This is a genomic window from Dyella jejuensis (genome assembly GCF_044904675.1).
In the GTDB taxonomy this organism is placed as follows: domain Bacteria; phylum Pseudomonadota; class Gammaproteobacteria; order Xanthomonadales; family Rhodanobacteraceae; genus Dyella_B; species Dyella_B jejuensis.
In genome coordinates, this window is sequence record NZ_JADIKJ010000002.1 from 115,344 (window position 1) to 346,029 (window position 230,686).

At 62.3% G+C, this 230,686-nt stretch carries 204 protein-coding genes, 2 tRNA genes, 1 other RNA gene and 5 pseudogenes (2 of these 212 only partly in view); 83 read left to right on the forward strand and 129 right to left on the reverse strand.

Going from position 1 to position 230,686, the window contains the following annotated elements; all coding sequences use genetic code 11:
* The 21 genes from nuoG to ISP15_RS02290 all read right to left on the reverse strand — a co-directional run.
* Positions 1-307, reverse strand: the beginning of a protein-coding gene (nuoG, locus tag ISP15_RS02190; protein WP_404544598.1) for an NADH-quinone oxidoreductase subunit NuoG. 2,021 nt of this gene lie to the left of the window's left edge; only the first 307 of its 2,328 coding nucleotides appear in the window; it begins with the start codon at positions 305-307; its stop codon lies beyond the left edge, outside the window.
* Positions 304-1,629 carry an NADH-quinone oxidoreductase subunit NuoF gene (nuoF, locus tag ISP15_RS02195; protein ID WP_404544600.1) on the reverse strand — a complete coding sequence of 442 codons (1,326 nt, stop codon included), beginning with the start codon at positions 1,627-1,629 and terminating at the stop codon, positions 304-306. Before nuoF ends, nuoG begins: the two co-directional genes overlap by 4 nt.
* 14 nt (positions 1,630-1,643) lie before the next feature.
* A complete protein-coding gene (nuoE, locus tag ISP15_RS02200) occupies positions 1,644-2,171 on the reverse strand; it encodes an NADH-quinone oxidoreductase subunit NuoE (RefSeq protein ID WP_404544601.1) in 528 nt (175 codons plus the stop codon).
* 18 nt (positions 2,172-2,189) lie between these two features.
* Positions 2,190-3,449 (reverse strand): NADH-quinone oxidoreductase subunit D, encoded by a 1,260-nt coding sequence (locus ISP15_RS02205; protein ID WP_404544604.1) that lies wholly within the window; start codon positions 3,447-3,449, stop codon positions 2,190-2,192.
* 2 nt (positions 3,450-3,451) lie between these two features.
* Entirely contained in the window at positions 3,452-4,183 is a 732-nt protein-coding gene (locus ISP15_RS02210) for an NADH-quinone oxidoreductase subunit C (protein ID WP_404544607.1), read from the reverse strand.
* A gap of 10 nt (positions 4,184-4,193) precedes the next feature.
* A complete protein-coding gene (locus ISP15_RS02215) occupies positions 4,194-4,751 on the reverse strand; it encodes a NuoB/complex I 20 kDa subunit family protein (protein WP_404544610.1) in 558 nt (185 codons plus the stop codon).
* Positions 4,742-5,098, reverse strand: coding sequence for an NADH-quinone oxidoreductase subunit A (locus ISP15_RS02220; RefSeq protein WP_404545311.1), 357 nt, complete (start codon positions 5,096-5,098; stop codon positions 4,742-4,744). The genes ISP15_RS02215 and ISP15_RS02220 overlap by 10 nt, the downstream gene beginning before the upstream one ends.
* Before the next feature lie 298 nt (positions 5,099-5,396).
* Entirely contained in the window at positions 5,397-5,750 is a 354-nt protein-coding gene (locus ISP15_RS02225) for a PilZ domain-containing protein (RefSeq protein ID WP_404544612.1), read from the reverse strand.
* Positions 5,751-5,853: 103 nt separating this feature from the next.
* Positions 5,854-6,777, reverse strand: coding sequence for a PIG-L deacetylase family protein (locus ISP15_RS02230; RefSeq protein WP_404544614.1), 924 nt, complete (start codon positions 6,775-6,777; stop codon positions 5,854-5,856).
* Complete coding sequence (holB, locus tag ISP15_RS02235) at positions 6,777-7,712, reverse strand: DNA polymerase III subunit delta' (RefSeq protein ID WP_404544617.1); 936 nt, start codon at positions 7,710-7,712, stop codon at positions 6,777-6,779. The genes ISP15_RS02230 and holB overlap by 1 nt, the downstream gene beginning before the upstream one ends.
* Positions 7,709-8,344, reverse strand: coding sequence for a dTMP kinase (gene tmk, locus ISP15_RS02240; RefSeq protein ID WP_404544620.1), 636 nt, complete (start codon positions 8,342-8,344; stop codon positions 7,709-7,711). Before tmk ends, holB begins: the two co-directional genes overlap by 4 nt.
* Complete coding sequence (gene mltG / locus ISP15_RS02245; protein ID WP_404544623.1) at positions 8,341-9,381, reverse strand: endolytic transglycosylase MltG; 1,041 nt, start codon at positions 9,379-9,381, stop codon at positions 8,341-8,343. The genes tmk and mltG overlap by 4 nt, the downstream gene beginning before the upstream one ends.
* Complete coding sequence (gene pabC, locus ISP15_RS02250; protein WP_404544625.1) at positions 9,378-10,193, reverse strand: aminodeoxychorismate lyase; 816 nt, start codon at positions 10,191-10,193, stop codon at positions 9,378-9,380. Before pabC ends, mltG begins: the two co-directional genes overlap by 4 nt.
* Complete coding sequence (locus tag ISP15_RS02255) at positions 10,193-11,527, reverse strand: aminodeoxychorismate synthase component I (protein ID WP_404545313.1); 1,335 nt, start codon at positions 11,525-11,527, stop codon at positions 10,193-10,195. The genes pabC and ISP15_RS02255 overlap by 1 nt, the downstream gene beginning before the upstream one ends.
* A gap of 17 nt (positions 11,528-11,544) precedes the next feature.
* Positions 11,545-12,783, reverse strand: coding sequence for a beta-ketoacyl-ACP synthase II (gene fabF, locus ISP15_RS02260; RefSeq protein ID WP_404544626.1), 1,239 nt, complete (start codon positions 12,781-12,783; stop codon positions 11,545-11,547).
* 198 nt (positions 12,784-12,981) lie between these two features.
* A complete protein-coding gene (gene acpP, locus ISP15_RS02265; RefSeq protein ID WP_404544629.1) occupies positions 12,982-13,221 on the reverse strand; it encodes an acyl carrier protein in 240 nt (79 codons plus the stop codon).
* A 298-nt stretch (positions 13,222-13,519) separates the two neighbouring features.
* Positions 13,520-14,260, reverse strand: coding sequence for a 3-oxoacyl-ACP reductase FabG (gene fabG / locus ISP15_RS02270; protein ID WP_404544631.1), 741 nt, complete (start codon positions 14,258-14,260; stop codon positions 13,520-13,522).
* Positions 14,261-14,306: 46 nt separating this feature from the next.
* Entirely contained in the window at positions 14,307-15,254 is a 948-nt protein-coding gene (gene fabD, locus ISP15_RS02275; RefSeq protein WP_404544634.1) for an ACP S-malonyltransferase, read from the reverse strand.
* A gap of 140 nt (positions 15,255-15,394) precedes the next feature.
* A complete protein-coding gene (locus ISP15_RS02280) occupies positions 15,395-16,369 on the reverse strand; it encodes a beta-ketoacyl-ACP synthase III (protein WP_404544637.1) in 975 nt (324 codons plus the stop codon).
* A 170-nt stretch (positions 16,370-16,539) separates the two neighbouring features.
* A complete protein-coding gene (gene rpmF, locus ISP15_RS02285) occupies positions 16,540-16,734 on the reverse strand; it encodes a 50S ribosomal protein L32 (protein ID WP_404544641.1) in 195 nt (64 codons plus the stop codon).
* A gap of 18 nt (positions 16,735-16,752) precedes the next feature.
* Positions 16,753-17,232, reverse strand: coding sequence for a YceD family protein (locus ISP15_RS02290; RefSeq protein WP_404544643.1), 480 nt, complete (start codon positions 17,230-17,232; stop codon positions 16,753-16,755).
* Between the two features lie 198 nt (positions 17,233-17,430).
* On the opposite strand from ISP15_RS02290, the gene ISP15_RS02295 reads away from it, so the two are divergent.
* A complete protein-coding gene (locus ISP15_RS02295) occupies positions 17,431-17,886 on the forward strand; it encodes a hypothetical protein (protein ID WP_404544646.1) in 456 nt (151 codons plus the stop codon).
* Positions 17,883-18,464 carry a Maf family protein gene (locus tag ISP15_RS02300; RefSeq protein ID WP_404544649.1) on the forward strand — a complete coding sequence of 194 codons (582 nt, stop codon included), beginning with the start codon at positions 17,883-17,885 and terminating at the stop codon, positions 18,462-18,464. Before ISP15_RS02295 ends, ISP15_RS02300 begins: the two co-directional genes overlap by 4 nt.
* Before the next feature lie 3 nt (positions 18,465-18,467).
* Here ISP15_RS02300 and ISP15_RS02305 read toward each other — a convergent pair whose 3' ends face one another.
* Positions 18,468-20,084 carry an ArnT family glycosyltransferase gene (locus ISP15_RS02305; protein ID WP_404544651.1) on the reverse strand — a complete coding sequence of 539 codons (1,617 nt, stop codon included), beginning with the start codon at positions 20,082-20,084 and terminating at the stop codon, positions 18,468-18,470.
* On the opposite strand from ISP15_RS02305, the gene ISP15_RS02310 reads away from it, so the two are divergent.
* The 4 genes from ISP15_RS02310 to ISP15_RS02325 are packed head-to-tail and all read left to right on the forward strand — an operon-like array spanning position 20,083 to position 24,587.
* The gene (locus ISP15_RS02310) at positions 20,083-21,024 is read left to right on the forward strand and encodes an AAA family ATPase (RefSeq protein WP_404544654.1); all 942 of its coding nucleotides are present in this window, start codon (positions 20,083-20,085) and stop codon (positions 21,022-21,024) included. The genes ISP15_RS02305 and ISP15_RS02310 overlap by 2 nt on opposite strands.
* Positions 21,024-21,971: a DUF58 domain-containing protein gene (locus ISP15_RS02315; protein ID WP_404544657.1), complete on the forward strand. Its 948-nt coding sequence runs from the start codon at positions 21,024-21,026 to the stop codon at positions 21,969-21,971. The genes ISP15_RS02310 and ISP15_RS02315 overlap by 1 nt, the downstream gene beginning before the upstream one ends.
* Positions 21,968-23,941: a transglutaminase TgpA family protein gene (locus ISP15_RS02320; RefSeq protein WP_404544659.1), complete on the forward strand. Its 1,974-nt coding sequence runs from the start codon at positions 21,968-21,970 to the stop codon at positions 23,939-23,941. Before ISP15_RS02315 ends, ISP15_RS02320 begins: the two co-directional genes overlap by 4 nt.
* A gap of 49 nt (positions 23,942-23,990) precedes the next feature.
* Entirely contained in the window at positions 23,991-24,587 is a 597-nt protein-coding gene (locus ISP15_RS02325) for a Slp family lipoprotein (protein ID WP_404544661.1), read from the forward strand.
* A gap of 66 nt (positions 24,588-24,653) precedes the next feature.
* On the opposite strand, the gene ISP15_RS02330 is transcribed toward ISP15_RS02325, so the two are convergent.
* From ISP15_RS02330 to ISP15_RS02365, 8 genes are all read right to left on the reverse strand, one after another.
* Positions 24,654-24,998, reverse strand: coding sequence for a histidine triad nucleotide-binding protein (locus tag ISP15_RS02330; protein WP_404544663.1), 345 nt, complete (start codon positions 24,996-24,998; stop codon positions 24,654-24,656).
* 27 nt (positions 24,999-25,025) lie between these two features.
* Entirely contained in the window at positions 25,026-25,625 is a 600-nt protein-coding gene (recR, locus tag ISP15_RS02335) for a recombination mediator RecR (RefSeq protein WP_404544667.1), read from the reverse strand.
* Between the two features lie 125 nt (positions 25,626-25,750).
* Positions 25,751-26,074, reverse strand: a complete 324-nt coding sequence (locus ISP15_RS02340) for a YbaB/EbfC family nucleoid-associated protein (RefSeq protein ID WP_404544670.1) — start codon at positions 26,072-26,074, stop codon at positions 25,751-25,753.
* 35 nt (positions 26,075-26,109) lie between these two features.
* Positions 26,110-27,792: a DNA polymerase III subunit gamma/tau gene (gene dnaX, locus ISP15_RS02345; protein WP_404544672.1), complete on the reverse strand. Its 1,683-nt coding sequence runs from the start codon at positions 27,790-27,792 to the stop codon at positions 26,110-26,112.
* 101 nt (positions 27,793-27,893) lie between these two features.
* Positions 27,894-27,990: signal recognition particle sRNA small type (gene ffs / locus ISP15_RS02350), an RNA gene on the reverse strand.
* Positions 27,991-28,061: 71 nt separating this feature from the next.
* Positions 28,062-28,154 (reverse strand) — tRNA-Ser (locus ISP15_RS02355).
* Positions 28,155-28,240: 86 nt separating this feature from the next.
* Entirely contained in the window at positions 28,241-28,999 is a 759-nt protein-coding gene (locus ISP15_RS02360; RefSeq protein ID WP_404544675.1) for an MBL fold metallo-hydrolase, read from the reverse strand.
* Complete coding sequence (locus ISP15_RS02365) at positions 28,996-29,721, reverse strand: 3-deoxy-D-manno-octulosonic acid kinase (RefSeq protein WP_404545315.1); 726 nt, start codon at positions 29,719-29,721, stop codon at positions 28,996-28,998. The genes ISP15_RS02360 and ISP15_RS02365 overlap by 4 nt, the downstream gene beginning before the upstream one ends.
* A gap of 45 nt (positions 29,722-29,766) precedes the next feature.
* Here ISP15_RS02365 and ISP15_RS02370 point away from each other — a divergent pair, with 45 nt between their 5' ends.
* Positions 29,767-30,816 carry a glycosyltransferase family 9 protein gene (locus ISP15_RS02370; protein WP_404544677.1) on the forward strand — a complete coding sequence of 350 codons (1,050 nt, stop codon included), beginning with the start codon at positions 29,767-29,769 and terminating at the stop codon, positions 30,814-30,816.
* A 2-nt stretch (positions 30,817-30,818) separates the two neighbouring features.
* Here ISP15_RS02370 and ISP15_RS02375 read toward each other — a convergent pair whose 3' ends face one another.
* From ISP15_RS02375 to ISP15_RS02445, 15 genes are all read right to left on the reverse strand, one after another.
* Positions 30,819-31,217: a DUF6165 family protein gene (locus tag ISP15_RS02375; protein WP_404544680.1), complete on the reverse strand. Its 399-nt coding sequence runs from the start codon at positions 31,215-31,217 to the stop codon at positions 30,819-30,821.
* 46 nt (positions 31,218-31,263) lie between these two features.
* Positions 31,264-32,268, reverse strand: a complete 1,005-nt coding sequence (lpxK, locus tag ISP15_RS02380) for a tetraacyldisaccharide 4'-kinase (protein ID WP_404544681.1) — start codon at positions 32,266-32,268, stop codon at positions 31,264-31,266.
* Positions 32,269-32,272: 4 nt separating this feature from the next.
* Positions 32,273-34,063, reverse strand: a complete 1,791-nt coding sequence (msbA, locus tag ISP15_RS02385; protein ID WP_404544683.1) for a lipid A export permease/ATP-binding protein MsbA — start codon at positions 34,061-34,063, stop codon at positions 32,273-32,275.
* Complete coding sequence (locus tag ISP15_RS02390) at positions 34,060-34,491, reverse strand: ExbD/TolR family protein (protein WP_404544685.1); 432 nt, start codon at positions 34,489-34,491, stop codon at positions 34,060-34,062. The genes msbA and ISP15_RS02390 overlap by 4 nt, the downstream gene beginning before the upstream one ends.
* A gap of 3 nt (positions 34,492-34,494) precedes the next feature.
* Entirely contained in the window at positions 34,495-35,151 is a 657-nt protein-coding gene (locus ISP15_RS02395) for a MotA/TolQ/ExbB proton channel family protein (RefSeq protein WP_404545317.1), read from the reverse strand.
* Between the two features lie 105 nt (positions 35,152-35,256).
* Positions 35,257-37,569 (reverse strand): DNA internalization-related competence protein ComEC/Rec2, encoded by a 2,313-nt coding sequence (locus tag ISP15_RS02400; protein ID WP_404544688.1) that lies wholly within the window; start codon positions 37,567-37,569, stop codon positions 35,257-35,259.
* Between the two features lie 180 nt (positions 37,570-37,749).
* The gene (gene lolD, locus ISP15_RS02405) at positions 37,750-38,442 is read right to left on the reverse strand and encodes a lipoprotein-releasing ABC transporter ATP-binding protein LolD (protein ID WP_404544690.1); all 693 of its coding nucleotides are present in this window, start codon (positions 38,440-38,442) and stop codon (positions 37,750-37,752) included.
* A 4-nt stretch (positions 38,443-38,446) separates the two neighbouring features.
* Entirely contained in the window at positions 38,447-39,691 is a 1,245-nt protein-coding gene (locus ISP15_RS02410; RefSeq protein ID WP_404544692.1) for a lipoprotein-releasing ABC transporter permease subunit, read from the reverse strand.
* Positions 39,692-40,083: 392 nt separating this feature from the next.
* Positions 40,084-40,515, reverse strand: coding sequence for a protein YgfX (locus ISP15_RS02415; RefSeq protein ID WP_404544695.1), 432 nt, complete (start codon positions 40,513-40,515; stop codon positions 40,084-40,086).
* Positions 40,487-40,735 carry an FAD assembly factor SdhE gene (locus ISP15_RS02420; RefSeq protein WP_404544698.1) on the reverse strand — a complete coding sequence of 83 codons (249 nt, stop codon included), beginning with the start codon at positions 40,733-40,735 and terminating at the stop codon, positions 40,487-40,489. Before ISP15_RS02420 ends, ISP15_RS02415 begins: the two co-directional genes overlap by 29 nt.
* 160 nt (positions 40,736-40,895) lie before the next feature.
* Positions 40,896-41,678 (reverse strand): succinate dehydrogenase iron-sulfur subunit, encoded by a 783-nt coding sequence (locus tag ISP15_RS02425; RefSeq protein ID WP_404544700.1) that lies wholly within the window; start codon positions 41,676-41,678, stop codon positions 40,896-40,898.
* A gap of 19 nt (positions 41,679-41,697) precedes the next feature.
* Complete coding sequence (gene sdhA / locus ISP15_RS02430; protein WP_404544703.1) at positions 41,698-43,485, reverse strand: succinate dehydrogenase flavoprotein subunit; 1,788 nt, start codon at positions 43,483-43,485, stop codon at positions 41,698-41,700.
* Positions 43,486-43,490: 5 nt separating this feature from the next.
* A complete protein-coding gene (sdhD, locus tag ISP15_RS02435) occupies positions 43,491-43,898 on the reverse strand; it encodes a succinate dehydrogenase, hydrophobic membrane anchor protein (RefSeq protein ID WP_404544707.1) in 408 nt (135 codons plus the stop codon).
* Positions 43,895-44,290 (reverse strand): succinate dehydrogenase, cytochrome b556 subunit, encoded by a 396-nt coding sequence (gene sdhC / locus ISP15_RS02440; RefSeq protein ID WP_404544710.1) that lies wholly within the window; start codon positions 44,288-44,290, stop codon positions 43,895-43,897. The genes sdhD and sdhC overlap by 4 nt, the downstream gene beginning before the upstream one ends.
* A gap of 219 nt (positions 44,291-44,509) precedes the next feature.
* Positions 44,510-44,806: a DUF1674 domain-containing protein gene (locus tag ISP15_RS02445; RefSeq protein ID WP_404544713.1), complete on the reverse strand. Its 297-nt coding sequence runs from the start codon at positions 44,804-44,806 to the stop codon at positions 44,510-44,512.
* On the opposite strand from ISP15_RS02445, the gene ygfZ reads away from it, so the two are divergent.
* Complete coding sequence (ygfZ, locus tag ISP15_RS02450) at positions 44,805-45,608, forward strand: CAF17-like 4Fe-4S cluster assembly/insertion protein YgfZ (protein ID WP_404544715.1); 804 nt, start codon at positions 44,805-44,807, stop codon at positions 45,606-45,608. The genes ISP15_RS02445 and ygfZ overlap by 2 nt on opposite strands.
* A 413-nt stretch (positions 45,609-46,021) precedes the next feature.
* Positions 46,022-46,456 carry a cell wall hydrolase gene (locus ISP15_RS02455; protein ID WP_404544716.1) on the forward strand — a complete coding sequence of 145 codons (435 nt, stop codon included), beginning with the start codon at positions 46,022-46,024 and terminating at the stop codon, positions 46,454-46,456.
* 96 nt (positions 46,457-46,552) lie between these two features.
* Here ISP15_RS02455 and ISP15_RS02460 read toward each other — a convergent pair whose 3' ends face one another.
* The gene (locus tag ISP15_RS02460; RefSeq protein WP_404544717.1) at positions 46,553-47,026 is read right to left on the reverse strand and encodes an outer membrane lipoprotein; all 474 of its coding nucleotides are present in this window, start codon (positions 47,024-47,026) and stop codon (positions 46,553-46,555) included.
* A 450-nt stretch (positions 47,027-47,476) separates the two neighbouring features.
* On the opposite strand from ISP15_RS02460, the gene ISP15_RS02465 reads away from it, so the two are divergent.
* The 5 genes from ISP15_RS02465 (at position 47,477) to ISP15_RS02485 (ending at position 53,173) form a co-directional block, all read left to right on the forward strand.
* Complete coding sequence (locus ISP15_RS02465) at positions 47,477-48,238, forward strand: TatD family hydrolase (protein ID WP_404544719.1); 762 nt, start codon at positions 47,477-47,479, stop codon at positions 48,236-48,238.
* Between the two features lie 87 nt (positions 48,239-48,325).
* Positions 48,326-48,850: a MarR family winged helix-turn-helix transcriptional regulator gene (locus ISP15_RS02470; RefSeq protein ID WP_404544721.1), complete on the forward strand. Its 525-nt coding sequence runs from the start codon at positions 48,326-48,328 to the stop codon at positions 48,848-48,850.
* On the forward strand, positions 48,847-50,406 hold the full coding sequence (locus tag ISP15_RS02475) for an efflux transporter outer membrane subunit (protein ID WP_404544723.1): 1,560 nt from the start codon (positions 48,847-48,849) through the stop codon (positions 50,404-50,406). Before ISP15_RS02470 ends, ISP15_RS02475 begins: the two co-directional genes overlap by 4 nt.
* Complete coding sequence (locus ISP15_RS02480) at positions 50,393-51,598, forward strand: HlyD family secretion protein (protein ID WP_404544725.1); 1,206 nt, start codon at positions 50,393-50,395, stop codon at positions 51,596-51,598. Before ISP15_RS02475 ends, ISP15_RS02480 begins: the two co-directional genes overlap by 14 nt.
* 21 nt (positions 51,599-51,619) lie before the next feature.
* Complete coding sequence (locus tag ISP15_RS02485) at positions 51,620-53,173, forward strand: DHA2 family efflux MFS transporter permease subunit (RefSeq protein WP_404544727.1); 1,554 nt, start codon at positions 51,620-51,622, stop codon at positions 53,171-53,173.
* A gap of 530 nt (positions 53,174-53,703) precedes the next feature.
* Here ISP15_RS02485 and purD read toward each other — a convergent pair.
* From purD to ISP15_RS02515, 6 genes are all read right to left on the reverse strand, one after another.
* On the reverse strand, positions 53,704-54,984 hold the full coding sequence (gene purD / locus ISP15_RS02490) for a phosphoribosylamine--glycine ligase (protein ID WP_404544729.1): 1,281 nt from the start codon (positions 54,982-54,984) through the stop codon (positions 53,704-53,706).
* A gap of 101 nt (positions 54,985-55,085) precedes the next feature.
* The gene (locus tag ISP15_RS02495) at positions 55,086-56,375 is read right to left on the reverse strand and encodes an AMP-binding protein (RefSeq protein ID WP_404545320.1); all 1,290 of its coding nucleotides are present in this window, start codon (positions 56,373-56,375) and stop codon (positions 55,086-55,088) included.
* Between the two features lie 241 nt (positions 56,376-56,616).
* Positions 56,617-57,189, reverse strand: coding sequence for an L-threonylcarbamoyladenylate synthase (locus tag ISP15_RS02500; protein WP_404544731.1), 573 nt, complete (start codon positions 57,187-57,189; stop codon positions 56,617-56,619).
* Between the two features lie 86 nt (positions 57,190-57,275).
* Complete coding sequence (locus ISP15_RS02505) at positions 57,276-59,768, reverse strand: DNA topoisomerase I (RefSeq protein ID WP_404544733.1); 2,493 nt, start codon at positions 59,766-59,768, stop codon at positions 57,276-57,278.
* Between the two features lie 136 nt (positions 59,769-59,904).
* Positions 59,905-61,053 (reverse strand): DNA-processing protein DprA, encoded by a 1,149-nt coding sequence (gene dprA / locus ISP15_RS02510; protein ID WP_404544736.1) that lies wholly within the window; start codon positions 61,051-61,053, stop codon positions 59,905-59,907.
* A 231-nt stretch (positions 61,054-61,284) separates the two neighbouring features.
* Positions 61,285-62,433, reverse strand: coding sequence for a LysM peptidoglycan-binding domain-containing protein (locus ISP15_RS02515; RefSeq protein ID WP_404544738.1), 1,149 nt, complete (start codon positions 62,431-62,433; stop codon positions 61,285-61,287).
* A gap of 188 nt (positions 62,434-62,621) precedes the next feature.
* Here ISP15_RS02515 and def point away from each other — a divergent pair, with 188 nt between their 5' ends.
* The 19 genes and pseudogenes from def (at position 62,622) to metX (ending at position 80,456) form a co-directional block, all read left to right on the forward strand.
* On the forward strand, positions 62,622-63,131 hold the full coding sequence (gene def / locus ISP15_RS02520) for a peptide deformylase (protein ID WP_404544739.1): 510 nt from the start codon (positions 62,622-62,624) through the stop codon (positions 63,129-63,131).
* Between the two features lie 157 nt (positions 63,132-63,288).
* A complete protein-coding gene (gene fmt, locus ISP15_RS02525; RefSeq protein WP_404544741.1) occupies positions 63,289-64,224 on the forward strand; it encodes a methionyl-tRNA formyltransferase in 936 nt (311 codons plus the stop codon).
* On the forward strand, positions 64,221-65,516 hold the full coding sequence (gene rsmB, locus ISP15_RS02530; protein ID WP_404544742.1) for a 16S rRNA (cytosine(967)-C(5))-methyltransferase RsmB: 1,296 nt from the start codon (positions 64,221-64,223) through the stop codon (positions 65,514-65,516). The genes fmt and rsmB overlap by 4 nt, the downstream gene beginning before the upstream one ends.
* 68 nt (positions 65,517-65,584) lie before the next feature.
* Positions 65,585-67,316: pseudogene (locus tag ISP15_RS02535) on the forward strand (ArnT family glycosyltransferase).
* A complete protein-coding gene (locus ISP15_RS02540) occupies positions 67,303-68,286 on the forward strand; it encodes a glycosyltransferase (RefSeq protein ID WP_404544744.1) in 984 nt (327 codons plus the stop codon). The pseudogene ISP15_RS02535 and the gene ISP15_RS02540 overlap by 14 nt, the downstream one beginning before the upstream one ends.
* An 821-nt stretch (positions 68,287-69,107) precedes the next feature.
* Complete coding sequence (gene phaR / locus ISP15_RS02545; RefSeq protein ID WP_404544748.1) at positions 69,108-69,605, forward strand: polyhydroxyalkanoate synthesis repressor PhaR; 498 nt, start codon at positions 69,108-69,110, stop codon at positions 69,603-69,605.
* A 70-nt stretch (positions 69,606-69,675) separates the two neighbouring features.
* Entirely contained in the window at positions 69,676-70,437 is a 762-nt protein-coding gene (gene phbB / locus ISP15_RS02550; RefSeq protein ID WP_404544750.1) for an acetoacetyl-CoA reductase, read from the forward strand.
* A gap of 110 nt (positions 70,438-70,547) precedes the next feature.
* Positions 70,548-71,918 carry an FAD-dependent oxidoreductase gene (locus ISP15_RS02555; RefSeq protein WP_404544752.1) on the forward strand — a complete coding sequence of 457 codons (1,371 nt, stop codon included), beginning with the start codon at positions 70,548-70,550 and terminating at the stop codon, positions 71,916-71,918.
* Entirely contained in the window at positions 71,911-72,345 is a 435-nt protein-coding gene (locus tag ISP15_RS02560) for a DUF3293 domain-containing protein (RefSeq protein ID WP_404544753.1), read from the forward strand. The genes ISP15_RS02555 and ISP15_RS02560 overlap by 8 nt, the downstream gene beginning before the upstream one ends.
* A gap of 21 nt (positions 72,346-72,366) precedes the next feature.
* Positions 72,367-73,002, forward strand: coding sequence for a cytochrome c biogenesis heme-transporting ATPase CcmA (gene ccmA / locus ISP15_RS02565; RefSeq protein WP_404544754.1), 636 nt, complete (start codon positions 72,367-72,369; stop codon positions 73,000-73,002).
* The gene (gene ccmB / locus ISP15_RS02570) at positions 72,995-73,690 is read left to right on the forward strand and encodes a heme exporter protein CcmB (protein WP_404544756.1); all 696 of its coding nucleotides are present in this window, start codon (positions 72,995-72,997) and stop codon (positions 73,688-73,690) included. The genes ccmA and ccmB overlap by 8 nt, the downstream gene beginning before the upstream one ends.
* A 2-nt stretch (positions 73,691-73,692) precedes the next feature.
* Positions 73,693-74,454 carry a heme ABC transporter permease gene (locus ISP15_RS02575; RefSeq protein WP_404544758.1) on the forward strand — a complete coding sequence of 254 codons (762 nt, stop codon included), beginning with the start codon at positions 73,693-73,695 and terminating at the stop codon, positions 74,452-74,454.
* 11 nt (positions 74,455-74,465) lie between these two features.
* Complete coding sequence (ccmD, locus tag ISP15_RS02580; RefSeq protein WP_404545322.1) at positions 74,466-74,663, forward strand: heme exporter protein CcmD; 198 nt, start codon at positions 74,466-74,468, stop codon at positions 74,661-74,663.
* Between the two features lie 25 nt (positions 74,664-74,688).
* Positions 74,689-75,159 carry a cytochrome c maturation protein CcmE gene (gene ccmE, locus ISP15_RS02585; RefSeq protein WP_404544760.1) on the forward strand — a complete coding sequence of 157 codons (471 nt, stop codon included), beginning with the start codon at positions 74,689-74,691 and terminating at the stop codon, positions 75,157-75,159.
* Positions 75,156-77,129: a heme lyase CcmF/NrfE family subunit gene (locus ISP15_RS02590; RefSeq protein ID WP_404544762.1), complete on the forward strand. Its 1,974-nt coding sequence runs from the start codon at positions 75,156-75,158 to the stop codon at positions 77,127-77,129. Before ccmE ends, ISP15_RS02590 begins: the two co-directional genes overlap by 4 nt.
* A complete protein-coding gene (locus tag ISP15_RS02595) occupies positions 77,126-77,707 on the forward strand; it encodes a DsbE family thiol:disulfide interchange protein (protein ID WP_404544765.1) in 582 nt (193 codons plus the stop codon). Before ISP15_RS02590 ends, ISP15_RS02595 begins: the two co-directional genes overlap by 4 nt.
* 128 nt (positions 77,708-77,835) lie before the next feature.
* Positions 77,836-78,273, forward strand: coding sequence for a cytochrome c-type biogenesis protein (locus tag ISP15_RS02600; RefSeq protein WP_404545323.1), 438 nt, complete (start codon positions 77,836-77,838; stop codon positions 78,271-78,273).
* A complete protein-coding gene (locus tag ISP15_RS02605) occupies positions 78,270-79,328 on the forward strand; it encodes a tetratricopeptide repeat protein (protein ID WP_404544766.1) in 1,059 nt (352 codons plus the stop codon). Before ISP15_RS02600 ends, ISP15_RS02605 begins: the two co-directional genes overlap by 4 nt.
* 24 nt (positions 79,329-79,352) lie before the next feature.
* Complete coding sequence (gene metX / locus ISP15_RS02610; RefSeq protein WP_404544769.1) at positions 79,353-80,456, forward strand: homoserine O-acetyltransferase MetX; 1,104 nt, start codon at positions 79,353-79,355, stop codon at positions 80,454-80,456.
* Between the two features lie 5 nt (positions 80,457-80,461).
* Here the strand turns inward: metX and ISP15_RS02615 are convergent, their stop codons facing one another.
* Positions 80,462-80,779, reverse strand: a complete 318-nt coding sequence (locus tag ISP15_RS02615; RefSeq protein WP_404544771.1) for a hypothetical protein — start codon at positions 80,777-80,779, stop codon at positions 80,462-80,464.
* Between the two features lie 127 nt (positions 80,780-80,906).
* On the opposite strand from ISP15_RS02615, the gene ISP15_RS02620 reads away from it, so the two are divergent.
* The 9 genes from ISP15_RS02620 (at position 80,907) to ISP15_RS02660 (ending at position 95,220) form a co-directional block, all read left to right on the forward strand.
* Positions 80,907-81,488, forward strand: a complete 582-nt coding sequence (locus ISP15_RS02620) for a cysteine dioxygenase family protein (protein ID WP_404544773.1) — start codon at positions 80,907-80,909, stop codon at positions 81,486-81,488.
* Positions 81,489-82,323: 835 nt separating this feature from the next.
* Positions 82,324-83,547 (forward strand): ABC-three component system protein, encoded by a 1,224-nt coding sequence (locus ISP15_RS02625; RefSeq protein WP_404544775.1) that lies wholly within the window; start codon positions 82,324-82,326, stop codon positions 83,545-83,547.
* Positions 83,544-84,032, forward strand: a complete 489-nt coding sequence (locus ISP15_RS02630) for a three component ABC system middle component (RefSeq protein WP_404544778.1) — start codon at positions 83,544-83,546, stop codon at positions 84,030-84,032. Before ISP15_RS02625 ends, ISP15_RS02630 begins: the two co-directional genes overlap by 4 nt.
* Positions 84,029-85,984 carry a DUF3732 domain-containing protein gene (locus ISP15_RS02635; protein WP_404544780.1) on the forward strand — a complete coding sequence of 652 codons (1,956 nt, stop codon included), beginning with the start codon at positions 84,029-84,031 and terminating at the stop codon, positions 85,982-85,984. Before ISP15_RS02630 ends, ISP15_RS02635 begins: the two co-directional genes overlap by 4 nt.
* A gap of 87 nt (positions 85,985-86,071) precedes the next feature.
* Complete coding sequence (locus ISP15_RS02640) at positions 86,072-87,616, forward strand: TIGR02677 family protein (RefSeq protein WP_404544782.1); 1,545 nt, start codon at positions 86,072-86,074, stop codon at positions 87,614-87,616.
* Positions 87,613-88,896 (forward strand): TIGR02678 family protein, encoded by a 1,284-nt coding sequence (locus ISP15_RS02645; RefSeq protein WP_404544784.1) that lies wholly within the window; start codon positions 87,613-87,615, stop codon positions 88,894-88,896. Before ISP15_RS02640 ends, ISP15_RS02645 begins: the two co-directional genes overlap by 4 nt.
* Entirely contained in the window at positions 88,893-93,047 is a 4,155-nt protein-coding gene (locus ISP15_RS02650) for a TIGR02680 family protein (RefSeq protein ID WP_404544785.1), read from the forward strand. Before ISP15_RS02645 ends, ISP15_RS02650 begins: the two co-directional genes overlap by 4 nt.
* A gap of 47 nt (positions 93,048-93,094) precedes the next feature.
* A complete protein-coding gene (locus ISP15_RS02655; RefSeq protein ID WP_404544787.1) occupies positions 93,095-94,318 on the forward strand; it encodes a TIGR02679 family protein in 1,224 nt (407 codons plus the stop codon).
* Positions 94,319-94,443: 125 nt separating this feature from the next.
* Positions 94,444-95,220: a DUF5677 domain-containing protein gene (locus ISP15_RS02660; protein WP_404544789.1), complete on the forward strand. Its 777-nt coding sequence runs from the start codon at positions 94,444-94,446 to the stop codon at positions 95,218-95,220.
* A 413-nt stretch (positions 95,221-95,633) separates the two neighbouring features.
* Here ISP15_RS02660 and ISP15_RS02665 read toward each other — a convergent pair whose 3' ends face one another.
* The 7 genes from ISP15_RS02665 to murJ form a co-directional block, all read right to left on the reverse strand.
* Positions 95,634-95,951, reverse strand: coding sequence for a helix-turn-helix domain-containing transcriptional regulator (locus ISP15_RS02665; RefSeq protein WP_404544791.1), 318 nt, complete (start codon positions 95,949-95,951; stop codon positions 95,634-95,636).
* Positions 95,948-96,283 (reverse strand): type II toxin-antitoxin system RelE/ParE family toxin, encoded by a 336-nt coding sequence (locus tag ISP15_RS02670; RefSeq protein ID WP_404544794.1) that lies wholly within the window; start codon positions 96,281-96,283, stop codon positions 95,948-95,950. The genes ISP15_RS02665 and ISP15_RS02670 overlap by 4 nt, the downstream gene beginning before the upstream one ends.
* A 144-nt stretch (positions 96,284-96,427) precedes the next feature.
* The gene (locus ISP15_RS02675; RefSeq protein ID WP_404544795.1) at positions 96,428-97,750 is read right to left on the reverse strand and encodes a tyrosine-type recombinase/integrase; all 1,323 of its coding nucleotides are present in this window, start codon (positions 97,748-97,750) and stop codon (positions 96,428-96,430) included.
* A gap of 406 nt (positions 97,751-98,156) precedes the next feature.
* Complete coding sequence (lspA, locus tag ISP15_RS02680; RefSeq protein WP_404544800.1) at positions 98,157-98,657, reverse strand: signal peptidase II; 501 nt, start codon at positions 98,655-98,657, stop codon at positions 98,157-98,159.
* Positions 98,658-98,807: 150 nt separating this feature from the next.
* Positions 98,808-101,666, reverse strand: a complete 2,859-nt coding sequence (gene ileS / locus ISP15_RS02685; RefSeq protein ID WP_404544803.1) for an isoleucine--tRNA ligase — start codon at positions 101,664-101,666, stop codon at positions 98,808-98,810.
* 192 nt (positions 101,667-101,858) lie between these two features.
* The gene (locus tag ISP15_RS02690; RefSeq protein WP_404544805.1) at positions 101,859-102,812 is read right to left on the reverse strand and encodes a bifunctional riboflavin kinase/FAD synthetase; all 954 of its coding nucleotides are present in this window, start codon (positions 102,810-102,812) and stop codon (positions 101,859-101,861) included.
* 16 nt (positions 102,813-102,828) lie between these two features.
* Positions 102,829-104,421 (reverse strand): murein biosynthesis integral membrane protein MurJ, encoded by a 1,593-nt coding sequence (murJ, locus tag ISP15_RS02695; protein WP_404545325.1) that lies wholly within the window; start codon positions 104,419-104,421, stop codon positions 102,829-102,831.
* A gap of 611 nt (positions 104,422-105,032) precedes the next feature.
* Here murJ and rpsT point away from each other — a divergent pair.
* Positions 105,033-105,296 carry a 30S ribosomal protein S20 gene (gene rpsT / locus ISP15_RS02700; RefSeq protein WP_404544807.1) on the forward strand — a complete coding sequence of 88 codons (264 nt, stop codon included), beginning with the start codon at positions 105,033-105,035 and terminating at the stop codon, positions 105,294-105,296.
* A gap of 168 nt (positions 105,297-105,464) precedes the next feature.
* On the opposite strand, the gene ISP15_RS02705 is transcribed toward rpsT, so the two are convergent.
* The 5 genes and pseudogenes from ISP15_RS02705 to ISP15_RS02725 all read right to left on the reverse strand — a co-directional run bounded on the left by ISP15_RS02705 (position 105,465) and on the right by ISP15_RS02725 (position 112,564).
* Positions 105,465-106,217, reverse strand: a complete 753-nt coding sequence (locus ISP15_RS02705) for a copper homeostasis protein CutC (protein WP_404544809.1) — start codon at positions 106,215-106,217, stop codon at positions 105,465-105,467.
* Positions 106,217-107,269: a N(4)-(beta-N-acetylglucosaminyl)-L-asparaginase gene (locus ISP15_RS02710; RefSeq protein WP_404544811.1), complete on the reverse strand. Its 1,053-nt coding sequence runs from the start codon at positions 107,267-107,269 to the stop codon at positions 106,217-106,219. Before ISP15_RS02710 ends, ISP15_RS02705 begins: the two co-directional genes overlap by 1 nt.
* Positions 107,270-107,309: 40 nt before the next feature.
* Positions 107,310-108,497, reverse strand: a complete 1,188-nt coding sequence (locus ISP15_RS02715; protein ID WP_404545326.1) for a Wadjet anti-phage system protein JetD domain-containing protein — start codon at positions 108,495-108,497, stop codon at positions 107,310-107,312.
* A 7-nt stretch (positions 108,498-108,504) separates the two neighbouring features.
* Positions 108,505-111,903 (reverse strand): annotated as a pseudogene (locus ISP15_RS02720) (ATP-binding protein); the annotation flags it as partial.
* A complete protein-coding gene (locus ISP15_RS02725; protein WP_404544813.1) occupies positions 111,893-112,564 on the reverse strand; it encodes a DUF4194 domain-containing protein in 672 nt (223 codons plus the stop codon). The pseudogene ISP15_RS02720 and the gene ISP15_RS02725, both read right to left, overlap by 11 nt.
* A gap of 511 nt (positions 112,565-113,075) precedes the next feature.
* On the opposite strand from ISP15_RS02725, the gene ISP15_RS02730 reads away from it, so the two are divergent.
* Complete coding sequence (locus ISP15_RS02730) at positions 113,076-114,437, forward strand: TolB family protein (protein ID WP_404544815.1); 1,362 nt, start codon at positions 113,076-113,078, stop codon at positions 114,435-114,437.
* 228 nt (positions 114,438-114,665) lie between these two features.
* Here ISP15_RS02730 and ISP15_RS02735 read toward each other — a convergent pair whose 3' ends face one another.
* The 5 genes from ISP15_RS02735 to ISP15_RS02755 all read right to left on the reverse strand — a co-directional run bounded on the left by ISP15_RS02735 (position 114,666) and on the right by ISP15_RS02755 (position 118,776).
* Positions 114,666-116,135 carry a DUF3375 domain-containing protein gene (locus ISP15_RS02735; RefSeq protein ID WP_404544817.1) on the reverse strand — a complete coding sequence of 490 codons (1,470 nt, stop codon included), beginning with the start codon at positions 116,133-116,135 and terminating at the stop codon, positions 114,666-114,668.
* Positions 116,136-116,314: 179 nt separating this feature from the next.
* Positions 116,315-117,385, reverse strand: a complete 1,071-nt coding sequence (gene cgtA / locus ISP15_RS02740) for an Obg family GTPase CgtA (RefSeq protein WP_404544818.1) — start codon at positions 117,383-117,385, stop codon at positions 116,315-116,317.
* 156 nt (positions 117,386-117,541) lie between these two features.
* Positions 117,542-117,799, reverse strand: coding sequence for a 50S ribosomal protein L27 (gene rpmA, locus ISP15_RS02745; RefSeq protein WP_090450248.1), 258 nt, complete (start codon positions 117,797-117,799; stop codon positions 117,542-117,544).
* 19 nt (positions 117,800-117,818) lie between these two features.
* Entirely contained in the window at positions 117,819-118,133 is a 315-nt protein-coding gene (rplU, locus tag ISP15_RS02750) for a 50S ribosomal protein L21 (RefSeq protein ID WP_404544820.1), read from the reverse strand.
* A 130-nt stretch (positions 118,134-118,263) separates the two neighbouring features.
* Positions 118,264-118,776 carry a DUF2059 domain-containing protein gene (locus tag ISP15_RS02755; protein WP_404544822.1) on the reverse strand — a complete coding sequence of 171 codons (513 nt, stop codon included), beginning with the start codon at positions 118,774-118,776 and terminating at the stop codon, positions 118,264-118,266.
* A gap of 477 nt (positions 118,777-119,253) precedes the next feature.
* Here ISP15_RS02755 and uvrA point away from each other — a divergent pair, with 477 nt between their 5' ends.
* The 4 genes from uvrA to ISP15_RS02775 all read left to right on the forward strand — a co-directional run bounded on the left by uvrA (position 119,254) and on the right by ISP15_RS02775 (position 124,901).
* Complete coding sequence (uvrA, locus tag ISP15_RS02760; RefSeq protein ID WP_404544824.1) at positions 119,254-122,151, forward strand: excinuclease ABC subunit UvrA; 2,898 nt, start codon at positions 119,254-119,256, stop codon at positions 122,149-122,151.
* The gene (locus tag ISP15_RS02765) at positions 122,148-122,582 is read left to right on the forward strand and encodes an acyl-CoA thioesterase (protein WP_404544827.1); all 435 of its coding nucleotides are present in this window, start codon (positions 122,148-122,150) and stop codon (positions 122,580-122,582) included. Before uvrA ends, ISP15_RS02765 begins: the two co-directional genes overlap by 4 nt.
* 79 nt (positions 122,583-122,661) lie before the next feature.
* Positions 122,662-124,125, forward strand: coding sequence for a DUF4139 domain-containing protein (locus ISP15_RS02770; RefSeq protein WP_404544829.1), 1,464 nt, complete (start codon positions 122,662-122,664; stop codon positions 124,123-124,125).
* 17 nt (positions 124,126-124,142) lie between these two features.
* Entirely contained in the window at positions 124,143-124,901 is a 759-nt protein-coding gene (locus ISP15_RS02775) for an enoyl-CoA hydratase/isomerase family protein (protein ID WP_404544831.1), read from the forward strand.
* Between the two features lie 51 nt (positions 124,902-124,952).
* On the opposite strand, the gene ISP15_RS02780 is transcribed toward ISP15_RS02775, so the two are convergent.
* From ISP15_RS02780 to ISP15_RS02795, 4 genes and pseudogenes are all read right to left on the reverse strand, one after another.
* Positions 124,953-125,516 carry a hypothetical protein gene (locus ISP15_RS02780; protein WP_404544833.1) on the reverse strand — a complete coding sequence of 188 codons (564 nt, stop codon included), beginning with the start codon at positions 125,514-125,516 and terminating at the stop codon, positions 124,953-124,955.
* A gap of 373 nt (positions 125,517-125,889) precedes the next feature.
* Positions 125,890-126,738: a sulfurtransferase gene (locus ISP15_RS02785; protein ID WP_404544835.1), complete on the reverse strand. Its 849-nt coding sequence runs from the start codon at positions 126,736-126,738 to the stop codon at positions 125,890-125,892.
* A pseudogene (locus ISP15_RS02790) lies at positions 126,735-127,516 on the reverse strand (CoA pyrophosphatase). The gene ISP15_RS02785 and the pseudogene ISP15_RS02790 overlap by 4 nt, the downstream one beginning before the upstream one ends.
* A gap of 53 nt (positions 127,517-127,569) precedes the next feature.
* The gene (locus tag ISP15_RS02795) at positions 127,570-128,316 is read right to left on the reverse strand and encodes an FKBP-type peptidyl-prolyl cis-trans isomerase (RefSeq protein ID WP_404544838.1); all 747 of its coding nucleotides are present in this window, start codon (positions 128,314-128,316) and stop codon (positions 127,570-127,572) included.
* Positions 128,317-128,721: 405 nt separating this feature from the next.
* Between ISP15_RS02795 and ISP15_RS02800 the strand changes: the two genes are divergently transcribed.
* Positions 128,722-129,504, forward strand: a complete 783-nt coding sequence (locus ISP15_RS02800; RefSeq protein ID WP_404544841.1) for an enoyl-CoA hydratase-related protein — start codon at positions 128,722-128,724, stop codon at positions 129,502-129,504.
* 102 nt (positions 129,505-129,606) lie between these two features.
* Here ISP15_RS02800 and ISP15_RS02805 read toward each other — a convergent pair whose 3' ends face one another.
* The 5 genes from ISP15_RS02805 to ISP15_RS02825 form a co-directional block, all read right to left on the reverse strand.
* Positions 129,607-130,527 carry a DUF1684 domain-containing protein gene (locus ISP15_RS02805; RefSeq protein ID WP_404544845.1) on the reverse strand — a complete coding sequence of 307 codons (921 nt, stop codon included), beginning with the start codon at positions 130,525-130,527 and terminating at the stop codon, positions 129,607-129,609.
* 69 nt (positions 130,528-130,596) lie between these two features.
* Positions 130,597-132,420: a DNA mismatch repair endonuclease MutL gene (gene mutL / locus ISP15_RS02810; RefSeq protein WP_404544847.1), complete on the reverse strand. Its 1,824-nt coding sequence runs from the start codon at positions 132,418-132,420 to the stop codon at positions 130,597-130,599.
* Between the two features lie 42 nt (positions 132,421-132,462).
* Positions 132,463-134,016, reverse strand: a complete 1,554-nt coding sequence (locus ISP15_RS02815) for an N-acetylmuramoyl-L-alanine amidase (protein ID WP_404544850.1) — start codon at positions 134,014-134,016, stop codon at positions 132,463-132,465.
* Positions 134,017-134,201: 185 nt separating this feature from the next.
* Positions 134,202-134,660 (reverse strand): tRNA (adenosine(37)-N6)-threonylcarbamoyltransferase complex ATPase subunit type 1 TsaE, encoded by a 459-nt coding sequence (gene tsaE, locus ISP15_RS02820; RefSeq protein WP_404544853.1) that lies wholly within the window; start codon positions 134,658-134,660, stop codon positions 134,202-134,204.
* The gene (locus ISP15_RS02825; protein ID WP_404545328.1) at positions 134,653-136,137 is read right to left on the reverse strand and encodes an NAD(P)H-hydrate dehydratase; all 1,485 of its coding nucleotides are present in this window, start codon (positions 136,135-136,137) and stop codon (positions 134,653-134,655) included. Before ISP15_RS02825 ends, tsaE begins: the two co-directional genes overlap by 8 nt.
* A gap of 31 nt (positions 136,138-136,168) precedes the next feature.
* On the opposite strand from ISP15_RS02825, the gene queG reads away from it, so the two are divergent.
* On the forward strand, positions 136,169-137,260 hold the full coding sequence (queG, locus tag ISP15_RS02830) for a tRNA epoxyqueuosine(34) reductase QueG (protein ID WP_404544854.1): 1,092 nt from the start codon (positions 136,169-136,171) through the stop codon (positions 137,258-137,260).
* A 91-nt stretch (positions 137,261-137,351) separates the two neighbouring features.
* Here the strand turns inward: queG and panD are convergent, their stop codons facing one another.
* From panD to pcnB, 5 genes are all read right to left on the reverse strand, one after another.
* Positions 137,352-137,738: an aspartate 1-decarboxylase gene (gene panD, locus ISP15_RS02835; protein WP_404544855.1), complete on the reverse strand. Its 387-nt coding sequence runs from the start codon at positions 137,736-137,738 to the stop codon at positions 137,352-137,354.
* A gap of 139 nt (positions 137,739-137,877) precedes the next feature.
* Positions 137,878-138,723: a pantoate--beta-alanine ligase gene (gene panC / locus ISP15_RS02840; protein WP_404544857.1), complete on the reverse strand. Its 846-nt coding sequence runs from the start codon at positions 138,721-138,723 to the stop codon at positions 137,878-137,880.
* Between the two features lie 24 nt (positions 138,724-138,747).
* Positions 138,748-139,578: a 3-methyl-2-oxobutanoate hydroxymethyltransferase gene (panB, locus tag ISP15_RS02845; RefSeq protein WP_404544858.1), complete on the reverse strand. Its 831-nt coding sequence runs from the start codon at positions 139,576-139,578 to the stop codon at positions 138,748-138,750.
* A gap of 54 nt (positions 139,579-139,632) precedes the next feature.
* Positions 139,633-140,115, reverse strand: a complete 483-nt coding sequence (gene folK, locus ISP15_RS02850) for a 2-amino-4-hydroxy-6-hydroxymethyldihydropteridine diphosphokinase (RefSeq protein WP_404544860.1) — start codon at positions 140,113-140,115, stop codon at positions 139,633-139,635.
* Positions 140,112-141,464, reverse strand: coding sequence for a polynucleotide adenylyltransferase PcnB (pcnB, locus tag ISP15_RS02855; RefSeq protein ID WP_404544863.1), 1,353 nt, complete (start codon positions 141,462-141,464; stop codon positions 140,112-140,114). Before pcnB ends, folK begins: the two co-directional genes overlap by 4 nt.
* Positions 141,465-141,650: 186 nt before the next feature.
* Here pcnB and ISP15_RS02860 point away from each other — a divergent pair.
* Positions 141,651-141,726, forward strand: a tRNA-Glu gene (locus ISP15_RS02860).
* Between the two features lie 48 nt (positions 141,727-141,774).
* The gene (gene fdxA / locus ISP15_RS02865) at positions 141,775-142,098 is read left to right on the forward strand and encodes a ferredoxin FdxA (RefSeq protein ID WP_404544865.1); all 324 of its coding nucleotides are present in this window, start codon (positions 141,775-141,777) and stop codon (positions 142,096-142,098) included.
* A 104-nt stretch (positions 142,099-142,202) separates the two neighbouring features.
* On the opposite strand, the gene ISP15_RS02870 is transcribed toward fdxA, so the two are convergent.
* Together ISP15_RS02870 and dapA are read right to left on the reverse strand one after the other, a co-directional pair.
* Complete coding sequence (locus ISP15_RS02870; RefSeq protein ID WP_404544867.1) at positions 142,203-142,793, reverse strand: hypothetical protein; 591 nt, start codon at positions 142,791-142,793, stop codon at positions 142,203-142,205.
* A gap of 33 nt (positions 142,794-142,826) precedes the next feature.
* Entirely contained in the window at positions 142,827-143,720 is an 894-nt protein-coding gene (dapA, locus tag ISP15_RS02875) for a 4-hydroxy-tetrahydrodipicolinate synthase (protein WP_404544869.1), read from the reverse strand.
* A 114-nt stretch (positions 143,721-143,834) separates the two neighbouring features.
* On the opposite strand from dapA, the gene ISP15_RS02880 reads away from it, so the two are divergent.
* The 5 genes from ISP15_RS02880 (at position 143,835) to ISP15_RS02900 (ending at position 148,306) form a co-directional block, all read left to right on the forward strand.
* Positions 143,835-144,398, forward strand: a complete 564-nt coding sequence (locus tag ISP15_RS02880; protein WP_404544872.1) for a glycine cleavage system protein R — start codon at positions 143,835-143,837, stop codon at positions 144,396-144,398.
* A 105-nt stretch (positions 144,399-144,503) separates the two neighbouring features.
* The gene (locus tag ISP15_RS02885; RefSeq protein ID WP_404544874.1) at positions 144,504-144,959 is read left to right on the forward strand and encodes a peroxiredoxin; all 456 of its coding nucleotides are present in this window, start codon (positions 144,504-144,506) and stop codon (positions 144,957-144,959) included.
* A gap of 75 nt (positions 144,960-145,034) precedes the next feature.
* Complete coding sequence (locus tag ISP15_RS02890) at positions 145,035-146,414, forward strand: PhoH family protein (RefSeq protein ID WP_404544876.1); 1,380 nt, start codon at positions 145,035-145,037, stop codon at positions 146,412-146,414.
* Positions 146,415-146,484: 70 nt separating this feature from the next.
* Positions 146,485-147,273 carry a bifunctional hydroxymethylpyrimidine kinase/phosphomethylpyrimidine kinase gene (thiD, locus tag ISP15_RS02895; RefSeq protein WP_404544877.1) on the forward strand — a complete coding sequence of 263 codons (789 nt, stop codon included), beginning with the start codon at positions 146,485-146,487 and terminating at the stop codon, positions 147,271-147,273.
* A 109-nt stretch (positions 147,274-147,382) separates the two neighbouring features.
* Positions 147,383-148,306 carry an aspartyl/asparaginyl beta-hydroxylase domain-containing protein gene (locus tag ISP15_RS02900; protein ID WP_404545330.1) on the forward strand — a complete coding sequence of 308 codons (924 nt, stop codon included), beginning with the start codon at positions 147,383-147,385 and terminating at the stop codon, positions 148,304-148,306.
* Between the two features lie 179 nt (positions 148,307-148,485).
* Here ISP15_RS02900 and ISP15_RS02905 read toward each other — a convergent pair whose 3' ends face one another.
* From ISP15_RS02905 to grxC, 4 genes are all read right to left on the reverse strand, one after another.
* Positions 148,486-149,607 carry an acyltransferase family protein gene (locus ISP15_RS02905; protein WP_404544880.1) on the reverse strand — a complete coding sequence of 374 codons (1,122 nt, stop codon included), beginning with the start codon at positions 149,605-149,607 and terminating at the stop codon, positions 148,486-148,488.
* A 197-nt stretch (positions 149,608-149,804) separates the two neighbouring features.
* The gene (locus ISP15_RS02910) at positions 149,805-150,821 is read right to left on the reverse strand and encodes an isocitrate dehydrogenase (protein ID WP_404544882.1); all 1,017 of its coding nucleotides are present in this window, start codon (positions 150,819-150,821) and stop codon (positions 149,805-149,807) included.
* 334 nt (positions 150,822-151,155) lie between these two features.
* Positions 151,156-151,548, reverse strand: coding sequence for a carboxymuconolactone decarboxylase family protein (locus ISP15_RS02915; protein WP_404544883.1), 393 nt, complete (start codon positions 151,546-151,548; stop codon positions 151,156-151,158).
* Positions 151,545-151,808 carry a glutaredoxin 3 gene (grxC, locus tag ISP15_RS02920; RefSeq protein WP_404544885.1) on the reverse strand — a complete coding sequence of 88 codons (264 nt, stop codon included), beginning with the start codon at positions 151,806-151,808 and terminating at the stop codon, positions 151,545-151,547. The genes ISP15_RS02915 and grxC overlap by 4 nt, the downstream gene beginning before the upstream one ends.
* Positions 151,809-151,920: 112 nt before the next feature.
* Between grxC and ISP15_RS02925 the strand changes: the two genes are divergently transcribed.
* The 4 genes from ISP15_RS02925 to ppk1 all read left to right on the forward strand — a co-directional run bounded on the left by ISP15_RS02925 (position 151,921) and on the right by ppk1 (position 158,221).
* Positions 151,921-153,603: a M48 family metalloprotease gene (locus ISP15_RS02925; protein WP_404544887.1), complete on the forward strand. Its 1,683-nt coding sequence runs from the start codon at positions 151,921-151,923 to the stop codon at positions 153,601-153,603.
* 338 nt (positions 153,604-153,941) lie between these two features.
* A complete protein-coding gene (gene phoB, locus ISP15_RS02930) occupies positions 153,942-154,631 on the forward strand; it encodes a phosphate regulon transcriptional regulator PhoB (protein ID WP_404544889.1) in 690 nt (229 codons plus the stop codon).
* Positions 154,632-154,728: 97 nt separating this feature from the next.
* Complete coding sequence (gene phoR / locus ISP15_RS02935; protein WP_404544892.1) at positions 154,729-156,021, forward strand: phosphate regulon sensor histidine kinase PhoR; 1,293 nt, start codon at positions 154,729-154,731, stop codon at positions 156,019-156,021.
* A gap of 82 nt (positions 156,022-156,103) precedes the next feature.
* The gene (gene ppk1 / locus ISP15_RS02940; protein WP_404544894.1) at positions 156,104-158,221 is read left to right on the forward strand and encodes a polyphosphate kinase 1; all 2,118 of its coding nucleotides are present in this window, start codon (positions 156,104-156,106) and stop codon (positions 158,219-158,221) included.
* A gap of 112 nt (positions 158,222-158,333) precedes the next feature.
* On the opposite strand, the gene ISP15_RS02945 is transcribed toward ppk1, so the two are convergent.
* Positions 158,334-159,518, reverse strand: coding sequence for an alpha/beta fold hydrolase (locus ISP15_RS02945; RefSeq protein ID WP_404545333.1), 1,185 nt, complete (start codon positions 159,516-159,518; stop codon positions 158,334-158,336).
* A 681-nt stretch (positions 159,519-160,199) separates the two neighbouring features.
* Here ISP15_RS02945 and ISP15_RS02950 point away from each other — a divergent pair.
* From ISP15_RS02950 to ISP15_RS02960, 3 genes are all read left to right on the forward strand, one after another.
* Positions 160,200-161,699 carry a Ppx/GppA phosphatase family protein gene (locus ISP15_RS02950; protein ID WP_404545336.1) on the forward strand — a complete coding sequence of 500 codons (1,500 nt, stop codon included), beginning with the start codon at positions 160,200-160,202 and terminating at the stop codon, positions 161,697-161,699.
* A 214-nt stretch (positions 161,700-161,913) separates the two neighbouring features.
* Entirely contained in the window at positions 161,914-162,579 is a 666-nt protein-coding gene (locus ISP15_RS02955; RefSeq protein WP_404544898.1) for a peptidylprolyl isomerase, read from the forward strand.
* A gap of 2 nt (positions 162,580-162,581) precedes the next feature.
* Positions 162,582-163,307: a UDP-2,3-diacylglucosamine diphosphatase gene (locus tag ISP15_RS02960; protein ID WP_404544901.1), complete on the forward strand. Its 726-nt coding sequence runs from the start codon at positions 162,582-162,584 to the stop codon at positions 163,305-163,307.
* Between the two features lie 186 nt (positions 163,308-163,493).
* Here the strand turns inward: ISP15_RS02960 and ISP15_RS02965 are convergent, their stop codons facing one another.
* The 5 genes from ISP15_RS02965 to ISP15_RS02985 form a co-directional block, all read right to left on the reverse strand.
* Positions 163,494-164,480, reverse strand: a complete 987-nt coding sequence (locus ISP15_RS02965; RefSeq protein WP_404544903.1) for a malate dehydrogenase — start codon at positions 164,478-164,480, stop codon at positions 163,494-163,496.
* A 62-nt stretch (positions 164,481-164,542) separates the two neighbouring features.
* Positions 164,543-165,742, reverse strand: a complete 1,200-nt coding sequence (locus tag ISP15_RS02970) for an aminotransferase class I/II-fold pyridoxal phosphate-dependent enzyme (RefSeq protein WP_404545338.1) — start codon at positions 165,740-165,742, stop codon at positions 164,543-164,545.
* Between the two features lie 192 nt (positions 165,743-165,934).
* Positions 165,935-166,429, reverse strand: coding sequence for a YidB family protein (locus tag ISP15_RS02975; protein ID WP_404544906.1), 495 nt, complete (start codon positions 166,427-166,429; stop codon positions 165,935-165,937).
* A 131-nt stretch (positions 166,430-166,560) separates the two neighbouring features.
* On the reverse strand, positions 166,561-167,070 hold the full coding sequence (locus ISP15_RS02980) for a peptidylprolyl isomerase (RefSeq protein ID WP_404544909.1): 510 nt from the start codon (positions 167,068-167,070) through the stop codon (positions 166,561-166,563).
* 104 nt (positions 167,071-167,174) lie between these two features.
* Positions 167,175-168,980, reverse strand: coding sequence for a 3-hydroxybutyrate oligomer hydrolase family protein (locus ISP15_RS02985; protein WP_404544912.1), 1,806 nt, complete (start codon positions 168,978-168,980; stop codon positions 167,175-167,177).
* Between the two features lie 225 nt (positions 168,981-169,205).
* Between ISP15_RS02985 and ISP15_RS02990 the strand changes: the two genes are divergently transcribed.
* The 6 genes from ISP15_RS02990 (at position 169,206) to ISP15_RS03015 (ending at position 177,786) form a co-directional block, all read left to right on the forward strand.
* Positions 169,206-170,546 carry an ABC transporter permease gene (locus ISP15_RS02990; RefSeq protein WP_404544914.1) on the forward strand — a complete coding sequence of 447 codons (1,341 nt, stop codon included), beginning with the start codon at positions 169,206-169,208 and terminating at the stop codon, positions 170,544-170,546.
* 7 nt (positions 170,547-170,553) lie between these two features.
* Positions 170,554-171,789 (forward strand): ABC transporter permease, encoded by a 1,236-nt coding sequence (locus tag ISP15_RS02995; protein WP_404544916.1) that lies wholly within the window; start codon positions 170,554-170,556, stop codon positions 171,787-171,789.
* A gap of 433 nt (positions 171,790-172,222) precedes the next feature.
* The gene (locus ISP15_RS03000) at positions 172,223-173,599 is read left to right on the forward strand and encodes a DUF3089 domain-containing protein (protein ID WP_404544918.1); all 1,377 of its coding nucleotides are present in this window, start codon (positions 172,223-172,225) and stop codon (positions 173,597-173,599) included.
* Positions 173,600-173,854: 255 nt separating this feature from the next.
* Positions 173,855-175,684 (forward strand): translational GTPase TypA, encoded by a 1,830-nt coding sequence (typA, locus tag ISP15_RS03005; RefSeq protein WP_404544920.1) that lies wholly within the window; start codon positions 173,855-173,857, stop codon positions 175,682-175,684.
* A gap of 274 nt (positions 175,685-175,958) precedes the next feature.
* Positions 175,959-176,165 carry a cold-shock protein gene (locus ISP15_RS03010; RefSeq protein WP_404544922.1) on the forward strand — a complete coding sequence of 69 codons (207 nt, stop codon included), beginning with the start codon at positions 175,959-175,961 and terminating at the stop codon, positions 176,163-176,165.
* 292 nt (positions 176,166-176,457) lie between these two features.
* Positions 176,458-177,786: a carbohydrate porin gene (locus ISP15_RS03015; protein WP_404544925.1), complete on the forward strand. Its 1,329-nt coding sequence runs from the start codon at positions 176,458-176,460 to the stop codon at positions 177,784-177,786.
* Positions 177,787-177,908: 122 nt separating this feature from the next.
* Here ISP15_RS03015 and ISP15_RS03020 read toward each other — a convergent pair whose 3' ends face one another.
* From ISP15_RS03020 to ISP15_RS03055, 8 genes are all read right to left on the reverse strand, one after another.
* Positions 177,909-179,780, reverse strand: coding sequence for a beta-galactosidase (locus tag ISP15_RS03020; protein ID WP_404544927.1), 1,872 nt, complete (start codon positions 179,778-179,780; stop codon positions 177,909-177,911).
* A gap of 142 nt (positions 179,781-179,922) precedes the next feature.
* Positions 179,923-181,410, reverse strand: a complete 1,488-nt coding sequence (locus tag ISP15_RS03025; RefSeq protein ID WP_404544929.1) for a hypothetical protein — start codon at positions 181,408-181,410, stop codon at positions 179,923-179,925.
* A 62-nt stretch (positions 181,411-181,472) separates the two neighbouring features.
* Positions 181,473-183,497 (reverse strand): alpha-galactosidase, encoded by a 2,025-nt coding sequence (locus ISP15_RS03030; protein WP_404544930.1) that lies wholly within the window; start codon positions 183,495-183,497, stop codon positions 181,473-181,475.
* A gap of 59 nt (positions 183,498-183,556) precedes the next feature.
* The gene (locus ISP15_RS03035) at positions 183,557-186,562 is read right to left on the reverse strand and encodes a TonB-dependent receptor (RefSeq protein WP_449757811.1); all 3,006 of its coding nucleotides are present in this window, start codon (positions 186,560-186,562) and stop codon (positions 183,557-183,559) included.
* A gap of 364 nt (positions 186,563-186,926) precedes the next feature.
* Entirely contained in the window at positions 186,927-189,995 is a 3,069-nt protein-coding gene (locus tag ISP15_RS03040) for a TonB-dependent receptor plug domain-containing protein (RefSeq protein WP_404544931.1), read from the reverse strand.
* 121 nt (positions 189,996-190,116) lie between these two features.
* Positions 190,117-191,079 (reverse strand): 1-phosphofructokinase family hexose kinase, encoded by a 963-nt coding sequence (locus tag ISP15_RS03045; RefSeq protein WP_404544933.1) that lies wholly within the window; start codon positions 191,077-191,079, stop codon positions 190,117-190,119.
* Positions 191,076-192,017 carry a carbohydrate kinase family protein gene (locus tag ISP15_RS03050; RefSeq protein ID WP_404544934.1) on the reverse strand — a complete coding sequence of 314 codons (942 nt, stop codon included), beginning with the start codon at positions 192,015-192,017 and terminating at the stop codon, positions 191,076-191,078. The genes ISP15_RS03045 and ISP15_RS03050 overlap by 4 nt, the downstream gene beginning before the upstream one ends.
* Entirely contained in the window at positions 192,014-193,210 is a 1,197-nt protein-coding gene (locus ISP15_RS03055) for an SIS domain-containing protein (RefSeq protein ID WP_404544937.1), read from the reverse strand. The genes ISP15_RS03050 and ISP15_RS03055 overlap by 4 nt, the downstream gene beginning before the upstream one ends.
* Positions 193,211-193,395: 185 nt before the next feature.
* On the opposite strand from ISP15_RS03055, the gene ISP15_RS03060 reads away from it, so the two are divergent.
* From ISP15_RS03060 to agaR, 3 genes are all read left to right on the forward strand, one after another.
* The gene (locus ISP15_RS03060) at positions 193,396-194,184 is read left to right on the forward strand and encodes a class I fructose-bisphosphate aldolase (RefSeq protein ID WP_404544939.1); all 789 of its coding nucleotides are present in this window, start codon (positions 193,396-193,398) and stop codon (positions 194,182-194,184) included.
* Between the two features lie 366 nt (positions 194,185-194,550).
* On the forward strand, positions 194,551-195,723 hold the full coding sequence (locus ISP15_RS03065; RefSeq protein WP_404544941.1) for an amidohydrolase family protein: 1,173 nt from the start codon (positions 194,551-194,553) through the stop codon (positions 195,721-195,723).
* Positions 195,716-196,522, forward strand: coding sequence for a transcriptional repressor AgaR (agaR, locus tag ISP15_RS03070; protein WP_404544943.1), 807 nt, complete (start codon positions 195,716-195,718; stop codon positions 196,520-196,522). The genes ISP15_RS03065 and agaR overlap by 8 nt, the downstream gene beginning before the upstream one ends.
* 128 nt (positions 196,523-196,650) lie before the next feature.
* On the opposite strand, the gene ISP15_RS03075 is transcribed toward agaR, so the two are convergent.
* Complete coding sequence (locus ISP15_RS03075) at positions 196,651-197,259, reverse strand: class I SAM-dependent DNA methyltransferase (protein WP_404544946.1); 609 nt, start codon at positions 197,257-197,259, stop codon at positions 196,651-196,653.
* A gap of 250 nt (positions 197,260-197,509) precedes the next feature.
* Between ISP15_RS03075 and ISP15_RS03080 the strand changes: the two are divergent.
* From ISP15_RS03080 to ISP15_RS03090, 3 genes and pseudogenes are all read left to right on the forward strand, one after another.
* Positions 197,510-197,623, forward strand: a pseudogene (locus ISP15_RS03080) (hypothetical protein); the annotation flags it as partial.
* Positions 197,624-197,827: 204 nt separating this feature from the next.
* A complete protein-coding gene (locus tag ISP15_RS03085) occupies positions 197,828-199,018 on the forward strand; it encodes a DUF1501 domain-containing protein (protein WP_404545341.1) in 1,191 nt (396 codons plus the stop codon).
* Between the two features lie 321 nt (positions 199,019-199,339).
* A complete protein-coding gene (locus ISP15_RS03090; protein ID WP_404544949.1) occupies positions 199,340-200,869 on the forward strand; it encodes a DUF1800 domain-containing protein in 1,530 nt (509 codons plus the stop codon).
* Positions 200,870-200,968: 99 nt separating this feature from the next.
* On the opposite strand, the gene ISP15_RS03095 is transcribed toward ISP15_RS03090, so the two are convergent.
* From ISP15_RS03095 to ISP15_RS03145, 11 genes and pseudogenes are all read right to left on the reverse strand, one after another.
* Positions 200,969-201,427 (reverse strand): DUF1579 family protein, encoded by a 459-nt coding sequence (locus ISP15_RS03095; protein WP_404544951.1) that lies wholly within the window; start codon positions 201,425-201,427, stop codon positions 200,969-200,971.
* 4 nt (positions 201,428-201,431) lie between these two features.
* The gene (locus ISP15_RS03100; RefSeq protein WP_404545343.1) at positions 201,432-202,346 is read right to left on the reverse strand and encodes a sensor domain-containing protein; all 915 of its coding nucleotides are present in this window, start codon (positions 202,344-202,346) and stop codon (positions 201,432-201,434) included.
* An 11-nt stretch (positions 202,347-202,357) separates the two neighbouring features.
* The gene (locus tag ISP15_RS03105) at positions 202,358-202,723 is read right to left on the reverse strand and encodes a PadR family transcriptional regulator (RefSeq protein ID WP_404544954.1); all 366 of its coding nucleotides are present in this window, start codon (positions 202,721-202,723) and stop codon (positions 202,358-202,360) included.
* 879 nt (positions 202,724-203,602) lie between these two features.
* Positions 203,603-204,188, reverse strand: a pseudogene (locus tag ISP15_RS03110) (transposase); the annotation flags it as partial.
* Positions 204,189-204,734: 546 nt separating this feature from the next.
* Positions 204,735-205,319, reverse strand: a complete 585-nt coding sequence (locus ISP15_RS03115; protein WP_404544956.1) for a hypothetical protein — start codon at positions 205,317-205,319, stop codon at positions 204,735-204,737.
* Between the two features lie 125 nt (positions 205,320-205,444).
* Positions 205,445-205,615: a hypothetical protein gene (locus tag ISP15_RS03120; protein WP_404544958.1), complete on the reverse strand. Its 171-nt coding sequence runs from the start codon at positions 205,613-205,615 to the stop codon at positions 205,445-205,447.
* A 172-nt stretch (positions 205,616-205,787) separates the two neighbouring features.
* On the reverse strand, positions 205,788-206,891 hold the full coding sequence (locus tag ISP15_RS03125) for an ATP-grasp domain-containing protein (RefSeq protein ID WP_404544961.1): 1,104 nt from the start codon (positions 206,889-206,891) through the stop codon (positions 205,788-205,790).
* A gap of 33 nt (positions 206,892-206,924) precedes the next feature.
* A complete protein-coding gene (locus ISP15_RS03130) occupies positions 206,925-209,060 on the reverse strand; it encodes a peptidase domain-containing ABC transporter (RefSeq protein ID WP_404544963.1) in 2,136 nt (711 codons plus the stop codon).
* Positions 209,053-210,333 carry an HlyD family efflux transporter periplasmic adaptor subunit gene (locus ISP15_RS03135; RefSeq protein ID WP_404544965.1) on the reverse strand — a complete coding sequence of 427 codons (1,281 nt, stop codon included), beginning with the start codon at positions 210,331-210,333 and terminating at the stop codon, positions 209,053-209,055. Before ISP15_RS03135 ends, ISP15_RS03130 begins: the two co-directional genes overlap by 8 nt.
* A gap of 533 nt (positions 210,334-210,866) precedes the next feature.
* Positions 210,867-211,505, reverse strand: coding sequence for a hypothetical protein (locus ISP15_RS03140; RefSeq protein ID WP_404544968.1), 639 nt, complete (start codon positions 211,503-211,505; stop codon positions 210,867-210,869).
* A gap of 232 nt (positions 211,506-211,737) precedes the next feature.
* Complete coding sequence (locus ISP15_RS03145; RefSeq protein WP_404544970.1) at positions 211,738-212,634, reverse strand: LysR family transcriptional regulator; 897 nt, start codon at positions 212,632-212,634, stop codon at positions 211,738-211,740.
* Positions 212,635-212,721: 87 nt separating this feature from the next.
* Here ISP15_RS03145 and ISP15_RS03150 point away from each other — a divergent pair, with 87 nt between their 5' ends.
* On the forward strand, positions 212,722-213,717 hold the full coding sequence (locus ISP15_RS03150; protein WP_404544973.1) for an aldo/keto reductase: 996 nt from the start codon (positions 212,722-212,724) through the stop codon (positions 213,715-213,717).
* A 243-nt stretch (positions 213,718-213,960) separates the two neighbouring features.
* Here the strand turns inward: ISP15_RS03150 and ISP15_RS03155 are convergent, their stop codons facing one another.
* From ISP15_RS03155 to ISP15_RS03185, 7 genes are all read right to left on the reverse strand, one after another.
* The gene (locus ISP15_RS03155; RefSeq protein ID WP_404544976.1) at positions 213,961-215,418 is read right to left on the reverse strand and encodes a nitrilase-related carbon-nitrogen hydrolase; all 1,458 of its coding nucleotides are present in this window, start codon (positions 215,416-215,418) and stop codon (positions 213,961-213,963) included.
* Complete coding sequence (locus tag ISP15_RS03160) at positions 215,402-215,983, reverse strand: TetR/AcrR family transcriptional regulator (RefSeq protein WP_404544979.1); 582 nt, start codon at positions 215,981-215,983, stop codon at positions 215,402-215,404. The genes ISP15_RS03155 and ISP15_RS03160 overlap by 17 nt, the downstream gene beginning before the upstream one ends.
* A 411-nt stretch (positions 215,984-216,394) precedes the next feature.
* Positions 216,395-217,483: a fatty acid desaturase family protein gene (locus ISP15_RS03165; protein WP_404544983.1), complete on the reverse strand. Its 1,089-nt coding sequence runs from the start codon at positions 217,481-217,483 to the stop codon at positions 216,395-216,397.
* A 183-nt stretch (positions 217,484-217,666) separates the two neighbouring features.
* Positions 217,667-218,131, reverse strand: coding sequence for a nuclear transport factor 2 family protein (locus ISP15_RS03170; RefSeq protein WP_404544986.1), 465 nt, complete (start codon positions 218,129-218,131; stop codon positions 217,667-217,669).
* Between the two features lie 16 nt (positions 218,132-218,147).
* Complete coding sequence (locus ISP15_RS03175; RefSeq protein ID WP_404544988.1) at positions 218,148-219,119, reverse strand: aldo/keto reductase; 972 nt, start codon at positions 219,117-219,119, stop codon at positions 218,148-218,150.
* A complete protein-coding gene (locus ISP15_RS03180; RefSeq protein ID WP_404544990.1) occupies positions 219,116-220,249 on the reverse strand; it encodes a type III polyketide synthase in 1,134 nt (377 codons plus the stop codon). Before ISP15_RS03180 ends, ISP15_RS03175 begins: the two co-directional genes overlap by 4 nt.
* Positions 220,250-220,309: 60 nt before the next feature.
* Complete coding sequence (locus ISP15_RS03185; RefSeq protein WP_404544992.1) at positions 220,310-220,834, reverse strand: hypothetical protein; 525 nt, start codon at positions 220,832-220,834, stop codon at positions 220,310-220,312.
* Positions 220,835-220,846: 12 nt separating this feature from the next.
* On the opposite strand from ISP15_RS03185, the gene ISP15_RS03190 reads away from it, so the two are divergent.
* The 4 genes from ISP15_RS03190 (at position 220,847) to ISP15_RS03205 (ending at position 224,098) form a co-directional block, all read left to right on the forward strand.
* The gene (locus tag ISP15_RS03190; RefSeq protein ID WP_404544995.1) at positions 220,847-221,008 is read left to right on the forward strand and encodes a hypothetical protein; all 162 of its coding nucleotides are present in this window, start codon (positions 220,847-220,849) and stop codon (positions 221,006-221,008) included.
* Between the two features lie 650 nt (positions 221,009-221,658).
* The gene (locus tag ISP15_RS03195; protein ID WP_404544998.1) at positions 221,659-222,057 is read left to right on the forward strand and encodes a hypothetical protein; all 399 of its coding nucleotides are present in this window, start codon (positions 221,659-221,661) and stop codon (positions 222,055-222,057) included.
* 457 nt (positions 222,058-222,514) lie between these two features.
* Positions 222,515-223,588 carry a hypothetical protein gene (locus ISP15_RS03200; protein ID WP_404545001.1) on the forward strand — a complete coding sequence of 358 codons (1,074 nt, stop codon included), beginning with the start codon at positions 222,515-222,517 and terminating at the stop codon, positions 223,586-223,588.
* A gap of 123 nt (positions 223,589-223,711) precedes the next feature.
* Positions 223,712-224,098, forward strand: a complete 387-nt coding sequence (locus ISP15_RS03205; protein WP_404545003.1) for a VOC family protein — start codon at positions 223,712-223,714, stop codon at positions 224,096-224,098.
* A 164-nt stretch (positions 224,099-224,262) separates the two neighbouring features.
* Here the strand turns inward: ISP15_RS03205 and ISP15_RS03210 are convergent, their stop codons facing one another.
* Positions 224,263-224,886, reverse strand: a complete 624-nt coding sequence (locus tag ISP15_RS03210) for a phosphatase PAP2 family protein (RefSeq protein WP_404545007.1) — start codon at positions 224,884-224,886, stop codon at positions 224,263-224,265.
* Between the two features lie 218 nt (positions 224,887-225,104).
* Positions 225,105-225,893, reverse strand: a complete 789-nt coding sequence (locus tag ISP15_RS03215) for a YkgJ family cysteine cluster protein (protein WP_404545009.1) — start codon at positions 225,891-225,893, stop codon at positions 225,105-225,107.
* A gap of 287 nt (positions 225,894-226,180) precedes the next feature.
* Here ISP15_RS03215 and ISP15_RS03220 point away from each other — a divergent pair, with 287 nt between their 5' ends.
* Positions 226,181-226,582, forward strand: coding sequence for a DUF427 domain-containing protein (locus tag ISP15_RS03220; protein WP_404545012.1), 402 nt, complete (start codon positions 226,181-226,183; stop codon positions 226,580-226,582).
* A gap of 373 nt (positions 226,583-226,955) precedes the next feature.
* Positions 226,956-227,153 (forward strand): hypothetical protein, encoded by a 198-nt coding sequence (locus ISP15_RS03225; protein WP_404545014.1) that lies wholly within the window; start codon positions 226,956-226,958, stop codon positions 227,151-227,153.
* A 75-nt stretch (positions 227,154-227,228) separates the two neighbouring features.
* Here ISP15_RS03225 and ISP15_RS03230 read toward each other — a convergent pair whose 3' ends face one another.
* The 4 genes from ISP15_RS03230 to ISP15_RS03245 all read right to left on the reverse strand — a co-directional run.
* The gene (locus tag ISP15_RS03230; protein WP_404545016.1) at positions 227,229-227,789 is read right to left on the reverse strand and encodes a cysteine hydrolase family protein; all 561 of its coding nucleotides are present in this window, start codon (positions 227,787-227,789) and stop codon (positions 227,229-227,231) included.
* A gap of 13 nt (positions 227,790-227,802) precedes the next feature.
* Positions 227,803-228,219 (reverse strand): hypothetical protein, encoded by a 417-nt coding sequence (locus ISP15_RS03235; RefSeq protein WP_404545019.1) that lies wholly within the window; start codon positions 228,217-228,219, stop codon positions 227,803-227,805.
* A gap of 9 nt (positions 228,220-228,228) precedes the next feature.
* The gene (locus tag ISP15_RS03240) at positions 228,229-229,398 is read right to left on the reverse strand and encodes a zinc-dependent alcohol dehydrogenase (protein WP_404545021.1); all 1,170 of its coding nucleotides are present in this window, start codon (positions 229,396-229,398) and stop codon (positions 228,229-228,231) included.
* A gap of 141 nt (positions 229,399-229,539) precedes the next feature.
* On the reverse strand, positions 229,540-230,686 hold the 3' portion of the coding sequence (locus ISP15_RS03245) for an NAD(P)/FAD-dependent oxidoreductase (protein WP_404545023.1). Its footprint extends 86 nt past the window's final position; 1,147 of the gene's 1,233 nt are visible here — the last part of the coding sequence; its start codon lies beyond the right edge, outside the window — the gene reads right to left on this strand; the stop codon is at positions 229,540-229,542.

Sequence of the window (230,686 nt, forward strand, 5' to 3'; positions counted from 1 at the left end):
CCATCACGTCGCGCTGGAATTTCAACGCTTTCTCGGAGCGCGTGGTGACTTTCATGCCATCGGCCACCGGCGTGGCGCAAGCCGGCTGCGGCTTGGGCATCGGCCGGCCGCCCATTTCCACGTCCACCAGGCACATGCGGCAGTTGGCGGCGATCGGCAGCTTGCGGTGATAGCAGAAGCGCGGGATGGCAATGCCGATATTGTCGGCCGCCTCGATGATCATCGCGCCCTTGCGGATCTGCGTAGGCTTGCCATCGATCTCGATATTGACGACGTCAGGCGCGGTATTGGCTGGCTGCGCACTCATGCAGCAACTCCACGGCGTGTTTCGGCGAGCCGGTCTTCGGTCATCGACCGGCCGTGCTGCACGTAGTATTCGAATTCATCCCAGAAACGGGCGAGGAAGCCTTGCACCGGCCACGCAGCGGCTTCACCGAATGCGCAGATGGTATGACCCTCGATCTGGCCGGCAACGGCTTTCAGGCGATGCAGATCATCCTGGGTGCCCTTGCCTTCGACGATGCGCGTCAACACGCGGTACATCCAGCCGGTGCCTTCGCGGCAAGGCGTGCACTGGCCACAGGATTCCTTGAAGTAGAAACGTGCGATGCGATGGCAGGCTTTCACCATGCAGGTGGTGTCGTCCATCACGATCACGGCCCCGGAGCCCAGGCCCGAACCGGCCTTCTGCAGGCTGTCGTAGTCCATGGTGCATTCCATCATGACGTCGGCGGGCAGCACCTTCATCGACGAGCCTCCGGGAATCACCGCCTTCAGCTTGTTGCCGTTGCGCACGCCGCCGGCCATGTCCAGCAGATCGCCAAATGACGTGCCCAGGCGAATCTCGAAATTGCCCGGATTGTTGACGTGGCCCGACACCGAGAAAATCTTCGGACCGCCATTGTTCGGCTTGCCGAGGTTGAGGAACCAGTCCGCGCCGTTGCGCAGGATCGCCGGCACCGAAGCATAGGTTTCGGTGTTGTTGATCGTGGTCGGCTTGCCATACAGGCCGAAGTTGGCCGGGAACGGCGGCTTGAAACGCGGCTGGCCTTTCTTGCCTTCCAGCGATTCCATCAATGCGGTTTCTTCGCCGCAGATATAGGCACCGGCGCCAAGCGCGGTGTGGATGTCCACGTCGATGCCGCTGCCCTGGATGTCCTTGCCCAGCAAGCCGGCCGCATAGGCTTCCTTCAGCGCCTCTTCGAAATGTTCGAAGGGCTCATGATGGAATTCGCCGCGCAAGTAGTTGTAGGCGACCGTCGAACCAGTGCAATAGCAGGCGATCGCCAAGCCCTCGATCACCGAATGCGGGTTGTAGCGCAGGATATCGCGATCCTTTGCCGTGCCGGGCTCCGACTCGTCGGAGTTGCACAGGATGTACTTCTGCATGGAGCCCTTCGGCATGAAGGACCACTTCAGGCCGGTTGGAAAGCCCGCGCCACCGCGGCCACGCAAGCTGCTCTTCTTTACTTCTTCGATCAACGCATTGGGATCGGGTTTTTCGGCAAGGATTTTTTTCCATGCCTGGTAACCGTCGACCTGCAGGTAATTGTCCATTGCCCACGGCTTGTCGAAATGCAAGGTGGTGTAGACGACCTGGTGTTCCTGGGGTGCGGGTCCGACTGCCATGGTTCCCTGCCCTCTCACTTCAAACCATCGAGGATCTCATCGACCTTTTCGGTCGTGAGTCGCTCGTGGTAATGGCCATTGACCGTCATCGCCGGCGCGTACACGCAAGCGGCGATGCATTCTTCTTCCTGCTTGAGATAGACGCGCCCGTCCGCGGTGCTCTCGCCAAGCTTGATCCCGAGCTTCTTCTCGCAATGGCGCACGAGGTCTTCGGCGCCGTTCAACCAGCAGGAGATATTGGTGCAGATCGCGACGTTGTTGCGCCCGACCGGCTTGGTTTCCAGCATCGAATAGAAGCTGGCCACTTCGTAGGCCCATACCGACGGAACGTCGATGTACTTTGCGACGGCCGTGATCAGCTCATCGGTGAGGAAGCCTTCGTTTTGTTCCTGCGCGGCGAACAGCGCCTGGATCAGCGCGGAGCGCTTGCGGTCCGGCGGGAACTTGCCAAGCCAATGGTCGATGTGATGGCGCGTGTGCTCACTGAGCACGACGAGCGGATCGACATGCTTGACCTGAGCGTAATTTCCGGTGGCTTTCATGTGATGTTTCCTCCGGGCTCAGCGGTCGACTTCGCCGAACACGAGGTCATAGGTGCCGATCATTGCCACCACGTCGGCCAGCATGTGGCCGCGCACGATGGTGTCCATCGACGACAGGTGGGCAAAGCCCGGGGCGCGCAGGTGCACGCGGAACGGCTTGTTGGCACCGTCGGACACCAGGTAGCAGCCGAACTCGCCCTTCGGGGCTTCGATCGCGGTATACGTTTCGCCCGCCGGCACGCCGTAGCCTTCCGTGAACAGCTTGAAGTGATGGATCAAGGCTTCCATGTCTTCCTTCATGGCCTCGCGCCTGGGCGGCGCAACCTTGAAGTTCTCCACCATCACCGGACCGGGATTGGCGCGCAGCCATTCCACGCATTGGCGGATGATCCGATTGGATTGGCGCATTTCTTCCACGCGCACCAGATAGCGGTCGTAGCAGTCGCCGCCCACGCCAACCGGAATGTCGAAGTCCATCTCGGCGTATTTCGCGTAAGGCTGTTTCTTGCGCAAGTCCCAGGCAATGCCGGAACCGCGCAGCATGACGCCGGTCATGCCCCATTGCTGGGCCAGCTCGGGGGAAATGACACCGATGCCAACGGTACGCTGCTTCCAGATACGGTTGTTGGTGAGCAGTTCCTCGTACTCATCCACCTTGGTCGGGAAATCCGCGGTGAAGGCATCGAGGTAATCGAGCATGGAACCTTCGCGCCAGCTGTTGAGGCGCTTGAGATCATTGCCCTTGTGCCACGGCGATTCGCGATATTGCGACATCTTGCCCGGCAGATCCCGGTACACGCCACCAGGACGGTAATACGTCGCGTGCATGCGTGCGCCGGAGACCGCTTCGTAGCAGTCCATCAATTCTTCGCGCTCGCGGAAGGCATACAGGAATACCGCCATCGCACCCAGGTCGAGCGCGTTCGAACCTACCCACATCAAATGATTGAGGATGCGAGTGATCTCGTCGAACATGGTGCGGATGTACTGCGCTCGCTCGGGCGCCTCGATCCCCAACAGGGTTTCGATGGCGCGCACGTAAGCGTGCTCGTTGCACATCATCGACACGTAGTCGAGGCGGTCCATGTAGCCGATCGACTGGTTGAACGGCTTGGACTCGGCCAACTTTTCGGTGCCGCGATGCAGCAGCCCCACGTGCGGGTCGGCCCGGACGATGGTTTCGCCATCCATCTCCAGCACCAGGCGCAGCACGCCGTGTGCGGCAGGATGCTGCGGACCGAAGTTCATCGTGTAATTGCGGATTTCTTGGCTCGACATGCTCAGTTCTCCCGCCAATGGTCGGCGGCTTCCGCCTTGGCCTGGATCAGGTCGGCATCGTCGCGGATCACGCGCGGCACCAGCACGCGCGGCTCGATCGACACGGGCTCGTACACCACACGTTTCTGCTCGGGGTCGTAGCGCACTTCGACATTGCCGATCAGCGGGAAGTCCTTGCGGAACGGATGACCCACGAAGCCGTAATCGGTAAGGATGCGACGCAGATCCGGATGGCCGTCGTAGATGATGCCGTACAGGTCGAACGATTCGCGTTCGAACCAGTTCAAGCCCGGCCAGATATGCACCAGCGACGGCAGGACCGGCAGGCTGTCGTCTTCGCAGAAGACGCGCACGCGCAAGCGCTGGTTGTATTCGATCGAGAGCAGATGGAACACGGAAGCGAAGCGGCGCGGAATGGATACGCTGCGCGGACGGTCGGCCCAGGCGAAACGCCCTTGGGCTTCGCCTTCCACGCCACGCGAGAAACCGGTACTGGACACGTCAGTGGTGTCCCATTCCGTCTGGCCATAGCCGAGATAGTCAATGCCGCATAGATCGACCGCTTCGGTGAAGCGAAAGCCCGGCTCATCGCGCAATGCGGTCGCTACGGCCAGCAGGTTGGCGGATGCCACTTCCGCCATGACCTGGCCATGCGCCACGGTAATTTGCAGCAGGTCGCCGAATCGCGCGGAAAGGCGCTCGACCAGCGGCGAGTGAATGTGTGTATCGCTCATGAGGGCGCCTTCAGGAACGCGCGATGGTGCTGGTACGACGGATCTTTTTCTGCAACTGCAGGATGCCGTGGATCAACGCCTCGGCCGTAGGCGGACAGCCCGGCACGTAGATGTCCACCGGCACGATGCGGTCGCAGCCGCGCACCACGGAATAGGAATAGTGGTAGTAGCCGCCACCGTTAGCGCAACTGCCCATGGAAATGACCCATTTCGGGTCGGGCATCTGGTCGTAGACCTTGCGCAGCGCCGGAGCCATCTTGTTGACCAGCGTGCCGGCCACGATCATCACGTCGGACTGGCGCGGGCTGGGGCGGAAGATGACGCCATAGCGATCCAGGTCCAGGCGCGCGGCGCCCGCATGCATCATCTCGACCGCACAGCAGGCCAGGCCGAACGTCATCGGCCACATCGAACCGGTACGCGCCCAGTTCATGAGCGCATCGACACTGGTGGTCGCCCAGCCGCGCTGGATGATCGGATTGTCGCCGGCCGGACGCAGGATGTCGTCCACCAGGTTCAACGGCTGCGGGTTATGCATCACCCGATCGATGGAGGAGATCACTCCCATTCCAGTGCTCCCTTCTTCCACACGTAGGCAAAACCGATCACCAGCAGCAGCAGGAACAGCGCCATCTCGATCAGCGCGACGATGCCGATATGCTGGAACACTACCGCCCACGGAAAGAGGAAGGCGATTTCCAGATCGAAAATGATGAAAAGAATGGCAAGGAGGTAGTAGCGCACATCGAATTGCATGCGCGCATCCTCGAAGGCCTCGAAGCCGCATTCATACGGCGAAAGCTTCTCCGATTCCGGCCGACGGGGACCGACCAGCAGGCCGATCACCAGGAGGACGAGACCCAGTCCGGTGGCGATACCGAGGAACAGGAGAACGGGCCAATATTCGGCAAGCACGGTATAACTTACCTCCGCACCACACAGGTGCATCAGTGACCGTCGGGGCAAACGGTCCGGAAGTTTCGAGTCAGCGGGCTGTCCAGCCCTGTACGCTGCCGCGCAGAATGCAGGTGCTCGACGATCCACGGGTCCAGCCCGGGGATCGCGACATTGTATCAGTGCGCATGGGTGCGCCGACAAGCCTTGTGTGGCGCAACATGGGATATTTCTTGCAATAAAGCTGTTGCCACGAAAGCGTCCCGCATCCATGCATGCCTATCGCACACAAGCGTGGCAACGCCGACCAGGCGATCGGCTACATGGTCTGCGTGGCTCGCTCCGCACCCAATGCGCCGGCAAGCAAGGCCTCGATCCGGCTGCGCGCCGCCTCGCCGTCACTGGACTCGTTGAATTGCACGCCGATCCCGGCAGTACGATTGCCCTGCGCGCCAACCGGAGTAATCCATACCACTTTGCCGGCTACCGACAGGCGCTCGCTTTCATCGATCAGGCTGATCAGCAGGACCACCTCGTCACCCAGCGAATAGCGCTGCGCGGTGGGCGCAAACAGGCCCCCATGCTTCAGGAACGGCATGTAGGCGTTATAGAGCGAAGCCGTGTCCTTGAACTTCAGCGAGATAATGCCCTGGCGGGCGGCGACCGGGTTCATGCCTGCTCCTGTCGTGCGGCGCTATGGGCGGTTGGCAATAGCCCATCCTAACCAGCAGGTACGCCATGCGCAAAGGCATTCTCGCCGAAGTGGAAGCGCGGGCTCACAATGCGTGCCAGCCCCAGTGATCGAAGATCCAGGGCGAGGGCCAATCCAGATGGAGCTTGGCAAACGCCAGCCCATTCACCCGATGGCCCGGCCATGACAGCCGATACGCTCCATCCGGATCGCGCGCCAGGGGTGCGTGTCGCCAGTTCCAGTCCCGGATCCCGTCGGGCGTCGCGACCAGCAGGCGCAACCAGGGCCGCACAGCCGCCGGAGGCCGCCACGGCAAGCGGCCCTGCCCAGGCGGGCCGGCAATCTGCACGTATAGCTCGGGACCAAGCGCCAGCCGGCGCATCCGCGCACCGCTCAGCACCATCTGGGTGTGATGCTCGGCCAGCGCGCGCAGCTTGCGCTCGCGTTCGTCCACGCTGGCATCGATCGCCACCGGATAATTCGCCGGCTCCGCCCCGCCATGTACAGGGTAGGCCAGCAATATCGGAGAGGGAGAAATACCGGCCAGGGCCAGCCGGCACAGCACATGGGCAGCCCCATGATCAGGATGGCTGTCGCGCAGGGCCGGACAGCAGACCAGGCTGGGCTGGAATGCCTGCATGACCGAACGCACGGCGGCAATCGATCCAGCCGGATCGCCGCGCAGGCGGCCGGTCACTTCCATATCCTGCCAGCCCAGGGGATGGAGCGCCGTCGCCGGCACGCCGAGCTGTTCCAGCGCGCGCATCACCTCGTTCCGCCGCCGCACGCCCCAGCGCCGGCGCGATGCCGGACCGATATGCAGGCGGCGTTCGATATAGCGTTGCGGCCATGGATTGTTGTCGCCGTCCGTCAGCAGCAAGATTTGCACTGTGCCGCCAGCAGCCAGCACCTGCTGGATCAATAGTCCACAACCGAGTGTTTCGTCATCCGGGTGAGGCGCGACCACCAGCAGGCGCGTCTGCGCGGATACGGACCATGACTGCTGCATCAGCGCCAGCGCCCCAGCAGCTCCAGCAGCAACAGGTCGCCACGCAGTGGGCCACGCAAAGCTTCGCGCGTGCGGTTGGCAGCGTCATACCATGCGGCCAAGGCTTCACTATCCAGCGCACTGGACAGCGGGCCCGCCTGCGTGGCGGCGCGGGCACGCATTTCATCGGCCACGGCCTGGGCTGCAAACCACAGGCGTTGTTCCAGCGCGCTGTCGAGCCAGCGTTTGCCCATTTCCATGGCGTCGCCACGACCGGATGCCAGTGCGGCAAGATCCTTGCGGACCTCCTGCCGTTGCGCCAACGCGCCCTGCTCTGCCCAGATGCGAGCCAGCCCGGGATTGCCGGCCGCCGCAGCCAGGGCCGCCGGCGCATCGCGCACGCCCATTTCCTGCAACCATGCCAGGGATGCATCGTGCGAAGGCAACTGGAAATCGATGCGTTGGCAACGGCTGCGGATGGTCGCCGGCATGCGCCATGGTGCGTCAGCCACCAGGATCAGCATGGTGCGTGTCGCAGGCTCTTCCAACGTCTTCAGCAAGGCGTTCGCGGCCGCCGCATTCATGGCGTCGGCCGGATCGATGCTGGCGACCTGCCAGCCGCCGAACTGGCTGGCCGTGGCAAGCCGAGCGGACAAATCGCGAATCTGGTCGACCACGATTTCCGATCGTTGTACGCCGTCCTTGCGCAAGCCATAACTCAGCGACACGACGTCCGGGTGCGTGCCCGCATCGAACAGCAGGCAGCTGCGGCAAGCGCCGCAGGCGTCGCCGTCGCGGGGTTGCTGGCACAAAAGCCCGCGCACGAACCGCCGAAGGAAATCACGCTTGCCGAGTCCGCGCGGACCACACAACAGCAATGCGTGCGGCAAGGCATCGCGCTGCCGGCGCGCCTGCAGGCGCATCCAATGCTCTGCGTGCCAGGAAGGAATATTCATGCGCCAATCTCGAACAGAGGCGCAATCGCCGCGATGGCAGCTTGCAGCACCTGGTCTGGTGATTGGCTCGCATCGATCATGCGAAAACGCTGCGGCTCGGCGTCGGCCCGTTCGCGATACGTTTTGCGCACGCGCTCGAAGAACGCATCGGTTTCCGTCTCGATGCGATCGGCCGCACCGCGACCCGCGGCACGCGCGCGTCCAGTCGACACGGATAAGTCGAGCAGCAGCGTCAGGTCCGCACTTAGCCCCGCGCAGGCCCAGCTTTCAAGCGCGGCGATGCGCTCGAATGGCTGCCCTCGCCCACCGCCCTGATAAGCGTAGCTGGCATCGACATAGCGATCGCACAGCACCCATTGCCCGGCTGCCAGCGCCGGCTCGATCCGTTCGCGCACCAACTGCGCACGCGACGCGAACATCAGCAGGAGTTCGCTCTCGGCACTGATCCCGGCGCGCGATGCATCCAGCACGATCGAACGCACTGCCTCGCCCAGGGGCGTGCCACCGGGTTCGCGTACTTGCAGCAGGCTCACGCCATGGCCCAGCAAATGATCGTGCAGACCGGCGAGCAACGTACTCTTGCCCGCGCCTTCGCCACCTTCAAGCGTGATGAAACGTCCGCGCCGGCTCATTGGCAATGCTTCAGTTGATAGCAGGCGACATGACGATTCTGCTCTTCCAGCGTACTGGCGAAAATATGCGTGCCGTCGCCACGCGAGACGAAATACAACGCATCGCCCGACGCCGGATGCAAGGCCGCCTCGATGGCGGGCTTGCCGGGCATGGCGATCGGCGTCGGCGGCAAGCCCGGACGTGTATAGGTGTTGTAAGGCGTATCGGTAGTCAGATCGCTCTTGTGGATCGTGCCGGCGTAGCTGGAGCCCATGCCGTAGATCACGGTCGGATCGGTCTGCAGCAGCATGTTCTTTTGCAGGCGCCTCACAAACACGCCGGCAACGCGCGCGCGTTCGTCGGCACGACCGGTTTCCTTCTCAATGATGGAGGCGAGAATCAGAGCCTGATAGGGCGTGGTCAACGGCAGATCGGGCGCGCGCTGTGCCCACGAGGTTGCCAGCGTCTTGTCCATGGCTTCGTGCGCACGGCGCAGAATGTCCAGATCGCCGTCACCTTTTACGTAGGCATAGGTTTCCGGCAGGAAACGTCCTTCGGCCTTCTCACCGGGCGCGCCGATCTTCCGCATGATGGCGGCCTCATCCAGTCCCGCCGTCTCGTGCTTCAGCTTGTCGGCCTTGGCCAGTGCCTGCAGCACATCGTGAAAGGTCCAGCCATCGACGATGGTGACGTCGCGCTGCAATACCTTGCCTTGCGCCATGTTGGCCAGCAACTGTTGCGGCGTGATGCCCGGAGTGATCGCATACTCGCCTGCATGCAGGCGCCCGGCGACCTGCATCCGTTCGGCCAGCAGGCGCCAGTACAACGGCGAAGAGGTGCTCAATCCCTGGCTGCGCAACTGATGCACGACGTCCTTGAAGCTGGTGCCGCGGCCAATGTCGATGCTCTCGCTCGCGCTGCTGACGTGCAGTGGCGTGACACTGAAACGCGAAAAGTCTCGCCAGGTCCATCCGGCGGCGCCCACCACTGCCAGCAACAGGATCCACAGCAGGACACGCCACGCCACACGTCCGCCTTGCCTACCGCCTCGATTCATGCCTGCTCCATCGGGAAACCCAGATCGCGCCAATGCTGCTGCATGGCACGTGCCACCGGGCCGGGAGCGTACACGGTATCGTCCACGGCCTGAACTGGCAGGATGCCGCGAATGCTGGAGCTGAGGAAGAGCTCGGAAGCAGCCAGGCAAGCATCGAGCGGCAGATCGCGAACCTGGCAATCAGGAAAGCGCTCAAGCATCGCGGCTCGCGCCACGCCAGCCACCCCGCAGCGATCCACGGCGGGCGTGACGATGGCGCCGCCGAGGACGGCGAATAGATTGGCCGCCGTCGCTGAAATGACCTGGCCATGCCGGTCGCATACCAGCCCTTCGGCGATCGCCGGATCGCTCCATTCGGCACGCGCCAGCACCTGCTCCAGTCGATTGAGGTGCTTGATACCCGCCAGCAGCGGCTGGTCGGCGAGCGTGGCCCGGCATCTATGCACGCGGATGCCATCGACGTAGGCAGATGCCGCAATGGCCGGCCCCGGAAAGGCCGCGACAATGCGGGTGGCCGTGCCGGGGATTGGCAGTGCATAACCACGCTCGCCAAGGCCACGGGTCACGGTGATGCGCACGATGGCATGCCCGAGTCCATGCCCAAGCCGCCATGCTTCCCGCCAAAGCAGCTGCGGATCCGGCAACGGCATGCGCAATCTTTCGCAACCGGCCATCAGGCGCTGCATATGGCGCTCCCAGAGCGGCGCGCGGCCATGCACAAAGCGGATCGTTTCGAACAGGCCATCGCCGTAGCTCAGACCGCGATCAAGCGCCGAGACGCTGTCATGCGGCTGGCCGTTGACCAACATCATCAACCGGCCACCCCTAGCGCTCGCAACATGCCACGCGCCTTGGCCCGCGTCTCGTCCAGCTCCTTGGCCGCGATGGAATCGGCCACGATGCCGGCGCCCGCCCGCAGACTGACGCGGTTGCCGCTCAAGGTCAGCGTGCGGATGAGGATATTCAAATCGAGATCGCCGTTGCGATCGAGATAGCCCAGCGCGCCGGTATAGGCGCCGCGCGGCTCGTCTTCCAGCGCAGCGATGATTTGCATGCAGCGCACCTTGGGACAGCCGGTGATGGTGCCGCCTGGAAACGTCGCTGCGATCACCTGCCCCGGGGTAACGTCTTCGCGCAGCCGGCCGCGCACATTGGAAACGATGTGGTGCACGTGCGCGTAGCTTTCCACCACCATCAATTCGTTTACTTCCACCGTGCCCGGCTTGCAGACACGGCCCAGATCGTTACGCTCCAAGTCGATCAGCATCACGTGCTCGGCGCGTTCCTTGGGATGTGCGGTGAGCTCGCGAATGCTTGCACGATCATCGTCGCCTTCCGACCTTGGACGTGTGCCGGCGATCGGCCGGGCCTGCACCACGCCGCGACGCATTTCCACCAATCGCTCCGGTGACGAACTGACCACCGCCCAATGCTTTTGCTGGAAGAGGCCCGCGAATGGCGCCGGGTTCGCGCGACGCAGCGCAGCGTAAAGGCTGACGGCGGAAGGCGCCACGGGAAACAGCGCGCGCCATGCCCGCGACAGATTGGCCTGGAAGAGATCGCCAGCCCGCAAATGCTCATGGATGCACGCAACGCCGTGCAGGAACGACGATGGATCGTCTTCCTCGATCTTGGCCGGCGCCTCCGGCAACGATGACCGGGGTGGCGCGGCATCGAGGTCCGCCAGCATCCGGTCGAGCAACGTCTCCTGTCCTGCTTCGGCTACCAGGATCGTGCATTCGCGTTGATGATCGACAATGATCGCAGCCGGGCAGCGCACTGCCTGCGCTATCGGCAGGTGCGACGCATGGCGCAAGCGAAGCGTCGGCTCGATTTGGCCGGCGAGTTCATAGGCAAGGAACAGGATCCAGCCGCCATGGAACGGCAAGCCGTCATCCTCTCCTTGTGGCAATCGCTCTGCCTGCCACGAGGCATCGAGCGCATCGAGGAAGCGACCGGCGCGCACCTGCCCATCGGCATCCTGCACACGGCCATTGGCGTCCAGCGTAAGCACGCCTTGGGGAAATGCGAACAGAATGTCGTAGCGCGCGTTTGCGCCCGCCCGCGTAACGCTTTCGAGCAACGCGGGATAACGCTCTGGAAACGCAGCGGCCGGCGCAAGCAGGTCGCGCCGGCCGGCCAGCATACGGTTCTGGTGGCTCACTAGATCCGGCGGAAAGCAAGCGTGCCGTTGGTACCGCCGAAGCCGAACGAATTGGAGATGGCAATCTCGAGCTTCGCCTCGCGCGCGGTGTGCGGCACGAAATCGAGGTCGCAACCTTCACCGGGCTCGTCGAGATTGATCGTCGGCGGCAACACCTGGTCGCGCATGGCAAGGATGGTGAAGATCGCCTCCACGCCGCCGGCCGCGCCCAACAGATGGCCCGTGGTGGATTTGGTCGAGCTCATCGCCAATTTATAGGCGTGGTCGCCAAACACGCGCTTGGCAGCCAATACCTCGCCCAGATCGCCCAGCGGCGTCGAAGTGCCGTGGGCATTGATGTATTGCACGTCGGCCGGATTGATCGCGCCATCGCGCAACGCCGCTTCCATGCAACGGGCAGCGCCTTCGCCGCCTTCGCTTGGCGCAGTGATGTGGTAGGCATCGCCACTCATGCCGAAGCCCACCAGCTCGGCGTAGATCCGCGCGCCGCGGGCTTTCGCATGCTCATATTCTTCCAGCACCAGCACGCCCGCACCATCGGACAGCACGAAACCATCGCGGTCCTTGTCCCACGGCCGGCTTGCCTTGTGTGGCTCATCGTTGCGCGTGGACATGGCCTTGGCCGAGCAGAAACCGGCCATGGCCGTACCGGTCGTGGCGAACTCGGCTCCGCCGGCGATCATCACGTCCGCGTCGCCATACTGGATCATGCGGCCGGCCAGGCCGATGTTGTGGGTCGCCGTGGTGCACGCCGTGACGCAGGCAATGTTCGGACCTTTCAGTCCGAACATGATCGACAGGTGACCCGAGACCATGTTGATGATCGAACTGGGCACGAAGAACGGCGAGACGCGGCGCGGTCCCTTTTCGTGCAGGTCGATCGACGTATCCTCGATGGTATTGAGGCCGCCGATGCCGGCACCGACCGCCACGCCGATACGCGGCGCATTCGCCTCCGTCACGTCCAGCCCGGAATCGCGCAGGGCCTGGGTGCCCGCGGCAATGCCGTAGTGGATGAACGGATCCATCTTCTTCACGTCTTTTGGCGGCATCCATTGCGCAGCATCGAAGTCACGCACCTGGCCGGCGATGCGCGTGGCATACGCCGTGGCGTCAAAGTGCGTCACCGGGCCGATGCCGCTGGCGCCCTTGAGAATATTGTCCCAGGCGGTGGCGATGTCGTTGCCGACCGGCGAGATGATACCCATGCCAGTCACTACCACACGTCGTTTGCTCATGGATCGAAGTTCCTTGCTGGTTCGGGAAGATCAGCCAAAAGGCGTCACCTTCCGCACATCGCGATGCGCGCCGACCTTGTACACCATACGGGATCGGACGTTACCTATTGCAGAAACGAAAACTGCGCCGAGGTGGCGCAGATTCCGGTATCGCTGCGTAATGCATGGGACGCCTGTGCGCCACCGTGCCACGCTGGATCATTCCTTGGTATGAGCCTTGATGTAGTTGACGGCTTCCTGCACGGTGGTGATCTTCTCGGCTTCTTCATCGGGAATTTCGGTTTCGAATTCCTCTTCGAGCGCCATCACCAGCTCGACCGTATCCAGCGAATCCGCGCCCAGGTCGTCCACGAACGAAGAGTTTGGATTGACTTCGTCTTCCTTCACGCCCAGTTGCTCGACGACGATTTTCTTGACGCGTTCTTCGATGGTGCTCATGTTGCCTTTGCCTCCCAAGGGGAAATTGTCTGTCTCGCCGGCTTTTTCGCCGGCAAAGCCTGCGGCATTGTAGTGGCTAAGCCGCGAAGCCGCCAATCATATGCCAGGGAATACAAGCCGCCACGGTGTCCGCGTCGACGCGAAAGCGCCAATTGTCGCCTAAAAAGGACGCCGTGACGACTCCTCGAGTTCAGCGGCCCGGATCGACCGGAAAATTTCAAACGCACCGACCCATTCCAGCCACCAGCTGTACTGCCAAGGGCCTTTTTTTCAAGGCTTTGGCCGCCCAGCTTGTCGCTCAAGGCATGTACATGCCGCCATTGACATGCAAGGTTTCGCCAGTGATGTAGCCCGCCGCCGGAGACGCGAGAAAGCCTACTGCCTTGGCGATATCGCCTGCCTCGCCCAGGCGGCCGAGCGCAATCTGGCCCAGCAGGGCCTGCCTGGACTCCTCCGGCAGGCCGCGGGTCATATCGGTGTCGATGAAACCAGGTGCCACCACGTTGACGGTAATGCCACGCGAACCGATCTCGCGCGCCAGCGATTTGGAGAATGCGATGATTCCGGCCTTCGCCGCGGCGTAGTTGGCTTGTCCAGGGTTGCCAGTCAGTCCGATCACGGAGGCAATCGAAATGATGCGGCCCTTGCGGGCTTTCATCATGCCGCGCATGACCGCCTTTGACGTGCGATAGACCGAACTGAGGTTGGTATCCAGGATGGCGTGCCAATCCTCGTCGCGCATGCGCATCAGCAACTGGTCGCGCGTAATGCCTGCGTTGTTGACGAGGATCGAAACTGGCCCGAATTGCTTGGCGATCTCACCGACCAGCGCCTCCACTGCCGCCGAATCGGTGACATTGAGTACGCGCCCGTGACCGCCCTGGGGGGCAAGTCGCTCGCCAATCGCTGCAGCCCCCGCCTCGGTGGTCGCCGTGCCGATGACCACTGCACCCATGGCCGCCAATTCGTCGGCAATGGCCGCGCCAATGCCACGGCTTGCACCGGTGACCAATGCAATCTCACCTTGCAGTGTGCTCATCCTTCAAGTCCTTCCATACAGGGAATTCGAATGATACGGACCTGCTTCAGGTCCATGCGCCACGTGCGGCGTCGAGTTCTGCCGGCATGCCGACCGCACGGGTCTCGACATTTTTGTCGATACGCTTGATCAAGCCCGCCAAGACCTTGCCGGGACCGCATTCGGCAAAGCGCGTCGCGCCACCGGATACCAATGCCTGCACGCATTCCGTCCAGCGTACCGGCAGATACAGCTGCCGTTGCAGCGCGCCGCGGATATCGTCAAGCGACGAGTAACTGCGCGCCTCGGCATTCTGCACCACAGGGATGGCCGGCAGCTCCCATGCGATCGAGGCCATGCGCTCGCCGAGGCGGTCGGCTGCCTCGCGCATCAATGCACTGTGCGAAGGCACCGATACGGCCAGCTTGACGGCTTTCTTCACACCCAATTCCGCAAGCCTGGCCAAGGCGCGATCGACCGCCGCGGCGTGGCCGGCAATCACCAACTGGCCAGGCGAATTGAAGTTGGCCGGCGCAACCACCTGCCCTTGCGCAACTTCCGCGCAGACCGCGGTGATCTGTTCGTCGTCACCGCCCAGGATCGCAGCCATCGCGCCCACGCCCGCTGGAACCGCCGTCTGCATAAGACGTCCGCGTTCGGCGACCAGGGCGGCGGCATCGTGCAACGACAATGCGCCGGCGCAAACCAGCGCGCTGTATTCGCCCAGGCTGTGGCCTGCCAATTGGGAAGGACGCGCGCCGCCAAGTTTCTGCCATACACGCCACACCGCAACGCTAGCGGCAAGCAGCACAGGCTGGGTGTTCTCGGTGCGATTGAGCTGCTCTTCCGGACCTTGCTGGCTCAGCGCCCACAGGTCGATGCCAGCGCCTTGCGAAGCTTCCTCAAATGTGGCCTTCACATCGCCGTGGAGAACGGCGAGATCGGCAAGCATACCGACCGACTGCGACCCTTGGCCGGGAAAAACAAAGGCGAGCGACGCGGACGATGGGGTCATGAAAAGGTACAGTTGAAGAAAAACGAAATGGTGCCATCAAGAGGCGACATGCGCAGCCGTTTTTTTGTCATGGGACAGGCAGCGGACCGTGCGATCCACCAGCGACAGACACACCTGCCGGCAAGATCCGCCTTCCTGACTCAATAGCGCAGGAGCGCGGAAGCCCAGGTAAATCCACCGCCGAAAGCTTCCAGCAGTAAATTCTGTCCACGCTTGACCTTGTCCGAACGCACGGCATAGTCCAGCGCCAGCGGCACCGAACCGGCCGAGGTATTGGCGTGTTTGTCGACCGTGACGATCACCTGTTCCATCGACATGTTCAGGCGCTTGGCGGTGGCTTCGATGATGCGCAGGTTGGCCTGATGCGGAATCAGCCAGTCCAGCTGCGAAGCATCCATGCCGGCGGCACCGAGTGTTTCCTCGACCAGCGAATCAAGCGTTTTCACCGCGACCTTGAATACTTCGCGGCCAGACATGCGGATGCGCACGCCGTGATTGGGCTCGTCCTTGAATCCCGCGGAAACACCGACCGGGTTGTACAGCAGATCTCTGTAACCGCCATCGGCGTGCAGGCAGGTCGCATAAATGCCCGGCTCGCTGGACGCCTCAAGCACCACGGCGCCGGCGCCGTCGCCGAACAATACGCAGGTCTCGCGCTCGTTCCAGTCAACCATGCGCGTAAGCGTTTCCGCACCGATCACCAGCACTTTCTTCGACTGGCCGCTGCGAATGAATTTGTCCGCCACGCCCAATGCGTAGACGAAGCCCGAGCAGGCGGCGTTGACATCGAACGCGGCACAGCCGTTGGCACCCAGGCGGTACTGCACCAGGCAGGCGGTGGACGGGAAAATGATATCGGGCGTAGTGGTGCCCAACACGATCAGGTCCAGTTCCGACGCTTTCACGCCGGCAGCTTCGAGCGCGCGCTGCGCGGCCAGGAAGGACAGGTCGCCGGTGGTCTCCCCTTCTGCCGCCACATGGCGCTGGCGGATGCCGGTGCGTTCGCGGATCCATTCGTCGCTGGTATCGACGAATTTCTCCAGGTCGGCATTGGTCACGACTCGCTCCGGCAAGGCGCTGCCGGTGGCGATGATGCGAGAGTAGATCTGGGCCATTGAATATCCATCAGCAGGCGGTGGTGCCCCATGCCATCCGCCTGACGGATGGCTCGCCGCACCAAGACCGCAACGTTACGTTGGCGGATGCCAGAACGCAAAGCGGCGCGTCACCGCGCCGCTTGCCGAACCGACTCCAGGGAGACCTTGCAGCCTCCGGGCACGAAGCCTCAGTCTTCCTCGGTCACTGCCACCTGGGTGTCGATCACCTTCTTGCCGCGGTAGTAGCCATCGGCGGTCACGTGGTGACGGCGATGCACTTCACCGCTGGTCGGATCGGTGGCCAACTGCACGGTGCTCAGCTTGTCGTGCGAGCGACGCATGCCGCGGGTGGACGGGGTCTTGCGGCTCTTTTGAACGGCCATGATGCTTCTCCAGCTAAATCAGTTCTTTTTGAGTTCGCGCAACACCGCGAACGGGTTATCGGAACGCACTTGGGCGGGCACATCTTCCGCCGGCGGGCGCGTGACTTCTTCGGGCAACTCGCTGTCCGGATTGACCGGCACCAGTGGTAACGCCAACAGCAATTCGTCCTCGATCACATCGATCAGGCCGAGCTTGTCGTCCTCGGCAACCAGCAGCGGCTCGCACCCAGCCGGCAACGCGGACTCTTCGCGCTCGGAACGGATCAGGCCCAGCCGGCTATCCACCGTGACCGGCATGACGAACGGCTCGAGCGTGCGCTGGCAAACCAGCCACAAAGGCGCCTGAACCCGTACATCGACATATGCCGTACCGTACTCGTCCCGACCGAAGTCGAGCTCGTACTGGGCCAATCCTGCACTCTCCGCCAGCACGCCGCACAGGCGAGGCATTGCGGCGATGGGCAGCGACCCCTGGAACGAACGCCGCGCCGAAACCATGCGCCAAGCGTCCACGGACTCTGGCAGTGTCACGGACATAACCGGGAAATAGTATGTTTCCCGGCCAGTTAAGTCAACCGTGCGGCAGCATGGCAAGCTTGCCGCAGACCGGTTCCCGGCCTTGGCCGCGGGGCTTTGCCTGAACCATCCTGCATACGGCAGACTGCCGTCCTACCTTAGCCCGAGCCGACTGCCTCAGTGGATACCTATCTTACGTTCGGCTTGGCCATCTTGTTGATTTTGCTTGCGATAGCCCTCGCGGGAACGTTCCTGCTGCGCCGCCTGACCCGCCGCACCACCAGTTTGAAGCAATTGCTCGAACTGGCCGACCGGCTGGAGGCGGACCTCAAGTCCTGCCGGGCCCGGCTGCAGCAGGCCCATGCCGTGATGTCGCTCAATCCGGACCTGCCTGCGGCCAGCGAACAAGAGGCCGCCCATGCCGTTGATGCAGGCCTGCGGGCGCTGCTGCAACAGCGAATCTGGATTCGCGACCACGCGCCGACCGCCGGCCAGAAAGAGCTGGATGCCGCCATCCGCTCGATGAACCAGACCCGCGACCGCCTGCGGCCCCTCCTGCAAGCGCTGGGACAGGCCCAGAGCGAGCTCGACAGTGCCATGCGTGAGCACATCCGACCGGATTCCTCCCGGCCATGAGGCGCCAGCTAGTGCTCGGCTCCACTTCACGCTATCGCGCCGAACTGCTGCGCAGGCTCAGCCTGGAGTTCGAGCTGAAAGCTCCCGGCACCATTGAAAGCACGTGCGCAGGTGAACCACCTGCCGCACGCGCCATGCGGCTGGCCACGGCCAAGGCGATCGACGCCAGCGCGGGGCTGCACGATGCCCTGGTGATTGGCTCCGACCAGGTCGCCGAACTGGATGGCGTATTGCTGGATAAACCTGGCTCGGTGGAACGGGCCCGGGCCCAGCTGAAGGCGTGTTCCGGCCATGCGGTGAATTTCCATACGGCGCTATGCGTGTTCGATACGCGCAGCCGGCGACAGCACACCCACCTCGATCTCACCCGGGTGCATTTCCGCCCGCTGAGCCCCGAGGAAATCGTCCGTTATGTCGAGCGCGAACAGCCGCTGGATTGTGCGGGCAGTTTCAAATGCGAGAGCCTGGGTATCAGCTTGTTCCACCGTATCGAAACCCATGATCCGACCGCCCTGGTCGGGCTGCCGCTGATCGCGCTGGCGCAATTGCTGCGCGAGGCAGGAATCGAGGTGCCTTGAGACCTACTCTCCGGCAGATGCGTCACTTGCAGCCATGCAATGCTCCGATGGCATCTCGCCCGCGGTCGGCTCTTTGCCGATGCGGCCTCGGTAAAAGGCCACGCTTTTGCGACCGTCATAGAGGTCCAGCCGCTGTGCCGGCTGCAGATTTTTCACCCGCGCGCACAGCGACTCCAACCACGGCCCGCGCTCACGCTCGCGCAACGCGCGCTCATCGACCACCAGCAATATCGGCGCGCCAGCATGCGACCGGCGCAATGCGCCCTCATCGGTCTGCCACCAGGCCAGTTGGGGCGCGCGTCCATATTTCACGTTCAACGGGCTGTCGAGCGCGTAGATCGGACGTTGCCTGTCGAATTGAAAATCCAGCTCGGCCGCCAACATGAAGTTGTCCGCCACCAGGATCGCCGGCTGCCGCGCCAGCTGCGCCTTGGCGATATCGGCACTTTCCCGCCATCCAATAAAGGCAGCCGGCAAGGCGCGCGCCGCTCCCAGCCATGGCGCGGTGCCGGGATAAGCCGCCAGGCCGAGATAGAGCAAACCTGCCGATTGCGCCAGCAAGGCCACCCCGGCGCCGGCCATGGCCACCAATCGCCACCCACGCGACGCAGTGGCTTCGCGCAACAACACTGGCAGCGCCGCCAACAACGGCAAATAGCCGGGCAGCGGCCAATGCACGCGAAAGCGCTGGTCGTCCGCAAACAGGCCCGCCACGAAATAGATGACGATAAAGCCAAGCGACAGCCAGGCGATCACGTCCCAAGGACCTCCCAGGCGACGGCGCCAACACTGCCACGCCGCCCACAGCAGGCAGGCATACAACAGTGGCGTGCAGGTAACGGCCTGCTCCAGCGGCTGCACCAGCGTGTCGGCATGGAAGCGCCACGGATTGCGTTCGACCAATTGGAACGCCAGGCCCGCGCCATGTTGCTGCCAGTTGGAAACCAACAATGGCAGCAGTCCGATCGCGGCAATCAGCATCGCCAGCCAAAAGCCGCCCCGGCGCCATTGGCGCCGACCACGCGGCGTCAGCAGGCAAAGCAACCCTCCAGCGAGCATGAACATGGCCGCGCGGTAATGGCTCATCCAGCACACCGCGAGCGCAACGCCCAGCAACAACCAGTCGCGCCAACGATTCTCATCCATCGCACGCAGCAAACCGAGCATGGCGGCGGCGCCTGCCACCGTGAGCGGCACGTCCGGCAGCGCCATCACACCCAGGCTGCCAGCCAGCGGCAGGCACAGGCATAGCAACCCGGCCTGCCATCCTGTACGCGCATCAAAAGCGCGCCGGCCGAACGCCACCAGCAACCAGGGCAGGCCGCTTCCCAATAACAGGAAAGGCCAACGCATGCCCAGCACGCCATGGCCAGCCACACTTTCGCCCAGGCGAATCAACCACGCGGTCAACGGTGGGAGGTCGCTATAGCCCCAGGCTAGATGACGACTTTCCTGCCAATAGAACGCTTCGTCGCCGAGTGGCTGCAAGATGGCCGCGAGCGCCAGCTTCAGCACCAGCAGGCACAGGAACACGACGAGGAATGCCGCTCGCCAGCGCGCGAGGCTGGCGACTACACTGGAGTCACTCCCCACTTCTGCCCTCTCCTGCCACGAACTCATGTCAGCCATCACTCCGCTTCGTGATGAAAACCTGCAACGGCGTTTGCATGCCGCCATTGCCCAGGTCAACAAGGTGCTGCTCGGCAAGGCACGTCAGGTCAAACTGGCCTTCACCTGCCTGGTTGCAGGCGGCCATCTGTTGCTGGAAGACGTACCCGGCGTCGGCAAGACCACGCTTGCGCACGCACTGGCCGCCAGCTTCGCGCTGGAATTCCAGCGCGTGCAGTTCACCAGCGACCTGCTGCCTTCGGACATTATCGGGGTCAGCATGTACGAGCGCGAGACGGGGCAGTTCCGCTTCCATCCCGGGCCGTTGTTCGCCGGCTTGCTGCTGGCCGATGAAATCAACCGCGCCACGCCGAAAACGCAGAGCGCGCTGCTGGAAGCGATGGCCGAGCGGCAGGTGACCGTGGACGGCCAGACTCACACCTTGCCCGAACCGTTCTTCGTGGTAGCCACGCAAAATCCGCTGGACCTGGCGGGCACTTTCCCGCTACCCGATTCGCAGCTCGACCGTTTCATGCTGCGCGTGTCGCTCGATTACCCGGACGCCAGCGCCGAACGCGAATTGCTCACGGGTAGCGATCGCCGCGACCTGCTGACGCACCTGACGCCACAGTTGGACGCAACCTGCCTCACCCTGCTGCACCGGCAGATACAAACCATTACGGCCAGCCCGGCACTGCTGGATTACCTGCAGGCGCTGCTCGCCGCCAGCCGCCGGCATCCCGATATCCGGGTCGGGCTTTCACCACGCGCTGGCCTTTCCTTGCTCGCTGCTGCGCGCGCCTGGGCGATGCTCAGCGATCGCGGGCACGTGTTGCCAGAAGACATCCAAGCGTTGTTCGTTCCGCTGGCGGCGCACCGGCTGGTCGCATCGCGGGGTGCCAGCGGCGATGCGCTAGCGCGCACGCTGTTGAGCGAAGTCGCCGTCGACTGATGCGGCATCCGCTCCATCGCCTGCAGCAATGGGCGGAACGCCGCCTGCCGGCGTTGACCCGGCATCGCCGGCAGGAAGCGTTGCCGATCCAATTGCATCGGCGGCGCATTTATATCGTTCCGACCGGTTTCGGCATGGCGTTCACCGTATTGCTGCTGGTAATGATGGTCGGCAGCCTCAACTACTCCAACAATGCGGCGCTGCTGCTCACTTGCCTGCTTGGCGCGGCGACGTCGATCAGCATGCTGGTGGCGTTTCGCACGCTCAATGGATTGCGCGTGCGCGGCCTGCGCGCCAGCCATGCGATCGCCGGACAACCGATCGAGGTGACCTTCGACTTCGAAGCGCTGCGCCTGCGCCAGGCGGTCCAGTTGGATATCGCCGGCGGCACGCATGCATTCGATGTCGATGGCCGCGTCGATATCACCGTAGGCATCGCCACCGAGCGACGGGGCTGGTTGCCGTTACCGCGTTTTCGCATCTGGACCACCTGGCCGTGGGGATTGTTTCGCGCCTGGAGCTGGATGCATCCGCACTACGCGATGCTGGTCTGGCCGCGGCAGGAACTATCCGGCCCCGGTCCGGCACTGCCGATCGACGCTTCGCGCCGGCAACGCCTGCATCGCGGCGAAGACCTGGCATCCCTTCGCGATTATCGCAGCGGCGACTCGATGCGCCACGTGGCATGGAAAGCCAGCGCGCGTCATCAGAACCTGCTGGTGAAGGATTACGAGCAACCCGAAGCCCGGCAGGAATGGCAACTGGACTGGCGGCAGCTGCGCGGACTTGATAACGAAGCACGCATTGCACGCCTTGCCCGCTGGCTGGGCGAAGCGCAGACGCAGGGGCATGCGTGGAGTCTGTGGCTGCCCAGCGAAGCCATCGGCATTGGCAGCGGAGCCGCTCATTATGCACGCTGCATGACCGCGCTGGCCTTGCTGCCATGATCGGCTTCTGGCGAAGGACACGCCACCGCGCGCAACCGCGCCTCGGCGAACGCAGCTTTGACCTGCTGTGTCTGAGCACTGCATTTGTCCTGGCGGTACACGCGGCCCACCTTCCTTATTGGCTCGGCAGCATCCTGGCGCTGGCGCTGGGCCTGCGCTGGTGGCAACGCAGATATCGCCCGGGCCGCGTTCCGGGGTGGTTGAAAACAGCCATGCTGGCAATCCTGGTCGCGGCAATCATCCTCGACTACGGCAATGTATTCGGCCGCGAACCGGGCTCCGCGCTGGCGTCGGGACTATTGGTGCTCAAGCTGACGGAAAGCGAGTCGCCGCGCGATGCGCGCGTTGCCGCGGCCTTCGCCTGCTTCCTGCTGATGGCGGCGCTGCTGTTCGGCCAAGGAATGATCGCCACGCTGGTGGTGGCCCTCGGGCTGCTGCCTGCGCTGACCACGTGGCGCTCGCTGGAACCGACCCAGGTAGCAACGCCACTGGCTCGCCAGTTACTCCCCGCGCTCGGGATGCTCGCCGCTTCGCTGCCGCTGGCCTTGACGGCGTTCGTACTGGTGCCGCGCTTGAGTTCGCCGTTGTGGGGGACGTCGAACCAGCAAGCGGCACGGACCGGGCTAAGCGATCAGATGTCGCCCGCGGATTTCACCGAGCTGCTCACCGACGACAGCGCCGCCATGCGCGTGAGCTTCGATGGCCCGCCGCCGACGCAGAAGCAACGTTATTTCCGTGCCTACGTGATGTGGAATTACGACGGCAGGGCGTGGCGGCCGCTCGATTTTCCCGCCGACACGCCGGCCACCCTCGAAGCGCAGGATTCGATCGGCTACCGCATCAGCCTGGAGCCCACCCACCAGCGCGTATTGCCAACGCTCGATGTGCCGCTTGACGCACCGGCGCAGTCGCAAATGCGTGCGGACAGGGAAGTATTTGCGAACAAGCCGGTCGACGAAGCGCAGGACTACACGCTTCGCTCGACCTTGCATTATCGCTTTCAACCGGACCTCGACCGTGCCACGCGCCAGCGCGCGCTGCAGCTTCCCGACGGCTTCGATCCGCGCACGCGCGCGCTGGCGCTTCAATGGCGACGGCGCTTTGGTCGCAACGATGCCGCCATTGTCCAGGCCGCACTGGATCTGTTCCATGCTGGAGGTTTCAGCTACACCTTGGCGCCGGCGCCCTTGGGACGCGATGCGGTCGATGATTTCCTGTTCAACACGCGCGAAGGTTTTTGCGAGCATTACGCCTCGTCCTTCACGATCTTGATGCGCGCCGCGGGGATTCCTGCGCGGGTAGTCACCGGCTACCAGGGTGGGTTCTGGAACAATCTGGGCCAGTATCTGCTGGTACGCAATTCCGATGCGCACGCATGGAGTGAAGTGTGGATGGACGGCCGCGGCTGGACGCGCGTGGATCCCACCGCCGCGGTAAGTCCCCAGCGGATCAACCTCGGCGCCGCCAATTCCGATGGTGGGCAGCTGCCCTGGTATGAATCCGGCGCGCTGGAGTCGATACGTAATCATTGGGACATCGTCAACCGATGGTGGAACCAGGGCGTTATCGGTTTCGATGCGCTGCGTCAGCGCGGGTTGCTGACTCCGTTCGGCATCCGTGACGTTGATACCGGCATGCTGGAAAGGCTGCTGGCGATCAGCATGGCGCTGTTCGGTTCAATCGGGCTGTCGTGGGCGCTATGGCGTCGATCCGGGGGCGATCCGGTCCTCGCGGGCATGCGAACGCTGGAGCGCAGGCTTGCCCGCGCCGGAGTTATCCGTGGACGCAGCGAAGGACCGCGGAATTACTTCCATCGCGCGATCCGGGCGATGCCGGCACAACGCGCGGAGCTGGACCACTTGATGAGGTGCTATATCGAATTGCGCTACGCCACGATCAAACCTTCACCTGAATCCTTGCGCGCGTTCCGACGGGCGGTACGGAATTTCCACCCGCACCGCATGGTCTAATCCGAGCGCAACACTGTAGCATGCATCCGCCCACGATGGAGAAAACATCATGTCTCCCCTTTACCGAATCCTCACCCTCGCAGCGGCCTCTACCCTGCTGGCTGCCTGCGCCACGGTGCCGCAGCCGTTGCAGGGCACTTACACCAATGTCACCTCGGTAGGCGCCCAGCAGGGTGGCGCCAATGGTTCGCAAGTGCGCTGGGGCGGCGAAATCATCAGTACCGAGCCAGGCCAGCAATCCACCTGCTTCTATGTGCTGGGGCGTCCGCTGGACGACCAGGCCCGCCCCGTATTGGACAGCAGCAGCAGCCAGGGCCGTTTCGTAGCCTGCCGAGCGGGCTTCTATGATCCGGAAGTGTTCAAGCGGGGCCGCGAGATCACGGTCACCGGCGCGGTCCAGGGCGTCGTGACACGCAAGGTCGGCGATTACGATTACGCCTATCCGCGTGTCGAGGCGAACGTGATCTATTTGTGGCCGAAGCGCCCGATGGTCGTGAATTATCCCTATGGCCCAGGCTGGTACGACCCATTCTGGGGCCCCTATTGGGGCGGCCCTTATTGGGGCGGATGGGGTGGCTGGGGTGGCTGGGGTGGTTGGGGCGGCGGCTGGTACGCACCAAGGGTAATCGTCGTGCGCCATCGTTGACCGATCCGTCACCCATGAAAACGCCGGCTATCACGCCGGCGTTTTTTTACGCCAGTGTTTCGAGGATCAACCCGGCGGCCAGGTTAACCGACGACCTGCGAGCAAATGCACATGCAGATGGAACACGGTTTGTCCACCGTGTTCATTGCAATTGACCACGGCACGATAACCGTCCTTGTCGAAACCTTCGCGCTTGGCGTAATCGGCCGCGGCGAGCATGAGCTTGCCGAGCAGCCCGGCATCGGCCGCAGTGGCGTCGTTCAAGGTAGGCAACGCCCGTTTGGGCACGAATAAGACATGTACCGGCGCCTGCGGATTGAGATCCTTGAACGCCAGCACGTCATCGGTTTCGTAGACGATCTCGGCCGGAATTTCGCGGCGAATGATCTTGTCGAAAATGGTGTCGCCCATGAATGTGCTCCCTTAAGTGCATGCCCATCAGTCCAGGGATTGCCGGCTGCCAAATGCGTGCGCCAGCGTACCGCGATCTACGTATTCCAGCTCACCGCCAAGCGGAACGCCGTGTGCCAGGCGCGTCGGCCTGATCCCCGCGGCACGCGCAAGTTGCGCCAAATAGTGTGCGGTAGCCTCGCCTTCCACGGTGGGATTGGTGGCGAGGATCAGCTCCTCCACTTCCCCTTCCGCCAGCCGTTCGCTCAACAGGCCCAGGCCCAGCTCTTCGGGCCCCAGGCCATCCAAAGGCGAAAGGCGTCCCATCAGCACGAAATATTGCCCGCGATAACCGGTAGCCTGCTCGATCGCGGCCAGGTCGGTGGGCGATTCCACTACGCAAAGGACGTGGCGGTCCCGGCTGCTGCTCGCGCAGATCGCACACACCGAGGCTTCGCTGAAATTACGGCAACGGGTGCAGTGGCCGATTTGCTGCATTGCCTGTTGCAGTACCGCGGCGAGTTTCAGGCCGCGCTCGCGTTCACGCTCCAGCAAATGAAACGCCATGCGTTGGGCGCTTTTACCGCCCACTCCGGGCAGGCAGCGCAACGCTTCGATCAGATCGTTGAGGAGCGACGATGTATTCATGGGCTATCGGCTTCTTCTCCCTGGAAGAGGTTGAGGTGAGAAGACACGCCCGCGATAACGATTCGCGGCGCAGGATCCTTCGTCTACCGTCTCCCAACGTAAGCGAGGGAATGCCGTGCAAGCCATCAAAAAGGCATCTTGAGCCCGGGGGGCAGATTCAGCCCGGCAGTGACGCCGCCGAGCTTGTTCTTGCTCGCCTCGGCAACCTTGTTCACCGCATCGTTGATCGCGGCGGCGACCAGGTCTTCGGCCATTTCCGGATCATCGGCAAACAGCTTGCGATCGATCTGCACGCGGCGCACTTCATGCGCACCGCTCATCACCACGCTGACCAAGCCGCCGCCAGCACTGCCGGTGACCTCGAGCTTGGCGATTTCCTCCTGCGCACGCTTCATATCTTCCTGCATGCGCTGGGCCTGCTGCATCAACTGGCCAAGTTGTCCTCTCATGACATGTGCTCCGGAATATAGGCGTCAGAGCGCCCTCAAGACTCAATGGGTTTGATGGACTGCGGCACGACACGCGCGCCGAATTCACGTTTCAGTGCCTGCACCAGTGGATCGCCTTCGATCGACGCCTCGGCGGCCGCTTGCGCTTCACTGCGCGCCACCGCGGCGCGCGCCGCTGGCGTATGTACGGCGCCATGGCTGTCGCTGATGAAACGCAACCGTATCGGCTCGCCCAGGACTTCGCTCAGGCGATCGGCGATCTGGCTGACCATGGGTTCCACTGCCAGATGCATGTAGGTCGGCTGCAACGCCAGCACCAGCGTATGGCCTTCGCGTGCATGCAGGGCGGAGTTCTGCGCCAATTGGCCGAGCGGACCGCGCAGGTCGGCACGCTGGATCAATGCTTCCCAATCAGGCAACCCGCCGACATCGGCGATACGTTGCACCGGCGTGGATGGCACGGCAGGAACCCGCTCGACAGCAGGTTGGGATGACGGCACGCCGGCAGGCCGCGCAGCCGCCTGCGCGGCGGCTGGTACGGACGAGGGCGCGGCTGCCCGCGGCTGTGGCGATGGCGCGGCAGGCGCCGAGCGCTGATGTCCACCGCCCGACGGGGGCGATGACACGTCGTCCGACGGGCGAAATGCCAGCATGCGCAGCATGGCCATTTCAAACCCGGTCCGCGCATCGGGCGCCAGCGACAGATCGCGGCGACCGGTCGTGGCGATCTGGTAGTAAAGCTGCACATCTTCGGCGGCCAGCCGTTCGGCCAGTCCAGGCAGGGCGCTATCGTCGCCCTCGCCAGCGTCCGGCTGATAGCCGGGTACCAACTGGAGCAACTGGATACGATGCAAGGACGCGGCGAGGTCGTCCAGCACGCTGCCGAAGTCCGGCGAAAACGAGGCGATGCGCGCGCACTCGGCCAGCAAGGTCTGACCATCGCCCGCCGCCAGTGCCCCGAGCAATCCCAGCACCTGCCCTCGCTCGACGCTGCCGAGCATGGCTCGCACGTCATCCGCCTTCAGCGAGCCACCGCCATAGGCGATAGCCTGGTCCAGCAGCGACAGGCCGTCGCGCAACGAGCCATCCGCTGCGCGCGCGAGCTCGCCGATGGCCGGATCTTCGTATTCGATGTGCTCCGCGCCAAGGATATGCCGCATCTGGCGGGAGATCTGGTCAGGCAGCAGCCGCTTGAGATTGAAGCGCAGGCAGCGCGACAGCACCGTCACCGGGAGTTTCTGCGGATCGGTGGTGGCCAGCAGGAACTTCACATGCGGTGGCGGTTCCTCCAGCGTCTTCAACAAGGCGTTGAAGGCTGGCTTGGAAAGCATGTGCACTTCGTCGACCAGATACACCTTGAAGCGTCCACGCGCCGGCGCATATTGCGCGTTCTCGATCACCTCGCGCACATCGTCCACGCCGGTATTGCTGGCCGCGTCGATCTCGAGCAAGTCCACGAAGCGGCCGGCATCGACAGCCGTGCACACCGCGCATTCACCGCACGGATCCGCCGATTCGCCGCGCTCGCAATTGAGCGACTTGGCGAAGATGCGCGCGATCGTCGTCTTGCCCACGCCGCGCGTACCGGTGAACAGGTAAGCGTGATGCATGCGTCCGCTGTCCAGCGCGTTGGTCAAGGCGCGCACGACATGTTCCTGACCGACGAGTTCGGCGAACTTGCGGGGGCGCCACTTGCGCGCGAGTACCTGATAGGACATGCGTTAAAGCCAGTTGGACCAGAACCCGATTGTGCCAAGTCGGCCGGGGCAAGTCATGCAAAGCGGCAAGAACCGCCCAGGCACGCGCTGAAAGGCGGCGGCCCCGCCAGCCACACCCCGGCACCCGAGTCATCCACTACCGTTGCTTCCTTCCGGACCTGGCGGGGTTTGCGGACTATCGTCGCGGGGGGACCGACGGGGCCACCATAAGAGGTGGGCATCGAAGCCCGAAAACGGCACTGCTTCTTGCGTGCCAGTTCAACGAATACTGGCGGAGAGGGCGGGATTCGAACCCGCGATACGGGGATAAGCCGTATACACACTTTCCAGGCGTGCTCCTTCAACCACTCGGACACCTCTCCGCACGCATCAAACCTCTTTACCGTCACAAGGCCGGCAAAGAAGCGGAAGGATAACGGCTGGGCCTAGCGCAGACAAGAGAGAAAGCTCAGCCGGCATCCAGCCTGGGCGGCGGTGGCGGCGCCAACGCCACTCGCTCGCCAGTACCGGCAATGCGATAACCGCGCGCCGCCAGGGCAGCACCGTCGCCGGCACTGCCGTAGTGATACAACAACAGGCGCGCGCGGAGAACTTGATCGTATTCGCGCTCGATATCGTCGATCCCCGTATGCGAAGGATTGCCGACCAGACCGCAATCGTGGGCAACCAGTTCACCGTCGCCCGCATACTGCGCCAGCATTTCAGGAATCGGACGTGTATCGCCAGTGAAGACAAAACTGCCTTGCAGGGCCAGTCCGAACGACGTACCCGGCCGGTGATGGCGCGTGGCGAACACGTCGAACCACCATCCGTCCAGCCAAAAGCCGCGCGAGCACGGCACCAGCCGGAATGCCTCCCAGTAGTTCACGCCGCCCTCGGCAAGCGCGCCGGGATAATCGGCCACGCGCGCCTGCAGCCAGGGAACCAGTGCCGCATGGGTGAACACGCGCGTCTTGCCGCGCAAGGCCTCGTGGAACCACAGGCGCGTAAACAGTCGCTCCAACCCGCCTACGTGGTCCATATGCGTATGCGTGATGTAGAGCGCGCGGGGCGGCTCGCCGTAAGCTGCCAGGTAGCGGTCCAGCGTGTCAGGACCGCAATCGATCAACAGCACCGGCCGGCCATCGCGTTCGAGCACGGCGGCAGACGAACCCAGCTCCACGGCATGCGCGGCCCCGGTTCCCAAAAAGTGCAGGTGCCAGTTCATGCGCTCAGCGTTCGCTCGTAGCCATACATCAGGGGTGTCCAGATTGTCTGCTCAAATCTGGCCGCGCCTTCCGCCGCCGCGCCCAGCTTGAACAGCGAACGGCGCAACCGTAGCAGGTTCGCCATGCGCCAGCCTTGGGCCGGCAACCGCAGGCGACCGCGGTCGAAGTCAATCAGGTGAAGCATTGATGGACCCACCAGCACGTTGTGCGCATTCAGATCGGCATGCCAGACGCCCGCGCGATGGAAACGCCCCACCAGCGCGCCAACCTCCTGCGCCAGCTCGGCATCCAGGCGTCCTGCGGCCAGGCATTCGGCCAGGGTCTGCGCATTCGGAATCCGCCGTGTCATCAGGTCGGCGCGGTAATGAAGACCGGCGCGTCGGTACTGTGCCGCTACCACCTGCGGCACGGGCAGTTGCAGTTGGGCCATGGCCTGCAACAGGCGGAATTCCGCGAAACCGCGCGTGCGATCGGCACCGGTCCATAGATAGCGGTCGCCCATCACCCTGGCCACCATGCCGCCACGCCGGTAGTGGCGCAGCACGCACTCTCCAGCCGGTGTCGCGACCATGGCCACGCCGCCGCGACCGCCGGCCTGGGTGTTCAGTGCGGAACGTTCCCGCCAGTAGCCGGGATCGAACCAGCGGCCGTCGACTTGTGGCGACAGGCTGGCGTCGAACAGAATCGCACCTTCGGCATCTTGGCGCAGTTGTTCGTGCATCGGTGCTGCCACGCTCCGTCTCGATTCATTGCCCGGCAATTCTACATGTCCGTTCCCGCCTCGATCTGCCTGCTGCGCACTTCCGCCCTGGGCGACGTTACCCACGTGGTACCGCTGGTGCATACCCTGCAACAGGCTTGGCCACGGACCTCGCTCACCTGGCTCGTCGGCAAGCTGGAACGCAGACTGGTCGGCGACTTGCCGGGCGTGGAATTCATCACCTTCGACAAAGGCGCCGGCTGGGCCGGCATGCGTGCCGTGCACGCGGCCCTGCGCAAGCGACGGTTCGACGCCTTGCTGCACATGCAAGTAGCCATGCGCTCGAACCTGCTGAGCCTGGGAATCAAAGCGACCCGCCGGATCGGCTACGACCGCGCACGCGCCAAGGACTTGCATGGCCTGGTCATCAACGAACGCATCCCCGCCCGCACTGGCGAACATGTGTTGCAGGCGATCGGCAGCTTTTGCGAGCCGCTCGGCCTGAAACAGACCAACGTGCGCTGGGATATTCCGATTCCCGACGACGCCCATGCCTGGGCCGCCCAACAGTGGACGGACGATAAACCGGTGCTGCTGGTCAGCCCGACGTCCAGCCATGCGCTGCGCAACTGGCCATCGCAGCGCTACGCGGCGGTGATGGATCACGCGGCCGCGCGCGGCTGGCGCGTGGTGCTGATCGGCGGACCATCCCCCGCCGAACGCAGCATGGCCGATGCCGTGCTGGCCGCGTGCCGCAATCAGCCGCTCGACCTCACCGGCAAAGATACGCTGAAGAAAGCGATGGCCATGTTCTGCCACGCTCAGTTGCTGCTGACGCCCGACTCCGGCCCCATGCACATGGCCAATACGGTCGGCCTGAAGGTGCTGGGCCTGCATGCCGCCAGCAACCCGGCCCGCTCCGGCCCCTATTCCGACCGACGCTGGTGCGTGGATAAATACGATGAGGCCGCGCGCAAATACCTGGGCAAGCCTGCCAGCGAGATTCCTTGGGGAAGCAAGATCGAACGACCTGGCGTGATGGACTTGATCGCGATCGACGACGTGATCGAACGCTTCGAAGCCGCTGCGGCCACGGTTACCAGCGCAAGCAAGTGACCTTATTTCTGGCGGTAATCCTGATAGGACTTCTCTTCGACCAGTTGCGAGCCAAGCTTCAGGTTGATCTCGCGCTTCACTGCCGCGCGCTCATCGTTCTGGAAGTACACCGAACGCGCCAGCTCGATGAATTCGGCATCGAAGGCCTGCGCCTTTTCCTTCATGCGGATACGGTCTTCGATATCCCACAGCGCTTCGTTCACCGCCAGCAGGCGAGCGCGCTCCTTGCTGATATCTGTCTGCGCGGCGTGGTGGCTGGCCCATGTGACGTTGAGCAGATTGAGCTCGTTCTGCACATTGGCGAGTTTGGCGGCATCGGAGATCTGGCGTGCCTTGATCTCAAGGATCGTGATCTTGTCGATCAACTCGCCGAAAGACACCGGAACCTGGATCAAGCTCATGAAAACCTCGCATTCGAAGATGGCGGCCGACGCCGGCAAGCGACGCCTATGATAGCGCCATCGGCGCTGACGTAGCCTGCACACTGTCGAGGCGCGCGCGCAGCGCATCGTAAAAACTCGACGGTAATTCAGCCCTCACCGGTACGCTCCACCAATGCGGCTGCGCAAAGGCGCGACACTTTATCGCGTCTTTTTCGGTCATCAGCACTGGTAGATCGTCGCCGAACGCGAGGTCTTGCGGCACGAAGGCATGGTGATCCGCGAACGGATGCGCAATGACCTCGATGCCTTGCGCGGCAAGGCTTGCAAAAAAGCGCTGTGGATGGCCGATGGCGGCGACCGCATGCGCACGCGCGCGGGAAAAGTCGGCGACGGGTCGTTCGCACCCATCCGACAACCTGCGCGCCTGGCTACCGCGCAAGCGCATGGACACCTCACCCGACCGGGCGTCGCCGCCGTTGCAGACGCGGAAATCCACTTTTTCCAGGCGACCCAGCGGTTCGCGCAAGGGACCGGCCGGCAACAGGCGCGCATTGCCGAATCGGCGGTCCCCATCGATGACGCAGATTTCGAGATCGCGGGCGAGCCGATAATGCTGCAAGCCATCGTCAGCGATGACCACGGTGCAGCCCGCACCGACCAGCAACTGCGCAGCGGCGGGACGATCGCGGCCCACGGCCACGGCAACGCCGGAAGCATGCATCAGGCAGGGTTCGTCGCCGACCTCGGCAGGAGTCGCAGCACTGTCCAGCAAGGCCGGCTCGCGCCGGCTGCCACCGTAGCCGCGGCTGACTACGCCAGGGCGATAGCCGCGCTCGCGCAGCGCATCGACCAGCGCCAGGGTGAGCGGTGTTTTTCCCGCACCGCCCGCCGTGATGTTGCCCACCACGATCACCGGGCATGGCAGTTGCACCACGCGCAGCCAGCGCGATCGGTACAAACGCCGGCGAATCGCCACGACCGCGCCATACAATGCAGCCAACGGATAAACCCACCATGGCAAACGCTCCCCGCCATACCAGCCCGCCTGGAGCGTATCGGCCAGCGCCATCGCGTCAGTCGGCTGCCACGGCGGCGGGGCGCTCGTTGAATTGCATGCGATGCAGCCCAGCGTAATGCCCACCCAAAGCGAGCAACTCTGCGTGCGTCCCGCGCTCGACGATGTGGCCGTGATCCATGACCGCGATCTGATCGGCATGCTCGATAGTCGAAAGCCGATGGGCAATCACCAGCGTGGTGCGATCTTTCATCAACCGCTGCAGTGCCTGCTGGATAAGACGTTCCGATTCGGTATCCAGCGCACTGGTCGCTTCGTCCAACACAAGAATCGGCGAGTTCTTGAGAATCGCGCGCGCGATCGCAATGCGTTGGCGTTGACCGCCAGAAAGCATATTGCCGCCTTCACCGATAGGGCTGTGAATGCCCTGCGGCAAACGCTCGATGAATTCCATGGCGTTCGCCGCCATGGCCGCCGCGACGATGTCCTGTTCGCTTGCGCCGGCCAGTTCCCCGTAAGCGATGTTCTCGGCCACGGTACCGTCGAACAGAACAACCTGTTGCCCGACCCACGCGATCTGCTTGCGCAACGAGGCCAGGGTATAGCTTTCGTAATCGGCGCCATCGAGCAGAATACGACCGCTGGTAGGTTCGTTGAAACGCGGCAGCAGGCTGACCAGACTGCTCTTGCCGCTACCCGAACGGCCCACCAAGGCGGTGACAGTGCCTGCCGCGCAATGCAGGTTCACACCCGCCAATGCCTCCGTGTTGCCGCGGGGATAAATCAATCGCACGTTTTCCAGACGCAGGTCGCCCCGCGTGCGCTCCAGCACATGCGTGCCGTGATCCACTTCGGGCGGCGTATCGATCAGCGCGAACAGGTTTTCCGCCGCCGAGATGCCGGTCTGAATGGTCGACTGCACGTTGGACAATCGCTTCAGCGACGACAACATACCGCCCATGGCAGTGAGTACCGCAATGAATACACCTGGCGAAATGCTATCGATGACCGTCGGTCGCGAAGCGAGAAAGACCATGCCCGCCAACGCGAACGACGCCACCGTCTGCACCGTCGATCCCGACAGCGCGCTGGTCGCCACGATCTTGAGGTTGAGATAGCGCGCCCGACCCGATACCTGGCGGAAACGCTCGGCCGCCTGGTGCTGGCCGGCGTAGATACGCACCTCGCGATGCGCATCCAGCATTTCTTCCACGGTACCGGTAACCGAACCCATCATGCCCTGAATGCGGCGGCTGATAACGCGATAGCGCCGGCTTACCGCCGTGGTGATCAGCACGATGGCCGGCACCAGCACCAGCAAAGCGGTCGTGAGATAAACACTCTCACGCAACATGACGATGAACATGCCGATGACGGTTACCCCTTCGGTCACTGCCACCTTCAACGCATCGGTGGATGCGCCCGCGATCTGTTCGCTCGTATAGGTGATCCGCGAAACCTGGTGACCGGAATGCTCATTGCCGAAATACGTCACCGGCAGCCGCAGATAGGTTCCAAATACATCGCGTTGCATCGTTTGCACGACATTACGACCGACATAACCCATGCCGTAATTGCTGACGTAGATCGCCACGCCGCGCACCAGGAAGATGCCGATGATCCAAACCGGCATCCAGCGAATGAGATAGGGATCCTTCTTGGTAAGAAGGTTGTCCATGATCGGTTGCAGCTTCTGGGTGAACAGCGCCAAGGCCCCGCCATCGATCGTAAAGCCGATGATGGCGACGAGCAGCACCGGCCAATAACGCGACGAATAGACAAGCAGCCGCTTATAGACGCGACGACTGTCAGCGTCCCACAGGGCAACCTTCTTTCTGCCTTCGCTCATTGGCCCGTTTCCGACGGCGTCGGCGTGGTGGCGATGGAAAGATGGGTAAAGCCAAGCTGGCCCAATGCATCCATCGCCGTGACCACGTTCTGGTGCGCGGTCAGCGCATCGGCACGGATGACGACGGTCTGGCCGCGATCATCGCCCGCTACGCGGGCAATAGCTGCCTTGAGCGGTTCCACGCCCGCGCCGGGTACTTCATCGCTACCGACGTAGAAGCGCCCGTCGCGGTCCACCATCACCGTGATCGCGGGCGGCTGCATGTCGCGATCTTCCGCGCTGGCCTGCGGCAGGTTGACCTTCAGGCGCGAATGCTGCACGAAGGTAGTCGTGAGCACGAAGAACATCAACAGGGTCAGCAGCACATCGATCAACGAGACGACATTGATCTCGAAATCGTCGCCGCGACGATCGTTACTGATACGCATGGGTCAGACCGGCGCCTTGTTGCCTGCGGCCGCAGCCCCGGTGGTGCGACGCGGACGCGGCGCAGCACTCGGCGCGGAAAGCGTCAGGTCGTCCAGCAGCAGCGTGGCCTGCTTTTCCATCTCCACGCAGTAGCCGGCCACTTTCGAGCGGAAATAGCGATGCAGCACATAGGCGGGAATCGCCACGGTAAGGCCCGCGGCGGTGCAGATCAGCGCTTCGCCAATGCCACCGGCCATCTTGGTGGGATCGGCCATGCCGCCGACCATGACCTGCATGAACATGCGGATCAGGCCGATCACCGTACCGAACAGGCCGAGCAGCGGGCCGATCAGCGCGATCGTACCGAGCGTATTGAGATAGCGTTCCATGCGGTGCACCACATGGCGGCCGGTATCCTCGATGCGCTCCTTGATCAGTTCGCGCGGACGTTCGCGCACCGCCACCGCGGCGGCCAGCAACTCGCCCAGCGGCGAACCTGCGGAAAGCTTTTCCAGATGGGCCGGATCCAGTTGGTCAGAGCGCGCCCACTCGCGTACTTCTTGCGATAGGCCGGGCGGCAGCACCGAACGGCGCCGCAAGGTCCAGCATCGCTCCAGCACGATCGCCAGCGCCACCGCCGAGCAGACCAGGATGGGCGCCATCGCCCAGCCGCCAGCCATCAGAATCTGACCCAAATCACCCACAACAAACTCCCGGCCCTGCCGTCCGCCTGAAGCGACCATCATAGCAGCGTCGACTTGGCATACCGTGCGGCCAGTGGCAGTTCATTCGCGCCAGTAGCGCCGCTCCCGCAGGCGCCAGCGTGCTGCGACCCGCGCGGGCGCCACGGCCGGAAAATCAATCTGAATGGCGCCCTCCACGGCGGTGTTGTAGAGCGGGATACCGGCCTTCGCATAGCGCTCGAGCACTTCCGGACGAGGATGGCCGAAGCGGTTGCGCCATCCGGCCGAAACCACCGCCAGCTCCGGCCTGGCCGCCGCAATGAACGCCGGGCTGGATGAACTCTTGCTGCCATGGTGCGGTACCTGCAGCACCGGCGACGGGCCAGGCCCGAGCGCCGTGGCAACGCCCGGCTCCGTATCGGCGGCGATATCGCCAGTCAGCAACAATCGGCCCTGCGCACCTTCGATGGCTACGACACAGGAACGGTCATTGGCCGATGCGCGCGGCGTGTTACTGCCAGGACTGAGCACGCGAAACCGCACGTTGTCCCATTCCCAATGCTGTCCCGCCACGCATGCCTCCATCGGTATCGGCATGCGCTCCGGTTCGCCCGCATAGCGGCGCGCCAGCGGAAAGGCGGCGGCGACCGCGGGCGCGCCACCGGCGTGGTCGTTGTCGGCGTGGCTCACCATCAACACATCCAGCCGGTCGATGCCAAGCGCGTGCAGCGACGGAACGACCACGGCTTCGCCGAGATCGAACTGCGACGGATAACGCGCGCCGGCGTCATAGACCATCGCATGCTCCCGCGTGCGCACGATGATCGATAGTCCCTGCCCCACATCCAGCACCCATGCCTGGAATGCACCGGTGGCAGGCGGATACCGTACCGGCCATAGCAGCGGCAGGAATAACAACCCGCCCAGCACACGCAACGGCACACCGCGAGGCATGAACAGCCACACCGCGCCAAGCGTTGCCAGCAACAGCGCCCACGGCTCCACAGCCGGCAGGAACCAATGCGCGCCCGGCCACCTCGCGGTGTGTTCAAGCAACCACCACTGCGCATGGGCGAGCCACCCGGCCAGCCGCAGCGGTGGCGTAGCCAGCGCCGGGCAGATCAAGAGCAGCAACAAGCCGATCAGCGCGCACGGCACGATCACGAAACTGACGAAAGGCACTGCGACCAGGTTGGATAAGGCGCCGACCAACGATGCCTCGCCGAAAAACCATAGCGTCAATGGCAGCAGGGCGACGGTCATGACCAACTGTCCCAAGGTCAATTCGCGCAAAAAGGCGCGAACACCGTGCCCTTGCGCTTCCAGGCATACGATGAGAAAACCCACACCGACGAAAGAAAGCCACATCCCTGCTTCCAACACGGCCATGGGATCGACCAGCAGAATCGCCAGCAGCGCGATCGCCAAGGCCTGGTCGGCCCCAACGGCGCGTCGGCTGCATCGCGCCAGCACCACCGCCGCGATCATCAGCACGGTGCGCACGGTGGGCATGCCGAAACCCGCCAATGCCGCATAGCCCAAAGCGCAGGCCAGCGCGGCCACGGCCTGTGCCTGCACGCGCGACCATCGCAGTCCCCATGAAGGCCAAAGCCAGTACACGGCGTAGCAGAGCCAGGTACCGAACACCGCAGCTACGCCGACGTGGAAGCCGGAAATGGCGATCAGGTGCGAGATGCCATTGGCGCGCGCCACATCCCAGTCGTAGAGGCCCAGGCCTCGTGTATCGCCCACGGTAAAAGCGCGCAACAAGGCAGCATCATGGGGATCGCGGACACGCGCCTGGATATCCTCAGCCAGCCTTGCGCGCAGCCGGTCAAGACACCACTTCGCTCCGCTTTGCGGCTGATTGGAGCGATCGTCGCGTACATAACCGACCGCGGTGATGCCGCGTGCCAGCGCACTGCGCTCGCTGTCCGTGCCCCCCGGATTGACCATGCCGCGTGGCCGGCGCAATCGAACCAGCAGTTGTCCCTGCGCACAAGGCTCGAGCGCGGCCGGCGGCGCGTCGTACCAGCTTATGCGTGCCAGCCCGCGCCAGGGCTTTGCGTCATGTTCCGTGTGTTCGATCCGAAACAGGAAGCTGGTGGCGTCGGCGCGCGATTGTGGCAGGCCTTCGATGATCCCCACGACGCGAAAATCCTGGCCTTCCCAGGCCTTCGGCAAACGTGACTCCACCGCCACGCTGCCTCGCCACGCTGCCCATGCAAAGCCGAACAGCGCAATGGCCAACCAGCGTGCATACGGCACACGCCACGCAAGCAGGCATGCGCACGCGGCCAATGCACCGGTCAACCCATGCGCCGGCAGTATTGGCAGCCATTGCACGGCAAGCACGCCCGCCAGCCACGCCAACGTCACCGCTATCGCACCGGGCCACCGCCCTGCTCGCCGCATAGGTCTGCTTCGCTTTCCGATGTAGCGAAGTTAGCCCAGGCCACGACATGTTCGTGTAGGAAGTAGCCTGCACGCTTGAGGGAAACATGCCACGCGAACATCCAGGGATTTTTCGCGACAGCCGCTACCGCCAGGGAGACGCCAGGAGCATGATCTCCCCGCCACTCGCCGGCGAAGCTGCTAAGCCTTTTCGCGCAGCTCGCCGTTATGCAGCTCCAATGTGCGATCCATGCGCGCGGCGAGCCGGCTATCGTGCGTGACCAGGATGAAGCTGGTGCCGATCTCGCGGTTCAACTCCAGCATCAGGGCATAGACTTGCGCGGCATTGTCCTCGTCCAGGTTACCGGTGGGCTCGTCGCCCAGCACGCAGGAAGGACGTGTCACTAGCGCGCGCGCTACCGCGCAACGCTGCCGTTCGCCGCCGGAAAGCTCGGCAGGCTTGTGTTCCAGGCGCTGTCCCAGCCCCACACGTTCCAGCAATGCCTTCGCCTGCTTCTGTGCGTCGGCAATACCCGTGCCGCGGATCAGCAGCGGCATGCATACGTTTTCCAACGCCGTGAATTCCGGCAGCAGATGATGGAACTGATAGATGAAGCCGAGCGAGCGATTGCGCACCCGGCCGCGTTCGGCGTCGGACAGCTGCGAGAGCATGCGGCCTTCGACCTCCACCTCGCCGCTGGTGAGCGTATCCAGGCCGCCGATGATGTGCAGCAACGTGCTCTTGCCGGAGCCGGATGCACCGACGATCGCCAGGGTTTCGCCGCGCTTGAGAGTGAAGCTCACATCGGCCAGTACCTTGGTGTGCAGGCCGCCTTCTGCATAGGTTTTCGCAATATGGCTGGCGCGCAGCACGATGTCGGTCGAAGTATTCATGGGCTTATTCATAGCGCAGCGCCTGCGCCGGCTGGGTACGCGACGCGCGCCATGCGGGATAAAGCGTGGCAAGCAGGGAGAACAGGAAAGTAATCAGCGCCACCCAGGTGACATCGTGCCAGTCGAGCTTGCTGGGCACCTCGCTGATGTAATAGACGTCGGGCGACAGAAAGGTTACGCCGGTGACATGCTCGATCCACTTCACGATGCCCGGCAACCGCCACGACAGCAGCGAGCCCAGCCCGACCCCGAAGCCGATCCCGACGATGCCGACCAGCACGCCCTGCACCATGAACATGCCCATGATGCTGCGCGGCGTGGAACCTAGCGTGCGCAGGATGGCAATGTCGGCCTGCTTGTCGGTCACCAGCATCATCAGCATGGAAATAAGATTGATCACCGCGACCAGGATGATTAACGAGAGAATGATGAACATTACGTGCTTCTCCATCGAGATGGCGGAGAAGAAATTCGCGTGGCTGTCCATCCAGGTAGTCACCTGGTAGACCTGGCCAAGGCTGTTGGCCAGCTCGCGCGCGACGGGCCCTGCGTTATAGAGATCGTCCAGCTTCAGGCGGATACCGGTGGGACCATCGAGACGCTTGAGCGTCTCGGCATCGCCGAGGCTGACCAGGCCCAGGCCGGAATCGAATTCCTCCATGCCCATCTCGAAGATGCCGCTGACCGTAAAACCACGGATGCGCGGCACCGAGCCCATCGGCGTGGCGCTGAGTTCGGGCACCACCATGGTGACTTTGTCGCCGACGTTCACCCCAAGCTGCAAGGCAAGGTCCTTGCCGAGAATGATGTTCCAGCTTTTCGGTGTGAGCGAATCGAACGAGCCGGCGATCATGTGCTTGTTGATATCGGAAACCTTGGGTTCCTGCGCGGGATCGATGCCGCGCACGATGGCGCCGCTGGAACGTTGCCCCTGCAGGAACGACTGGATCTCCACGTAAGGCGCGGCGCCCTTCACATGCGCATTGGCCTGGACCATCTTCATGGCGTATGGCCAGTCCTGCACGCTCTCGCCGGGCAGGCCGGCCACGGTGGCGTCGGAGATCGCGCCAAGGATGCGCGAGCGCAGCTGATCGTCGAAACCGTTCATCACCGACATCACCGTGATCAGCGCCATCACGCTGATCGTGATGCAGATGATGGAAACGGTGGAAATGAAGGAGATGAATTGGTTGCGCCGTTTGGCGCGGGTGTAGCGCAGGCCGATGAAAAGCTCGAGCGGTCGGAACATGGAGGATTCGCTTGTGGGTTCGGGGGACAGGCCATCCGGTGCCCGATGATCGCCGATCATCCTGGAATCCTTGGGACCATGCCGCGCGCGCAGAGTGCCCGAAGGCGGACATGGCGGCAACTATGTGTAGCCAGGGGTGTGTCCGCGCCGTTCGCGTCCCGCGTTGGCGTTGCGTGGCGGTCGGGTGGTAGTGCGTGGCGCAGGCTTGGCTGGCTGCTGCCGAGGCAAGCCGCGCGCCAGCGCATGACGGTACGCAGCGCCAACCCGAAGGGCCGGGTCTGTTTGCCCGCCAGAAGGCATCACTACTCGGTGGTGTACCGATTTACTCCCTCGCTCTTCCGCTGCGAACAAACAGCCCTCGGCGCGGGCCACGCCAATGGTGTGGACAGGCCCTAGCCTTCCTCGATGGCGGTGGCCCGCAGCACGGCGAGCCGCATGCGCAGGCGGCGGCGGATATCCGGATCGCTATTGTCCGGCAGTAGCCAGAACGTGAGTTTGCCGTACCGATTGCCCGCCAAACGCAGCAAGACCGCGTTGCGCACGATCCGGAACGAGAGCAGCTCGGCCGGGTCATCGGTGCCATCCAGGCCGCGCAGCGTCCATCCGCCTTGATGAGCCCAGCCCACCGCACAGACCGGCAGGCGCAGGCGGCGTAGCGCATGCGAGCAAGCCGTGACGACGCCAAATGCCAGCACTAGCTGCAGCAGCGTTGGTACGCCCGACAAGCCGACGGCGAGCAAGGCCAATCCGGCGACGCCGGCAAACAGGCGCGGCATCCAGCGCGAAGGCCGGTATTCAAACCCGATGGCGGGCGCGGATGTCATCGATGATCGCCTGCCAGTCCGCGCGCGGCGGCCGGGCATGGCCCATTACCCAATCCCACAGGTCCGGATCCTGTACGTCGAGCAATTCCTCGAAAGCCAGGCGCTGGGCTTCGTCGGCAGCCGGAAAGGAAGTTTCAAGCCAGCCGCCGAATAGCGCGTCGAGTTCGCGCGTACCGCGGCGGGTGCGCCATTGCAGGCGCTTGATGCGTGCTGAGTCCATTAACCAGAGCGCGAAGCGCCTCCTTATGTCTCCTCTCGCCTTGGAAAGAGGATCGGGGTGCGGAGCCAAGCCTGCCCTACTCAAGCCGGAGCATGCACCGATTCGCCGTGACGCAGCATTGCGCCACCTGCCCTCTCCCGACGAAAGAGGGCAAATCAGCTCACGCCGAACGCCGCTCGACGATCAACTTCTTGATCTCTGCAATCGCCTTGGCCGGATTCAAACCCTTCGGACAGGTACGCGCGCAGTTCATGATGGTGTGGCAGCGATAGAGCTTGAACGGATCTTCCAGGTCGTCCAGGCGCATGCCGGTATCTTCGTCGCGCGAATCGACGATCCAGCGGTAGGCCTGCAGCAGGATCGCCGGTCCGAGGTAGCGATCGCCGTTCCACCAATAGCTCGGGCAACTGGTCGAGCAGCAAGCGCACAAGATGCATTCGTATAGGCCATCGAGTTTCTTGCGATCTTCCGGCGATTGCAGGCGCTCGCGGTCCGGCGCCGCGCTCTGCGTGCGCAGCCACGGCCTGATCGAGGCGAACTGGGCGTAGAAGTGCGTAAGGTCCGGCACCAGGTCTTTCACCACCGGCATGTGCGGCAGCGGATAGATCTTCACGTCGCCGGACGCGCACTCGTCGATGGCCTTGGTGCAGGCCAGCGTATTGGTGCCGTCGATATTCATGGCGCACGACCCGCAAATGCCTTCGCGGCAAGACCGGCGCAGCGTGAGCGTGGGATCGATCTCGTTCTTGATCTTCAGCAGCGCGTCCAGAACCATCGGGCCGCAGGCGGCGAGATCCACGTCGTAGGTATCGATGCGTGGATTCTGGCCGTCGTCCGGCGACCAGCGATAGATGCGGAAGGTACGCGCTTTTTTCGCGTCCTTCGCCGGATAGTGCTTGCCCGGCTGGACCTTGGAATTCTTCGGTAGCGTGAACTCGGCCACGATTGCCTCTCCAGTCGGATTAGTAAACACGTTTCTTCGGCGGCACCACTTCGACCTCGTCGGTCAAGGTGTACATGTGCACCGGACGGAAATCAAAGCTGCTCTGGCCGCTTTCGTCGACCTTGACCAGCGTGTGCTTCATCCATTCGTGGTCGTTGCGATCGGGAAAATCCTCGCGCGCATGCGCGCCGCGGCTTTCCGGGCGCTGCTCGGCTGAATGCATGGTCGCCACCGCCTGTGACAGCAGGTTGGATAGCTCCAGCGTTTCGATCAGGTCGGAGTTCCACACCAGCGAGCGGTCGCTGACCTTCACATCCTGGAAGGCATCGAACACTTCGGAGATTTTCTTCGAACCGGCCTTGAGGGTGTCGCCGGTGCGGAATACGGCGGCGTCCTGCTGCATGGTGCGCTGCATATCCATACGGATTTTTGCGGTCGGCGTCGTGCCGTTGGCGTTGCGCAGGCCATCGAAGCGGGCAAGCGCCTTGTCCAGCACGCTGGCGGGCAGATCCTTGTGCGCGGAACCTGGCTTGATCAGCTCGGCACAACGATGCGATACCGCGCGGCCAAACACCACCAGGTCGAGCAGCGAGTTGGAACCGAGGCGGTTGGCGCCATGCACCGACACGCAGGCCGCCTCGCCAATCGCAAACAAGCCAGGAATCACGGCATCGACGTCATCGCCCTTCTTCTGCACCACTTCGCCGTGATAGTTGGTGGGAATGCCGCCCATGTTGTAGTGCACGGTCGGCAGCACCGGGATGGGTTCCTTGGTCACGTCCACGCCGGCAAAGATGCGGGCCGACTCGGCAATGCCCGGCAGCCGTTCGTGGATGACGTCGGCGCCCAGGTGCATGAGGTTCAAGTGCACGTGATCTTTCTGATCGCCCACGCCGCGGCCTTCGCGCACTTCCAGCGTGATGGCGCGACTGACCACGTCGCGCGACGCAAGGTCTTTCGCGCTGGGCGCGTAGCGCTCCATGAAGCGCTCGCCCTTGGAGTTGGTCAGGTAGCCGCCTTCGCCGCGCACACCCTCGGTGATCAGCACGCCCGCACCATAGATACCGGTGGGATGGAACTGCACGAACTCCATGTCCTGCAATGCCAGGCCAGCGCGCAGCACCATGCCGCCGCCGTCGCCCGTGCAGGTATGCGCGGACGTGGCGCTGAAATAGGCACGGCCATAGCCGCCGGTTGCCAGCACCACGGCCTGTCCACGGAAGAAATGCAGCGTTCCTTCGTTCATGTCCAGCGCGAGCACGCCGCGGCAAGTACCTTCTTCGTCGAAGATCAGATCGATCACGAAGTATTCGATGAAGAAGGTAGCGTCGTGGGCCAGTGCCTGCTGGTAGAGCGTATGCAGGATCGCGTGGCCGGTTCGGTCGGCGGCGGCGCAGGTGCGCTGCGCGGTGCCCTTGCCGTAATGCGTGGTCATGCCGCCGAACGGGCGCTGATAGATGCGGCCATCGTCGGTACGCGAGAATGGCACGCCGTAGTGTTCCAGTTCGTAGATAGCCGGAATGGCTTCCCGGCACATGTACTCGATCGCGTCCTGGTCGCCGAGCCAATCCGAACCCTTGATCGTGTCGTAGAAATGGAAGCGCCAGTCGTCTTCGCCCATGTTGCCGAGCGCGGCGGCAACACCGCCCTGCGCCGCCACGGTATGCGAGCGCGTCGGGAACACCTTGGTGATGCAGGCGGCCTTGAGTCCCTTTTCGGCGAGGCCGAAGGTGGCGCGCAGTCCCGCACCGCCCGCGCCGACCACGATCACGTCGTATTTATGCTGTTGAACTTTGTAGGCTTCCATCGACCTCAGGCTCCCAATGCGATGCGCAGCACAGCCAGCGAGCCAGCCAGCACGCTCAGCACCGCGAGGAACTTAATCGCCACCAAAAGGGTGATTTCCTTCCAGCGGGTGTGTACGTAGTCTTCGATCACCACCTGCAGGCCGAGTACGGCATGCCAGAACGTGGCAATCAGGAAGGCGATCAGCAGGATCGCATTCCACGGCCGGGCCACGGCCGCGCGCGCCGTCGCGTAGTCGGCATGCAGCAGGCCAAGCACCAGGATCACGAACCAAAGGCCAAGCACGATCAGGCCGACCGCGGTAGTGCGCTGCGTCCACCAGTGGCCGACACCGTGTTGCGCCGAACCCAGTCCACGCGCGCGCTTGAGCGGGTTGCGCAGGTCCTTGGGCAAGTTTTTTGCGTTCGTGCTCATGCAACACCTCCAGCACCCAATACGTAGACCCATACGATCAGGGTCAGCACAACGCTGGCGATGATCGACAGCCAACTCGAACGCACGAACTGGTTGATGGCGTAGCCCGCGCCAGCGTCTTGCACCAGATGGCGAACGCCATTGCACAGGTGATAGAACAACGCCCATGTCCAGCCGATCATCAGGATGATGCCCAGCGGGCTGCTTATGCAGACCTTGAACTGATTGAAGGCATCCTCGCCAGCGGCCAGCGAGAGCAGTCCCCACAGGGTCACGAGGGTGCCCACGGCGAGGGCAATGCCGGTGGCGCGATGCAGGATGGAAGTCACCATCTGCACTTGCCACTTATATATCTGTAGGTGTGGAGAAAGCGGTCGTCGCGTGTCTGCCATGGCGGCTATCCTGGGGTGGAATCGCTGATGCTGTTAACCGAAGCCCGAACCGCGACCATCCACGGACGCCATCCGGAGCGGCGGCCTCGGCACGAATCCGAACCCGCCTCCATCGATGAACCATTGAGGTGGTTCACCGCAGTGGCGCATCCATGCGTCACATCCATCCACCAGCCGCTCCTGCCCTTGCAGCGCCAATATGCATGACGACGCGGCGGATCAGAAGTCGATACAGCGCCCGTTCTTTTCCCAATCGCCATAGCGGGTAGGATCCGGTGCCGGCCGACCGCCGGGTTCCTGCTCCTGCCTGGAAGGAACAGGCGTCACAACGTGTTCCGTCTTCGCGGGTTCGGGAGGTACGGCGGGCTTGGAGGACGTATCGGGCATGGTTCGTATCGCCAAAAGCGTAATACTTGCGGCATAGCGGCACAACCGGTTGACGAGCGGCACCAAGCGATGCAGGCATCCGGTTACCGCCTTGCACCATGCTCCTGTCGCCCCCACTCCTAGGCGCATGCCGATATCCCATAGCGCCCAAGCACTATTTATCGAAGGCCCGGATGCGGTTGCTTTCGCACACAGCCAGTTCACGAGTCAGGTCACCGGCCTGCCGACCGGGCAATGGCAATTCAGCAGCTGGCTGGACGCACAGGGCCGCGTGCGCAACCTGTTCCACCTCGCACGGCTTGGCGAAGAGCGACTGCTGCTGATACTGCGTGGCGGTGATGCAGACACGTTCGTCGCTGCGCTGGGCCGGTTCGTGTTCCGCGCGCGCGTCAAGCTGAGCCATGCAGGTATGGCACAGCTCGCACAGGGTCCGGCACTACCGATGTCCATCGTCGACGCCGATACCGATGTCGTTCGACTCGGTTGTGGCTCGCATTCATTGCTGTTCGGCAACGACCTTGCCGCGAATGATATCTGGCAACACGAACAACTTCGCGAAGGCTGGCCATGGCTGCCTACCGACAGGTTGAACGAATTGACTCCACCTTCGTTGTCGTTGCATCGCCTCGGTGCGATCGCGCTCGACAAAGGTTGTTACCCGGGTCAAGAGATTGTCGCGCGACTGCATTATCGCGGCGGAAACAAACGGCACCTATGTCATGTCCTATTGTCCGCCGTTGTCGCCAGCGGCACGGAACTACGTCGCAGTGATCGCGAATTTGTACGATTACTGCTCGTCGTGGCGCGTGATGAATGCGTCGAAGCACTCGCCGTTATCGCGGATGATGTAAGCAACAACCTTGCGCAAGGCACGGAAAACACTAGTGATGAAGGCATCGTCGTGCAACTTGTGAACAGCTGGCCGGATTAACGCATGTGTGAGCCACACGTGAATCCACCTTGTCAGGCACTTGCAAAGACAAGCAAGCCCCACTAGATTCCGCCAAACTTTTCAGGCATCCAATAGCCCACCGGGTGCCTACATACGCGACGAACCGGAGGGGTCCGGATCGGCGCGACCCGGCAGAAAGTCTGCCGGAGGACAATTCGCCGTATGCGCGAACGCTGCACAGATGGGCCTTTTGCCCGCAGCGTCACAGCCAGATCAACGCCGATCGACATCGGACATGTCGATCGATACCGCCACGTTGTCGTGGCCAACCGACTTACGCCACAAGTTTCGGCGTGAGCGATATCCAGGTGGAACGGTCTGCCCGCCCGTCCACCGCAACGGCGTCAAGGCATGCATGTGGTGCTTTGGCGTACAGCAAGCTGGAGGCAGGTATGAAACTTTCCATGTTGTTGTGGCTGATGTCCGTCCTGCCCCAACCGCTCGCAGACCAGACCTGTCTGGCGACCACCGTTTACCTGGAGGCACGCAGCCAGTCGACGGTCGGCCAGATGGCAGTGGCGGAAGTCGCCATGCGTCGACGCGAACGCGGCCAATGGGGCGATACGGTGTGCGATGTAGTGAAATCGCCGCATCAATTTGCGCTCTCCACCACCCCGCTCACTCAGGAAATCGACAACCTCGTAGCGTTCCAAAAGGCCTGGGATATTGCCGGCAAGTCGATCAGCAACTGGGGCCTTCCCGCGGACGAACGTCGCTTCTTCGTTCCGCACGCGGATCATTTCGCCACCGTGTCGGTCGCACCCGCATGGTCGCGCAATCACAGCGCCATCACTATCGGCGACCACAAGTTCTACTCAATCAACTGATACGCGAAAAATTTCGATGTAATAAAAAGCCCTCTTGCGAGGGCTTTTTATTTTTTTAAAATTGGACGTCCAGACGTCCAAATCATAGCGTTCGACTCAGCGTGGATAGACCAGGTTGTTATTGATCACCACGTAATCGCCCGGCCGCACGCCCGGATCGGGAATCTGCGTGACCGTTGCATACTGACCGTTATCGAGGCGAATCACGATCTGCCATGCCGGCACTGTGCCGCCCGGCTGGCTGTTGCGGGCACCGACCTGGTTACCTACCGCGCCACCCACTACCGCACCGCCCACGATCGCCGCGGTATTGCCGCGACCATGGCCGATGGTGCTGCCAAGCAGGCCGCCAGCTACCGCGCCGATTACCGTACCGATGCCGCTATTGTTGGTCCCCTGCTGCTGCACATAAACCTGCTGCACTTGTTGCACCACGCCGCAACTCTGGCAGCCGCGATAGCCATAGGTTGTCTGGCCCCGGTAAACCGGTTGGGTTTCGCATCCGGACAGGGCCGCCATGCCTACCAGCAACGCCGCTATCACGACGAACTTGCTTGACTTGATTTTCACGACAACCTCCTTGATGAATCGGTTATTGCGCACCGGAGGCGACACTGCCGCCCTGCTCCACCCTGACGCGATTGCCTGGACTAAATCCATGCGGGTGGTGCGTGTCGCACCGTTGTAGATACGGACCACGTCATGGCTGAAGATATTACTGCCTGTATTCTCAACGGCGTTGCAACGGCGATTCTTTCGATTGCAGCTTGTTCCGCTTCGCCCAGTTGCCGATTGCTGGCGCCCCGGCCAGTTGCCTTGGCAACATCGGACCTGCGCTCAAGCTATTGACTTGGCCATCCGCTCATCCCGAACCTCGGGCGTTGAAGACAATCACGACACATAAACCATGCACCGCGATATTTTACGCAAATGCATTGAAACGCCCGGAGCCCGAAGAGTGGACGGGACCGATTTCAAACCCGCACGAGCCCGCAAGCCCATGGGGAATGGCGTGCATCCATGACTATTACCGACAGCCATGTCCACCTGGACGATGCGCGCTTCGACACCGATCGCGATGCCGTCATCGAGCGTGCTCGCGCAGCCGGCGTAGCCTGGCAGGTTATCCCCGGAACCTGCGCCGCAAGCTGGCCGCACATCCGCGCGCTGTGTCAGCCTGGCAGCGGGCTTTTTCCGGCCTATGGCATGCACCCACTATTCATGGACAGACATCACCAGGATGACATTTCCACGCTATCGCATTGGCTGAAGACCCATCGCCCGCTGGCAGTCGGCGAAATCGGCCTGGACTTCTACGAAGGAAGCCACGATCCGGAAGGCCAACGCACCTATTTCAAGCAGCAATTGAAGCTAGCCCGCGAATTCGACTTGCCGGTTATCGTGCATGCACGCGCTGCCATGGATGAAGTCACTTCGATACTGCGGCGTACCGGAAACCTGCGTGGCGTCGTGCATAGCTTTTCCGGAAGCCAGCAGCAAGCCGAGCAATTGTGGAAGATTGGCTTTCATCTGGGCATCGGCGGACCGGTCACCTATCAGCGTGCGCAGCGCCTGCGTCGTATCGTCACCAGCATGCCGATCGAACACCTGCTGCTGGAGAGCGATGCTCCGGACCAGCCGGGCGCAAGCCATCGCGGCGAACGCAACGAGCCGGCACATATCCGGGACGTCTTGCACTGCATCGCCACTCTGCGCGGCGAAGACGCGGATGCGATCGCCAGCGCCACCACCACCAACGCGCAACGCCTCTTCGGCTTCTGACCACCAGCCAGGCACCACGTCGGCACTTGCAAACCGACGCGCAGGCGGCGCATTATTTATTCCATCAGTGAAATATGCACCGATGAAATGTCCCTGCTCGACCAAATAAAATGCCTGGACGAAGGCATCGCCGGCGTGCGCAAGGTGATTCCGGAAATGCCGGAAGACGCGGCGCTGTGCCGCGTGCTGCTGTTGCTTAGCGAGCGCATGCAGGCGGAGTTTGAGTACAAGCTCAAGCCTTACAAGCTTAACGACAGCGAGTTCCGCACCCTGATCACCCTGTTCTCGCGTCCGGACGGCAGTTCCACCCCGGGCGAGCTGTGCGTCTTTACTTCGCAGGGCGCCACCAACATGACGCGCATTGCCAATGCACTGGTCAAGCGCGGGCTGATCACGCGCGGACCCGGCGCCGAAGACCGGCGCCAGGTTGTCATGCAGATCACGGCGGCGGGGCGCCGCTTCGTGCAAAAAATGCTGCCAGGCATGTTTCCCCGCCTGAAGCTGATCTTTAGCGGCTTCAGCGACACAGAACGCCGCAGCTTGAGCCGACTGCTGCGCAAGCTCGCCCATAACCTCAGTCAACTCGAACACGAAGCGGGTGATCCGCCATGAACGTCGTTGCGTCTCCCTCCCATCCGCGGCTTCGTCCCCTCGCCTTGGCGATGCTATTGGCGACGACACTGGCCGGCTGCGTCATTCCAGCCAAATTGGCGCATCCTGCGCTGCGCGATGACGTTCCCCTGGCCGGACTGCCAACCACCCAGCACGCGGGCTGGCCGGATGCCGAATGGTGGCGCGCTTACAACGATCCGCAACTGGACCAGTTGATCGCGCTGGCCATGAAACAATCGCCAGATCTTGCGCAGGCCCATTCGCGCGTGCAGACCGCCGAACAATCAGTGCGCGTTGCCGCCGCCCAGGCCGGCCTGAACATCAACGGCAATGCGCAAGTGACGCGCCAGCGCATGAGCGACCACGGCCTGTTTCCGCCCGCCCTGCTGGGCTTCGATTGGTACGACCAGGCTGATCTAGGCGTGCAGATCGAATACGACTTCGATTGGTGGGGCAAGAAGCGCGAATCGATCGAAGCCGCGCTGGACCAGGCCCATGCAGCCGAGGCACAACGCAGCGCCGCGGCGCTGAGTATTCAAAATGCCGTGGCCGACACTTATTTCGGCTGGCTGGCCGACGAGAACAGGCTGGCTTTGGCCAGACAGTCCGTGGCGATTCAAGAGCACCTGTTGCAGATCGCCCAATTGCGCGTGCGCCAGGGCGTGGATCTTCCCGATACGGTGCAGCAGGCGCGCGCGCAGCTAGCTGCCGCGCAGCAGATGCAGGTAACGCTGGAAGGATCGGTCGAGCTGCGCAAGGTCGTCTTGGCGGCACTGGCAAACGTGTCGCCCGCCGACCTGCCGTCCTTGCACCCGCAAGCGCTGCCGCAGGTCGAGAGCGCGCTGCCGGAAGATGCACGCCTGGATTTGATCGCTCGTCGCCCCGATATCGCCGCCAGCCGCTGGCAGGTCGAGGCGGCGCTGAAGCAGACCGATGTGGCGCGTGCGCAATATTTTCCCGACGTCAGCATCAACGCGATGGCCGGATTGTCCAGCACCAACCAGGGCGCACCGCATATTCCCGGGCTCATAGCCGGCAGCACTGGCGAACTTGCAAATCTATTCGACGCCGGCAGCCGTGTCTTTGGCATCACCCCTGCCGTACATCTGCCGATCTTCGAAGGCGGCCGGCTGAAGGCGAATTACGGCGCAAGTCGGGCGCAACTCGATGCCGCCATCGCCCAATACGATCTGACCGTGCGGGATGCCGCGCGCGATGTCGCCACGCAGGCGGTAACCGCGCAACAAATAGCCGCCCGCCGTGTAAAACAGGAGGCGCAGACCCAGGCCGACGAGGCATTGGTGACCACGACGCGCGCGCGCGTGGCGCATGGTACGCAGGATGTTCGCCAGAGCCTGGCCGCCGAAGCGCAGTTGTTGCAACAACGCGACCAGGTACTCAGCCTGCATGCGCAGGCGCTGAGCACTGATCTGGCGCTGATCAAGGCACTGGGCGGCGGCTATCGCTCCACTCCCGGCCACGCATCGCATGCCGGCTCTTCTCCCATCGCATCCACCTCCCAATCCGCCGGAGCCCCCGCCCATGAGCGCTTCTGAGTCCGCTATCCCCAAGGACGCCAACGATAGCGGCCTTGCCGCGAAAGATCCCGCCAAGCGCAGTCGCGCACTGCTGATTGTCGGCGCGGTGTTCGTGCTTGCCGCGCTGATCTGGTTCCTGCTTTGGTTCTTTATATTCTCCACTCGCGAAAACACCGATAACGCATACATCGGCGGCAATCAGGTTGCGCTGTCCTCGCAAGTCGCCGGCACGGTCGTGGCGATCCTCACCGACGACACCCAACATGTGGAAGCCGGCCAGGTGTTGGTGAAGCTGGACGGTACCGATGCCGACGTGCGCCTGCGCCAGGCCGGCAGCGCGCTGGCCGAAGCGGTACGCCAGGTACGCCAGCAGACTGAAACGGCAAGCAGCGCCGACGCGACCATTGCTGCGCGCGAAGTCGACCTGCGCAAGGCCCAGGCCGATCTCAAGCGTCACCTGCCGCTGCTTGCGGCGCAGGCGGAGTCACCTGAAATCGTGCAGCACATGCGCGACAGCGTGGCGCAGGCGCAGGCCGCACTGGACACCGCCAAAGCCCAAGCCAAGGCCTCGCGCGCTTCCATCGATGGGGTCGATATCGCGGACAATCCCTCGGTACTGCAGGCGCGCGCGAACTTCCGCGCCGCCTGGGTCGCCGCGCAGCGCAATACTATCGTCGCGCCCGTTACCGGCTATGTCGCGCAGCGCAGCGTGCAGCTGGGCGCAAGCATCACGCCCGGCCAGCAGTTGATGACGATCGTGCCGCTGCATAACTTGTGGATCGATGCCAACTTCAAGGAAAACCAGTTGCGCCATATCCGCATCGGCCAACCGGTAAAGATCACTACCGATCTTTACGGCGGCGGCGTGGACTACCACGGCAAGGTCATCGGCCTGGGCGCCGGAACCGGCAGCGTGTTCTCGTTGCTGCCGGCGCAAAACGCCACCGGCAACTGGATCAAGGTGGTGCAGCGCGTGCCGGTACGCATCGCGCTGGACAACGGCGAACTCGACAAGCATCCGCTGCGCGTGGGCCTGTCCGCCGACGTGACCGTGGACATTTCCAATGACCGGGGCCCGGTGCTTGCCGCGACCGCGCAACAACCGGCCGCGGAAACCTCGGTGTACGACCAGGTCGCGGCGCAAGCCGATGCGCAGGCCGAGAAGATCATTCGCGCCAATCTCGACAGCGCTGCCCAATCCTCGAACTGATGCCCTGCTAGCGAGCCCGCCATGGCCGTCCCACCCGAACAAGCAGCGCCGCTGAAGCCGTTGCACGGCATGCCGCTGGTATTGCTGACCATCGCGGTTGCGTTCAGCACCTTCATGGAAGTGCTGGACATGACCATCGTCAACGTCGCGGTGCCGCACATCTCCGGCAGCCTTGGCGTGAGCGCCAGCGAAGGCACCTGGACGATCAGTTCCTACTCGCTGGCCAGCGCGATCATGCAGCCGCTTACCGGCTGGATCGCGCGGCGTTTCGGCGAAGTGCGCACCTTCGTCGTGTCGGTCATGCTGTTTGTGCTGTTTTCCATGCTGTGCGGCATGGCAACCAGCATGCCGATGCTGGTATTCAGCCGCCTGATGCAGGGCGCGGGCTCGGGGCCGATGGTAGCGCTGTCGCTGACCTTGCTGTTGTCCAGCTACCCGAAGGAACGGCAAGGCATCGCGCTGGCGCTATGGGCCATGACCGTGGTGGTCGCGCCGATTTTCGGGCCGATCCTCGGCGGCTGGATCACGGACAACCTGTCCTGGCCGTGGATCTTCTACATCAATCTGCCGGTGGGCATCCTTGCCGGCCTTATCACCTGGATGCTGCTGCGCAAACGCGAGACTCGCACCGTCAAGACGCCGATCGACGTGATCGGCCTGGCATTGCTGGTGGGCGGCGTCGGCTGCCTGCAATTCATGCTCGATAACGGCAACGATCACGATTGGTTCGCCTCGCCGCTGATCCTGACGCTGGGACTGATTGCGCTGGTCTGCCTCACCTTCCTGGTGGTGTGGGAAATCCACGCCAAGCACCCGGTGGTGGATCTGGCCCTGTTCAAGCAGCGCAATTTCACGGTGGGCGTGATCAGCCTGTCGCTGGGCATGTTCGCCTTCTTCGGCATCAACGTGGTGTTCCCGCTGTGGCTGCAAACCACCCTGGGCTACACCGCCACCTGGGCCGGCCTGGCGAGTGCGCCGGTAGGTGTGCTGGCTTTCCTGCTGTCGCCGATCCTCGGGCGCAACATGCACCGGCTGGATTTGCGCATGGTGGTGACCTTCGCGTTTGTCGTATTCGCGGTCACTTCGTATTGGTTTTCCACCTTCGACAGCGCAGCATCCTTCGCCACCCTGGTAGTGCCGCGCTTCGTGATGGGTATCGCCATCCCGTGCTTCTTCATCCCGCTCAACCAGATCTACCTCTCCGGCCTGCCCGCCTCGGAAATCGCCAGCGCGTCGGGGCTCTCCAACTTTTTCCGTACCCTGGGCTCCAGCGTCTCCACCGCCGTGACGGTGACCCTCTGGCAACACCGCGGCATCTGGCACCATGCCACCCTCGCCGAATACGTAAGCCCTGGCCAGCCGGCCGCCACGCATTACCTGCAGCAGCTGGCGCACATGAACTTCAGCCCCACCCAACAGCTGGGCTTCATCGACCAGATCGTGACCCGGGAAGGGCTCACCCTGGCCGTGAACGACATCTTTTACCTATGCGCCATCCTGTTCGTGGCGCTGATCCCGGTGCTTTGGTTCTCGCGACCGCCGTTCGGCAGCGCCGGGGGCGCCATGGGCCACTAGGGATGTTCTGATCAATGCTACGTAGGCGTCACCAGCTCTGTCTGTTCGCAGACCATAGGTTCGTCGGCGCACGCGGAGAGGGTACATGGATGTACCCGGCTTTGAGGAGCGAGGAAAGCAGACTGGCCGTCTGTCGAGACGACGGGCCGCAGGGATGCGGACAGACAGAGCTGGCCCCAACATGTTGAATTTAAAGCGATGGGGTGATGTCCAGAAGGCTCGCAGAGTGCGCCGCGCGGCTTGGCAAGACGGCCAGTCTTCCCGGCGCCGCACAACACACTCTGCGAGCCTTCTGGTCATCATGCCGCCTGCGTAGCATTGNTGCACTCGGCTTTGAGGAGCGAGGAAGGGATGCGGACAGACAGAGCTGGCCCCAACATGTTGAATTTAAAGCGATGGGGTGATGACCAGAAGGCTCGCAGAGTGCGCCGCGCGGCTTGGCAAGACGGCCAGTCTTCCCGGCGCCGCACAACACACTCTGCGAGCCTTCTGGTCATCATGCCGCCTGCGTAGCATGGATCAGAGCATCCCTAGCGTCGTAGTGCCCGATGCGCGATGTCACGCCGGCAAAAAGCACCATCGAAATGGATTTTCTTCGCAGCCTCATAGGCGTGCTCGCGTGCGGCGGCAATGTCCTTGCCCAGGGCACAAACGGTCAGCACGCGACCACCGGCGGTGATCACATGGCCTTGCGCGTCAAGCGCGGTGCCGGCATGGAATACCTTCACGTCGCGACTGAACTCCTCATCCAGGCCATGGATCGCATCGCCGGTTTTCACCTTGGCCGGATAACCTCCGGCCGCCATCACCACGCCAATGGACGGACGCGAATCCCAGTGCGCGTGAGCATGATGCAACTCGCCATCGAGTGCTGCCTCGATCAGTTCGACCAGATCGGACTTGAGCCGCAACATGATCGGCTGCGTTTCCGGATCGCCGAAGCGCACGTTGAATTCGATCACCTTGGGCGTGCCATGCGCATCGATCATCAGGCCGGCGTACAGGAAGCCGATGAACGGCGCGCCTTCCGCAGCCATGCCACGCAGGGTGGGTTCGATCACTTCCCTGAGGATGCGTTTTTCCACTTCGGGCGTGACCACCGGCGCCGGCGAGTATGCACCCATGCCGCCGGTGTTCGGGCCGAGATCGTTGTCGTCACGGCGCTTGTGATCCTGGCTGCTGGCCATCGGCAGCGCGTGCGAGCCGTCGCTCATCACAATGTAGCTGGCTTCCTCGCCTTGCAGGAATTCCTCGATCACGACGCGCGCCGACGCATCGCCGAAAGCATGCGCACCGAGCATGTCATGCAAGGCAAGTTCGGCATCACTCAGGGTGAGGGCAACCACCACGCCCTTGCCCGCCGCCAGGCCGTCGGCCTTGATCACGATCGGCGCGCCGTGCTCGCGCACATAGGCAAGCGCCTTGTTGAGTTCGGTGAAGACCGCATAGCGCGCGGTGGGAATGTTGTGGCGAAGCAGGAAATCCTTGGCGAACGCCTTGGAGCCCTCCAACTGCGCGGCAATGGCGCGTGGACCGAAAATGCGCAGGCCCGCGGCGCGGAATTTATCGACCACGCCGGCTACCAGCGGCACTTCCGGGCCGACCACGGTCAAATCGACCTTCTCGGCCTTGGCCAGCTTCAGCAGGCCCTCGATGTCACCGGCCGCGACATCGGCGTTGCGCAAGCCATGTTCGCGTGCCGTACCGGCATTCCCCGGCGCCACGATAACTTCACTCACGCGCCGCGATTGCTTGAGTTTCCAGGCCAGCGCGTGCTCGCGACCGCCGTTACCGATAACCAGAACCTTCATGCCGTTACTCCGAAACCTTCCGCGCCCCTGGCGCAAGCGGCGCATTGTAGCGGAGCTGGAGGACGTCTCCGGATGGAGCTCCGGCTGCTTCCCGCATGTTGCTAGAGGGGGACGTGCCGGGCGAGCAGTTCGAGCAAGGCGGCGCGGGGAAGCTTTCCGGTTTCGTTGCGCGGCAGGCTGTCCACCAGCCGCAGCGGGCGCGGCAGGAAGACCGGATCGATCCAGGCACGCAAGGCATCGAGGATCATGTGCTCGTCGAGCATGGGGGCCACCACCAGCGCGGCGATGCGTCGAATGCCGATGGCGTCGGCCTCGTCGAGCTGGAATACCACGCCATCCTGCACCCCGGGAATGGCCAGCAGGCGGCGCGTGAGGTCACCCAGCGAGGCGCGCTTACCGGCAATTTCCAGCAGGTCGGCGTGCCTGCCGCATAATTCGAAACGGCGGCCCGCGTCGTGCAGGGTCATGATATCGGCCAGGATGGCCGGCGCATCGAGCTGCGGCGCTTCGATTTGGGTACCGTCCGGCTGCGGATGAAGTTGCACGCCCTGATAAAGCGACCAACGACTGTCCACGGTGACCTGCCGCGTGGCAAACGCGCAGGTTTCGGTCGATCCGAACACCTCCAGCAACGGCGCTGCGAAACGCGCCTCCGCCTGCCCGGCCAACTCGGCCGGCAGGGGTGCGGTGGCCGAAAGCATCGCGGCCAGGGGCGGCAAGCGCACGCCCGAGGCCATCAGCGCGCGCAAATGCACCGGCGTGGTTACCAGCACACGCGGCGCAACCATGTCCTCCAGGGCACTGGCGATATCGGCTGGAAAGAACGGTCGGCCGCCATGCACCTGCACGTCGCCCAGCAGCGGCAGCAGCACCGACATCTCGATGCCGTAGATGTGCTGCGGCGGCACGGTCGCGACCACCGAGAATCGCTCGCCGACGACCTGCCGCAACATGTGCAAGTTGCCGGCGGTACTGGCGTGCAGGCTGCGCCAGGATTTGGCGTTTGGCCGCGGCATGCCGGTGGAACCAGAGGTATAGCCCACGACCGCGATCTGCGTGGCGGGAATGGCGGGCCATGCCATCGCCTCCACGGACGCCTCCACCGGCAGCGATGGCAGCACGTGATAGCGCTGCGGAGCGGGATGCAACGACCGATCACCCACCACGTAACAACCCGGATGCGCCGCCATCACCTCTTCCACCGCATGCGTTGCGCGCGAGGGCGGCAGCAGGTTGGCCTGGCCGCGCAAGGCAATCGCACAGAAAGCGACCAGGAATGCATAGCGGTCTTCGCACAGATTCACGGCCGCAAGGGCATCAGGCAATTGCGAGGCAACATGTTCGACATGGGCAATGCACTGCGTGGCGTTGATCGCCCGGCCTTCGTGCATCGCCACCACGCGCCTCGGATCGCCGACCTTCAACAGAGGTAGCAGGCGCTGGGCCTCATCTCGCTGATAAGTGTCGTAGACGATCGCCACGCGCGCTCCTGTTGCTTTATCGATTCAATCAACTCCGCACCGGCCGGATCGGTCGGCGACTGCCAGCATTCGCAATGGCATCCTGCACGCCCCATCCTCAGGGTTGCGGCTGAATCAGCGCCTACCGCGCTACGGCCGTGTCTCGCAGGATTCAGGTTCGGATGATAGCGCCTGTCAAGGCATCCCGGATGGTGGTGGGTTGGGTGGCATCGCCCAACGGGGCATCGATCACGCCGTCCAGCGCGTCGCCGAAATAGTCGGCCACGGTGACGATATTCCGCGCTGGCGGCTGGCCATGAGGATTGGCGCTGGTCGATACCAGGGCGCCCCCGAATGCACGGCACAACGCTGCCGCCGGCGGATGTGCAGTAACACGCAGCGCAATGCCGGCATGTGCACCAGCCACCCAGTCAGGTACATCCTGGCTGCGAGGAAAGACCCATGTGAACGGCCCAGGCCAGCTGGCTCGTACCTGTGCCAGCACGTCGGCCGGGATCTTTGCCATGTCGACGTAGCGTTGCACCTGCGCGAAGTCCGCGGCAATCAGCAACACGCCTTGCGTGGCCGGACGCTGTTTAAGCGCGAAGATGCGATCGAAGGCCGTCCGGTCGTGCGGATCACAGCCAAGGCCAAACACCGCCTCGGTGGGATAGGCCACTACGCCGCCTTTACGCAACAGCGGCGCGACGTCCTCCAGCTCATTGATGCCATAACGTCTGGTCATTCGGAGTCCGCGTAGGGATGCATGCGTCGGTACATAGTCACACCCCTCGGAAGAGGGGCTCGCCCGGCACACTATGTCAAATGGACTTACACCTTTGATTTTTTCGCGGCAGCTTTTTTGGCGCCGGCCTTCTTCGTCGCCACCTTCTTCGCCGCAGTCTTCTTCGCCGGTGCTTTCTTGGCAGCCGCCTTCGTGGTCGTGGTTTTCTTGGCCGCCGGCTTTTTCGCCGCGGCCTTCTTGGCCGACGATTTGGCGGCACCCTTCTTGCCGAAGCGGCCCTTCTTCACGGGCGCCGCCGCCAGCAACTCGATGCATTGCGCTTCGGTCAGTTCCTTCGGTTCCTGGTCCTTGGGAATGCGCGCGTTTTTCTCGCCATCGCTGATGTACGGGCCAAAGCGCCCGTTGAGTACCTGCACGCCGTTGCCGAAATCCATGATGATGCGGTTGGCGATCAGGTCCAGCTTTTCCTGCACGATCTGCAGGGCGCGCGGCAGTTCGATGGTGTACGGATCATCCTCGGCCTTGAGCGAGGCATAGGTACTGCCCTGCTTCACGAAGGGGCCGAAGCGACCGACACCCACGCTCACTTCTTCGCCACCTTCGGTATGGCCAAGCTGGCGCGGCAACTTGAACAGTTCGATCGCCTCTTCCAGCGTGATCGTGTGCATGCTCTGGCCCGGACGCAAGGAAGCGAACTGCAGCTTTTCGTCCACGTCCTTGTCGCCAATCTGCGCATACGGTCCATAGCGGCCCAGCCTGACGGAAAGCGGCCTGCCCGATTTGGGGTCCGTGCCAAGCTCGCGCGCGCCGGTCGCTTCGCTGCGATCGACGGTTTCGGTCTTTTCCTCGACCTGCTGCTTGAACGGCGTCCAGAAGCGCTGCATCAGCGGCACCCAGGCTTCTTCGCCGCGGCTCACCGCGTCGAGTTCGTCTTCCAGCTTGGCGGTGAAGTCGTAGTCGACGTACTGGGTGAAATGCTGGGTAAGGAACTTGCTGACCGCGCGACCGACATCGGTAGGGCGGAAGCGGCGGCTGTCCAGCAGCACGTATTCTCGATTCTGCAGCACCTGGATGATGCTGGCATACGTGGACGGGCGACCGATGCCGTATTCCTCCAGCGCCTTGACCAGGCTCGCTTCGGAATAGCGCGGCGGCGGTTCGGTGAAATGCTGGTCGGTGACGATATCGTGCAACGGCACCTGCTCGCCTTTTTGCAGGCGCGGCAGACGACGGCCTTCATCGTCGTCCTCGGCGGACTTCTGGTCGCGCCCTTCTTCGTACACGGCGAGAAAGCCCGGGTCGACGATGGTCGTGCCCGTGGCGCGAAACGCCGCATCGCCTCCGGCTACCTGCTTGAGGTCGAAATCCACCGACACGGTATTCATCGTGGCATGGATCATCTGGCAGGCGACCGTGCGCTTCCAGATCAACTCGTAGAGCTTGCGTTGTTCATCGTTGAGGAACGCCGCCACTTCGCGCGGCGTGCGCAGTGCGGAGGTAGGCCTGATCGCCTCGTGCGCTTCCTGTGCGTTTTTGGATTTGGTGCGATAAACCTGCGGGCCGTCCGGCAGCGCCTTGTTGCCGTAGTCGCGCGCGATCAACTGCCGCAATTCGCCCAGCGCATCTTCCGACAGCGCGGTGGAGTCGGTACGCATGTAGGTGATCAGGCCGACGTTGCCTTCGCTGCCCAGGCCCACGCCTTCATACAGGCCTTGCGCGATCTTCATGGTGCGGCTGGTCGTGAAGCCAAGCTTGCGCGCCGCTTCCTGCTGCAGGGTGGAGGTGGTGAACGGCGGCGCCGGGCGGCGCTTGCGTTCCTTGCTGCCCACGTCGCTGACGGTGAGGTGGCCGCGCGCGGCTTCCTTCAGCGCCGCGCGGGCGGCCGTGGCATCGGTCTCGTTGGTGAGGTCGAACTGCTCGAATTTCTTGCCGTTGAGCTTGGTCAGGCGCGCATTGAAATCGCCTTCGGCGTGCTTGAGCCGGGCCTCGACCGTCCAGTATTCACGGGCGATGAAGGCTTCGATTTCTTCCTCGCGCTCCACGATCATGCGCAGCGCCGGGCTTTGCACGCGGCCAGCGGACAAACCGCGCTGCACCTTGCGCCAGAGCACCGGCGACAGATTGAAGCCGACCAGGTAATCCAGCGCACGGCGGGCCTGCTGCGCATCGACCAGGTCGTGCGACAGCGCGCGCGGCGCGGCCACCGCCGCCTTGATCGCCTTGGGCGTGATCTCGGAGAACACCACCCGATGCAGTTGCTTGCCCTCGGCCAGTCCGCGTTCCTTGAGGATCTCGCTGATATGCCAGCTGATGGCCTCGCCCTCGCGATCCAAGTCGGTCGCCAGATAGATGTCGTCGGCGACCTTGGCCGCCTTGGCGATCGCGTCGACGTGTTTTTCGTTGCGCTCGATCACTTCGTACTTCATGGCGAAATCGTGCTCGGGGTCGACCGCGCCTTCCTTGGGCTTCAGGTCACGCACGTGCCCGTAGGAGGCCAGGACCTGAAAGTCCTTGCCGAGGTATTTGTTGATCGTCTTGGCCTTGGCCGGCGATTCAACGATGAGCAGGTTTTTTGCCATGTGGCTTGAGGTTCCAGGGGTGCATCCGCGGCATGATGAAGCCGCCTTCTTTATATAGTTGGAAGCATGCCAGCTTGACGGCTGTCAAGCTGGCACATGTGAAAACGAGGTCCGGAGCGCTTCCGGCTACCCTCGTTCAATCACCGGGAAGCCGTTGGTAGCGGCCGCCCGGCAGGCCTTCGATGCAACCTTCCAGCTCCAGCATGAGCAGCATGGATGACAAGACGGCCGCGCTCTGCCCGGTGCGCGCCGCCAGCTCGTCCAGCGCCGCCGGATCGTGCCCGAGCACCTCCAGCAAGCGCCGATAATCCGGATCGTCGCGCCAGCCGCCAGTCGTGGCTGGCCGGTCGTGCCTCGTGCCAGCCAGCGGCGCGCGCTCCAGGCGCTGGGCCAGCTCGGCACCAAGCGCCCGCGCGGCGGGAACCAGGGTTTCGGCAATTTCCGAGGCGCTCTCGACCAGCCGCACACCTTCCCTGATAAGACGATGGCAGCCGCGGGCGAGCGGATTATGGATGGAACCGGGCACGGCGAATACCTCCCGTCCCTGTTCGCCAGCGAGCCGGGCCGTAATCAGCGATCCGGATTGCAGCCCGGCCTCGATCACGACCGTGCCCAGGGAGAGCCCCGCGATGATGCGATTACGGCGCGGAAAATGATCCGCGCGAGCAGCCATGCCCGGCGGAAATTCGCTGACCAGCGCGCCCTGCGCGGTCACTCGCGCGGAAAGTTCGCGATGCTTGCGCGGATAGACCAGGTCTGGCCCGGTGCCGATCACGGCAATAGTAGGCAACTGCGCATCGAGCGCGGCTTCATGCGCCGCGCCGTCGATGCCATCGGCCAAACCGCTGGTCACCACGTAGCCGGTCATGGCGAGGTGGCGGGCAAAAGCACGGGCGTTGCTCTTGCCGGCGACGCTGGCGCTGCGCGCGCCGACGATCGCTACCTGCGGATGCAGCAGCAGGCTGCTGTCGCCGGCAACGAAAAGCGCCACGGGCGGCTGCGGAATGGCTTCCAGCAGAGGCGGAAAGTCCGCCTCGGTACAACGCAGCAAACGATGGCCCGGTTCGGCCAGCCATGCAAGGTCCGCGGCGATCCGACCTTCGTCGGGCTGCTCCAGCCACGCCTGCGCTTGCGCGCCTAGTGAGGCGGCATGTCGCCGAAGCTGCGTGAGCACATGGCCGATCTGGCCCTGTGCCGCGGCCAGTCGCTCCCGCAAACCGCCCGGTCCCAACCCTGGCGTGCGCAGGGCGATCAACCAATCACGCAATTCCACTCGTTCGTCCATGTCCCGAGTCTACGGGAAGGCCGGCGGCAGCCATGGCGCGCGATGGCCGCATCACGATGTGGGATTTTGGCGAAAACAGATGAGACCCGGCAGGAATGCTCATGGAAGCCGCTGGCATTCTTTCGTATCTGGAACGCAGAAACGACAACGGCGCGGAATGGCCGCGCCGTTTGATTTCATGAAAGCCATCGCAGCGAAGGAGATGAGCGGATACTTCCACTCCCCCTTACCTTATTCCGGCATCTTTACCCTTGCGCCCACCTTCACCGGCTTGAGCCCGTCCATCACCACGCCATAGCTCACCCGGTCGAAGGTGCGGAAGATCATGACGTGGCCGACATATTCATCCGGCAAGGTCACGAACTTATGGCTGTAGCGGGTCCAGCTATCGTGGGCGACGTCATCCGGCATCTGCTCGCCCGGCTGCCATAGCGAGAAGGTCGTGCCGTTGTCGACGCCGTCTTTGGCGCCGATCGAAAGCACCACCACGTCGTTGGGACCGACCTCGCTCAGGCGTTCCAGCGAAAACGCGATCACACGTCCGTCGGGCGGCAGGGTCTTGGGCGGATGCGGGTAGTAATACGGATCATACGGATTGTCGTCGATCGGCATCAGCCGATCGCCCGCGCGGACTTCCATGATCGAGCTCAGCAGCAGCAGCGTCGACGGATCGCCGCCGCGCAGCACTTCGGCCTGTCCGATCACCGTGACTTCCATCGCCAGGGTCTTGCCACGGAAGGCGTGATTGGGGGTGGCACGGCCCAGGTCGGTCTGCCATTCCTCGTTCCAGGGCGTGCGCGTGGTGGCGACGTCGCTATCGACCAGGTTGGCCGCCATATCGTCGCTTTCTTCCGATTCCGAACCGCCGTAGGTGCGGAACACATGGGTCGGGCGCACGATCGCCCAGCGCTGGCCGGGCTGCGCATTGAGATTGCGCACGTAGATATTACGGCCCGAGGTGCCGGTCAGGTCGCCTTCTTCGAAACCCATGACATAAGGCGCGTTTTTCACCGCGTCCGGATCCACCACGCGCGAATCCTTCAGGTACGGCTTGAGCTGGTCGAGCGGAATCGCCGGAATGGCATCGCCTTCGCGATGGACCGCCGGCTCCAGCCGCAGCGATGGGCCTCCGTTGATGAAGGACAGGTCGAGCACGTCGCCCGGGTAGATCAGGTGCGGATTGCGTACCTGCGGATTGGCCTGCCAGATTTCCGGCCAGAGCCAGGGCTTGGACAGGAAGCGGGCGGAAATGGCCCAGAGCGTATCGCCGCGGCGCACGGTATAGCTGTCGGGATGATCGGCGCGCAGCTGTACGCCGGCCGCATAGACGGCCACCGTGACCAGCATGCCGGCCAGCAGCCCGATGGACTTTCTGATCATAAACGGGAATCCCCCCTCCCCCGATGCTCGGGCGAGTGTAACCGAACCGTTAACCCAAGCAACACGTGCCAGTTGGCAAATCCGTGCGCCGACAATGCGTTGAAACAAGTAGAATAACCACATTCTAGACCGCGCCCGGGCTGGCTTTTACCAATTCGCCCGCAATTCCGGCGCCTGAGGTAACCACCATGTCCGTCCTGACCATCCTCGAATTTCCCGATCCCCGGCTGCGCAACAAGGCCGAGCCAGTCACCGTATTCGACACGGCATTGAAGCAATTGGTCGATGACCTGTTCGAGACCATGTACGCCGCCAACGGCGTCGGCCTTGCCGCGACCCAGGTCAACGTGCACAAGCGCGTGCTGGTGGCCGACATGAGCGACGGCCGCGACCAGCCGCTGGCGCTGATCAACGCCGAGATCGTGGAAAAAGATGGCAGCCAGGTCTACCAGGAAGGCTGCCTGTCCTTTCCCGGCATCTATGCCGACGTCACGCGCGCATTGAAGGTAAAGGTGCGCGCGCAGGACGTGCGCGGCGATACCTTCGAGCTGGAAGTGGAAGGCCCGCTCGCCGTATGCATCCAGCATGAAATGGATCACCTGGCTGGCAAGGTATTCGTGGATTACCTCTCGCCGCTGAAGCGCTCGATCCTGCTCAAGCGCCTGGAAAAGCAGCGCAAGCAGGCAGCGACCGCTTGAAAAGGCTGGCCCTTGAGCTGTCCCGCGCAGGCATCGCCGGACAGGTTTGTCCGTATCGCATCAGTACGCAGGTTTGGTCGATGATCATGCCGCCTGCGCCGTCGTTACCGTGATCTGCGAGCAGATCACGCCTGTGCCATCCACGCCGAATAGATCCGTGCCTTCCTTTCGAATCGTCTTTGCCGGTACGCCGGAGTTTTCCGTTCCCTGCCTCGACGCCTGCCGCGCCAGCGGCGCCGAGGTCGTGGCCGTCTACACGCAGCCCGATAGGCCGGCCGGCCGCGGGCGCAAGCTCACGCCCAGTCCGGTCAAGCAGGCCGCATTGGCGGCGAACATTCCGGTGCAGCAGCCACCGACACTGAAAACCGTCCAGGCACGCGCGACGCTCGCCGCCTATCGTCCCGACCTGCTGGTCGTGGTCGCCTATGGTTTGATTCTGTCGCCCAAGGTGCTGGCCATGCCGCGGCTCGGCTGCTGGAACGTGCATGCCAGTCTGCTGCCGCGCTGGCGCGGCGCCGCGCCGATCCAGCGTGCGATCCTTGCCGGCGACCGCGAAAGCGGTGTCGACCTGATGCAGATGGAAGCCGGTCTCGATACCGGCCCGGTTCTGCTGGAGCGCCGCACGCCGATCAGCCGCGACGATACGGGCGGTTCCCTGCACGATCGGCTCTCCCTGCTTGGCGCGGAAGTTTTGGCCGAAGGATTGCGCCGCACGCTTGCCGGCGAAACATTGCCGGCCGCGCCGCAATCGGACGAAGGCGTGATGTATGCGCACAAGCTGGAAAAAGCCGAAGCGCGTCTTGACTTCATGCGTCCCGCCCTGGCGCTGGAACAACAGGTGCGCGCGTTCGACCCATGGCCCGTGGCCGAGGCCGAGATCGCCGGCGAAACCCTGCGCATCTGGTCCGCGCGCGCCATCGAGCAACCGCACGGTGCCGCACCGGGCAGCGTGATCCATGTCCAGCGCGACGGCATCGACGTCGCCTGTGGCGAAGGCGCGCTGCGCATCGCCACCTTGCAACGCGCCGGCGGCAAGCGCATCAGCGCCGCCGATTACCTCAACGCCCGTCCCGAATTGCGCGGCAAACGATGAACGATACGCGCGCCCTCGCCGCGCAAGCACTGGCCGACATCGCCCTGCGTGGCGTCTCGCTGCGCGATGCCATGGAACAACGCGCGCCGAAGTTGCGGGACCCGCGCGACCGCGCCCTGCTGATGGCGTTATTGAGCGACGGAGCACGCTGGTGGCTGCGCTTCGATGCCGCCCTCGATCGCCTGCTCGACAAGCCGCTGCGCCGCAAGGAGCCGGACATCCATGCCCTGCTGGTGCTGGGCCTGGTGCAACTGGAAATCCTGGCGCTACAGGATTACGCCGCCGTAGCCGCCACGGTGGAAGCGGCGCGCGCCCTCAATCGCCCACGCCTGGCCGGTCTGGTCAACGCCGTATTGCGCCGCTGGCAACGCGAGCGCATGACCTTGCTAGCCGCACTGGATGCCCAGCCGTCTACGCGGTATGCGATGCCGCCCTGGCTGGTCAAAGCCCTGCAATCGGATTGGCCCGCACAAGCGGATGCCATGCTGGCCGATAGCCATCGCGAACCACCGCTTATGTTGCGGGCGAATCGACGCCGTATTTCGCGAGAGGCATTGCTCGAACACTTCCGCGCAGATGGCTACACCGCCGACGCGCACCCCTGGCTAGCCGATGGCATCGTGCTGCCGCATAGCGGCGACGTTACCCGCATGCCCGGTTTCGCGCAGGGATGGTTTGCGGTGCAGGATGGCGCCGCGCAAATCGCCGCCGACGTGCTCGATGTACACAATGGCCAGCGCGTACTCGATGCCTGCGCCGCACCGGGCGGCAAGGCCTGCCACCTGCTGGAGCGTGCGGATGTGGCACTTACGGCTGTGGAATGCGATCCCGTTCGCGCCGCACGCATTCGCCAGAACCTGGAGCGTCTGGGCCTGCAAGCAGACCTGCGCGTGGGCGATGCGGGCGATCCGTCCGCCTGGTGGGACGGCAGGCCCTTCGACCGCATCCTGATCGACGCACCGTGTTCGGCACTGGGCGTACTGCGCCGCCGCCCGGATGTGCGCCTGCATCGCCGCGCCAGCGATATCGAGCCATTGGCCGCGCAGCAGCGGCGTATCCTTGCGGCGCTGTGGCCGCTGCTCGCGCCGGGCGGCCGACTCGTCTACATCACGTGCTCGGTGTTGCGCGCGGAGAACGAAGCAATTGTCGGCGCATTCCTCGCCGGCCACGACGATGCGAAGGCATTGCCGCTACAGCTGCCCGCCGGACAAGCTGCGGCCATCGGCTGGCAGGTATTGCCGGGCGATGGCGATCTGGACGGCATGTACTATGCCGTGCTCGCACGGTGCTGATGCAGAAAGGCGACACCCTCCCGCAACCGGGAAAGTTGCGCCGGCTTCGGATGAAATAATCTTCCCCCATGCCTATGCTCGCCAACGCCACCCCTCAAGAACGTCGCCAGTTCTGGCTGCTGGCGCTGTTCGCCATCGTCATGCTCGGCATCGGTATCGGCTTGCGCGATCCGTGGCCTTCCGACGAGCCGCGCTTCACGCTCGCCGCCAGGCAAATGGTGGAAAGCGGCGATTGGCTGTTCCCGCATCGCGGCGTGGAGCTGTATGCCGACAAGCCGCCGATGCTGATGTGGCTGGAAGCGGCCAGCTTCGAGATCGTGCGCAACTGGCGCGTCGCTTTCATGCTGCCGTCGTTGCTAGCTGCGCTGGGCACCCTGTTGCTGATCTACGACCTCGGCCGACGGCTATGGCATCGCCGGATCGGGCTGTACGCGGCCATGGCGGCCCTGATGTGCATCCAGTTCGTGTTCCAGGCCAGGCGCGCGCAGATCGATCCGCTGGTGGTGTTCTTCATCACCGCCGCCAACTGGGGTTTGCTGCGACATACGTTGTGCGGACCGAACTGGCGCATGTACTGGTTCGGCTGCTTCTGCGCGGGCCTCGGGGTCATTACCAAAGGGGTAGGATTCCTCGCGCTCTTCATGCTGCTGCCGTATGCGTGGGCGTCCTGCCGCCGCTGGACGGGCGTGGCCATCATGGGCGCGGGCGCCTGGTGGCGATGGTCGCTGGGCCTGGTCGCGACCCTGGCCGCCATGGCGCTATGGCATGGTTCCCATGCTGCTCGTCGCGCGCGCGCGCGCGGACAACCCGGCCTATGCGGCGTATGTGCACGACATCCTGTTTCACCAGACCGCCGGCCGCTATGCGCACGCCTGGCATCACATCCATTCGGCGTTCTATTACCTGCCGATCCTGCTCTACAACTGGTTGCCGCTGTCGCTGACCTACCCGGGCACCTTTGCATGCTGGTGGCGCGCGCTGAAAGCCAGGGATGTGCGCATTTTCCTGCCGCTGGGCTGGATCGTGCTGGTGTTGCTGTTCTTCAGCGCTTCGGCGGGCAAGCGCGACGTCTATATTCTCCCGTTGCTGCCGATGCTGGCGCTGATCACCGCGCCGTACCTGGAAGAACTGCTTTCCAGGCGTTGGCTGCGCGCGCTGTGCGTGATGTTCCTGGCCATGCTCGGCGGCGGCATGCTGGCGCTTGGCATCTATGCGCTAGCCGCCCATCCCGCCTTCGCCGCCCGGCTCGCCTACGAGCGCGGCTTCGACGGACCGGCCGACTCCTTGTGGTGGATGTGCATTGCCATCGGTGCGGCGCAGTGGTCATTGCTCGCGATATTCCGCGTGCGCCGCGTGCAGTGGGCAATTGCCGGCGGCATGCTGGCCTTGTGGACGGTATACGGCCTGTGGGCCTACCCCTTGCTCAACGACAGCAGCTCCTCAGCTGAACTTATGCGCAATGTACGCGCGCAACTGGGCCCGCACGACCAGGTCGGCCTGGTCGACTGGAAAGAGCAGAACATGCTGATGCTCGACCGGCCCGCCGTGGACTTCGGGTTCAGTGCGCCGACGTCGCGGCAATTCACGCACGCCGTGCAATGGCAGGCCCAGGCGCCCGCCACGCGCTGGCTGTTCGTACAGGAGCCGGCCATGGGCCATTGCGTGGACCGCAGCAAGGCGATTGACGTCGGCCATGCCAACCGGCGCAACTGGTGGTTGTTCAAGGCCGATGCCGTGATTTCCAGTTGCGTCCCCCAAAACAGCGACGAAGCGCCGGAATCTGACGATGCCGCATCCTGATGTCCGCGCATGGCGTTGCCAGCTGATTGCCCGCGACAACGGCGCTGGCCTGAGTCGTGACATGCCGTTGCTCGCCGACGCCCTGCAACGCGCGGGGTGCCAGTCGCGGGCTACCGGATTGCCGCATCGCGGTCGACTTGCCCAATGGCTCACGCGCTTGCGATGGGCGCGCAAGACGCCGGCGTTCGACGTAAACCTGATGCTCGAACGCATCCGTCCCGAATACCAGCGCGCGGCGCGTTATCAGGTGCTGGTACCAAATCCGGAATATTTCCGGCCACAGGATAGCGATGCCTTGTCGACAATGGACGCGGTGTGGGTGAAAACGCGCCATGCCGAACGGCTGTTCCAGGCTCTTGGCGCAAACACTCGCTATATCGGCTTTACCAGCCCGGACCGTTTCGATATCGGCGTTGCAAAACGTCACGCTTTTTTCCATGGCCCGGGCCGCAGCGGCAACAAGGGCACCCGGGCCCTGCTGGATGTGTGGAAGAAGCATCCAGAATGGCCGATGCTTACCGTGGCCTGGCGGCGCAAACACATCGAGCTCGGCGCGCTACCGGCGAACATCACAGTGCTTCGTGATCACCTGAGCGACGCCGACTACCGCCGGCTGCAGAATGAGCATCGCTTCCATGTGTGCCCCTCGCAAACCGAGGGCTACGGACATTACCTGGTCGAGGCGATGAGTTGCCGCGCCGTCGTGATAACGCTCGATGCCGAACCGATGCGCGAACTGGTGAACGCCGGACACGGCCTGCTGGTTCCAGCCCAAGTGATCGGCAAGCAGGATCTGGCGACGCTTTACGGTTTTGCGGAAACGGCGATGGAGCAAGCCATCCAGCGCTGCCTGGACATGGACGCCGCGCACGCCGAACGACTCGGCGACGCGGCGCGCGCCTGGTACGAAAGCAATCATGCGGCTTTTCCCGGGCGGCTGCAGGAAGCGTTGCACGCCCTTTGCGGCTAGCGGGAACCGGCAAATTCCGCTAGGGATGCTCTGATCAATGCTACGTAGGCGTCACCAGCTCTGTCTGTTCGCAGACCATAGGTTCGTCGGCGCACGCGGAGAGGGTACATGGATGTACCCGGCTTTGAGGAGCGAGGAAGGCAGACTGGCTGTCTGTCGAGACGATGGACCGCACGCGGGGAGAGTGCATGGATGCACTCGGCTTTGAGGAGCGAGGAAGGGATGCGGACAGACAGAGCTGGCCCCAACATATTGAATTTAAAGCGATGGGGTGATGTCCAGAAGGCTCGCAGAATGCGCCGCGCGGCTTGGCAAGACGGCCAGTCTTCCCGGCGCCGCACAACACACTCTGCGAGCCTTCTGGTCATCATGCCGCCTGCGTAGCATGGATCAGAGCATCCCTAGGTGTTGCGATTCGATAGGTTGTTCATCCGGCTGTGGTGAAGGAAGCTGAGGTTGTCGAGACATCAGTAACCCGCGCCAGGGAACCGGATGAACAGCCATAAGCATGCCCGATTGACGTTGCAAGGTCGAAAGCGATTGATGATCCGTATCGCGGCCCATGGGGTNAGAGCTGGCCCCAACATGTTGAATTTAAAGCGATGGGGTGATGTCCAGAAGGCTCGCAGAGTGCGCCGCGCGGCTTGGCAAGACGGCCAGTCTTCCCGGCGCCGCACAACACACTCTGCGAGCCTTCTGGTCATCATGCCGCCTGCGTAGCATTGATCAGAGCATCCCTAGGGTTTGCTGCACCCGGGCGTGCAACATGGCAGGGCGGCCCCGACTGGTGCGGCGCAATACGTTCTGCTAGCTTGTGCCGCATGGCACAAGCAAATCGCATTATCAAGAAGTACCCGAACCGTCGGCTCTATGACACGGAGATTTCCAGCTACATCACGCTGGAAGAAGTCCGACAGCTGGTTCTGGATAACGAACACTTCGAGGTCCGCGACGCCAAGTCCGGCGAGGACCTGACCCGCTCCGTGCTGCTGCAGATCATTTCCGAGCACGAGGAAAAGGGACAGCCGATGCTGTCGCCCCAGCTCCTGAGCCAGATCATCCGCTTCTATGGCGACTCCCTGCAGGGCTTCATGGGCCCCTACCTGGAGCGCAGCCTGCAAGTCTTCCTCGACCAGCAGCAGCAGTTCCGTACCCAGCTCAACAGCTTGATGGGGCAGACCCCATGGTCGCTGCTGAACGAGCTGACGGAGCGCAACCTGGATGTGTGGAAATCGATGCAGCGCGGCTTCCTGGACGCCGCCTCGCAAGCGACGCCGGCGGGCCAGCCATCCGCCCGGCCCGGCACCAAGAAGCCGTGATCCTGGCGGGCCGTATCCCGCTGCAGCACAACACGTGCTGCCGCGCGGCAATACGCCAGGGAAAGACGTCGTGACTTCGGCTACGCCACGTTCGCGCGTCGCCATCGTAACAGGCGGCATCGGCGGCATCGGCAGCGAAATATGCATGCGGCTGGCCGGAGCTGGCCGCCAGGTGATCGCCGTCGACCTGGCCACCCGCGGCGAACGCATCGAAACGTTTCGCGAACAGATCGCGCCGCTCCAGGGCGCGATCCGTTTCGAACCTTGCGATGTCAGCGACTTCAAAGCCTGCGGCGGCCTGGTCGAACACATCGAGCGCAGCCTGGGCCGGGTCGATATCCTGGTGAATGCCGCAGGCATCACCCGCGACACCAGCCTGCGCAAGATGGACCCGCAGCAATGGCACGAACTGATGCGCGTGAACCTCGACGGCGTGTTCAACATGTGCCGGCATGTGGTGGAAGGCATGACCACGCACGGCTTCGGCCGCATCGTGAACCTCAGCTCGGTGAACGGCCAGACCGGGCAGTTCGGGCAAACCAACTACTCCGCCGCCAAGGCCGGCGTACACGGCTTCAGCATGGCGCTGGCGCGCGAAACCGCACGCAAGGGCATCACCGTCAACACGGTTTCTCCCGGCTATTGCGATACGCCGATGGTGGCCGCGGTGCCGCAAGAAATCCGCCAGCGGATCATTGCCGACATTCCGGTCGGACGCCTGGGCACGCCTGCCGACATCGCCCGTGCCGTGGTTTTTCTCACCGCCGACGATGCCAGCTACATCACCGGCGCGAACTTGCCGGTGAACGGCGGTTACTTCATGAGTTTTTGAACGCTCGCATCTCGTGTGCGAACAACCCCGCCGCGCCGCGACGGACGCTCATACTTGCGGGAAATGTCCAGTTGCGGAACAGTGATGCGCTTCCTCCCACAGGACATGGCATGTCACGACAAGCTATCACCTTGATCGGCGGCGGTCTGGTCGGCGCGTTGCTCGCCCAATTGCTGGCCCGGCGTGGATTTGCCGTGGATGTATTCGAAAAGCGTCCCGATCCGCGTCGCGCCGGCTTCGTCGGCGGTCGTTCGATCAACCTGGCGCTGGCCGAACGGGGCCTGCAGGCGCTACGCACTGCCGGCCTCGCCGAAGACGTATTAGAACGCGCCGTGATGATGCGCGGTCGCATGGTGCATCCGCTCGAGGGCGCCTGCGGCCTGCAGCGTTATGGCGTCGACGATAGCGAAGTGATCTGGTCGGTATCGCGCGGCGGACTCAACCTGCTGCTGCTCGATGCGGCCGAAGCCGCCGGCGTAACCCTGCACTTTGGCCAGTCGCTCGTTTCCGCCGATCTTGACACGCAACACATCGTGCTGGCCGACGAACGCGGCACGCAACGCCAGCACGGCGCATCCGTGTTGATCGGCGCAGATGGCGCCGGCTCCGCGCTTCGCACTGCGATGAATGATTACATGCCGCTCGGTGTGCGCATCGAATCGCTTGGGCATGGCTACAAGGAACTGGAAATCCCGCCCGGCACAGGTACCGGGCGTTTCGCCATCGAGCCGCACGCGCTGCATATCTGGCCGCGCGGCGGCTACATGTGCATCGCGCTGCCCAATACCGAGGGCAGCTTCACCGTGACCTTGTTCCTGCCCGCGCACGGATCGCATCCGAGTTTCGATACGTTGCCGGATGCTGCCGCCGCGGCGGCGTTCTTCCGCCAGGATTTTCCAGACCTGCTACCGCTGATCCCGCACTTCGCCGAGGACTACGGCAGCCATCCGGTCGGCACGCTTTCCACGCTTTATCTCGATCGCTGGCACATCGATGGCCGCGCACTGCTGATCGGCGACGCCGCCCACGCCATCGTGCCCTTCCACGGGCAGGGCATGAATTGCGGTTTCGAAGACACGGTGGTACTGGCCGACCTGCTCGCCGCATCGGGAAGCGATACGAACGAGGCCTTCGCCGAGTTCCAACGCATTCGCAAGCCCAATGCCGATGCCATTGCGGCGATGGCGCTGGAGAACTACGTCGAGATGCGCGATTCGGTCGCCGATCCGCATTACCTCGCCAAGCGCGAACTGGGCGCGCGCCTGGCCGCGCGCGCGCCGGAGCATTTCATGGCGCGCTATCGCATGGTCACCTTTACCCATCTGCCCTATGCCTACGTCTACGAACGCGGCCGGGCCCAGGATCAGTTGCTTGAACAACTGCTGCGCGGCTCGGCCAGTGCCAACGACGTGCCACTGGATGCCGCCGTGACCACGCTGGAAGCCACCCTGCCCCCGCTGCCGAAACTGCGCCATGGATAACTCCCTGATTGACGTCTACCGAGCTGCCGACTACCGGGTGCGCCTTACCCGGGGCGGCTGGGCCTGTATTCGCGTGGATGCCGCGTTGCCTTCGTCCTTGCAGGAAATGATCGGCCGCCACAGTTGGGCGTTCATTACCGCCTGGAACCCGCACTCGCAAAAGCAGCCGCGGGCGCAGAACCATGCTGCGCAACATGCCCTGTTATCGGCCTTGCGCGGGCTGCTTCAGACTGTCGATATCCGATTGGGGATCGGCGTCGGCGGCCATTGGCGGGAAACGAGCTTTTTTGTCATCGGCCCCGACCTCGCCGCCATCGACGAGCTGGCGCAGCAATTCCGGCAAAACGCCTATGTGCATGGCCTCGGCAATGGGTATGCGCGGCTGCGCCTGGCCAGTGACCGACCGCCGCATGGACAAGCCGGATAAGCATTACCCACAATGCCCGGGATGACATTCCCCCATCCAGCCAACCCTTTGCTCGAAGCGCGGGCCCTTAGCTTCCATCGGCTGGACGAACCGGTGTTCGGCCCGCTGGATTTCCGCCTCGACGCCGGCGAACTCACCCTGATCGAAGGCGACAACGGCAGCGGCAAGACTACCTTGATGCGCATTCTTACCGGGCTGCTGCGTCCTGAAGAAGGTGAGTTGTCATGGCGCGGCGAACCGCTGACCTGGGATCGCTGCCGCGGCGAAGTACTGTTCCTCGGCCATCAGCTGGGATTGAAAGCCGAACTGAGTGCGCGCGAGAACCTGCATTTCACCATCGGGCTGCATGGCAGCCGCGAGCGCAGCCATGTCGATGACGCGCTGGCGCGGGTAGGCCTGGCCGGTTACGAAGACGAACCGGTGCGCAAACTCTCGGCCGGCCAGAAGAAGCGGGTTGCCTTGGCCCGCCTGCTGCTGGTGCCTGCCGTGCTGTGGCTGCTGGACGAACCCTACGCCAACCTCGACCGCATCGGTATCGAACTGGTCAATGGCCTGCTGGAAGCGCATATCGCGCACGGCGGCGCCGCATTGGTGACCAGCCATGGCGCCGTGCAATTCCACGGCGGCGAACCGCAACGGATCCGGCTGCATGCTTGACGCGCAACGGCCTACTCTCGCCCAGGCCTGCCTCGCCGTACTGCGCCGCGACCTGCTGCTGGCCTGGCGCCAGCGCGGCGATATGGTGCTGCCCATGCTGTATGCGTTGATCGTCACTTCGCTGTTTCCCTTCGCGCTCGGCCCAGAGGATGCACTGCTGCGCCGAATCGCCGGCGGCGTGGTGTTGGTAACAGTGCTGCTGGCCATGCTGCTGGCGCTGGATGCCATGTTTCGCAGCGATATCGAAGACGGTTCGCTGGAACAGTTGATGCTGGCACCGCAGCCGCTGGCGCTGATGCTCGGCACGAAGATCTTCGCGCACTGGCTGGCCACGGCCGTCCCCCTGATCGTGATCGCGCCATTGCTGGCCGGCATGCTGCACCTGCCGGCGCCGGTGATACCGGTGCTGCTGCTGGCATTGCTGCTGGCCACGCCGCTGCTGAGCCTGCTGGGCGGCATCCTCGTAGCACTCACGGCGGGCACCCGACGCTCTGGTATGCTCCTGGCGCTGATGCTGCTGCCGCTATGCGTACCGGTGGTGATCTTTGCCGCCGGGGCCCTCGCAGCTGCCCAGGAGGGGTTGCCCTGGATCGCTCCGATCGCCTGGCTGGGCGCGGTACTCGTCCTTGCCGTGGTACTCGCTCCCCTGGCTTGCGCAGCTGCACTTCGTATCGCATTGGATTCGTAGCCATGGCCGCCAACTGGATTCCCTTGTGGTTGCACAAGCTCAGCTCGCCGCCGGTGTGCTACCGCTTTGCCGGCAAACTGCGCCCGTGGGCGATCGCGCTCGCGCTGCTGCTCGGCCTCGTCGCCCTGTACGGCGGACTGGTGCTGGCGCCGCCCGATTACCAGCAGGGCGATGACTACCGCATCATCTTCATCCATGTCCCCAGCGCCTGGATGAGCCTTTTCATTTATGCGGTGATGGGTATCGCCGCGTTCATTGCGCTGGTCTGGCGCATCAAGTTGGCGGAAGTGGTGGCGATGGCTTCCGCCCCGATCGGTGCCGCCTTTACCTTCATCACGCTGGTGACCGGCTCGCTGTGGGGCGAGCGCATGTGGGGCACGTGGTGGACGTGGGATGCGCGGCTCACCTCCGAACTCGTATTGCTGTTCCTGTACCTGGGCGTGATCGGCCTGTACCACTCGTTCGAGGATCGCCGCCAGGGTGCGCGCACCGCCGCGTTCCTGGCGCTGATCGGCATCGTCAACGTGCCGATCGTGCATTTCTCAGTGAATTGGTGGAACACCTTGCACCAGGGTTCCACCATTCGTTTGCTCGGCCCTTCGAGCATCGCGCCGTCGATGATCTGGCCGCTGCTGACGATGATGATCGCCACCAAGTGCTACTACGTCGCCAGCCTTGCCGGCCGCGTCCGCACGGACCTGCTGGCGCTGGAAGGCGGCAAGGAGTGGGTCCGGCAGATCGCCGCGCGCGAGGTGCGCCGGTGAGCGGCGCGGCGCTGCATGCTTTTTTCGCCATGGGCGGCTACGCCGCCTACGTATGGCCGGCGTATGGGGTATTTTTCATTGTGTTGCTGGCCGACTGGCTGGTGCCGCACTTCCGCCGCCGCCGCCTGCTGCGCGAACTGCGCGAACGCATCGCGCGCCAGGACGCACGCAAGGAACGCGCGATCCGGCCTTCCACCGCATCTTCCTGAGCGAAGCGCAGAGCAATCCTCATCCATGAATCCCACGCGCCAACGCAGGCTAACCATCGTCATCGCGGTACTCGCCGCCGTCATCGTGGCATCGGCACTGGTGGTCTATGCGCTGCAGCAGAACATGAACTACCTGTTTACGCCCAGCCAGGTGCAGGCGGGCGAAGCGATGCGTTACAAGACCTTCCGCCTGGGCGGCATGGTGAAGGCAGGTTCGATCCAGCGCAGCAATGATTCGCTGAAAGTCACCTTCACCGTGGTCGATGCCAGCGGCGCCATGCCGGTGGAATACACCGGCATCCTGCCGGACCTGTTCCGCGAGAACCAATCCGTGATCACCACCGGCCACATGGCTGGCGCCCGCTTTGTCGCCACCGAAGTGCTGGCCAAGCACGACGAGACGTACATGCCCAAAGAACTGAAGGATGCGATGGCCAAGGCCCATGCGGGCAAGCCGATCGACGAGGCCGCCAATCAGGACAAGCCCTCGCCATGACCCCGGAACTCGGCCAACTCGCGCTGATCCTCGCCTTGCTGCTCGCGCTGGCGCAAAGCATCCTGCCGCTGATCGGCGCCTGGCGCGGCAACCGGGCATTGATCGCCGTGGCACGCCCGGCTGCCAGCGGGCAGGCGGTTTTCGTGGCGCTCGCGTTCGCGATCCTGGTGTGGGCCTTCCTGCGCTTCGATTTCTCGGTGCAATACGTGGCCGACAATTCGAACTTGCAGTTGCCCTGGTACTACCGCATCGCTGCGGTGTGGGGCGCGCACGAAGGTTCGATGCTGCTGTGGGTCCTGATCCTCAATCTGTGGACGATTGCGCTGGCGTTGTTCAGCCGCCAGTTGCCGGACGTGTTCGTGGCGCGAGTACTCGGCGTACTCGGCATCATCTCGACCGGCTTTCTCTGCTTCATCCTGTTCACCTCCAATCCGTTCGGCCGGCTGCTGCCAATGCCCGCCGATGGCGCGGACCTCAATCCGGTGCTGCAGGATCCAGGCATGACCTTCCATCCGCCCGTGCTGTACATGGGCTATGTCGGTTTCTCGGTGGCCTTCGCGTTTTCCATCGCGGCGCTGCTGGGCGGTTCGATGGAACAGGCCTGGGTGCGCTGGGCGCGGCCATGGACAAACGCGGCATGGGGCTTCCTTTCCTGCGGCATCGTCGCTGGCAGCTGGTGGGCCTATGCGGAACTGGGTTGGGGCGGCTGGTGGTTCTGGGATCCGGTGGAGAACGCCAGCTTCATGCCGTGGCTGGTGGGCGTGGCGCTGATCCATGCGCAAGCGGTAACGGAGAAACGCGGCTCGCTGCGCGCATGGACCATCCTGCTTTCGCTGTTCGCTTTCTCGCTGTCGCTGCTGGGCACGTTCCTGGTGCGCTCGGGCATCCTCACTTCGGTACATGCGTTCGCCTCCGATCCGCGTCGCGGCACCTACATCCTGTGCTTCCTTGCCGTGGTGGTCGGCGGCTCGCTGCTGCTCTATGCCTTGCGCGCGCCCAAGGTGGCGGGGGGCAAGGCCTTTGCGCTGGTCTCGCGCGAAAGCGCGATCCTGGTCGGCAACCTGATGTTTACCGTGGCCGCCGCCATGGTGCTGCTGGGCACGTTGTTCCCGCTGCTGGGCGATGCCTTGAACTTGGGCAAGATTTCCGTGGGGCCACCCTACTTCGGGTTGCTGTTCCCATTGCTGATGCTGCCGGTAGTGCTGCTGTTGCCATTCGGCCCGTACTTGCGCTGGGGCAAGAGCGACATGCCGGTACTCAGGCAGGTGCTGGCGCGTGCCGGCATCGCTGCCGTCGCCTGCGCAGCGATCGCGGCGTTCTTCGTGCAGGGGCAACTCAAAGCCATCGCCGGCGTCGCCGCTGCGGTCTGGGTCGGCGTGGGCGTGGCGCTGTATATCGTCAAGCGCTGGCGCGAGCTGCCAAGCGGCCGCCGTTATCCCGCCGAAATGGCCGGCATGCTGCTGGCGCATGCCGGCGTGGCGATCTTCCTGATCGGCGTGCTGCTGTCCGAATCGCTCAGCGTGACACGCGACGTGCGCATGGCGCCCGGACAAGTGGCGGTCGTCGGCGGCTACACCTTCCGCTTCGACGGTGTCACGCAGACTACGGGACCCAACTGGGTAGCCGAACAAGGCGTGGTAACCGTCACGCGCAACGGTGCGCCGGTGGCGGTGATGCATCCGCAGAAACGCACCTATACGCACGAACAGGTGCAGACCGAATCGGCGGTCGATCCGGGCATCACCCGCGACCTGTATGTCGCGCTGGGCGAGCCGATGGATCCGAATCAGGTGGAGGGCGCCTGGGCGCTGCGCCTGTATACCAAACCTTTCATCCGCTGGATCTGGGGTGGCGGACTGTTCATGATGCTTGGCGGCTTCGTCAGTGCCGCCGATCGGCGCTTCCGGGTAAAGCGCGAGGCGGAAGCAACACACCCGATCGGCGGGCCCGCGCAGGAGGCACAGGCATGAGCCGGCTGTTGCCGTTTTTCGCATTTCTGCTGCTCGCCGCGTTGCTCGGCTTCGGCATCTGGTGGAACAGCTCGCACGATCCCAGCGCGGTTCCCTCGCCGCTGATCAACAAGCCGGCGCCGGCCTTCGCGCTGCCCAGGCTGGACGATCCCGCGCAAACCGTCAGCAAGAACGCCATGCTCGGCAAAGCTTACCTGGTGAACGTCTTTGCCAGCTGGTGCTTCGCTTGCGGCGAGGAACATCCCGTGCTGATGGCCGAGGCCAAAAGCCTCGGTATTCCGGTGATCGGCTACGACTACAAGGATGATCCGAACGACGCCAAGGCCTGGCTTGCGCAACATGGCAATCCCTACGACACTGTGATCGCCGATTCGTCCGGGCATACCGCCATCGATTTCGGCGTCTACGGTGCACCGGAAAGCTTCCTGATCGATGGCAACGGAGTCATCCGCTACAAGCGCATCGGTCCGCTGACGCCGGAAGTGATTGCACAGCAGCTCAAACCCGCCATCGCAGCACTGCAAGATGCTTCTTCCCGGCAGGGAGAAAGCCCGGCGGACAGGGCGCGCTCGCCATGACCGGTGCAACCTCGAACCGATGGCTGCGGTTTCTGCAAAGGAAAATATTTCTTTCGCAAGGCAGGTTTCCTATCGCGCCTCTTTCCCCACGGCACAGAGCAAGCCGCGCCATGGCAGGCCGCATCGCAATGGTGATGGCGATGGCGATGGCTATCGCAGTGATGTCTTTCACTCGCATCGCCGTCGCCCAGGCCATCGATCCATTGCCCTTCCGCGACCATGCCGAGGAGTTGCGCTTCCAGCACCTCACCAGCGAGCTGCGCTGCCTGGTTTGCCAGGACGAAAACCTCGCCGACTCCAACGCCGATTTCGCCCGCGATCTGCGCCATAAAGTGTTCGAGTTGATGCAGCAGGGCAAGACCGATGAACAGATCAAGCAGTACCTGGTGGATCGCTATTCGGATTTCGTGCTGTACGATCCGCCAGTCAATGCCCGCACCTGGCTGCTTTGGTTTGGTCCCCTGCTGATCTTGCTCGCAGGCGGATGCGCGGTCGGCTACACGATACGCAAACGCAGCCGCATTGGCACGCCCGCCGCACCGCCCGACCATGGGGACGATTGGTGAAAACTGTTTTCTATCTCGTCGCTACGGTGATGATCGCCGTGGCGCTGGCAATGTTGCTGGTTCCGTTGCTGCGTCATGGCCGGCAGTCCGGACGGCCGCGCGGCATATTTATCTTGATGCTGTTGATCGCACTGGTTGTTCCGGCGGGCGCCGCGCTGCTTTACCTTGCGGTCGGCACGCCCTCCACGCTTGGCGGCGTACAGACGCAAGCGCAAAGCGCGACGGACATCAACACGGCGCTCGACGAACTGCGCGCGCATCTGGCCAGCCATCCGGACGACGCCCAAGGCTGGGCGCTGCTGGCGCAGGCCGCCATGCAGATGCAACAACCGGACGAAGCCCGCACGGCGTTTGCACATGTACTGCAACTCTCGCCGAACGACACCGCGGCAATGGTCGGCTGGGCGGCAGCCGATTCGACCGCGCGCCCCGACCATCGCATTCAGGGTCATGCACGCGAACTGCTGCAACAGGCGGTAAAGCTCGAGCCAGACAACCAACGCGGCCTGTGGCTGCTTGGCATCAGCGATTACCAGCAAGGCGCTTTCGCCGACGCGGCGGCCACCTGGCGTTTGCTGCAACCGCAGTTGCAACCGGGCTCCAGCGTGGCCCAGGCCGTTACACAGCAGATCGCCATGGCCGATGCGCGCGCAGGCAGCGCCCCGGCGAAGGCTGCGGACTCGGGCGCCGCGGCATCCGGCACCTCGGGACCGGCCTTGCAGGTCAAGGTTGCGCTGGCGCCCGCGCTCAAAACAAAAATGGCTGCCGGCGATACGCTGTTCGTCTACGCCCGCGCGGAACACGGCCCGCCGATGCCGCTTGCCGTCGCCCGGCTTGGCGCCAGCCAGTTACCGACTACGGTAACGCTCACCGACGCGATGGGCATGGTGCCGTCGATGAAGCTATCGTCCGTGCAGCGCGTCTTCGTCGGCGCGCGCGTCAGCCATAGCGGCGAAGCCGCGGCCCAGGCGGGCGACCTGGAAGGCAATGCCGGCGTGGTAGCCGTGGACAGCAAGACGCCAATCAGCATCGTGATCGACCAAATACATGATTGACGCACGCCATTTTCAGGATCGACCATGAGCGACGCACGCCAATACTTCAAGCTGCCCTCGCCGTTCGCGATGAAACGCGGCGGCTTGCTGCACGGCGCGCACGTCGCCTACGAAACCTGGGGTTCGCTCAACGCGGCGCGCGACAATGCCGTGCTGCTGCTGACCGGCCTTTCGCCCAGCGCCCACGCAGCGTCCAACTCGGCCGATCCTTCGCCAGGCTGGTGGCAAGACATGCTAGGCCCCGGCAAGGCCATCGACAGCGACCGCTGGTTCGTGATCTGCATGAATTCGCTGGGCAGCGACAAAGGTTCCACCTGCCCGGCTTCGATCGATCCCGCCACCGGCGAACCGTATCGCCTGCACTTCCCCGAGCTGTCGCTGGAAGACGTCGCCAATGCCGCACACGCACTGGTCGCCAGCCTGGGCATCGACAAGCTGGCATGCCTGATCGGCTGCTCGATGGGCGGCATGAGCGCCTTGGCCTACATGCTGTTGCATCCCGGCAGCGTGCACGCGCATGTCAGCGTGGATACCGCGCCGCAGGCGCAGCCGTTCGCCATCGCGATCCGCTCGCTGCAACGCGAGGCGATCCGGCTTGATCCGCACTGGAATGGCGGCGCCTATGACGACGAGCACCACCCCGATAGCGGCATGAGCATCGCGCGCAAGCTTGGCGTGATCACCTATCGCTCGGCGATGGAATGGAACGGACGCTTCGCACGTATCCGTCTCGATCCCGAACAGCGCGAGGACCAGCCCTTCGGCTTCGAGTTCCAGGTGGAGTCCTACCTGCAAGGCCACGCGCAGCGCTTCGTGCGCACCTTCGATCCCAACAGTTACCTGTATCTATCCCGCGCCAGCGACTGGTTCGACATCGCCGAATACGGGCATGGCAGCGTGCTGGAAGGCTTGAAGCGCATCCGCATCGAGCAGGCACTGGTGATCGGCGTAAGCACCGACATCCTGTTTCCGCTGGAGCAGCAGGAACAGATCGCCGAAGGGTTGGAAGCGGCAGGCGCGCAAGTTGAATTCGTGGCCCTGGATTCACCGCAAGGCCATGACGCTTTCCTGGTGGATATCGAGAACTACAGCCGCGCGATCGGCGGCTTTCTCGCGCGCCTGCGTTGACGGACCTACAGCGCCATCGATTCGAATTGGGCGAACATGGCTTCCGCCTCCGGCAGTTCGCGTAGCGGCACGTAGTCGCAAGCATTGCCGAAACGCTCCCACAGTTCCGCCACGCGCGAACTGTTGTGGGCAGCCTCGATCGCCCCATCCTGCCATTCGAATATCTCGACGATCGTGCCATCCTTCGCCCGCATGGCCTGCGCGGGCCGTTCGGTCACCAGGCCCAGCGTGCGCAGGCATGGCACGTGCTCGCGGACCAGCGCCTCCAGCTCGGCCTCGCGCCCTGGCTTGGGCCGGTACGCTACAATCACCGTCACACCCATGGATGTCCCCTCCCGGCTCCGATCAGGTACTGATCGCAGGAAGGCTAGCAGAGAAGCCTTATCCGGGCTTCAGCCGGTTCGTTTTCTAATACAGGGCCACCTGCATCCCTGGTTATCCGAGATCGCCATGCTTACCACGGAATTTCCCGGCTGTCAGAAATTGATCCATGCGATCGACGACGCCGTCTCCAAGAGTTCCACGCCCGCCATCACCGACAGCCTGCGCAACAGCTTGTGCAAGCTGATCCAGAACAAGGAAATCGTGCTGCCCGAGTGCGTGTTCGAGCCCGCCGAGGACCGCTACGCCCGCCGCGAGCTGTACCACAGCGACGACCACGGCTATTGCGTGGTGGCGATGACCTGGGGCCCCGGCCAAGGCACGCCCATCCACGACCACTGCGGCATGTGGTGCGTCGAAGGAGTATGGAGCGGGGCCCTGGAAGTGGTGCAGTACGAAAAGCTGGCTGGCGACGGCGAGCTGTACCGGTTCCAGCCGGTCGGCTCGATCCAGGCCGGCCCCGGCTCCGCCGGCAGCCTGATCCCGCCCCACGAATACCACACCATCCGCAACCCCAGCGACGATACCGTGGCCGTGAGCCTGCATATCTACTCCGGCAACATGACCCACTGCGCCGTATTCCAGCCCAGGGGCGAGGAACGCTGCTACGAGCGCCAGGACCGCAAACTAAGTCTCGACCCGGTGAACTGAAATCGGCATAATGGGCGTTCGCTCACGTGCCGGTGTGGCGGAATGGTAGACGCGGTGGACTCAAAAGCTACTTGCCTCTTTGGTACGCGACGAGTTCAGCGTAGTGCCAAATCTGCATCTCAAACGGCATAAGTTTGTAGTGGTCAAGTACCTGGTCGAAGACTCGTCGTTTTGACCAGGAGCCAGTCAGGGGTCAGCATCCTTCGGCCCAGAACCTGATAAAGTTGTGCAGTAATTGAAGTAAAAAGTTGCGTCACGCCCGAGTGGTGGAATTGGTAGACGCAGAGGACTCAGACCAAATTTGAGCCCTCCGGGGGAAACCCCAGAGGTGAAGCCCGTCAAACTCGGTGAAGGCCCTGGATGCGAGTCCGAGCTAATGCCGAGCCAAGCCCAGAGATCGAAAGGTCCAAGGGAAGGTGTAGAGAGCAGACGGCGGGCACCTACGGCAAAGCGGTCACACGCGGCGCTACGGTGAAGGCGTGCTCCAGACCACGAACGCCCGGCCCTGTGCAGGACGGCGGCGAAAGCCGAAGTGGGAAGAAAATCCTCCGCCGCAAGGCTTGTCGGTTCGAGTCCGACCTCGGGCACCAATTCGAAGCCGTCCCTGTTCATACAGGGGCGGCTTTTTCATTTCTGGAACCTTAGCCACCCAACTGGGCAATCCTTCGCAATTTGTTACTATCGACGGTGGTAGGCAAGCGCGAGTCTGGTTTGCGGCCATAGTCACCAGGGGGAAAGTCAAAGTTCGGTATGGCGCGTCGGAAACGATGCCCCCCCTGCTATAGCTATGTCGTCGGGAGACTCAACCACAAGAAATTTTCATAGGGACTTGGGCATGGGCGATGCACCCACCGACAAATTTTCAGCCGGCGAACAGGGGCTGGGATACATCTACCAAGCGCGGCTCGCCCTGCTCCACCTATTGCAGTTGCCCGAGGACACCGCCGTCTTCCTAGAAAAGGACGACGATCTGGATTTCGTCGACGGCGACGGCGGCAAATCATTGGCTTCCCTCAAGCACAAGGCGGTCGGCGACAGTCTGACTGACCTTTCGACGGACTTCTGGAAATCCGTCAACATCTGGCTGGTACGCTACAAGCGCGAAGGTCGCAGCGCGTCGAACCTTAGATTCTTCCTGTTCACGACCGGCGTCGTTTCGACTGGTTCGTTTCTCACCCACCTCCTCCCCGATCAATCCACTGCCTCGGAAGAAGCAACCACGCTCGTCGAACTGGCAGAGAAAGCGCTCGGCAAATCAAAGTCGAAACTCATCGGCGAGATTGCAAAAAAGTTCAACGAATTGAGCGCTGCTGAGAAGCAGGATTTCCTTGAGCGCATATTGATCCTCGATAGCAGCCCGCGCATCGGCGACATCCCGGCGCTTATCAAGGACAAGCACATGCGAAGCATTCGGCGCGAGCACCGCGAGTTTGTCTTCGAGCGGCTTGAAGGCTGGTGGAACGACGCAGTCATCAAGCAGTTGACTGGCGCCAAGGCGGAAGGAATCTTCGGTTTCGAGGTCTCGGACAAGCTGTCCGCCTATGCCGAGGAATACAAATCCGACAACCTCCCCATCATGTTCCGCGGGAAGGTGCCTCCCGGCGAAATCGATACCGAAAACGACCCGCGGCTCTTCGTGATGCAGCTGCGTGAGATCGGCATTTCCTCGAACCGAATCAGAAGTGCAATCATGGACTACTACAGGGCATTCGAGCAGCGATCCACATGGGCACGTGAAAACCTGCTGGTATCGGGAGAGATCGAGGAATACGAGGACCGTCTGGCCGACGAGTGGGGCCGTTACAGGGATGTCGCCTTCGAGGACTTGAACATGGACAGTGCCGAGGATGCACTGCTGGAAGCCGGCAAGACCCTCTACAACTGGGCAGAATTTGAGACCGGGAAAATCGAATCCCTTCGCATCCGCGCACGTGTTACCGAATCCTATGTAATCCGCGGCAGCTTTCACATCCTCGCGGACACCGTGCCTGATCCCAGAGTCTATTGGCATCCTCGTTTTCTCGACCGTCTCGGCGATCTGCTGGGGGTGGTTAAGTGAAACGCTGGGATCAACGCCCCTTCGAGATTCGAAACCTGTTCAACCCTGCCTTCTGCGGCTTGATCCTGTTTCGCGCCCTGTATAGCTACGAAGAAGAAGATGCCCGCGGCATGCCTTACTCGCTTTCGCTGCTGGTGTTGCCTCTGTGTCTGCACAAGGATTCGCGCGAAGTGATCGCCAACAATCCTCGCAGTTACTTGCTAAAGACCACAGAGAAGAACCCACAGGTAATGGTTGGCTTTGCCGACCGGGTCACCAACATGCTGCCCTATGCGTTCGAAGGCTTCGGCCTCTTGATGGAAAGAGGCTGTATCGCCATCGCACCTGACGGATGCATTCAGACCGTGCCCGATAAGGTGCGCAAAACGGTCAAGGGAACTGACGAAACCGTCTCCTGCCAGAAAGTGGCGCGCATCGTCGGGAAGGAATTCGCGCGCATCGCTGACCGGGTGACCGTTTACACGACTTTTGGAATTCGTCCATGAAGATCCGTTCCATCCATATCTATAGCCACGACGGCCAGCGCCGTGATCTTCAGTTCAAGGTGGACGGGCTCAACGTCATCACCGGCCGATCCTCCACCGGCAAGTCGGCGCTCTCCGAGATCATCGAGTACTGCATGGGGCGCTCTTCCTTCAACGTCCCCGAAGGCGTCATCCGCGACAAGGTGGCCTGGTTCGCCGTTATCTACCAATTCGCAAACGAGCAGGTATTGGTCGCCAAGCCGACTCCGACCGATGGTGGAGCCAGTTGCAGCATCGCGATGCTTCGGCGGGGCAGCCAATTGCAGGCGCCTTCGTTCGAGGAGCTGGCGGTCAACACGGATGACGACGCCATCGTCGAACTGTTATCACGCTTGCTCGGTATTCCCGAGAACCGCACCGCGGTCGCCCTCGAACATAGCCGGAACAGCTTCGACGCGAACGTCAAACATACGCTCTACTACCTATTCCAGAAGCAGGGGCTTGTCGCCAACAAGGACCAGCTTTTCTACCGCCAAAATGAACAGTTCCAGCCGCAGGCGATCCGCGACACACTGCCGATCCTGCTGGGAGTCTCCTCCCACGACCGTTACGAACTGGAATCCAAGCTACGCACGGCGCAACGAGATCTGAGGATCAACACGAAGCAGCTGGAGCAGGTGCGCGACGCCGTGGACACGTCGCACGAGAAGGCCATCGGCCTCTACTCCGAAGCCAAAGCGGTTGGCATCATCGGCAAGACTGACGAGAACCCCAATGCCGATGGGATCATTGAGGCATTGAGGTCGAGCCTGACGTGGAAGCCCGAGTCGATTCCTGATGACGACGGGAGCCGGATTTCACAGCTCGAAGAAGATCTAAGTCAGCTGCGCAAGAATCGTCGTGACGCCCAAGTCAGGATCGATTCGGCGCGACAGTTTGCCAAGCGTGCCGGTGGTTACGAAAGCGAGGCCGCCGAACAACTGGACCGACTGGCTTCAATCAAGGCGTTGCCGAGCAACCCCGAGACTGGCGAGTGGCAATGGCCATTCAGCGAACGGAACCTGGCGCTGGAATCGCCCGTCGCCACTGTCCTACTCAACGAACTGGCATCGCTCGACAAGGAATTGCGCATCGCCACTGGGCAGCGGCCTAAGCTCGAAGCCTATCTGACCGAGCTGGACGACAAGGCGGATGAGATCGTGGGGACCATCCGACAGAAAGAAGCAGAGCTTTCCGCAGCGATTTCGACCAATGAGATCATTGCCCAAATGGGCACACGCAACAATGCGGCCGCGCGCGTCGTCGGCCGCATTAGCCTGTTCCTGGAAACCCTTCTGCCAAACGAAGATATCGCCAAATTAGAAGCGAATCATCGTCGCCTCAAGCTCAAGGTGGAGCAACTAGAGAAACAGATCGGTTCCGACGACAGCAACGAACGCTTAGCCTCGATCCTCAATAATATCGCCGCGCAGGTGACGCGATACATCCAGAAGTTCGATGCTGAATTTGGCGCCTACCCTGCCCGACTTGACCTAGCCCAGTTGACGATTATCTTCGATCGGCCCGAACGTCCGGTCCCCATGAGCCGGACCGGCGGCGGCGAAAACCACTTGGCCTACCACCTCTCGGCCCTGCTCGCCCTGCATCTGTTCGCAGTCAAGAGCAACCGACCGATCCCGCGCTTTCTCCTGATCGACCAGCCGACCCAGGTCTACTTCCCATCCGAGCAGGTGTACAAGGATGCCGACGGCTCGGTGCAAAGGACCGAGTCCGATGCAGACCTCAATGCCGTTCGCCGGCTGTTCGAACTGCTGCTGAAGTTTACCCAGGAGGACGCTCCTGGTTTCCAGTTGATCGTCACCGAGCACGCGAACCTTCGCGAGCAGTGGTTCCAGGACGCCTTGGTCGAGATTCCGTGGGCCAAACCGCCCGCGCTGGTTCCCGAGGATTGGCCGCAGGACGCAGCGAACTGATCTTGGAGCTACGCCGGTGGAGCACACTGACTGTATGACTGGCGGCATATCTGGGTGGTCGGCATGCGACCGCAGGAGCAGGACAGCGTGAAACAACGCTCGACTTGGCCATCCTCTTCCTCAGATCTCTTCCGCCATGTCACTGCGGACAAAGCGCCGCTCTATCGGTCCGTCATGGAGGTATTCGCTACGGCCAAGCGTCAATACCGCCTTCAACTACGCCCTGACGAGGTGCTTGCCGAAGCGGATTGGCGAGATGCGCCCCCATCCCTGGAAGAGATCTCTGCAGCGCTAACGCAGTTGGCCAGCTGGGGCAATCTGGAATCGCAGCCGGATATGTCGCGTGCATCCACGCTCAATGACTACTACCGTGCAAAATTTCTCTACCGTCTCTCACGTGGCGGCGAGGCCGCCGAAACCGGCCTGGAAAGCTTCGAGCACCACATCCGCCATCGTGCCGAATTGCAGACCGTCGCGTTGGAAGACATCGATAGCGGCCTGCAAGCACTGAGGCAGCTGCTCAGTGAGACCGCGGCAGGCGACAGCCTTGACGTGGCCAAGGCCCACGACATTCTGCGTAGCCTGGTGCGCATATTCGAGGGCCTGACGGGCAATGCACAAGCCTTCATGGCTGGGGTAGCCCGCAGCCTGGAACTTCAGCAGGTCGACGCGACCGTGCTGGTCGCCTACAAGCGCCGCCTAATCGAGTATCTGGAGCGCTTTATGGGCGACCTGATCCGCCGCTCCGATACCATCGCCCGGACGCTGCATGAGCTGTCGGCCATCGTCGATGATGTTCTCCGCCAGATTGCCGAACGAGAGGCACGCGACGCCGCCCCCGGCGATGCCGAAGAGCAAGCGCACGAAGCCACGCAACGCTGGGAAGCCTGGCGAGAGCGTTGGAGGGGCTTGCGTGGCTGGTTTCTCACCCAAGGAAACGAACCGCCCCAGGCCGAACTGCTACGCGCTCGGGCCCGGGCCGCAATCCCCCAGTTGCTGAGCGCTATCGCAGCGGTAAACGAGCGTCGCAGCGGGCGCAGCGATCGTTCGGCCGATTTCCGTGTTCTGGCCGAGTGGTTCGCTGCCTGTGACAGCGATAAAGATGCTCACCGCCTCGCGCGTGTCGCGTTTGCGCTCAACCCTGCGCGCCATTTCTCGCTCGAGGCCGCCACCGAAGATGATGTACCACCGGGCACGTCGTGGCTAGACGCTCCGCCACTGACGATCAATCCGCGCCTGCGTGAGTACGGTGAAGCCGCACCGCGAGGCAGGTTGGCGAACGTGCGCGACCGAAGCCATGAACGCGCGCTCATGGCCCAGCAGCTCGCCGAGGAAGCCCGCCAGATGGAGGCGGCGCGGCAACGCTTGGCGACGGGCCGGCCGACACGATTGTCGGAACTGGGTGAACTCGATACTCACGCTTTCAACCTATTCCTAACCGTGCTGGGCGAGGCTTTGGCCGAGCAAGCCGGTCCGGAGCACACGATCGAACGGCCGAGCGGCGACGGATTGCTCCTATTGCGCCTGGAGCCGCTCGCTCCTGATAGTCATGCCGAGATTCGTACGCCGACCGGAGTGTTCAGCGGCCGCGACCATCTTCTGACCATCCGACCGATGCAGAACGACGTATGAGCGCCCGTCCTCCACGCCGCGCTGCCTTGCGTGTCGGCGAACTGCAAAGAACACAGCAGCAGGATGAATTCCGCCGAGCTCTACGCGGCCTGCTGATGCGCCCGCTGATGGCACCGAACCATCCCGATTTTGCTGCCGTTCGCCATCAAGCAGAACGATTGCGCGATTGGTTTTCGCGCGAGACTGGCTGGCCGTTGCATGTGGATCGGGAAGGTGCACGTCTGTATAAACGCCCCGCGGACCTAGACGATCCGACCCGGGGTCTGCCGGACTACGATCGCCGCCGCTATATCCTGCTATGTCTTGCCTGCGTGATCTTGGAAAAAGCCGATGCACAGATCACCCTGCACCACATCGGCGAGCGCACTATGCAGCAGGCGGCCGACCCGGCATTCAACACATGGGGGTTCACCTTCACCCTGCGCAGCGCTGCCGAACGCCGCGAGCTGGTTGTGGTCTGCCGCACGCTCTTGGATTACGGCGTGCTCGAACGCGTTGTCGGAGAAGAAGACAACTTTGTCCACGAGCATGGCTGGCAGCAGTCAGATGCTCTGTACGACGTGAATCGGCGACTGCTGGCCGGTTTGTTGGCTGCCGTACGCGGCCCTTCGACCTGGCGCCATGACGAGGCTCCCCGAAATACCGAAAGCCGTCTGAATGCACTGGTAAGCGGTTTCATCGTAGACAGCGAGCAAGGGCGCCGTGATGCGATGCGGTATCACTTGGCGCGACGATTGCTCGACGATCCCGTGCTCTACGTAGATACCCTGGATGAGTCAGCACGTGCGTATTTCGTCAACCAGCGCGGTGTGCTCGCTGCTCGCCTATGTGAGGCCACCGGGTTTATCGCCGAGCAACGCGCCGAGGGGCTCGCATTAGCCGACGAAAGTGGCCAATTGACCGACGTAGCGATGCCTGCCGAGGGAACCGAAGCGCACGTCACTCTGCTGGTGGCCGAATACCTGGCCGGGCGCCTACGACAGACGCGTGAGCCGTTTCAAGTCTCCGAGAGGGAGATCGCCGCCTTCCTGCGCGAAGCGGCTGGTCGTTACGGTCGTTACTGGCGCAAGTCGGCTCGCGCATCGGGGGCCGAGCAGGAGCTGGCGGAGATCGCCGTGATGCGTTTGCGCCGCCTTGGCCTGCTCACCGGCGAAACCAACGCCATCACGCCGTTGCCGGCCATTGCGCGCTTCTCGCTGGGCGAGGTTGATGTCCGCGGCACCTCTGATACCACTCCCCTGCACAACGGCAACACAACCCTGCCTGACATCGACACATGACTGCCGACCAGCCCTCCGATAACTCACGTCCTTCACTGCCCGAACCGCAGCGTGAACGCTGGCAGCCCTTGCGCTTGGGGCTGGTCGAACTGTTCCGCTATGACAGCGAGGAGTTCTGGTTCCACGATGGCCACCTGCTCCTGCGAGGCAACAATGGCACGGGCAAGTCCAAAGTCCTATCGCTCACCCTGCCGCTGCTGTTCGATGCGCAATTGCGCTCCTCGCGAGTCGAACCAGATGGCGACGCCACCAAGAAAATGGCCTGGAACCTGTTGATGGGGGGTAGTTACGAGCGCCGCATCGGCTATAGCTGGATCGAATTCGGTCGGCGCGAACACGACGGCGAAGCCCGCTATTTGACGTTGGGTGCAGGGCTATCGGCAGTAGCCGGCCGCTCGCATGTGGACAGTTGGTACTTCCTGATCGAAGGCGATGCGATCACCGGCGATCCGCGCCTCGGTCAAGACCTTTGGTTGATCAATGCTCAGCGCCAAGTGCTCACCCGAGAGCGTCTGCGTGACGCCTTGGTCGGCCGCGGCCACGTCTTCGAGAACAACACGCAAGGCTATCGCAGGGCCGTGGACGAACGCCTATTTCAACTGGGGCAGCACCGTTACGACGCGCTGATGGACACATTGATCCAATTGCGTCAGCCGCAGCTCTCGAAGAAGCCGGACGAAGCAGGCCTCTCCCAGGCGCTGAGCGAATCCCTGCCGCCGCTTCCCATGCAGCTGCTGGGTGACGTGGCCCTTGCACTCAATCAGCTGGAGGAGGATCGACGCCAGCTCGAAGAGGCTCGTCATCTGGAGGCGGCAGTTACTCAATTTGAACGACGCTATCACGTCTATACGGGTATGTTGGCACGCCGTCAGGCCCGTGAACTGCGACAAGCGCAGACCGGCTTCGACAATGCCAGTGAGGCGCGCAACTCGGCGCAAGTAGCCTTCGAGCAAGTTCAGGCAGCAGAGCTAGCTGCCGCTGAAGCGCTCGATACAGCAAAGCAGACCAAAGCCGCAGCACAGGAACGTCTGGACACCCTTCAGAGTGATCCCGACAACAAGGAAGCCAATCGCCTGGCCCAGGCAGAAAAGGATGCAAACGAGCGACAGCGGGATGCAGCCGCTGCATCCACCAAGCGCGGCGACGCGAAAATCAGGCTGCAGCGTGAAGCCGAGCTCGGTCGGCAACGGGAAGAACAGGCCGAGCGCGCACGTCGCGAATTCGAGTCATCCCGCAGCTACCTTTTGGACGCAGCCGGTCGTATTGGCGTCGACGCCGACGTCATCACCAATCCACTCCTCGCTCTGGCCACCGAGACGCTAGCTGCAACCCCGCCTGATCCATGCACGACGACCGATGCCCTTCGCCAGATCGTGTCACGGCGGCGTCAGGATATTCAGGTTCTTCGCCAGCGTCACGCCGAGGTGAATCATTGCCAGCAAGCACTGACGCTGGCACTGGATAATGCCCAATCCACCCGCAACGAATGGGATGAGGCGCTGTTGCGACGCGAACAGGCCGACCAGCGCGCCGAACAGGCCGGCGACGCCTTGATCCAAGCATGGTCCAAGCATTGCGTGGATATGGGGCAATTGAGCGTCGATGCTGACGCCCTGCTACGTCTGCTAGCCGAATGGTCAGCCCAGCCCGAAGGGGATAATCCGGCACAGGCCGCGCTGACCGGCGCTTGGCAGGAAGCCTTGCACCGTTACGCCACGAGGGAGGCATCGCTCGATGCGCAACGCAAAGTTGCGCAACAACGCCGTGCTGAACTGTTGGCCGAGCGCGATCGGCTCCTGGCCGGCGAGGATGCGTTCCCTCCCGAGCCGAACACCCGTGCTGCCGACGTGCGTATGCAGCGCCTCGGCGCACCCCTATGGCGATTGGTGGACTTCCATCCACAAATGGACGTAGTAGAGCGCGCGGGCCTTGAAGCCGCACTGGAAGCGAGCGGCTTGCTCGATGCCTGGTTGTCGCCAGACGGCGCTTTGACCGATGACGAAGGCCGGCCGTGGCAGGATGTTAGTTGGCTCCGCCGCGGGGAAGTGGCAGGTGCCAGTTTAAGGGACGTCCTCCTTCCAGCCTTGCCAGAAGACTGTCCAGTGACCGCGGCGGCACTGACCGGAGTGCTGGCCAGTGTGGCCTATGGCCCATCGGACGACCACGACGTTACAGAAGCCTGGATATCGCCGGAGGGCCGCTTCCGCCTTGGTACCTTGGCCGGAGCATGGCGAAAGCCGGAGGCGGTTTACATTGGCCATACGGCGCGCGAGCAAGCGCGTCAGCGCAGGCTGCAGGACATCGCCGCGTGTCTCGCCGAACTTGACATGACTGATAGTGAGCTCGAGCAAGAGAGTGCAGAGTTAATTGCCGACCGCCGGCAAGCCGAGCGGGAGTACCGAGAAGCCCCCTCCGATCGTCCGTTGCTTGAAGCCATCACTCAGGCAACCGGCGCCGGACGGGAAGCTGAGCAAGCTCGACGGCGGTGGGAACAAGCCGATGCACGCCGCGTCCAGGCCGAAGCTGCAGTAAGTGACGCACGTGAGCAAATGAAACGCGACGCTACCGATCTGCGTCTGCCAATCGAGGCCGAACGCTTGCTCGAAGCCGAAGAGTTCTTGGAACAGCTTGATCGGGCCCAAATCCAGCTAGGACACGCGGCCAATGAATGGCGTCGGGCATGGCCTGCCCACCTCGAACAACACCAGCGAGAGGGCGAAGCGCGTATCGCGCTAGATGAGGTCGAACACGGCGTGACCCTGGCTATGGAACAGGCCGAGCAGGCCCGCACTCGTTTCGAGACGTTGCGGCAATCCATCGGCGTCAAAGTGGACACCTTGCTGGACGCATTACGCAAGGCCAGGGTAGAACTCCAGCAGGCCGAAACGGCACTGGGGGACGCCATCGAGCGACGTTCGGCGATAGGCGAGCAGCGCGCCGTTGCCGAAAACGAGTCCAAGCAAAAAGAAGAAGCTTTGGTCGAGCGCAGCAACCTTCGCGCCGAGGCCGCCGAACGGTTGCACCGCTTCGCCGTCAGTGGACTACTGGCGTCTGCCCTACCCGACCTTAACCTGCCCACGCAATGGAGCATCGACCCGGTGCTCAATCTGGCGCGCCGTATTGAACAGGCCTTAAGCCATGTCGCCGATGATGAAACGGCTTGGTCCCGCGTGCAAAAGCAGATCGCCGAAGACCTCAACGAACTGCAGCGGTCTCTCAGCGCCTTAGGCCATCAGGCCGTTTCGGAACCGACTGACTTCGGACTCACCGTCACTATCCAGTACCAAAACCACGCAGAGCGGCCAGATCTGGTCGCGCGAGTATTGGCAGAGGACATTGCGCAACGCAGCGAACTGCTTTCGGCCAAGGAGCGCGAGGTACTGGAGAACCATCTGCAAGCCGAGATCGCCTCCGAAATCCAGCATCTAATCCGTGCGGCGGACGATCGCGTCAACATGATCAACGAAGAGTTGTACAAGCGCCCGACTACCACCGGCGTGCGCTATCGACTGCAATGGGTGCCTCTGACGCCGGAAGAAGGTGCCCCGGTCGGGCTGGAAGAAGCACGAGAGCGTCTGCTCAATACGAGTCCCGACCTGTGGTCCGCTGAAGAGCGCTCCATGGTTGGAACGATGCTCCAGCAACAGATAGCCGCCGAACGTGCTCGTGCCGATGCCGACAGCGTAGGCAGCAGCCTCATCGACCAACTCGCCCGTGCCTTGGATTACCGGCACTGGCACCGCTTCCGTATCCAACGCCAGCAGGACGGCAGCTGGCGCAAGCTATCGGGCCCCGCGTCAAGTGGCGAACGTGCGCTTGGATTGACCGTACCACTGTTTGCGGCGATCGCCAGCTTCTACGGGCACGGAGGTAGCCCATTGGCCCCTCGCCTGATGCTGCTCGACGAGGCCTTCGCCGGGATCGACGATACTGCGCGTGCGCACTGCATGGGTTTGGTGCGCGAGTTCGATCTGGATTTCGTCATCACTAGTGAGCGCGAATGGGCCTGCTATGCAGAGCTGCCCGGCGTCGCGATCTGTGACCTGCAGCGTCGTGAGGGTATCGACGCAGTCTTCGTCTCTCGCTGGAGATGGGATGGCCGCGCCAAACGGCAGTCGCACGACCCCAATCGACGCTTTCCGACATCATGACTCGCCAAACCGACCCACGCCTACAACGCCTGCTCGGTGGATCTGAGATGGCTTCAGTTCGCAAGCAGCTTCGTCGCCGTTTCGAACATGCCAAACCAGGCGTGCCACCGCTCTCTATTCGCCTGGACAAGCTCACCTCCGCAGCCCATACCGCATTGTGTCAGCTGACTGGCCGGCGCTCGCGTATGGCACGATCGATGACGTTGGATATCATCGAACTCGACGAACAGCTCCGAAGAGCAGGTCTGGCCGATTCGCTACGTGATGCGCTGGAACAGTTGGATGGTCCGATTATCGCGCAAGCGCGGTTGCGCCAAGCGCTGCAGGAACAGTGGTCCGAGCTGGCCGCTTCGACGCCGATGGAAGGCGTGCTGCGTATTTGGCTGGATGGAGCACCAGACGTGCTATCCCGCCTCAAACGCCTGGGCCGCACCCCCGAGGGTGCGGCGCAACTGCTTTCCGCGGCAGATGCCATACTCCACCACCTGCCAGCGCAAGGCCAACCGCGCTCGCAACTCGCCGCCAGCGTTATGGGCGACGCCCACGCACTGGATGCAGGCCGCCCTGTGGCTAGTCTCGTACTTGCGGCGTGGCGCCATAGCGAACGTAGCCGCTCCGCGGATGCGGTGGAAGACGCCGAAACCGAACTGATTAACCCGGCCACCACCGAGGAACGCCAGCGGGATGTCTGGGCGCGAGCCGGCGTCCTCGTCAACGAACTCGCCCGTCCGGCGCTGTTACTCAACTTGCCCGTCGCTGACCCAGCGCAGGCCTTCTGGATCCGTGGCGAACCGGCGTATCTCTCGCTCCGCCAACTGCTGCGCACCCCACCGACATGGGCCGTAGCCGGCAAATCCGTCTTTGTCTGTGAAAATCCCAACGTCTTGGCGATCGCCGCCGACGACCTGGGCACCCACTGCGCCCCTCTCGTATGCACCGATGGCATGCCAGCCGCAGCGCAACGCACCTTGCTCTATCAACTGCAGAAGGCCGGTGCATGCTTGCACTACCACGGCGACTTTGATTGGCCCGGCATTGGCATTGCCAACTTCGTAATCCGCACTTGGCAGGCTACGCCCTGGCGTCTGAGCGCAAGCGATTACGAAGCCGCTACGCGCGCCAGCTTCCACTCACGACATAACCTAGAGGAGATGAGTGTGACGGCCACATGGGATTCGCGACTCGCACCAACCATGCAACAGCATGGCATCGCCATCGCCGAGGAAACCGTAGTTGCAACATTGCTTGCTGATCTTTGCGATGAGCAATAAGCGCCTTATCTACCAATCTGCATATGAAAGTTTGCATCCTTGGGAGCGTGCGGGAACATCAATAACTATTCGTGCGAGGCTGAGGGCAGCACAATCTTGTGTTCGCCAAGGAGGAGCATGGAAAGATGACTTACCAAATTGACTACGGAACCGTGAAGGCGGTCGTTAGGGAAAGGTACGCGATCTGGATTGCCATTTATGCTGAAATCGAGTCTCGGGCCCGAGAACTGCAACATGACCGATCATTCCCCATCGACAGCTTGCAGCATCTACTAGTAATGGCACTCTTTGCCAGAACTACGTCAAATACATCGGCGGCGATGCTCGTAGCTGAGCACGGGTACAAAGTGCAATGCATGGCACTACTACGGACGGCCCTCGAATCAATGTTCGCCTTGGCGGCTATTACAAAAGATCCAAGTATGGCGGAAGCATTCGTGCAGTCTGGCGATCGCGAGATCAAGCGAAAGATATTTAAATCACATCTATGGTCGAAAAATCTGCGGGCACCATTGGCATCGCGCTTCGGCAACGAAACCTTCAAGAAGGCCGAAGGTATCGCGAAATCCACCAAAGCCAAAAAAATGTCAACCGAAGAGATGGCCAAAGTGGCCGGTCTTCACGACTGGTATCTCACCGCGTATACGGTCTTCAGCGACGCAGTACATGGGAATATTCACGACATCGAGCAGCAATTCGTCCGTAGTGAATATGACGATGAAATCGAGGGCGTGCGAAGCGGAGCAATCATAGACGACCTGCATGGCCTTTACTTATGCGCGTCCGAGGTTCTTCTCAAAGGATTGGAAGCCATGGATGATGTATTTCAAGTCGATACACGAGGATTTCGTGCACGAATGATGGGGAACCTAGCTGATGCGATGAAGCATTGTCCCGGCTGAGCTTGGCACGCAGATAGGCCTCCACATCCGGCCGGCGACCCATTCATCAGCTGCCGCAACATAGCGGGTGATACCAGGCCATACCATGATGCCGCCACATGCGCGCGACGAGCCGCCTGCACAATGATCTCGACGCGCTGATCCAACGAGACGAGCGCTTACATCAGTCGTTCCAGCGAAACGTCCTGGGGTTTGTAGCGATGGACCTGGGACACCTTCGTCGGGGTCATGCCGGTGATCACCGCTACTTGGTCTGATTGAGGCCGCGCTGGTCCATCAGTTCGTTGAGCTTGAGCGCGAGCCCGCCTTTGTTGACAGAACTTCGCCATCGTCGAAGCCGAGGCCAAGCAGCATTGTCTGTACCTTGCGGATGGCTTGACGGGTTATCATCTCTACGGTCGATACGAGAGGTATCAGGCGGCGTGGGCAGGCGGCGATGAGGCGAGCGGCTGTACCGCCAGCCGCAAGCCCATTGCCTTGAGGACAGCAGTCAGGCTGTTCAACGCCGGATTGCCTTTCGGTGAGAGCGTACGGTAGAGCTGCGTCGGATTCAGGTGTGCCTGTTCGGCCACCGCCTGCACGCCACCAAACGCCTGGGCGAGCTGGCGCAGCACGATCAGCAGCTCGGCCTGGTCGCCGTCCTCTAGAATGCCGTTGATGACGTCGAGTGCGAGGCCCGGATCGCTGTGATATAGCTCGGCCATCGCTTCGTCATGGGTTCTGCTTCTCATTCGTCGGTTCTCCGTTGCCAGTCGTGCCAGTAGTCCACTGCTCGGTCGATGTCCGTGCCCTGCGTGCGCTTGTCGCCGCCGCACAGTAAGAGCACCAACCGTTGGCTCGACTGGGCATAATAGACCCGATAGCCCGATCCCACATCGATGCGCAATTCCCACACGCCATCGCGGCAGAACTTGTGGTCGCCAAAGTTGCCCTGCTCGATCCTGGCCACGCGCCGGATGATCGCCACCTTGGCTTGGTTATCGCGCAGGCGACGCAGCCAGTCGATGTAGAGATCCTTCTGCCCGTCGGCCGTCAGGTAGTGCTCGATTCGGTACGTAGTCATTTTCGTTTATAAACGAATTAAAGTCAAAGGGGAACAAGGAGCAGCAGCGGGCCCAGCGATCTGGCCCCGAATTGTCGTGTCACTGTCACGACAATTCGGGTGAGGAGCTCACGCGATAGCCGACTCCAGCGCACCAGACTCAAGTTACGCTGAGACGCGCTTCGTGCCGGGTGGCACGGCGCGCGACGGGCTCTTGCGGTGTCGAAATGGACGATAGTTGCCCAAGCTCGTGCGTGTCTGCTCAGCGACGCCCTGCTCGACGGTCACAGGTCCGGGATCGTCGAGTGGAACATTGCTGCCGATGGTGTCTTTCCGACGGCTGGCTACCTTTTCCGCCGCTGCCCGCACGGGATCGTCCTCGGCATGCACGTAGCGCATAAACATGACGGCCGTCTTGTGAGCGGTCAGTGCCATGCCGATCTTCACGGACACACCGGAATTGGCGATATCGGTTGCGGCCCGATGGCGGATGCCATGCGTCCCGACGTGAAGCACCTTGGCTCGTTCCAAAATACGTTTCCAACCGTTGACGTAGGTACCCTCCGGCATAGCAATGCTGCCGTCGAAAATGCTTGGGCACACGTAGGGCGAATCTTCAATACGGAAGGCGTTGGACAGCAGGCGATAGGCCTCCTGGCTCATCGGTTTGGAAATGTTGCCGGTCTTGCTATCCGGCCAGACCACGCGGCGATTCTCGAAATCGACCCAGGCCCATTCGAGCAGACGGATCTCAGACATGCGCGCCGCAAACTCAAACTGCAGGCGGATCGCCAGCGTCAGCAACGGATGTTCCAATCCTTCGACATCCGCCCGATCAAGGTAAGCATAGATACGGCCAAGCTCCTCGTCGGTGATGTAGCGCGTTCTCCCCTTCTCCGGGAACTTGGGCACGTGCCTGCATGGATTGGAGCCATCGGGTCGGTATCCCCACATCTCGGCCAGGTTGAACATCTTCCGGACGCAGCTGAGTGTGCGGTTAGCCGTCACGGGCGTACGGCTCATGTGACGCATGAACTCCGTGATCTGCGTACGTGTGATATCCGGTACCTTCATCCGGCCAAGCTCTGGGATGATGCGGTGCTCGATGTACCACCGGTAGGTTTCGACGGTACGAGGCTTGTTCCTCGGCATGGAATATTCCTCTATGAACTGGGAACACAACTCTTTGACCGTCGGTGCTTGACGCGCAGCGAGCTTGGCGGCACTCGGATCATTACCTCTGCGCACATCAGCTAACCAGTCTTGTGCAATCGATCGCGCCTGCTCGACGGTCAACTCACCGAATCGCCCGATCGCTGGCTTGCGGCGCTCACCCCAGTTCGTGCGGTACTGGAGCATGAATACCTTGCGGCCACCCGCTGTCACCTTGCATAGAAAGCCAGGAGTGATGGTGTCGCGCAGTTCGTAGTCTTTGCCAGTAAACAGAGCCTTCTCGATAGTGGCCTTGGTAAGCTTGGTGATAGCCATGACGCCTCCTGTTCGATGTCGAGATCAGGAACTGACCGGGAGCCCGGCGAACGGCAAGCTCGTCGCGATGAGTCCTGTCATGGCGTAAGGCTAAACGGGACCAATCTCCCAGAAAACCAAGCCCGGCAAGGCTTGGCGAGTTCCAGCGTAGAGCGAGGCTATCGCACCCGATAAAGCTCAAAATCCACTGGCAGCGATGTCGTGTAGGTTCGAGTCCTATCACCGTACCAGTGACGAGTTTCAAGCCGTAGCAACGAAACTCAAGGTAAGTCGAGAAGCCCGCATCACAGCGGGCTTTTTTACGTCTTAAGAGTTCTCTTGCCCACGTCCGCCAACATGACTTCGACCTATGCCAGGTTCATTCGGTCAAAGCTTGACGGCGGCGTTCACCGGCTTGTCGATGAACTCAAAGCGTCGCCTTCGCCGGACGCAGGCCAAACAGGATCAGCAGTACGGCGCCAACGCTGATGCCGCAGTCGGCCACGTTGAACGTTGGGTAATACCAGTCGTGGTAATACACCTGGATGAAATCGGTTACCTGCGAGGCGTGCAGGCGATCGATAAGGTTGCCCAGCGCACCGCCAATCACCAGTGCGAGCGGCAAGGCGGTACGCCATTCGCGGCGCGCCGTGCGTGCCAGCCATACGACCAGGGCCACGCTGATCGCCACCGCCAGCACGACGAAGAACCAGCGCTGCCAGCCGCCGCTTTGCGCGAGGAAGCTGAAAGCCGCACCGGTGTTGAAGGCCAAGGTCCAGTTGAGGAAACCGGGAATCACCGGATGCGGCATGCCCGCAGGTTGCAGCGCGGCGAGCGCCCATAGCTTGGTGAGCTGGTCCAGCGCGATAACCAGGGCCGACACCAGCAGCCAGGGCAGCGCATTGGGCAGACGGGTCGAACGAGGCATGGTGATCCTTTTCTGACAGGTCGGCCGTCCCTGCGCTCGCCTGTGGCAGCACATGGTGACGGGAACCAACTGGCGTTAATGAAAAATCGCGGAACGTTTCATTTCAGGTCGGCTCATCGAGCCCCTCCCAAAGAGGGGCTTCGTGCAAGCTTAAAACCAGCGGCGTTGCTCGCCCGGTCCTTCTACATTGCTCACGCAGCGGCTGCAAATATCCGGATGCGCGGGGTTGCTGCCCACATCTTCGCGCCGATGCCAGCAACGGATGCATTTGGCCGCCTCGCTCACCTCGGCCGCCACATGCACTTCGCCGCCGTCGAGCTGCAATGCCACCGCATCGGCCGGTCGCGGCTGCAACGGCGCAAAGCTCAACTCGGAAGTAATGAAGAAGAAGCGCAGCTCATCGGCGCTCTCGACATACCGCGCCGTCGTCACCGGATCGGCGTGCAGCACCAGCTTCGCTTCCAGGGCGGCACCGATGCGCTCGGCCTTGCGCATATCCTCGAGGACGCGCGAGGCGGTATCACGGATCGCCAGCAAATCGGACCAATAACGGCGCTGTTCCGGCGAGCCCTGCGCATTGGCCAGGCCGTCGTACCAGGTCTCGAACAACACGCTTTCGCTGCGCTCGCCTGGCATGTGCTGCCAGATTTCCTCGGCCGTGAACGACAGCACCGGCGCCAGCCAGCGCACCAGCGCTTCCAGGATGCGATACATCGCACTTTGTGCGCTGCGCCGGCCGAGGCTTTCGGTCGGCATGGTGTAAAGGCGATCCTTGGTGATGTCCAGATACAACGCACCCATTTCATTGGTGCAGAAGTTCTGCACGCGCTGCACGATTTCGGGAAAGTCGTAGCGCTCGTAGGCAGCGACCACCGCCTGCTGCACCTCATACGCCTGCCCGATGGCCCATTGATCGAGCAACAGGCTCGTTTCCAGCGGTACGAGATGGGTAGCCGGATCGAAACCATCGAGGTTGCCGAGCAGGAACCGCGCGGTATTGCGGATGCGCCGATAGGTGTCGGCGACGCGCTTGAGGATTTCCTCCGACAACGACATTTCCTGGCGGTAGTCGGTCGAGGCCACCCACAGGCGCAGGATGTCCGCGCCCATCCGGTTCATGATGTCCTGCGGCTCGATGCCGTTACCCAGCGACTTGGACATCTTGCGGCCCTGCGCATCCACGCTGAATCCATGGGTGAGCAGTTGCTTGTATGGCGGACGGCCATCCAGCATCGAGGCGGTGAGCAGTGAAGAATGGAACCAGCCACGATGCTGGTCGGAGCCTTCCAGGTACAAATCGGCCGGGAACGCGGACACGTCCGCATGCGAACCGCGCAGCACATGCCAGTGCGTGGTGCCCGAATCGAACCAGACATCCAGCGTGTCGCGATTCTTTTCGTACTGGACGGCCTCTTCCGCGCTGAGCAAATCGCCGGGCTCGATGCTTTGCCATGCTTCGATACCGTCTTTCTCGATACGCTTGGCGACTTCCTCCAGCAGCTCCGGCGTGCGCGGATGCAACTCGCCGGTTTCGCGATGGACGAAAAAGGCCATCGGCACGCCCCACTGGCGCTGGCGCGACAAGGTCCAGTCGGGACGCTCGGCAATCATGTTGTGCAGGCGCTGCTTGCCCCAGGCGGGATAGAACTGCGTGGCTTCGATGCCTTCCAGCGCGGTTTGACGCAAGGTCTTGCCGCCATCCCTGGGCACGATATCCATGCCCGCGAACCATTGCGACGTGGCGCGATAGATGATCGGCGTCTTGTGGCGCCAGCAATGCATATAGCTATGCGCGTACTTGTGCTGGTGCAGCAGCGAGCCGGCCTGCTCCAGCGCCTCCACGATTTTTGGATTGGCCTTCCACAAGAACATGCCGCCGAACAGCGGCAGCGTGGATACGTAATGGCCGTTACCCATGACCGGATTGATGATGTCGGCATCCTTCATGCCGTGCGCCTTGCACGACAGGAAATCTTCCACGCCGTAGGCCGGCGACGAATGCACCACGCCGGTACCGGTATCCAGCGTTACGTAATCGCCGAAATACACCGGAGCGAGTCGTGCATAGCCCGGATCGACGGCATAGAGCGGATGACGGAAGCGCAGCTCACCCAATGCACTGCCCGGCACGGAGGCGACGATATGGCCTTCCAGCCCGTAGGTCTTCAGACATTCTTCCACGCGCTCGGTGGCCAGGATCAGCAGGCCCTTGGGCGTATCCACCAGGCTATAGCTGAAGTCCGGATGCAGGTTGAGCGCCTGGTTGGCGGGAATCGTCCACGGCGTGGTGGTCCAGATCACGATCTGGCCAGCGGGTTTGGGTAGCTTCTCCAGACCGAAAGCCTTCGCGACGGCGGCCGGATCGTCGAAGGCAAAGCCCACGTCGATCGCGATATCGGTCTTGTCCTCGTACTCGACTTCCGCTTCGGCCAGTGCCGAGCCGCAGTCGAAGCACCAGTTCACCGGCTTCAGGCCGCGATAGATGTAGCCCTTGCGCAACATCTCCGACAGCGCGCGCAGCTCGGCGGCTTCGTTGTAGTGATCCATCGTGAGATAGGGACGATCCCACTCGCCCAGTACGCCCAGGCGCTTGAAGTCGACCTTTTGCCTTTCGATTTGCGCCGCCGCGTAGGCGCGCGCCTTGCTCTGCACTTCGCTAGGCGAGAGGTTCTTGCCGAATTGTTTTTCGATCTGGATCTCGATCGGCATGCCATGGCAATCCCAGCCCGGCACGTAAGGCGCATGGAAGCCGGCCAGCCATTTGGACTTGACCACCGTGTCCTTGAGGATCTTGTTGATCGCATGGCCCAGGTGGATGACCCCGTTCGCATACGGCGGGCCATCGTGCAGCACGAACATCGGGCGGCCGGCGGTTCTGGCCTGGATCTGCGCGTAGCGGCCGACCTTGTCCCATTCGGCCAGCCAGCCCGGCTCGCGCTTGGGCAGGTCGCCGCGCATCGGGAAACTCGTCTGCGGCAGGTTGATGGTGCTCTTGTAGTCCTGGGTCATCGCTCGGGTACCGTGTTTTGGGTCCGCTTCGATGCCACCGGGTGGAACCGAAGTCTCGTGCCTGTTGCTCGCCGCGCGCGGCGGCAAGCGCACGCGCTTCGGCGATGCTTCAAATAATAATAATGGTCGCCGCAGCCGCCACGGCGGAGGCGGTGCACAGGATCGGCTGGTGCTGCAGGATGTTCATCGCCATCACGCCTGGATCAGTACCGGGTTCATGCCCAGGATTTCCCGGGCCGAACGCGCATCATGACGCATTTGTACCTTCAATGCGTCCAGTCCGTCGAATTTCATCTCATCGCGCAGCTTGGCCACGAACTCCACCGCCATGCGCTGACCGTAGAGATCGCCGTCGAAATCGAACAGATGCACTTCCAGCACGGGGACGGCCACTTCGTTGACCGTGGGCCGCGTCCCAAGGCTGGCTACGCCCGGCCAGCTGCATTCGCCTTCGCCCAGGCCCACGCGCACCGCGAAGATGCCATGCACCGGGGTCGTCCGTTCGCGCAAATGGATGTTAGCGGTGGGAAAGCCCAGCGTGCGGCCCAGCTGGTTGCCGTACTCCACCTTGCCCTCAATCACGAACGGCCGGCCGAGCAGCGGCGCGGCGGCACCGAAGTTCCCCGCGGCAAGCAGCGCCCGCACCCGGCTGGCGGAAACACGCTCGCCTTCCAGCAGCACCGCCGGCATGGTGTGCGCGACGAAGCCGCGTTCCGCGCCGATCCGCTCCAGCGTGGCGACATCGCCGGCACGCTTATGGCCGAAGCGGAAATCGGCGCCCACCCATACCTCGCGCACGCCGAGCCGGTCGATCAGCACGCGCTGCACGAAATCCTCGGCGGACATGGCGGTAAGCGCCTGGTTGAAACGCAGCAGCAGCGTATGCTCGATGCCGGCGGCATCGAAGCCGAGCAGCTTTTCGCGCACGCTCGACAGGCGCGGCAGCGGCTCCTTCGAGAAGTACGCGCGCGGCAGCGGCTCGAAGCTCACCACGATGGGCGAGCAGCCAAGGGCTTGCGCCCGTTCGCGCACTTCGCTGAGCAAGGCTTGGTGACCACGGTGCAGGCCGTCGAAGGCACCGACCGCGATCACACTGCCGCCGGGGGCCAGGCACGGCCCCGCAACGTCCCGGGACAGTTTCATCATCGGATCAGTATAACGTTCATGCGTGGTGCAATTGGCGTAAGCGGAAGCCGGCGGCAAACAGGACCGCCACGTAAGTGGCGCCGCCCGCGCCAACCAGCACGGCCAGCCGTCCCACGCGAGCGATCGATCCCATATGGGTCCAATCCGGCCAACAGCAACGGCCGAGCAGCAATACGACGATCATCGCGGCGCAAGCCAGCGCCAGTTGCAGCAGGTGCCGGCGCCAACCCGGCTGCCGCTGGTAAATGCCCGCCTGCCCCAGCCAGCGCCAGAGCAACAGCAGATTGACGTAGCTGGCCAACGCGCTCGCCATGCCCAGCGCCAGGTGCAAGCCCGGCACCCTGGACAGGCCAACGAGCAGCGCTCCTGCCTTCAGTGCCGGCGGCGCCCACAGGGCGTACAGCAGCCACAGGAACAGGCCATTGAGCAGCATGTTGGTAAGCAGTGCCGCCACTCCCGCGCGCACCGGCGTGCGCGTGTCCTTGCGCGCATAGAACGCCGGCAGCAGCACCTTCACTTGCGCGTAGGCCGGCACGCCGAAACTCAGCGCGGTCACCGACAGTGTCGTCATGCGGGTATCGAACGGACGGAACTGGCCATTCTGGAACAACGTGGCGACCAACGGCTCGGCCAACAGCATCAAGCCGAACATCGCGGGCAGCGCGATCAGCAAGGTGGTGCGCAAACCCCAATCCAGGGCCTTGGAAAATCCATCGTGATCGGTCGCCACGTGATGCCGCGAGAGCGAAGGCAGGATCACCGTACCCAATGCCACGCCGAATACGCCCAGCGGCAATTCCAGGAACCGGTCGGCTTGCGACAGCCAGGTCTGCGAGCCGGAGATCAGCAGCGAGGCGATGACGGTGTCGAACAGCAAATTGATCTGCGCCACCGACGACCCGAACAGCGTCGGCAGCATCTGGCGCATGATCCGGCGCACGTCCGGGTGGTTCCAGCCCCAGCGCGGCCACGCCAGCAAATCCAGCCGGCGCAACGCTGGCAACTGGAACAACACCTGGAATATACCTGCCGCGAAAACCGCCCAGCCCAACGCCAGGATCGGCGTCTGCAATCGCCGCGACAGCCACCACGCCCCCGCGATCATGCATACGTTGAGAATCACCGGAGTCAGCGCCGGCAAACCAAACCGATGAAAGCTGTTGAGTGCGCCGCCGCAAAGCGCGGTCAGCGATACGAACAGCAGGAACGGGAAGGTAAGGCGCAACAGTTCCACCGTGAGCGCGAACTTGTGCGGCTCGTGCACCGCCCCCGGCGTAAACAAAGCCGCCACCTGCGGCGCGAACAGCACGCAGGCCGCGGCCACCACCAGCAACACGCCGCCCAAGGTGCCGGCCACCCGCGACATCAGCTCTTTCAGGTCCGCGTGGCGACCCCGTTCTTTCACCTCGATGAAAACGGGCACGAAGGCGGTGGAAAACGATCCTTCCGCGAACATGCGGCGCATGAAGCTCGGAATGCGGAACGCCACCCAGAACGCATCGGTGGCGGCATTGGCGCCGAACACATGGCTGATCGAGATATCCCGCAGCAGCCCGAGCACGCGCGAAACCATGGTCATGCTGCTGAACGAGAGCAAGCCGCGGAGCATGCTGGGGGATTTCATGCGCGGATCGGGCTCCTGGCTTTCCCTGTTTCCGGGGAGCGGGTCGGGTGGAGGGCAATCTTGCCAGAATGTGGGGTTACTACCGTGCATGGAAGTAAGCTCATCGCAAGGCCGGCCCCTCATCCGACCCTGCGGGCCACCTTCTCCCCGGAGGGGAGAAGATAAAAGCCGGCTTTGCTCCCTCTCCCCTTCGGGGAGAGGGTTGGGGTGAGGGGCGATCTTGCGAAAATGCACTGAGGAAGACGCGCGAATAAATGACTCTCAACGCGGGGGTTGGCCCCGCATCCGGCCCTGCGCGCTATCTTCTCCCCGGAGGGGAGAAGATAAAAGCCGGCTTTGCTCCCTCTCCTCTTCGGGGAGAGGGTTGGGGTGAGGGGGCAATCTTGCGAAAATGCACTGAGGAAGGCGCGCGAATAAATGACTCTCAACGCGGGGGTTGGCCCCTCATCCGGCCCTGCGGGCCACCTTCTCCCCGGAGGGGAGAAGATAGAGGGAGTCCCTTCGGGACGATAACTTAAGCGCTTGACCCATCGGGGGTTTGACGTCATACTTGCCGCCTTTTTCCAACCCTAGCAATTCATTTCCGGAGTTCTATCTTGGCTAACATCAAGTCCGCGAAGAAGCGTGCGCGCCAGTCCGAGCAGCGCCGCCTGCGCAACGTCAGCGCCCGTTCCATGGTGCGCAGCGCCCTCCGTAAGGTCGTCAAGGCCATCGAGGCGAAGGACAAGGCTGGCGCCGTGGCCGCTTTTGCCGTCGCCCAGCCGGTGATGGATCGCTACGCTGCCCGTGGCCTGATCCACAAGAACAAGGCTGCCCGCCACAAGAGCCGCCTGAACGCGAAGATTCGCGAGCTGGCCTAAGCTTCTACGCAGGACCGGGTTGGCGAGAGCCGGCGGAAACGCCGGCTTTTTCGTTTGCTTTTGTTGTTGCCCTCCCCTTCGAACAGCAAGTTGGGATGAACGGCAAAACCCACAGCGCAGCGCCCAGCTGGCGCGCATTTCTCAATGCTCGACCAGGCAAGGTGCTCCTCACCTCGAATGAAAGAAAGAGCGCGCCGAAGCAAGCGCGTTCTTCATCGCCCTGACCTGCGCCGCATTGGTCTGCTCGGTATCCGGTGACAGATCCTGCAAGACAGGATTGCGATAGCGCATGGACGAACGCCATGCTGCGCGCGCCGAACCGTGAAACTCGTGCGCACCGCTAAGCCGGGCCACGTCGGCCACATTGTCCGCACGAATGCCTGCGCCGGCCATGACCAAGATGCGCCCCGCCGCCTGCCGGACCAGCGCGGCAATCGCTCCTGCTCCCAGCAAGGCATTCGCGCAGCCGCCCGATGTGAGCACCCGCTCGCAGCCCAGCGCGATCACACGCTCCAAAGCATCTTGCAGGTCCGCACTCGCATCGATGGCACGATGGAAGGTCACGCCCAAGGGACCGGCGGCAGCGACCAGTTCGGCGCAACGCGGATCCACCGCGCCATCAGCATTAAGCGCGCCGATCACCACGCCATCGCAACCCAACCGCATACAGGTCTCGATGTCACGCCGCATGATGTCGAACTCGGCATCGTCATAGAGAAAATCGCCGCCGCGAGGCCGGACCAGCACATACAACGGAATGCGCAGGCCATCGCGCACCAGCGCCAACGTCCCGTAGGACGGCGTGATACCGCCTTCGGCCAGGCTGCCGCACAATTCGACGCGGTCGGCGCCGCCTTCCTGCGCCGCCAGTGCCGAAGCAAGCGAGCCGGCCGCGATCTCCAGCAAGCATGGCGCGGACATCAGGTATAGGTCGTCTGGTAGACGCTTGGCGAAGCCAGCAGGCGATCCTGCTTATGTATATCGCAGACTGCAAAAGTGAAACCTTTCTGGATCGCGTAGGCGCCGCATTCGCCGTCGCGACGCAATGCAAGAAAGCCCACCTGTAACTCTTTGGCACCATCGGGCCGCTTCTTCACGATGCGCCGCACCGCTTCCTCGCAAGCCTCCTGCGGACTGCGCCCTTGCCGCATTAGCTCAACCACCAGAAAGCTGCCGGCGTTGCGGATCACTTCCTCGCCCACGCCAGTGGAAGTGGCGCCGCCCACGTCGTTATCCACATACAGGCCCGCACCGATGATCGGGCTATCCCCTACGCGGCCGTGCATCTTCCACGCCATGCCGCTGGTGGTGCATGCGCCGGCAAGACGGCCGTTGGCATCGACCGCCAGCATGCCGATCGTGTCGTGGTTGTTCTTGCCACCCGGCATGCCAAGAGGCTGCAAGCTGCGGTGGTAGTCGATGTTCTCGCTATTGGCCACCGGTGTGTACCTGGCTTGTTTCAACCACTCGCGCCATGCGTGTTCCGACTCGGGCGTCAACAGGTTTTCCCTGGTGAAACCTTCTTGTAGCGCGAACTCCAGCGCGCCATCGCCGACCAGCAGGACATGTGGCGTGTCCTCCATCACCTTGCGCGCCACCTTGATCGGATGCCCGATATGTTCGAGCGCCGCCACCGCGCCACAGCGGCCATCGCCGTCCATGATGCTGGCATCGAGGGTGACCTTGCCGTCGCGGTCCGGATAACCGGCACGTCCGACGCTGTGGTTGTGCAAGTCCGCTTCGGGTATCAACACGCCTGTCTCGACCGCATCGAGCGGTTTGCCGCCCTTGCCCAGTACCGCCCACGCCGCCTGATTGGCCGGCACGCCAAAGTCCCAGGTAGAAACCACCCGCGCGCCCACGCCGCCAGCAACGGTGCCTGATACCGATGCGGCAGCGCGCGACAGGCGCGGCAAGGCCAGCGCCGATGTCGCCAGCAACGAGGTTTTCAGAAAATCACGACGATTGCTCATCAAGCCCTCCGAACAGCGGTCCACGGCCGCAAAGGTTGCATCATGCGGGATTGGCGCGGCTCAAGCGACTCCACGCCCAGTCCCAGGCAATACGCTCCTGCTCCAGGCGAACGCGGATGCCATGCTGGTCGTGGCGAAGCTCGCGATACAGTTGCTGCTCGGCGTCGGTGAGGTTCGGCAATACCTCGGCGGGATGGCGCGCATCCTCGCCCCACAGCGTCTTGAACGCATGCAAGGTTTCCGTATCCATCAACAACGACTGCACGCACTCGTTCGGCAGATAGCCGCGCAGGCGACTCAGGATCGCCATGCCATAGGTGTCCAGATCGCCCCAGTAGAGGATCGGCAAGCAGGCCAGCCACGGCAAGGCCGCAAACGCTTCGATGGCATTGCCGCGCCCCATGAACAACACGGTGCCCGGTAAATCTTCCATCGCCATGCAGGTATAAAGGTTCTCCACGATCAATACCTGCCGGATCCCGGACAACGATAGCGCCGCAATTTGCTCGACCGGCGCTTCCAGATCGGCGATGCCGCCTAGCTGGGCACGCAAGCTCGCATCAAGCAGACGCATGCGCAGCCGGTCCGGCGGCGCGCGCAGTCCGCTGGCCTGATAGAAATCGGCGCACGCCGAGTCGCCACGCAGCACGCTCAACCAGCGGGTGACGACGGCACGGCGAACGTCCATCCATTTGCTGTCGATCCCCGCAACAGGCAGCTGGCGTGGATACAGTCCCGATGCCGGATGGGCTAAAAGCCACGCCACCACATCTTGCAGGCGCCGCAGATCGGCGTCGGAAGCATCGGCAAGTACATCGAAGTGGCGCGCCAGGGCCAACCGCCATGCGCCAACATGATCGGTCATGCCGCATCCCCACGCCATGAGCCGATCGAAGCGCTGCTTCACGCGCTGCCATAACGGAGATTGTCCGAGCGCGGCGGCCACCGACTCCGGCGAATCGAAGCGCCAGGCGCATGGAAGCTGCTGGGTACCAAGCCGAGGCCATTGGCGCAGTGCTTCCACCACCTGCCCCGCGCCCGCTTTCGACACCTCGCGCCACTGCGCCAGCCATGCATCGAATACCTCCCATTGCGACAACGCCTGCGCCTCGGTGGGCGCTTCAGTGTTGAACGAACGCGGCCACTCGCCGCCGCCCGCCAGCCACTCATGGCGGTTGCGCGACCAGGCCGTGTGCAGGCGCACCCGCAGGGCGTCAGGCGATTGCATCGGCCTCACGGGCGCGTTCCGGCAGTGCCAAGCGCTTTTGCGTTTCGTCGTATTCGATAAGCAACACACCCGAATCGTGGCGGCCGGTGATGTCGACAAAACAGGCGCCACCAATGAAGGGCTCCAGCGTCATGACCGATTTCAACGGCGTCGCCACCACCATCTGGAAGCCGAAGTTCTCGAAGATATTCATCGCCAGCGCGGTGAATTCGTTATCGGCTTTGTCGAAGGCTTCATCGAGCACCACGGGCGCGTAGCGCGGCAGATGGCCATCGTCACCGCCCAGCTGATAGCGCAGCGCGGCAGCCAGGCAGGTGGTGGCCAGTTTCTGCCGCTGGCCGCCGGATTTGCCTGCGCCACTGCGATAGACCTCGACCTGCCGGCGGGTATCGGATTCCAATTCCGTGCCGACGAATTCCACATGCTGGCGTACATCGAGCACCTGTTCGCGCCAACGCTTGTGTTCCGGGTCGTCCGCCGCGAGCCGCGCCACCAATTGCCGCAAGATGCCGAACTGCGTTTCGGCCAGCTCATGGTCCTCGGTCTGGTGATGCGAGAGCACATCGCGCAATTGCTGCTGAAAGTCGCGTACTTCTTGCAAACCGCGGTCGGTCAGTTCGATCTGCAGCAAGGTACCGCGATTGAACGGCACGCGCTCGAGGCTTTCGTTGACCTCTTCCATGCGCTGGCCGATTGCCTTGCGCGCCTCGGTCATATACTTCTGCAATACGAGCAGGTTCTGTTTGCTCTGGCTTTGCAGCAGTTCGAAGAAGCGCGCCTCATGCTTGGGCAGGCCATCCAGTTCCAGGCGGCGCAGGCGCGCCAGGAAACCTTCGGCCGAATCCAGGCTGGCCGTGAAATCCGCACTGTCCTGCGGCCAGCGCCGGCAGAAACTGCGGAAACATTCCTCGGTCACCTGCACCAACCGGTTATCCTCGTCCGACTGGCTGCCGAGCGCCTCATGGAGACTGCGTTCCAGCGTGCGGAAATGATCGGCGAGATTGTCCAGCGATAGCGGATGAGGTGGCAATCGCTCAGGCAGGCCACGCGCTTGCAGCGGCGTCAGTACAGCCTGGGTCGCCTTTTGTTCGCATGCTTCACGCTTTTCCAGCAATCCCTGACGCTCGCGCTGCAACGCATTGCGCTCGCCTGCCGTATCTTCGTAGGCACCTTGCGCGCGTCGGCGCAATTCCCGCTCGGTATCCAGGCGCCGGGTGATGTCTTGCAAAGTGGCGTCGCCCTCGCGCAACTGTTTGAGCTGGGTTTCGATATCGCCCAGCCGCTGCAGCTTAGGCGCCACATCGATCTCTTCCCATTCCGCATTGGCCAGCGTGCCGGCCAGTACGCGACGGTCGCCTTCGCGCGCGTTGTCGGCGCGCAAGGCCTTGAGGGTTTCGTCAGCGGTAGCGATCACGTGCGCCAGCTGCTGTCCTTCTTTTTCGAACAGCGCCAGCTTGTCGCGGTTATCGAAGCCCAGCACCCAATGCTTGCGATCGTCGACGGCGCGGCGGTCGTCCTTTTCGTAGCGATCGCCCGAATGCTTGACCTGTCCCTCGCGCGTGATCGCGCGATCGGCGTGCCGCAACGCGGCTGCGGCATCCACGCAGCTGTAATCGAAGCGGCGCGCCAGTTCGGTCGACAGCCAATCGCGATGGGCGTGATCGCGCAGGTCGAGTCGATGCAGCATCGAACGCGAATCCAGCTGGCGCCCGCCCAGGGCATCGCTGCGGCCTACCCGGTAATACACCAGCCTGCTGCCCAGGTGGGTCTTGTTGACCCAGCCGGATACCTCGCCGTAGTGCCGCTCATCGACCAGCAGCGCCAGGGCGAACCCGTGCAGCACGCGCTCGATCGCGCCACGCCACGCCGCATGGTCGCTTTTAACTTGCAGCAGCTCGCCTACGAACGGCAGCGCGTTCTCCGACAGTCCGAGTTCTTGGCACAGTCGCGCGCGGATCGCCTGTACGTGCGCGGGGATATTGGACGGATTGCGTTTGAGCGCATCGATTTCCGACCGTACTTCGCCGAAACGAGAAGTCGCCTGCTCGCGCTCGCGCTTGAGCGCATCCATGCGTTCTTCCAGCGCGGCGGCTCGATCGCGCGCGCCATCGAGCAATTCGCGCGCCTGTCCTGCCAGCTCGGCAAATCCATGCGCGGTAGCCGGCATGCTCCAGCCAAGATCGCGGCACGTCTGTTCAACTTTGTTACGCCGACGCATGCGGTCATCGCGCTCGCGGCTGACTTGCTCGTGCTCGCGTTCGAGCTGTTCGATGGCGTCACCGCCTTGTTCGCGGCGCTGTCGTTCCAGATCGGCCACGCGCTGGTCGTGGTTATCCAGCGACTGGCGGCGCTGCGCCAGCTCGCCGCCCAGCGCCTGGTCGTGCACCTGCAACTCGCCAAGCCACGCATCGAGCAACGCCAGGCGGCGCTGCTCGCGATAAAGGTCCACGCCTTGCTGCAGTTCCTTCAATTCGCTGGTGCCGCGCCGTACTTGCAGCAACGCCTCATAAGCGGTTCGCGCAGGCGTCAGTGTGCTCACTTGTTCGCGTGCGATAACCACGGCTTTATGCGCGGCATCCAGTTCGCCGAAGTCGGCCACCAGACGCTCGGCGGCGCCGAAGGTCTCCGGCTCGTCCAGCATGAAGCCGCGCAGAAATTGATTGAGATCACCCAGGTTCTTGGCCGACTGCGTCTTGTGCAGCAGCTTCAGCGCCATCTCGTTCTGGATGCCGAGCAGGCGACGAAACCGTTCGGCGTAGCCGGTGAAGGTGTCGAAATGGTGCACGTCATCGCCAAGGCGTGTCTTGAGGCGACGCCGATCCAGGTCGAAGCCGTGCAATTGGGTGGCGATATCGAAAGCGCGCTCCGTCACCATGTAGTGCTTTTGCACATCGGCCGCGGACGAGCCGGTGCCGCTGATCCAGAACAGGCGAACCAGGCTGACCGTGGCGCCGAGCGCGTTGCGGTATTCCAGCACCAGCGCCGACCAGGTCGAGCCCTTGCGCAAGTATTGTGTGGCGATTTCGCCGGAGTCGCTGTCCTGCTGATCGGCCCACGCGCCGCGCACGTAGGAGGCGAGATTGCGATCGCGCCCGCTGCGCTCGGCCTCGCGCGCCGCGGCATTGAAGTCGACCAGGTTGGGCGGCACCAGCAACGCGGACATGGCATCCAGCAAAGTGGACTTGCCCGAGCCCGAACGGCCGACGAACAGGAAGCCGCGTTCGGCGATCGGCACTTCGACCAGGCCGCTGAACGTGCCCCAGTTGAATACCTGCAGGCGGCGCATGCGGAATTGCTCGTCGCGCGGATCGGGCAGATCGGAAAGGAACAAGGATGGCGCCACCGGACGCGCCGCTCTCACTGCCTTGCCCCGCGCCTTTCCGCCTGAAGCCTTTTCACTGGCCATCCGCAGGCACCTCTTCCTCGTCCGCTTCGCGCAGTTCGCGATAGACCTTTGCCAAGGCCTGCACATCCTCGGCGGAAAACAGCAGCTTCAGGGCGGGCGACACTTCATAGCGCTCATCGCTTCCGCGCAGCTTGTCCAGCACATGATTGTCTTTCATCTTGCCGATCGAGCTCGCCACGCGCTTGGCGAAACCGGCGCGATCGGTGGATACGCTTTTCTCGTAGACCGACAGCGCATCGATCAACGCCGCCTCTTCCACTACCGCGCGATGACCGTGCGCCTCGGCCTCGGCCAACTGCTGGCGCAGATGCAGCAGCAGTACCGAGTCGATGAAGGTCAGCGGCGAGGAACGCAGCAGCACCGGCGTTTCCAGCTCGCCGGTGTCGACCTGGCGGGTAAAGGCCACGCCAGCCTCGCGGTCGATCACCAATTCCAGGAACAGATCGCACAGGCGCGAACGCAAGGCCGTTTCATGCCGCAGCAACGCAGGCCACAGCTGGCTATGCCTGCCCGCGTCGATGCTGGGACCGGCCAACAGCTGGCACAAGGCGCGCCGGGCATCGTATGGCAGACTGCCGCAGTCACCATCGAAAAGACCGGTGTTTTGTGGTTTCTCCACCAAAGGTTCGATAACCGGGAGCTCATCCTCAAGCAAATTCATGGCGCTTCTCTTTCACTCATGGCACGACTCGTCCAACTCATTGATGAGGCAGCCATTAATTCATGACCGCCCGACTCGCATCCGCGCCTGCGCGGCCCAAACGGGGCGTCGGGGCGAACCGCCAGGCGCGGGAACGGACAAGCATAGCGAGAGGCCGGCTTTGCGTCGCGTCCAGGCAACATTCTCCCTGCAGATGAAGCTGGCGCTCGACCTTGCCGGTCATGCCTGGTGCGGCCGTCGGAGACAGGTCTGCGGCCTTACATGCGCAGGGGCATCGTAGCGATAGGCGGCCGTATCGCGGGGTCGCCGCCGGGACGGACACATCCTGTCTCAGAAGAAGATCCATGTCGCGGAGCGATCTCTTCAGGCTTGGCGGGGAAACGTTTCGCAGCAATTTCACCGCACCTGAATCCTGCTCTTCCTATGGTTATCGAAGGGGTACGTTCAGTCATCGAGTGTGTGTCGGATATCGGGGCACGCCCGAGACGTTTTCTACGACGCGGAGGGTTTCATGCGATCTATCTCTTATGTTGCCCTCGCCCTGGCGATGGCACTTCCCTGCGCGGCGGCGTATGCGGATAACGGCACTATCCTGTTCACCCGAGCGGTGAATGGCAGCTACAACGGTGTATCCACCCAGGTCGGCGCGGGGCTCTTTCTCATTCACGACAATGGCACGAGCTTTCGGCAGCTCACGCCATTGATTGCCAATTCCTATTACCTGCCTAGCGGAGTGGCCTATTATCAGGAAGGGCCTGCCATCGGCACCGGTACCTGGCTGACGAAAAACTTTTCGCCGGACGGCCAATACATCCAGTACTTCGCCGGCCACTCGTCCAACCCTGCGCCTGGCGGCCCCTATCCTGGGAAGTATTACGTCGCGGATTTGCTGACCGGCGCCACGCATCCGCTTTTTACCGGAACCAATGACAACGACCCGCCAGGTTATGGCTACCTCGCCTGGGGTCCAGCGGGCAGCAATGACATTGCGTACACCAATTCGACCAGCGAAATACCGACTTCGCCGCCTTGCGTGAAGCTCATGCATCCGGATGGGAGCGATCAACATACGCTGTGGTGCGCGCCGGCGACCATCACTATTGTGCAGGGCTCGGTTCCCACCCTGGCCGTCAGCCAGATTCGCTGGGCGGGCAATGGCAAGAGTCTGCTTGCCTATGTCTCCTATCAGCCGGTACCGCTTGCCGTGCCCAAGAAACCTGCTACGACTCCCGCGGTGGGAGGCACCGGCTTTGTGGCGCTTTATGCCGTCAACGTGCAGACCGGCGCGGCCACGCTGGTCGCTCCGGACGTTCCGGATCCCGCGTTCGGCGATATTTCGTATGACGGCAACGTGGTGCTGTACCAGCAGCAGGATTTGTTTCATTGCGGCGATGACGATCTCGAGTCCACGGGCCAAAGCCTGTGCGTCAAGAATCTCACCACCGGCAAGGTGACCTCGGTGTTTCCGCAAGAGCAGTGGTACATACAGGGCGATGGCGTCTGGTGGGGACAGCATTGGTATCCGCAGGCGCTGCTATCGCCGGATGGATCGAAGGTGGCGGTCACCATGGAGGCCCAGGATTCTCCGGTCGCCCAGGGAGACCTCTACATCGTCAACACCGACGGCAGTGGCGTTTCCCGCCAATTGACCACCCGCCCCGCCAGCGCGCCCGCCAGCGAGGGGTTGGCATGGATACCGGTCGCCTGGTCGCCCGACGGCCACCAACTGCTGGTCAACAATGTCAGCCTTACCGGCAGCGGCCAAAAACCGTCCAAATCCAGCGAAGTGCATATCATTGCTTTAAGCAATGGCAAGGATTGGGACGTCACCCATGGCTATGCGGTCGACTGGCTTAAGGAACCCTGCCTGTAGACGAAGCTCGTCGAGCCAATTTAAGGGCGCCAGGGTCGCTTGTCGTGGCCAACCCCGTGTTTTTGGACACGGGGTTTGTGGTTGAAAAGGCACAAGACCACAGCAAGCTTGCGCACGAGCTCTTATAACTCACCAAATTGATTCGCTTCGTTATGCTGCAAACCGTAGCCGGCCAACGTGCGCAGTCAAGGTGGATGGGTTGCTCACGCGAGCGATGCAACAGCACAGCTAAGCAAGCTCATCTCGCTTCTCTTTCAGGAACCACACGAGCGGAATGCGGGCATGGCGTTCGTTGCTATCGTTGCCACGCCAGCTGATGGCTTCATGCTCGCCATCGGCGATCACGCCATGGCGGGTCGCCAACGACAGATAGCCGATGATGCTGCCCAGTCCTTGCTCGGCTGGCCGACGGGCAAGCACGCCGCCGATGGAAAGCTGCTCATGTTGCGCCAGCAGTTCGTGCAGGTCGCGACGCAGGCTGCGGTAGTTGATTTCCGATTGCGCCACCAGTTCGCCCACGCTGTCGAGCGAGATCATGGCGCCATCGCTGCGTGCGATGCTGCCATCCACGCGGGCATGGCGCGGGTCGTGCAGGCGCCACTGCGACAGCGAACGCAGACGACTGGTGGTGAGCTGCAAGGTATAAGGCGTGCGCTGGCGAGCCTGTACCGAATCACGCAATTGCAGCGCTTCGGCCTGCGCTTGCTTGAGCAACTGGTTCAAGCGGCGCTGCTCGAGATAGCCGCGGCTTTGCACGAAGCCACGCAGGCTTCTGGCAAAATGTTGCAATACATCGTGCACCTGGCCGCCGCGCTCCAGCATCACGCCGGTGAGACCGCGCAGGAACTGACGCTCGTGGCGTTGAAGCTTGCGGGCGAAGCCTCGCGCCAGCACCGTTTCGAGCGCCGCGTCCAGCTGCGCACTTTGTTCGACATCGTTGAGCAGGTTCCAGAATGCATTGAAACTGCGCCCGGCCTCGCTGTCGCCGATCAGGTCGACACCCTGGAACAAGCGGTCGAGGATATCGCCGCGCTCGCCTTCGTCATCGATGATCCGTTCGCGGAACTCACGATTAAGTTGTTCGAAATCGTCACGCACGCGGCGGAAATCTTCCGCGAGGTCGTCGGCCAGCTGGATGATCTCGCGCGTGCGTTCAAGCGCGCGCTTGCCATCCAGCGCCGCCAGCTTGCCCGCGGACGCGCGGGCGATTTCCGCGTCGATGCGCTCACGCTCCGCATACAGCGCGCTGAGCCGGGCGGCGGGATCGGTCTCGGTCTGTTCGGCCAGTTGTACGAGCTGCTGGATGACCAGCGATAGCCGGCTTTCGGTCGCGGCGCTGCGCGATGCTTCGAGGCTGGCGATAAAGCGGATGGCCTGGATGGCCTGGGCGGAAAGTTCGTATTCCTCCTCGCTGGCACCTTCGGGCAGACGTCGCTCAAGATAGCCCTGCGCCAGCCAATGGGCGATATAAGCCTGCGCAGTCCGCGGCAGCTCGCGCGGCAAGTCGGAGGCATTGATGGCATCCAGGTGATGCTGCAAGCGCTCATGCAGGATGGAATCCGGCAGGCGCCGCTCGCTATCCAGCAACAGGGTTTGCAACAGACCGATCAGTTCGGGGGCGTGGTCGGCGGCGAGCAGACGCCAAAGCGGCTGATCACGCAGGCGTCGATAGCCGGCGATTCGCGCTTGCAACTTCATCCGGCTGACCTCCTCTTCCTTCTGCGGGGAAGGCTGGGATGAGGGACCGCACTCGCCCTGACCTCGGTCATTCGCCTCAAACCAACTTCCTTAGCTCTATCGCAAAGCCGCATCAATCATCTCGTCCGCAAACTGCCCCTTACTCCAACCTCGCCCTACGTGCAGAGGGCGCAGGAAGCTTACGGTTCGCCGCGCAGGCGCACGTCACCCGGCAACATGTCGGTGCGGCCTTCCTGGGCAACGCGCTGCGCTTCAAAGAAGCGCTGCACTTGCTGGCATACCGCCAGGGTATTTTCGCGTGCGATCGCCGAGACCAGGAACCACGGCTGCGTCCAGCCCAGGCGCTTGACCACCTCTTCGGCGACCGCCTGACGCTCGTCTTCGGGCAGCACGTCGGCCTTGTTCATGACCAGCCAGCGCGGGCGCTGCAGCAGCTCGGGATCGAATTTCTCCAGTTCCTGCTCGATCGCGTGCACCTGTTCGACTACGTCGGAACCGTCGATCGGCGCGATATCCACCAAATGCAGCAACAAGCGCGTGCGCGCCACATGACGCAGGAACTGGATACCCAGGCCGGCGCCTTCGGCAGCGCCTTCGATCAAGCCCGGAATATCGGCAATCACGAAACTCTGGTCGGTACCGAGGCTGACCACGCCCAGGTTCGGATGCAGGGTGGTGAACGGATAATCCGCCACGCGCGGCGTGGCAGCGGAAACGGCTCGAATGAAAGTGGACTTGCCCGCATTGGGAAAGCCGAGCAATCCGACGTCGGCCAGCAGCTTCAATTCCAGCTTCAGTTCGCGTACTTCGCCGGGCGTGCCGGGCGTGGATTTGCGCGGGGCGCGGTTCACCGAACTCTTGAAATGGATATTGCCCAGGCCTCCCTTGCCGCCCTGGGCTACCAGCAGGCGCTGGCCGTGCGCGGTAAGGTCGCCGATGATTTCGTCGGTATCCACGTTGGTGATGACCGTGCCGACCGGCACGCGGATCGTAGCGTCCTCGCCACCCTTGCCGTACATGTCGCTGCCCATGCCGTTCTGGCCGCGGTGTGCCTTGAAGCTGCGCTGGTGACGGAAATCGATCAGCGTATTGAGGCCCTCGTCGGCAATCAGCCAGACCGAGCCACCGGTGCCGCCATCGCCGCCGTCCGGACCGCCGAACGGGATGAATTTCTCGCGACGGAAGCTGATGCAGCCGTTGCCACCGTCGCCGGCGTGAACTTTGATGATCGCTTCGTCGACGAATTTCATGAACTAGAACCAGGAGTGAGTGGCAAACAGGGAGGAACGGATAAAGCGCATGCCGCAGGCATCATATCGGGAAGCCGGGCACGTGCCCGTTTTCCTGTTCCCCAGAAAAGCAAAGGCCCCGCCAAGGCGGGGCCTGCGCTGCAACATCGGGGGCAATCAGCCTTTGACGACGTTGACGAACTTGCGGTTGTTCTCGCCGCGGGTCTTGAACTCGACGGTGCCGTCGACCAGCGCGAACAAGGTGTGGTCACGGCCCAGGCCCACGCCGGTACCGGCATGGAACTTGGTGCCGCGCTGACGCACGATGATGTTGCCGGCTTCGATGGCCTGGCCACCGTACACCTTGACGCCGAGGTATTTCGGGTTCGAATCGCGACCGTTGCGGGATGAACCTACGCCTTTTTTATGTGCCATGACTCTCTACTCCGGCTGATCAGGCGTTGATGCCCGTGATCTCGACTTCGGTGAAATGCTGACGATGTCCCTGCTGCTTCTTGTGGTGCTTGCGGCGGCGGAACTTGATGATGCGGACCTTATCGGCGCGGCCGTGCTTGCGGACGGTGGCGCTGACGGTGGCGCCGGCCACGGTCGGGGCACCGACGGTGATCGTCTCGCCGGCGCCGACCAGCAGCACCTGGTCGAAATTCACGCTGGCGCCCTCTTCGGCGTTCAGCAGCTCCACGCGCAGGACATCGCCCTGCTGGACGCGGTACTGCTTGCCACCGGTCTTGATGACTGCATAACTCATGGGAATGGCCCTTCTGTCGTTATTCTCTTGGGTTCGCCGCGACCGATTCCGGCGCAGCGAACTAGGGATTATAGCGATTGGGCGCTTTTGTGGTCAACAACTGACCAGCCCGTCCGGCATGCGGGACTGCTTATTGGCCCTGGCCATCTTCCGGCGCCGGCGTGCTGTCCGCCGCGGTGCCCGGGCAGCGCCCCTGGGCATCCAGCTTGCCGCCCTTTTGCAGGGCCGCGAACATGTCCGCGGTGCGCTGACGCCCCCATTGCTGGCCGCTCTGGGCAGCTTCCGCCATGGTCGCCGGCATCTGGCTCACCAGTTTCTGCCCCAGCGGAGATTTATAGAACTTGATCAGGCCCTGCACTTCCTCGGCCGAAAAATGGTGCTGGTAAGCCGGGATCATGGCCGTGGTCAGCTGTTCCACGCCGGTCTTGTCGATATAGGTTTGCCAATAGCTGGCCGGCACGCAGGGCAACTGCTGGCTCATCATCGCCGCCATCTGGTTGTTCATGACCGTGAACTGGGCCGGCACATCCATCACCTGCATCAATTCCCGTACCTGTGCCTCGCTCGGCTGCGCCGCCAGGGCCGAACCGGTCGCCATCACCATGCACAGACCCGCGCCTGCCGCCCATTTGCCAACTGTCATGTCGTGCCCTCTTGCGTTGCGGAACCGGGAAATAGCAGCCGAGCATATTCGGCTCGCCATCCCGCTGCCAGGGATGTTCTGATCAATGCTACGTAGGCGTCACCAGCTCTGTCTGTTCGCAGACCATAGGTTCGTCGGCGCACGCGGAGAGGGTACATGGATGTACTCGGCTTTGAGGAGCGAGGAAAGCAGACTGGCCGTCTGTCGAGACGACGGGCCGCAGGGATGCGGACAGACAGAGCTGGCCCCAACATATTGAATTTAAAGCGATGGGGTGATGCCTGCGTAGCATGGATCAGAGCATCCCTGGGCCTGCTCGCACTATTGGCGCAGTCCGCGCCAGCCTTAGTGTGAACAGCCCCAGTCAGCACCAGAACGCGCCTGCTGACATAACGTTGTCAGCAGGTTTCCGCGCAGCTGACGCGGCCTGCATAGGCCAGCTTGTTATAGTGCCCGATTCCCCAATATTCCGGCGTGATGGACACCATACGCATCCGCGGCGCTCGCACGCACAATCTCAAGAATATCGACCTGGACCTGCCCCGCGATCGCCTGATCGTGATCACCGGCTTGTCCGGCTCGGGCAAGTCGTCGCTGGCCTTCGACACGATCTATGCCGAAGGGCAGCGGCGCTACGTCGAGTCGCTGTCGGCCTATGCGCGGCAGTTCCTGTCGATGATGGAGAAGCCGGACGTCGATCATATCGAGGGCCTGTCGCCGGCGATTTCGATCGAGCAGAAGTCGACCTCGCACAACCCGCGCTCCACCGTGGGCACCATCACCGAGGTCTACGACTACCTGCGCCTGCTGTATGCCCGCGTCGGCACTCCGCGCTGCCCCGACCACGGCATTCCGCTGGAAGCGCAGACGGTCAGCCAGATGGTCGACAGCACCCTGGCCATGGATGCGGACAAGCGCTTCATGCTGCTGGCACCGGTGATCCGCGAACGCAAGGGCGAACACGTGCAGGTGTTCGAACAGCTGCGCGCCCAAGGCTTCGTGCGCGCCCGCGTGGACGGCGCGGTCTACGACCTCGATGCCGTGCCTCCGCTCACCTTGCGCCAGAAACACACCATCGAGGCGGTGATCGACCGCTTCCGACCGCGTGAAGACATCAAGCAGCGCCTGGCCGAATCGTTCGAGACCGCGCTGCGCCTGGGCGATGGCCTGGTGATCGTGGTCGATATGGACGATCCCAAGGCGAACGAGCAGCTGTTCTCCTCGCGCTACTCCTGTCCGGTCTGCGATTACTCGCTGCCGGAACTGGAGCCGCGCCTGTTCTCGTTCAACTCGCCCGTGGGCGCCTGCCCCGGCTGCGATGGCCTGGGGGTCACGCAGGTGTTCTCGCCCGAGCGCGTGGTCGGCCACCCGGAGCTGTCGCTGGCCGGCGGCGCGGTGCGCGGCTGGGACCGCCGCAATGCGCATTACTTCCAGTTGATCCTGTCGCTGGCCAAGCATTATGGCTTCGACGTCGATACGCCATGGCAAAAGTTGCCCGGCGCCGTGCAGCAAGCGGTGCTGCATGGCAGCGGCAAGGAAAAGATCGCCTTCCGCTACCTGACCGAGCGGGGCGGCAAGGTGACGCGCGAGCATGCCTTCGAAGGCATCCTGCCGAACCTGGAGCGGCGCTACAAGGAAACCGAATCGTCGGCAGTGCGCGAGGAGCTGGCCAAGTACATCAGCGATCATCCGTGCCCTGAATGCGGCGGCCAGCGGCTCAACCGCTCCGCGCGCAACGTGTTCGTCGCCGACCAGGCGCTGCCGCTGCTTACCGCGCGCTCCATCGACGATGCGCTGGATTTCTTCGATCAGCTCAAGCTCACCGGCTGGCGTGGCGAGATCGCGGTGAAGATCGTCAAGGAAATCCGCGAACGCCTGAGCTTCCTCAACGACGTGGGTCTGAATTACCTCACGCTCGACCGCCAGGCCGATACGCTGTCGGGTGGCGAGGCGCAGCGCATCCGCCTCGCCTCGCAGATCGGCGCCGGCCTGGTCGGCGTGATGTACGTGCTGGACGAACCCTCGATCGGCCTGCACCAGCGCGACAATGAACGCCTGCTCGGCACGCTTACGCGCCTGCGCGATCTCGGCAATACGGTCATCGTGGTGGAGCACGACGAGGATGCGATCCGCGCCGCCGACCATGTGCTGGATATCGGCCCGGGCGCCGGCGTGCATGGCGGTGAAGTGGTCGCGCAGGGCACCTTGAAGGATATCCTTGCCGCGCCGCGCTCGCTTACCGGCCAGTATCTTTCCGGCAAGCGCGGGATCGAAGTACCCGCCGAGCGCCGCGAGCAGCTCGACAAGGATTCGTGGCTGTACCTGAAGGGAGCCAGCGGTAACAACCTCAAGCAGGTCGACCTGGCGATTCCGGCAGGGCTCTTTACCTGCGTGACCGGCGTATCGGGTTCGGGCAAGTCCACGCTGGTCAACGACACGCTGTTCGCGCTGGCCGCGGCGGAATTGAACGGTTCCAGCATCCAGCCGGCACCGTACCGGTCGGTGGAAGGCCTGGAACTGTTCGACAAGGTGGTCGATATCGACCAATCGCCGATCGGGCGCACGCCGCGCTCCAATCCCGCCACCTACACCGGCCTGTTCACGCCGCTGCGCGAATTGTTCGCGCAGGTGCCCGAGGCGCGTTCGCGCGGCTACACGCCGGGCCGTTTCAGCTTCAACGTGCGCGGCGGACGCTGCGAGGCCTGCGAAGGCGACGGCATGATCAAGGTGGAAATGCACTTCCTGCCGGACGTATACGTGCCCTGCGACGTCTGCCACGGCAAGCGCTACAACCGCGAGACGCTGGAGATCCTGTACAAGGGCCACACCATCGCCGACGTGCTCGGCATGACCGTGGAAGATGCCACCAGGCTGTTCGAAAACGTGCCGGTGATCGCACGCAAGCTCGACACCTTGCGCGCCGTGGGCCTCGATTACATCAAGCTCGGCCAGAGCGCGACCACGCTGTCCGGTGGCGAGGCGCAGCGCGTCAAGCTGTCCAAGGAGCTGTCCAAGCGCGACACAGGCCGCACCTTGTACATCCTGGACGAACCCACCACCGGCCTGCACTTCCACGATATCGAGCAACTGCTCGACGTGCTGCACCAACTGGTTGACCAGGGCAATACGGTGGTGGTGATCGAACATAACCTCGATGTGATCAAGACCGCCGACTGGATTGTCGACCTCGGCCCGGAGGGCGGCGCGGGCGGCGGACGCATCCTGGTGACCGGCACGCCGGAAACCGTGGCGGCAACGCCGGGTTCGCATACCGGCCGCTTCCTGGCTTCGCATTTGAAACCGCTCAAGCCGGCGCGTGCGAAAACCGAAAGCGGCAACGGCAAAGCCAAACAGAAACGCAAGGTTGCTTCATGACGATGGTTTTCAACGAGCCAGAACAGACGGCCGTGCGGTTGCATACCGCTTCAATCAGCGCGCGCTGGCGCGATCTGGATGCGTTCAATCACGTCAACAATTCGAGCTATCTCACCTTCCTGGAAGAGGCGCGCCTGCAATGGCTGCAGCAATTGCAGGGACCCTGGCTCAGCGATCACGCCGTGCCGGTCATGGCGGCCAGCCAGCTCAACTATCGCCGGCCGATCGCGTGGCCGGCGCAACTGCGCGTGGAGCTGTACTGCATGCGCCTGGGCCATAGCTCCATGACGATCGGGCACCGTATCCTGGAGGCCACCGATCAGGACACGCTGTATTGCGATGGACACATCGTGATGGTCTGGATGGATCCGGCCACCGGCAAATCCGTCGCCTTGCCGCCAGCGGTGCGTGAAGCCGGAACAAACGGCTGAACGCAGGCGTCCTCGTGGCGCTCCAGCATCCGCCCATGCTCGTTATGATGGCAGCGGATTTCTGCCGATGGAGCGCACCATGACGATCCCGCCCCGAACCGCCCTCGCCTTTGCCTGCATCGCTTTCTGCGGCAGCTCGCTGGCAGGGGCGGCCGACCATGCGTCGATAACGTTGTATCGCAGCGACAGCTCCGGGCTCTATGCCAGCAACGGCGACAACAACGTCACGGACGGTTATGCCGTGGTGCGCGAACAGCGCAGCGTCACCTTGCAGGCGGGCGTGCACGATCTGGTGCTGGGCGACCTGCCGAACAACCTCGATGCCGAAGCGATCGCGCTTGGCTTTCCCGGCGACGGAGCCAAGGTCGTTTCCCAGCGGCTACTGCTGGGCCAAGGCGCCAATGCCGCGCTTACCGGTCTGACCGGCAGCTATGTCGCCGTACTGGGCGAAAACGGACAACCACTGGCCAGCGGCACGCTATTGCGTGCGAGTGACGACGGCCTGGTGGTCCGCAACAGCGGCGGCAGCACTACGCTGATCCGCCAGTACGCCGCAGTGAGCACCAGTGGCGCGTCGTTTCCCACCGGTTCAAGCCTGCGCCTGCGCGTGGATGCAGCGCGCGACGGCCAGGCATTGGCTGTGTTGAGCTATCCCATGTCTGGCATCGGCTGGCGCGCCGCATACGTTGCCACTTTGCAACCGGGCAACCGTTGCAGCATGCAATTTGAATCACGCGCCAGCATTGCCAACCGCAGCGGCCGCGACTGGCGCGATACCAAGCTGGTGCTGATCGCCGGCGAACCCCAATTCGCCAAAGCCTCCGGGCCACGCCCGATGATGATGATGCGCGCCATGGCGGCACCCGCGGCGGCGGAAGCGCTGCCGGAACAGTCCTCGCTGGCCGATTACCGCAGCTATACCCTGCCCGCGCCCGTCGACCTGCCCGATGGCAGCATCAGCCAGGTGCCGCTGTACGCGACGCGCATGCTGGACTGCGAACGTACCGCCCTTTACGAGAACGGCGGCAACTGGTTGCCACCGCAACCCATGCTCAACAGCGATTTCAACGCCGACAGCCATAGCAGCATCGTCAGCACCTTGCGACTTACCGCCTTCGACAGCCTGCCGGCCGGCTATCTGCGCGTGCTGACTGCCGATCGCCAAGGCGTGCCACAATTCATCGGCGAAGGCCGCATCAACGACACCCCGAAAGGCAGCGACGCCACGATTACGCTGGGTACCGCATTCGACCTGCGTGGTGGGCGGGAACGTACCCGCTTCCACGTCGACCCGGCTGGCCGCAGCATGGACGAAGCCTTTCGCATCACCCTGACCAATGCCGGCGACAGCGCGCGCATCGTGACGGTGCGCGAACACCCCAATCGCTGGCGGGAATGGAAGCTGACCTCCTCGTCCATGGCACCGGGCGAGCAAACGGCCGACACGCTGGAGTTCCGCGTCAATGTGCCCGCGAACGGAAAGGCGACCCTGGACTATGCCGTGCGTTATACCTGGGCGGCCGGCGATCGGCCGCAATCCTGACTTCTTCTGGAGTTTCCATGCTCAATCTCATCAAGCACGAAACCGTTGCCGAGCTGCAGCTTGCGCGGCCACCCGCCAATGCGCTCAATCTCGAGTTGCTGCGCGCGATTCAGGCCGGCTTGACACAAGCCGCGCAAAGCGGCGCCCAGGGCATCGTGCTATCGGGAGCGCAAGGCATGTTTTCGGCCGGGGTCGACGTTCCGGCCTTGCTCACCTGTGATCGTGCGGGCGTGCGCGAGTTCTGGCGCGAATTCTTCGCCACCTGCGCGGCGCTTGCGCATTCGCCGGTGCCGGTAGTGGCGGCCATTACCGGCCACAGTCCGGCTGGGGGCGCGGTGCTATCGCTCTTTTGCGACTACCGCGTCATGGCCCAGGGGCCTTATCGCATCGGCTTGAATGAAGTGCAGGTGGGACTGATCGCACCCGATTGCATCCAGATGGCTCTGCGCCGGGTCGTCGGCGCCTATCGCGCGGAGCGATTGCTGGTATCGGGAGCATTGGTCGATGCCCAGCAGGCACTGGCCTATGGTCTTGTCGATGAGTTGGCCGGAGTCGAGCAGGTGCTTACACGTGCGCTGCACTGGCTGGACGAACTGCTCGCACTCCCATCGCGCGCCATGCTGGCCACGCGCCATATCGCGCGCAAGGATCTGATCGATACCTATGCCGACATCGATGCCTTGCCCATCGATACCTTTGTCGATGCGTTTTTCCATCCGCAGACGCAGGCTACGCTCCAAGAACTGGTTGCGCGCCTGAAGAACAAAACCCGGTGAGTGCTGCGCGCGGCATGTGATGTGTCGCGCACAGCATCGTTTCGCGGGCGCTTAGAGCGTAATGATCTCCAGCGTTCCATAACCGTAGATTTGAGAGACGCCCGCACCACCGAGTTGGCACGCCAATACGTTCAAATTCGGAAACGTCAGGGTCATCACGGCAGGGCTGCCGGCAAAGGTGCCCGACACCATCGTTCCGGTGAACGTTACTTGTAGTCCCGCGGCGATATAGACCGGGCTGAAGCTACCCTGGAACACGCTGGACGATCCGTCGCTCCATGTGAAATAACGGGTAACCGGTTGTGGCACGAGATTGGCCTCGTTGTCGGCGCAACTGGTGCCGATGACAGGCTGGGTTGCGTTGTCGTAGACGCCATTCTCGGGATTCAGCAGCGACGTCAGGCCCGGGCATGCGCCCAAGTCGTCGTAGTTGACGGTGATGTTTGCCGGCTTGCTGGTGAGCGGCTGGCTATAAACCGCGCGCTCGACCATCTGGCAAGTCGTTATCGATTGCGCGTGGGAATTCCTGGGTAAAAAGGCGCATCCCAACAGCACCATCATCCACGCCATCAACGACAAATACCGACGAATGCAACTGCTCTGTGTCGTAATCATGTCCATTCTCCTGGCTTCGGCCACTGGGTAAGAGTTAACTGCCTGCGGCAGGCAACTCGACGACATTGACGTGCGTCACGGAGGCTTCGGGCGAAGCGCTATCGAAAGCTTTGTTTTCATTCCCCTGGCCAAAGCACCTGCCATGCGATTGCGCGGCCTTATGCATGCGACGTTGCGTCATACGGACGACTAGCAAATGCCGGCCAAGCTCTATGGCCCACCGACGAGCGCAGATGGCAACACAGCCGTCATTAATGCCGTGTTGCCGCTCGGTGACCCAGTAAAAACGGTGTCTGGCCCAGATATCGCGCAACAGGCATCGATGCTTGCCTGTACGCAAGGGTATAACCGCACTTCTGTGCGATATCGAAACCTAGGGATGCTCTGTCGCCACCGGCCGCGAGGCATCGCTCACCCATCCACTCCACGATGGCGCATAAAGCCGCGATCCCGAAAGACCGGCATGTTCCATCGCCAGCAGGTTGTGGCACGCGGTGACGCCAGAGCCACACATGTGCACGACTTGCCCGGGGGCATGGTCGCCGATGACGGCAAGGAATTCCTGGCGAAGCATGGCCGGCGATTTGAAGTGGCCGTCAGCCTGCAGGTTGTCCGAGAAAGGACGGTTCGCCGCGCCCGGCACGTGGCCGGCGGCGCGATCGAGCGGCTCGACTTCACCCCGATAGCGTGGCGTCGCGCGTGCATCCAACAATAGATCGCCTGACATGTTTGCGACAGCAAGGTGCTCGAGCACGATCTGGTTTGTGTCGTAACGCAGGCTCACCGGCGTCGGCGCGCGAGGCGTCACTTCCTGCGACACTGGCAGCCTGGCCGCCTTCCACGCGGCATAGCCGCCATCGAGTACGGCCGCCTCGGGCACGCCGCACACCTGCAGCAACCACCACAGGCGTGCTGCCGCCAAGGCGCCATGGCTCGCGTCATAGCTCACCACCTGCAAGCCTGGACGCCAGCCCCAGCGGGCCAGCAGTGCGGAAAAAGAGGTCTCCGAGGGCAGCGGATGCCGCCCCAAGCCGAGTTCCACGCGGCTGAGGTCGGAAAGATCACGGTCCAGGCTGGCGAATACGGCACCAGGAATATGCTCGGTCTGGTAATCGCGCTCGCCCTTGCCGGAGTCGAACTGGTCGTAACGGCAATCCACGATCAGGACGCCTTCCGGCGACAACGCGGCGAGTTCTTCCGCGGAAATCAGCGTGCTTTTCATGATCGTTCCATCCTCTGCAATAAATTCTGCAATATCGCCGCCGTAGCCCCCCAGATACGGTGCCCGTCGTACTCGAATTCAACCATTTCGCGTCGATGGCCGCGGTATTCCATGACGTAACGTTTCAGGTTCGCCGATTCAAGGAAGAACGCAAACGGCACCTCGAACACCTCGGCCACCTCGTCGGGAGCGGCGCAAAACCGTGCCCCGGCGGCAATGCTGGCAACTACGGGCGTGATGCAGAACCCGCTGATGGTTTCGAAACAATCGAGATAACCCAGCGGGGTGACCAGCGAACGGTCCAGGCCGATTTCTTCTTCACTCTCGCGTAACGCCGTGGTCAGTGCGTCGGCATCGTCCGGATCGGAACTGCCGCCGGGGAACGCTACCTGCCCCGCGTGCGAGCTGAGATGGTCAGTGCGCACGGTAAAAATCAGTCGCGGCTGCTCACCGTCACGCAGGCCGATCAGCACGGCCGCGGGCCGACGCTCGGTTCTGCCAACCAGTTCGGTCATTTGCGCATGGTTCCATCCCGGCGCCGCAGGCGGCTGCGACAGCGGGCGCAACGCGCGCAGCAAGGCATGCATCACGCGGACTCGCGTGCGGGCAATACCACGTCCATATAGTGCGTTCGCTCGGCCTCGCTCATGCCGCGCCAACGGGCGATTTCATCGCCGGTGCGGTAGCAGCCCAGGCAATAGCCGTGCGGATCGAGCCGGCAGATGCCGACACACGGACTCAAGATGGCTTGCAGCGGGAGGTGGGGATCGTTCGACATGCACCCGCCATGCTAACGCAGACGCTACCGGGGAGGTTAGACCCGCTTCGCTCTCAAGGATTGGGAGCCCGCGGATCCGGCGGTTTGATGTCGAGCAACTCGATATCGAATACCAGCGTCTGGTTGGGGCCAATACGCGGCAATGCGCCATGTTCGCCATAGGCCAGTTGCGGCGGAATGACCACCTTCCAGCGATCGCCGACATGCATGCGCGGTATCACGTACTGCCAGCCGCGGATGACTTTGTCCACGGTGAAGCTCACCGGCGAACCACGTGCCCAGGTGCTGTCGAACTCGGTGCCATCGATCAGCATGCCGCGATAGTTCACCGTCACCCGGCTGTCGATGCCCGGGCTGACCGTGCCGTCGCCCTTCTTGATCACCGAATACTGGATGCCCGAGGGTAACTGCACGACACCCGGCAGGGTGGCGTTGTGCGTCATGTATTCGGTGCTCTTGCGCGCGTTGTCGGCGGCGATGTGCTTGTACTCGGCCATCGCCTGATCGTGCATGCGTTCGCCCAGGCCGACCAGTTGCTCGTACATCTCCTGCTTGGGCACCGCTGGCGGGCGCTTGGCATAGGCATCCTCGATCGCCTTTTGCAGCACCGCCATGTCCACCGGGAAATCGCCCTCGGCGAATTGCGTGCCGATGCGGTAGCCGATGGCGTAGGAAAGTTTGTGCTTGTCGAGCTTTGCCGGCGCCGGTTGCGATGGGCCGGGAGCGGCAGGGCCCTGCGCCTGCACCGCGAACGCGGCAAGCAGCAGGAAACCCGCGACCAGCCAGCGCGTGTGTGCCATTAGTTTCTCCATGGTGCGGAGCAGAACCGGTGCCGCCGCGCTGCCTGCCCGGCGACAAACTTCCGGGTCGGTCCGGTTTGTTTACATGACGGCGGCATCGCTGGTTTGGATATCGGCATATAACTGACTCATTCGTCCTTGCCCTGCGAGCAAACGGAACCGGCGCGGGCTGCACGGAGAAGCCGATCCGGCCCTTAGCATAGCGAAAGCCACCATCCTGAGTAGTCCGGCAGTCTCGTGCGGCCGGAACCGCCCGGATCGGCGAGGCTGAACGGCTACCACCGGCACTCCTGGGACAAGCATGGCCTGGTCATGCGTAAGCATTGGGCAGGCTCTGAGAACGTATCGGGGCGGCAAAGGTTCCCGCTGCTAAAATCGCGCTTCATGTCCAATACGGAGTCCAACGTGGCTTACCGCAATCTTGAGATCGGCAATCGCGGCGCGGTGCGCACCATCACCGTCAACCGGCCGGACAAGCTCAATGCGCTCAATCGCGAGACATTGAATGAACTGACTCTTGCGTTCGCGCAAGCCGCACAGGACGATGCCGTGCGCGTGGCCGTGCTGGCCGGCGCGGGCGAGAAAGCGTTTGTCGCCGGCGCGGATATCAGCGAGATGCACGGCTATACGCCGGTACAGGCGCAAGGCTTTTCGCGCACCGGCCAGCGGCTGATGAGCAGCATCGAGCGGCTCGGCAAGCCGGTGATCGCGCGCATCCAGGGTTTCGCGCTAGGTGGCGGCATGGAGCTGGCAATGGCCTGCCATCTGCGCGTTGCCAGCGAAAAGGCCAAGTTCGGCCAGCCGGAAATCAACCTCGGCCTGATTCCCGGCTTTGGCGGCACCCAGCGTCTGCTGCGCCTCGCAGGCCGTAGCGCGGCGCTGGAACTTTGCCTGACCGGCAGCACCATGACCGCGCAGCGCGCCTACGAACTGGGCGTGGTCAGCCGCGTGGTCGCGCCGGAGGCGCTGGATGAAGCCGTCGATGCACTCGCCGAGCAACTGGCCTCGGCAGCGCCACTGGCTGCGGCGGGCATTCTCGATGCTGTGTTGCAAGGCGGCGAAACCAGCATCGACCAGGGCCTGGAGTTCGAAACGCAGGCATTCGCATTGGCTTTCGCCACGGAGGACATGCGGGAGGGAACCAGCGCGTTCCTGGAGAAACGCAAGGCTGCGTTCAAAGGTCGGTGAGGGCTGGGCACGCCGATGAGACCTTGGGGCAAGGAGCAGTTGCGCGGAAATTGCGCTGCGCCAGCCCTTGCCTGCGGTCCGCCCGTTTTTCGCCGTCTCCGGTCAATGCGCTCCCCGATATTTTTTCTCGCCCGCGGCGATGCGCAAGTCCAACCGGTTTTCAGGCGGAGCCAGCGGACAGGTCGCAAAGGACGTGAATGCGCACGGCGGGTTGTAGGCTTTGTTGAAATCCAGCACGACCTTGCCGTTCTCCGGTAGCGCCGCATAGAGAAAGCGCGCGGCGCCATAGGTTTCGTGGCCGGAAGTGCGGTCGGCCAGCACGAAGAACAGTTCGCCACCGGGCTCTTCCTGGTAAGGCAGCAACTCGTAGGTGTGGCCGTCGCGCGTGAAGACGGCCTTGCCAGGCACCTTCACTGTATCGATGGTGCCGATCACCGAACCCATCTGCAGTTCGTGCGGCGGCGTGAACGGCACCCAATCCGCGACGATGCGCCAGGACGGATCGATCGGAAAATAGTCGATGCCCAGGAAATGCTCGCGCGTGGACGCCTTGGCATCCTTGACGCGCAACGCCTTGCGGCCATCGCGATCGATCACGTAGAAATTCGTCGTGCCGAAAGCGACCGTGGTCGGCGACGCATCGCCGCTAACGTGCGCATCGTCGACCAGCGTGGCCTCATGCGCGGGTTTGCCATCCACGGTCGCGCCGCTGCCATCGGCCAACGTGATGTGCAGCTGCCCGGACTTATCCAGGTTGATCACACCCAGATGCGCCGGACCGGCCTGCAGCACCACATCGTTGTCGGCAGCGCTGCCGACTTTATTGCTGCCTTCCTGCAACCATTCCAGTCCGGTCAGGCTGAGCCAGCCATCCGGAGCGGTGAGTCGTGCGACACGCGCGGCACGCCATTGCTCGATGCTGTGCTGGTAGGCCTCCGGCGTGGCGGAGGATTGGGGAGATTGAGCATGCACGAGGGTCACTCCAGTGCCAAGGATCAGTCCGGCCAGGACATTACGCCACATGAGGCTCGCTCCGCTCGATGCAAGATAAGACCAGTATGGCCATCCATTTGCGAGCGGCACAAGCGCCAGCTAACGACCACGAAGAAAAAGCTTATCCAGATCGGTCATGCCCATCTGTACCCAGGTGGGACGGCCATGGTTGCACTGGCCGGAGCGTTCGGTCGCTTCCATCTCGCGCAACAACGCATTCATCTCAGGCAAGGTAAGGCGCCGTCCCGCACGCACCGAACCATGGCAGGCCATGGTCGACAGCAGTTCGTTTTCCAGCTCTTGCAGTTGGCGCGAACTGCCATGCTGGGCCAGCTCGCCCAGCACGTTGCGGGTAAGTTCGGCGACATCGGCACCTTCCAGCAATGCCGGGATACGACGCACCACCACGCCAGACGGGCCGCTACGCGAAAGTTCCAGCCCCCAATCCGACAAGGCCTCGCCGTGTTCTTCGGCCGCAGCGGCTTCTTTCGCGCTCACCGCCACCGACAGCGGCACCAGCAGGATCTGCGATCGAAGATTGCTGCATGCGCGACCTGACTTGAGTTTTTCGTAAGTGATGCGTTCGTGCGCGGCATGCATGTCCACCAGCACCAGGCCGTGTGCATTCTCCGCAAGAATGTAGATCGCCTTCAGTTGGGCGATGGCATAACCAAGCGGCGGAACATCGCCATCATTGGCTGGCGGCATCGGTTGCTGCATCGGTTCCGCGCGCACGCTGGTCACTTCGCCGAGCAGAGCGGCATAACCGGCCAGCGGTTCCTCGCGCACACCCAACTGCAAGCGATTTTGCGCAGTCGCAGTCGGCCAATGGGCCGTCGGCCGACTCATGGCCGGCGCGCCGGTCGACACCATCTGCGGGGTGGCTGTCCATGCTGCACTCTCGGAGGCGACACCTTGGCCGGCGCGTGTTTCCGCCAGTGCTTCATGCAAGGTGCGGAACAGGAAGTCGTGGACCAGCCGCTGCTCGCGAAAACGCACTTCGCTCTTGGCCGGGTGCACGTTCACATCCACGCCCACCGGATCCAGTTCCAGGTACAGCACGAAGGCAGGATGACGGCCATGGAACAGCACGTCGGCATAGGCCTGGCGCACGGCATGCGCCACCACGCGATCGCGTACCAGGCGGCCGTTGACGTAGAAATACTGCGCATCCGCCTGCGGCCGCGATGCCGTGGGCAATCCCACCCATCCGGATAGCCGCATGCCGGCCGTCGCATGATCGATGCGCAGGCTTTGCTGCGGGAACGCCTCGCCGAGCACGTCAGCCACGCGCAGCAACATGGCCTGCTCATCGCGCGCCGCCTTCCACACGCGCGCGGACTTGCCATTGTGGCTGAGCCGGAACTCGACATTGCTGCGCGCCAGGGCAAGCGACTTGAGCAGATCGTCGATATGCGCGAATTCGGTACGTTCGGCACGGAGGAACTTGCGGCGCGCGGGCACGTTGTAGAACAGGTCGCGCACTTCCACGCTGGTGCCCGGAGGATGCTGCGCCGGGCGCGCCGCCTGCATGCGACCGCTGTCTACCTCGATGCGGAAGGCGCTATCTTCGCCGCGCAGCCGCGAGGTCATCGCAAATCGCGCTACCGAAGACATCGACGCCAGCGCCTCGCCACGAAAACCCATGCTCGCCACGTGTTCGAGATCGTCGAAGCTGCCGATCTTGCTGGTGGCATGCGAGGCAACCGCCAGTGGCAGGTCGTCGGCGGCGATGCCGTCGCCATCGTCGCGCACGCGGATCAGCCGGGCGCCGCCCAACTCGATATCGACTTCGATGCGGCCAGCACCCGCATCGAGACTGTTTTCCACCAACTCCTTGACGACCGACGACGGCCGCTCGATCACCTCGCCGGCGGCGATCTGGTTGATGAGGTCGGGGGGCAGCGGACGAATCCTGGACATGGCGCAAGCTTAGCAGCGCCCGCATCCATCAACTATCCGCAATCAACTCTCGGGGATGGCCAGCATCGTGCCCACGCGCACGCTATTGCTGTTGATGCCGTTGACGTTCTTGAGCGAATCCACGCTCACACCATATTGCTTGGCGATGCTGCGCAAGGTTTCGCCATTGGCTACCCGATGCATGTCGCGCACGTCCGCATCCGCGGGCGTGGATGCGGTGGCGACCTTGTCCACCGATTTGCCGTTGCTCGCCACTTCACTGCCGCTGCCAAGCAACACGCCCTTGCGGCGCGCGGCCTCCATGGCAAACCAGGTTCCTGGCGGCGGGTCGTTCAAGAAATAACCCTTCACGCCGTCCATGATCGCGGTCGCCAATTGCTGCTGATGCGCGGGATCGCGCAGCTTGTGCTCTTCCATCGGGTTGCTGATGAAGGCCGTCTCGACCAGGATCGACGGTACGTCCGGAGAACGCAGCACCACGAAATTGGCATGTTCCACATAACCGCGGTGGGTGGGACCCAGCGCCGACAAGGCGTTCAATACGTTTTGCGCCACTGTTTCGCTGGCCTGTACCGCCCAGCCTTGCTGCATGTCCAGCAGTACCGAGGCAAGGCCATCGTTCTCCGATGCCAGGGACACTCCACCGATCAGGTCGGAGCTGTTTTCGCGATCGGCCAGCATCTGCGCCGCGACCGAGCTCTTGCCGCGCGAGGACAAAACCCAGACCGATGAGCCACGAGCATCGCTGCTGGTATACGAATCGGCATGGATCGCCACGAACAGGTCCGCCTGGTTCTGGCGGGCGATCTCGTAGCGCTGCTTGAGCGGGATGAAGTAATCGCCGTCGCGCGTCAGGATGGCTTTCATGCCGGGCTGGCGGTTGATCTGCGCGGCCAGCGCGCGCGCTACCGCCAGGGTTACGTTCTTTTCCAGGGTGCCGTCGGGCCCATGCGCGCCCTGGTCCTTGCCGCCATGGCCGGCATCGACGGCAACGATCACCTGGCGCTGGCTGCCTAGCAGCACGGCGGCCTGGCGCGTCGTCACGCCCTTGCGCGAGCTGAACTTGCTGCTCGCATTGACCACCACCGGATCGGGGGCCGGCGTATCAACACCCTTATCGGCGACCGCCGTTACCGGGGCTGGCAGGTTTTCCGTCGCCGGTACGCCGTTCTTGCCGGAAGCGGCAACCTGAGGGCCGCCCGCCGCGCCGGGATAGAGATCGAGCACGAGCCGATAGCCGGACTGGCCGGAAGGCCCGAGCACGAAGCTCCTGGGTTGGCTATTGGGCGCTACGGATGCGGTCAGGCGTAACGAGCTGCCCTGGGATGTACTGCTCAAGCCTCTGAAGAGACCTTGGGCCGATGCATTGAGGCTGCCGTTGAGACGGCTGTCGCTCAAGTCCAGCACGATCTGGTTGCCTTGCCGGCTGAGTGTGTAGGTCGCCGGGCCGGAAAGATCGAAGACTACGCGCGTGTAGGCGGGGCCGGCCCAGACACGGGCTTTCATGACATCCGAGGCGTGCAGCGCGGCACCGGGCGCCGCGCTAAGGATCGCGGCACCTGCGAGGCTGATGGCACGGGTCAGATATCCCCTCATGGCGCAGCATTGAAGCGCAGCCGCTTCCTGAATGCAAGAACTTTTTCCTTTGCTTTTCCATAACCTGCACGATATTTGTCAGATCAGCTCAAGCTATGGGCCTTAAGCTGCGCATTCCGCAGGCGGATCGCAGCCATCGACGGTCCAGTTTTCTTACTGGGAATGGACACTTGAGGCGGCAAAGGCTAGGCGAGGCAGGCCAGCAGGCGTTCGCCACGAGCCGTCATCGCCCGCAGCCGGGCGTGACGCCCCGGGCCGCTATAAGTCAGATGCATCTCAAGATCTGGCGCCGGCAATGCGCCCTGCCCGCGTTCCGGCCATTCCACCAGCACGATCGCGGATGGATCGGCAAGCGCGTCCAGGCCGAGCCATTCGAGTTCAGCGGGATCGGCAATGCGATAAAGATCCAGGTGCCACGCAGACCGGTCTTTCGCCTGATAACCCTCGACCAGGCTGTACGTAGGGCTCTTGATTCGCTCACCGACTTCCAAAGCGGTCAGCAGGGCGCGGGCAAAGCTGGTCTTGCCGGCGCCGAGTTCACCGTGCAAATAAACCACCAGCCCATCGTCCAGCACACCGGCAAGACGGGCGCCGATCGCACGAGTCGCCTCCTCATCGGCCAGTTCCCAGTGCCGTTCAGTCATGCCCGAGTCCGTTTCCGAGCGCGCGCAGGGGGGCCAGCAGATCACTGGCCAGCAGGCCCCGTTCGCCGCCGCGGGCAGCCATATCACCGGCGCGCGCATGCAGGCCCACGCCCATGCGCGCCGCATCCCATGCCGTGCACCCCTGCGCAAGCAGCGCGGCAATGACGCCGGTCAGCAGATCACCCATGCCGCCGCTGGCCATGCCGGGGTTGCCCCAGGTACAGACGTCTATACGTCCATCCGGATTTGCGATCAGGCTCCCCGACCCTTTCAACACGATCACCGCGCCATAGCGCCGCGCCAGCTCGCGCGCCGCGGCGAAGCGATCCCGTTGCACGTCTGGCGTGGTCGTTGCGAGCAGGCGTGCCGCCTCGCCCGGATGCGGCGTCAGTACTGCGGGAGCCGCAAAGCGATGAGGTTCGTGCGCAAGCAGGTTGAGGCCATCGGCATCCAGCACCAGCGGCTTGCCGCTATCGAGCGCGGTCAGCCATAGCGCGTGTCCCCATGCTCCCTGGCCCAGTCCCGGCCCTACGGCGAGCACGCTGGCGCGCTCCAGCAGCGATTGCAGCTCCTGTGGCCCATGCACGGCGTGGGCCATCAATTCCGGTCGCGCGCTATTCAACGCGAACAGGTTTTCACCACGTGTAGCCACGCTGACCAGGCCCGCCCCACAGCGCAACGCCGCTTCGCCGCAAAGACGTATCGCGCCCGCGGTGCCGTGGTCGCCGCCGATCGCCAGGACATGCCCGTTGTCGCCCTTGTGCGCATCGCGCGCGCGCGCAGGCAGGTGCATGCTTTCCAGCAGGCACGCATCGGCCTGCATGCCTTGCCATAGCAGGTCCGGCAAGCCCAGCTTGTCGATCTGCAATCCACCAACGCGCGTTGGCGCCTGCCCGGTATACAAGCCACGCTTCGCCGCGATGAAACTGACCGTGCATTGCGCCTGGATCGCCGCGCCAGGGCAATTGCCGGTATCCGCATTCAAGCCGGACGGAACATCCAGCGCCAGCACCGGGATACCCGAGGCATTGATGCGCTCGATCAGGGCGGCGCCCGACGGGTCCGGCGCGCGGTTCAAGCCGGTGCCGTAAAGCGCGTCCACATAAACATCGGCCTTGGGCAGCGATGCATCCTGATGCCAGCGATGGGAAAGCCCCTCGCTGCGTTGCCAGGTTGCGCGCGCGCCATTGGCATCGCCATGCAATGCCTCGCTGAGCTCGACGACTTCCACGCCCATCCCGGCACCCTGGGCGAAGCTGGCAAGCAGGTAACCGTCGCCACCGTTGTTGCCAGGACCGCAGAACACCACGATGCGCCTTGCCTGCGGCCACCTCTGGCACAGGCAGGTCAAGGCCGTGGCAGCGGCCCGGCTCATCAGTTCGAAGGCAGTGATGCCAAGCTCGTCGATGGCGCGCCGGTCCAGTGTGCGGACCTGCTCGACGGTGTAGAGATCGCGGGAATGCGTGGCGGCATGCATCGGGCGATTATAGGGGCGATTACAATAAGTCATGTCCCCGCACGCAGCCCCCGATTACGCCGCACTGGCCAGCGATATCAAGCGCTGGGCGCGTGAACTTGGCTTCGCCGAGGCCGGCATCAGCGGCGTGGGGTTGCAGCAGGACGAACAGCATCTGCAAGGGTGGCTGGCAGACGGTTATCACGGCCAGATGGAATACATGGCCCGCCATGGCACCCGCCGCAGCCGGCCGGACGAGCTGGAGCCGGGCACGCAACGTGTGATTTCGGTGCGCATGGATTACCTGCCGCCCGGAACCCGGCATGCGTGGGAGGTCATTGGTGATGGCGAAGCCGGTTATGTGGCGCGGTATGCGCTGGGCCGCGACTATCACAAGCTGATGCGCAACCGGCTGCAAAAGCTGGCCGAGCGCATCCGTGGCGCGATCGGTGATTTCGGCCATCGCGCTTACGTCGACTCGGCACCGGTCCTGGAAAAGGCGCTCGCACGCAACGCGGGACTAGGCTGGATCGGCAAGCATACGGTGCTGATCAACCGTCAGGCCGGATCGTATTTTTTCCTCGGCGAGCTTTACACCAACCTGCCACTGCCCATCGATAAACCTGCAACCGCCCATTGCGGTACGTGCCGCAAGTGCATCGATATCTGCCCCACGCAGGCCATCGTCGGCCCTTACCGGCTCGATGCGCGGCGCTGCATTTCCTATCTTACGATCGAGCTGAAAGGCTCGATTCCGGAAGACCTGCGCGAGCCGATCGGCAACCGCATCTTCGGCTGCGACGATTGCCAGCTGATCTGCCCGTGGAACAAATTCGCCCAGGACGCGACCGAGCCCGATTTCGCGCCACGGCATCGCCTGGACGGTGCAAAGCTGGTGGAGCTGTTTGGCTGGAGCGAGGAAGAATTCCTGCAGCGCACCGAAGGCATGGCGATCCGCCGCACCGGTTACGAGGGCTGGCTGCGCAATATCGCCGTGGCGCTGGGTAATGCACCGCCGTCGGCGGACATACGAGCTGCCTTGCAGGCACGCGCCGATCATGCTTCAGCAATGGTGCGCGAGCACGTGGCGTGGGCGCTTGCGCGCTGCGACGCCTCGTCCCAACCCCTGGCAGGGCCGGGATAAAGGCAAGCTGGCGGAAGGCGCGGCGCAGATGCCGATGCGGATCAAGATGAAGCGTGATCCCTTCCGGCCCCCCGCAAAGAAGGAAAGCAGGTTACGCCGCCGCCATCTGCTTGGGGATGGAACGATTGGTGTGGCTGATGCGGTTGCCTTCACCCACATAGACAAGCGTGGGCTGGAACTTCTCCAGCTCTACTTCGTTGAGGTGCACGAAGGCGGCGATGATGATCAGGTCGCCAGGCTGCGCACGATGCGCGGCGCTGCCATTGACCGAAATAATGCCGGAGCCTTCTTCGGCGCGCAGCGCGTAGGTGACGAAGCGCTTGCCGTTATTGATGTTCCAGGCATGGATCTGCTCGTACTCGCGAATGCCCGATGCATCCAGCAGCAAGCCGTCTATGGCGATGGAACCCTCATAGTGCAGCTCCGCGTGGGTCACGGTGGCACGGTGGATCTTCGCCTTCAGCATGTTCAGTTGCATGACTTCATTCCAGCAGGAACTGCCTGCGTAGCTCGCTATTATCGAACTGCCGCCGTTGCGCCGCAACATCGGCATCTTGCCGTTAAATGGGGGATGGGCCGAAGCCCTTCAATGCCCTGCCTGTGAGCCTGGGCGCCAGTCAGTCGAACGGCAGGTTATCGATAAGCCGGGTGGTTCCCAGCCGGGCGGCGACCAGCGCCACCAGGCCCTCACGCTCGTTCTCGGCCGGCTCGGACAGATCGTCCATGCGCCGGATAACCACGTAATCGGGCACGAAGCCGGCCCGTTCCAGCTTGGAGGCCGCCGCTTGCTCCACCACCTTGCGCGCGTGTCCCTTGGCGGTGAGGTCGCGCATTTGCTGCAAGGTTTGATAGATCTGTGCAGCCTCGACCCGTTCCGTTTCCGACAGATACTGATTGCGGGAACTGAGCGCCAGGCCGTCCTCGGCCCGCTGGGTCGGGGCGCCCATCACTTTTACCGGCAAGGAGAGATCGCGCACCATGCGCTCGATCACCTTCAATTGCTGGAGGTCTTTCTGCCCGAAGATCGCGATATCCGGCTGCGCCAGGTTGAACAACTTGCATACCACCGTGGCGACACCGTCGAAATGCCCGGGGCGGTGCGCACCCTCGAGGGTATCGGTGATCTCCGGAACATGCAGGCTTACGCTGCCGGCGGCGCCGTAGGGATAGAGCGTGGTCACATCGGGCGCGAACAGCAGATCGCAACCGGATTCGGCCAGGCCCGCCTGGTCCTGCGTCAGCGTGCGCGGATAGCGCTCGAAATCCTCGTTAGGGCCGAACTGGGTCGGATTGACGAATATGCTCGCCACCACGCGGTCGGTGCGTGCCCTCGCCAGCTTGACCAGCGAATGATGGCCCGCGTGCAGGTTGCCCATGGTCGGCACGAAGCCGATCGTATGCCCTTGCGAGCGCCAGCCACGAATCGTGGCGCGCAGCCCTGCTGCGTCTTGCACCGTTTGCATGAATTTCGCTCTGCGTAAACCGCGTCAGTTGTAACTGTGCTCGGCTGCCGGAAATGCGCCGCTGCGCACGTCGTCGGCATAAGCCGCGATAGCCTCGCCGATCGATCCGCGTCCGGCGAGGAAGTCCTTGCTGAATTTGGGACGCTTGCCCGGCGTAATGCCAAGCATGTCATAGACCACCAGCACCTGGCCGTCGCATTGCGGTCCGGCGCCGATCCCGATCACGGGAATCTCCAGCGCCTTGGTGATCCGTTCGCCCAATGCCATGGGTACGCCCTCCAGGACCAGGATGCTGGCGCCTGCCTGCTGCACGGCATGGGCCTCGCCCAGTACCCGCTCGGCTGCTTCCTGCGCGCGCCCCTGGACCTTGTAGCCGCCGAATTTGTGCACCGACTGCGGCGTGAGGCCCAGATGCGCACAAACCGGGATGGCGCGCTCGGTCAGCGCGTGAATCGACGCAAGGATATGCGGCGCGGCGCCTTCGATCTTGATCATCGCGGCGCCGGCCTCGCCGATCAGTCGCGCCCCGGCTTCCAGCGCGTGCGCCACATCGCGGTCGGCCATGAATGGCATGTCAGCCACCAGCAGGGTCGCGGTCAGGCCGCGCGCCACCAATGTGGTGTGGTAGACCATCTGGTCCAGCGTCACCGGCAAGGTGCTGCGCTGGCCCTGTACCACCATGCCCAGTGAATCGCCAACCAGGGCGACGTCCACTCCCGCATGTTCTATCTGCGCAGCGAAGCTCGCGTCATAAGCGGTGAGCATGACGATCTTGCGCCCTTCCGCCTTCATCACATGCAAGCCCGGTACGGTCACCGGCCTGCGGACGGGAGCGCTGGCGTTTTCCACGTACACGGCTGTTCCTTCAATGCTGCGGTGAACAATTATCAGGCCTGGGATGGCAAAGGCTCAAGCCAATGCCTCACAGCCTTGTGTATCAACGGCTCGCAGAAGATCAGTCACTCGCCCTTGACCAGGAATCTCCAGATCGGGCGCGAGATCACGCAACGGCAGCAGCACGAACGCACGGTTCGCGATATGGGGATGCGGCAGGGTCAGGCGCTCGTCGCTGATGGTCTTGCCCTCGACATGCAGCAGGTCCAGATCGAGCGTGCGCGGCCCCCAGCGCTCGCCGCTGCGCTGGCGTCCCGCGTCGCGTTCGATCGACAGCAAGGCGTCAAGCAGCGCGTGGGCTTCCAATGCCGTTTCCAGCGCGACCGCGGCATTGAGGAAAGCGGGCTGGTCAAGCACGCCCCAGGGTGGCGTGCGATAGAAACGCGAACGCAACAGCACCCGGGTTTGCGGTAGCGCGGCCAGTGCATCGATCGCATCGAGTAATTGCCGCCGCGGGTTGCCAAGATTACTGCCCAGCGCAACGTATGCGCGCATCAACTTGTCCCGGATTTACCAGCGGGCTTGCGCCGACGCTTGCGTTTGCGCGGCGCACTCGCGCGCACCGGCTCCGCATCGCCCGCCGGGCTCGCATGATGCAAAGGCAACGCCGCGGCCAGCGTTTCGTGCGGCAACTGCTGTGCATGCGCCCACCATTGGCCAAGCTCGCCGATAGCCGGCGATTCAGCAGCGCGCAGCAACAGGAAATCGAACGCTGCACGGAAGCGTGGATGCACGAGCAGGCGAAAGACTTTCTTGCGCTGGATCTGCTCAAAGCGCGGCTGCAGCGACCAGATCTCTTCCATGGTGATGGTAAAGCGGCGTGGGATCGCCACGCGCTGGCATTGCTCGGCCACTACATGCATGGCCGCGCGCGCCCATGCTTCGTTGGCGTCCTTGCCGTGCGTGGTCCAGGTATGCGCCAGATCACGCACCTCGCCCCACAGCAACACCGCAAACAGGAAGGCGGGCGTCACCGATTTGCCCTCGGCCACGCGCATGTCGGTATTGCCCAGGCCCTCTTCGATCAACGAGCGCAGCGCCTGGTCGCCGCGCTTGAGCGCACGCGCCGTGGCCGGGAACATGAATTTCAGCAGGCCGCATTGCTCGAGCATGCGAAAGCTTTTCAAGCCATGCCCGGTCAGGAACATTTTCAGCGATTCGTCGAACAGGCGCGCCGGCGCCACGCCCGCCAGCAACGGCCCCAGCTCGGCAAAAGGTGCGGCCGCTGCTTCATCGATACGGAAATCCAGCTTCGCCGCCAACCGCGCCGCGCGCAGCATGCGAACCGGATCTTCGCGATAGCGCGTGGCCGGATCGCCGATCAGACGCAGCACGCGATCGTGCAGGTCCTGCATGCCGCCCACGTAGTCGCGCACCGAAAAATCGCTGATGTCGTAATACATCGCATTGACGCGGAAGTCGCGCCGCAAGGCGTCTTCCTCGATGGTGCCCCACACGTTGTCGCGCACGATGCGGCCATCGACGATGTGACGGTCGCCCTCGCCTTCCTCCTCGCTGGTACCGCGGAAGGTGGCAACCTCGATGATCTCGTTGCCGTACACCACGTGCGCCAGCCGGAAACGGCGGCCGATCAGGCGGCAATTGCGGAACAGCTTCTTGACTTCATCGGGGGTCGCGCTGGTGGCGACATCGAAATCCTTGGGGTGGCCGCCCAGCAGCAGGTCGCGCACGGCGCCGCCGACCAGGTAGGCGTTGTAGCCGGCCTCGTTCAGGCGATAGAGCACACGCAAGGCGCCCTTGCTGATGTTCTTGCGGGAGATCGTATGCTGCTCGCGCGAAATGATGCGCAGCGCAAGTTTGGCGTCGTTCCTGGCTTTGGGATTCAAGCGATCGAAATCCTTGCGGGGTATCCAACTTCCGGTGGCATGGTCGACACGCCGGGCCATGCCAGGCGTTACGAAAGATCAGCCGCGAATATTGTCCTGCGGGCGTTTTAGGCCGTGCTGGACTGCCATCCGCGGACATTGCCGGACGAGACAATTCAGCTATACTACCGCGCCTCGCAAGAATACGCTCCCATCGTCTAGTGGCCCAGGACACCGCCCTCTCAAGGCGGGAACACGAGTTCGAACCTCGTTGGGAGCGCCACCGTCCCATTATGACCGGCTTCCCGGTCCAGAGCAGGCACACGGCAGCATGACCTTTGTCGTCACCGATAACTGCATCAAATGCAAATACACCGATTGTGTCGAAGTCTGTCCTGTCGACGCTTTCCATGAAGGCCCCAACTTCCTGGTCATCGACCCCGACGAGTGCATCGACTGCACCTTGTGCGAGCCGGAGTGCCCGATCAACGCGATCTATCCGGAAGATGACGTTCCTGCCGGCCAGGAAGGCTTTACGCCCTTGAACAAGGAACTGGCCAAGGCCTGGCCGGTGATCACGGTGCGCAAGGACGCCTTGCCCGACGCCAAGGAATGGGAAAACAAGACCGACAAGCTGAAGCTGCTGGAGCGCTGAAGCCGCCCGGCTTTGATTGCATTTCGCTACCGCAGCATCGAACAGGAAAAAGGCACCGCGCTTCAACGCGGTGCCTTTTTCGCTTCAGGGAATCCGGAAAGCTTTCAGCCCTTGCCGCCCAGGCGCGACTTCAGGCTGTCGACCACCTTCGCAACCGCAGCCGCCTCGCCTTGCGCGCGTACTTCGCTCGAACCCTGCCCGCTGCTGTTGATGCTGACCACCACCGGGCGCGGGGCGACGTTCGGGGCATTCGAGCTGCTGCCCTTGCCGAACATGCGGCCGAAGAAGCCGGCCTTCTCCACCGGCTGATCGGAGGCGAGCACGTTGAGGTTGTAGGTATGCGCGGCATCGTCGTGCCCTTGCAACGTGCCGATCTCGCCGTTGCTCAGCGCTTCGCCAACGCGGCGGTAAGTCTCGTCCACGCTGTCGGCCAGGATGAAGCCGTCGGTAATCGTGCCCGGATTGTTACCTACGCGCGCCGTTGCTCCATTCGGACTCGGCTGGTTGCTGCCTTCCGGCGGAATCACCAAGGCCGCGCTCGCCGAGGGCGTATCCAGGCCCGGCGGGATTTCCAGCGGCGATTCCTGCTTGGCGTTCTGCCATGCCCGTTCGGAACGGAACATGCCGCAACCCGAAAGCAGCAGGCCAGTGAGAGCCAGGGCCGGCAGGGCAACGGCGAGAGAAGATTTCTTCATGTAATGGGATTCCGTAGATGTTCCGAAGTTGAGTCAGGCGGCATCCGCCAAGGATGCCAGAGTCGCCAAGGCCTTGCGCAATTGATCGCGTGCCGCCCCTTGTTCCAGTTCCACCAGCGGCAATCGGGGCACTGCCGTTCCCAGCCCCAGGTCCGGCAGGCCGGCCTTCACCGCGATCGGATTGGGCGCGCAATTGAGCGCCTGCACCAGCGGATCGAGCGCCGTGTTGCAGCGTGCGGCAGCCGCGCGGTCACCCGCGACAGCCGCATCGCACAATGCACGGAAAGCCCTGGGTACGAGGTTGGCCACCACCGAGATAACGCCGGCGGCGCCAGCCAGCATGGCCTGCGCCGCGCTGGCGTCGTCGCCGGACAGATAGACGAAATCCGGGCGCACAAGTTCCGCGGTGCGAGCGATGCGCTCGGCATCGCCGCGCGCTTCCTTGATGCCGATGATCGACGGATGGTCGCGCAACCCCGCGGTGGTCTCCGGGGCGAGATCGCAGGCGGTACGGCCGGGAACGTTGTAAAGCAGCACCGGCAGGCCGCCGTGGTCGGCCACTTCGAGGAAATGACGGCGCAGGCCCTCCTGGGTCGGCCGCACATAGTACGGCGCCACCACCAAGGCCGCATCGGCGCCGAGTGCGCAAGCCCGCTGCGTGGCCGCTACCGTCTTGGCGGTACCCGCCTCGCCGGTGCCCGCAAGCACCGGAATACGACCCGCGACGTGCTCCACTGCAAAGGCGAGCAGGCGATCATATTCATCATGTTCGAGCATGTGGGCTTCGCCGGTGGAGCCGGCGACGACCACCGCCTGGGTACCGCCCGCGATCTGGAAGTCGAGCAGGCGGCCGAAGGCCGCCAGGTCGAGCGCCCCGTCCGAGCCGAACGGAGTAACCAGCGCGCAGACGCTTCCGTGAATGTTCATGGCGCAATCCGCACAAAACTAGACCCGGCATATTACTTGCGGGTTCGCGGGACGGGCAAGTAAGCTGGCGTATCGTTCGTCGTCATCCCGCACGACGCGGGATCGCCACTGTCCATGTCCACGAGCCCTTTTTCCGCGCGATCCAGCAATGACCACCAGTTGCTGATCCAGACGCTGACCCCCGCAGCGCGCACGCCGCTGCTTACGCTGGCCCGGCGCATCGCCGATGCCGGCTGCAATCTTTCCGATGCGCGCGTCTCCACCATCGGCACGGACACCTCGCTCACCCTGCTCGCCACCGGCGCGTGGGACGCGGTCGCCAAGCTCGAAACGGCCTTGACCAAACTGGCGCGCGAAGAAGAACTGCGCCTCACGCACTACCGCACCAGTCCTCGCGAACCGAGCGGCCACCTGCTGCCGTACCTGGTGGAAGTCGTTTCCGCCGACCGTCCCGGCATCCTGGTGAAGATCGTGGATTTCTTCAGCCGTCACGACATCAGCGTGGAACAGCTCAGCTCCATGCGCTACCAGGCGATGCAGACGGGCGCCTCGATGTTCCAGGCACAATTCACGATCGGGGTGCCGGACAAGTTGCATATCGCCGCCTTGCGCGACGATTTCCTGGAATTCTGCGATGGCCTGAATCTGGACGCCATCATGGATCCGGTGAAATTCTAGAATGCTCCGATGGAGCCTGCCTGACAAGGCTGTTTTCCATTGCCCTGCCCGCGCTAGTCTCCTTCCCGGCACGCAAGCAATATCAGTCTGGCTTCCGGAGAACCCATGCCCGAACTCGGCAAGAAAGTCCCCAAGCTGCAGGGCGTCACCGGCGACGGCAGCACACTCAAGCTCGATGCATTGAAAGGCCAATGGGTGGTCGTCTATTTCTACCCGAAGGACAGTACCCCCGGCTGCACCAGCGAAGCGCAGGACTTCCGCGATCTGTATCCAAAATTCCTCAAGCGCCATGCCGAGATCATCGGCGTCTCGCGCGATTCGGTGAAATCCCACGCCAACTTCGCCAGCAAGCAGGAACTGCCGTTCCCGCTGGTTTCCGATCCGGATGAAACCTGGTGCAGCGCCTTCGACGTGATCCACGAAAAGGTGCTGTACGGGAAGCGTCACATGGGCGTGGTACGCAGTACCTTCCTGATCGATCCGGACGGCAAGCTCGCCGCGGAATGGCGGGGTGTGAAAGTGCCCGGCCACGCTCAGGCGGTGCTCGACGCCATAGCCTAGGGATGCTCCGATTTCCACGTCACGCACCGGCATGACCCAGCCGCCTTCCCGCCACCTTCGCGAGGTCCCTTCCGCATGACCGGAAGCAAGCGCATCTACGCTCTCGATACCAACGTGCTATTGCATGATCCCACGTCGCTGTTCCGCTTCGAGGAACATGACGTCTTCATACCGATGACCGTGCTGGAGGAACTGGACGAAAAGAAGAAAGGCGCATCGGAAGTCTCTCGCAATGGCCGCCAGGTCAGCCGCTTCCTCAACGAACTGATCGTGCGCGGCAACGGCCATGGCATCAGCAATGGGCTGGAGCTGGAAAATCCGCAGGGCGTGACGCTCAAGCGTGGCGGCGCGGTGGGGCGCCTGTACTTCCAGCAGCGCACCGAGAGCGGCCACGGCAAGGCCGACAACCAGATCCTCTCGGCCGTGATCGAACTGCGCGACCAGAATCCGGATCGCGCGGTCTTCCTGGTCAGCAAGGATATCAACCTGCGCATCAAGGCCAAGATCTATGGCATCGATGCGGAAGACTACGAGAACGATCGCGCCCTCGACGATTTCGCCCTGCTCTATACGGGCTCCACCGAGCTGCCGGACGATTTCTGGGACAGGCATCCCGAAGTGCAGTCGTGGAACGAGCGCGGCCGCACCTTTTACAAGCTGGATCGCCGTGAGGACGAAGACTGGTACCCGCAGCAGTGCCTGTTCCTGCCGGGCGAAAACGCCGTGGAACTTCGCGTGCTGAACGTGGATGAACAGCGCGCCACCCTGGTCCTGCTCGATGACCATAGCCATACCAACCACAGTGTATGGGGTATCGCCGCGCGCAATCGCGAGCAGAACTTCGCGCTCAACGTATTGATGGACCCGGACGTCGATTTCGTCACCCTGCTCGGCACCGCCGGCACCGGCAAGACCCTGCTCGCGCTGGCGGCAGGCTTGGCGCAAGTGATGGACCAGCAGCGCTACCGCGAGATCATCATGACCCGCGCCACCGTATCGGTTGGCGAAGACATCGGCTTCCTGCCCGGCACCGAGGAAGAAAAAATGACGCCATGGATGGGAGCGCTCACCGACAACCTCGAAGTGCTCGCCAATCCCGAGGAAGGCGGCAGCTGGGGCCGCCAGGCCACCAACGACCTGCTCGCCTCGCGCATCAAGATCCGCTCGCTCAACTTCATGCGCGGACGCACCTTCCTGTCACGCTACCTGATCATCGACGAGGCGCAGAACCTGACGCCGAAACAGATGAAAACGCTGATCACGCGCGCCGGTCCGGGCACCAAGATCGTCTGCCTTGGCAATGTGGAGCAGATTGACACGCCTTACCTCACTGAAACGACTTCCGGCCTCACCTACGCCGTCGATCGATTCAAGTACTGGGCGCATTCGGCGCACATCACGCTACGGCGTGGCGAACGCTCGCGCCTGGCGGATTTTGCATCCGAAGCGTTGTAGCCTGCTGTTGGCCGGAACGTATCCAGGCGCGTCGCCATTCCGGCGCAGGCCGGAATGACGAGCAAAGAGCATGACAGACACCCCCACGCCGCCCAACGTCCTCACTATCGCCGGCGCCGACTCCGGCGGCGGCGCCGGCATCCAGGCCGACCTGAAAACCTTCCATGCGCACGGCGTGCATGGTTTATCGGCGATTGCCGCGGTCACCTCCCAGAACACGCGCGGCGTCACGGCGGTGCACGCCGTGCCGCTCACGCACATCCGCAGCCAGATCGCCGCCGTGTTCGACGATTTTCCCATCGCCGCCGTCAAGACCGGCATGCTCGGCAATGCGGCCACGGTGCGCCTGGTCGCCAGGGAGTTGCGCAAGCGCAAGCCGGCATGGCTGGTGGTCGACCCGGTGATGATCGCCACCAGCGGCGCGCGCTTGCTCGACGAAGACGCCATGGATGCATTGATCAACGAACTGATCCCGCTGGCCGACGTGCTCACTCCCAACCTGCCGGAAGCGGAAGCTTTGCTCGGCCATCCACTACGCACATCGCGACAATTGCACGATGCCGGCCAGGCATTGCTTGAACTGGGAGCTGGCGGCGTATTGCTGAAAGGCGGCCACGCACGCGGCAACGAAGTGGTCGATCGCTATTTCGATGAAAGCGGATCAATGGAACTTCGCCATCCACGCCTGCCACGCGAAGGCCATGGCACGGGCTGCACGCTGGCCTCGGCCATCGCCGCCGGGCTCGCCAGGGGCCAGCGGCCACGATCGGCGGTACGCCGGGCCACGGCCTATGTCCAGCGCGCGCTGAAGCATGGCTATCGCCCCGGTGGCGGCAGCGTGCACGTGCTCCGCCACTGAGCCGTATTTGCCGTAAAATCGCCGATATGTGGCCATCCGGCCACCTACTGCCGCAGTATCCCGGCGTCACCGAGCCGCATCCACGATGGATTTCCTCACTCCCCGCTTCATCGTTCTCTATGTGCTGCTGGCCTTCGTACTGTGCGTATGGCTGGTGCACCTGCGCGGCCGCGCGCGGCTACGTTTCGATCGCCAGCTGGTCGACCATTCGGCGGTGTTCGCGCCGTACAACCTGCTGGTGTACGCCTTCTCCGCGGTTCCCGCCCGGCCGATTCTCGACCGTCGCGGCTTTCCGCAATTGGACCTGTTGCAGGCGAACTGGCAGACCATTCGCGACGAGGCGTTGCAGCTGTTCGATGAAGGCCATATCCGCGCGGCCCAAAACAATAACGACGCCAGCTTCAACAGTTTCTTCAAGCAGGGCTGGAAGCGTTTCTACCTGAAATGGTACGGCGAGCCGCTTACCTCGGCCGAAGCGCTGTGTCCGAAAACCGTGGCGCTGCTGCAAGCGATTCCCAGCGTGAAAGCGGCAATGTTTGCCACGCTTGCACCACACAGCAAGCTCAATCCGCATCGCGATCCCTTTGCCGGTTCCCTGCGCTACCACCTGGGCCTGATCACGCCAAACTCGCGCGACTGCCGCATTTTCGTCGACGGCGAGGAACACGCCTGGGGCGACGGCAAGGATGTGGTGTTCGACGAAACCTACGTGCACTGGGTGGAGAACAAGACCGACCAGACCCGGGTGATCCTGTTCGCCGACGTCGAACGTCCGTTGCGGACACGCTGGATGAACGCAGTCAACCATCGGGTGGGTGCCTTCATGGGTAAGATCACCGCTTCCCCCAATACCGAGTCGCCGGAAGAAAAGACCGGCTTCGTCAATCGCGTGTTCGCGCTGAACCAGCGCAACCGCGAACGCAATCGCGTCTTCAAGAAGAAATACCCGAGGCTGTTCCGCGCAGTGAAATACCTCGGCATGCTGGTCTTCATCTGGCTGGTGTTCCTGGCTCCCTGGCCATTCGTGCGCTGAAGCGGTCACGTTTTCCGGGCGATTCGCGCGTACCCGCCGTTGATCATGATCAACAGTTGGAACCGCATCGCCGTCCCATCGAAGATGCAAGCCGGCAGCTACAAAGCCCGCGCAGGGGAAGGCGGCATAAGCGCGAATTGGCGAGCCGGAAATTTGGTCAAGCCTTAAGGCGACCATAGTTAAAGCATTCGCTGTTCTGCGCCGGCAAGCAGCCTCAGCTTCATATAAAGCTTGCTTGGGAGTTGCTTGAGCTTCAAAGAAGGCTTTTCAACGGCATGCCAGGAAAACACCGCCAACAGCATGGCTATCGGCCAAGCCGCCAGCGCATTCTGCAACGGCCCGACGTTTGGCGCATGATGGGCTATTACCTGCTGTATCGGAAAGCCCCATAAATAGAGCCCATACGAATAATCGCCAAATCGATTGAAAAATCTTCCGCCTGGCGTTGCATAGGCAAAGGCGAACGCAAACGCCGACAAGGCCAAGGCGAATGCAAACGAGTACACCGGTGTGGCCCGCAGCAGCCACGCCATCAGGCCAAAGCAAATCACCCAGGACCAGCCTACGGGTACATGGCTGCGATTGACGTAGCAAAACACGCCAAACGCAAAATAGCCGGCAAGGCCAAGGTAGGATTTGAGCGGAACGAGGGGAATATGCGCAGGGAAAAAAAGACCGCACGCGACAAGCAATAAAACCAGGACGTTGCACCAGCCTCGCCGGATCAGGATACCTGTCACGCCAGCAAAGGCCACCCAAAGGTACATCCTTATTTCGGCCGGCAATGTCCATATAGAGCCATTTACAACATCCATTCCTGGGTTCTGGGCGAAGACGCCGGGAAGCGTCCAGACCAGCCCAGGGCCAAGCTGGAAATTCTTGGCGACATAGCGCACCACCTCATGATTGCTGTAATAAGCCCCGAGTGGCAGCACTGTATAGACGGCCCCCAGTACGAATGCCGTCCCGAGCAAACAAAATACATACGCCGGGTAGATCCGGATCACCCTGGCCCACAGGAAATCCGCTAGATGCCTGCGGCGCAAATAGCTGCCCGCGATCATGAAGCCGCTTACCACGAAAAAAATATTGACAGCCAGCTCGCCTGCGTAGGTTCCCCATCCCATCCACGCAAAAATGTCTGGCCAGCCTGTTACCCGGGTGAATGCAGGCCCATGACCATAGATAACCAGGCTGGCCGCGAGCAACCGCAAAAGTAGAAAATTATCATTCCCGCTCGACAGCCCATCCTCGAGCGTGCGCGATCGCAACCACTTTGTCCGTGAGTTGAACGTTGTCACGTGTGGCGATCCATCCGCTCGTTAAAGAAACGGACTGCTTGCAGATAGGCACGGACAGCAAAACCCATCCACTTTCCCGCTCGGAAAATCGCTTGCGGACACTCCGGGGATGCTCCTTCTCAAGTGCCATGGCAAACGGAATGCCTCGCACTGCGACAGCTCAGTGCATGCGAGGCCATCCGCCTATATAGGAGCCGTCAAGCCGCCGCCAGGCGCCGGGCGATCGCTTCGCCAAAGCTCTGCGTGCTGCCCTTGCCGCCAAGATCCGGCGTGACGTGGTCGCGATCGTTCGCCATTGTGTCGCGAATCGCCTGACGCAGCCTGGTTCCCTTGTCGACCATGCCCAGATGATCGAGCATGTCAGCCGCCGCCAGCAGCAACGCGCAGGGATTGGCGATGCCCTTGCCTGCGATATCCGGGGCAGAGCCGTGCACCGCCTCGAAGATTGCCGCGTGCTCGCCGATATTGTCGCCCGGCGCCAGGCCCAATCCGCCGACCAGGCCGGCGCACAAGTCCGAAAGAATGTCGCCGAACAGATTGGTGGTGACGATGACGTCGAACTGCTCGGGACGCATCACCAGTTGCATGCAGGCGTTGTCCACGATCATCTCGTTGAACTCGATCTGCGGGTATTCCTTGGCGATTTCACGCGCCACATTGAGGAACAGGCCCGAGGCGGTCTTGATGATGTTGGCCTTGTGCACCGCGGTGACTTTCTTGCGGCCTTTCTTTACCGCCATTTCGAACGCATAACGCACAATGCGCGCACTGCCCCTGCGCGTGTTACGGATCATCGAGGTTGCCACCTCGCCATCCTCGGACAGCGTCTGGCCCTCAGCCAGGTACGCACCTTCGGTGTTCTCGCGCACGGTGATCAGGTCGATGTTCTCGTAGCGCGCCTTGGTGCCGGGAAAACTGATGGCCGGACGCACATTGGCGTACAGGTCGAAGTGGCGGCGCAAGGTAACGTTGATCGAAGTGAATCCGCCGCCGACCGGCGTGGTCAGCGGCCCCTTCAGCGCCACCTTGTGCCTGGCGATGGTATCGAGCGTGGCCTTGGGCAACAGGTCGCCGTGCTTTTCCAGCGCGATCATGCCAGCTTCGACGGTGTCATAGCTCAGACCGCAATCGAGCGCATCGAGCACGCGCAGCGTGGCCGTCATGATCTCCGGGCCGATGCCGTCGCCCGGGATCACCGCGATGGTCTTGCTCATGGGGGAACTCCTTGGAATGAAGCAGGGGGACCGGCGCGCAGGGGGAAGGCGCCTGGTTGAAATCTGCTCAATTATCGCCGATGCGGTTGTCGGCGAACAGCCCGGAGGCGCTCGCGGACGTTGCAAATACTTGTACGGAGCGTTGCCTGGGATCGAATGGCGAGCCGTTTCAACCCGGGTAACCAGCCCTTGCTTCGCCTCTTTCTCCGCAGGAGGGACAGGCGGGAGCGAGGCGCGTGAAGAGGCTTGCCTGGCCACGCCGGAGCGTCGCTCCAATCTGGCCCACGGCGCGGGCTATGCCTTTACTCGGCCATCTTCCTTGGAGAAAAGACCATCAGGCGTGATCGCCGCAGCTTTCCGCCTGCCCCGCCGCGCCACCCGACTCCAGTTGGTCGAGGAAATCCACCGCGCGGCGCAGGTGCGGAATCACGATCGAGCCACCGACCACCAGCCCGACGCTGAATATCTCGAAGAATTCTTCGCGATTGACGCCCGCTTCCTTGCATTGGGCGACGTGATAACTGATGCAGTCGTCACAGCGCAGCACCATGGAAGCGACCAGGCCGAGCATCTCCTTGGTCTTCACGTCCAGGGCGCCCGCCTTGTAGGTCTGGGTGTCGAGCGCGAAGAACCGGCGGACCACCTGATTGTCTTCGCCCAGGATGCGTTCGTTCATGCGCTGGCGAAAAGCGGTGAACTCGGCGATGCGATCCTTTTCGCCGCTCATGCCGCCGATTCCAGCAGTTGCGCGAGTTTGCCGCTGCGATCTGCCGCAACCAGATCATCATAGCCGCCGACGAGTTGGTCATTGATGAAAATCTGCGGCACGGTGCGGCGGCCGCCGCTGCGCTGGAGCATGCTTTCGCGTTGTGCCGGGTCGGTGTCCACGCGCACCTCCTGCCACGTCAAGCCCTTGGCCTTCAGCAGATTCTTGGCCGCCACGCAATAAGGACATACCGCGGTGGAATAAACTTCGATCTTGGGCATCACGAAAACTCCGGAATGACTTGCGCCGTAAATGGCGGCGGCAACTTTAAAAACAAGCTGAACTACGACCTGCTGGCAGGGTCCCTGATGGTATTGTCATCGATCTATGAACATGGCACCACGACAGCTCCCTGATCGTCTGCTGACCGCGCTGTTACTGGCCGGGCTGACTTTTGCCGCCGGCGCCCAGGACAAGCCGGACGACATCCGCCTGCCCGACCTGGGCAGCTCGGCCAATGCCTTGATCTCCCCGCAGGAAGCGCAGGACTACGGCGCGATGATGCTGCAGCAGATGCGCGCGCTCGACATGGTGGTGAACGATCCGCTGCTGGACGACTACATCAATGACCTGGGCTTCCGGCTGGTCGCCAACTCGGCCAAGCCGAAGGACCACTTCGCGTTCTTTATCGCCAGGGATCCGGTGATCAACGCCTTCTCCGCCCCGGGCGGCTACATCGGCATCAATTCCGGGCTGATCACCATTACACGCAGCGAAGATGAGCTGGCTGCGGTCATGGCCCACGAAATCGGCCATATCACGCAGAACCACCTGCAACGCGCCTACGAGTCGGCGAAGAAGGATACGCCACTGATGGCGCTGGTCGCGCTGGGCGCGATCGCCGCCGGCGGCGTGGCCGGTGGGCAGGCCGCCGCAGCGGCCCTGATCGGCGGCCAGGGCGTGCTGATGCAGAAAGAGATCAACTTCACCCGCAAGGATGAAGCGGAAGCCGACCGCACCGGCATCCAGACCCTCGCCAAATCCGGTTTCGACCCGAACGCCATGGCGGGTTTCTTCCAGCGCATGGAAGATGTGATGAGCGCCGATGCCGGCGGCGTGGACGTACCCTCGCTGCTGCTGGACCATCCGGTCACCGCGCAGCGCATCAGCGATGCGAAAGCCAGGGCGACTGCGCTGATCGCCGCACAGAAGGAGCAGCCCAGCGGCAATCTGCTCGACAAATCCAGTTGGTCCCGGCAGACGGCCCCGATCGCCTATGTGAAAGACCCAACCACCCTGCTCGCCCCCAGCCACCAGGCCGGCCAGGAACCCAGTACCTACTTGCTGATGCGCGAGCGCGTGCGCGTGCTCTCCGACGACGCCTACCGCATGAGCACGTACTACAGCAGCCTGCTGGCACGTTCGGACGGCAGCTATGACACGCTCGAAAACCACTATGGCTATGCGCTGGCGCTGACGCGCAGCGACCAGGGCAGCAAGGCGATCGAACAGTTGCAACCGCTGCTCGGCAAATATCCGGGCAGCCTGGTATTGCGCCTGGCGATGGCCGACGCGCGCCTGCAGGCCGGCCAGCGCGCCGCGGCGCTGGATATCTACGCCGCGCTCAATACGCAATCACCACGCAACAAGGCCATCGGCGTGGCTTACGCCAACGCACTGACCCTGGGCGGCAGCAAGGCGCAGGCCGCACAGGCCGCCGACATGCTGCGCCCGATGCTGGAAGACACCGACGAACCGGACCTGTTCACCGCCTACGCTCGCGCCAGCGAACGCGCCGGGGATGCCGTGCGCGCCGGCGAAGCCTACGCCCAGGCCAGTTACCTGTCGGGCCGGCCTTTTGACGCCATGGAGCAGCTGAAAACCCTGCTCAAGCGCAACGACCTGGACTACTACGCCCGGGCCCGCATCCAGGCCCACATCGCCGACCTCACCCCGCTGGTGATGGAGCTGCGCAAGCGGCGCATTTCCACCGACGACAATCCGGATGGCAGCGGGCAGTTTGCGTCGCCGTCCGGTACCCGGATGGGCATGGTCCGCGGCGAAAGCGAACCTTAGGCCTGCTGGAACCATTCGCGTGGCCCGCGCCGAGAGCCATTTGCTCGCCAGACTAAGGAAGAGCGACGCCATCTGGCGGGCCAGCAGACCCGGCCCTTCGGGTTACCGTTGGCGTGCCAGCTAGCGCGGCTGGCCTTGGCAGGAGGCCGGCCGCGCCTGCGCCGCGCACTGCCGCCTGACAGCCACGCAACGCTGACGCGGGCCACGCGAACAGGCCCCTAAAGGGCGTTTCCTGTGCTATCGAAGGTTCCGGCAGCCTGTTCCCGCCGCTTTGTCATGAGCGCGTAACATTGCACCGCTGCAATATTTGCGTCATAGGCCACCCCATCGGATCCAGCGTGCACAAACGCATCCTTATTGTCGAAGACGAAGCCTCCATTCGCGACATGGTCGCCTTCGCCCTGCGCAAGGCCGGCATGGATACCGCGCAGGCCGCCGATGCGCGCGCGGCGCAGATGTCCATTGCCGAGCAGGTGCCTGACCTGATCCTGCTGGACTGGATGTTGCCCGGCACCAGCGGCCTGGACCTGGCCCGCCGCCTGCGCAAGGAAGAACTCAGCCGCGAAGTGCCGATCATCATGCTCACCGCGCGCGGCGAGGAAATGGATCGCGTCAACGGCCTGGAGGCCGGGGTCGACGATTACGTGGTCAAGCCGTTCTCCACCCGCGAACTGATCGCCCGGATCAAAGCCGTGCTGCGCCGCAGCCAGGGCGATGACGGTTCGGGCATGGTCGAGCTGGGCCGACTGCGCATCGACGGTCCGGCGCACCGCGTGTTCGCGGGTGACGAGCCGGTGCCGATCGGCCCCACCGAATACCGATTGCTGTATTTCTTCATGACCCACCCGGAACGGGTGTACTCGCGCGCGCAGTTGCTCGACCACGTATGGGGCGGCAGCGTCTATGTGGAAGAGCGCACCGTGGACGTCCATATCCGTCGCCTGCGCAAGACGCTCGAACCATGGAAGCTCGAGGACATGGTGCAGACGGTGCGCGGCGCGGGCTACCGCTTCTCGGCCAGCCCGTGACGACAGCGACGGGGAACAGCGGACCCATCGAAGCAGCATCGCGCGCTGCGCTCTTTCAACGTTTACCCTTGTCCGTTCCTCTTCACGGCAACACGTCATGACTCCAGCCTGGAGCGTCTGGAAATTCTCCCTTGCTTCAAGCGCCGGGCTGGTCGTGGGCGCACTCGCCGGCTGGCTGGCCGGCGGCCATGTGGCAAGCGGCGTGGCGATTGTCGCGGTGGCCGAGATTGTCTTGCTATTGACGCACTTGCGTCACATCGCCAAGCCCATGATGAGCTTGCCGACTGCCTCGCCGAACAAGAATCCCGATCAATCCCGGCATGACCGATTCATGATGCGCTCCCGACGCCTAGCCGCCAATCTGCACGACCTGCGCCGCGCCGCCGGCAACCTGCCGGACGCCATCGTGCTGCTCGACCAGGACCAGCACGTGCGCTGGTTCAACCATGCCGCGGAAAGCCTGCTCGGCCTGCGTCGTCCGCAGGACCGCGGGGTGGTGTTGAAAGACAAGCTGCACAACTCCGAATTGGCCGGCTGGCTGCAGGAAGCCTCACCAGAGCCGCTGAACGATGTGAGCGCGCCAGGCCAGCCAAGCCGCCACATCAATGTCACCCTGCTGCCATTCGGCCAGCGCCAGCGCCTGTTGCTGGCGCGCGATATCAGTCATATGTCGCGGCTGGAACAGATCCGCCGCGACTTCGTCGCCAACGTGTCGCACGAATTGCGCACACCATTGACGGTTATCCACGGCTACCTCGAGCTGCTCGATCCGGAAGACGTGCCGCAGCTTGCGCCGGTGCTCGGCGAGATGCGCACGCAGTCCAAGCGCATGGGCCAGATCGTGGAAGACCTGCTAACGCTGTCACGGCTGGAAACGCAGGATCACGTCAGCGAGGAGCGCGTACCGATGGCGCCACTGCTCGCCACCCTGCGCAAGGAGGCCGAAGCGCTGAGCCAAGGCCGCCACAGCATCACGCTGGAATCGATCGCCGAACTCGACCTGCTGGGCTCACCCAAGGATTTGCACAGCGCGCTGTCCAACCTGGTCAGCAACGCAGTGCGCTATACCCCGACCGGCGGCCGCATCACCGTGCGCTGGGAACGTACCGCCGAGGGCGCCAACTACTCGGTGACCGACACCGGCTACGGCATTCCCACCGATCACCTGGCGCGCCTGACCGAACGTTTCTACCGCGTGTCGTCGAGCCGCTCGCGTGACAGTGGCGGCACCGGACTGGGCCTGTCGATCGTCAAGCATGTGCTGGGATTGCATCAGGCGCGCCTGGACATCCGCAGCACGCCCGGCCAAGGCTCCACCTTCACCTGCTGTTTCGGCCGCGAGCGGCTGCTCGCACCAGAGGTGCACGATAAGCCGCTCGAAGGCAACTGAACTGCCGCCCTGATTACAGAACCTTGAACAGGTTCTTACCGATACGTAGGCGCGATACCGGCTCATGAGTGAGAATGGCCGGATGCCGCGCCGCCAAGCCATTCAACCCATCGTCCACGAAACGCCCCAGCCCGAGCTGTTCCTGAATCGCGAGCTGGGCGCGCTGGAATTCAATTTCCGCGTCCTGGCGCAAGCCTGCGATCCAGGCGTGCCGCTGCTGGAGCGATTGCGCTTCCTCAGCATCGTCGCCAACAACCTGGACGAATTCTTCGAAGTGCGCGTGGCGATGCTCAAGCATCACCATCATTTTGGCTCCGACGCGCCCGGCCCCGACGGCATGGCTTCCGGCGAATTGCTGGCGCACATTCGTGAGCGCGTACTCGACCTGGTGCGTGCGCAGCACGCCACCTGGCAGGACGAGCTAAAGCCCGCACTCGCCGCCGAAGACATCCATTTCCTTACCCGCAAGCAATGGACACCGCGCCAACGGCGTTGGCTGCAAGGCTATTTCGAGAATGAAGTACTACCGGTGCTTTCGCCGCTCGGGCTCGATCCGGCGCATCCATTCCCGCGCATCCTCAACAAGACCCTGAACATCGCGGTAGTGCTGCAAGGCCGCGATGCATTCGGCCACGAAGGGCATATGGCCCTGGTGCGTGCACCGCGCTCGCTGCCGCGCATCATCCGCATTCCGGACGAAGTATGCGGCAAAGGCGATCACTACGTATTCCTGGCCGAGCTGTTGCAGGCGTTCGTCGACCTGATGTTTCCCGGCTTCAAGGTCGCCGGCTCGTATCAGTTCCGCGTCACCCGCAACAGCGAATTGATCGTCGAAGAGGAAGTCGAGAACCTGGCGCTGGCGCTCAGCGAGGAATTGCTCGGGCGCGGCTACGCGCGCCCGGTGCGACTGGAGATCGGCAGCGACTGCCCGCAATCGATCGTCTCGATGCTGATCGGGAACTTCGAACTGGAAGAAACCGACGTCTATCGCTGCGATGGTCCGGTCAACATCATCCGCGTCGGCCTGGTGTACGACGAGCTCGACCGCCCCGCCCTGAAATTCCCGCGCTTCACACCGACCAAGCCTGCCGCCCTGGTCAGCGCCAAGAACATGTTCGATGTACTCGGCCAGCGCGACATCCTGCTGCACCATCCGTATGAATCGTTCGGCACCGTGATCGACCTGCTGCGCGAAGCGGTGCAGGATCCGGACGTGCTGGCGATCAAGCAGACGCTGTACCGCGCCGGCAAGGACACGCCGCTGGTCGACCTGCTGGTGGAAGCCGCGCGCAACGGCAAGGACGTCACCGTCGTGATCGAGCTGCGCGCGCGTTTCGACGAGGAGGCCAACATCCGTCTGGCCACGCGCCTGCAGGAAGCCGGCGTGCAGGTGGTCTACGGCGTGGTCGGCTTCAAGACGCACGCCAAGATGATGTTGATCGTGCGCCGCGAGAACGGCCACCTGCGCCGCTACGTGCACTTGTCGACCGGCAATTACCACCAGGCCAACAGCCGCCTCTACACCGACATCGGCTTGATGACCTCGCACCCGGATATCGGCGAAGACTTGCACAAGGTGTTCCAGCAACTATCCGGGCTGGGACCGATGATCAACCTCAAGCGGCTGCTGCACTCGCCTTTCACGCTGTACAAAAGCGTGGTCGAGAAAATCGAGCGCGAGGCGACACACGCGCGCAACGGCCGACCGGCTCGCATCGTCGCCAAGCTCAATGCGCTGAACGAATCGCATGTGATCGAGGCGTTGTACGCGGCGGCGCAGGCCGGCGTGGAAATCGACCTGATCGTGCGTGGCGCTTGCGCCCTGCGGCCAGGGCTTCCAGGGGTTTCCGAGCGCATCCGGGTGCGCTCCATCGTAGGCCGCTTCCTTGAACACAGTCGCGTGTATTGGTTTGCCAACGATGGCACGCCGGAGATCTACTGCGCCAGCGCCGACTGGATGGAACGCAATCTCATGCGTCGCATCGAAGTGGCGTTTCCGATCCTCGATCCACAGCTGGCCGCGCGCGTCTACGACGAGACGCTCGCCAACTATCTCGCCGACAACACGCAGGCCTGGCTGCTGGGCAGCGATGGGCATTACACGCGCGCCACACCGGGCGATGCAGCGCCGCATTCGGCGCAGGAAACCTTGCTGGCACGCCTTTGCAACACCCCCTTTTCCACGGCGATGCCCGCCTGACCGGCCTCATGGTCATTGCGCGATGGTGCGCGCAGCAAGACCAAGTCCATGCATACGCAGCACCGCTGCGCCTGGAGCCAATTACGTCGCCAGTCGCGGCGGCCCGATAACGCTATTGATCGCGCGTGACTTCGGCCGGAGCAGCATCGCCTGCCTTTTGCGCCAATGGCAGGGCATCGGCTACCAGGTGCACCAGGAAACGTCCCGGCTGCTCCTGCATCATCATGTGCGCGGAGTCAGCGAACACCACTAGTCGCTTTGACGGCGCCTGGATGGACGCGAACCATTCCTCCGCCAGTTCGTGCGGCGTGGTGTAGTCGTGCTGCCCCACGTACACGAGCACCGGGCAGCCGAAATGCGTGACATGATCGAAATCGACCGCCAGCAGCGGCTGCAGCAGGTGATCCAGCGAGAACAGGCTGCCCTTGCCGATCGCATCGAGATCGGCCGTGCTGTAATCGGGCGACAGCGATTCGGCGTCCTCTTCGAACTGGTAATCCTGGCGACCATAAGCAAGGCCGCCGTAATACATTTCCCATTTGCTGCGCACGCCGATGCGATCGATAGTCAGCGCGTTGCCGGGATAGGGCGCGATGGCTTGCAGCTCGCGCACGGCCTTTTCGTTGTCGTGCGCCTTCGCTTCGCGCAAGGCGAAGTCGTAGCCCAGCGCCTCATTGCGGCGTCCGTTCACAACCTGTCCCACCGAGATGTAGGCGTAGAACCAGTCCGGATGCCTTTGCGCCAGCTGCACGCCAAGCACCGTGCCCCAGGAATGCCCAAGCAGGAATATTTTCTGCTTGCCAAAACGCTGGCGCAGGTATTGCACTACCTGCGCGGCGTCATCAGTCATGCCATCGACAGTCATTCCCGGCGCCATCGCCCGCTCCGCGTTGGAGCGATAGGTTTTGCCGGCGCCGCGCTGGTCCCATTGCACCACAGTGAAGTAATCCTCCCAGGGCGTCTGGAACGTATAGGCTTCGGGCATGGCCGGAGAAGCGGGGCCGCCGTGCAGGAACAGCATGATCGGGTTGCGCCGGTCCTTGCCGCGGATCGATAGCCACTGATTGATGCCATTGATGCGCACCTGGACCATGTCATCGATGCCGTTGGGCGAGACGATCTTGCGATTGTCGTCGAGAATCCGGGTGACCTCGTCGCGCGACATTGACGACGCCTTGTCCCGGGCAGGCGCAGCCGCCGCACGGGATACATCCGCGGGCGCCGCGGCGCTGGCGATACCCACCGCGCTCATGCCGAGGGTCAATGCCAGTAGAAAAAGAAAGGGAATGCGTAACATGCTCAATGGAAATCTCCTGAAACCAGCTATTTGGCAACCTGCGGGGCGCAATGAAGCCGGCCACGATGGAATGACGACAACTTGCAAAAAAAAGCAGTGTTGTTTGCATCAATCCCGAGCAAAGCGTGTGCCAGCGAAAACCCGCGAACCGATCGAGTCATTTCAAGAGCTTGCATGTCGCCCACGATTCGACGCCGCTGTCCGCGGACAACATCGGACGTCCGAACCATGCCGCTTGCCGGAAGCAAGCTTCTGGAACGTTTTTTTCCCGCAGCCCGGTAGCAGGCTGCCATCGGCGCAATCGCGCCATGTGCTCCGGATGCCCGTGCTTTCCAAAGGCCACAGGCAAGGGCGGCAGGCCAGCCGGCGCCGGGCGCAGGGCTTCGCGTGTCCGTGGATGCTCCAGCGCCACGCCGGGGACGTCGGCCCGAAAACAGGCGCGTCAATCATCCGGGCTTGCTGGGTGCCTGCCGATACATGCGAAGATTCGCCGATGCCTGGATTGTCCCCAAGTTCCAAACCGCCATTCCAGCTCCGGCCGGAATCCAGTAAAACCCGATGGCGAAGCGGTCCACATGGGCTGAAGCGCTGCCATGGCTCGCTTCGCTTGATGCCGGCGCGCGCCGGCGCAACTACTATCCCGCACCAACCAGGAGCCCCGGCGTGAGTCTCGGCGACCAGATGCAGATCAAGGATGGCGAGCTGATGGCCGCCGTCGACATCGGCTCGAACAGTTTCCATATGGTCGTTGCACGCATGGAGCACGGAGAACCGCGCGTGATCGATCGCCTGCGCGAAACCGTGCGCATGGCCGCGGGCCTGCGTGCCGATGGCACGCTGGACGCCGGGCATCGCGCACGCGCGCTCAATTGCCTGGCCAAGTTCGGGCAGCGCATTGCCGGCATTCCCACCATGCGCGTGCGCGCCGTGGCCACCAATACCGTGCGGCGCCTCGCCTCGCCACAAGCGTTTCTCACCGCGGCGGAAATAGCGCTCGGGCATCCGGTGGAAGTGGTCTCAGGACGCGAGGAAGGCCGCCTGATCTTTCTTGGCGTAGCGCACGACCTGTCCGCTTCGCGCGATCCACGGCTGGTGATCGACATCGGCGGCGGCAGTACCGAATTCATCATCGGCCGCGGGCTGGCGCCGCTGCATACGGAAAGCGTGCAGGTCGGCTGCATCGCCTCCACCCAGCGTTTCTTTCCTGGCGGCAAGCTCACGCGCAAGCGCTGGCAACGCGCGCGCAGCGAAGTCGGCGTCTTGCTGCAGCAGTTCTCCGAGGAATACCTGGAAGCCGGCTGGACCGATGCCTACGGTTCTTCCGGCAGCGCCAAGGCGATCGGCGCGGTGGTGCAGGCCATGAAGCTGTCCGATCACGGTGTCACGCCCGCATCGCTGGCTGCGCTGCGCGATGCCCTGCTCGACCAGGGCCAGATCGGCGCGCTGAAGCTGCCGGGCCTGGCCGAGGAACGCGCCCAGGTGTTTGCCGGCGCCGTAGTGATTTTCGAAGCCGCGTTTGCCGCGCTCGGCATCCAGCGCCTGCAGGTATGCGAAAGCTCGATGCGCGAAGGCCTGCTATGGGACCTGATCGGCCGCGCCGGCGGCAGCGATCCGCGCACCGCCAGCATCGATGCCCTCGCTAACCGCTATGGGGTCGACCGCGCCCAGGCGCGCCGCGTCGAATCCACCGCGATGATGCTGTTCGACCAGGTCGCGGCCAGTTGGAAACTCGATGCCGAAGCGCGCGAATGGCTGTCCTGGTCCGCCCGCGTGCATGAAATCGGCCTGGCTATCGCACACAGCCAATACCATCACCACGGCGCTTACATCCTGCGCAACGCGGACCTGGCCGGCTTTTCGCGACAAGAACAGCACCTGCTGGCCGCCATTACCCAGGCCCATCGCCGCAAGCCGGACAAGACCGTCTTCTCCGCCCTGCCGCAGCGCTATCGCCAACTGGCCAAACACATTACCGCCCTGCTGCGCCTGGCCGTGCTGTTCCGTCGCGCGCGGCGGGCCGAATCGCTGCCGTCGATGCGCCTGACCGCCACCGCCCAGCGCCTGGGCGTGCAGCTTCCCGCCGCCTGGCTGGAGCAGCACCCGCTCAGCCAGGCCGACCTGGAACAGGAAATCACGCCGATGGCGGAACTGGGGCTGACGTTGTCGCTCAGTACGCAATAAATAGCTGTTTCTTTCTCTCACCTGCGGGTATGCCGAGGTGAGCGGCAACCCGGCAAGAAATTGCCTTTTGCGGCCTTGAACAAACCACCCTCCACGAGAGCGTCCCTCACCGCCCCTCTTCCACGGCAATAGGACATCGGCATTCAGCACAATGAAGCCATAGGCGCTCGCGGCCGCGTATCATGCCCGGATGTTTCCGCCACGCTCACCCGTCATGCCCAAGCATCTGCTGACTGTCCTCTTCCTGCTGGCCGCTCCGCTCGCCGTGGCGCAGACGGCCAAACCGGCGGCCGTTACCGCGGCACCGGCCGTGGCCGATCCCACGGTGGTGCTGCATACCTCGCAGGGTGATATCACGCTGGAATTGTTCGCGGACAAATCGCCCAAGAGCGTCGCCAATTTCCTGCGCTACGTGCATGAAGGGTTCTACGCCGGCACCGTGTTCCATCGCGCCATCCCGGGCTACCTGATCCAGGGCGGCCTGTACACCCGGGAACTGCAGCCGCGCCGCACGCATTCGCCGGTGCCCAGCGAAGCGGACAATGGCCTTTCCAACGTGCGCGGCACGATCGCCGTGGCTCGCGGCGCCGACCCCAATTCCGGCACATCGCAGTTCTTTATCAACCTGGTCGACGACCGCCGCCTCGATTATGTCGGCAACCAGAGCGGCCTGACCTGGGGGTATACGGTGTTCGGCAAGGTGGTCAAAGGCATGGACGTGGTCGACAAGATCGCCAGCCTGCCCACGCACGCCCAAGGCCCTTTCGCCGCCGACGTGCCCAACCCGCTGGTGGTGATCGAAGGCGCGAACGTGGCCGGCGAGGAAACGCCGGCCGCCGCGGCTTCGGCCGCGGGCACGCCGGCTGCCAAGCGCAAGTGACCATGGGCAAGCTGTTCATTGCCGACCTGCACCTGGACGACAGCCGACCGCAGATTACCGCGCTGTTCGAACACTTCCTGGCCGGCGACGAAGTACGTTCCGCCGATGCGCTGTACATCCTCGGCGACCTGGTCGAAGCCTGGATCGGCGACGACGACGATGCCGAACTTCCGCGCCGCATCGCTCGCGCGACACGCGCCGTGCGCGATGCGGGCGTACCGGTGTACTTCATGGCCGGCAACCGCGACTTCATGCTCGGCGAGGCGTTCGCCGAACGCGCCGGGCTCACCTTGCTCGACGATGGCGTGGTGCACGATCTCTACGGCACGCCCACCCTGCTGATGCACGGCGATGTGCTCTGTACGGATGATGTTGCCTACCAGGCGGTACGCCGCACGGTACGCGCTCCGCAATGGAAGGCGCAGGTATTGTCGATGTCGCTGGACGCACGCCGCGCTTTTGCCGCCAAGGCGCGCGAAGACAGCCGCGCGCATACCGCCAGCACCCAGGAAACGATCATGGACGTCAACGCCGATGCCGTGGCGCAAGCCATGCGTGGCGCCGGCGCCACGCACCTCGTGCACGGACATACCCACCGGCCAGCCATCCACCACTTCGATCTGGACGGCCAGAAGGCCGAGCGTATCGTGCTCGGCGACTGGTACGAACAAGGTTCGGTGCTGCGCGTCACTGCCCAAGACCGCGAATTACGCAGGCTGCGGGAATAAGTCGCCAAGCATCATCGGTAACCGCGGCCATGTCGAATCGGACGCGGGCATTTCCATTTTGGCCACGGCCGGAATGGCGGTGACGCAGGGCGCATGACACGTTGCCGCGCCCAGGGAGGCTCTCAAAGCAAACGGCCATCCTTGCGGATGGCCGTTTGCCATGGCGATCAGGAAAAACCCTAACCCTTACTTCTTTGCAAACAAATGCTCGACGCCGGCGCGCTCCTCGCGCAGCTCCTTGTTGGTGGCGTCCATGCGGGCGCGCGAGAAATCGTTGATGGCCAAGCCTTGTACGATCTCGTACTTGCCGTTCTTCACGGTTACCGGATAGCCGTAGATCACGCCCGGCTCGATGCCATAGGAGCCGTCGGACGGAATACCCATCGATACCCAGTCGCCTTCCGTCGTGCCAAGCGTCCAGTTGCGCATGTGATCGATCGCGGCCGACGCGGCCGACGCGGCGGAGGAAGCGCCGCGCGCCTTGATGATCGCGGCGCCGCGCTGCTGCACGGTCGGGATGAAATCCTTTTCATACCAGCCCTGGTCGATCAGGCTCAGCGCGGCCTTGCCGTCGACGGTGGTGTGGTGCAGGTCCGGATACTGCGTGGAGCTGTGGTTGCCCCAGATGGTGACTTTCTTGATGTCGGTGGTGTGCTTGCCGGTCTTCTCGGCTAGCTGCGACAAGGCACGGTTGTGGTCCAGGCGCACCATCGCGGTGAAGCACTTCGGATCGAGGTCCGGCGCGTTCTGTTGCGCGATCAGCGCATTGGTATTGGCCGGGTTGCCGACCACCAGCACGCGCACGTCGCGCTTGGCGTGATCGTTCAGGGCCTTGCCCTGCGGCGAGAAGATCGCGCCATTGGCTTCCAGCAAATCCTTGCGCTCCATGCCTGGGCCGCGCGGACGCGCGCCGACCAGCAGGGCGTAGTCCACATCCTTGAAGGCCACGTTCACGTCGTCGGTGGCGACCACGCCAGCCAGGGTCGGGAACGCGCAGTCGTTGAGCTCCATCACCACGCCCTGCAGCGCGGGCAACGCCGGGGTGATTTCGAGCAGGTGCAGGATCACCGGCTGGTCCGGACCGAGCATGTCGCCGGCGGCGATGCGGAACAGCAGGGCGTAACCGATCTGGCCGGCAGCGCCGGTCACGGCAACACGAACGGGGGCTTTCATCGTGGGAACTCCTTCAGGCACATAAACAAGGCCCGCATCCTGCGACGCGGGCCAGCAGGTAATCAACTCAACTCAGCAAAGAACTCGGCAATGCGGGCCAGGCCGGGTTCGAGCTGTGCGGTTGGACAGGTATAGGAAATACGCATCGCGCGCGGCTCGCCGAAAGCCGAGCCCGGCACGCAGGCCACGCCCTTGGCCCCGAGCAGCGCGGCGCAGAAATCGACGTCGTTCTCGATACGCGCGCCGTTGTGGCTTTTGCCGAACGCGGCCGAGATATCCGGGAAAGCGTAGAACGCCCCCTGCGGACGCGGGCACACCAAACCCGGGATGTTGGCGAGCGCAGCAACCACGATGTCGCGCTTGCCGGCAAATTCCCTGCACTTGGCCTGGGGAATCTCCTGCGGGCCACTGAACGCGGCCACCGCCGCGGCGGTGATCACTTCCGGCACGCTGGTGATGTGGTTGGAGTTGAGCGTAGTCACCGCCTTGGCGACCGATTCCGGCCCTGCAATCAGGCCCACGCGCCAACCCGGCATGCCATAGGTCTTGGATACCGAGTCGACGAAGATCAGCCGCTCGCGCAGTTCCGGCCTGGCAAACACGAAGTTGTGATAACCCAGGCCGTCGAACACCATCGAGTTGTAGATATCGTCGGTGACGATCCAGGTATCCGGATACTTTGCCAACACCTCGGCCAGCGCGGCGATTTCCTCGCGCGTGTAGACCATGCCGGTGGGGTTGGACGGATTGTTGAACAAGAACACTTTCGGCCTGCGCGCCAGTGCGCCGTCGAGCTGTTCGGGCGTGAGCTTGTAATGCTGCGACGGGCCACAGTGCAGCACGTTGGCTTGCGCGCCCACGATATCGGCGATATCGCGATACGTGGTCCAGTACGGCGCGGCAAAGCAGATTTCATCGCCTTCGTTGAGCAGCGCCTCGGCCAAGTTGTACAGCACCTGCTTGGCGCCGATGCCGATCGAAAGGTTCATGCGACCGTAGCCGGTGAAACCCAGCGCCTGGATGTGCTTGAGAAAGGCATCCAGCAGCGCGTCCGAACCGCGATTGCTGCCGTATTGGCCGCTATCGTGCGAAAGCGCCTCGCGGGCTGCCGCGTAGACATGTTCGCCAGGAAGGAAATTCGGTACGCCAATGGAGAAACTGATGATGTCGCGGCCGGCAGCCTTCAGCTGCTTCGCCGTTTCGGCAATGACCATGATCGCGCTGGGTTTGGCGCGGCCGACACGCTGGGCGAGCTGGGGCATGGCTTCCTCGGTGGGGAACGGAAACAACAAACCCTCGGATTTTAGCATGCGGCGGCGCGTCACCCGCAGCCCCGCCGAGGCCATGCGCGGTGGCTATGGCACTTCGAGCGTTGCGGCTCGCTGCCGCCAGGCAAACAAAAAGCACGGCAGGTTCGTCCCGTCGTGCTTTATTTGCTTTTACCGGAACGGTACCTAGGCGGTCTTGGTTGCCAGTAATTTTTCCGCCAGGCCGCCGAGCATCGACAGGTCGAAACCACCGCCGCCGCTTGCCGGAGCCTGCCCGCCTGGCGTCAGGTGATCCACCGCATGCGGCAGCACTTGCGCCAGCTGGCCGACCAGCTGCGCGGGATCGACGCCGAGCTTGCCCGCCGCACCGGAAACGACCGAATCCAGGCCGGATTTCTGCAATGCCTGATTGAGCTGGTCGCCCGAGATCGCCTGGTTGGCGCCACTGCCGATCCAGGACTGCACCGCATCGCCCAGTCCGTGCTGCTGCAAGGTACTGGCAAGACCTTGCACGCCACCGGCTTGCTGGATCAGCTGCCCGGCCACCGACACCAGCGAGTTGGTTCCTTCGCCCTGGTTGCCGCCTAATAGACTGCTCAAACCGCTAAGTAACGACATCGCTGCGCTCCTTTTGCTTGAGGGGTCCAACCGCTGGATTCTATGTCCACGCCGGCTACACAATCGTAACGAGGACGTGAAAAAACAATGCTCGCGTTCGGTACCCGGCGTTCAACGCAGCCGCGTTTTCCGGCAATGAAAAGCCGCCGCGCAAAGCACCGCGACGGCTCCTGGCCCTGGCTTATGCAGATGACTTAGCCGCGCTGGTCCAGGACTGCGTTCCATTCCTTCAAGCGCTGGGCCTGCTCGGCCAGCAAGGCGTCAACGTCGCCTTCGACCGTGATTTTCTCGATCGTGTCGCCCTGCTGGATCGCGTCCACCACAGCCTGGTCTTCGGCACTGACCACTTCGCCGAACACACTGTGCTTGCCATCCAGCCAGGGCGTGGCGCCATGGGTGATGAAGAACTGGCTGCCGTTGGTGCGCGGGCCAGCGTTGGCCATGGACAGGATGCCCGGCTTATCGTGGCGTAGCGAGGGATGGAACTCGTCCTCGAAGCGATAGCCCGGGCCACCGCGGCCGCTGCCTTCCGGACAGCCGCCCTGGACCATGAAGTCGGCGATCACGCGATGGAAGGCCAGGCCATCGTAATAACCACGGCGCGCCAGGTTGACGAAGCTCGCCACCGTTACCGGGGTTTTGTCGTCATGCAGGCGCAGGTGGATCGGGCCGCGGTTGGTGGTGATCGTGACAGTGATGGCCATGGATGTTCCTCGTAGGTGCTAACGGTGCGCCCGGATCGGGCGGCCAATCGGTAAGGATAACCTCACAGCGGCGAAAGTTATTGAGGGGAATGTCTTCACCGAGTTCACAAGCCCAGCATGGATGACTGCAACGCCCCTGCGCCACGTGGCGCACTCACCGGAACCGGCAGGTGCGTCGGCCACGGCTGGTCCCGATACAAATGATCCCAGAGCCGGTCCAATGCCGCGTAGCCGTAAGGCAGCAAGGGCAGGTGCCGGTCGCCGAATCCAGGCAGCGCAAGCAATGCATCGAAGTGCTGCGCATGCGGCACCTTCCAATACAGCGGCTGTCGGCCATGGGTGCGCAGCCAATGGATATAGGGCTCGGAAGTGAACACGGCCGGCAGCAAGCCGTCGTCCGCACCATGCAACACGGCTATCGGCAGTTCGGCGCGCGGCAAGTGCGCCGCCAGTGCCGCGACCGACGCATGCAGCGCCTGTGCATCGGCGCCGCTGCCCATCCACAACGCGCGCAGGCATTGGATGCCGGCCAGCGACGGATCGGCACTGGCATCCATGCCACCGGACAACCCCACGCCGTTGCCTGGCGGAACGCCGGATGCGTCGGCCCACCAGCTTGCGCGGATCGCTTCGTCCGCGGCGCCGGCCAGGTCGTCGACCATGGCCGCGTAGCGATAGCCGCATGGCATGTCGCCCGCGCCACGGCGCAGGTACGCCGATGCATAGGCCGCACCGATGACGCGCCACAGGTCGAGCATCGTGGACAACGCCGCGGTCGCCATCGCCTGGTCGGTCCAGCCGCTAGCGCGCAAATACCGGCAAGCTTCCGCCGCCTGCGCATCGAGCGTGGCGGTTTTCAACAAGCCCGTGGCATGCAGGCTCGCACAGCGCGCGACTCCCGCGGCATGCGGCGCGCCGCACGCATCACGTGCGAACGGGATGGACGCGAAGCTCGCATCGGCCAGCGCACACGGCAGCCAGATCGCCGCTTCGGTCATGTAGTCGAACAGCGCACGTCCGTGGCCCGGCGTGTGCACGTTCGGTGCCAGCGCGACCACGCCGGCCAGCAGGTGCTGGTGGTCGAGACCCGCCGCCTGCAATACTGCGCCGCCGCCATTGGAGAGGCCGGTCGCGATGATCTTGGTATTCTGCGGCGTGAACGGTGCCTGCTCCGGGAACGCACGATCGAGCATCGCCAGGCCGAACCGCGCCGCCTGCATGACGTGCCGGTCCCAGTCGGCCTCGGGATGATCGCCCGAGTTCGCATGCTTGACCGCCACGCCCGCGCCGCGCATGGCAACGGGCTCGAATTCCAGCATCGCCGTGCCGCGCCTGACGCGCGCGCCATCGAGCGTCACGCCGCTGTCGTCGGAAAAATCGAAGTAGCCTGAACCGGCGCCCTTGTCGGTATAGGCGACCGCGCAGCCGCGCGGCAAGCCCCAGGCGCCGGCCAGCGCGATCGCGCCGTAAATGCCACGCGAACCGGAAGATGCCGTCACCACCAGGCACCGACGCGCAGGATCGAAGTTATCGGGTACTTGCAGCAGGACGCGATGCGGCGCATGCGCACCGGGAATTTTTGCGAACGCCTGGTATTCGCGGCCAGGCACGTCCGGCACCGCTCCGTACACGGTGCCGTATCCGCCAAGCGGCCCGAGATCGGCAATGCCCTTCCAGCTCGTGTAGATCGCGCGGCGGCGCAACGCTTCCGGCGCAGGATGCCGCGCGTCCGCAAAGGGCGGCGGCAATCCTTTCAGGCCATCCAGGCCAAGCCCGGCACTGAGCAGATCATCATGGTCGCGATGCGCGGTAACGCGCACGTCGCCTTGCACGAATTCGATTTCCTGCATCGAAGATTCCGCCGAAAACGCCCCTGCAGGAGCGGCCGCCAGAATTTTACGGTGATTCATCCGACCACCTTAGCAAGTTGCTGCGACCGGTTCCCAGGGAAGTACGACCGGTCCACCGGCTTGCCGGTTCGACGGCGCCGCGCGCAACGACATTTGCCGCCGGCGTGCGCGCAGGTGCACACATGCACCGGCATCTTCACATTTCCTATACCCCTCGCCTGGGCGTTATATGGGGTCTGGGGAGGCATTGAACGCCGCTCGACAACAGCACAAGGGATAGGGAACGTGCTCGGGTACTACTTTGATCTGGCCGTGCGCAGCTTGCGGCGCGACAGCGTGCTTACGCTGCTGATGATCGTCACCATTGCGATAGGCATCGGCGCCAGCATGACCGCGCTGACGGTGTATCACGTGCTGGCGCAGGATCCGTATCCCGGCCGCAGCGGCATGCTGTATCGGCCGCAGCTGGATCCGCGCGAGCTTGCCGATCGCAGCCCTAATTTCAGCGGCGATAGCGATGAACCTTACGCGCAGCTGAGCTGGATCGACGGCATGAACCTGCTGCACGCCAAGCGCGCCGATCGGCAGGCGCTGATGTCGACCGCTTCCTTTCGGGCGGAGCTGCCCGACGCCCAGGTCGAGCCCACGCATCCGTTCGGGCTTTTCACTACCGCCGACTTTTTCGGCATGTTTGGCGCCCCCTTTCGCTATGGCCATGGCTGGAGCGAAGCAGACGACCAGGACGAAGCGCGCGTGGTAGTGATCAGCGACACGCTCAACGACCGGTTGTTCGGCGGTGCCGACAGCACCGGCCGCACGCTGCTGTTGAACAGCGTGCCATTCCGCGTTATCGGCGTGCTCGCGCCATGGCGCGTCCTGCCGCGTATCTACGGGTCCTACTCGCCGATCGAATTCACCGATACCCATGAAGCCTACGTGCCGCTGGCCGCGGCCATCGATTCGGGCCTGCGCATAGCCGGTGCATCGCAATGCTGGAGCGGCAAGCTCACGCTTCCGCGGGATAACCAGCAAAAGAAAACGGCGCCGTGTGCCTGGCTGCAGATGTGGGTGCAACTGGATAGCGCGGCCAAGGTATCGGCCTACCGCGACTTCCTCGCGCACTATTCCTCGCAGCAGAATGCGCTGGGACGTTTCCAGCGACCGCCGAACATCCGTCTTCGCAACGTGTACCAGTGGCTGGACTACTACCAGGCAGTACCGGCGGAATCGCGCCTGCAAGCGTGGCTGTCCTTTGGCTTCTTGCTGGTCTGCCTGATCAATGCCACGGGCCTGATGCTGGCCAAGTTCATGCGCAGCACCGGCGCATTGGGGGTGCGGCGCGCGCTGGGCGCCTCGCGCCGTGCCGTATTCGCACAGCTGCTGGTCGAGGCGGGAATGATTGGCCTTGCCGGTGGACTGGGTGGCGTGCTGGTCGCCTACGGTGGCCTGTGGCTGGTGCGCTGCCAACCCGATGGCGATATCGACTACACCTCGCTGGCTTATATGGACATTCGCATGCTGATCGCCAGCTTTGTATTCGCCCTGATCGCCAGCTTGCTGGTCGGCCTGTTGCCGGCATGGCGCGCCTGCCAGGTGTCGCCTGCGCTGCAATTGAAAACGCAATGAGTCCAGCATGAACCTGCGGCCCATCCTTAGCGCGCTGCTGCGCCATAAAGTAATCCTGACCTTGTTGATCCTGGTGATTGCGCTCAGTTGCGCCGTCGTCAGCAACAGCGTGTTCCTGATCGCGTTGCACTTGCAACGTTTGCACCTGCCCGCCGGCTTCGACGAAAACCGCTTGCTGGAAATCGATGCGGACAATCTGCTTGCGTCCGGCAGCGCGCAAGCCAGGGCGCACACGCGCGAAGCCTTGGCGGCATTGCGGCAGATTCCTGGCGTGCAAGCCGTGACCCTGAGCAACGTGGCGCCCCTGGATGCCACCGCATTCACGCCGGGATTCATTGCCTTGACCGCCAAGGATGCCGAATCCATGTCCGGCCCGATTGCCGACCTCTATGGCGGCGAGGGCTTTGCCCAGACCGTGGGACTGCGGCTGGTGGCTGGCCGCTGGCTGGATCCTGCCAGCTTTGTCGATTACGCAAACGTTTTCAAACCCGATGCCGCCGTCTCTCCTCCGGAGGCGCTGATCACGCAGGCCCTGGCGCAACGCATGTGGCCTGGGCAGAATCCGCTCGGCAAACAGTTCTATTTCCGCGCTGGCCACCCGCCGACAACGGTCGTGGGCGTAGTCAGGCATCTGGTGCGATCAGTGATCTTTACCGACGGCGGCAGCGATTACAGCGTGATCCTGCCGATGCGCGTCTGGCTGGACGATGGCGCCTACTATCTGATCCGTACAGATGCCGACCAGCGTGCCCGCGTATTGCATGCAGCGGTCGCCGCGTTGCACAAGCTCGATCCGCACGAGGCGATCATCGAGCAGCGACCGCTGGCGGATGCACGCACCGAGCAACTCGGCAAGGACCTGGCCATGGCCAGCATGCTGGGCGGCTTGTGCGTCGCGTTGCTGCTGGTCACCGGCCTGGGCATCGTCGGCTTGAGCAGCTACTGGGTGCAGCAGCGCCGCCGCCAGATTGGCGTGCGGCGAGCATTGGGCGCTACCCGCGCCGACATCCTGCGCCATTTCATGACCGAGAATTTCGTGCTTACCAGCCTTGGCGTCGCGCTGGGCATGGCGCTGGCGTATGGCTTGAGCATGTTGCTGATGCACTACTACGAATTGCCGCGCCTGCCGTGGTTTTATTTTCCGGCCAGCGCGCTGGCGCTCTGGGCGACCGGCCAGTTCGCCGTGCTGGTCCCGGCCCTGCGCGCCTCGGCCATTTCACCGGCGACAGCGGCGTCAGGTTGAAGCCGCGAAAACGGTGCACGCTTCACCGTGATCACGACGGCGATTTATCCAGGCGGATCATCAAAAAGCGGGTCAGATAACGATTAGCGCGACGCGCTTCGCTCTTTCTCGGCAAGGCGCCGGATTTTCACGTCGCCAGAACAATCCTCGCTTTACGTTCGCGCTGCTTCACGCGATCGATACGTCGATGGCGATGTGGGTAACCGCACGGTTTTTCCTCAGCTATTTTTTGATTGAACCCGAAACGCTTTTGCATGTGAGGCAGGCCATCTAGCGATGCTTGCCGGCTAGTTGTCCTGCAACCGTTGTCCAACTTTTGCAGAGGAGCAACACGATCATGTATTCGACACCCGTTTCGATTCCTTGCCACACCACCCTCTTCCACTTGAAACGAATCAAGGCTTGGGCCTGCACATCCGCCATTGCGATGGGCATGGCATTGAGCGCCACGCCATGCAGCACGCAGGCACAGACCCTTCCGGCACCCAATGCTGCGTTGCCGCTGCTCACTGCGCCGCTGGCGCAGCCGGTGTGGCTGTGCCTGCCGGGTGCGACAGGCAATCTGTGCCACCAGGACATCCACGGCAATCGCACCGACAGCGGCACACCCAGTTCCACCTATCCGCAAAGCGGCACCACGGTTCCGCTGAATGCCACCGTGGTCGACCCGGATGGAACCACCGCCACGCAAGGCCTTGCCGTTACCGCCAACCCGCCGGTCGATTGCTTCTACATCTATCCCACCGTCGATACGGTCGCCAATCCGTTATTGCAGATAGAAAACTTCCCTCCCAGTCCGCAAGACGCCGAGATGGCGACCACCTTGTCGCAGGTCGGCCGCCTGGAAAGCATCTGCCGCCTGTTCGTGCCGTTGTACCGGCAGGAGCCGCTGGGAACGCTGGCGATCCAGGACACGCTGGGTGGTCTCGAAACCTACAGCGGTCCGGGCTTCTACGATGTGCAGCAGGCGTTCCAGTATTACTGGAACAATCTCAACGCCGACCCGGTCACCGGCAAGCATCGTCCCTTCATCCTGCTTGGGCACTCGCAGGGCTCGAACGCGCTTGAGGCGATGATGCAAACCTACCTCGACGGCAATGCGAATCCCAACGCCGACGTTCGCCGTTACATGGTGAGCGCCGTGATCCTGGGCGGATTGGTGCAGGTACCGTATGGCAATCCGTATGGCAACGACAACAGCTCGACCTTCGCCACCCTGCCGCTGTGCCAGCGTTCCTCCACGGCGGAGACCATTCCGTATGGATGCGTGATCGCCTACTCGTCCTATCCGCCCGGCGGCCCGCAGAGCGGCAGCAAAAACCTGGCCGGCAACCTCACGGCCGGCGAGCAGATCGCCTGCAACAATCCGCAGGCCCTGCTGCAAGGAACCAGCCCGGGCACGAATACCGTGCTTAACGCCTACATGGGCACCGAAACACTGTTCGAAGGCAACAGTATCGATCCGAGCGGCCCGCTCCTGGTGACGCTGCTGACCACCGACCTTGGCGACACCACCTACCCCACCGGCTTCACCAACTACAACGACCCGGTCCATTGGTTGAGTGGCGAATGCGTGCAAACGGGCAACAGCCAGAACAACGTCACGTACCTGGAAGTGGACAACTACCAGGTTATCGAGAGCACCCAGAATATCGAAACAAAAACCAAAACCGCCATCGACGAACTGCTGGATAGCACCGGCATCGTTCCCGACCTGGGCCTGCACGTGGCCGATGCCAACCTCACCGAAGGTTCGCTGCTTCCCCTGTTGCAGCAGCAGACCGCCGCCTGGCAGGCCGCCAACCCCTGACCTGGCCGCTTACCACCTCCCCCTGCCGCGTGCAGGGGGAGCGTGGAGAGGCGGGACATGCGCTTGATGCCGAACACACGAAGCCGCGCCCTGGATTCCGGCACGCCAGAGCAGTGAAAAGCAAGCATCGGCGCACCGCAAAGGCGTGGCGAGGAACCACATCAAGCAAGCTGTCACATAACCCCGTATAATCCGCAGGTTAATCCCTACCGAAACCTGCGTGGCGGTCTTGCGGCCGGCCCAAGCCCTTTATCCATGTCCATCGAAAACCTGCGCAATATCGCCATCGTCGCCCACGTCGACCATGGCAAGACCACCCTCGTCGACCAGCTGCTGAAGCAATCGGGCACCCTTGCCGAGCGCACCGTGCTGGCCGATCGCGTGATGGACAGCAACGACCAGGAAAAGGAGCGCGGCATCACCATCCTGGCCAAGAACACCGCCATCAAATGGAAGGACAACCGCATCAACATCGTCGACACGCCAGGCCACGCCGACTTCGGCGGCGAGGTGGAGCGCGTGCTGTCGATGGTCGATTCGGTGCTGCTGCTGGTGGACGCGATGGACGGCCCGATGCCGCAGACCCGCTTCGTCACGCAGAAAGCGTTCGCGATGGGCTTTAAGCCGATCGTGGTGGTGAACAAGATCGACCGCCCCGGCGCACGGCCGGACTGGGTCGTGGAACAGGTGTGGGACCTGTTCGACCGCCTGGGCGCCACGCCCGAGCAGATGGACTTCCCGATCGTCTACGCCTCGGCGCTGAACGGCTACGCCAGCCTCGACCAGAACGTGCGCGAAGGCGACATGACCCCGCTGTACGAAGCGATCATGAAGCACGTGAGCAAGCCGGACGTCAATCCGGACGGTCCGTTCCAGATGCGCATCAGCCAGCTCGACTACAACAGCTTCGTCGGCCTGATCGGCATCGGCCGCATCCAGCGCGGCAAGGTGCGCAAGAACATGCAGGTCAGCATCGTCGACCGCGAAGGCAAGAAGCGCCAGGGCAAGGTGCTGCAGGTACTGGGCTTCATGGGCCTGGAGCGCATCGAGGTGGATGAGGCCGAGGCCGGCGACATCATCGCCATCTCCGGCGTGCAGGACCTGAGCATCTCCGACACCGTGTGCGCGCTGGACACCCCCGAAGCGCTGCCCGCGCTCACGGTGGACGAGCCGACCATCAGCATGACTTTCCAGGTCAACAATTCGCCGTTCGCCGGCAACAAGGACCTCAGCGGCGGCAAGTTCCTCACCAGCCGCCAGCTGCGCGATCGCCTCGAGCGCGAAACGCTGCACAACGTGGCGCTGAAGGTCGAGGAAGGCTCGGACGCCGACAAGTTCCTGGTCTCCGGCCGCGGCGAGCTGCATCTGTCGGTGCTGATCGAGAACATGCGCCGCGAAGGCTACGAATTGGCCGTGTCGCGTCCGGAAGTGATCATCAAGGAAATCGACGGCCAGAAGATGGAACCGATCGAACAGCTCGTCGTCGACGTGGAGGAAGTCCACCAGGGCGGCGTGATGGAAAAGCTCGGCATGCGCAAGGCGCAGCTGAAGAACATGGAACCGGACGGCAAGGGCCGCGTGCGCCTCGACTACATGATTCCGGCGCGCGGCCTGATCGGCTTCCAGAACGAATTCCGCACCCTGACCCAGGGCTCGGGCCTGCTGTTCCACGTCTTCGACCATTACGGCCCGAAGGAAGACGGTCCGATCGCCAAGCGCAAGAACGGCGTGATGATCGCCAACGCGGCCGGCACCACGCCCGCCTACTCGCTGGGGCCCTTGCAGGAACGCGGCAAGCTGTTCGCGGCCGAGGGCGACTCGGTGTACGAAGGCCAGCTCGTAGGCATCCACGCCAAGGACAACGACCTCACCGTCAATGCGATCAAGCCCAAGCCGCTGACCAACATGCGCGCGTCGGGCAAGGACGATGCGATCCAGCTGACCCCGGCGATCAAGTTTTCGCTGGAACAGGCCCTGGATTTCATCGACGACGACGAATTGGTGGAAATCACGCCGAAGGAAATCCGCCTGCGCAAGAAACATTTGACGGAAAACGATCGCAAGAAGGCTTCGCGCGGCGGTTGACCCTCGGCTGTCCGCGTTCCCGCAAGACAGCGGCCGGCCTGATGCCGGCGCTGTCTCCCTGTTCCGGCCAAGTCTTTCGTGACCGGATCTTCACACTCTCCCCCACACCCTCCAGCCGAAACTCCAGGCTGGCGCAGGCCGCCTAAAAGCGGCCAAATCACCAAGCAAATCATATTTTCGGCAACGCTTACTCAATAAATCTCTGCATCGCACGGGTTTTCGAGGTATAACGCTCGCCGATACTCCAGCAACCAAACCAGCAAATAGGCGCAATATGGCAACCGGTACAGTGAAGTGGTTCAACGATGCAAAAGGCTTTGGCTTTATCACCCCCGATGCGGGCGGCGAAGATCTCTTTGCCCATTTTAAGGAAATCCAGACCGGCACCGGTTTCAAGACCCTGGCCGAAGGCCAGAAAGTCAGCTACGAAGCCAAGCGTGGCGAGAAGGGCATGCAAGCTTCCAACATCAAGCCGCTTTAAGGCGGCCTGACGGAACCCGCCCTGCGAATCGCAGGCTGGCGTGTCATCCAGCCGACTCGCAGGGCGTGGAGAAGATCGAACGCATCGCGGCGCTTGCCGCGCTGCCTCCCGGGCGGGGAGCCCGCGGAACTACAACTGGCATCGCAGGCACTGACGCTGCCACGTCCAACGGCAGCAGACGGACTCGTGCAGCCTGCACATTACGTTTATTGCCGGTCCGGTATACAGCCCGGCAGCATCTCCGACGCAATCGCGACAGGGATCTCATTGCCTTTCATGATGAAACGCCACGATGCCGCGTCTGTCACGAGGTCCTGTTCTGCTACTGCTCGTCGCGCTGCCGTGGTTATCGCACGCCGACGATGCTCCGCTATTCGTACCCCAATGGCTGGGCGCGCAATATACCTTCGTCGACCAGCACCAATCGCGCGTGCGTTCGCCCTATAGCGGTCCGCTCAGCCTCGATCCGCGCGGCTCGACAGCGCGCTCGCATACCTTCGGCGCTTATTTCGGCATCCAGTTGCCGGTCCACTTGCAGTTCTATCTGGACGTGGAAATGTTCAAGGGCGAAGGCGTCAGCCAAGGCACCGGACTGGGCGGCCTCAGCAACGGCGACATCATCCGTTCCGGCGTCGCCAGCCTGGGCAAAGGACCCTACGTAGCGCGCAGCTACCTGCGCTGGACGCTCCCGCTGGGCGGCCAGACCACGCACCTCGATCGCCAGCAGGACCAGCTTCCCGGCGAGCAGGCCGACCGCCGCATCGAGGTGAAGGCCGGCCTGATGGCGGTCAACGACGACTTCGACAAGAACCGCTACGCCAACGCCACCCGCACGCAGTTCATGAATTGGTCGTTGTGGAATAACACCGCATGGGACTTCGCTTCCGATACGCGCGGCTATACCGATGGCGTAATGATCGCCTGGGTCATGCCTCGCTGGAGCCTGCGCTACGGCATCTACCGCATGCCCGACGAAGCCAACGGTCAACGCCTGATCGAATCGCTGGGTGAGTCGAGCGGCCAGCAACTCGAACTGACGCTGCAGCCGCATCCGGATGGCTGGGCGCTGCGTTTGCTTGGTTTCTACAACAAGGGAAACATGGGCATCTACCAGCAAGCGATCACCATTGCCGAGTACACCGGACAAACGCCCGATATCCATGCCGACGATGCGCCCGGCCGCCACAAATTCGGTGTCGGCATCAATGGCGAACTGCCCGTGGCGGACAACGGCGACACGGGTTTCTTCATGCGCGCGGGCTGGAACGACGGCCACACCGAATCCTTCATTTTCACCGAAGTCGATCGCCTGCTCAGCGGTGGATTCCAGTTATCCGGCGCGCATTGGAACCGTTCCGACGATCGCCTCGGCGTGGGCGTCGCCATCGATGGACTCTCCCGCATCCACAGCGAATACCTCGCCATGGGCGGCGACGGCTTCCTGCTGGGCGATGGCGCGTTGCGCTATGGCCCGGAACAGATCGCCGAGGTCTACTACAGCATCGCGGTGATCCATCACCTCACCCTCAGCCCGGACCTGCAATTCATCCGCAATCCGGGCTACAACCGCGACCGCGGTCCGGCGCGATTTGCAGGGTTGCGCGCGCACGTCGAGTTCTAGGCTACGGCGCATAACTGCGTCCCGATCACCGTACAGGCAGACCGGGTGATTGCAGCATGGATTGGCGTGATAGCCCTGAGTTGCGCGTCGCTCCGCGTTCCTGCGTTCCGATCCAAATAATTTTAACCTTCCAAGCGATCACTGCTGCGGATCGATCCCGCGTTGATCCGGTGCATATCCAAGACCAGCAATTCATTGCGGCCATGTCGGAACCAGGATGCGGGGCAGTACAGCCGTTGCTGCGGACCGATGCGCCAGTAGCGGCCGAGCAGCTGGCCGTTTACCCACAGGTAGCCCTTGTCCCATGCGCTCATGTCCAGATAGCAATCGCCCAGCCGGTCAAGCACCACCTCGGCTTTGAAGAACAGGCCGGGACGAAGCGCCGACTTGTCCACCAGCGGACGGAGCCCGGCGATATAGGCATCGTCCAGCGGCAGGCTGTGCGCTTGCCAGTCGCGGAGCGCGTCGCCGTCGAGTGTCACCTCGCCGACGATGCCCTTGAAATCGTACATCGCCTGGCCGTAGCCGACGTGGCCGAAGCTGTCGACCAGGATGTCCAGCAGCGCGCCCGCACCGTTCGCCGGCGCTGGAATATCCACATGCTGGGTGACGTGCAGGCCGGGCTTGTTTACCCGCGACAGATAATCCAGGTACCGGCCGGCGCTGAACACCGTACCGTAATCGCGCAAGCCCTCGATATGCAGCATGCCGCCGGTAGACAGCGTTTTTCGATACAGCACCATGCCGTGGTCCTGCGCGAACAGCATTTCATTGGGATCGGGTTTACCGACCTGTTTGGCGGGCGGCAGGTTGTCCCAGATCGAAGCGAACGGTGTTGCTGTCACCTCGGCAAAAGTGATCGTAGGCGGTGCTGCCGGCGGCGTCGGTATGGCATGCGGCACGCGCGCGGCGATCAGCGCGCGGAAAGCGTAGTAATCCGGCGTGGCCGCGCCGCGCTCGTTGATCGGCGCGCCGTAGTCGTAGCTGGTGATCACCGGTTCGAAACCGGAGTAATCGTTGTGCGCGTTGGCCCCGGCCGTGAAACCGAAATTGGTGCCGCCATGCACGACATAAAGATTGAACGAACGGTCCTGCGCCAGCAGCTGGCGCAAGGTCGCGGCGTAATCGCCGCGCTGGAAATCCGGATCGCCCCAGTGCGTAAGCCAGCCGGGATACCCTTCGCCCACCCAGACCGGCGCCTCGCCGGCGATCGCCTGGGCGGCGACGAAATCGGTGTCGCCGTCCAGGCCCAGCGCCGCACCCGACACATAGGTTTTCGCCTGCTGGAGCTGTGTCAAGCCATCGGAAATCGAAAACGGTCCATCGATGCCGTGCGCCTGCCACATCGCGCGCAGGCGCAGCAGGTAATCCAGGTCATGGCCGAACGAAGCGTATTCGTTCTCGATCTGCACCATCAGGATCGGACCGCCGCGACTGGCCATCAGCGGCGCCAGTTTCGGGCCGATCGCATCCATATAACGCTGCACCGCCTGCATATAGCGCGCATCGTCCTTGGTGCGCACGCGGATGCTGGGATCGCGCAGCAGATACGGCGGCAAGCCGCCCATATCCCATTCGGCACAGACATAAGGACCGGGGCGCAGGTACACCCACATGCCTTCTCGCCGACATAGCTCGATGAAGTGCACGAAATTCCGGCGACCGCCAAGGAGGTCGAACACGCCCGGCTCGCTTTCCAGGAAATTCCACATCAGGTAGACGGCGATGGTATTGAGCCCCATCGCCTTGGCCATGCGGATGCGATGCGACCAATATTCGGCGGGAATGCGCGCGGGATGCATTTCGCCGCTGCGAATCTGGAACGGCAGGCCATCAAGCAGGAAATGCTGCGCGGAAAGCTCGAACCGATGCGGACGGCCATCCGCCTCGCGTTCGACGAAACCGCTTTTGGCGCGCGGAGCGGCGACGATGCGCCCGCTCAAGGCAGCCAGTGGCGTCAGCGCGCTCAAGCGCAAAAAATCCCGTCGCAGCATCATGGCTCCTTGGCAGTGCGGAAAGATGGCCGGTTGGCATGCCGCCGTCGCGCCGCCGTATATGCACGCGCCACAGGCCGGCGAAGGATGAAGGTTGTCATGCTGTCATGAATCATTGTCGTCATTCCGACGCGGCCCTGTTTCAAGCAAGCCGCGCCAACCGGATCCACGCGGCGCTTGCGCGCGGCAAGCTGATGCGACAGCTGCCATGCGGATCGACAGCTATGGCGCAGCCGGCCCCAGCGTTATCCGAGCCCTCCCAGACAATATCGCGCCGACTGTCCAGCGCTGGCGCCGACAAGCGCATGAGCCGGCCTGCGCCGAAACCCTGCAAGCCGCTTACAACCATCGACGCATCGCGCGAGACGTCCTTATTAATCAGCGCCACGTGCAAGGTGTCCTCGCGCAACGCCGCATAAGCCGTCAAATTGGCGCCGCCTTCATCAAGCTGGCCCGGCACCATCCGCGCGCCGGCGAACTGCTGCGCCAGCAACATGCCGTAGTACAACGGCCGTGGCTGGAAGCCGAGTCCGACATTGCCGGCGATCGCCGAGTAACGCGACGTGACCGCATCGCGGCGAGCGGACGGATCGGCCGTCGAGGCCGCGGTGTCCGTCCCCTGCCCCAGCGAAGCTTCGACGGATGCCAGCGTGCCGCCATGGAAATGGATCCCGGCCACGCCCCGTTGCGCCAGCGCGAGCATGAAATCCGCGCCCCACAGGGCCGAGGCGAAGACGTTGCTGACGCCATCGCGGCCGCCGGAATAATAGGAATTGGCTTCGCTGAGCCGGAACGGCAAGTGCACGGCCTCCGCCGTGCGCATGATCTGCTCCACTTGCGCATAGAACGCGGCGTCGCTGGCGAGCAGGTTCGCTATCGAACCGTTCGGCGCGCCATCACGGTAGTAATGCCGGCTGAGAAAGACGTTCTCCGCCGCATGCCGCTTGGCGTAGTCGATCACCCAGTCGGTATTGGCACCAGTGTCGGGACCGCCGATCGGCACCCCTGCCGCATGGATCGCGCTGGCGTAAGGCATCCACGCGGCATCGAACGCGGCGTAATCCTTTTCGTAATTGTTGGCCTCGTTGCCGATCTGCACCGCCAGCAACGCATCACCGACAATCCGCTGCACCGCGCGCGACAGTTCCAGGCCCAGCGCCGGCACGCCGATCTTGAGGTTGACGCCGAAGATCAGCTTCCAGCCGGTAGCGCGCAGGAAACCGGCCAGCGCGTGCAGCGCTTGCGGATGCAAGACGAACGTGCGCTGCGGGCCGTTCCTGTTGGAATGCTGCACCGGCAGCGCACCGCGATAGCCGCTCCAAACCGTGTAGTCGCTGGTATTGCCGCCAATCCGCAATACGCCGTGCGGACTCAGCTGGCGGAACAACTGCACCAGCGCATGGTTGTCCTTGGAAAAAAAAGCCGGATCGGCCAGCTGCAAGGTTTCATAGCTGAGCCCGGCCAGTGTTTCGCTGACTGGGCGTCCTGCTTGCTCCCGTTGCAGGACAAACGACGCCTGGGCCGGCCCGCCGGGCCATCGCTCCCGTGCAGCGGCCGCGTGCGCGAAGGAACCTGCTATCGGCAGCAGCGCCGCGGCTTTCAAGAGTTTGCGTCGTGACGGATCGAACATGCAGTACTCCGGCCTTGCCAACTGCGCCTGCCGCAACCTGCGACAGGCGCGCTCGCTACGTGTTACGGATGTGGCGTCAATTCCAGCGTCAACACCTCGAACGGCGCCAGCCGCACCGTGCTCGTATCGTTGGCGTCCAACTGCGCGGGCACACCGTTGCCGCCGCTGTTCCATACGTCGCGCACCATGAATTTGCTGGCCGCCCCTGGCGGCAGTTCCAATTGGCGTTGCAGGTCGATCACCGCCGATTGCGGCTTCGCATCCGGATTGCGCAAGGTGATGATCGCCTTGCGTGGCGACCACGCGGCCCAGCCATAGACGTCCAGCCGCCCCGGATCGCCACCGATCCAGTGTGTATCGCGCAGTACATCGGCGTTCGCGCGCGACCATTTGGCCGCGTCCGCCAGCGTGTCCCAATCGGCCTTGCTTAGCAGCGAAGGCGTGATGTACATCTCCTGCAATTGCGTGCCGGTGGCGAAGTAGGAATGCACTTCGTTGGCGAAATCATGGCCTGGATCGGTGTTGAGTCGTTTGTTCTGCTGCGCGTAAATGATGCCGTGGAGCATCAGCGAGTTGAGCGGGAACAGCGGCCCCTGGATCACGATGTTCTCGTAGGTCTGCTGGTCGCGGTAAGTGATCCATTGTTCGCGCTCGGTACCTACGCCGGCGTGCCAATCGTCCTCGCCGCCGCGCCAGATCGAATCGGCGTAGCGCAGCCAGAACGGCGAAGCCCAGGTGCCGGTGGTGAGATTGATGTAGATATCCGGCCTGGCTTTGCGGATGTCTTCGATCAGCTGGATCGCCGCGGCAAAATCGCTGGTGAAGCGGCTGCCGGGAAATACGCTGCTGACGTTGCCGGTCCCGTCGAACTTGAACTGGTTGATGCCGTCCTTGTCGAGCAGTTCCATCACGGCGTCATGGAAGCGCTGGTAATACTTGGGCCCCGACAGGGCGAAGCCGCCGTCGATGATCTCGTAGCCGGCCGCCTTGCCGTGGCTGATCCGCTCCTGCTTGGGCGGGCCGTAACCGCCCCACGGCGACAGCCACACGCCGGGCGCGGCGCCGTACTTGGCCGCCGCCTGGCGCAACGGCACGAAGCCATGCGGGAAATCCTTGCTGAAATGCCAGCTGCCGCTGCGATCGTCCCAACCGTCGTCGAACAGGAACGAATCCAGCTTCACACCGCGCTTTACGTGCAGTTCCTGGCCGAAGGTATTGATGCGATCCAGCGCTTCGGCTTCGGTATAGGGCGTGAAATAGCCGATGTCGTACCAGGAGTTGTAATGCAGGAACGGTCGATAAGGATGCGCCCGCTCGCGTTCGATATAAGCGGCGAAGTCGCGCCGCAATTGATTGCCGTGAGTAACACCCACGACTGCCGAGTAGGTGATCGATTGCCCTTTGGACAGCGGCAGGCCTTCATCCATCCACAAATAGACGTGCTGGCCGCGCACCTCGCTGCTGGATAGCGGCTGCTCGAAACCGAAATAATCATTGCCGGCCACCACCGGCGAGCCTTGCACCGTGCCCAGTACTTCGGCATGGTCGGCCTTCAGCTGCAACAAGTCCACGCGCGAAATATCCTGGTCCTGCTTCAGTGCCGTCACGGTAACAACTTCGCGCAAATAATCGCTGCCTTCGCGCTGCAGCCATTCCCAATCCACCCGAACACGGCCGTTCGCATCGCCAAAACTCGCCTTGACGGCGCGTCCCGGCAGTCGCTCGGCAGCGCGCGATGCGGCCGGATTGGCCTCAAGCGTGATCTCGCTGACCGGTCCAAGCCGTTTGAGCTGCGAAGCATCCAGCTTCTCGCCGTTGCGGAATGTCAGGGCGAATGGCGACGTTACCGCGATATCGCGCTGATTGACGTGATCGGTCAACATCACGGCATTGAGGTGACCGTCGTTCCATTGCCAGCGCGCGGAGATCGCTGCACTGCCGAACGTATCGAACGCGGCAGTCGCGGTCGCGGACGATGGCGAAACCGCCAGCGCGCTGCCAGCCAATGCGGCAGCCAGTGCAAGGACAGCGAGCGGGCGCCGCACAGCCAGGTAATGATGAGAAAAGCGTTGCAGGGAATTGCGCATATCGATCCAGTCTCTCGGGCTGGACCTCGCAGCCGGCGGCCACGAGGTCGTGAAGCGGGTCAGTAGTCGTAAGTCACGCCGAAACGGACATAGCGTGGCTGCTGCAGCAACATCGGCGTTCCGTATTGCGGGTTGGGAGCCGCCGGCAAGGTGCTCATGTTGTATTCGGGATACTCATTGAGCGCCGCCTGGCCGTTGAACACATTCACCACATCCAGGCTGAAACCCAGTTTGTGTCCGGCGAAAGCGGGGCGATAGCGAACGCCCAGGTCGAGCTGCTTCATCCACGGCAGGCGGCCGGCCGCGCCGGGCGGGGACGGCTGGCCGTTGCACCACTGGTAGGAAGAACCGTAGCCAACCGGATCGGTCTGGTTCGGACCGTAAAGGCCAAGGCAGTACCTGGGTCCGCCCGAGACCAGGGTCAGGTTTGCCGATACCTGCCATTCGGGCGTCAACTGGTAGTAACCATAGGCTTTGAGCTGGTGCGTGTGGTCTTCGCCTTGCGGACCGATGCCGTATTCCATCAACTGCGGAAAATCCCAGTAGGTATTCTGGGTTTCGGCCAGCGCCATGATGTTGGTCTGCCCCATGCCCTCGTTGTTGCCATAGCTGCGCGAGAACACGTAATCGACCTTGCCGTACCAGCGCCCGTCGAAGGGATGCTCCAGGAATCCTTCGAGGCCGTAGTACTTGCGCACCATCGTCGGGAAGCCCATTTCCGCGTTGGTCAGCGTCACGTTATGGAACGCGCCGGTGGGGTCCTGCACCGCAAACGTGTTCGCCTGCCCAGGATTGATGTAATAGCAACTGGCATTGTTGACATCGTCGATGCCCATCGACGCGGCCTTGTTGATCACCGCCTGGATATCGCAGTAATCGTCGATGTCGTGGCGCAGGATGCGCCGGGTGAATTTCGCCCCGTAAATCCACGACGGCCCCAACGTCTTGGTGAAGCCAAGGATGAATTCGTCCTGGTCCTCGGCCTTGAGGTTTTGCACGGTGATCGTGCGCGGATCGGGCGTCTGCCCGAAGGCATTGTTGGCCGATACCGGACTGGATACCTGGGTCAGCCCGGTCGGCGTGCCGTCGGCGGCGATGCCGCTGTAGGTGTAGTACTGCTGCGTGCTGATGTAACCGTTGGCCGGACCGCCCGGCGCCAGTGGCGTGCCGAGGTAATAGCGGCCCGCGTTGCCGTACACCTTGAAGCTGCCATCGCCGTTGACGTCCCAGCTGAAGCCCAGCCGTGGCGCCCATTGCGGCTTGGTCTGCGCCATGTACGACTGGCCCGCCGCGTTGTAGTTGGCAAAGCCGTCGTCGCGCAAGCCCAGCGAGACCAGCCAGCGATCGCTGACCTGCCACTGATCTTCGATGTATTCCGCGCGCTGTTTGGTCAGCAGGTTCGCGCCGCCGATAAAGATATTTTTGCTGACGTAGTAGCCCGAGCCGCCATTGGGATAATTGGCCAGCGCACCAACGCCCAGGGCCGGAACCAGCGCTACCGTCGGATCGGGCGTATAGCCGTAGTTCCATACATAGCCCGGCCCGGATGACGTGTCGCCCTGGTCATAGGCGGCGGACGTGAGATTGTCGATGCCGGCAGTGATCGTGTGATCGCCGAGTACATAGCTCAGGCTGACGCGCAGATTGCTGGTGAGATAGTGCGGGTTGTACAGGGAGCTGACCGTCTGGATGCCGTTGTTCGGCACGCCACCGTTGTACGTCGGGTTCTGGTACGTGGATCCTTCGATATACGTGGCGCTGGGATCGTAGTTCACCGGAACGCTGTAATTGAAGGTCTTCATCTTGCCGTACAAGGCGGTGAAGGTGAGGTCGTCGGTGATGTAGCTGGTGAACTTGGCCGACAACATGTCGCCGCCGCTCTTGGTGTCGTTGGCGTAGCCCTTGAACGTGGTTTCCTGCAGGGTGTTGTAGTCGTAGTTATAGATCGACCCCATGCCCTCCTGCTTGCTGGAAGCCCCGGTCAGCTCCAGCAGGTTCTTGTCGGTAATGTTCCAGTTGATCTTGGCGTACCACTTGGGCAGGCGGGTCTTGAAATTCTCCGCCGTGCCCGGATTGGGATTGGTAGCCGATCCGCCGGTCACGCTGTTGACGGCTTGCCCGCCCTGGTCGCTCATTTCCGCCGACACGAAGAAAAACAGCTTGTCCTTGATGATCGGGCCGCCAACGTAGGCATCGTAGACGGACGTCCAATGCTCGTCCTTGCTGTTGGGATCGAACAGGCGGCCGGCCACCGGGACAGGCGGCAGGCCGTTCGCGTAATAGGTGTCGTCCTGGCTGGCACGCAGCCCATCCGGCTCGTACAGCATCTGGCCGCCGAAATGCCATTCGTTGGTGCCGCTCTTGCCGATCATGTTGAGCACGCCGCCATCGGAGCGGCCGTACTGGGCACTGTATCCGCCGGTATAGACCTCTTCCTGGTCGATCGATGCGTAAGGCAGCGTGATGCCGCCCTGGCCGAGATAGGGATCGGTCGTGTTGAAACCATTGATGTAGTAAGCGTTCTCTTCCACCGACGAACCACCAAAGCTGACCAGCGGCACGCCCGTGGTACTGACGAAACCACCGCTGTCGCCTACCGCGCCAGGGGCAAGCAATGCGGCCGCTTCCGCCGTGCGCGCCAGCGGCAACGCGGCCAGTTGCTGGGCGGTGATCACGGTGCGCGAATCCACCGAGCTGACATCGATCGGCGGCGAGCTGTTGGCCGACACCGTCACGCCCGAGAGCTCCTTGGCCGCTACCGGCGCGGAGAACGAAACGTTGACGCCCACGCCCACGCGCAAGCTCACGTTGTCGTGCGTCTGCAACGTGGCGCCGTGGCGCCGCAATGACACGGTATAAGTACCTACCGGCAGTTGCGTGGCGTTATAGCGGCCTTCCTTGTCGATCGCGATCTCGCGCGTCACGCCCGTCGTGCTGCGGATGAGCACGCTCAAATCCTGTTCGGGCGGAACCTGGCCGTAAATATTGCCGGTAGTCGATTGACCGTATGCGCCAGCCGCCATCAGCAGCGAGCCGATGGCGACCACCAGACCTTTGTGCTTCAACAACCCTTTGCATGTCATGGACTCACCCCTTTCCGAGTAACGTATGTTTGAAAGCCGGCCAAGGCGGCCGTCGCTGTACCCGCAAGTCCCTTCAATGCGCGATGGCCGCAGCGGTCATCGCGATCGTGAGACGGTGTCGCCGGCTCCCCGCCAGCAACCGCACGCAAACCCTGCAACGCGGGCCCCGTGCGCTTGACCGTCCTTACCGCCGACCGGACTTGTGCTACCTGCCCGGCCGTCCCTCCTGCCGGCTCGTTCAATCGGTGACACTCGCCGGTCATTGCACGACCCTCCCGCCGCACATTCGTTGCAAACGAAACGAGCGGCACGCTGATCGTTATCGGCATGCCGCGCATCCCGCTCATCAGAAGCGCTGCTGGTAACGCATGTAGACGAAGCGGCCCAGGTCATACGACGGGTTGAAATCGAACGGCGTATCGCCGCTCTGGTAACCGCCGTACACGTTGGGGCTCACGCGATTGAAAATGTCGTTCGCGCCCAACGAAAAAGTGGCGTTCCAAGGTGCGTTCCAATACACCTGTACGTCGTTGAAGGTGATCGACGGAATCTGCGTCTGCGGCATCGGACCCACGCCCGGCGCGTAGTAATTGGGCAGCGTGCAGGGGAACGGCGTGGGACCGTTCGACGGATCCAGCGCACAATCCACCTTGTAGGGGGAGAAATAGCGCGCCGTCCAACTGGCACCGAAGTCATGCCAGCTCCAGCTCAAGGTGAGGTTGTTGCGCAGGCGCCAGGAGGTGTAATAGTTCTGTGTGTTGCCCGCCATGTAGATAATGTTCGAGCCGATCGTCGGCAGCATGTTGAAGGCAGTGATGTAGGTGCCGTTCATGCCCAGCTTGAACTTGCCCAGGCGCGTTTCCGGGAAGCGGTAGTTGAACGAGAAATCGTAGCCGCGCTCCTTCAGCCAGCCGGCGTTGGTTTCCAGGTTCAGCATGTCGTAGATCTGGCCGGTGCCCGGATCGCGCTTGAACTGGCCGCATGCCGATTGGATGCTGTACTGGTAGCAATCGGCCAACAGCTGGTCGTTGCTGATATTGGTGATCAGGTTGCGGATGTTGTAGCTCCACCAGTCGACGGTGGCGTCGAAACCCGGCAGCCACGACGGGCTATAGACGATGCCGATGTCGCCGTTGTAAGAGGTTTCCGGTTTCAGGTTCGCATTGCCGCCAGTGAAGTTCGTGTTCGGCTGCGCGCCTTCGCCATCGGGCGTGGTAATGGGAAGGCCGGTGTTGTCGGTCTGGCGGAAATTGGCGGGCACGCCCTGGAGGCCGCCGTAGCCGCTCAGGCAGCGCTGCGCCACCAGGCTGCTCTGGCCATAGGCGGAGGGGCCGTACACGGCATCGCATGGATCGGTGAAGGTGCCGGCCGGATAGCGCCCCTGGTACAGGTCGTTCACGGTGGGCGCGCGGAAACCGGTGCCATAGCTGGCGCGTACCAGCACATCGTTGATCGGCTTCCAGGTCAGCTTGAACGAGCTGTTGGTGGTGCTGCCGAAGTTGCTGTAATGCGAATAGCGGGTCGCCACGTCCAGGCTCAGCGCCTGCGCGCCCGGCAGATCTTTCAGCAACGGCGCGTTGATCTCGGCGTAAGCCTCGTTGAGATCGTAGCCGCCACTGTTGGGACCGACGCCGCCGTCGGTGGAATAGCCCGCGTAGGCGAACGGATCGGGCGAGTCGTAGCCGGATTCGTCGCGATGCGTCACGCCGGTGGAGAAAGTGAAATCGCCGCCCGGCAGCTCGAACAGGTCGCCGCCGAAATCCGCCGCCCAGGCGCGCTCGTCGCTGCCGTAATGCTCGACGCTGTTGATCGAGATGTAGTTGAGCATCTTCGAAGTGAGCGGCGCCAGCGGATTGATCGGCACGCATCCGCCGATCACGTGGCCGGGCGTGCCGCAGACCACCGAGCCGTTCTGCATAAAGGACGGCCCCAGCGCGTTGGCGACGTTGATCAGGTTGAAGTAACCCGTGCGCGTGTTCACGCCGCTGATCTTGCTGTCGTACATATACACGTCCCAGTTGAACTGGTGCTCGCCCAGGCCGAACACGCCGTCGAGGCCGAAGCTGTAGCGATAGTTCTTGGGATCGTTGTAGCTGTTGTAGCTTTCGTCGGTGATGCGCTGCGCAATCTTCAGGCCTTGCACGCCATATAGCGGGTTGTAGTAGCTGTATGGAGACAGCAGCGACGGATAGGCCGCGTTCGAGCCCATGCCCGAGTAGAACAACGGCGCACCGGACTTGGCATATTCGTAGTCCGCGTTATAGCCGTAGTTGAACTTGAAAGTGATGTTGTCGGTGATCTTGTAGTGCGCGTCGAGGTACAGGTTCTTGGTCTTGTCCTCGGTCAGCAACATGGTCTGGCGATTGGCGTTGTTGTTGTAGTTCTGGTCGCCAGGATTGACCACGTCGCCATTCGCGCCATACGTGGGCTGCACGAACGGGTGGTAATCGGCGAGGTTCATCGGATTGCCGCCCTGGTTCAGCACCAGCGGGCGCGGACTGCCATCGGCATAAGTGGAACCGGGCGCATTGAGGATCATCGGCTGCGTGCCGTATTCGCTCAAACCGTAGTACGGATGCTGCGCGGTATACGGATAAGCCGAGAAGCTGCGGTCGTTTGCCCACACCGCGCCCTGGTTCTGGTATGACGCGCTCAGGATGACGCCGCCCTTGTCGGTGCTCTTGCCGAAGGTGACGCTGTTCTGGGTCTGGCGTCCATCCGCATGCGGCATGTACTGGCCATCGTAGGTATCGAGCTGCACGCCATTGAAATTTTTCTTGGTGATGATGTTCACCACGCCGGCAATGGCATCGGAGCCGTATACCGCCGAAGCGCCGGTGGCGAGCACGTCGATGTGATCGACGATCGCGGTGGGGATCACATTGATGTTGGTGTAGCCGCCGTGCGCCGCACCGATGCGCTGGCCATCCACCAGTACCAGCGTGCGCATCGCGCCGAGCCCGCGCAAATCGATGAAGCTGCCGCCCTGGTTGGGGCCAAGGTCGCCGGGCGCGGAACGGCTCAGATCCGGCGGCGACATCGACGAGACGTTTTGCAGCAACTGGCCGACGGTAGCGAAGCCTTGCTTCTGGATATCCTGCGCAGTGATCGTCACCACCGGCTGCGCCGCTTCCACGTCCACGCTGCGGATGTTCGAGCCGGTTACGGTGACCGCCTGCAGGCTTACGGCTTTCTTGCTCGAAGGCGGCGCGGTGTCGCCGGACTGGCCGGTCTGCGCAGCGCCGCCCGCAACGGTAGCCGGCGTGCTGCCGGATGCGCTCTGCGCCATGGCTGCGCCAACGCAGGACAGGCTCGCCAGCGCCATCGTCACTTGCAGTGCGAGGTATTTTTTTCGGCAAGCCGAACCCGCCATGCCGCGCGTCGCTGCGCGGCAAGTCATGTATTTCGCAAACATCAGAACCGTTCCTCCCGTGCTGTGATGTCGCCTCGCGTGATCGCTCGCGCGTGCGAACTTCGTTGTCCAGGCGAAAGCTCCCCTTACGCTCCGGACCGCTTTTTTATTGCTCCGCGCTACGTCACCGCGCTGGCAAGCTCTGTGTCGTTGCCGGCTGTTGCACCCGGCGCACGACTACCTGCGGCAGCAATGCGTCCACGCTGCCACGTTCCGCAAAACCGGTTTCTTGCGACTGCGCGTTGGCGACACCGCACGCCACGCCAAGCCGCAAAGCATGTTCGAGCGGCATATGCCTGCGTATCGCCACGGCCATGCCGGCGAGAAAGCAATCGCCCGAGCCGACCGTATTGCGCACTTGCGTGGGTTCGAGCGATGCGTGCCAGATGCCGGTATCGTCGGCGGCAAGGGCGCCCAGTTCGCCCATCGTCACCACGGGCATGGCGATGCCTTGCCGGTGCAAGGCAAGCACCGCCGCCTGCGCCGCCTCGAGGTTGATCACTGGATGGCCGACCAGCTCGCTGATCTCGTCTCGGTTGGGCTTGAGCATGAAAGGTTTCGTGCCCGCCGCATGACGCATGGCCTCGCCGCTGGCATCGACCAGGCAGCGCTTGCCAAGGCCCTTTACGTAATCGGCCAGTTCCGCATACGTCGTGACCGGAAAGCCGCGCGGCAGACTGCCGGACAGGATCACCAACTCGCTTTCGTCCGCGCCGCGGCGGAAATCCAACAGCAGCGCATCGCATTCGGCCTGGCTCAGCAACGGGCCCTGCCCCAATATTTCCGTCATGCCGCCACCGGCCTCCTGCAAGGCCATGCAGTGGCGCAATTCGCCGGCGATTTCCACGCCATGGAACAATACGCCGCGTTCACTCATGCGGCGGCAAACCAAGTTGCGATGCACCGCGTCGACCAAGCCGACCAACTGCACGCGCTCGCCGAGCGCGGCAACGGTTTGTGCCACGTGCACGCCCTTGCCGCCGGGATAGACCTGCTCCTCGCGCACGCGATGGACTTCGCCGGGCTTCAACGCATCGAGATGGATGAAGCGGTCGATGGCGGTGTTGAATCCGGCGACGGTGATCATGGCGTTCCCGTGATCAGCGCAAGCGCTTCGTTCGCGCTCGCCTGCCGCGTCGTCCCGCCGACTCCGCGCGTGGACAGGCTGCCGCAGGCACTGCCCCAGCGCATGCACTCCAGCCACGGCATCTCGCGCAACCAGGCATGCAGGAATCCGGCATCGAAGGAATCGCCGGCACCGGTGCTATCGATCGCCTCGACCGGGTAGGCGGGCAGATCCAGCCGTTGCCCTTCGTGCAGGCTGCTGCAGCCCTGGCTTCCGCGCTTGACGATCGTGCGCGTGCGCCCGTTTTGCACGGCGACCAGGGCCTGGCGCAGATCGCTGCAACCGGTGATGGCCTGCAGTTCCTGTTCGTTGGGCAGGAAGATATCGACCGCGCGCAAGGTATCGAGCAAGTCGTTTTCCCAACGCTGGTCGGGATCGAAACCGGGATCGAGCGAGGTGCTCAGGCCGGCCGCGGTCGCGCGCGCGAACAATTGCCGGCACCCCGGGCGCAAGCCTTTTTGCAGGTAATAGGACGACACGTGCAGGTGGTCGGCCGCTTGCAGCCAGCTATCTTCGATCTCTCCGGCACGCAGTTCGGCCATCGCGCCGGGAAACGTCACCAGGCTACGGTCCTGCGGTGTGGAGAGCGACGCGGTCACGCCCGTGCGCAGCGATGGGTCCGGCCGCAGCGAGGCGGTATCGATGTCCGCTTCCTGCAGCGCCCGCAGACAGAATTTGCCCGATGCATCCGTGCCCAGCCGTCCATGGAACGCGACCCGGTTGCCCAGGCGCGCCAGGCCCATGGCGCAGATCATCGAGGAGCTGCCGGGCGTCATCAGGAAATCGTCCGCCAGCACTTCGTTGCCCGGCGTGGGCAGCGCGTGGCAACCCTTGAATACGAAATCGACGTTGATCTCGCCCACGACCAGTATCCGCGCAGGCTGTTCGGGCGTGGTCACGGCGCGGCTCCATGAATCGCGAAATCCTCGACCACGCGCGTAAGCACGCCTTCGGAAGGCGCATCCGGCTTGCCGCCAAGGTGCAGGCAACGGAAGAACGCCAGCAACTGCGTGACCACCACTCCCGCCAGCACCGTCGGCATTTCGGTATCGGAGGCGCTCAGGTCTATCGCAACATCCCCGGCACCCAGCACATCGGCCGGAATGTCATGGCCTGCTACCAGCTGGGCCATGCCCAGCTGCTTGCGCGACAGTTCGCGCAGCAGATCGCATTCGTAGCGGCGCACAGCCGGATCGGACGAAAGCAGCGCCACCACCAGCGTCTGCGGATGGATGAAGGACATCGGGCCATGGCGCAGGCCAAGGAACGTTTCAGCCAGGGTGATGACCTTGCCGCCGGTCATCTCCAGCATCTTCAGCGCACCTTCGCGCGCCGCGCCGAAGGCCGCGCCGCTGCCCAGATAGACGGCCGAGGTGACGTCGCGCTGTGCCAACGCGGCGATGGCGTCGGATTGCGCATCGAAAATGCGCTGCGCATCCGCTCCCGCGCGGCGCACCGCGTCGGCGTCTTCCGCCGCGTGCGCGTGTTGCAGCAAGGCGGTACCGCCCAGCAACAGATTGGTGAAGCTGCTGGTCATCACCAGGCTGCGGTCGTTGGTGCGCTCGTCCAGCACCAAGGCGGTGACGCGCGGCTCGTTGCGGTAGTGGGTGGCGAGCTTGCCGTGCGCATTGCAGGTGATCACCAGGTGCCGCCACGCCGGCGCCTCGGCCAGCAGGGCATTCACCACGCTGGCGCTTTCCGGGCTATCTCCCGACCGCGCCACCGAAATCAGCAGCCCAGGTCCGGGTGGCAGTACGCTGCGCCAATGGGTAAGCAAGGTACCGGCGGCGATCGCCTGCACCGGCACGCGCAGCCCCGCCTGCAAGATCGGCGCCAGGCATTCGCCGATGTAGATCGAGCTGCCCGAACCGGTCAGCACGATGTGGGTGGGTAGCGGATCGAGTGCGCCGGCCAATGGCTGTTGCACCACCGCGCTCCGTAACCAATCGAAAGTAGCTTGCCAGGTCGCCGGCTGCTGCAGGATTTCGCGCAAGGTATCGGCATATCCGCCCGCCTGTTGGGCTTCGTCCGGCGCCGCATGCAAGCTCGCCAGCAAGGTCTCGCCTTTCGTTTTCTTATGAAGTATTGACATTTTGCTCGATTCGCTCGAATGTGAAACCATCCGATGACGCTCCCAGAGTATTCGAAATGAAAGATCAGTTACAACACCTTTCAAAATCTTCCGAAAAGTTTTCGAAACTATCCCTTTCGCACGGCAAGCGCACCCGCCTGTGGCGTCTGATGTATGGGCACGGGCCACGCAACGGCAGTCTGCTCGTGTTGCCGCTGGACCAGGGACTGGAGCACGGCCCGACCGATTTCTTCCCCCACCCTCCCGCCGTCGATCCGGAATACCAGTTCCGGCTCGCGGTGGAAGGGAATTTTTCCGCCATCGCGCTCGGTGTCGGACTGGCGGAGAAATACCTGGGCGACTGGTGCGGGCAGATTCCGCTGATCCTCAAGCTCAACGGCAAGACCAATATTCCCAGCGATGCGGAAGCGACCTCGCCGCTGTTCGCGTCGGTGGAAGACGCCGTGCGCCTGGGCGCGGATGCGGTCGGCTACACCATGTATGTCGGTTCGCCGCGCCAGCACGACGAATTCCGCCAGTTCGAAAAAGTGCGCCAGGATTGCGAACGCTTCGGCATGCCGCTGGTGCTGTGGTCGTATCCACGCGGGGCCGCCATCGACGCCAAGGGCGGCAAGGGCAGCCTGTACGCGCAGGATTACGCCGCGCGCGTGGCGCTGGAGCTGGGCGCCGATATCGTCAAGCTGCACGAACCGGACGATCACACGGCACACGTGCCGGCTCCCTACGACCAGTTGCAGGAAGACGCCTCTTCCCGCACGCAGCGCGTCGTGCGCTCGGCCGGACGCACCATGGTGCTGTTCTCCGGCGGCGAGAAGAACGACGACGATGCCGCCGTGTTGCGCAAGGTGGAGTTCTACCTGGCCTCCGGCGCGAATGGCGTGATGTTCGGCCGCAACATGTGGCTGCGCCCGCTCGACAAGGCGATCGCGCTGGTGCAACAGGTACACCAGATCATGGCCAGGTATCCGTGCTGATGCGCTGACGGATCCGCGCTGCTGCGGAAGAATCACCCTGCCTTCCCCAGCCTGTGCGCGGCGCTCGCTCCCGTCCCGGTGGGATGCCCCGTGCATCCCCTCACCCACCGGGGCGGGGGTTGCGGCGATCCGTTTCGAACGCCCTGTCTGTTATGGATGGCGGGGCAAGGCGACAATCGTGCGGTGGGCTACCTCGAAGCGGGCTTTGCACCGGCTGTGCAAGAGTGTCCCCTCACCTCGATCCTCTCTTCTTCAGGAGAGGAGGTAAAAGCAATGGCGCACAGCAAACACAAACCTTCGAAGCCCTCTTGGTCTTTCCGCACGCAGACCCGCGCCGGTTGCTTCTGCTGCGCTCCGCCCAGCGGCATGGGCACCGTCCAGGCTGGCGGCAAGAATCCGCTGCAAACCGCGCCCGACCAAAGCAAATCCGAACTGCGCCTGAAAGATTTCAAGCCGCGCAGCACGCTGCGCGTGCCCAAGACCCGCATCGAGCGCCCGCGCTTTCCGGTCATCGACGCGCATACGCATCTGACCTGGTCCAGGCAGGTACGTCATGGCATCTCGGTGGGCGAAGAAATCATCGCCTTTGCCAAGCCGGAAGAACTGCTGCCGGTGATGGATCGCAAAGGCGTGCGCACCCTGGTCAACCTGACCGGCGGCGTGGGTAAAGGACTCGAACAAAGCATCCAGCTGTTCGACAAGGCGGCGCCGGGGCGCTTCGCCACGCTCACCGAACCGTCCTACGAATATTTTCCCCAGCCGGATTATCCGCAACGGCAAGCCGACGCGATCGCCCATGCCAGCCGGGTCGGCGCGCGAGGACTGAAGCTGCTCAAGACGCTGGGCCTGTATCTGCGCGAGCAACTCGATACGGGCCCGCTGGTGGCGGTGGACGACCGCCGCTTCGATCCGATGTGGGAAGCCTGCGCTGCCCACCGCATGCCCGTGTTCCTGCACGTTTCCGATCCGGAAGCGTTTTTCCTGCCCACCGACGAATACAACGAGCGCTACGAAGAACTGGCCAAGCATCCGGACTGGTCTTTCTACGGCCCGGAATTTCCCAGCAACGCGGAAATACTCGCCGCGCGCGACCGCCTGATCGCCCGCCACCCCAACACCACCTTCGCGCTGATGCACGTGGGCAACTGGGCCGAAAACCTGCAAGCGGTCGCGGATTGCCTGGACCGCTTCCCCAACACGCTGGTGGATATCAGCGCGCGCATCGGCGAACTGGGCCGGCAGCCGCGCGCGGCACGCCGCTTCTTCGAACGCTACCAGGACCGCATCCTGTTCGGCACCGACGCGGTGCCTTCGCCCTACGGCGATGACGTACCGCAGCAGCTGTTCGGCGACGAGCTCTACGAGATCTATTACCGCTTCCTCGAAACCGAGGACGAATACTTCGATTACGCCCCGGCCGAAACACCCCCGCAAGGCCGCTGGTCGATCTACGGCCTGGGCCTGCCGGACACGATTCTGCGCAAGATATACCATGGCAACGCCGCCAGACTGTTGAACTTGCCCGATGACCATGACTGAAGCCCGCGCCTCCGCTCCTTCGCATCGCCTGCTCGTCGAAGAGCGTCGGCGCCTGATCGTCGAATACGTCGAAACCCATGGCCGCGCCACGGTCGAGGAACTGGCGAACCGTTTCGGCACGTCCTCCGTCACCATCCGCAACGATCTGGAAACGCTGGCGCGCAACGCCATCATCGCGCGTTCGCACGGCGGCGCATTGCCGGTCACGCAGACGGTCACCAACGACATTCCGTTGAACATCAAGGAAACACGCTCGCATCCGCAGAAGCTGCGCATCGGCCAGGCGGCGGCGAAGCTGATCCAGGATGGCGAAACCGTGATCCTCGATTCGGGTACCACCACGGTGGAAATCGCGCGGCAGATCCGGCAGATGAAATTCGAATCGCTGACGGTGGTGACCAACGCGCTCAACATCGCGCTGGAGCTTTCCGGCTTGCCGAATATCCGCGTGATGATGCTGGGCGGATTATTGCGGCAAACCTCGTACTCGCTGGTCGGACCGGATGCGGAACAGGCGCTCTCGCGCATTTCCGCCGACCGCCTGTTCCTCGGTGTCGACGGCCTTGATCCCGACGTCGGCGTCACCACGCCCGATCCGCTGGAAGCCTCGCTCAATGCGCTGATGATCCGCGTCTCGCGCGAAACCATCGCCGTGTTCGACGCCAGCAAACTGGGCCAGCGCAGCCTGTCCGTCATCACTCCCGTACAGACCTTGCATACCGCGATCACCGACAGCAGCGCGGCACGCGACATGGTCGAAGCCCTGCGCGGCGCCGGTGTAAAAGTGATGCTGGTCTAGCGTGTTCTACTCCCTCTCCCGCCGGGGAGAGGGCCGGGGTCAGGGACCAATCCAGCCACGATCTTCCCTAAAGCAGACGCCTGATCGCCCTGTCCTGAAGCTTTAGCGGTCAATCCACAAAAAGCCGCTCACCCACCCAGCTGCGCCCGCTCCAACGCCGCGATATGCCGCTCCAGCCGCGGCCCCAGATAGCAATGCGAACCGCATGGCAACAGGCCGACATCGCGGAATGCGCGCAGGTACCACGCGGGCGCACGCAACTGCAGGTCATGGTGATCGCCATCGACGTCGTCGCGGCTGGTGAACACTTCCAGGAACGCAATCCCTTCCAGCATTTCCCCGATGCCGATCAGTCCCGCGCGGATTTCTGCCGGCTTGAGGTAATGCAGCACATCCGTGCACACGATCACGTCGAAGCGCGTATCGAAGCGCAGCTGTGCCAGCTGGCTGAAGCGCGCCAGCCCGATATTGCGACTGCGCCCGAAGCGCTGCACGGCGTACTCGCTGGCATCCAGGCCGCGATAGTGGATATCTGGCCGCAAGGCCCGCAGCGGCGCGCGCCATACGCCTTCGCCGCAACCTACGTCGAGCACATTGCGGATCGGCCGGCCCAGGTAATACTCGGCCTGCGCCACTACCATCGCCACTTTGCGCTTGAGCACCGCGGGTGAGGTCACGGCGTGCCGCGGGTCGCGATACCACTTGTCGAAATACGCCTGGTCGTAAGTCTTGCGCATGCCTGGAACTCCGTCGAAGGGAGCATGGTAACCCCGCATCAACGCGCTTCACGTGGCATAGGTGAATCCCGGCCAAATATTTGGCCCGATCTTCGCCGCACTCCGGTCAGCGCGGCAGGCAGCCGGGGCGTTGAGTCAGTATCGCGATACGACGGAAACCAGCCGTGCCAGCTCTGGCCATGCCTTCTTCACGCCAGCGGCGCCACGAAGCCGCCGGGACGACGGTTCGACGCCGACGCGGGTCGATGCGATGAGGCAAACCTTCCAGCGCACCGATGGCGATATCGCCGCCGTGCTGCGCACTTTATTTCTTTCCAGGTACATCACTGACGGCAACGGCCGGAAATTCAACGGTCCCATGCCATTCCGGCTATCGGCAATGCACCCATGCCATGACGGCAAGCCGATGGCCAATGCCGGTCCGCGGGTGAACTGGCTGACAGACGAGCGAACCGGACTTGTCCAGCGCGACGCGCGACGCACTCGCCACGGCCGCCTCGCAGGCAGAATGGAATACCTTCCTGTTGTCCTCACCCGATTTCAATTATCGCTGAGCCGAGGTACCGCCATGAACCGTCGTCAATTCCTGCTCGCCGCCACGGCATGGCCGGCGCTGTCTTGTTCGGGTCGCCTGTTCGCCGCGCCGGCCGGTTCGCCACGCTTCCTGTTCGTGTTCCTGCGTGGCGGCTACGACTGCAATAGTTTCCTGGTGCCCTACAGCAGCGACTTCTATTACGAATCGCGCCCGACCATCGCCATCGCCAGACCCGATGCCAACCATCCCGACACGGCGCTTCCGCTGGACGCGGACTGGGGCATGAATCCGGTGCTGCGCGATTCGATCTACCCGCTGTGGCAGAAGAAACAAGCGGCGTTCATTCCCTTTGCCGGCACCGACGATCTTTCGCGCAGCCATTTCGAAACCCAGGACAGCATCGAGCGCGGCGAACCGCTGGCACAGGGCGGCCATTACCGTTCCGGTTTCATGGCACGCCTTTCCAGCGTGCTCACCGGCGTGCCGGCGATCGCCTTTACCAACAGCCTGCCGTTGAGTTTCCAGGGCGCGGCCAAAGACATTCCCAACATTTCGCTGCGCGGCGATACCAAGGCGCACTTCGACGAACGCCAATCGGCGATCCTGGCCGGCATGTACAAGCACACCGCGCTCGCCTCCGCCGCCGCGGATGGCCTGAGCCTGCGCACCACGGTGTCGATGGACCTGCAAAATGAAATGATCACCGCCAGCCGTGGCGCGCCCAACGCCTCCGGTTTCGCCCAGGAGACGCGCCGCATCGCCACGCTGATGCGCGATCAATACCGCCTCGGCTTCGTCGATGTCGGCGGCTGGGACACGCACGTCAATCAGGGCAACGTGACCGGCGGCCTGGCCAATAACCTGCGCAACCTCGGCGACGGGCTGGCCGCCTATGCTGCGGCGCTGGGCAACGAATGGAACGACACGACGGTGGTGGTTGTATCCGAATTCGGCCGCACCTTCCGCGAAAACGGCGACCGCGGCACCGACCACGGCCATGGCACCGTGCATTGGGTATTGGGCGGCAAGCTCCATGGCGGTCGCATCGCCGGCGAACAGGTCGCCGTGAACCGGCAGAACCTGCTGCAGGATCGCGATTACCGGGTGCTCAACAATTATCGCGATGTATACAGTGGCTTGCTGGGGCGCATGTGGGGGCTGCGCGGCGATCAATTGCAGACAGTGTTTCCGCAGTCCAGGCCACGCGACCTGCAACTGGTCTAGGGATGCTCTGATCAATGCGACGCAGGCGGCATGATGTCCAGAAGGCTCGCAGAGTGTGTTGTGCGGCGCCGGGAAGACTGGCCGTCTTGCCAAGCCGCGCGGCGCACTCTGCGAGCCTTCTGGGCATCACCCCATCGCTTTAAATTCAACATGTTGGGGCCAGCTCTGGTGACGCCTGCGTCGCATTGATCAGAGCATCCCTAGGCCATCTGGCAGCGGCAATCCTTACCTTCGCAAGCTTTGACACCATTCACTGCAAGATCCAGCCGGCCACGGCACTATCCGCTCGAACGTCAACCGCGCTCCAAGGGAATCCGCCGCATGCGTCCGACCGCTCTCGCCGCCCTGTCGCTGTCGGCCACGTTACTGATTGCAAGCACGCTCGCCCGTGCCTCCGATCACCTCAACCTGTCCCAGGATGATGCCGCCTGGCTGCGTCGCGACAGTTTCGGGCTGGACACCGCCATCGTCACCCAGTACCGCGGCCTGGGTCGCAAAGGCCTGTTGGAAAAACAGCTCGACGATCGCCTCGGCGATGCGTTGCCGATCCCAATAGCCGCGCAGATCGCCTCCTACGAAGCGTTCCACACACCGCCCGGATCGCTGCTTGCCTCGCTCCAGCAACAGCAGCAGCAGATCAAGGCCATACCCGACGGGCCGGAAAAAATGGCGGCCAAAAAGGCGCTGCAAATGCGCGGCAATCAGCTTGGCCTGCAAGCGCAACAGGCCGAACTGCTGCATGCCATCTACGGCCCGAACCAGCTCAAGGAACAACTGGTGTGGTTCTGGCTGAATCATTTCAGCGTGTACGCCGGCAAGGGCCGCGTGCGCTGGGAACTGGCCGACTACGAACAGAATGCGATCCGCCCGCATGCACTCGGCAAATTCCGCGATCTGGTAATGGCGACGCTGGAAAGCCCGGCCATGCTGGAATTTCTCGACAATGCGCAAAATGCCAAAAGCCATGTCAACGAAAACTACGCGCGCGAGTTGCTGGAGTTGCATACGCTCGGCGTCAGCGCAGGCTATACGCAACAGGACGTGCAACAACTGGCGCTGATCCTTACCGGCGTCGGCATCACGCCCGCCAACGACAAGCCGCCATCCTTCAATCGCAAGTTTGCCCCGCTGGTGGTGCGCAACGGGCTATTCGAATTCAATCCGCAGCGGCACGATTTCAGCGACAAAGTGCTGCTCGGCAAGCCGATCAAGGGTAGCGGCTTCGACGAGGTGAAGCGGGCCATTGACCTGATCGTGCAGCAACCGGCGTGCGCGCAATTCATCTCGCGCAAGCTAGCCGAATATTTCGTTTCCGATCAGCCATCGCCGGCGCTGGTAGCCAACATGGCGCGTACCTTCCGCCGCAGCGGCGGCGATATCGCCCAGGTAGTGCGGGTGATGTTCGAATCGCACGAGCTATCGGCCAGTGCCGGCAAGAAATTCAAGGATCCTGTCCAGTTCGTGGTGTCGTCGGTGCGCCTGGCGTTCGATGGCACGCCGATCGCCAACGCGCAGCCGTTGGTGGGCTGGCTCAACCAGCTCGATCAGCCGCCGTTCGGCAGGATCACGCCCGACGGCTGGCCATTGGATAATGCAAGCTGGTCCAGCTCGGGCCAAATGGCGAAACGCTTCGATATCGCGCGCGCCATCGGCACCGGCAATAACCAGCTGTTCACGCCCGCCGGCAGCACCGCGCGCGCGGCCGGTTTTCCAATGCTGACCACCCGCTTGTATTACGACGCGATCGAACCGTATCTATCGCCGGCAACGCGCGATGCCCTGGCCCAGGCCACCTCGCAGCAAGAGTGGAACACCTTCCTGCTTTCATCGCCCGACCTCAACTACCGCTGACGCCACCTTCTTGCTCCCTCTTCCCTTCAGGGAGAGGGCCGGGGTGAGGGGCCAACCCGGCCATAAACCACACCGTGGAAAAATACCCAGGAAAAAACACTAAGCCTCCACCCGCCGATACTCGCCCTGCATCACCTGCTCCCAATTCACGCCGTCGAACGAACTTTCCAGCACCAGCCGGTAAATTCCCTCTGCCACCCACTCATAGCTGTGCCGCGTCTGACCGCGCGATGACGTGCGCAGGAATACCAGTTGCCTGCCATCCCAATGCCCGGTTGCAGGCTGCGCCGGCGCAAAGCCGTAGCTGTCGAACCAGTACAGTGCGAACTCGCCAGGCTCCTGGGCTGCGACAAAAATCGCGTGTGCCTGCAAGGCCGGCTTGCCCTCCCGCTCTTCGCGATAATCCTGCAGCAGCACCTTGCCGCCCAACGCGAACTCGGCGCGGACGTGCCCGCTGGCGGCGCCGCCCTGGCTCCAGCGAGTAGTGGCGATCTGTTCGTCGCCCTTCCACTCGCCGGCCAGCGCCGCAAGCACATCATGGCCTTGCATGGACGCCATGGCGCTACTCCCTCGCGACCAGCAGATGCTTGGCGAGCTGGCCGTGCAGCAACCCCAGCGCACGCACCATATGCAACGTGACAAACAACAACAGCACACCGACCACGCACAAGGTGAAAGCGCCGCCCCAACCGCTCAGCCACAGCAGCCAGTCGCAGATACGTGGCGCAGCATCGCAGGAATTCTGCAGGCCCCATGCATCCGCTGCCGCCTTCACCAGCGGTGCGCCGGTAAACGCCAGCGACACGCTAAGCATCGTCACCGTCAGCGTGAAATAGACGATGCCCAGGGGGAGCATCATCAGCATGTAGAACAGCGTGCTCCAGCTGCGCGGATCGCTGAACATCGCTCCGATCCGCCTCCACAACGACATGCCGCGGGTGGAGAACGCCGGACGGCGCGGCATGCGCACGCCGAGCATCGACTCCACCATGCGGCCCTCGACCAAGGCCAGCACGCGCACCGAACCAAAGAACAGCACCGTGAAAGGAATGCCGATGATCAGCACCGCGAAACCCAGCGACAACGAAATGCCGGTCACCGCCCAGGTGAAATAGAAGATGCCGGTCGCCAGCGCCAATACCATGTAGAACAGCGCCGCGTAGGTGCGCGGATCCGCCGCCACCCCGAAAAACCGCCCGGCCAGCGAACGCCGCTTCGGCGCTGGCGGCGGCCGCAATGCGCGCTGGATCTTGATCTCCTGGTCGCGATAGATCTCCGCCACCTCTTCCGGCGCGCCGTAGCTGCCCACCACCCGCGCCAGCATGTCCGCTTCGCCGCGGCCCGGCTGTTCGGCCAGCTCGGCACGCAGATGTTCTTCCGCGTCATACAGCGCATCCTGGATCAGCGCAGGATCGGCACCGCGCAAGGCGGTCCGCAACTGCTCCAGATACTCCGCAATCGTCCGCGGCGCTCCCATTGCACCCGTCGTCATCGCAACTCTCCTTGCAGAACCCTATCGACCGAATCGCGCGTGGCCTCCCACGCCGCCACCCATTCACGCAACACTTCGCGCCCGAACTTCGTCACCCGGTAATAGCGCCGCGGCGGGCCACTTACGGATGGCTCCACCTCGCTGGCCAGTAAACCGCTGGCTTCCAGGTTGCGCAGCACCGGATAAAGCGCACTCTGCTTGCCCGCCAGCACGCCCTCGCCCAGCTCCTCCAGCCGCTTGGCGATCTGGTAGCCGTACAACGGCTGCCGCGACTGCCCCAGCACCGCCAGCAGCACCAGCGAAACCGTACCGGTGGAAAGCTCCTTCTGGAATTTCTTCAGGTGCCCCGCGCTATCGTCCACGGCTGAGCTGCTCTTCCGCTTATGTCGGACAGAACTGTAGTGTGAAGTTCACACTAGTGCATGGGTATGAAGTCATGGCTCGCATGGGTAAGCCAGTGGGCATGACACCAAAACATGTGCACATTGCACACGTTTTGGTGTCAGAGGGGGTGCACATGTTTTGGTGTCAGCGGGCAATACACGCTGTACAAACTTTGATGTCGGAGGGGGTGTACAAACATTGATGCCAAACAGCTCAATAGACCGGAGATTTCAGGTTAGCTGCTAACCACTTCCTGGCTCATGGTTAGGCTCCCGGGGCTATTCAGCCCGCTTTAGTGCTCGTGGGCAAAAACGACGAGCGTGCCAAAAAATCCAGGATGTTTTGTGGGAAAATGACAACAATGTCAGTCACATACGAAACAGCCTCTAGGCAAAAGGCATCCCAAGAGGACTCCCAATTTTGACTGGCTATGCCGGTACTATGCGCTTTGTGGCGAAGGGAACGCCCCCCTTCGGCCGAAAAACTCGTTTGCGGTCAGGAGTCGCGGTCCAAATGGAACCAACCAATCCAAAGGTAGCTCGGGCAGGCACGGGCGGTCGCGCCCACTGGTACCCGTACTACGCGGGCTATTCACCAGATTTCGTGTCAGACATGCTAGATAGACTAGCGTTGCCCTCCGACGCGTTAGTTCTGGACCCTTGGAATGGATCTGGAACAACAACCACGATTTGCTCGATCAATGGAGTGGCTTCGACCGGCTTCGACTTGAATCCCACAATGATTGTAGTGGCGAAGGCAACGCTACTTCACGCTAATACGGCCAATAGTCTGGTTCCACTTTTAAGATCAGTCTTAGAAGTAGCACAATCCTCTACGCATAGTGGTGTTACGGGGACATCGGCCGTGCGATCGAACACGAAGTCCATCGACCAGACCTCATTCGGCGCCGCCGGGCGGAACAACGGTTGTCGCTCGCCCACCGGCACCTTCTTTCGCTTGCGCCGACGCACCTGCAGCCTTTCCTCCTGATACAGCCGCTCCACGCGCTTGTAGTTCACCGCCTCACCTTCCTGTCGAAGCTTCAGGTGGATCATCCCCACGCCGTAGCGCTTTGCCGTTGCGCCAGGGCCACAATCCGCTGGCGCAACACCACGTTACGGTCCGGCTGCGCTTGGTAGCGATACGCACTGGCGCTCATGTCCACGATGGCCAACGACCGCCGTTCGCTCAGTCCTTTGTCGATCATCTGGCGCACCCACTCACGCCGGGCCGGTGCGCCTACGGCTTTTTTCGTAGAACGTCCCGGATGACCTCGTTCTCAAGCATCTGCTCGGCCAGCAGCTTCTTCAGCCGCGTGTTCTCCGTCTCCAGCTCCTTCAGGCGCCTGGCAACCGGCACGCTCATGCCACCGAACTTGCTTCGCCACAGGTAATACGAGGCTTCGCTGAAGCCGTGCTTGCGGCATAACTCCTTGATAGGCATGCCGGCGTCTACCTCACGTAGGAAGCCGATGATCTGTTCCTCGGTAAACCGCTTCTTCACGTCCAATCTCCTTCAGTTGGGGGATTGGACTCCAAATCACTGCGCTACTCAAAATCGGGGGGACGTCGAAAGGGTCGTTTTAGGTGAGAACTGTCAAGACCTAAGTAATTGTTCTTATTGAGCATGCACAGACTTTGCCGCTTTCCAGCAAGCAAAGTACGTACACATCGGTCTCGAATTGCACAGACTTTGGTTTCCAATAGCGCACACACTTTGGCGTCATGCCCATGCGTAAATCAAACACGGCGCAGCATGTTTCGAGACGCGCAGAAATGCGCAAGCACTCGTCACGCGATGGGGCGATCTGCGTGCTGTAGTGTAAGTAGGCGTCTTTTGCGATCCCAAGACGCCATGCGGCGCCTCGCTGCACGGACAATCGCGGCTGCCCGACATGCCGCGCACGGCATCTATGAAATGATTTGCATATCGGGCGTGCCCATCCTGAAGCTGTCCGGCGAACTGCCGAACGCTCTCCAGCGCTATGAATCAATGTTTGGCAGCAGTCTTGTTAATTTCATCAAGGTGGGCCTGATTCTCACTCATGGTTGGCAGGCCCATTGCCTGCCGCTCTGCGTCAGAAATCACGTTTGAATCGGCTTGATACATCTCAAACTTACCTGTGGCTTTGTCTCGAATAAACTGTGTGCCGTACCATTGCGGGCGATTTCGCTTCAGCATGATTCGGTCCCAGGCGTCGGCTTCCAACTGTTTGGCCTGTTGATTTTTATCATCCAAATTCACAGCAGTGACGGCGAACGCATAGGCCTGCTCAATATCTTTTAGATCTTCGCCATGCTGAAAAATGACGGATGCATTGAAGTAGTCTTGCGTCGTCCGAATGCCACCATCAGCAAGGATTTTCTCAACCTCTCGTTTGCGCTCAGCATCTTTCCTGGCAACAACGTCCCAATTGATTTTTCCGCCCCCCGGCATTCGGTCGGCCTGATCTTGTTGTTCAAGCTTTGCCAGCAGCTGATTGTCTGAGGTAGCCGCCAGGATAGATTGCGAACATAGCGCAAGAAAAACGAATGAGGAGAAGATTGAGATTTTGGAACGCGTCGAACTGGTCATTTAGATAGCTGCCTTTTTTGTGAGCGACATGCGCATTCGATAACGAAAGATCCTGGCGACCTCGAGAGGCCGCCAGGACGATGCTTGAGTCTACTCGTTACGAAAAGACCCAGGACATCCGCTACTTACCAATCACACTGCATGGCAGTGTCGGTCGCAACAGTGCCCGACTGCGTCGGAACGGAGCCGCCATACACCATGTCGAACTCTTCGATCGACATGTCTTCGGCAACAACGCGGCCGAAGATGCGGGCCTGGGCGACATCCTTCACTTGGTTCTGATCTTTGAAGTTCATAAATTACTCCTTTTTAGGTGGGATGGCTGAATCACGAGAGGCTCGCAATCAGCATTTACATGGACAATGACTATCCGTGGTCATTGTTCAAAGAGGCGCTCGCTTTACAAGCTACTGGATGACGCGTTCCGCGCGCCAGAACGAGTCAGGGGCATCCGAGCCCCTCACAGATTCAATATTGGTTATCTAATATGTAAGGCTTGCTATCCACATGCGATCGGTATTCCCTGTCGGTAATTTCCCGATAGCTCTCAGTCGATAGAACATGTTGAAAGGACTCATCATGCGCGCCAAGACCCAAGATCGACGCATTCTCCGAGGCGACGAAATCGCAGAACGTTTGGAGCATGGGAAGATTTGGCAAATCGAGCTCTTTCCAGAGGAACTGACCCATCTGGTTTACTTCAAGGAAAACGTAATCCCCTGCAGCGTCGATGATGATGTCGAAGCATCCAAAGACAATTCCCAATGAATGCATCATCTTTCGGCAGCGTTCGACGACAACAGGCGGAAGTTCGCACGGCGAAATCTTCCAGTGCTCCTGGCGAATCGATCGCCAATCACATACGCCCCCGTCGTTATCCTTAGGTTCTATTTCAACCGAAATGCAGGCCTCCCCCATAAAGGTGGCGCGGATCTCTTTCTTTTTAAAAACCCGCTCCTGGAAGATTCCTGGGCATAGCCTGAGAGACTCTGCCTGCGCAAGGTGCGCGGATGTCACCTGCGTTGTCCTTGCCCGCGCATAGCGCTCACTTCCCTTCCATGAAGTCGGCGCAAACATTTTATGGATGGCCGCGGGCACCGAATTTATGAATTCACCTATCTCGACGACGTCATTGGATATCAAGGTTTTAGGCACCTTGAACCCGAGTCTCTTCGCCAGCACCAGTTGGCGCACTTTGTCGTTGGCCAGCCGTTGACCTGCAACAGGATTGATCCACAGGACGTCACTTCTGAATGAATTTTCCAAGGCGTCAAAGCAAACCTCCCACTCTCTTTCCGCCACGACCTTATCGCCCGGATGAATCGAGGAAGGGAGTAGCGCGGGGGTCAATCTACGCCACCACACGACATCAAATTCGTCGGTGGAGTACATTTTTCCTTCTGAACGAAAGACCACGTGCAGATAGGGACTAAATTTAAAGCTAAGACTTTCCCTGCTGGGAATGTCGGCGCCAATCCATCTCACGACTTTGTGGCCACGACTTTTCAGTGCAACCTCTGCCGCCATGGCATGAGCGTCGTTAATGTGCGTGCAAATGAATACCTTTTTCATTCCTTACTTCCATGCAAGCTAGCAACGTGTGAATTATGCGCAAACAACGGCCTTCTTCGCGGCAGGCGGTTCCGACTCCTCTGTAAAGCTTTGGAGGCTTGCGATATCAACGAAGCGATCGGCGCTCGCTATCGTCTCTTGACGATGAGCAACGATGACTCGTGTCACCTGGATCCCCGCTACAGCCTCATTGATGGCTCTTTCACGCTGAGCGTCCAAGTGGCTGGTCGCCTCGTCAAGAACAAGAATGCTCGGCTTTCTATAAAGTGCGCGCGCGAGAATTAATCGTTGCTTTTGTCCGCCAGACAAGGAGGATCCCATATCTCCAACCAGCGTCTCATACCCCATGGGCATGGCAAGTATTTCTTCGTGTATGCCTGCCATCTGGCAAGCCGCCACAATCGAAGATAGCTCGGAAGAAGCGTCATAAAGGGATACATTGTCAGCGATGCTCCCTGCAAAAAGATGATCATCTTGCATCACTGCCCCAACCATTTGTCGATATCTCTCCAGCCCATAGCGGCGAATATCGATGCCACCTATCGTTATGGACCCTACGGTAGGCTCGAGCAGCCCGACCAATAGCTTCACCAGCGTTGATTTCCCATGGCCACTTGGACCGGTAATGGCGACGCTTTCTCCACAGTCGATAGAAAGATTGAGCCCTCTCAGGACCCAAGGCTCACCCTCGGCATATCTGAAGCTGACATTTTCGAACCGAATGGAAGGATTCAACGCCGGGCCGACATATGTACTGAGTGCATGGGACTCGGGTGGTGTGAGCGCGATATCGGCGATTCTCTTCAGATGAAGGCCAAGAACTTTGAAGTCCACCACTTTATCGACGAATGAACCAAGCCTTGTTGAAAATTGGTCGGCCAATACTAAATACGCAACGAGCATGCCGGCTGACATAGACCCATTTATGACTAAATAGGCTCCTAAAGTGATAAGAAAAACTCGCTGAGTATTAATTATGGATTGACTTATTACGCTGAACGATAGAGTTATGCGCTGGGAAAGCATCGTTCGCCTGGCAGACTCATCGTTGGCCCTTCCTAGACGATCCTTCCGTGACACATGGCCATTGCCGAGCTTTATGGCTTGCATGCCGCGAATGGACTCCATCAGTTCGGATTGCTGCCTTGACGTGTAGACAAGTTGCTCTTCGCTTACCTGCCAAAGCTTTTTGTACATCACTACGCGAATAGCTATGTAAAGCGACAGGCAAAAAACAATAATAAGGGTCATGGCTTTGCTGTAAAGGACCAACAAAGCTAACGCACAGCCACCCATCAAACCATCGAGCAGCGCCTCAACAAAGCTGCTTGTCAGCGTCGTTTGAATGACCTGAACAGAGTTAAATCGCGACATGACATCGCCCATGTGACGCTTCTCGAAGAAGTCCATGGGAAGTCGAACAAGATGGCTAAATAGATTGGTTATCCATTGGCTGCTGACAGTTGCCCCCAACCAACTCAATAACCACGCCCGCACAATACCGAGGCCGCCCATAAGCATGGTTACGATCAGATAACCCACGGCAATGGCCACAAGCAAGCCCAGGTCGTTGGAAACTAGAACCTGATCCATGACCCATTGGAGCTGTAGGGGCAGAGCCAAACTAAATATTTCGATGGCGAATGCTATGCCAATGATTTGGGTAGCAACCGCCCCCAATCCTCTTATTCGTCCTGTCAGCGCTGAAATGGGGACTTGTTTTTCGGGTGACTTCTCGATGAAGTCAACCCCTTTAGAGAACTCAACCAACACACCCGTGAAGTGCTTGCTCACTTCCTGCGGGCTCATCATCACCCGCCCCCGGGCCGGGTCAAGAATCTCATAGTACTTCTGAGTCGCCCGACCAAGGACGACAAAGTGATTCAAGTCCCAATGCAAAATGCACGGCTTTTTGCAAATGCGTAAGTAATCTATATCCGCACGCCTAGCTCGAGTCTCCAATCCAAGACTCGAAGCTATATCAACCATGCGCCGAAGATTTACGCCCTTGAGAGACACGTTGAATCTTCTGCGAAGGCCAGAGAGATCGGACTGGTAACCGAAGTGGCTGGCGATCATGGCCAAACAGGCCAATGCACATTCCGTAGACTCCGTCTGCATGACGAGAGGCGCGCTTTCGTCTTTCCTCCAGGAGAACACATTACGCATGAAGAGGCTCCTTCGTTTTCGAGAAAGCCTCTTGCACTTTGTGATTGAACCCATAGAGCGGATCCAGGATCCAATCAATGAGTCGACGACTTCCCAAGAGGATATCGGCGTCCACGGCCATGCCGGCTCTCAGGCGTTCATCCTGCCCATATGCGTTGACGTATTGCTTATCCAAAGCCACTTCTATGAGATAGCTCGGCGATGAAATTTCGCCACCGGCGACCTTGGTCAAATCTTCGGGTGATACGGCGCTTTCTGACACGCTCAGCACGCGCCCACGATGGGCTCCGAATTTTTCATAGGGGAAGGCCCGGTAGCGAAGCAGAACCGACTCATCTGAATGGAGAAGGCCGACACTCGAAGTTGGCACCCAAAGCTCTGCCCTGAGAAAAGCGCCAGCGGGGAGGAGCGTAAGAAGTAATTGGTTGGACGAAACTGTTTGGCCAGTATGCGCCAGGAGGTTGGCTACAGTCCCTGCAGTGGTGGAGCGAAGAATGATCTTGTTTTGCGCCGCATTCTGCGCAATTTCCTGGTTTACTTGCGCGAGCTCCCTGGTTATATCGTTACGCTTGACGTCGAGTGACAAAGGTTCTTGAGTTATCTGCACCTGAGAATCATCAAGTTGTTGTTGCAGCTGCAGCACCTGCGAAATTAGTTGTTCATATTCGGCCATATCCTGCAGCGCGGACTCGTGCTGCTGGGATACTTGAACACGGCTGACCAGCCCTGAATTCTCGGCTTTCAACCACTGCTCGTACGTGGCGTTGGCGCTTTCAAACCGCTCCCTCTGTAGCTTGGCCTGCTTCTTGGCCTGCGCTATTTGGTCGCGCAGGGATGCGGCGGTGCTTTCCAGATTCTCCTTTCGGAGCGCACTCAATTCGGCTTGCTTTTTTGAATCTTCTTCCAGCCTGCTCTTTCTTATTTGAAGCTGCTCATTGATTCTTTCTTGCGTATCGCCCTGTTCTGCACTTATGGAGGCACCGGATATCTCAACCAGCGGCTGTCCCGAAGTAACCTCATCTCCTTGCGAGACAAGGACTTTCGTTACGATGCCCGGGGAGGAAGGAACGATGTTTATCAGTCCCGTATTCGGGACGAGAAATCCGCTTGCCTTCTGGCGGCGTTGAAATTGCGCAAAAAATAAAAGCGCAGTCAAAGCGGCAATAGCCGTCAAGCCCAGGCAGGCGTAAAACCATCCGGTTCTGGGCGGATCGATACGTACATCTTCAAGCCATGCCTTGCGCTGAGCTTCGATCACTTCCTTTCGAAACATTCACACGTCCTTATGGTGCTCACTGACCCGGCAAGTCGTCGTGCCAACCGCCACTTCCCCCATCACTGACCGCAGCGTCGCCTAGGCGACGCCATACGCGCTCCTTTCGGGCGTTGCACTAGCCTCCAAAGGCGTCTAACACCCTAAATAACATCGTTATTTTGGTTAGCATTCGATGAAACCCGAGCCTAAAAAAAGAAATGTGAAATTTATGTGTACGAGCTGGCCTGGCATAACAGGTCCGAATCGATGGGTCATAAACGCAGCCGGGCGTCCGCTTGCGCCAACTGCGCGCGGTCCAACAGGTCGGCCTGCAGGTGATGTATTGAAATGGGTGTGGCGCTTATGTGTGGATCAAACGCGGCGATCCACGTTTCGAGGCGCGAAAAAGCGCAAACAATCGTCGCGCGATAGATTGATCTGTGCGCCGTAGTGTGCGTGAGCGCATTTTCTCGATCCTAAGACGCCATGTAGTGCTTCGCCGCACGGACGAATGGCGGTTGTCTAACAGACCGAGCTAGCCATCTATGAAATTATTTGCATGTCGGGCGCGCCCATCCGCCGAGATGACACCGGCACGCCCGACATGACGCGACTAAAGAATCGCGGATCGCTTGAGTCATCACCTCAAACGACCCGCTGGCCACCACCAACTGATGTAGGAGTTGACACTGGTTATGCTCGATCATCTTCGATGTTGTGATTTCGGCGAATAGACGCTCAACAGGCAAACTTTGCAGAAAATCTTCTATCGGTACCGCCGCGCCGTTGCCACTAAGCGGCCGTAGAAACTGAAGCCGCTTGTCCAAGAAGTTTTTGGGTGAGAACGCCGGCTCCTCACCGTTGTCTTTACTCGGCTCCTGTGTCGCAAGAAATTTGAAAAATCGCTTCCAATCTGTCGGCACTACGTTGCTCCCCAACGTCTCGATGTAACCGCAGTACCAAGGGCCTTCTTGACCGTGACGTGTGTGGCGTCCTCGATTCAGCTCACCACTCGCCCCCTCTCCTACATCATCTGCAGCACCAGAGGTGAGCGATGAGTGGACGATCTTTCCGGTACACACTTTGGTTGTCAAAGGGTGGTTTTTGGCGGGAGCGAGCACCGCGTAAATCTTTGTTTCATAAAGGCGTGCACAGACTTTGCTAACAGACGGCAAGCTAAGTACGTACATAGCGCCGCCCTACGGCACACACTTTGGTTTCCAAAAGTGCACAGACATTGGTGTCAGAGGGGGTGTACATACATTGGCGTCAGCCGGCTCGGCTGGCCCTGAGACTAGGCATTAAAGGATGCCTGCCATGGCTGATCGGAGTATCTGCAACCGCATTAAATGGGCGCCGTCCAGGCGACGTCTCCCGGGTTTTGAGTAGTGCAGCGGCTTGGAATCCAAACCAGCGTGCTTATTAATCAGTCCGATAGCGCAAAGCGTCGCGAAACAACGTGAAGGCAGGTGAACTTTGACGCCTGCTCGGATAGTAAAGGTGGTATCCCGGAAACGACGGGCACCAATCGGAAAGAACGTGTATCAACCGGCCTTTCGCGACATGCGCCTGCACAATGTCTTCGGGCATATAAGCCAGCCCCAACCCCTTTAGGGCGGCATCCAGGCGCATGGCGATGTTGTTGAATACCAGCTGGCCTTCAACGCGCACTTTCAGTTTTTCCCCTTTCTTTTCGAACTCCCAGGCGAAGATGCCGCCATAGGTTGGTAAGCGGATGGTGATGCAGTTGTGCCGAATGAGATCTTGAGGGGTCTTGGGTCGTGGATGCTGGGCAAAGTATTTCGGTGACCCAACCACGGCCATCCGCACATCGGGACCAATGCGCACCGCGATCATATCCTTCGCAATATGCTCGCCCAGCCGGACGCCAGCGTCGAAACCCTCGGCTACGATGTCGGTCAGGCCGTAGTCCACGATGACCTCGATCTGGATGTCCGGATGATTCGGCAGGATTTTTGAGAGAACGGGCTGCAGCACCGTAATCGCTGCATGTTCGCCTGCCGTAATGCGCAACTTACCTGCCGGCTTGTCCCGAAACTCGCTAAGCAAAGCCAATTCGGAATTGATCTCTTCAAATCGGGGGGTAATCACCCGCAGCAGATGCTCGCCCGCCTCGGTAGGCGAAACACTGCGAGTTGTGCGCGCCAGGAGCCGGACACCCAGCCGCTCTTCCAACTGTCGCATGGCCCGGCTCAACGCGGGCTGCGAGATGCCGAGCTGAGCCGCCGCACGTGTAAAGCTGCGCTCTCGTGCCACGACCGAGAAGATCGCGAGCTGGTCGTAGCTTTCGGCGGCCATTTATCCACTCCAGTTATAAACCCTTTCCGATTATGCCATCTAGTGATGGCAATCCTCCGGCTCTAAATTGGCCACGTGGAGGACACTATGAAAACGCGCAAACTTGGCAACAGCCAACTTGAAGTATCCGCCGTCGGACTAGGCTGCATGGGCCTGAGCCATGGTTACGGGCCAGCCACAGACCAGAAGGCGGCGATTTCGCTGATCCGTGCCGCCGTGGAACGGGGCGTGACGCTCTTCGACACGGCCGAAGTCTATGGTCCTTTCCTCAACGAGGCGGTCGTCGGCGAAGCACTCGCTCCGGTGCGGGAGCGGGTGGTGATTGCCACCAAGTTCGGCTTCGATATCAATCCACTGACGGGCGTGCGTGGTAGCGATACCAACAGCCGCCCCGAGCACATCAGGGTTGCAGTCGAGGGGAGTCTCAAACGGCTGCGTACCGATCACATCGATCTGCTGTTCCAGCATCGCGTCGATCCGCAGGTGCCAATCGAAGATGTGGCCGGTCTAGTCAAGGAGCTGATCGCCGAGGGCAAGGTGAAGCACTTCGGGCTGTCAGAGGCAGGCATACAGACGATCAGCCGCGCACATGCTGTGCAACCGGTGACCGCCGTACAGAGCGAATACTCGCTATTCTGGCGCGGACCAGAAGTGGAGCTATTACCACTCCTTCAAGAACTCGGTATCGGCTTCGTACCGTTCAGTCCGCTGGGCGCAGGATTTCTAACCGGCAAGATCGATGAGAACACCAAGTTTGACCCGACCGATTTTCGCAATGTTGTACCTCGCTTCTCTCCCGAAGCACGCCGAGCGAATATGGCGCTCGTTGACGTGGTCAAGTCGGTGGCCGAACGCAAAGATGCCACACCCGCTCAAATCGCATTGGCGTGGTTGCTTGCACAAAAGCCATGGATAGTGCCGATCCCAGGCACCACCAAGCTCCATCGTCTGGATGAAAACCTTGGTGCTGACAGTCTTGGGCTGAGTGCCGAAGATCTAACGCAGATCGACAACGAAGTTTCGAAGGTTAAGGTAGAAGGCGAACGGTTGCCCGAGGCGGCGCTGAAAATGACCGGCCGATAATGTTTGTAGCCTCGCCAAGAACATTAGCCGCCGGCCTGGATTTTTTTAGCGCATGCTTTGGTTGCCAAAAGGCCCGGCCAAGCATCCGTCATGTAAGCATAACCGGCTGATTTAATTGCACCTGCACATACTTTGCTATTCGACAGCAGCCAAAGTATGTGCACGGCAAGCAGAAATTACACCCACTTTGGTTTCCAAAAGTGCCCACACATTGGGGCCAGTTCCGTGCCGACTCCGACTTGTTCAAGCACGAACCGGATGCGTTTGACCGGAGCTTTCTGCCGGCGCCTTGTACGGAACGAAAGCCAATACCAGCCATGCCGTCAGCGCGATCAAGTCCAGCCATGCGAACCAGTCTCCCCATTGCGCATAGAGCGTGTGCGTTTCGCGCAGCGGAAGATCGCCCACCAATTCGGCATCGCCAGCTTCGCTGGAAGCTTCCGCCACGACGCGGCCACGGTCGTCGCTGAGCGTGAGCCGGCCGGCATGCGCGGCGCGCGCGACGGCGAAGCCGCTTTCCACGCCGCGCATGATCGCAATGCGACTGTGTAGCCAGCCGTCTACGGTAAAATCCGAAGCGGGTACCAGCAACAGTTGCGCGCGGCGCGCGGCATAAGCGTCGCCAATGTCATGGAAATCCATGTCCTTGCAGATCGCCAATCCGATGCGCGGGTCGCCTTGAAGCATGGTGTAGTTGTCGCCCGGTATAAAAGGGTCCATGCCGGGGAGCAAATGGTGTTTGATGTAGGTGGCCGTGGACGTGGCGCCAGGTTGAAACACCATCAGCATGTTGCGATGTCCGCGCGGATCGCCGTGGAAGTCGACGCCGGAAGCTACGATCAGATCGCGCTGTTTCGACATTTGAGAAAATGCGGGAATGCCCGTATCCGCGGTGGCGAATGTCCCTTCTGGAGCCAGCACGATATGTGCACCGTCGTCGGCGAGACGACCGAATGCTTCCATGTAACGTGCTTCGAGCGCTTGCCCCTTCGGCTCGCTCAATGCAGCCAGGGTCGGCTTTTGCAACGATACCAGGCCAATGCGCATCGTTCCGGTCGCCGGAGCCTGAAGTCGCCAGCCGCCATACGCCACCGTGCCGGCCAGCAAAATAGCTGTAACCACGGCCACCGTGACACGACTGCGTCTGGAAGCGCGCGGCGTCGCCTGCAACGCGATGGCCGTGGGCACCAGCAGCAACAGAAAACCGATGCCCCAGATGCCGGTTATCGCCGCAACTTGAATCACGGCCAGCGCATCCATTTGCGTGTAGCTGATATTGGAAAACGTGGCGTGCGGCGAACGCAGATTCGTGACGTATTCGATGGCGACCCACATCGTCGGCACCGCCAGTGCGGCGGCCAGCGTATGACCGCGCAGCAGCAATCGCCGATACAGCAGCACGCACAGCATCAACATGACGCCCGATGCGCTGATCGCATACACATCGAAAAGCCAAGGCAGGCCGATATACGTGTGGAGATAAGTCCAGACGCTAAACGCACCTGCGGTATACGCGACAAAAGCCGAGAAGGCGGCCGAGCGCGCTTGAACCCGTGGTGCGAGCCATAGCACGGGCAACGGTGCGAGCCATGTCAGCCACCAGTGCGGATGTATGCCGCTACCGAACCACCAGCACAGCGCGGAGAGGGCGGTCGCTGCAAACCAGGCCTGCAGCGCGGAATAATCATGCCTTGATGCCATCGAGCAACCTCCTCAAGGATTGCAAGTAGAAAGCGCGAAACTGCGCCTCGTCATAGCTGAAACGTCCGGCGCGATAGAGCGCAATCAAGCCATGCTGGTGCGCCCAGATCGTCATCGTGACGTCGTGCGGGTCGTCTTGCTTCAACAAGCCTTTCGCCATGCCTTCGATCACGGCGTCAAGTGCGACATTGAAGGTGGGCGAAAGGCGCGCATGAAAATCTTCCGGGTAACGCCGCGCATCGTCGCGACGCACCGAAAAGGCGTGATCGAATAAATGCGGATGCGTCAGCGCATAATCCAGATAGGGTTCCATTAACGCGACCAGCCGCTTTAGCACGTCCCGGCTTCGCGCGCGCGATTTCCATTCGTGCGCGACGCTTTGGAAGCTGTCGTCGGAGAGCTTTTTCAGCAGCGCGTCCCGATTTGGAAAATGGCGATAGATCGCCATGGGCGTAATGCCCACCGCATCGGCGACGCGACGCATGGTCACCGCGTCGGCGCCTTCGCGTTCAAACAACACGCGCGCGGCCTTGAGAATCTTTTCGGGGGTCGTCAGGCGGGCCATGTATACAGTGTATACATGATGGCCGCGACACGGCAATGCTTACTAATGGGCTAGTCGGGTCGTGTCACAAAGCGACCGCCGGAAAAAGCGGGGCACGACTTTGGAGGCAGTTTGCTGGCCGCCACAAGTGGTTTTTTTGTTCGCTCGGGCGTTCCCAGGCCAGGTACGCCCCGAATCGGCAGATACGCGAAGGTATGGTATGAGCATTATCCAAGGTCCGCTTTCGAAGGCGGACGGTTCTCAAAGCCTCCAGCACTTACTTTGGCTGTCAAAAGCTTCGTATGTGCACGGTACGCACAAGTCACCATTTTGGTCGCACGGCGGGTAGCGCCACGATCGCTCGCTTCAATTGCTCCCTGCGTCGTTGCTGGAAAGACTCAAGCCTCTTTTACACAAAATCGGCATCAAGCCCTATCTGGGGCAGGTCGACTCGGCGACTTGTATTTCTTCGTGGTCCCGCTCGCCACCCGAGGCATGCAGGAACGACGGAGACACATCCTTGATTGCCGACTTGCCGCTCCATGGTAGCGCGTCACGATAAACGGAGATGGCATCGCGTTTGCGAAGATTTGCCATGTAAAACGGAAACGGTTCCTCGTGCGGATGAACATACCCGCGCGCAAGCATGTACCTGCGTATGCGATTCAACCGGTACCAGGGGGCGGCCGGAAATAGGTGATGTTCCGAGTGGCGATTGAAGTTCATCGCCAGGATGGTGGACAACCACTCGGGCATGTTCGCTGATCTGGCGATGTTGTCCTGCGCCGAAACAGGAATGGGTTCCGAGTTGGTATCTGAAAGATGCGAGAACAGCTCCAGATGCTGCGGCAAAGTCACGTTCTCCGTCACAAAGAGAAAGATGAGCAGCATCGGCAAAAAGTAGGATGCGTATACCGAAAATCCCAGCCACATGATGATTGCGAGGTGGGTGAATACGCAAAACAGATCGGAAAACAATCCAATCCGGGCGTTGTGGAAGTCACGGGCACGATATCGTTCCACTGGGTAGGCCCAGAATATCCCGTAGAAGAACTTCGAGATGGTCAAGGGTATCCACAGCTTCCATGTCGCACGGATCAATCCGAGCTTGGCTGCGGGAGCGTGATACAGACTGAGCAAATGACTCTGGGTTGGATCCTTGTCCACCACGCCAACCCAGCGATGGTGCGTGAGATGGATATTGCGCCATGGATAATAGGGGACAAGGCAGAAAATACTCGCAAGGTGACCGGTCAATGCGTTCCAGGTCTGGCTGGTAAATAAAGTCTTGTGTCCGCACTCATGGAGAATCGCAAACCAGCGGAAAATGACCACGCCGGATGCCAGTTCAAGGAGCCAGAAACTGGCGCTCCAGCGATTAACCAGGGTCAGTCCATAAACAAGCAGGACAGACAAGGTAAGTTCGAAGGTAACCATGAGGACACCATACAGGTTAATGGGGTCCAGTAATCCATCTCGTTTGAATTGGCTCTGCAATATCTTGAAGTCGCCAGTATTCATGATGAACGCCTCGAATAAATGATGCTCGCAAAGCTGTCGAGCGGAACCTGGAAACCTGCCCGAAGGCGAACGGACATGACGTGCCATCGGGCAAGCTGGTGCAACCCCGGGGAACAGGGTCAGATGATCTACAAGACTCACTCTGGCCAACCTGCTCTCCCCATGTCGAAAAGGAGATTTACCTCAATGACTCATCCCGCTATTTGTTGCGGACAGGCTTGTGTTCCGGCCATCGAGCCAAATAAGGCCCGGTGAAATATCGCCCATGAGGAATCGGCCCAGGGCCGAGGCATCGTAGGCATTTTCCCAATGCTCGATGATTCGTCCATCGCGGAATCGCCACAAGCCGCAGAAAGGCATGCCGATGCTCTCGTTGCCGCTGCGTGCTCTCAGCGTGCCGATCACGGCACCGAAGTATTCGTTCGCGGTGATATGTTGGACGTCCATGACAAGGCTGCCGTTGGTCAAACGAATCAGGTCGAGCTCCTTTTCGAGCACGGCCTTTTTCCCGATGACAAATGCGGGACCACCTGAGGCGCCGCGATCGGCGGTATGCAACACGACATCATCATCGACATACCTGTCGATGCATCTCAAATCGGCATAGACGGCGCGCAGCGTTTCGACATTGGCGTGCAAGGCTGGCATGATCGTTACTCCTCGCTCAGGACACGGCTGCCATCTGGAGTTCCGGTTTTCGATCAGGCCGCCAAACCGGCATGCTTGCCCGGCTTACCGCATCGATGATTGCAGCCATTTCCGCGCGGTTGAACTCTATGCTTGCCGCGCGCGCATTCTGATCGAGATGTTCCAGCGAAGTAGTGCCAGGTATCAGCACCGTATTCGGAGAATGCTGCAGCAACCAGGCCAGTGCGAGCTGCGAAGGCGTCACACCGTATCGGTCGGCAATCGGCCCCAATGGGCTGTCGCGCCCTACGAGGCCGCCATGCCCTAGCGGGAACCATGGGATGAAGGCAATGCCGTGCTTCTCGACATAACGCAGCGTTTCTTCATCGGCACGATCGGCAATGTTGTAGAGATTTTCGATGGCGACAATTTTGGCAGTACGGCGTGCCTCAACCAGCTGTTCGATACTTACGCCCGGTTGATTGGACAGGCCGATATGATGAATCTTCCCTTCCTTCTGCAAGCGCACCAGCTCGCCGAGTGATTCGGAAAGGGGTACCAGCGGATCAATGCTGTGCAGTTGATAGAGGCTAATTCGTTCCAAACCCAGCCGGCGAAGGCTCATCTCTACCTGTTGACGCAAGTATTTCGGATAATTGATCGGTTCTATGTAAGGTGCGCCAGGGGCGCCATGAATCCAGTCATGGGGACCGCTACGCAGCATGCCACCCTTGGTTGAAATCACCAGATCGTTGGGGTACGGATGCAAGGCCTTGCGTATGATTTCCTCGTTATCGCCAGGGCCGTAGGAATCAGCGGTGTCGATGAAGTTGACGCCAAGATCGTGTACTGCATGGCGCAGCACGCGGATGGCGTGCTCCGGGTCCGCCGGCGGACCCCACATGCCGTAGCCAGTCAGGTGCATCGCGCCATAACCAAGGCGGTTGACGATCAGATCACCGCCTAACGCAAATGGCTTGCTGGCGGCTTGGGGTTGAGTAGCGATCATGCCATGACCTCCTCAGGGTAAATTCTGGTCTTTGCGACCGGTGTTGAAACCAGGTTCGTCCATTTTCCAAGCGTGACCTCCGCGGTAATTCCGGGTCCGAAACCGGCAATGATTCCGCGTGCGCCCTCATGCACAGCGCCGGCCTCGAACATGCGGCGCGCCGCATCCAGTACGACGCACGAAGCTATATTTCCGTACTCGGTCAAGGTCGCCCTGCTGTACGCAAACATCTCGGGCACCACGCCAAGGAAATGCGAGAGGTCATCAAGAATGCGCGGGCCTCCGGCGTGGATGATGTAGAAATCCAGCTCCCCTGCGTCCCATCCGCATTGACCGGAAACCGACCGAAGTTCCGGAGCCAGTTGCTCCATCGTTCCAGGCACCCGCTTGTCCAGGCAGAAATGAAAGCCCGTTGATTTGACGGCATACGAAATCCAGTCTTCGGTACCGGGCACAAGGCGTGTTCCATTGCTCACCAGATGAATGCCGGCGCCCCCCACGCCGCGTACTACGGCTGCCGCCACCGCATCCCCGAACAATCCGTTGGAAAGAAGGTTGCCAACGCCAAGATCGGTGGGCTGATAGCAGAGCGAGCAGAATTCGCATGCCACGATGAGCACATTCGCGCCCGGATAGGCCAGACAAAAATCGTGGGCCCGGTTGATCGCAGTCCCGCCCGCAGCGCAGCCAAGCTGTGAAATAGGGAGTTGGCGCGTATCACTGCGGAAGCCGAGCTCGTTGATCATCCATGCAATCAACGATGGCATCGTAAAGCCCGTGCAAGATACAAAGATAATCGCGTCGATCTGATCTGCGACAAGTCGCGCATTGGCCAATGCCTTCTGGACAACTGCCGGAATACGCGCCTTCGCTTCGCGCACGTAAATAAGGTTGCGCGTTTCCAGGCCAGGATGGCGCAAGGTTTCCTCGATGGGTTGCACCAGATGACGCCGATCTACCTTGGTATTGCCGATGAGTCTGAGTACCAACGGAAGTTGTTCATGACTTGCATGCAGTATCCGCGCCAGAGCCAGTGTCTCCTTAAGGCTGATCGTGTATTCGGGCACGGCGACCGCTGGGCAACAAAGTGTCGGCATGACAGTCTCCACGTTTTCGAGAAAGATGCGCACGCCCACACCAGAAGTTAACCTGGCATGCCATGCACCTCTGGCGAGATGGTTTAAAGCGGTTTATCGATATCGCGAAACGATTCTTGCGCGTATGTGAAGCGATTGCCTCAATCCACCATGAAGATGTGGATGAAAGGACATGCATCGATGCATAAATCCTGCAAGTAGATCCGCAGGCGCCGCTTTCCTTTCATCGGCAGTGATAATGCCGACATTGACGCCTGTCGTACTGCCTTTCACGTAATGGACTTTCCCGGTCAGGCGCTGATGCAGCAATGAACTGGATTCAATGTCTTCAAGCAACGCATCGACAGTTTCATTGCGACTTATGTCAATCCAGTGATAGCACACGACCACCTCCATGCTTGTTGCGTATGCTGCACAACCAGCGGATGCACGGTATAGCGTGTGAAACGTTATGGCATCATAAAAAGCATATGAAATGATGCATATCAAATAAAATAATTCGCGATCTTTCGTGCGAGCAACACTGGCTGACGCGATCGGAGTGCACGCTGACGCCATCGAACGGTGAAGCGCGAAGACGGCCATGCACAGCGCCTTGCACACCAGCATGACGATCATGCGCTCGGACGCATGCCATCCCATCACCTGATGCGCGACTACGGATCCAGCGCCGCCGCCTGCACAACCAACTTCATCGGTTGCGATATACGTATGTCGCTGACCTATGCCTGGTTGGCTCGATCCGCATGGAAGTTCCGCTGCAACAGCTTCGGCGCTACCGGCAAGCCGTGACTGGAATCCGTCGCAGCCTTACTTGCACGCCCCGTTGGTTCGCAGCGTCTGGCCACGTATGCTCCTGGCCACACCAGGCGCAAGGCCTATTCCTCGAATTCACTGCAACGCCCATGCATTAATTGAAGAATAACCGTACCTGGATGTGTTGTTGTGACGTGACGTGCGAATGCGGGTTGAAATTCACATGAGCAGGCTTCGCGCATGGCGAACTTATCAAGTTTGAAATCCAGGTTGGGCGCAATGCCTTCAGGATGATCCGCAAGACCTGGCAAATTGAATGCACAAAGGTTCAGATGCGTTCCAACTTCGTGCATTGCCCTGGATCAACAAGAGCGGATGAATAGTTACGCATGGCATTCACTTGAGTAACCAGTCATTGCGCGACTTGCTATTTTTTTATTCCACCGTTTTTTTCAATGTGTTGCGCGGACAATTCGCGCATGGCATAGCGCGCCATGAGCAGCCCCACAGCACGATACGTCCCCGGAAGGGCGGCGGGATCGATTTTTGCGGCAGTTCTACTCCGGCGACATGACGGAGACCTAACTATCCCCGGTCCCATTCCGGTTGTCAGATCACGCATTACCGCGCAGGGAGCCTGCGACGGCTAAATGGTCATCCAACCAACGTCCACGAGGAGAATGTCCATGAAAATTCGCCAACTTGCCACGTTATCCATTTTACTTGCATTGTCCGCCATCTCCTTTGCCGCATCAGCCGCAACTCCGGGCCCATGTACGGATGCCCTTCAAGCCGCAGTAAACAATGCGACAATTACGATTACGAATTTAGAACAGGGCAACGGAACGGAGGCCCTCGTTAACGCTGCCGGGATGAACGCGAATGAAGTGGGAGCGCAGGCAATCTGTACCGCAGCGGATCTGCCGAACGTGATCCAAATTACTCTTGATATCACTACATCCATCGGTGAAAACGCTGCGACTGCGTCATTGATCACTTTGGGAGACTATCCCCTTGCAATCGTCTACTTAAATGGACAGATCGCCGTCCTGAACAACGCAATTGCGCTCGCGGACGGAAAATAGGCGCAACCATGGGGTCGTAGATTCTAAGGATGCAACTTGCACCTGGTGCGGGAGCACCTGGTTTGCCAGGAACGAATAGCATCTACAGCCGGACATTCTGTCCGGCGCGTCACCTGGCTGACAGCTGCAAAGGCGAACACAGTGCTCAAATTCGGCGGCGCCTCGCCTGCTCTACGGGCGCCGCCGGACTCTCGCCCGTGGAACAGAGTCTTGTTTAGCCTGGAAGCTATCGACCGTAATCGGGGACACATACGGTTATTTTCATTACGCACATTGATCAGTGCCGAAGAAGTCTTTTCGACTTTCACGCACCGATAATTCCGATCGGCGTAAAAACCACTTCTTCGCGAATTCGGCTCCAGTGATCGCGGTCAGTCGAGAAAGATGGCGCACATCGGCTGACAGATCGGCGACGAGAGAATGCTGAGCAACGGGATGGTTCCATGATGCGTGGCTGTTGAGCGCGCAAGCCTATGCCTGCGAGGATAAAGACTATGGCCAAGTCATTTGCGTGGTCTGCGTAATGGCGCCGCACAGATGTATGCGGCTGACCTCGGTTGCAGCGTGCGCGGCGCATCTGAGGCAGCATCAACTGCCGGCAGCCGCAGCGTGGACGACAGCGGTTGACCAGTGCTTGCGAACCGGAGCGGCACAGGGTCGCCAGGGAGTACACAGGTCCATTGATCGCGTGATGGAGGCATGCCCCGCACTGACACGCGCGCAGTGTTGGCAGCGCTTGCGTTGGTTGCGCGAACATGCTGCCGTTGTACGTCCGACGCCGGACGCCTGGCCGGCGGAATTGATCGAACAGCTTCACGAAGGCTATCGCCGCGGCGGCAAATGTAAACGCGAAGCTTTTTGTGCAGTTCGATCTCGTTATCCCGACTTGCCCGGACACGTCATCACGCGATTCGCTCGTCGGCAAGGTTGGCTCGTAAAATCTCCAGCGAGCGTCTCGCCACGACGGCGCTGGACCGCCGCCGAACAAGCGCATTTTGCCGCGATGGCCGAACAACAGCCCGTCGCAAAGATGGCGCATGCCTTAGGACGTTCGAGGAAAGCAATCCGATGGCGCCTGGGTGCGCAGGGTCTGAGCGCAAAGGTCGAAGGGCTGTGGTCAGCGCGTCGACTCACCCGCACTTTGCATGTGGGGCGGATCACGTTGAGGCGCTGGATTGCCGAACATGCGGTGCGGGTGCGCGATGCCCATATCACCGGTACGTCGTTGCTGGCTTATCGCGCGCGCGATTCGTATGTCAATGAAGGCGTGGCCCGGGACGGCACGGCCTCGATCACCATCCAGCCGGATCAATGCTACTGTTGGAAGGAAGCGGCCCAGCTGTTGGGTCACCGCATCGAAGGCGTGCGCCAGGGCGTAGCACGCGGCACGCTTAAACTGGTGGATACGCTAGTGAGCGATCAAGCATTACAAAGGTTTTGCCAGCATTATTCGCTTGGGCGACTGGACCGTAGCCGGATCGATCCGGGCATCCATCGATGGCTGGTGTGCGAGTATGGACTTCCTAATTAACGGCCCCGTTTAGCCTGTTGGGAGCAAACTCCGTCTTCAAGAACCGGTACGAAGCTACTCGGCATTGGTGCAGGAGACGGTTGAAGCGTCCTCATCGCGCCACCCACCCATATTGGAGGTCCCATGAAGCGAGTCACTGGCATTGGCGGCATCTTCTTCAAGGCCAAAGACGCTCCGGCGCTACAGGCCTGGTACAAGCGCCACCTGGGAATCGATGTGCAAGCGTGGGGCGGCGCGGCGTTCGCCTGGACCGACGGTGACGGCAAGCCGGTCGCTGGAACAACCGTATGGTCTGTCGGTCCGGAGGAAGGCAACCAGTTCGCTCCCAGCAGCGCATCCTTCATGGTCAACTATCGGGTGGAAGACCTGCATGGGTTGATCAAGGCCTTGCGGGAGGAAGGTTGCAACGTGCTCGAGAAGATCGACGAATCCGACTATGGAAAGTTCGCCTGGGTCATCGATCCGGAAGGAAACAAGGTGGAACTGTGGCAACCGCCTGCCGGACAGTAAGCAGTCGCCCCACGGCAACTTTGGGCGGACTGGAATCACCGAAGGCGTCATAGGCATCTTTGAAACGTCGCTTGCGCCAACGCCGGCATATTTGCCACGTGGTGAGCATGGCCAAGGCGAAACAAGTCCGGCTTCGCCGGGTCTCGGCTGTGGCTTTGAGATGCTTACATGGACTTCCAGAGAAACGCACTCAACCTGCGCAGCTCGTCGAACTGGCTCGCCAGCTCGAAGCTCAACAAGAAAATCGCAACGTGGAAGACGCCCTCGTACCTGACGGACCAATCCAATACGGGCGCCGCGATACGCCGCCGAATGGCGTCGCGATTCAATATCAGGCAAATGACCACGCCCAGAACGCCACCGACCAGCACATCCGTGGGGTAATGCAGCCCGAGATAAATCCGCGGCAGGCAGATGAACGCGATGGCGAACACGAAAGCAATGATGCCAAGCCGGCGCGACGCCAGGTAAATGCCCATCGCCACCGCGCACCACATCATCGCGTGATCGCTGGGAAACGAACTCCACGTGCGCACAAGCGGCACCTTGGTGGTGTCCGAAGGAAAATGCATCATCAGCGCCGGATTCGCAAATGGACGAACGCGGAAAGGGAGATAGTGCGCCAGCAACCTCCCGACGAACAGCGCGACGAAGGTTGCAACGGTGGTGGCCGCGACGATCTCCCGATCGCGGCGCATGGTAGGTCCGCGGCGAAACCAGATCCACCATAGCAAACAGATAAGGCCAAGCCCGCGCGTGAAATAGAATTTCTCGATGCCCATGGTCATGTAATCGAACATAGGCCAGCGGAACGCAAACTGGTTGAAGAACCGCAGGATGGTGATATCGAAGCTATTCACGGCGAGATCACATTTAATACAGAACGGTTACGTCCGGTTTACCGATTCACTCGTATCGTCAGCGTGAAGTAAGCAAACCGCGCCGTTCCTTGCAGGCAGCGCAATCCGTGTAACTTTTAAGCTGTCGAAGCGGCCATGTACGTCACCTATGAGCCGGCCTTGCCGGCAACTGCCGCATCGGCACGAAACCCCACGTAGCGGCTCGATCCGGTAGAAGTGTTGGAACTCAACGCGGAATCGGCACCGGCGGCACGCAGGGCATCAACGGTGGCTGCCTGGTTCGACACGATAGTCCAGGAGGGATTGCTTTGATGCTCGGCGCGCGCCTCATTGCGCAAGGCCTTGAGCAGCAGCTCGGCAGCCGGCGCATGGATGGCGAAACCTTCGTTTGAAAGTCCTGCGCTGCCAATGCCCAATTCAGCACACAGCCGTTGCTTGAAGAGTGCTTCGTGCTCGTCCTCGTCGCGCGACAAGGCGATATGCAGCTTGGCCTCCGGCTCCACCACTTGATCGTCACGCACCAGTGGCACTGATGATACCCACGCTTCGGGCGGACACAGCTTGTTTGCCGGCGCCAATGCGATGAGCGGATTGATTTCGGCCGGATAGACACGGCAGACGTGCGGCCGGGTCGCATAAATCCTGCAGCGGAAATCCTCGTCCAGATTTGGGCATGGCCCGACGTAGATGGCGGTAAGGATCACGATCACGCGAATGCGCAGGTTGCCACTCATGCTCGCGAACGAACGCCGGCGTTTGTGCAAGGCATGCAGGTTGGAAGGTTCTGGCTCTTCCAGCCAAGGCAATGCCTCGCACAGCAGTTCGACTGTGTCGCCGCGGGCTATCCAGTCGATCGCTTCGTTGCGCGTCAGTGGCAGGCGCAAGTCATGGCAGCATTTGCCGCATGCGACACAGCTAAAGTTGAGATTCGCCACCTGTGCCCCTGTCCGCTACGGTCTTGTGGTCCGGCCTGCCTGCGCTCATGACGGGCGAGACCCGGCCAGTATGCCCCACGGCGTTTCCAGTTGCTCGCGTTCGCGCATTGGCGACACTTCCCCGAGTTACGGCCAGCGTTACTACAAGTTATCCATGTACGGCAGTACCGCTACCCACTGCCTGACTACCTTCCGCTACGATTGGCCACCTGCGAAGACACGAAATGCGGCTTGATCACCATAGCGCCGCAAGCGCTCATCATCGCCCATAGCCAGGAGAGACGACCATGGCTCACGAAGACCGCAATGCCGGCAGGACGGTCAAGATACCCGGCCCGGACCATCCCATCACCATCGAGCGCAGCACACGGCGTATCGTGGTGACAGTGGCCGGGCAAGTGATCGCCGATTCGCGCCGCGCGCTGATCCTCAAAGAAGCCAGCTATCCAGCGGTTCGCTACATTCCCCTGGACGATGTGGACATGTCACTGCTCGAACGGACCGACCATGCCACCTATTGTCCTTACAAAGGCGAGTGCGCCTATTACAGCATTCCCGCCGGCGGCGAGCGTGCGATCAACGCCGCGTGGAGCTATGAGCATCCCTACGAAGCAGTGGCGCCTATCGCAAGCCATCTGGCGTTCTATCCTGATCGCGTCGATGCGCTCGATGAATCGGAACAGGCCTGACTCGTCCTACGGACAACGGCATGCCGATGCGCTGCACGATGTTTTTGCACCACGCAACGGCCATTACTGAAAGCCATGACGTTGCGTTAGATCGATGTTATCGATCTTGAAGCATCGATCCGGAAATTTGGACGACTCAAGCGTTCGCCTGCGCATTTTCAGCCGATAAAGCGCACAACATGATTAGTTTTGTTTCGAAGACCGAATCAATATAGCGCCGCGATTGATTTATGTCTTATGGATGAACATTCATCAGCGTGTAGGTCGAACTGATCCTTCCTTCATCGCAAGACGATACGCAAAACGCGATGCTTGCAAGGCATCGCTTTTGCGCGATGCAAATTATGTCTTTTTAGTGATCGGAGATAGCAAAATGGTATCGACCAACAAGAGCAGCGGTGGCGGCGATCATGCCAGCCACGAGCAACACGTGAAAGCAGGCGAGCAGAGCCACAAGAACACGCCATCCAAGAGCGCGTCGTCGGGCTCGTCCTCCCCGGGCAACTCACGTGGCGGAAGTCCGGAGCAGCACGCCAAGGCTGGACAGCAGAGCCACAAGAACGATCGCTAACAGCGGTGATCGACATGGATCGCCGCGCCGGCCACGCCGGCGCGGCCAAGCCTGGAACCACTAGTCCTGGAACCACTAGTGATGATCGATTGGCGCCGTGGCGCCTTCCATGGATTCACGGATACAGGCGATCGCGCGTTCGTTGCGCCCATTGCTGACCGAAGCGGCCCCATCTTCGGGAGCCCACACGCCAAGTTTGCGGCTATGCTTCCAAGGCCGAATACAGGACACAGGAATCGCCAGCGACGCCGGCGATCGCCACACTGCCGATATGCAGCTTTCCAGCAGGCTCGGCAAGGGTGTCTCGTAGAAGGCCGAATGACGCGGCTTTAATACGAAATAATCATCCGGATGCGGTTGCACGGTTGCGACGATGTCGTGTCCCGTCGTACTTGCCTGTGCCCAATTGACCCATTCGTTGAAATTCGAGCGCCAGCGCCCGTAATTGTCGTTGACGTAGATGACGGGCCGCTCATGTTCTCGAAAACGCACGGCCAGCTTGGTGACTGCCCGCGCGATGCATCGCGCATGCTTGGCCAACGCTTCGCCATCGGGAAATGCATAGTCGCTGATCAGGTCGACGACCAGCAGCGTCGCTTGCTCGAACTGGAATTCGTGCGCCTGGCCGCGGCTCATGGCAACCGCCCTGTTATCTCGACCTTCGCTTGTGCCCGTGCTTGAAGCCCCAGCAGGCGGCGATCGCACATGCGCCGACAATCGCGGCGGTACGCACACGTGGCGAGGTACGTACCTCCCGCGCCATGCCTTCGATCACGTTCACGCGATCGGCCAGCAGCAGAAGCATCCAGTGGCGCACGTCATTTTCGCTATGGCGAAACGCGACGCGCCGGATGCGCCCGCTGCAGCCACGCGGCGGTACGCTGGTACCGAATACCGGCGTGATGCCTTCGCGTTCAATGGAATGCAGGATTTCCACGGTGCATGCCTGCTGTTCCGGCGGCTCGCGGTCGGCTTGCGGAGGCAGGCGCTCCATGGGCACGCCAGGCCGGTTTTCATGGTCGAGGTCGGCGCCCCAGTCGGGAATGTTCGGATGATCGCCTGGCATGGTGTGTCCTCAATGCGCAGTGGCTGTCGACTCCGCACCGGGCGGAATCAGCATGACCTTGATGCAATGGTCTTTCTTGGCCGAGAACAGGTGATAGGCCTCATCGACCTCTTGCAGCGGCACGCGGTGGGTAATGATCTCGCGCGGCTTCAGCCGGCCGGCCCGCACGTGTTCGATCAATCGCGGCAGATGCCGCTTCACGTTGGCCTGGTTCATGCGCAGCGTAAGGCCTTTGTTGAGCGCATTGCCAATTGGCACCGCGTTGAATGTAGGGCCGTAGACGCCAACGATGGAAACACGGCCGCCCTTGCGCACGCAGTTGATTGCCCAATGCAGCGCAGTCGCCGCGCCCGCCTGCAGCTTGAGCTGCACGCCGGTGAGCCGCTGCAGCATGCTGCCATCGGCTTCCGCGCCGACCGCATCGACGCACACGTCAGCGCCAAGGCCATCGGTGATTTTCTTGATGTGCACGGCCATGTCCCCGACACTGCGGAAATCGATGGTCTCGCACTGTGCGAAGCGTGCGGCGAAGTCCAGCCGATATTCGACCTGGTCGACCACGATCACACGGCCCGCGCCCATCAGCCACGCGCAGCGCGCGGCGAGCAGGCCGATCGGGCCGGCGCCGAACACCAGCACCGTATCGTTTTCCTTGATGTCGCCCATTTCCGCGGCCTGGTAGCCGGTGGGTACGACATCGGTCAGCAGCACCGCATCTTCGATATGGATATCCGGCGGGATCACGGTCGGCCCGATATCCGCGAACGGTACGCGCACATATTCAGCCTGGCCACCGTCGTAGCCACCGGCCGTGTGCGAATAACCGAAGATGCCGCCAACCGCGGTGGCTTGCGGATTGCTGTTGTCGCAATTGCTGTATAGCCCGCGCTGGCAATAGAAGCACGCGCCGCAGGCAATATTGAAAGGCACCAGCACATGGTCGCCAACCTTGAGGTTGCGTACTGAAGTACCGACTTCCTGCACGATGCCGGTGAACTCGTGGCCGAAGATCGATCCCACGCGCGTGTCAGGCACCAAACCATGGTAAAGGTGCAGGTCCGAACCGCAGATGCATGATCGCGTAACGCGCACGATGGCATCGCCCGGATGCTCGATCACTGGATCGGGTACGTGCGTTGCGCGCACCTTGTAAGGACGACGATAGGTGGTTGCCAGCATGACCGTGCTCTCGTGGCGCATTTCCCGTGACGGGCGAGGTCCGTACCTTAGTCGGGCGCGTGTGAGTAGGCCGGGAAATATTCGCCTGTCCTGCGATCACGACCGCGCCAGCGCCCGCACAGGCGCATGTACGCTCATGGCTCAGCTTTTGCGGCTGAGGATGATGCGCGCGGCACGCTCGCCTTTCACGTAGAGCCACAACCAATTGAGCGCGACCATGACGCGATTGCGAGCGCCGATCAGAAAATAGATATGCACGATGGCCCATATCATCCACGCGAACCACCCATGCAAGCGCAGCCGTCCGAAATCCACCACGGCATTGTGCTTGCCGACCGTGGCGAGATTGCCGTAATTGCGATAGCGGAATTCGGATGGCGGAGGCTGCGCACGCAGGCGCGCCTTGATCAGACGGGCGACGTAACGCCCTTGTTGCTTGGCGGCCGCGGCCAGGCCCGGCACCGGCTTGCCGTCTTGCTGTTCGAGCAAGGCGGTGTCGCCGATCACGAAGATCTCGGGATGTTCCGGCACGCTCAGGTCGTGTCGCACCTTGACGCGACCGGCTTTGTCGGCGGATGCATGCAACCATTCGGCGGCCGGCGATGCACGCACCCCGGCCGCCCAGAAAATCGCGCCGGCTTCGATCAGGTGGTCGTTGCACACCACGCCTTCGGCGCGGCATTCGGTTACCGCATGCTCGAGCAGTACGGTGATGCCCAGGTGCTCCATGGCCTGGCGCACGTAGGCAGCAAGCGACTCGGGAAAGCCGGCGAGCAGCCGCGAAGCGGCCTCGACCACGACGATGCGCGCCTTGCGCGTATCCACGCGGCGAAAATCGTCGGGCATGTCGTCATGCGCCAGCTCGGCGATGGTGCACGCCAGTTCGACGCCGGTGGCGCCGCCTCCGACGACCACGATGGTCTGCAACACCTGCCGCCGTGCCGCGTCGGCCTCCCGTTCGGCTTGCTCGAACACCGTCAAAAGATGCTGCCGTATCGACAGCGCGTCGCCCAATGTTTTCAGCCCTGGCGCATAACGGGCCCATTCGTCATGGCCGAAATAAGCGTGCGTGGCGCCGGTCGCGATGATCAGCGTGTCGTAGGGAATACGGCTGCCATCGGTAAGCAGCACTGCCTTGGCGACACTGTCGATGCCGCATGCCTCCGCCATCAGCACGGCGACCTGGCTCCAACGTGAGAGCAGATGCCTTATCGGCCACGCAATCTGCGAGATATCCAGCGCGGCGCCCGCTACCTGGTAAAGCAGCGGCTGGAAGACATGATGATTG

What these genes read in the sequence shown, in the direction of transcription:
- ISP15_RS02375 (WP_404544680.1), bottom strand. Translation starts at nt 31,217, where the DNA reads ATGAGCTTGATCCAGGTTCCGGTGTCTTTCGGCGAGTTGATCGACAAG.
- ISP15_RS02370 (WP_404544677.1), top strand. Translation starts at nt 29,767, where the DNA reads ATGTCCGTTCCCGCCTCGATCTGCCTGCTGCGCACTTCCGCCCTGGGC.
- ISP15_RS03165 (WP_404544983.1), bottom strand. Translation starts at nt 217,483, where the DNA reads ATGAATACTGGCGACTTCAAGATATTGCAGAGCCAATTCAAACGAGAT.
- ISP15_RS03020 (WP_404544927.1), bottom strand. Translation starts at nt 179,780, where the DNA reads ATGCTGCGACGGGATTTTTTGCGCTTGAGCGCGCTGACGCCACTGGCT.
- ISP15_RS03115 (WP_404544956.1), bottom strand. Translation starts at nt 205,319, where the DNA reads ATGACCAGTTCGACGCGTTCCAAAATCTCAATCTTCTCCTCATTCGTT.
- ISP15_RS03240 (WP_404545021.1), bottom strand. Translation starts at nt 229,398, where the DNA reads ATGCTGGCAACCACCTATCGTCGTCCTTACAAGGTGCGCGCAACGCAC.
- ISP15_RS02710 (WP_404544811.1), bottom strand. Translation starts at nt 107,269, where the DNA reads ATGAGCAATCGTCGTGATTTTCTGAAAACCTCGTTGCTGGCGACATCG.
- ISP15_RS02665 (WP_404544791.1), bottom strand. Translation starts at nt 95,951, where the DNA reads ATGAGAAGCAGAACCCATGACGAAGCGATGGCCGAGCTATATCACAGC.
- ISP15_RS02365 (WP_404545315.1), bottom strand. Translation starts at nt 29,721, where the DNA reads ATGCACGAACAACTGCGCCAAGATGCCGAAGGTGCGATTCTGTTCGAC.
- ISP15_RS03000 (WP_404544918.1), top strand. Translation starts at nt 172,223, where the DNA reads ATGGCATTGAGCGCCACGCCATGCAGCACGCAGGCACAGACCCTTCCG.
- ISP15_RS02590 (WP_404544762.1), top strand. Translation starts at nt 75,156, where the DNA reads ATGACCCCGGAACTCGGCCAACTCGCGCTGATCCTCGCCTTGCTGCTC.
- ISP15_RS02225 (WP_404544612.1), bottom strand. Translation starts at nt 5,750, where the DNA reads ATGAACCCGGTCGCCGCCCGCCAGGGCATTATCTCGCTGAAGTTCAAG.
- ISP15_RS03155 (WP_404544976.1), bottom strand. Translation starts at nt 215,418, where the DNA reads ATGGCATCAAGGCATGATTATTCCGCGCTGCAGGCCTGGTTTGCAGCG.
- metX (WP_404544769.1), top strand. Translation starts at nt 79,353, where the DNA reads ATGAGCGACGCACGCCAATACTTCAAGCTGCCCTCGCCGTTCGCGATG.
- ISP15_RS03030 (WP_404544930.1), bottom strand. Translation starts at nt 183,497, where the DNA reads ATGCGCAATTCCCTGCAACGCTTTTCTCATCATTACCTGGCTGTGCGG.
- pabC (WP_404544625.1), bottom strand. Translation starts at nt 10,193, where the DNA reads ATGATGTTGGTCAACGGCCAGCCGCATGACAGCGTCTCGGCGCTTGAT.
- ISP15_RS03025 (WP_404544929.1), bottom strand. Translation starts at nt 181,410, where the DNA reads ATGTTCGATCCGTCACGACGCAAACTCTTGAAAGCCGCGGCGCTGCTG.
- ISP15_RS03235 (WP_404545019.1), bottom strand. Translation starts at nt 228,219, where the DNA reads ATGCCAGGCGATCATCCGAACATTCCCGACTGGGGCGCCGACCTCGAC.
- ISP15_RS02595 (WP_404544765.1), top strand. Translation starts at nt 77,126, where the DNA reads ATGAGCCGGCTGTTGCCGTTTTTCGCATTTCTGCTGCTCGCCGCGTTG.
- ISP15_RS03085 (WP_404545341.1), top strand. Translation starts at nt 197,828, where the DNA reads ATGAACCGTCGTCAATTCCTGCTCGCCGCCACGGCATGGCCGGCGCTG.
- ISP15_RS02315 (WP_404544657.1), top strand. Translation starts at nt 21,024, where the DNA reads ATGCGGCATCCGCTCCATCGCCTGCAGCAATGGGCGGAACGCCGCCTG.
- ISP15_RS02290 (WP_404544643.1), bottom strand. Translation starts at nt 17,232, where the DNA reads ATGGTTTCGGCGCGGCGTTCGTTCCAGGGGTCGCTGCCCATCGCCGCA.
- acpP (WP_404544629.1), bottom strand. Translation starts at nt 13,221, where the DNA reads ATGAGCACCATCGAAGAACGCGTCAAGAAAATCGTCGTCGAGCAACTG.
- ISP15_RS02715 (WP_404545326.1), bottom strand. Translation starts at nt 108,497, where the DNA reads ATGCAATCGCCTGACGCCCTGCGGGTGCGCCTGCACACGGCCTGGTCG.
- ISP15_RS02390 (WP_404544685.1), bottom strand. Translation starts at nt 34,491, where the DNA reads ATGCGTATCAGTAACGATCGTCGCGGCGACGATTTCGAGATCAATGTC.
- ISP15_RS02890 (WP_404544876.1), top strand. Translation starts at nt 145,035, where the DNA reads ATGACCGGAAGCAAGCGCATCTACGCTCTCGATACCAACGTGCTATTG.
- ISP15_RS02555 (WP_404544752.1), top strand. Translation starts at nt 70,548, where the DNA reads ATGTCACGACAAGCTATCACCTTGATCGGCGGCGGTCTGGTCGGCGCG.
- lolD (WP_404544690.1), bottom strand. Translation starts at nt 38,442, where the DNA reads ATGAATACTTCGACCGACATCGTGCTGCGCGCCAGCCATATTGCGAAA.
- ISP15_RS03145 (WP_404544970.1), bottom strand. Translation starts at nt 212,634, where the DNA reads ATGGCCGCCGAAAGCTACGACCAGCTCGCGATCTTCTCGGTCGTGGCA.
- ISP15_RS02600 (WP_404545323.1), top strand. Translation starts at nt 77,836, where the DNA reads ATGGTGATGGCGATGGCGATGGCTATCGCAGTGATGTCTTTCACTCGC.
- ISP15_RS02775 (WP_404544831.1), top strand. Translation starts at nt 124,143, where the DNA reads ATGCTCAATCTCATCAAGCACGAAACCGTTGCCGAGCTGCAGCTTGCG.
- ppk1 (WP_404544894.1), top strand. Translation starts at nt 156,104, where the DNA reads ATGCCGCGCCGCCAAGCCATTCAACCCATCGTCCACGAAACGCCCCAG.
- ISP15_RS02870 (WP_404544867.1), bottom strand. Translation starts at nt 142,793, where the DNA reads ATGAAGAAATCTTCTCTCGCCGTTGCCCTGCCGGCCCTGGCTCTCACT.
- panC (WP_404544857.1), bottom strand. Translation starts at nt 138,723, where the DNA reads ATGCAAACGGTGCAAGACGCAGCAGGGCTGCGCGCCACGATTCGTGGC.
- ISP15_RS02465 (WP_404544719.1), top strand. Translation starts at nt 47,477, where the DNA reads ATGACTATTACCGACAGCCATGTCCACCTGGACGATGCGCGCTTCGAC.
- ISP15_RS02625 (WP_404544775.1), top strand. Translation starts at nt 82,324, where the DNA reads ATGGGCGATGCACCCACCGACAAATTTTCAGCCGGCGAACAGGGGCTG.
- dnaX (WP_404544672.1), bottom strand. Translation starts at nt 27,792, where the DNA reads ATGTCCTATCAGGTACTCGCGCGCAAGTGGCGCCCCCGCAAGTTCGCC.
- ISP15_RS02910 (WP_404544882.1), bottom strand. Translation starts at nt 150,821, where the DNA reads ATGAGCAAGACCATCGCGGTGATCCCGGGCGACGGCATCGGCCCGGAG.
- fdxA (WP_404544865.1), top strand. Translation starts at nt 141,775, where the DNA reads ATGACCTTTGTCGTCACCGATAACTGCATCAAATGCAAATACACCGAT.
- ISP15_RS02475 (WP_404544723.1), top strand. Translation starts at nt 48,847, where the DNA reads ATGAACGTCGTTGCGTCTCCCTCCCATCCGCGGCTTCGTCCCCTCGCC.
- ISP15_RS02785 (WP_404544835.1), bottom strand. Translation starts at nt 126,738, where the DNA reads ATGAAAAGCACGCTGATTTCCGCGGAAGAACTCGCCGCGTTGTCGCCG.
- ISP15_RS02880 (WP_404544872.1), top strand. Translation starts at nt 143,835, where the DNA reads ATGTCCACGAGCCCTTTTTCCGCGCGATCCAGCAATGACCACCAGTTG.
- ISP15_RS02755 (WP_404544822.1), bottom strand. Translation starts at nt 118,776, where the DNA reads ATGACAGTTGGCAAATGGGCGGCAGGCGCGGGTCTGTGCATGGTGATG.
- typA (WP_404544920.1), top strand. Translation starts at nt 173,855, where the DNA reads ATGTCCATCGAAAACCTGCGCAATATCGCCATCGTCGCCCACGTCGAC.
- ISP15_RS02825 (WP_404545328.1), bottom strand. Translation starts at nt 136,137, where the DNA reads ATGCATGCCGCCACGCATTCCCGCGATCTCTACACCGTCGAGCAGGTC.
- ISP15_RS02955 (WP_404544898.1), top strand. Translation starts at nt 161,914, where the DNA reads ATGCCCAAGCATCTGCTGACTGTCCTCTTCCTGCTGGCCGCTCCGCTC.
- ISP15_RS02360 (WP_404544675.1), bottom strand. Translation starts at nt 28,999, where the DNA reads ATGAACTGGCACCTGCACTTTTTGGGAACCGGGGCCGCGCATGCCGTG.
- ISP15_RS02320 (WP_404544659.1), top strand. Translation starts at nt 21,968, where the DNA reads ATGATCGGCTTCTGGCGAAGGACACGCCACCGCGCGCAACCGCGCCTC.
- dprA (WP_404544736.1), bottom strand. Translation starts at nt 61,053, where the DNA reads ATGGACGAACGAGTGGAATTGCGTGATTGGTTGATCGCCCTGCGCACG.
- ISP15_RS03010 (WP_404544922.1), top strand. Translation starts at nt 175,959, where the DNA reads ATGGCAACCGGTACAGTGAAGTGGTTCAACGATGCAAAAGGCTTTGGC.
- ISP15_RS02915 (WP_404544883.1), bottom strand. Translation starts at nt 151,548, where the DNA reads ATGAGCGGCGAAAAGGATCGCATCGCCGAGTTCACCGCTTTTCGCCAG.
- uvrA (WP_404544824.1), top strand. Translation starts at nt 119,254, where the DNA reads ATGGACACCATACGCATCCGCGGCGCTCGCACGCACAATCTCAAGAAT.
- ISP15_RS03195 (WP_404544998.1), top strand. Translation starts at nt 221,659, where the DNA reads ATGAAAATTCGCCAACTTGCCACGTTATCCATTTTACTTGCATTGTCC.
- ISP15_RS03170 (WP_404544986.1), bottom strand. Translation starts at nt 218,131, where the DNA reads ATGCCAGCCTTGCACGCCAATGTCGAAACGCTGCGCGCCGTCTATGCC.
- ISP15_RS02560 (WP_404544753.1), top strand. Translation starts at nt 71,911, where the DNA reads ATGGATAACTCCCTGATTGACGTCTACCGAGCTGCCGACTACCGGGTG.
- ISP15_RS03130 (WP_404544963.1), bottom strand. Translation starts at nt 209,060, where the DNA reads ATGCGTAATGTGTTCTCCTGGAGGAAAGACGAAAGCGCGCCTCTCGTC.
- panD (WP_404544855.1), bottom strand. Translation starts at nt 137,738, where the DNA reads ATGCAACTGAACATGCTGAAGGCGAAGATCCACCGTGCCACCGTGACC.
- ISP15_RS02995 (WP_404544916.1), top strand. Translation starts at nt 170,554, where the DNA reads ATGAACCTGCGGCCCATCCTTAGCGCGCTGCTGCGCCATAAAGTAATC.
- ISP15_RS02300 (WP_404544649.1), top strand. Translation starts at nt 17,883, where the DNA reads ATGAGGCGCCAGCTAGTGCTCGGCTCCACTTCACGCTATCGCGCCGAA.
- ISP15_RS03185 (WP_404544992.1), bottom strand. Translation starts at nt 220,834, where the DNA reads ATGATCGTCATGCTGGTGTGCAAGGCGCTGTGCATGGCCGTCTTCGCG.
- ISP15_RS02310 (WP_404544654.1), top strand. Translation starts at nt 20,083, where the DNA reads ATGTCAGCCATCACTCCGCTTCGTGATGAAAACCTGCAACGGCGTTTG.
- ISP15_RS02725 (WP_404544813.1), bottom strand. Translation starts at nt 112,564, where the DNA reads ATGAATTTGCTTGAGGATGAGCTCCCGGTTATCGAACCTTTGGTGGAG.
- rplU (WP_404544820.1), bottom strand. Translation starts at nt 118,133, where the DNA reads ATGAGTTATGCAGTCATCAAGACCGGTGGCAAGCAGTACCGCGTCCAG.
- ISP15_RS02780 (WP_404544833.1), bottom strand. Translation starts at nt 125,516, where the DNA reads ATGATTACGACACAGAGCAGTTGCATTCGTCGGTATTTGTCGTTGATG.
- nuoF (WP_404544600.1), bottom strand. Translation starts at nt 1,629, where the DNA reads ATGGCAGTCGGACCCGCACCCCAGGAACACCAGGTCGTCTACACCACC.
- ISP15_RS02575 (WP_404544758.1), top strand. Translation starts at nt 73,693, where the DNA reads ATGGCCGCCAACTGGATTCCCTTGTGGTTGCACAAGCTCAGCTCGCCG.
- ISP15_RS02980 (WP_404544909.1), bottom strand. Translation starts at nt 167,070, where the DNA reads ATGGCCATCACTGTCACGATCACCACCAACCGCGGCCCGATCCACCTG.
- ISP15_RS03205 (WP_404545003.1), top strand. Translation starts at nt 223,712, where the DNA reads ATGAAGCGAGTCACTGGCATTGGCGGCATCTTCTTCAAGGCCAAAGAC.
- ISP15_RS02970 (WP_404545338.1), bottom strand. Translation starts at nt 165,742, where the DNA reads ATGCCCCAGCTCGCCCAGCGTGTCGGCCGCGCCAAACCCAGCGCGATC.
- ISP15_RS03190 (WP_404544995.1), top strand. Translation starts at nt 220,847, where the DNA reads ATGCCATCCCATCACCTGATGCGCGACTACGGATCCAGCGCCGCCGCC.
- ISP15_RS03220 (WP_404545012.1), top strand. Translation starts at nt 226,181, where the DNA reads ATGGCTCACGAAGACCGCAATGCCGGCAGGACGGTCAAGATACCCGGC.
- phoR (WP_404544892.1), top strand. Translation starts at nt 154,729, where the DNA reads ATGACTCCAGCCTGGAGCGTCTGGAAATTCTCCCTTGCTTCAAGCGCC.
- ISP15_RS03150 (WP_404544973.1), top strand. Translation starts at nt 212,722, where the DNA reads ATGAAAACGCGCAAACTTGGCAACAGCCAACTTGAAGTATCCGCCGTC.
- ISP15_RS03125 (WP_404544961.1), bottom strand. Translation starts at nt 206,891, where the DNA reads ATGAAAAAGGTATTCATTTGCACGCACATTAACGACGCTCATGCCATG.
- ISP15_RS03135 (WP_404544965.1), bottom strand. Translation starts at nt 210,333, where the DNA reads ATGTTTCGAAAGGAAGTGATCGAAGCTCAGCGCAAGGCATGGCTTGAA.
- rpmA (WP_090450248.1), bottom strand. Translation starts at nt 117,799, where the DNA reads ATGGCACATAAAAAAGGCGTAGGTTCATCCCGCAACGGTCGCGATTCG.
- cgtA (WP_404544818.1), bottom strand. Translation starts at nt 117,385, where the DNA reads ATGAAATTCGTCGACGAAGCGATCATCAAAGTTCACGCCGGCGACGGT.
- ISP15_RS02660 (WP_404544789.1), top strand. Translation starts at nt 94,444, where the DNA reads ATGACTTACCAAATTGACTACGGAACCGTGAAGGCGGTCGTTAGGGAA.
- ISP15_RS02420 (WP_404544698.1), bottom strand. Translation starts at nt 40,735, where the DNA reads ATGGACTCAGCACGCATCAAGCGCCTGCAATGGCGCACCCGCCGCGGT.
- ISP15_RS02330 (WP_404544663.1), bottom strand. Translation starts at nt 24,998, where the DNA reads ATGGGCGACACCATTTTCGACAAGATCATTCGCCGCGAAATTCCGGCC.
- recR (WP_404544667.1), bottom strand. Translation starts at nt 25,625, where the DNA reads ATGAATACATCGTCGCTCCTCAACGATCTGATCGAAGCGTTGCGCTGC.
- ISP15_RS02495 (WP_404545320.1), bottom strand. Translation starts at nt 56,375, where the DNA reads ATGCACGAAGGCCGGGCGATCAACGCCACGCAGTGCATTGCCCATGTC.
- fabD (WP_404544634.1), bottom strand. Translation starts at nt 15,254, where the DNA reads ATGACCCCATCGTCCGCGTCGCTCGCCTTTGTTTTTCCCGGCCAAGGG.
- grxC (WP_404544885.1), bottom strand. Translation starts at nt 151,808, where the DNA reads ATGCCCAAGATCGAAGTTTATTCCACCGCGGTATGTCCTTATTGCGTG.
- ISP15_RS02210 (WP_404544607.1), bottom strand. Translation starts at nt 4,183, where the DNA reads ATGAGCGATACACACATTCACTCGCCGCTGGTCGAGCGCCTTTCCGCG.
- ccmA (WP_404544754.1), top strand. Translation starts at nt 72,367, where the DNA reads ATGACATTCCCCCATCCAGCCAACCCTTTGCTCGAAGCGCGGGCCCTT.
- ISP15_RS02795 (WP_404544838.1), bottom strand. Translation starts at nt 128,316, where the DNA reads ATGGCACACACGCGCTGGCTGGTCGCGGGTTTCCTGCTGCTTGCCGCG.
- ileS (WP_404544803.1), bottom strand. Translation starts at nt 101,666, where the DNA reads ATGACCCAGGACTACAAGAGCACCATCAACCTGCCGCAGACGAGTTTC.
- fabF (WP_404544626.1), bottom strand. Translation starts at nt 12,783, where the DNA reads ATGAGCAAACGACGTGTGGTAGTGACTGGCATGGGTATCATCTCGCCG.
- ISP15_RS02925 (WP_404544887.1), top strand. Translation starts at nt 151,921, where the DNA reads ATGGCACCACGACAGCTCCCTGATCGTCTGCTGACCGCGCTGTTACTG.
- ISP15_RS02205 (WP_404544604.1), bottom strand. Translation starts at nt 3,449, where the DNA reads ATGTCGAGCCAAGAAATCCGCAATTACACGATGAACTTCGGTCCGCAG.
- purD (WP_404544729.1), bottom strand. Translation starts at nt 54,984, where the DNA reads ATGAAGGTTCTGGTTATCGGTAACGGCGGTCGCGAGCACGCGCTGGCC.
- ISP15_RS03210 (WP_404545007.1), bottom strand. Translation starts at nt 224,886, where the DNA reads ATGACCATGGGCATCGAGAAATTCTATTTCACGCGCGGGCTTGGCCTT.
- ISP15_RS02675 (WP_404544795.1), bottom strand. Translation starts at nt 97,750, where the DNA reads ATGGCTATCACCAAGCTTACCAAGGCCACTATCGAGAAGGCTCTGTTT.
- ISP15_RS02730 (WP_404544815.1), top strand. Translation starts at nt 113,076, where the DNA reads ATGCGATCTATCTCTTATGTTGCCCTCGCCCTGGCGATGGCACTTCCC.
- holB (WP_404544617.1), bottom strand. Translation starts at nt 7,712, where the DNA reads ATGAATATTCCTTCCTGGCACGCAGAGCATTGGATGCGCCTGCAGGCG.
- mltG (WP_404544623.1), bottom strand. Translation starts at nt 9,381, where the DNA reads ATGAATCGAGGCGGTAGGCAAGGCGGACGTGTGGCGTGGCGTGTCCTG.
- ISP15_RS03090 (WP_404544949.1), top strand. Translation starts at nt 199,340, where the DNA reads ATGCGTCCGACCGCTCTCGCCGCCCTGTCGCTGTCGGCCACGTTACTG.
- ISP15_RS03120 (WP_404544958.1), bottom strand. Translation starts at nt 205,615, where the DNA reads ATGAACTTCAAAGATCAGAACCAAGTGAAGGATGTCGCCCAGGCCCGC.
- rpmF (WP_404544641.1), bottom strand. Translation starts at nt 16,734, where the DNA reads ATGGCCGTTCAAAAGAGCCGCAAGACCCCGTCCACCCGCGGCATGCGT.
- ISP15_RS02215 (WP_404544610.1), bottom strand. Translation starts at nt 4,751, where the DNA reads ATGGGAGTGATCTCCTCCATCGATCGGGTGATGCATAACCCGCAGCCG.
- ISP15_RS02340 (WP_404544670.1), bottom strand. Translation starts at nt 26,074, where the DNA reads ATGAGAGGACAACTTGGCCAGTTGATGCAGCAGGCCCAGCGCATGCAG.
- ISP15_RS02230 (WP_404544614.1), bottom strand. Translation starts at nt 6,777, where the DNA reads ATGCAGCAGTCATGGTCCGTATCCGCGCAGACGCGCCTGCTGGTGGTC.
- ISP15_RS02645 (WP_404544784.1), top strand. Translation starts at nt 87,613, where the DNA reads ATGAGCGCCCGTCCTCCACGCCGCGCTGCCTTGCGTGTCGGCGAACTG.
- ISP15_RS02885 (WP_404544874.1), top strand. Translation starts at nt 144,504, where the DNA reads ATGCCCGAACTCGGCAAGAAAGTCCCCAAGCTGCAGGGCGTCACCGGC.
- ISP15_RS02960 (WP_404544901.1), top strand. Translation starts at nt 162,582, where the DNA reads ATGGGCAAGCTGTTCATTGCCGACCTGCACCTGGACGACAGCCGACCG.
- ISP15_RS02965 (WP_404544903.1), bottom strand. Translation starts at nt 164,480, where the DNA reads ATGAAAGCCCCCGTTCGTGTTGCCGTGACCGGCGCTGCCGGCCAGATC.
- ISP15_RS02540 (WP_404544744.1), top strand. Translation starts at nt 67,303, where the DNA reads ATGCCGCATCCTGATGTCCGCGCATGGCGTTGCCAGCTGATTGCCCGC.
- phaR (WP_404544748.1), top strand. Translation starts at nt 69,108, where the DNA reads ATGGCACAAGCAAATCGCATTATCAAGAAGTACCCGAACCGTCGGCTC.
- ISP15_RS03140 (WP_404544968.1), bottom strand. Translation starts at nt 211,505, where the DNA reads ATGTACGTACTTAGCTTGCCGTCTGTTAGCAAAGTCTGTGCACGCCTT.
- ISP15_RS02950 (WP_404545336.1), top strand. Translation starts at nt 160,200, where the DNA reads ATGCAGATCAAGGATGGCGAGCTGATGGCCGCCGTCGACATCGGCTCG.
- ISP15_RS02805 (WP_404544845.1), bottom strand. Translation starts at nt 130,527, where the DNA reads ATGTGGCGTAATGTCCTGGCCGGACTGATCCTTGGCACTGGAGTGACC.
- ISP15_RS02305 (WP_404544651.1), bottom strand. Translation starts at nt 20,084, where the DNA reads ATGAGTTCGTGGCAGGAGAGGGCAGAAGTGGGGAGTGACTCCAGTGTA.
- mutL (WP_404544847.1), bottom strand. Translation starts at nt 132,420, where the DNA reads ATGTCCAGGATTCGTCCGCTGCCCCCCGACCTCATCAACCAGATCGCC.
- ISP15_RS03040 (WP_404544931.1), bottom strand. Translation starts at nt 189,995, where the DNA reads ATGTTTGCGAAATACATGACTTGCCGCGCAGCGACGCGCGGCATGGCG.
- sdhC (WP_404544710.1), bottom strand. Translation starts at nt 44,290, where the DNA reads ATGGCAGACACGCGACGACCGCTTTCTCCACACCTACAGATATATAAG.
- ISP15_RS02400 (WP_404544688.1), bottom strand. Translation starts at nt 37,569, where the DNA reads ATGCGGCGAGCAGGGCGGTGGCCCGGTGCGATAGCGGTGACGTTGGCG.
- ISP15_RS03065 (WP_404544941.1), top strand. Translation starts at nt 194,551, where the DNA reads ATGGGCACCGTCCAGGCTGGCGGCAAGAATCCGCTGCAAACCGCGCCC.
- ISP15_RS02735 (WP_404544817.1), bottom strand. Translation starts at nt 116,135, where the DNA reads ATGAAGTTGCAAGCGCGAATCGCCGGCTATCGACGCCTGCGTGATCAG.
- ISP15_RS02770 (WP_404544829.1), top strand. Translation starts at nt 122,662, where the DNA reads ATGACGATCCCGCCCCGAACCGCCCTCGCCTTTGCCTGCATCGCTTTC.
- lpxK (WP_404544681.1), bottom strand. Translation starts at nt 32,268, where the DNA reads ATGGCGCTGGCCGATACGCTCCAGGCGGGCTGGTATGGCGGGGAGCGT.
- ISP15_RS02655 (WP_404544787.1), top strand. Translation starts at nt 93,095, where the DNA reads ATGGCTTCAGTTCGCAAGCAGCTTCGTCGCCGTTTCGAACATGCCAAA.
- ygfZ (WP_404544715.1), top strand. Translation starts at nt 44,805, where the DNA reads ATGCCGATATCCCATAGCGCCCAAGCACTATTTATCGAAGGCCCGGAT.
- tmk (WP_404544620.1), bottom strand. Translation starts at nt 8,344, where the DNA reads ATGAGCCGGCGCGGACGTTTCATCACGCTTGAAGGTGGCGAAGGCGCG.
- ISP15_RS02505 (WP_404544733.1), bottom strand. Translation starts at nt 59,768, where the DNA reads ATGGCAAAAAACCTGCTCATCGTTGAATCGCCGGCCAAGGCCAAGACG.
- ISP15_RS02515 (WP_404544738.1), bottom strand. Translation starts at nt 62,433, where the DNA reads ATGATCAGAAAGTCCATCGGGCTGCTGGCCGGCATGCTGGTCACGGTG.
- ISP15_RS02485 (WP_404544727.1), top strand. Translation starts at nt 51,620, where the DNA reads ATGGCCGTCCCACCCGAACAAGCAGCGCCGCTGAAGCCGTTGCACGGC.
- ISP15_RS02945 (WP_404545333.1), bottom strand. Translation starts at nt 159,518, where the DNA reads ATGTTACGCATTCCCTTTCTTTTTCTACTGGCATTGACCCTCGGCATG.
- agaR (WP_404544943.1), top strand. Translation starts at nt 195,716, where the DNA reads ATGACTGAAGCCCGCGCCTCCGCTCCTTCGCATCGCCTGCTCGTCGAA.
- ISP15_RS03160 (WP_404544979.1), bottom strand. Translation starts at nt 215,983, where the DNA reads ATGGCCCGCCTGACGACCCCCGAAAAGATTCTCAAGGCCGCGCGCGTG.
- ISP15_RS02705 (WP_404544809.1), bottom strand. Translation starts at nt 106,217, where the DNA reads ATGTCCGCGCCATGCTTGCTGGAGATCGCGGCCGGCTCGCTTGCTTCG.
- tsaE (WP_404544853.1), bottom strand. Translation starts at nt 134,660, where the DNA reads ATGACTGAACGGCACTGGGAACTGGCCGATGAGGAGGCGACTCGTGCG.
- ccmB (WP_404544756.1), top strand. Translation starts at nt 72,995, where the DNA reads ATGCTTGACGCGCAACGGCCTACTCTCGCCCAGGCCTGCCTCGCCGTA.
- ISP15_RS02620 (WP_404544773.1), top strand. Translation starts at nt 80,907, where the DNA reads ATGCTTACCACGGAATTTCCCGGCTGTCAGAAATTGATCCATGCGATC.
- def (WP_404544739.1), top strand. Translation starts at nt 62,622, where the DNA reads ATGTCCGTCCTGACCATCCTCGAATTTCCCGATCCCCGGCTGCGCAAC.
- ISP15_RS02280 (WP_404544637.1), bottom strand. Translation starts at nt 16,369, where the DNA reads ATGGCCCAGATCTACTCTCGCATCATCGCCACCGGCAGCGCCTTGCCG.
- ISP15_RS03225 (WP_404545014.1), top strand. Translation starts at nt 226,956, where the DNA reads ATGGTATCGACCAACAAGAGCAGCGGTGGCGGCGATCATGCCAGCCAC.
- ISP15_RS02395 (WP_404545317.1), bottom strand. Translation starts at nt 35,151, where the DNA reads ATGGCTGGCGGCTGGGCGATGGCGCCCATCCTGGTCTGCTCGGCGGTG.
- sdhA (WP_404544703.1), bottom strand. Translation starts at nt 43,485, where the DNA reads ATGGAAGCCTACAAAGTTCAACAGCATAAATACGACGTGATCGTGGTC.
- dapA (WP_404544869.1), bottom strand. Translation starts at nt 143,720, where the DNA reads ATGAACATTCACGGAAGCGTCTGCGCGCTGGTTACTCCGTTCGGCTCG.
- ISP15_RS02615 (WP_404544771.1), bottom strand. Translation starts at nt 80,779, where the DNA reads ATGGGTGTGACGGTGATTGTAGCGTACCGGCCCAAGCCAGGGCGCGAG.
- ISP15_RS02455 (WP_404544716.1), top strand. Translation starts at nt 46,022, where the DNA reads ATGAAACTTTCCATGTTGTTGTGGCTGATGTCCGTCCTGCCCCAACCG.
- sdhD (WP_404544707.1), bottom strand. Translation starts at nt 43,898, where the DNA reads ATGAGCACGAACGCAAAAAACTTGCCCAAGGACCTGCGCAACCCGCTC.
- ISP15_RS03075 (WP_404544946.1), bottom strand. Translation starts at nt 197,259, where the DNA reads ATGCGCAAGACTTACGACCAGGCGTATTTCGACAAGTGGTATCGCGAC.
- ISP15_RS02690 (WP_404544805.1), bottom strand. Translation starts at nt 102,812, where the DNA reads ATGATGAAACTGTCCCGGGACGTTGCGGGGCCGTGCCTGGCCCCCGGC.
- thiD (WP_404544877.1), top strand. Translation starts at nt 146,485, where the DNA reads ATGACAGACACCCCCACGCCGCCCAACGTCCTCACTATCGCCGGCGCC.
- ISP15_RS02480 (WP_404544725.1), top strand. Translation starts at nt 50,393, where the DNA reads ATGAGCGCTTCTGAGTCCGCTATCCCCAAGGACGCCAACGATAGCGGC.
- ISP15_RS03095 (WP_404544951.1), bottom strand. Translation starts at nt 201,427, where the DNA reads ATGGCGTCCATGCAAGGCCATGATGTGCTTGCGGCGCTGGCCGGCGAG.
- ISP15_RS02815 (WP_404544850.1), bottom strand. Translation starts at nt 134,016, where the DNA reads ATGAGGGGATATCTGACCCGTGCCATCAGCCTCGCAGGTGCCGCGATC.
- ISP15_RS02410 (WP_404544692.1), bottom strand. Translation starts at nt 39,691, where the DNA reads ATGTTCCGACCGCTCGAGCTTTTCATCGGCCTGCGCTACACCCGCGCC.
- nuoE (WP_404544601.1), bottom strand. Translation starts at nt 2,171, where the DNA reads ATGAAAGCCACCGGAAATTACGCTCAGGTCAAGCATGTCGATCCGCTC.
- ISP15_RS02415 (WP_404544695.1), bottom strand. Translation starts at nt 40,515, where the DNA reads ATGACATCCGCGCCCGCCATCGGGTTTGAATACCGGCCTTCGCGCTGG.
- ISP15_RS02325 (WP_404544661.1), top strand. Translation starts at nt 23,991, where the DNA reads ATGTCTCCCCTTTACCGAATCCTCACCCTCGCAGCGGCCTCTACCCTG.
- ISP15_RS03230 (WP_404545016.1), bottom strand. Translation starts at nt 227,789, where the DNA reads ATGAGCCGCGGCCAGGCGCACGAATTCCAGTTCGAGCAAGCGACGCTG.
- ISP15_RS02765 (WP_404544827.1), top strand. Translation starts at nt 122,148, where the DNA reads ATGACGATGGTTTTCAACGAGCCAGAACAGACGGCCGTGCGGTTGCAT.
- ISP15_RS02650 (WP_404544785.1), top strand. Translation starts at nt 88,893, where the DNA reads ATGACTGCCGACCAGCCCTCCGATAACTCACGTCCTTCACTGCCCGAA.
- ISP15_RS02470 (WP_404544721.1), top strand. Translation starts at nt 48,326, where the DNA reads ATGTCCCTGCTCGACCAAATAAAATGCCTGGACGAAGGCATCGCCGGC.
- ISP15_RS03175 (WP_404544988.1), bottom strand. Translation starts at nt 219,119, where the DNA reads ATGATCGCTACTCAACCCCAAGCCGCCAGCAAGCCATTTGCGTTAGGC.
- ISP15_RS03055 (WP_404544937.1), bottom strand. Translation starts at nt 193,210, where the DNA reads ATGTCAATACTTCATAAGAAAACGAAAGGCGAGACCTTGCTGGCGAGC.
- rsmB (WP_404544742.1), top strand. Translation starts at nt 64,221, where the DNA reads ATGAACGATACGCGCGCCCTCGCCGCGCAAGCACTGGCCGACATCGCC.
- ISP15_RS02255 (WP_404545313.1), bottom strand. Translation starts at nt 11,527, where the DNA reads ATGCTGGCCGGCCGGCGCGACCTGCTTGCGCCGGCCGCTGCGTTTCCA.
- ISP15_RS03045 (WP_404544933.1), bottom strand. Translation starts at nt 191,079, where the DNA reads ATGATCACCGTCGCCGGATTCAACACCGCCATCGACCGCTTCATCCAT.
- ccmE (WP_404544760.1), top strand. Translation starts at nt 74,689, where the DNA reads ATGAATCCCACGCGCCAACGCAGGCTAACCATCGTCATCGCGGTACTC.
- msbA (WP_404544683.1), bottom strand. Translation starts at nt 34,063, where the DNA reads ATGAGCGAAGGCAGAAAGAAGGTTGCCCTGTGGGACGCTGACAGTCGT.
- murJ (WP_404545325.1), bottom strand. Translation starts at nt 104,421, where the DNA reads ATGCTCCGCGGCTTGCTCTCGTTCAGCAGCATGACCATGGTTTCGCGC.
- ISP15_RS03015 (WP_404544925.1), top strand. Translation starts at nt 176,458, where the DNA reads ATGCCGCGTCTGTCACGAGGTCCTGTTCTGCTACTGCTCGTCGCGCTG.
- ISP15_RS02635 (WP_404544780.1), top strand. Translation starts at nt 84,029, where the DNA reads ATGAAGATCCGTTCCATCCATATCTATAGCCACGACGGCCAGCGCCGT.
- ISP15_RS02670 (WP_404544794.1), bottom strand. Translation starts at nt 96,283, where the DNA reads ATGACTACGTACCGAATCGAGCACTACCTGACGGCCGACGGGCAGAAG.
- queG (WP_404544854.1), top strand. Translation starts at nt 136,169, where the DNA reads ATGTCCCCGCACGCAGCCCCCGATTACGCCGCACTGGCCAGCGATATC.
- ISP15_RS02445 (WP_404544713.1), bottom strand. Translation starts at nt 44,806, where the DNA reads ATGCGCCTAGGAGTGGGGGCGACAGGAGCATGGTGCAAGGCGGTAACC.
- lspA (WP_404544800.1), bottom strand. Translation starts at nt 98,657, where the DNA reads ATGCCTCGTTCGACCCGTCTGCCCAATGCGCTGCCCTGGCTGCTGGTG.
- ISP15_RS02500 (WP_404544731.1), bottom strand. Translation starts at nt 57,189, where the DNA reads ATGACCAGACGTTATGGCATCAATGAGCTGGAGGACGTCGCGCCGCTG.
- fabG (WP_404544631.1), bottom strand. Translation starts at nt 14,260, where the DNA reads ATGAGCACACTGCAAGGTGAGATTGCATTGGTCACCGGTGCAAGCCGT.
- ISP15_RS03100 (WP_404545343.1), bottom strand. Translation starts at nt 202,346, where the DNA reads ATGGGAGCGCCGCGGACGATTGCGGAGTATCTGGAGCAGTTGCGGACC.
- ISP15_RS02985 (WP_404544912.1), bottom strand. Translation starts at nt 168,980, where the DNA reads ATGAATCACCGTAAAATTCTGGCGGCCGCTCCTGCAGGGGCGTTTTCG.